Source organism: Alteromonas sp. Cnat3-28 (assembly GCF_022348265.1).
Lineage (GTDB): Bacteria > Pseudomonadota > Gammaproteobacteria > Enterobacterales > Alteromonadaceae > Alteromonas > Alteromonas macleodii.
Map to the genome: position 1 here is coordinate 1 of NZ_JAKREY010000010.1, position 186,394 is coordinate 186,394.

164 protein-coding genes and 3 tRNA genes are annotated in these 186,394 nt (G+C 45.3%); 77 read left to right on the forward strand and 90 right to left on the reverse strand.

Annotated features, from left to right (window positions below):
* Positions 1 to 124 precede the first annotated feature (124 nt).
* The 3 genes from MHM87_RS11505 to MHM87_RS11515 all read right to left on the reverse strand — a co-directional run bounded on the left by MHM87_RS11505 (position 125) and on the right by MHM87_RS11515 (position 2,248).
* A complete protein-coding gene (locus MHM87_RS11505) occupies positions 125 to 427 on the reverse strand; it encodes a type II toxin-antitoxin system RelE/ParE family toxin (RefSeq protein WP_075177695.1) in 303 nt (100 codons plus the stop codon).
* Positions 424 to 666 (reverse strand): type II toxin-antitoxin system ParD family antitoxin, encoded by a 243-nt coding sequence (locus MHM87_RS11510; protein ID WP_239259152.1) that lies wholly within the window; start codon positions 664 to 666, stop codon positions 424 to 426. Before MHM87_RS11510 ends, MHM87_RS11505 begins: the two co-directional genes overlap by 4 nt.
* 532 nt (positions 667 to 1,198) lie before the next feature.
* Entirely contained in the window at positions 1,199 to 2,248 is a 1,050-nt protein-coding gene (locus tag MHM87_RS11515) for an IS110 family transposase (RefSeq protein ID WP_239259154.1), read from the reverse strand.
* 176 nt (positions 2,249 to 2,424) lie between these two features.
* Here MHM87_RS11515 and MHM87_RS11520 point away from each other — a divergent pair, with 176 nt between their 5' ends.
* The 8 genes from MHM87_RS11520 (at position 2,425) to MHM87_RS11555 (ending at position 5,969) form a co-directional block, all read left to right on the forward strand.
* Positions 2,425 to 2,712: a hypothetical protein gene (locus tag MHM87_RS11520; RefSeq protein ID WP_061439335.1), complete on the forward strand. Its 288-nt coding sequence runs from the start codon at positions 2,425 to 2,427 to the stop codon at positions 2,710 to 2,712.
* A gap of 501 nt (positions 2,713 to 3,213) precedes the next feature.
* Entirely contained in the window at positions 3,214 to 3,492 is a 279-nt protein-coding gene (locus MHM87_RS11525) for a hypothetical protein (RefSeq protein WP_156082065.1), read from the forward strand.
* Positions 3,493 to 3,620: 128 nt separating this feature from the next.
* Complete coding sequence (locus tag MHM87_RS11530) at positions 3,621 to 3,887, forward strand: hypothetical protein (RefSeq protein ID WP_239259156.1); 267 nt, start codon at positions 3,621 to 3,623, stop codon at positions 3,885 to 3,887.
* A 71-nt stretch (positions 3,888 to 3,958) separates the two neighbouring features.
* Complete coding sequence (locus tag MHM87_RS11535) at positions 3,959 to 4,210, forward strand: hypothetical protein (protein WP_239259158.1); 252 nt, start codon at positions 3,959 to 3,961, stop codon at positions 4,208 to 4,210.
* Between the two features lie 100 nt (positions 4,211 to 4,310).
* Positions 4,311 to 4,643 (forward strand): YnfA family protein, encoded by a 333-nt coding sequence (locus MHM87_RS11540; protein WP_157160426.1) that lies wholly within the window; start codon positions 4,311 to 4,313, stop codon positions 4,641 to 4,643.
* A 35-nt stretch (positions 4,644 to 4,678) separates the two neighbouring features.
* The gene (locus MHM87_RS11545; protein WP_239259316.1) at positions 4,679 to 5,107 is read left to right on the forward strand and encodes a GNAT family N-acetyltransferase; all 429 of its coding nucleotides are present in this window, start codon (positions 4,679 to 4,681) and stop codon (positions 5,105 to 5,107) included.
* A gap of 52 nt (positions 5,108 to 5,159) precedes the next feature.
* A complete protein-coding gene (locus tag MHM87_RS11550) occupies positions 5,160 to 5,615 on the forward strand; it encodes a GNAT family N-acetyltransferase (RefSeq protein ID WP_014948133.1) in 456 nt (151 codons plus the stop codon).
* A 24-nt stretch (positions 5,616 to 5,639) separates the two neighbouring features.
* Positions 5,640 to 5,969, forward strand: a complete 330-nt coding sequence (locus MHM87_RS11555) for a zinc ribbon domain-containing protein YjdM (protein WP_014948132.1) — start codon at positions 5,640 to 5,642, stop codon at positions 5,967 to 5,969.
* Between the two features lie 87 nt (positions 5,970 to 6,056).
* On the opposite strand, the gene MHM87_RS11560 is transcribed toward MHM87_RS11555, so the two are convergent.
* Entirely contained in the window at positions 6,057 to 6,914 is an 858-nt protein-coding gene (locus MHM87_RS11560) for a LysR family transcriptional regulator (RefSeq protein WP_239259160.1), read from the reverse strand.
* A gap of 171 nt (positions 6,915 to 7,085) precedes the next feature.
* On the opposite strand from MHM87_RS11560, the gene glyA reads away from it, so the two are divergent.
* Positions 7,086 to 8,342, forward strand: coding sequence for a serine hydroxymethyltransferase (gene glyA, locus MHM87_RS11565; RefSeq protein ID WP_239259162.1), 1,257 nt, complete (start codon positions 7,086 to 7,088; stop codon positions 8,340 to 8,342).
* Between the two features lie 9 nt (positions 8,343 to 8,351).
* On the opposite strand, the gene MHM87_RS11570 is transcribed toward glyA, so the two are convergent.
* From MHM87_RS11570 to MHM87_RS11590, 5 genes are all read right to left on the reverse strand, one after another.
* On the reverse strand, positions 8,352 to 8,822 hold the full coding sequence (locus MHM87_RS11570) for a hypothetical protein (RefSeq protein ID WP_343213324.1): 471 nt from the start codon (positions 8,820 to 8,822) through the stop codon (positions 8,352 to 8,354).
* Positions 8,823 to 8,969: 147 nt separating this feature from the next.
* On the reverse strand, positions 8,970 to 10,241 hold the full coding sequence (locus MHM87_RS11575; RefSeq protein WP_239259166.1) for a divalent metal cation transporter: 1,272 nt from the start codon (positions 10,239 to 10,241) through the stop codon (positions 8,970 to 8,972).
* A 142-nt stretch (positions 10,242 to 10,383) separates the two neighbouring features.
* Positions 10,384 to 11,721, reverse strand: a complete 1,338-nt coding sequence (locus MHM87_RS11580) for an alginate export family protein (RefSeq protein ID WP_239259169.1) — start codon at positions 11,719 to 11,721, stop codon at positions 10,384 to 10,386.
* Between the two features lie 146 nt (positions 11,722 to 11,867).
* Positions 11,868 to 12,665 (reverse strand): transporter substrate-binding domain-containing protein, encoded by a 798-nt coding sequence (locus tag MHM87_RS11585; protein WP_239259171.1) that lies wholly within the window; start codon positions 12,663 to 12,665, stop codon positions 11,868 to 11,870.
* 19 nt (positions 12,666 to 12,684) lie between these two features.
* Positions 12,685 to 13,803, reverse strand: a complete 1,119-nt coding sequence (locus tag MHM87_RS11590; RefSeq protein ID WP_239259173.1) for an OprO/OprP family phosphate-selective porin — start codon at positions 13,801 to 13,803, stop codon at positions 12,685 to 12,687.
* 188 nt (positions 13,804 to 13,991) lie between these two features.
* Here MHM87_RS11590 and MHM87_RS11595 point away from each other — a divergent pair, with 188 nt between their 5' ends.
* The 4 genes from MHM87_RS11595 (at position 13,992) to MHM87_RS11610 (ending at position 16,120) form a co-directional block, all read left to right on the forward strand.
* Complete coding sequence (locus MHM87_RS11595; RefSeq protein ID WP_239259175.1) at positions 13,992 to 14,333, forward strand: Rho-binding antiterminator; 342 nt, start codon at positions 13,992 to 13,994, stop codon at positions 14,331 to 14,333.
* 48 nt (positions 14,334 to 14,381) lie between these two features.
* Positions 14,382 to 14,768: a VOC family protein gene (locus tag MHM87_RS11600; RefSeq protein WP_239259177.1), complete on the forward strand. Its 387-nt coding sequence runs from the start codon at positions 14,382 to 14,384 to the stop codon at positions 14,766 to 14,768.
* A gap of 92 nt (positions 14,769 to 14,860) precedes the next feature.
* On the forward strand, positions 14,861 to 15,172 hold the full coding sequence (locus MHM87_RS11605; RefSeq protein WP_014948122.1) for a hypothetical protein: 312 nt from the start codon (positions 14,861 to 14,863) through the stop codon (positions 15,170 to 15,172).
* 222 nt (positions 15,173 to 15,394) lie between these two features.
* Positions 15,395 to 16,120, forward strand: a complete 726-nt coding sequence (locus MHM87_RS11610; RefSeq protein ID WP_168463096.1) for a YitT family protein — start codon at positions 15,395 to 15,397, stop codon at positions 16,118 to 16,120.
* Between the two features lie 425 nt (positions 16,121 to 16,545).
* On the opposite strand, the gene alr is transcribed toward MHM87_RS11610, so the two are convergent.
* Positions 16,546 to 17,622 carry an alanine racemase gene (gene alr / locus MHM87_RS11615; RefSeq protein ID WP_049588368.1) on the reverse strand — a complete coding sequence of 359 codons (1,077 nt, stop codon included), beginning with the start codon at positions 17,620 to 17,622 and terminating at the stop codon, positions 16,546 to 16,548.
* A gap of 190 nt (positions 17,623 to 17,812) precedes the next feature.
* On the opposite strand from alr, the gene murQ reads away from it, so the two are divergent.
* The gene (gene murQ, locus MHM87_RS11620; protein WP_156077836.1) at positions 17,813 to 18,826 is read left to right on the forward strand and encodes an N-acetylmuramic acid 6-phosphate etherase; all 1,014 of its coding nucleotides are present in this window, start codon (positions 17,813 to 17,815) and stop codon (positions 18,824 to 18,826) included.
* An 18-nt stretch (positions 18,827 to 18,844) separates the two neighbouring features.
* Entirely contained in the window at positions 18,845 to 20,347 is a 1,503-nt protein-coding gene (locus MHM87_RS11625) for a DUF1343 domain-containing protein (RefSeq protein WP_239259179.1), read from the forward strand.
* 159 nt (positions 20,348 to 20,506) lie between these two features.
* On the opposite strand, the gene MHM87_RS11630 is transcribed toward MHM87_RS11625, so the two are convergent.
* Both MHM87_RS11630 and MHM87_RS11635 read right to left on the reverse strand, forming a co-directional pair.
* Positions 20,507 to 21,577, reverse strand: a complete 1,071-nt coding sequence (locus MHM87_RS11630) for a mechanosensitive ion channel domain-containing protein (RefSeq protein WP_101563399.1) — start codon at positions 21,575 to 21,577, stop codon at positions 20,507 to 20,509.
* Positions 21,578 to 21,695: 118 nt separating this feature from the next.
* The gene (locus tag MHM87_RS11635; RefSeq protein ID WP_239259181.1) at positions 21,696 to 23,669 is read right to left on the reverse strand and encodes a glycoside hydrolase family 3 N-terminal domain-containing protein; all 1,974 of its coding nucleotides are present in this window, start codon (positions 23,667 to 23,669) and stop codon (positions 21,696 to 21,698) included.
* A 196-nt stretch (positions 23,670 to 23,865) separates the two neighbouring features.
* Between MHM87_RS11635 and MHM87_RS11640 the strand changes: the two genes are divergently transcribed.
* Positions 23,866 to 25,242 carry a Na+/H+ antiporter NhaC family protein gene (locus tag MHM87_RS11640; RefSeq protein ID WP_039225029.1) on the forward strand — a complete coding sequence of 459 codons (1,377 nt, stop codon included), beginning with the start codon at positions 23,866 to 23,868 and terminating at the stop codon, positions 25,240 to 25,242.
* A gap of 76 nt (positions 25,243 to 25,318) precedes the next feature.
* A complete protein-coding gene (gene ggt, locus MHM87_RS11645) occupies positions 25,319 to 27,037 on the forward strand; it encodes a gamma-glutamyltransferase (RefSeq protein WP_239259183.1) in 1,719 nt (572 codons plus the stop codon).
* A gap of 100 nt (positions 27,038 to 27,137) precedes the next feature.
* Here the strand turns inward: ggt (MHM87_RS11645) and MHM87_RS11650 are convergent, their stop codons facing one another.
* On the reverse strand, positions 27,138 to 27,608 hold the full coding sequence (locus tag MHM87_RS11650) for an NYN domain-containing protein (protein ID WP_014948113.1): 471 nt from the start codon (positions 27,606 to 27,608) through the stop codon (positions 27,138 to 27,140).
* A 77-nt stretch (positions 27,609 to 27,685) separates the two neighbouring features.
* Here MHM87_RS11650 and MHM87_RS11655 point away from each other — a divergent pair, with 77 nt between their 5' ends.
* Positions 27,686 to 28,405, forward strand: coding sequence for a PepSY domain-containing protein (locus tag MHM87_RS11655; RefSeq protein WP_239259185.1), 720 nt, complete (start codon positions 27,686 to 27,688; stop codon positions 28,403 to 28,405).
* Positions 28,406 to 28,458: 53 nt separating this feature from the next.
* Here the strand turns inward: MHM87_RS11655 and MHM87_RS11660 are convergent, their stop codons facing one another.
* The 5 genes from MHM87_RS11660 to MHM87_RS11680 all read right to left on the reverse strand — a co-directional run bounded on the left by MHM87_RS11660 (position 28,459) and on the right by MHM87_RS11680 (position 33,830).
* A complete protein-coding gene (locus MHM87_RS11660; RefSeq protein WP_239259187.1) occupies positions 28,459 to 28,875 on the reverse strand; it encodes a VOC family protein in 417 nt (138 codons plus the stop codon).
* Between the two features lie 11 nt (positions 28,876 to 28,886).
* Complete coding sequence (locus MHM87_RS11665) at positions 28,887 to 30,293, reverse strand: aldehyde dehydrogenase family protein (RefSeq protein ID WP_239259189.1); 1,407 nt, start codon at positions 30,291 to 30,293, stop codon at positions 28,887 to 28,889.
* Between the two features lie 316 nt (positions 30,294 to 30,609).
* Positions 30,610 to 31,908, reverse strand: a complete 1,299-nt coding sequence (locus MHM87_RS11670; protein WP_239259191.1) for an adenylosuccinate synthase — start codon at positions 31,906 to 31,908, stop codon at positions 30,610 to 30,612.
* Positions 31,909 to 32,412: 504 nt separating this feature from the next.
* Positions 32,413 to 32,595, reverse strand: coding sequence for a DUF2065 domain-containing protein (locus MHM87_RS11675; RefSeq protein ID WP_014948108.1), 183 nt, complete (start codon positions 32,593 to 32,595; stop codon positions 32,413 to 32,415).
* A gap of 56 nt (positions 32,596 to 32,651) precedes the next feature.
* Positions 32,652 to 33,830 carry an aminotransferase class V-fold PLP-dependent enzyme gene (locus MHM87_RS11680; protein WP_239259193.1) on the reverse strand — a complete coding sequence of 393 codons (1,179 nt, stop codon included), beginning with the start codon at positions 33,828 to 33,830 and terminating at the stop codon, positions 32,652 to 32,654.
* Between the two features lie 264 nt (positions 33,831 to 34,094).
* On the opposite strand from MHM87_RS11680, the gene MHM87_RS11685 reads away from it, so the two are divergent.
* Complete coding sequence (locus tag MHM87_RS11685; RefSeq protein ID WP_239259195.1) at positions 34,095 to 34,523, forward strand: hypothetical protein; 429 nt, start codon at positions 34,095 to 34,097, stop codon at positions 34,521 to 34,523.
* Between the two features lie 153 nt (positions 34,524 to 34,676).
* On the opposite strand, the gene trxA (MHM87_RS11690) is transcribed toward MHM87_RS11685, so the two are convergent.
* Complete coding sequence (gene trxA / locus MHM87_RS11690; RefSeq protein ID WP_014948105.1) at positions 34,677 to 35,546, reverse strand: thioredoxin; 870 nt, start codon at positions 35,544 to 35,546, stop codon at positions 34,677 to 34,679.
* A 288-nt stretch (positions 35,547 to 35,834) separates the two neighbouring features.
* Between trxA (MHM87_RS11690) and MHM87_RS11695 the strand changes: the two genes are divergently transcribed.
* Together MHM87_RS11695 and MHM87_RS11700 are read left to right on the forward strand one after the other, a co-directional pair.
* Positions 35,835 to 36,167, forward strand: a complete 333-nt coding sequence (locus MHM87_RS11695) for a DUF962 domain-containing protein (RefSeq protein ID WP_239259197.1) — start codon at positions 35,835 to 35,837, stop codon at positions 36,165 to 36,167.
* Between the two features lie 283 nt (positions 36,168 to 36,450).
* Positions 36,451 to 38,559, forward strand: a complete 2,109-nt coding sequence (locus MHM87_RS11700) for a S9 family peptidase (protein ID WP_239259199.1) — start codon at positions 36,451 to 36,453, stop codon at positions 38,557 to 38,559.
* A 200-nt stretch (positions 38,560 to 38,759) separates the two neighbouring features.
* On the opposite strand, the gene MHM87_RS11705 is transcribed toward MHM87_RS11700, so the two are convergent.
* From MHM87_RS11705 to purE, 6 genes are all read right to left on the reverse strand, one after another.
* Positions 38,760 to 39,941 carry a PQQ-dependent sugar dehydrogenase gene (locus tag MHM87_RS11705; RefSeq protein ID WP_131137143.1) on the reverse strand — a complete coding sequence of 394 codons (1,182 nt, stop codon included), beginning with the start codon at positions 39,939 to 39,941 and terminating at the stop codon, positions 38,760 to 38,762.
* 194 nt (positions 39,942 to 40,135) lie between these two features.
* Complete coding sequence (locus MHM87_RS11710) at positions 40,136 to 40,609, reverse strand: Dps family protein (RefSeq protein WP_014948101.1); 474 nt, start codon at positions 40,607 to 40,609, stop codon at positions 40,136 to 40,138.
* 186 nt (positions 40,610 to 40,795) lie between these two features.
* Positions 40,796 to 41,341, reverse strand: a complete 546-nt coding sequence (locus tag MHM87_RS11715; protein WP_014975526.1) for a copper chaperone PCu(A)C — start codon at positions 41,339 to 41,341, stop codon at positions 40,796 to 40,798.
* Between the two features lie 66 nt (positions 41,342 to 41,407).
* Positions 41,408 to 41,483 (reverse strand) — tRNA-Thr (locus MHM87_RS11720).
* Between the two features lie 60 nt (positions 41,484 to 41,543).
* On the reverse strand, positions 41,544 to 42,680 hold the full coding sequence (locus tag MHM87_RS11725) for a 5-(carboxyamino)imidazole ribonucleotide synthase (protein WP_239259201.1): 1,137 nt from the start codon (positions 42,678 to 42,680) through the stop codon (positions 41,544 to 41,546).
* Positions 42,677 to 43,171: a 5-(carboxyamino)imidazole ribonucleotide mutase gene (gene purE, locus MHM87_RS11730; RefSeq protein ID WP_239259203.1), complete on the reverse strand. Its 495-nt coding sequence runs from the start codon at positions 43,169 to 43,171 to the stop codon at positions 42,677 to 42,679. Before purE ends, MHM87_RS11725 begins: the two co-directional genes overlap by 4 nt.
* Before the next feature lie 278 nt (positions 43,172 to 43,449).
* Here purE and nhaA point away from each other — a divergent pair, with 278 nt between their 5' ends.
* Complete coding sequence (nhaA, locus tag MHM87_RS11735) at positions 43,450 to 44,724, forward strand: Na+/H+ antiporter NhaA (protein ID WP_014948097.1); 1,275 nt, start codon at positions 43,450 to 43,452, stop codon at positions 44,722 to 44,724.
* On the opposite strand, the gene MHM87_RS11740 is transcribed toward nhaA, so the two are convergent.
* The 4 genes from MHM87_RS11740 to trxA (MHM87_RS11755) form a co-directional block, all read right to left on the reverse strand.
* Positions 44,686 to 47,502 carry an ATP-binding protein gene (locus MHM87_RS11740; protein ID WP_239259205.1) on the reverse strand — a complete coding sequence of 939 codons (2,817 nt, stop codon included), beginning with the start codon at positions 47,500 to 47,502 and terminating at the stop codon, positions 44,686 to 44,688. The two genes, nhaA and MHM87_RS11740, sit on opposite strands and share 39 nt — an antisense overlap.
* 22 nt (positions 47,503 to 47,524) lie before the next feature.
* Positions 47,525 to 48,823, reverse strand: a complete 1,299-nt coding sequence (locus tag MHM87_RS11745) for an amidohydrolase (protein WP_239259208.1) — start codon at positions 48,821 to 48,823, stop codon at positions 47,525 to 47,527.
* Positions 48,824 to 49,052: 229 nt separating this feature from the next.
* Positions 49,053 to 50,318 carry a transcription termination factor Rho gene (rho, locus tag MHM87_RS11750; protein ID WP_014948094.1) on the reverse strand — a complete coding sequence of 422 codons (1,266 nt, stop codon included), beginning with the start codon at positions 50,316 to 50,318 and terminating at the stop codon, positions 49,053 to 49,055.
* A 271-nt stretch (positions 50,319 to 50,589) separates the two neighbouring features.
* The gene (trxA, locus tag MHM87_RS11755) at positions 50,590 to 50,916 is read right to left on the reverse strand and encodes a thioredoxin TrxA (RefSeq protein WP_012517074.1); all 327 of its coding nucleotides are present in this window, start codon (positions 50,914 to 50,916) and stop codon (positions 50,590 to 50,592) included.
* 100 nt (positions 50,917 to 51,016) lie between these two features.
* Between trxA (MHM87_RS11755) and rhlB the strand changes: the two genes are divergently transcribed.
* Both rhlB and MHM87_RS11765 read left to right on the forward strand, forming a co-directional pair.
* A complete protein-coding gene (rhlB, locus tag MHM87_RS11760; protein WP_014975523.1) occupies positions 51,017 to 52,309 on the forward strand; it encodes an ATP-dependent RNA helicase RhlB in 1,293 nt (430 codons plus the stop codon).
* 33 nt (positions 52,310 to 52,342) lie between these two features.
* Entirely contained in the window at positions 52,343 to 53,854 is a 1,512-nt protein-coding gene (locus tag MHM87_RS11765; protein ID WP_014948093.1) for a hypothetical protein, read from the forward strand.
* 111 nt (positions 53,855 to 53,965) lie between these two features.
* Here MHM87_RS11765 and hemB read toward each other — a convergent pair whose 3' ends face one another.
* The 7 genes from hemB to tatA are packed head-to-tail and all read right to left on the reverse strand — an operon-like array spanning position 53,966 to position 59,523.
* Entirely contained in the window at positions 53,966 to 54,976 is a 1,011-nt protein-coding gene (gene hemB, locus MHM87_RS11770; protein WP_039225046.1) for a porphobilinogen synthase, read from the reverse strand.
* Complete coding sequence (locus MHM87_RS11775; protein ID WP_239259210.1) at positions 54,973 to 56,871, reverse strand: diguanylate cyclase; 1,899 nt, start codon at positions 56,869 to 56,871, stop codon at positions 54,973 to 54,975. Before MHM87_RS11775 ends, hemB begins: the two co-directional genes overlap by 4 nt.
* Before the next feature lie 12 nt (positions 56,872 to 56,883).
* Positions 56,884 to 57,660, reverse strand: coding sequence for a TatD family hydrolase (locus MHM87_RS11780; RefSeq protein ID WP_239259212.1), 777 nt, complete (start codon positions 57,658 to 57,660; stop codon positions 56,884 to 56,886).
* Positions 57,661 to 58,203, reverse strand: coding sequence for a hypothetical protein (locus tag MHM87_RS11785; protein ID WP_014948089.1), 543 nt, complete (start codon positions 58,201 to 58,203; stop codon positions 57,661 to 57,663). It lies immediately after the preceding gene.
* A gap of 25 nt (positions 58,204 to 58,228) precedes the next feature.
* The gene (gene tatC / locus MHM87_RS11790; RefSeq protein ID WP_014948088.1) at positions 58,229 to 58,984 is read right to left on the reverse strand and encodes a twin-arginine translocase subunit TatC; all 756 of its coding nucleotides are present in this window, start codon (positions 58,982 to 58,984) and stop codon (positions 58,229 to 58,231) included.
* Positions 58,985 to 59,284, reverse strand: coding sequence for a Sec-independent protein translocase protein TatB (gene tatB / locus MHM87_RS11795; protein ID WP_014948087.1), 300 nt, complete (start codon positions 59,282 to 59,284; stop codon positions 58,985 to 58,987).
* Complete coding sequence (gene tatA, locus MHM87_RS11800) at positions 59,284 to 59,523, reverse strand: Sec-independent protein translocase subunit TatA (RefSeq protein ID WP_239259214.1); 240 nt, start codon at positions 59,521 to 59,523, stop codon at positions 59,284 to 59,286. Before tatA ends, tatB begins: the two co-directional genes overlap by 1 nt.
* A gap of 183 nt (positions 59,524 to 59,706) precedes the next feature.
* Between tatA and MHM87_RS11805 the strand changes: the two genes are divergently transcribed.
* Positions 59,707 to 60,768 carry a hypothetical protein gene (locus tag MHM87_RS11805; RefSeq protein ID WP_239259216.1) on the forward strand — a complete coding sequence of 354 codons (1,062 nt, stop codon included), beginning with the start codon at positions 59,707 to 59,709 and terminating at the stop codon, positions 60,766 to 60,768.
* A gap of 70 nt (positions 60,769 to 60,838) precedes the next feature.
* Here MHM87_RS11805 and ilvN read toward each other — a convergent pair whose 3' ends face one another.
* From ilvN to orn, 10 genes are all read right to left on the reverse strand, one after another.
* Positions 60,839 to 61,336 carry an acetolactate synthase small subunit gene (ilvN, locus tag MHM87_RS11810; RefSeq protein ID WP_118490430.1) on the reverse strand — a complete coding sequence of 166 codons (498 nt, stop codon included), beginning with the start codon at positions 61,334 to 61,336 and terminating at the stop codon, positions 60,839 to 60,841.
* Positions 61,336 to 63,054 carry an acetolactate synthase 3 large subunit gene (locus MHM87_RS11815; protein WP_014975512.1) on the reverse strand — a complete coding sequence of 573 codons (1,719 nt, stop codon included), beginning with the start codon at positions 63,052 to 63,054 and terminating at the stop codon, positions 61,336 to 61,338. The genes ilvN and MHM87_RS11815 overlap by 1 nt, the downstream gene beginning before the upstream one ends.
* 273 nt (positions 63,055 to 63,327) lie before the next feature.
* Positions 63,328 to 63,705: a DUF413 domain-containing protein gene (locus MHM87_RS11820; protein WP_039225146.1), complete on the reverse strand. Its 378-nt coding sequence runs from the start codon at positions 63,703 to 63,705 to the stop codon at positions 63,328 to 63,330.
* Between the two features lie 233 nt (positions 63,706 to 63,938).
* Entirely contained in the window at positions 63,939 to 64,400 is a 462-nt protein-coding gene (locus MHM87_RS11825; protein ID WP_187446944.1) for a hotdog fold domain-containing protein, read from the reverse strand.
* 242 nt (positions 64,401 to 64,642) lie between these two features.
* Positions 64,643 to 66,637: an alpha-amylase family protein gene (locus MHM87_RS11830; RefSeq protein ID WP_239259218.1), complete on the reverse strand. Its 1,995-nt coding sequence runs from the start codon at positions 66,635 to 66,637 to the stop codon at positions 64,643 to 64,645.
* Positions 66,638 to 66,741: 104 nt separating this feature from the next.
* Positions 66,742 to 68,307, reverse strand: a complete 1,566-nt coding sequence (locus MHM87_RS11835) for a sulfotransferase family protein (protein WP_239259220.1) — start codon at positions 68,305 to 68,307, stop codon at positions 66,742 to 66,744.
* Positions 68,308 to 68,400: 93 nt separating this feature from the next.
* A complete protein-coding gene (locus MHM87_RS11840; protein WP_239259222.1) occupies positions 68,401 to 70,872 on the reverse strand; it encodes a TonB-dependent receptor in 2,472 nt (823 codons plus the stop codon).
* A 614-nt stretch (positions 70,873 to 71,486) separates the two neighbouring features.
* Positions 71,487 to 71,562, reverse strand: a tRNA-Gly gene (locus MHM87_RS11845).
* Positions 71,563 to 71,725: 163 nt separating this feature from the next.
* Positions 71,726 to 71,801, reverse strand: a tRNA-Gly gene (locus MHM87_RS11850).
* 101 nt (positions 71,802 to 71,902) lie between these two features.
* Positions 71,903 to 72,448 (reverse strand): oligoribonuclease, encoded by a 546-nt coding sequence (gene orn, locus MHM87_RS11855; protein ID WP_014948078.1) that lies wholly within the window; start codon positions 72,446 to 72,448, stop codon positions 71,903 to 71,905.
* Positions 72,449 to 72,534: 86 nt separating this feature from the next.
* Between orn and rsgA the strand changes: the two genes are divergently transcribed.
* The 4 genes from rsgA (at position 72,535) to MHM87_RS11875 (ending at position 76,378) form a co-directional block, all read left to right on the forward strand.
* Positions 72,535 to 73,578 carry a small ribosomal subunit biogenesis GTPase RsgA gene (gene rsgA / locus MHM87_RS11860; protein WP_239259224.1) on the forward strand — a complete coding sequence of 348 codons (1,044 nt, stop codon included), beginning with the start codon at positions 72,535 to 72,537 and terminating at the stop codon, positions 73,576 to 73,578.
* Between the two features lie 248 nt (positions 73,579 to 73,826).
* Positions 73,827 to 74,774 (forward strand): archaetidylserine decarboxylase, encoded by a 948-nt coding sequence (asd, locus tag MHM87_RS11865; protein ID WP_014948076.1) that lies wholly within the window; start codon positions 73,827 to 73,829, stop codon positions 74,772 to 74,774.
* A 3-nt stretch (positions 74,775 to 74,777) separates the two neighbouring features.
* Positions 74,778 to 75,653: a DMT family transporter gene (locus MHM87_RS11870; RefSeq protein WP_014948075.1), complete on the forward strand. Its 876-nt coding sequence runs from the start codon at positions 74,778 to 74,780 to the stop codon at positions 75,651 to 75,653.
* 32 nt (positions 75,654 to 75,685) lie between these two features.
* A complete protein-coding gene (locus MHM87_RS11875) occupies positions 75,686 to 76,378 on the forward strand; it encodes a glycerophosphodiester phosphodiesterase (protein WP_239259227.1) in 693 nt (230 codons plus the stop codon).
* A gap of 122 nt (positions 76,379 to 76,500) precedes the next feature.
* Here the strand turns inward: MHM87_RS11875 and MHM87_RS11880 are convergent, their stop codons facing one another.
* The 3 genes from MHM87_RS11880 to MHM87_RS11890 all read right to left on the reverse strand — a co-directional run bounded on the left by MHM87_RS11880 (position 76,501) and on the right by MHM87_RS11890 (position 79,281).
* Positions 76,501 to 76,929 (reverse strand): MerC domain-containing protein, encoded by a 429-nt coding sequence (locus tag MHM87_RS11880; protein WP_014948073.1) that lies wholly within the window; start codon positions 76,927 to 76,929, stop codon positions 76,501 to 76,503.
* A 156-nt stretch (positions 76,930 to 77,085) separates the two neighbouring features.
* The gene (locus MHM87_RS11885) at positions 77,086 to 77,994 is read right to left on the reverse strand and encodes a divergent polysaccharide deacetylase family protein (RefSeq protein WP_239259229.1); all 909 of its coding nucleotides are present in this window, start codon (positions 77,992 to 77,994) and stop codon (positions 77,086 to 77,088) included.
* Positions 77,995 to 78,117: 123 nt separating this feature from the next.
* Entirely contained in the window at positions 78,118 to 79,281 is a 1,164-nt protein-coding gene (locus MHM87_RS11890; RefSeq protein WP_239259231.1) for a peptidoglycan DD-metalloendopeptidase family protein, read from the reverse strand.
* 253 nt (positions 79,282 to 79,534) lie between these two features.
* On the opposite strand from MHM87_RS11890, the gene MHM87_RS11895 reads away from it, so the two are divergent.
* The 4 genes from MHM87_RS11895 to gpsA all read left to right on the forward strand — a co-directional run bounded on the left by MHM87_RS11895 (position 79,535) and on the right by gpsA (position 81,847).
* Positions 79,535 to 79,960 (forward strand): rhodanese-like domain-containing protein, encoded by a 426-nt coding sequence (locus MHM87_RS11895; protein ID WP_239259233.1) that lies wholly within the window; start codon positions 79,535 to 79,537, stop codon positions 79,958 to 79,960.
* Positions 79,961 to 79,972: 12 nt separating this feature from the next.
* Positions 79,973 to 80,233: a glutaredoxin 3 gene (grxC, locus tag MHM87_RS11900; RefSeq protein WP_014948069.1), complete on the forward strand. Its 261-nt coding sequence runs from the start codon at positions 79,973 to 79,975 to the stop codon at positions 80,231 to 80,233.
* A gap of 62 nt (positions 80,234 to 80,295) precedes the next feature.
* The gene (gene secB / locus MHM87_RS11905; protein ID WP_014948068.1) at positions 80,296 to 80,805 is read left to right on the forward strand and encodes a protein-export chaperone SecB; all 510 of its coding nucleotides are present in this window, start codon (positions 80,296 to 80,298) and stop codon (positions 80,803 to 80,805) included.
* Positions 80,806 to 80,815: 10 nt separating this feature from the next.
* Complete coding sequence (gene gpsA / locus MHM87_RS11910; protein WP_049588317.1) at positions 80,816 to 81,847, forward strand: NAD(P)H-dependent glycerol-3-phosphate dehydrogenase; 1,032 nt, start codon at positions 80,816 to 80,818, stop codon at positions 81,845 to 81,847.
* A 90-nt stretch (positions 81,848 to 81,937) separates the two neighbouring features.
* On the opposite strand, the gene MHM87_RS11915 is transcribed toward gpsA, so the two are convergent.
* The 8 genes from MHM87_RS11915 to MHM87_RS11950 form a co-directional block, all read right to left on the reverse strand.
* Positions 81,938 to 82,330: an NAD(FAD)-dependent dehydrogenase gene (locus tag MHM87_RS11915; protein ID WP_239259235.1), complete on the reverse strand. Its 393-nt coding sequence runs from the start codon at positions 82,328 to 82,330 to the stop codon at positions 81,938 to 81,940.
* Positions 82,331 to 82,490: 160 nt separating this feature from the next.
* Positions 82,491 to 83,900 (reverse strand): TolC family protein, encoded by a 1,410-nt coding sequence (locus MHM87_RS11920; protein ID WP_239259237.1) that lies wholly within the window; start codon positions 83,898 to 83,900, stop codon positions 82,491 to 82,493.
* Between the two features lie 4 nt (positions 83,901 to 83,904).
* Positions 83,905 to 85,875 carry a MacB family efflux pump subunit gene (locus tag MHM87_RS11925; protein ID WP_239259239.1) on the reverse strand — a complete coding sequence of 657 codons (1,971 nt, stop codon included), beginning with the start codon at positions 85,873 to 85,875 and terminating at the stop codon, positions 83,905 to 83,907.
* Between the two features lies 1 nt (position 85,876).
* The gene (locus MHM87_RS11930) at positions 85,877 to 87,055 is read right to left on the reverse strand and encodes an efflux RND transporter periplasmic adaptor subunit (RefSeq protein ID WP_239259241.1); all 1,179 of its coding nucleotides are present in this window, start codon (positions 87,053 to 87,055) and stop codon (positions 85,877 to 85,879) included.
* 171 nt (positions 87,056 to 87,226) lie between these two features.
* Complete coding sequence (trmL, locus tag MHM87_RS11935; protein ID WP_202941782.1) at positions 87,227 to 87,691, reverse strand: tRNA (uridine(34)/cytosine(34)/5-carboxymethylaminomethyluridine(34)-2'-O)-methyltransferase TrmL; 465 nt, start codon at positions 87,689 to 87,691, stop codon at positions 87,227 to 87,229.
* 152 nt (positions 87,692 to 87,843) lie between these two features.
* Positions 87,844 to 88,821, reverse strand: a complete 978-nt coding sequence (locus MHM87_RS11940) for an alpha/beta fold hydrolase (protein ID WP_039231048.1) — start codon at positions 88,819 to 88,821, stop codon at positions 87,844 to 87,846.
* Between the two features lie 64 nt (positions 88,822 to 88,885).
* A complete protein-coding gene (locus MHM87_RS11945; RefSeq protein WP_239259243.1) occupies positions 88,886 to 90,247 on the reverse strand; it encodes an ATP-binding protein in 1,362 nt (453 codons plus the stop codon).
* A complete protein-coding gene (locus tag MHM87_RS11950) occupies positions 90,247 to 90,960 on the reverse strand; it encodes a response regulator transcription factor (protein ID WP_239259318.1) in 714 nt (237 codons plus the stop codon). The genes MHM87_RS11945 and MHM87_RS11950 overlap by 1 nt, the downstream gene beginning before the upstream one ends.
* 256 nt (positions 90,961 to 91,216) lie before the next feature.
* Between MHM87_RS11950 and MHM87_RS11955 the strand changes: the two genes are divergently transcribed.
* Entirely contained in the window at positions 91,217 to 92,098 is an 882-nt protein-coding gene (locus MHM87_RS11955) for a Spy/CpxP family protein refolding chaperone (protein WP_239259245.1), read from the forward strand.
* 54 nt (positions 92,099 to 92,152) lie between these two features.
* Here the strand turns inward: MHM87_RS11955 and MHM87_RS11960 are convergent, their stop codons facing one another.
* The gene (locus MHM87_RS11960) at positions 92,153 to 93,406 is read right to left on the reverse strand and encodes a flagellar assembly protein T N-terminal domain-containing protein (protein WP_202941778.1); all 1,254 of its coding nucleotides are present in this window, start codon (positions 93,404 to 93,406) and stop codon (positions 92,153 to 92,155) included.
* A 5-nt stretch (positions 93,407 to 93,411) separates the two neighbouring features.
* The gene (locus MHM87_RS11965) at positions 93,412 to 94,161 is read right to left on the reverse strand and encodes a flagellar basal body L-ring protein FlgH (RefSeq protein ID WP_014948056.1); all 750 of its coding nucleotides are present in this window, start codon (positions 94,159 to 94,161) and stop codon (positions 93,412 to 93,414) included.
* 161 nt (positions 94,162 to 94,322) lie between these two features.
* Between MHM87_RS11965 and MHM87_RS11970 the strand changes: the two genes are divergently transcribed.
* A complete protein-coding gene (locus MHM87_RS11970) occupies positions 94,323 to 95,279 on the forward strand; it encodes a hypothetical protein (RefSeq protein ID WP_239259247.1) in 957 nt (318 codons plus the stop codon).
* Between the two features lie 53 nt (positions 95,280 to 95,332).
* Here MHM87_RS11970 and MHM87_RS11975 read toward each other — a convergent pair whose 3' ends face one another.
* Positions 95,333 to 95,743 (reverse strand): methylglyoxal synthase, encoded by a 411-nt coding sequence (locus MHM87_RS11975; protein ID WP_014948054.1) that lies wholly within the window; start codon positions 95,741 to 95,743, stop codon positions 95,333 to 95,335.
* A gap of 613 nt (positions 95,744 to 96,356) precedes the next feature.
* On the opposite strand from MHM87_RS11975, the gene argC reads away from it, so the two are divergent.
* The 7 genes from argC (at position 96,357) to MHM87_RS12010 (ending at position 104,216) form a co-directional block, all read left to right on the forward strand.
* The gene (gene argC, locus MHM87_RS11980) at positions 96,357 to 97,370 is read left to right on the forward strand and encodes an N-acetyl-gamma-glutamyl-phosphate reductase (protein ID WP_069943627.1); all 1,014 of its coding nucleotides are present in this window, start codon (positions 96,357 to 96,359) and stop codon (positions 97,368 to 97,370) included.
* Positions 97,367 to 98,212 carry an acetylglutamate kinase gene (gene argB, locus MHM87_RS11985; RefSeq protein ID WP_156077816.1) on the forward strand — a complete coding sequence of 282 codons (846 nt, stop codon included), beginning with the start codon at positions 97,367 to 97,369 and terminating at the stop codon, positions 98,210 to 98,212. The genes argC and argB overlap by 4 nt, the downstream gene beginning before the upstream one ends.
* Positions 98,209 to 99,120, forward strand: a complete 912-nt coding sequence (locus MHM87_RS11990) for an ornithine carbamoyltransferase (protein WP_168479569.1) — start codon at positions 98,209 to 98,211, stop codon at positions 99,118 to 99,120. The genes argB and MHM87_RS11990 overlap by 4 nt, the downstream gene beginning before the upstream one ends.
* Positions 99,121 to 99,157: 37 nt before the next feature.
* On the forward strand, positions 99,158 to 100,369 hold the full coding sequence (locus MHM87_RS11995; RefSeq protein WP_014948050.1) for an argininosuccinate synthase: 1,212 nt from the start codon (positions 99,158 to 99,160) through the stop codon (positions 100,367 to 100,369).
* A gap of 53 nt (positions 100,370 to 100,422) precedes the next feature.
* Positions 100,423 to 101,805 (forward strand): argininosuccinate lyase, encoded by a 1,383-nt coding sequence (gene argH, locus MHM87_RS12000; RefSeq protein ID WP_014948049.1) that lies wholly within the window; start codon positions 100,423 to 100,425, stop codon positions 101,803 to 101,805.
* Between the two features lie 18 nt (positions 101,806 to 101,823).
* Positions 101,824 to 103,134 carry an amino-acid N-acetyltransferase gene (gene argA / locus MHM87_RS12005; RefSeq protein WP_239259249.1) on the forward strand — a complete coding sequence of 437 codons (1,311 nt, stop codon included), beginning with the start codon at positions 101,824 to 101,826 and terminating at the stop codon, positions 103,132 to 103,134.
* A 185-nt stretch (positions 103,135 to 103,319) separates the two neighbouring features.
* On the forward strand, positions 103,320 to 104,216 hold the full coding sequence (locus MHM87_RS12010; RefSeq protein ID WP_239259251.1) for an alpha/beta fold hydrolase: 897 nt from the start codon (positions 103,320 to 103,322) through the stop codon (positions 104,214 to 104,216).
* 180 nt (positions 104,217 to 104,396) lie between these two features.
* On the opposite strand, the gene MHM87_RS12015 is transcribed toward MHM87_RS12010, so the two are convergent.
* The 3 genes from MHM87_RS12015 to MHM87_RS12025 all read right to left on the reverse strand — a co-directional run bounded on the left by MHM87_RS12015 (position 104,397) and on the right by MHM87_RS12025 (position 106,669).
* Positions 104,397 to 104,642, reverse strand: coding sequence for a DUF4235 domain-containing protein (locus MHM87_RS12015; protein WP_187447353.1), 246 nt, complete (start codon positions 104,640 to 104,642; stop codon positions 104,397 to 104,399).
* 120 nt (positions 104,643 to 104,762) lie between these two features.
* On the reverse strand, positions 104,763 to 104,930 hold the full coding sequence (locus MHM87_RS12020; protein WP_014978132.1) for a DUF1328 domain-containing protein: 168 nt from the start codon (positions 104,928 to 104,930) through the stop codon (positions 104,763 to 104,765).
* 263 nt (positions 104,931 to 105,193) lie between these two features.
* The gene (locus tag MHM87_RS12025) at positions 105,194 to 106,669 is read right to left on the reverse strand and encodes a catalase (RefSeq protein ID WP_239259253.1); all 1,476 of its coding nucleotides are present in this window, start codon (positions 106,667 to 106,669) and stop codon (positions 105,194 to 105,196) included.
* 437 nt (positions 106,670 to 107,106) lie between these two features.
* Here MHM87_RS12025 and MHM87_RS12030 point away from each other — a divergent pair, with 437 nt between their 5' ends.
* A complete protein-coding gene (locus MHM87_RS12030; protein ID WP_239259255.1) occupies positions 107,107 to 107,580 on the forward strand; it encodes a hypothetical protein in 474 nt (157 codons plus the stop codon).
* Between the two features lie 283 nt (positions 107,581 to 107,863).
* On the opposite strand, the gene yghU is transcribed toward MHM87_RS12030, so the two are convergent.
* The 4 genes from yghU to MHM87_RS12050 all read right to left on the reverse strand — a co-directional run bounded on the left by yghU (position 107,864) and on the right by MHM87_RS12050 (position 114,654).
* Positions 107,864 to 108,721 (reverse strand): glutathione-dependent disulfide-bond oxidoreductase, encoded by an 858-nt coding sequence (gene yghU, locus MHM87_RS12035; protein ID WP_239259257.1) that lies wholly within the window; start codon positions 108,719 to 108,721, stop codon positions 107,864 to 107,866.
* Between the two features lie 202 nt (positions 108,722 to 108,923).
* Entirely contained in the window at positions 108,924 to 109,910 is a 987-nt protein-coding gene (locus MHM87_RS12040) for a DUF4382 domain-containing protein (RefSeq protein ID WP_168532908.1), read from the reverse strand.
* A 311-nt stretch (positions 109,911 to 110,221) separates the two neighbouring features.
* On the reverse strand, positions 110,222 to 111,913 hold the full coding sequence (locus tag MHM87_RS12045) for an NAD-dependent malic enzyme (RefSeq protein ID WP_239259259.1): 1,692 nt from the start codon (positions 111,911 to 111,913) through the stop codon (positions 110,222 to 110,224).
* 77 nt (positions 111,914 to 111,990) lie between these two features.
* Positions 111,991 to 114,654, reverse strand: a complete 2,664-nt coding sequence (locus MHM87_RS12050; RefSeq protein WP_239259262.1) for a penicillin-binding protein 1A — start codon at positions 114,652 to 114,654, stop codon at positions 111,991 to 111,993.
* 136 nt (positions 114,655 to 114,790) lie between these two features.
* On the opposite strand from MHM87_RS12050, the gene pilM reads away from it, so the two are divergent.
* The 9 genes from pilM (at position 114,791) to MHM87_RS12095 (ending at position 123,921) form a co-directional block, all read left to right on the forward strand.
* Complete coding sequence (gene pilM / locus MHM87_RS12055; protein ID WP_239259265.1) at positions 114,791 to 115,858, forward strand: type IV pilus assembly protein PilM; 1,068 nt, start codon at positions 114,791 to 114,793, stop codon at positions 115,856 to 115,858.
* Positions 115,846 to 116,424, forward strand: a complete 579-nt coding sequence (locus MHM87_RS12060) for a PilN domain-containing protein (RefSeq protein WP_014997116.1) — start codon at positions 115,846 to 115,848, stop codon at positions 116,422 to 116,424. Before pilM ends, MHM87_RS12060 begins: the two co-directional genes overlap by 13 nt.
* Positions 116,425 to 116,426: 2 nt before the next feature.
* The gene (locus MHM87_RS12065) at positions 116,427 to 117,035 is read left to right on the forward strand and encodes a type 4a pilus biogenesis protein PilO (protein ID WP_014997115.1); all 609 of its coding nucleotides are present in this window, start codon (positions 116,427 to 116,429) and stop codon (positions 117,033 to 117,035) included.
* Positions 117,035 to 117,562 (forward strand): pilus assembly protein PilP, encoded by a 528-nt coding sequence (locus tag MHM87_RS12070; protein ID WP_239259268.1) that lies wholly within the window; start codon positions 117,035 to 117,037, stop codon positions 117,560 to 117,562. The genes MHM87_RS12065 and MHM87_RS12070 overlap by 1 nt, the downstream gene beginning before the upstream one ends.
* Before the next feature lie 2 nt (positions 117,563 to 117,564).
* Entirely contained in the window at positions 117,565 to 119,337 is a 1,773-nt protein-coding gene (locus MHM87_RS12075) for a type IV pilus secretin PilQ family protein (protein WP_014997113.1), read from the forward strand.
* Between the two features lie 268 nt (positions 119,338 to 119,605).
* Positions 119,606 to 120,121 (forward strand): shikimate kinase AroK, encoded by a 516-nt coding sequence (gene aroK / locus MHM87_RS12080; protein WP_014948032.1) that lies wholly within the window; start codon positions 119,606 to 119,608, stop codon positions 120,119 to 120,121.
* A 30-nt stretch (positions 120,122 to 120,151) separates the two neighbouring features.
* Entirely contained in the window at positions 120,152 to 121,219 is a 1,068-nt protein-coding gene (aroB, locus tag MHM87_RS12085; RefSeq protein ID WP_239259270.1) for a 3-dehydroquinate synthase, read from the forward strand.
* A gap of 121 nt (positions 121,220 to 121,340) precedes the next feature.
* Complete coding sequence (locus tag MHM87_RS12090; protein ID WP_239259272.1) at positions 121,341 to 122,813, forward strand: cell division protein DamX; 1,473 nt, start codon at positions 121,341 to 121,343, stop codon at positions 122,811 to 122,813.
* A gap of 226 nt (positions 122,814 to 123,039) precedes the next feature.
* A complete protein-coding gene (locus tag MHM87_RS12095) occupies positions 123,040 to 123,921 on the forward strand; it encodes a Dam family site-specific DNA-(adenine-N6)-methyltransferase (RefSeq protein WP_039225098.1) in 882 nt (293 codons plus the stop codon).
* Positions 123,922 to 124,264: 343 nt separating this feature from the next.
* Here the strand turns inward: MHM87_RS12095 and MHM87_RS12100 are convergent, their stop codons facing one another.
* The 3 genes from MHM87_RS12100 to MHM87_RS12110 form a co-directional block, all read right to left on the reverse strand.
* Positions 124,265 to 124,465: a DUF2970 domain-containing protein gene (locus tag MHM87_RS12100; RefSeq protein ID WP_014948028.1), complete on the reverse strand. Its 201-nt coding sequence runs from the start codon at positions 124,463 to 124,465 to the stop codon at positions 124,265 to 124,267.
* Positions 124,466 to 124,474: 9 nt separating this feature from the next.
* A complete protein-coding gene (locus MHM87_RS12105; RefSeq protein WP_014948027.1) occupies positions 124,475 to 124,783 on the reverse strand; it encodes a hypothetical protein in 309 nt (102 codons plus the stop codon).
* 171 nt (positions 124,784 to 124,954) lie between these two features.
* Complete coding sequence (locus tag MHM87_RS12110; RefSeq protein WP_014948026.1) at positions 124,955 to 125,773, reverse strand: TorF family putative porin; 819 nt, start codon at positions 125,771 to 125,773, stop codon at positions 124,955 to 124,957.
* A gap of 305 nt (positions 125,774 to 126,078) precedes the next feature.
* On the opposite strand from MHM87_RS12110, the gene rpe reads away from it, so the two are divergent.
* The 8 genes from rpe (at position 126,079) to MHM87_RS12150 (ending at position 135,114) form a co-directional block, all read left to right on the forward strand.
* Entirely contained in the window at positions 126,079 to 126,756 is a 678-nt protein-coding gene (gene rpe, locus MHM87_RS12115) for a ribulose-phosphate 3-epimerase (protein ID WP_014978117.1), read from the forward strand.
* Positions 126,757 to 126,821: 65 nt separating this feature from the next.
* Positions 126,822 to 127,829 carry a tryptophan--tRNA ligase gene (trpS, locus tag MHM87_RS12120; protein ID WP_168532921.1) on the forward strand — a complete coding sequence of 336 codons (1,008 nt, stop codon included), beginning with the start codon at positions 126,822 to 126,824 and terminating at the stop codon, positions 127,827 to 127,829.
* Between the two features lie 100 nt (positions 127,830 to 127,929).
* Positions 127,930 to 128,514: an aminodeoxychorismate/anthranilate synthase component II gene (locus MHM87_RS12125; RefSeq protein ID WP_014948023.1), complete on the forward strand. Its 585-nt coding sequence runs from the start codon at positions 127,930 to 127,932 to the stop codon at positions 128,512 to 128,514.
* Positions 128,515 to 128,811: 297 nt separating this feature from the next.
* Complete coding sequence (locus tag MHM87_RS12130; RefSeq protein WP_239259274.1) at positions 128,812 to 129,978, forward strand: HDOD domain-containing protein; 1,167 nt, start codon at positions 128,812 to 128,814, stop codon at positions 129,976 to 129,978.
* 462 nt (positions 129,979 to 130,440) lie between these two features.
* Positions 130,441 to 131,649, forward strand: coding sequence for an aspartate aminotransferase family protein (locus tag MHM87_RS12135; RefSeq protein WP_101563358.1), 1,209 nt, complete (start codon positions 130,441 to 130,443; stop codon positions 131,647 to 131,649).
* Between the two features lie 20 nt (positions 131,650 to 131,669).
* Complete coding sequence (astA, locus tag MHM87_RS12140; protein WP_014948020.1) at positions 131,670 to 132,707, forward strand: arginine N-succinyltransferase; 1,038 nt, start codon at positions 131,670 to 131,672, stop codon at positions 132,705 to 132,707.
* 13 nt (positions 132,708 to 132,720) lie between these two features.
* Positions 132,721 to 134,190 (forward strand): succinylglutamate-semialdehyde dehydrogenase, encoded by a 1,470-nt coding sequence (gene astD / locus MHM87_RS12145; protein ID WP_014975473.1) that lies wholly within the window; start codon positions 132,721 to 132,723, stop codon positions 134,188 to 134,190.
* A gap of 117 nt (positions 134,191 to 134,307) precedes the next feature.
* Positions 134,308 to 135,114: a DUF1338 domain-containing protein gene (locus MHM87_RS12150; RefSeq protein WP_239259276.1), complete on the forward strand. Its 807-nt coding sequence runs from the start codon at positions 134,308 to 134,310 to the stop codon at positions 135,112 to 135,114.
* A 65-nt stretch (positions 135,115 to 135,179) separates the two neighbouring features.
* On the opposite strand, the gene MHM87_RS12155 is transcribed toward MHM87_RS12150, so the two are convergent.
* From MHM87_RS12155 to parC, 4 genes are all read right to left on the reverse strand, one after another.
* Complete coding sequence (locus tag MHM87_RS12155) at positions 135,180 to 136,364, reverse strand: bifunctional diguanylate cyclase/phosphodiesterase (RefSeq protein ID WP_239259278.1); 1,185 nt, start codon at positions 136,362 to 136,364, stop codon at positions 135,180 to 135,182.
* A gap of 9 nt (positions 136,365 to 136,373) precedes the next feature.
* On the reverse strand, positions 136,374 to 137,348 hold the full coding sequence (locus tag MHM87_RS12160) for a PAS domain S-box protein (protein WP_239259280.1): 975 nt from the start codon (positions 137,346 to 137,348) through the stop codon (positions 136,374 to 136,376).
* Between the two features lie 12 nt (positions 137,349 to 137,360).
* The gene (locus MHM87_RS12165; RefSeq protein WP_014978109.1) at positions 137,361 to 137,897 is read right to left on the reverse strand and encodes a heme NO-binding domain-containing protein; all 537 of its coding nucleotides are present in this window, start codon (positions 137,895 to 137,897) and stop codon (positions 137,361 to 137,363) included.
* 63 nt (positions 137,898 to 137,960) lie between these two features.
* Positions 137,961 to 140,246, reverse strand: coding sequence for a DNA topoisomerase IV subunit A (gene parC / locus MHM87_RS12170; RefSeq protein ID WP_239259282.1), 2,286 nt, complete (start codon positions 140,244 to 140,246; stop codon positions 137,961 to 137,963).
* A 325-nt stretch (positions 140,247 to 140,571) separates the two neighbouring features.
* On the opposite strand from parC, the gene MHM87_RS12175 reads away from it, so the two are divergent.
* Positions 140,572 to 143,700: a hybrid sensor histidine kinase/response regulator gene (locus MHM87_RS12175; protein WP_239259284.1), complete on the forward strand. Its 3,129-nt coding sequence runs from the start codon at positions 140,572 to 140,574 to the stop codon at positions 143,698 to 143,700.
* A gap of 29 nt (positions 143,701 to 143,729) precedes the next feature.
* On the opposite strand, the gene MHM87_RS12180 is transcribed toward MHM87_RS12175, so the two are convergent.
* From MHM87_RS12180 to MHM87_RS12190, 3 genes are all read right to left on the reverse strand, one after another.
* Positions 143,730 to 144,425, reverse strand: coding sequence for a DUF2982 domain-containing protein (locus MHM87_RS12180; RefSeq protein WP_014948013.1), 696 nt, complete (start codon positions 144,423 to 144,425; stop codon positions 143,730 to 143,732).
* Between the two features lie 165 nt (positions 144,426 to 144,590).
* The gene (locus MHM87_RS12185) at positions 144,591 to 147,737 is read right to left on the reverse strand and encodes an efflux RND transporter permease subunit (RefSeq protein ID WP_239259286.1); all 3,147 of its coding nucleotides are present in this window, start codon (positions 147,735 to 147,737) and stop codon (positions 144,591 to 144,593) included.
* Positions 147,737 to 148,876, reverse strand: coding sequence for an efflux RND transporter periplasmic adaptor subunit (locus tag MHM87_RS12190; RefSeq protein WP_239259287.1), 1,140 nt, complete (start codon positions 148,874 to 148,876; stop codon positions 147,737 to 147,739). Before MHM87_RS12190 ends, MHM87_RS12185 begins: the two co-directional genes overlap by 1 nt.
* Positions 148,877 to 149,005: 129 nt before the next feature.
* Between MHM87_RS12190 and MHM87_RS12195 the strand changes: the two genes are divergently transcribed.
* From MHM87_RS12195 to MHM87_RS12210, 4 genes are all read left to right on the forward strand, one after another.
* Positions 149,006 to 149,653 (forward strand): TetR/AcrR family transcriptional regulator, encoded by a 648-nt coding sequence (locus MHM87_RS12195; RefSeq protein ID WP_014975467.1) that lies wholly within the window; start codon positions 149,006 to 149,008, stop codon positions 149,651 to 149,653.
* 163 nt (positions 149,654 to 149,816) lie between these two features.
* Positions 149,817 to 150,830 (forward strand): aspartate carbamoyltransferase, encoded by a 1,014-nt coding sequence (locus MHM87_RS12200; RefSeq protein ID WP_239259288.1) that lies wholly within the window; start codon positions 149,817 to 149,819, stop codon positions 150,828 to 150,830.
* A 4-nt stretch (positions 150,831 to 150,834) separates the two neighbouring features.
* Complete coding sequence (gene hemL / locus MHM87_RS12205) at positions 150,835 to 152,115, forward strand: glutamate-1-semialdehyde 2,1-aminomutase (RefSeq protein WP_014948008.1); 1,281 nt, start codon at positions 150,835 to 150,837, stop codon at positions 152,113 to 152,115.
* A 154-nt stretch (positions 152,116 to 152,269) separates the two neighbouring features.
* A complete protein-coding gene (locus tag MHM87_RS12210) occupies positions 152,270 to 153,343 on the forward strand; it encodes an adenylate/guanylate cyclase domain-containing protein (RefSeq protein ID WP_239259290.1) in 1,074 nt (357 codons plus the stop codon).
* Positions 153,344 to 153,371: 28 nt separating this feature from the next.
* Here MHM87_RS12210 and MHM87_RS12215 read toward each other — a convergent pair whose 3' ends face one another.
* The 4 genes from MHM87_RS12215 to glnK form a co-directional block, all read right to left on the reverse strand.
* Positions 153,372 to 154,298, reverse strand: a complete 927-nt coding sequence (locus MHM87_RS12215) for a Dyp-type peroxidase (RefSeq protein ID WP_014948006.1) — start codon at positions 154,296 to 154,298, stop codon at positions 153,372 to 153,374.
* Between the two features lie 184 nt (positions 154,299 to 154,482).
* Positions 154,483 to 156,174, reverse strand: a complete 1,692-nt coding sequence (ggt, locus tag MHM87_RS12220; protein WP_239259292.1) for a gamma-glutamyltransferase — start codon at positions 156,172 to 156,174, stop codon at positions 154,483 to 154,485.
* Between the two features lie 221 nt (positions 156,175 to 156,395).
* Positions 156,396 to 157,643, reverse strand: a complete 1,248-nt coding sequence (locus MHM87_RS12225; protein WP_014948004.1) for an ammonium transporter — start codon at positions 157,641 to 157,643, stop codon at positions 156,396 to 156,398.
* A gap of 32 nt (positions 157,644 to 157,675) precedes the next feature.
* A complete protein-coding gene (gene glnK / locus MHM87_RS12230) occupies positions 157,676 to 158,014 on the reverse strand; it encodes a P-II family nitrogen regulator (protein WP_012516988.1) in 339 nt (112 codons plus the stop codon).
* Between the two features lie 242 nt (positions 158,015 to 158,256).
* Between glnK and MHM87_RS12235 the strand changes: the two genes are divergently transcribed.
* Positions 158,257 to 159,111, forward strand: coding sequence for a hypothetical protein (locus MHM87_RS12235; protein ID WP_239259294.1), 855 nt, complete (start codon positions 158,257 to 158,259; stop codon positions 159,109 to 159,111).
* Positions 159,112 to 159,160: 49 nt separating this feature from the next.
* On the opposite strand, the gene MHM87_RS12240 is transcribed toward MHM87_RS12235, so the two are convergent.
* Complete coding sequence (locus tag MHM87_RS12240; protein WP_014975463.1) at positions 159,161 to 159,880, reverse strand: AraC family transcriptional regulator; 720 nt, start codon at positions 159,878 to 159,880, stop codon at positions 159,161 to 159,163.
* A 228-nt stretch (positions 159,881 to 160,108) separates the two neighbouring features.
* On the opposite strand from MHM87_RS12240, the gene MHM87_RS12245 reads away from it, so the two are divergent.
* The 3 genes from MHM87_RS12245 (at position 160,109) to MHM87_RS12255 (ending at position 163,545) form a co-directional block, all read left to right on the forward strand.
* Positions 160,109 to 161,752: an endonuclease gene (locus tag MHM87_RS12245; RefSeq protein ID WP_239259296.1), complete on the forward strand. Its 1,644-nt coding sequence runs from the start codon at positions 160,109 to 160,111 to the stop codon at positions 161,750 to 161,752.
* Between the two features lie 212 nt (positions 161,753 to 161,964).
* Positions 161,965 to 162,888, forward strand: a complete 924-nt coding sequence (locus tag MHM87_RS12250) for a DUF808 domain-containing protein (RefSeq protein WP_014948000.1) — start codon at positions 161,965 to 161,967, stop codon at positions 162,886 to 162,888.
* 372 nt (positions 162,889 to 163,260) lie between these two features.
* Positions 163,261 to 163,545 (forward strand): hypothetical protein, encoded by a 285-nt coding sequence (locus MHM87_RS12255; protein ID WP_014975460.1) that lies wholly within the window; start codon positions 163,261 to 163,263, stop codon positions 163,543 to 163,545.
* 268 nt (positions 163,546 to 163,813) lie between these two features.
* Here MHM87_RS12255 and mrcB read toward each other — a convergent pair whose 3' ends face one another.
* Complete coding sequence (mrcB, locus tag MHM87_RS12260) at positions 163,814 to 166,165, reverse strand: penicillin-binding protein 1B (protein WP_014975459.1); 2,352 nt, start codon at positions 166,163 to 166,165, stop codon at positions 163,814 to 163,816.
* 267 nt (positions 166,166 to 166,432) lie between these two features.
* On the opposite strand from mrcB, the gene MHM87_RS12265 reads away from it, so the two are divergent.
* Positions 166,433 to 167,716: a lytic murein transglycosylase gene (locus tag MHM87_RS12265; protein ID WP_156085821.1), complete on the forward strand. Its 1,284-nt coding sequence runs from the start codon at positions 166,433 to 166,435 to the stop codon at positions 167,714 to 167,716.
* Between the two features lie 88 nt (positions 167,717 to 167,804).
* On the opposite strand, the gene MHM87_RS12270 is transcribed toward MHM87_RS12265, so the two are convergent.
* Both MHM87_RS12270 and hrpB read right to left on the reverse strand, forming a co-directional pair.
* Entirely contained in the window at positions 167,805 to 168,617 is an 813-nt protein-coding gene (locus MHM87_RS12270; protein WP_239259298.1) for a DUF4198 domain-containing protein, read from the reverse strand.
* 194 nt (positions 168,618 to 168,811) lie between these two features.
* Positions 168,812 to 171,508: an ATP-dependent helicase HrpB gene (hrpB, locus tag MHM87_RS12275; protein ID WP_343213325.1), complete on the reverse strand. Its 2,697-nt coding sequence runs from the start codon at positions 171,506 to 171,508 to the stop codon at positions 168,812 to 168,814.
* A gap of 156 nt (positions 171,509 to 171,664) precedes the next feature.
* Here hrpB and thpR point away from each other — a divergent pair, with 156 nt between their 5' ends.
* Positions 171,665 to 172,318 carry an RNA 2',3'-cyclic phosphodiesterase gene (gene thpR, locus MHM87_RS12280; RefSeq protein ID WP_239259302.1) on the forward strand — a complete coding sequence of 218 codons (654 nt, stop codon included), beginning with the start codon at positions 171,665 to 171,667 and terminating at the stop codon, positions 172,316 to 172,318.
* Positions 172,319 to 172,503: 185 nt separating this feature from the next.
* The gene (gene purU / locus MHM87_RS12285; RefSeq protein ID WP_014947992.1) at positions 172,504 to 173,358 is read left to right on the forward strand and encodes a formyltetrahydrofolate deformylase; all 855 of its coding nucleotides are present in this window, start codon (positions 172,504 to 172,506) and stop codon (positions 173,356 to 173,358) included.
* A gap of 110 nt (positions 173,359 to 173,468) precedes the next feature.
* Here the strand turns inward: purU and MHM87_RS12290 are convergent, their stop codons facing one another.
* Both MHM87_RS12290 and MHM87_RS12295 read right to left on the reverse strand, forming a co-directional pair.
* On the reverse strand, positions 173,469 to 173,909 hold the full coding sequence (locus MHM87_RS12290) for a hypothetical protein (protein WP_239244576.1): 441 nt from the start codon (positions 173,907 to 173,909) through the stop codon (positions 173,469 to 173,471).
* A gap of 148 nt (positions 173,910 to 174,057) precedes the next feature.
* Positions 174,058 to 174,576 (reverse strand): YgjV family protein, encoded by a 519-nt coding sequence (locus MHM87_RS12295; protein ID WP_239259304.1) that lies wholly within the window; start codon positions 174,574 to 174,576, stop codon positions 174,058 to 174,060.
* Here MHM87_RS12295 and MHM87_RS12300 point away from each other — a divergent pair.
* The 3 genes from MHM87_RS12300 to MHM87_RS12310 all read left to right on the forward strand — a co-directional run bounded on the left by MHM87_RS12300 (position 174,575) and on the right by MHM87_RS12310 (position 179,338).
* Positions 174,575 to 174,760, forward strand: a complete 186-nt coding sequence (locus tag MHM87_RS12300) for a hypothetical protein (RefSeq protein WP_075177785.1) — start codon at positions 174,575 to 174,577, stop codon at positions 174,758 to 174,760. The genes MHM87_RS12295 and MHM87_RS12300 overlap by 2 nt on opposite strands.
* Before the next feature lie 69 nt (positions 174,761 to 174,829).
* A complete protein-coding gene (locus MHM87_RS12305; protein ID WP_061094034.1) occupies positions 174,830 to 177,019 on the forward strand; it encodes a M3 family metallopeptidase in 2,190 nt (729 codons plus the stop codon).
* A 408-nt stretch (positions 177,020 to 177,427) separates the two neighbouring features.
* Positions 177,428 to 179,338 carry a methyl-accepting chemotaxis protein gene (locus tag MHM87_RS12310; protein WP_239259306.1) on the forward strand — a complete coding sequence of 637 codons (1,911 nt, stop codon included), beginning with the start codon at positions 177,428 to 177,430 and terminating at the stop codon, positions 179,336 to 179,338.
* A gap of 60 nt (positions 179,339 to 179,398) precedes the next feature.
* Here the strand turns inward: MHM87_RS12310 and MHM87_RS12315 are convergent, their stop codons facing one another.
* On the reverse strand, positions 179,399 to 179,986 hold the full coding sequence (locus MHM87_RS12315) for a hypothetical protein (protein WP_239259308.1): 588 nt from the start codon (positions 179,984 to 179,986) through the stop codon (positions 179,399 to 179,401).
* A 258-nt stretch (positions 179,987 to 180,244) separates the two neighbouring features.
* Positions 180,245 to 181,096 carry a hypothetical protein gene (locus MHM87_RS12320; RefSeq protein WP_239259310.1) on the reverse strand — a complete coding sequence of 284 codons (852 nt, stop codon included), beginning with the start codon at positions 181,094 to 181,096 and terminating at the stop codon, positions 180,245 to 180,247.
* Between the two features lie 210 nt (positions 181,097 to 181,306).
* Between MHM87_RS12320 and MHM87_RS12325 the strand changes: the two genes are divergently transcribed.
* On the forward strand, positions 181,307 to 183,124 hold the full coding sequence (locus tag MHM87_RS12325) for a sodium:proton antiporter (RefSeq protein WP_014975447.1): 1,818 nt from the start codon (positions 181,307 to 181,309) through the stop codon (positions 183,122 to 183,124).
* A gap of 294 nt (positions 183,125 to 183,418) precedes the next feature.
* Here MHM87_RS12325 and MHM87_RS12330 read toward each other — a convergent pair whose 3' ends face one another.
* Positions 183,419 to 184,729 carry a 3-deoxy-D-manno-octulosonic acid transferase gene (locus MHM87_RS12330; protein WP_239259312.1) on the reverse strand — a complete coding sequence of 437 codons (1,311 nt, stop codon included), beginning with the start codon at positions 184,727 to 184,729 and terminating at the stop codon, positions 183,419 to 183,421.
* 396 nt (positions 184,730 to 185,125) lie between these two features.
* Here MHM87_RS12330 and MHM87_RS12335 point away from each other — a divergent pair, with 396 nt between their 5' ends.
* Positions 185,126 to 186,235 (forward strand): glycosyltransferase family 4 protein, encoded by a 1,110-nt coding sequence (locus tag MHM87_RS12335; RefSeq protein WP_239259314.1) that lies wholly within the window; start codon positions 185,126 to 185,128, stop codon positions 186,233 to 186,235.
* The last annotated feature ends 159 nt before the right edge of the window (positions 186,236 to 186,394 follow it).

Here is a 186,394-nt window from a genome sequence, read left to right on the forward strand (position 1 = left end):
CGAATTCGGGAAGCGCTAGATGTGGCTATTGAAAGAGAACAGAAAACCTAATGACAATGCATAACAAAGTGCTGCACACGGACAAATTTTCCGCTGCGCTCCAAATTCGCCGGTGAGCACGGCGTTATGCGCCAAAGCGTACAGGATTTACATCCATACTTTTATGAAGGATTCTTGTGATCAGAATTTCCTGACTGCCTGTTTGTTTATAGAAAATAACATGGCTACCTTGAGGGAATTTTCTGTATCCATCCCTTATTTCATCGCAGCTTTTACCAATATCAGGATTTTCAGACAACATCCAAAATGAATCGTCGAATTGTTTAAGATATACATTACGCTGTTCTCGGCCCCATTTCCGTTGCGTAAACAATGCAATATCTTTTAGATCTGATTTTGCTAGTACGGTTAACTTAAATGGTTTCACTCTTTTAATTCACCGTCTAGTTCTGATATCAGGTGCTCAAGGTCGTATTCAGTCTCGCCGCTTTCTTCACCTGCTACAAGTAATTGACGCAGAGTGTTTAATTTGGTTTCCTGTGTTTCTAGCAAGCGAAGAGCTGAACGAATCACCTCACTTGCTGAACCATACCGACCAGTTTGAATTTGGCTAGCAATAAAGCCATCAAAATGGTCTCCAAGGGTAATGCTGGTGTTTTTAGCCATCTGATTTCTCCAAGTACCAATATATACCTAATTATGGTACTTGCGCGTTGTAAGTCAATAGCGCATAACACATATGAGCCTCCGGGCCGTCAATGAAAAAAGATAGTCCCTTGACCACTATTTCAAGATCAATACCGTTGCCTTTTTAGAACTCGTTTACTTCGTCTGTCATGGCTGATGTTAGGCAAATTGCCTACGTCAAACACATGTAGAGCTGCGCCGGTCACCGGCTCTTATTGTTGCGCTTTTCAATTCCTTTTGACTGGCAACGGCACTAGACATTCATCGGTTAACCTTCCTCTGTCCTATTCAAAGCTAAGTGGCTGTATTGACCAGTTAGTATCAGGTTCAGAGAAGGTGTAAGCAAATTCGTATAAAGCTAGAGATGCGCAACAGTGGCATGTCTAATCAAACGCAGCAGGTTATGACTTGTTGGTATACTTATCGATGCTGCTTGATGCAGAGTACTGTGCGATAAGTTGATACTCGTTGTTTAACCAGTTAGACGTTGCAGCTCATGCCACTGTGCGACTTACCCGTTTAAAAAACGTTCTTCATCGAATACCTGCTGGTTCTTCAACATAAAGTAAGCACATCGCCCGATTTTATGAGCGAGTGCAGATAAGGCCTTCGCCTTGCTCATTCTCTTTTGTAGCTTGGCTAAATATCGTTTGGCGTTGTCATTACCTTTGAGGTACAACACCGCTGCTTCACTGAATGCCCACTTCAGGTGTGCGTTGCCAATCTTATTCCCCTGCGTACCGCGTGTTTTACCGGCCGACTCAGCTTTGCATTTCACTAACCGTGAATACGAGGCAAACTTCTGAACTGATGAAAACCGCTTAATATCGCCAACTTCATACAAAATGGTCAGGGCTAAAATTTTTCCGATACCTGGAAACGACTTAAGGATATGTAAATCTGTTGCACGGTGTGTTTGTGCCTGAGTCTTTACATAATGTTCAATTTTGTAGAGCTCACTCACCATTGTTTCGATTATATTTAGATTTAAATCCATGCTCTTTTGCACAGCTTCGTCTGGAAAAAAGTGGCGCATCTTTTCTCTATCAGGTGAGTTTCTTAAATCTAACCGCGTTTCTAATGCGGGCAAGTTGTACTGGCTAACTGTGCTGGCAACGTGCGCTTTCAGCTGTGCGCTCATCCTCATTATGTGGGTTCTACGGCGAAGCGCATCACGAATTGAGCGGTGCTCTTTTGAATAGGCATGTGCTAACGGGAAATTGCCACCACGCATGAGCTTGGCAATCTTAAGTGCATCAATCTTATCATTTTTGGTTTTACCGGCATGAATGGCTTTCATGTAAAGCGCATGGCCAAGAATAAAATCAATATTGTGCTCTTCACAAAAGTCAGACACCCAATACCAACAGTGCATACATTCCACACCAACAACAATATTGCCCAGATAAGGTTTTAGAAGCGCTAACAGTTTGTCGGGTGAATCATCGATTTTTTCGTGAACGAGAATATTGTTTTCATTATCAATAATGCAGACATAGAGCAGTCTTGTGTGAAGATCGATTCCACAATAGTACGGATGTGTATTAGTATAAAAGTTCATTGAGTTTTCTCCCTTGGTTTGGTCGCCTATTAGGATAAACTCAGTTTATGCTGATAGGGAGGAGACTCAATGATTATCAAGCCAATGAGCACGTTCGCTGCGACGTTAGCTACAGAACTTTGTAGATCAGTTAAGGTCGAAGTTTGAGACAGCAAAATACGTTAAAAGGAATTACCATGAACAAAAAAGCTTTTTTTATTGGCTCAGCCACTTTGCTATCTTCACTGTTAGCCTTTCAATCATTCAGTAACCCAGCTCCCTTAAATTCAGTCCAAAAATGCGCATCTCTACTCCCAAGCGGCTACAACTTTTCCATGACCATAAATGCTAAGATAGATACGACAGCTGACAAACCAGTAGTGTCAGGCATTCTAGATTTAACAGACGGTACCGAAATACTCCCCCCTGAATTAAGTGCGAAAGTAGAGCCTTTCAAACAATGCGTAGTAAAGCTGATGAAATAGACAACATGGCTCAGGTAACCACAAGCCATGTGCTTTCAAAATAGATGTTGGCCTTACAAATCAGCCAAGTACGTCTCACGACTGCATCTTCCCTAGGGAAGGCACAATGTTAAGTCGTTATTTACCTTTGGAAACTATCTAACGGGATATTTATGAAAAGCAAAGATGTAAAGGTAAAAGTCAGAATAGCCAAGTTATTGCTTTCATTTTGCTTTGTAGCCTGGGGAGTCACTTGGGTTTATGCATTTATTGCAGATGAATGGGGGGCTAATCGCAGGATTTTTTAAAGGCTTAGTACTTGGTGGCTGTCTCGCTGTCATTCCCGCTTCATATGCGATTTATTCCTTAACACAAACTAAGTTACCAACATTCAAAATAGTACTCGGTATATCACTAACTTGGTTGTTAATTGTATGCAGTTTATATTTGGTTTAACAGGCCGTAATCTACCAAGTTTCTTTCACAGGATTGTGAGTAGCCAAATCAATCTAAGAGGGATTTATGCAGACCCCGCTAATTATTGTTATTCCAGTAGTTGTTGTTTTGCTGATTATTGGAATTCTAAAGCTCAAACCGTTGTTCAGTTATATGGCAATTTTTGGCTTAGGAGTACTGTCTTCATTCGTAGTGGAGTTCTTTTTTTGCTCTGGCCTGCAAACACAGTGTGAAGCAGATGCGTTAAATATGGTGGGCTTTTTCTTCCATTCTTTTTATGTAATAGCAATTTGTTCAGTTTTTTACGCTATTATGCCTCACGCTTCAAAACAAAAATCGCAGTAAATGTCTTAACAAAAAGACGATTAAGACTATAGTGTGTAATTCAGAAAATTTGATTCTATAGGCTGTAGTTCAAGTAAATAAAAAATAATTCGTTGAAACCAATGGATATTGAAACGAGTAGAGGTTAGATGTCTACATTCGGTGAACTTGGTGCAGCCCTTGTAATTAAAAACCAAAAGATAAGGAGTTCTTTTAATATGAGTTTTTGGCAAATCATTATTTTTATCGTGCTTTTCAGCCTTACACTTCTACCAGCGTTAATTGCCTTAACATCCAAAAAAGCTAGAGGCATACACAAGTTAGCATGGGGGGCCATTTCCCTTTTCTTTTCGTGGTTGGGTTTTTTAATCTATTACTTCTTTGCAATTAGAGGTATGAGCAAGCAAAGTACATAACGATTCGTTGTTACGCTCCACTTTAATATGCCCTTTATTAGACGTTATACGGTGATAGGAATTTAGATAACATGAAGATTAAATTGATAGTAATCTTGTCAATATGCGTAATCTCAACAGGGTGCGCTTCAACTTCTGATAGGGCTGCAAGAGACTTTCTTGATGGGGCTAGTGCCAGTGCTGAAAAAAGACAGCGAGAAGAATCTGCTAACCGATACAGCAAAAAGCGTGACCATAAAAACGATGCTATAGAAGATACGGTGTCTGGAGCACTTACCGCGCTTTTTAGAGGTTTGTTTAGCTCTGAAAGCGACGATAACTAGTGAAAGATAGTTTCCTAGCATGGCGTGCGAGTAGCGCTCTAATGCCCTTTTCAAAGGGCATTGTTTGCTCACCATCAGTATTTCAAAAGAGGTCTGCCCGTTGGAATTAAAAACCATTGGTTTGTTTGTTATTACTGCACTTGCTGAAATTGTTGGGTGCTATCTGCCCTACTTATGGTTGAAAGAAGATAAGTCCATATGGTTGTTAGTACCAGCGGCTATATCGCTCGCGCTTTTTGCTTGGCTGTTATCACTGCACCCGACCGCTGCCGGGCGCGTATACGCGGCTTACGGTGGTGTTTACATTTTCATGGCTATTATGTGGCTTTGGCTTATTGATGGAGTGAAGCCAACGTTATGGGACTTGGTGGGCACCTTTGTCGCTTTGATTGGTATGGCGATAATTATGTTCGCACCAAGAAGTCACGGATAAGAGTCTTGCTTGCAATAAATATCGAAGAAAACGCGATGAAGATTACCTTTATTCCAAGTACGAACCTACCAAGGGCTGCTGAGTTTACCTTTAATAACATGCGCGATTATTACGCTCAGTTTGCGCCTGATTGGGACGCCGAAAAAGTGCTTGGGGTTACCGCAGAGCTCATTAATTACGACATTCAAGTAGACAGCGAAACGGTGGGGGTTATGCGCCTTCAATACGACGGTAATACCTGTATATTGCGCGACCTTCAGGTCATACCCAGCGCACAGAACAAAGGCATAGGTAGTGCTGCCATTGAAGAAGCAGAAAGACTAGCGTTAGGGGCCAATACTAACTCGCTTGACTTACGAGTATTCAAAGTTAGCCCTGCCGTTTCGCTTTATAAAAAAGTAGGATTTGTCATAAAAAGTGAAGACGACCGCTTTTATAACATGACAAAACCCTTAAGCACTTAACAAACAGGCTTGTACCGCCGTCTATTCAGAATATACCTAAAGGCCAAAGCACATGAAGATTATTATTGATGACCTCACCGGAGGAGAAGTGCTAGCGCTTTTAGAAGAGCATTTGTCTGATATGTATGCTACATCACCACCCGAGAGCGTACATGCATTAGATGTTGAAGCACTAAAAGCTTCGAACATTACTTTTTTTAGTGGCTGGAAGCAGCAACAACTTGCGGGCTGCGTCGCTATTAAAACCCTTGATACACATAGCGCCGAGCTAAAATCTATGCGCACCGCCAAACCGTTCAGAGGTTGCGGTGTAGCGTCTCAGTTATTACTTTTTGCCCTAGAACATGCGAAAATGAAGGGGTTTAGTTCGGTAAGTTTAGAAACGGGAACGCAAGACTACTTTTTAGCGGCCAGAACCCTATACAAAAAGTTTGGCTTTGTTGATTGCGGTCCATTTGGCAGTTACTCAATCGATCCCAACAGCCACTTTATGACCCGAGCGCTTTAATTTAGTACTTTAAGAGAATTCCACATGTCGTTACCTCCTTGCCCGCATTGCCAATCAGAATATGTATACGAAGATCAGCCTCTACTTATTTGCCCTGAATGTGGACACGAGTGGAACCCGAACGAGGTAGAAGAGGAAGTCTCAGCAAAAGACTTCAACGGAACACCGTTAGTAGCCGGCGACAAAATTACGTTAGCAAAAGATTTGAAGGTAAAAGGCAGTTCATTGGTACTTAAAATTGGTACCAAAGCCGTTATCCGTCATGTGAAAGATGCCAAAGACCACCAGCTAGATTGTAAAGTAGATGGTGCTGGCGAAATGATGCTAACTGCACAATTTGTTAAAAAGGCATAGACGGCATTTATTGAAAAGCTGTTACTCCTCTCGGCGCGCTTGCCTTGTTGTTTAGCAAGCGCGCTAGCTATCCCCTGCTATTTCCTGTTAAAAGTTTGCGACTTCGTTGGTAATGGTTTCAGTAAGCAAGCTAATCGCTTTCGATGACACTTTCTGAGGGTTAACTAAACAAACACCCACATGCCCAAGCTCGGGTAAACTTTCTGAATTAGATAAAACGTGTAGCCCAGACGGCACCGAACTTTTTGCAAGAACGGTTATGCCCAGCCCTTCGTTAATGGCCGTTTGTATGCCGTTTAAGTCAGCAATGGTGTACACCACCTGCCACGGTTTTTTGATGGCCGATAAAAGATTGGTTGCTCGCTTGCGGTAAATACACGGCGACGGTGCAGCAATAATAGGCAGTTTAGCAGGCACGCTATTTACAAAGCGCTGACTCCCCACCCATACCAATTGATCTGAAATGATGTAGCCGTCTTGCTGAGGATCAGGTGTTTCTTGTAGCGAAAGAATTAAATCGAACTGGCTTTTAAGCGGCTCACTAATTAAGTCTTTACTTAGCGCACAATGCACCTCTAGCGATATTTCCGGATAGGTTTGCGTGAACCGTCGAATAATTTTAGGCATAAGCGTTGTACTAAATTCGCTGGGAATGCCTAACCGAATATTTCCCGTAACCTGCGGCTTGCCGAATTCGGCCATAGCCTGATCGTTAAGAGCCACTATCTTTTCACCATACGACAATAAGCGACTACCAGCGCCAGTCAGTGCCAAGCGGTTTTTGTCGCGGGAAAATAGCTTTTCCCCAATCATTTCTTCTAGTTTTTTTATCTGTAAGCTAATGGCAGGCTGTGTGCGCTGAAGCTGCTCCGCACATTGTGTGTAGCTACCCGTCTGTGCAATAAGCACGAACGAACGCAGAAAATCTATCGATAAGTTTTTCATTACTTTGCTGTACACCTCTCTATTAGCTTTGCCTGCTGTTTTGCCTTACTGATGCCAAACTTGCTCACAAGGCCATTTAATAAAGTTATAATGCCATATTTTTTATTAATTTTATTTATTCTTTTTACACTCCTAGTATCAGATACAAAATAATGACATTTAGGAGCCAGCATGAACCCACTTAACCAGCACCTTCACGAACAAGACCCAGATATCGCAGCATTTATTGCGCAAGAAAACGAACGCCAAGAACATCACATTGAACTGATTGCATCGGAAAACTACACCAGTAAAGCCGTTATGCAGGCGCAAGGTAGTCAGCTAACTAATAAGTATGCCGAAGGCTATCCGGGCAAGCGCTATTACGGTGGCTGCGAGGCGGTGGACAAAGTAGAACAGCTTGCCATCGACAGAGCTAAAGCGCTGTTTGAGGCAGATTATGTGAATGTGCAGCCTCACTCTGGCTCTCAAGCGAATACCGCAGTCTTTATGGCGTTGTTAAACCCTGGCGATACCATACTTGGGTTGAGCCTTGATCACGGTGGGCACCTGACACACGGTGCAAAGCCTAACTTCTCGGGAAAACTATACAACGCGATTCAGTATGGCTTGAACACAGAAACTGGTGAAATTGACTATGACCAAGTAGAAGCCTTGGCTAAAGAGCACAAACCAAAAATGATTGTAGCGGGCTTTTCCGCTTACTCTCGCGTGGTCGACTGGCAGAAGTTTAGAGACATCGCTGATAGCGTGGGCGCGTATTTACTCGTAGATATGGCACATGTTGCAGGACTTGTTGCGGCCGGTGTTTATCCCTCGCCAATTAACGCGGCTCACGTGGTTACTACTACTACCCATAAAACACTGCGTGGCCCTCGTGGCGGGCTTATTATGTGTAAGTCAAACCCCGAGCTTGAAAAGAAATTCAATTCATTAATTTTCCCTGGCATTCAGGGCGGCCCACTTATGCACGTTATTGCTGCAAAAGCGGTAGCGCTTAAAGAAGCCATGACAGCAGAGTTCCGCGCTTATCAAAAGCAGGTAGTCATTAATGCACAAGCTATGGCTGATGTGTTTATGAAGCGTGGCTTTGACGTAGTATCTAATGGAACCGACAACCACATGTTCCTGCTAAGTCTTGTAAGTAAAGGAATGACGGGGAAAGAAGCCGACGCGATATTAAATAGCGTGAATATAACGGTAAATAAGAACACAGTACCCAACGACCCGCAGTCACCATTCGTTACAAGTGGTATTCGAATTGGCACACCTGCGGTCACTTCACGCAATTTTAGTGAAGAAGACTGTGTTCAATTAGCCCATTGGATTTGTGATGTGTTAACAGCACCAGAAGACAATGCAGTAGTACAGCAAGTGATAGATAAGGTGGCAACGCTAACAGCGGCTCGCCCCGTTTATACTAAGTAAAACCTAGTACTATACCGAGCGAACTCGTGCGTTGCAGGTAGCCACCATTACCCGCCACACGAGTTTGGCTCGTTCATTAAACTGCACTATTCCCACTCCCCAAGCGTCTTCCATGGCGCCTTGCCACACGCTACACGTTTCAATGGTATCGCCGTACAAGGGGGCTAACGATAAGCTAATGCGTAGCGACTCCAACCATTCCCTAAATAGCGTGTCCTGATTACCTGCTTCACGCATTTGAGAAAGCTGTAGCGAAGCTTGTTGCTTAATACCTTGAAGCCTTTTGTAGATTTCGCGAGGGTCTTCTTGCTGCCCCAAAAGATGAAGTTCGCGCTCAATGTCGTAAGCATTGTGCCAGTGGATAGTTTGCTGCGGCTCTTTTGAACAGCCCCACATTGCCGCACTCATAAGCGAAAGCAGCATGATACGCTTACCCCATAATAAAAGGGTTGAAGGAAATAGTTTTTTGCCACGCACCAAGCTGCGAACTCCTCAAACGATGTCATCTACAGTATAGATGAGTATTGCGCTGGGGCTCGCACAAGTGCGCGTAATTAAACTAATTTACTAAGGTGAAACTTGCGAAGCACCTAAAGTGCTTTGCGCTCTCGTTCCGGTAGGAAGTGACTAGCTAAACCACTTCCACCATATAAACACCATTAGAAACCCAAATAGATAGATTAGGCCTAAATAGCTAAGCAGCTTTACTATTATGTTTGGTGCCGCGTCTTGATGAAGCTTAGTTTGTGCCACAAGCTTATGGTTAAGCCAAGCAAACATTGGAGTAGTAACAAAAGCCAGCGTCATCGCAAAGCCTAACATTGCCAATAGCGCAGATTTAAAGAACAACACAATGATAAAACTCGCCACTGCCATAAACAGTAACACCGGCGCTACCAGCGTATTTCGTGCGTTTTTGTCTTTGTTAAAAAGAAGCGCTATTGCTTCGGCAACCACCCTCGCATAACCATCGTAAACGGTTAGCGCCGAACCAAATATGCACAAAAATGCAACCAGTGCGATAAGCCAATGCGCCCACTGTCCAATGGTTGATGAGTACATACTAATTAGCTGATGGGAAAAGCCGATACCGCTGGTACTTAGCTCTGTACCGCTGCCATACAAAATTAATGCACCTAAGCCCAAAAACAACAATGCGAGTAGCACCGTCACTGCATAACCTAAATTAAAATCGAAAAGGGCCGACTTTGGCGTTACGGCTTGCCCTTTGCACTGGCGCTTTAACCAAAGTGAAGTAATGGACGATATTTCAATAGGCGCAGGCATCCACCCCATTGTGACTACTAAAAAGCCTAATGTAGCGAGCGTCCAAGGCGAAGGCGGTGCCACGGCAGGTGCTGGTGAAGCAGAATAATTGCTTAGTGCCACCACGAATACGGCGACTGTCGCCACCACAAGCACACCCATTATGCCTTTGGCGATATTGTCCAATCCTTCAAAATGGCCAGCGAGTAGAATGATTAAAATAAGTGCCAAAACCACTGAAGCGGACAACGTTATGGCGATATCGAAAGGAATAAAATACGACAATAAGCTTGCAGCAAACAACAACAGCGCTGCAGCATTTACCACCGACGCAATGGTATTCAAACCCAAGGCAATGGCCAAATATCGTCGTCCCATTCCCAAGTACCCTTGCTGAAGGGTTTGTTTGGTACTGATGGTGTAGCTAACGCCCGCTCTGAAGAATGGGTATTTGAGTAAGTTAACTACCAATATAAGCAGCGCTAACTGCCAACCAAACTTCGCCCCCGCTTGAGTTGATGCTACTAAGTGACTACCGCCTACCGCCGCTGTTGCCATAAGCACACCCGGGCCGAGTAATTTTAATAGTGCAATACAACGGGCAAAAAACGATGTTTCAGCTGAATACGACAAGGCAACCTCTAAATGGGCATTTCAAAATAGCCGTTAACCATATCAGTAATATAATAAACAGAAAAGAGAGTACGCGCTCATCTGCAAGGCTTGTAGTGTAAGCAGCTGTACCCAGTTTACGCGGGCTATTTAGCCGGAGATTTTAAAAGGTATACAAAGCGCCAGTGAATAAAAAGGCGCTGTTGTCGCTGTAATCTCCACGCGCAAAACCCTCTCCTTTTTTGAGGTAGGCTCCACCTAGCACTAATCGCAACTCGGGTCGCACTTGATAACGCCAGCGAGCTTCCACTTGATGACCAATGAAACTGTCCACGTCTTGAGGTGCTTTTTGGTACCACATGGCTTTGTAACCAAGCATAATGTTGTGCGCTTTTGCTGGCTTAGACACGCTTCGAAGCCCCACTGCTTTTAGGTTTCTACGTGGCATAGCCTGATATACATCAGTAGGTCCGAAATCAAAACGTCGCACGCCGTATAAGGTATCAAAGTCAGAGATTGTGTCATCGCTTGTGTCGTTGTCGCCACTGATATAGTCAACTTCAGCTCTAAGAAAGGTGTTGTCTGTAATCTGTTTCCCGACATAACCAAATAGCATATATGCACGAACGTCTTTCTCGTCTGTATCGTTAGCAGATGCGGTTTGATAAGAAGTTCCCGTTTGCCCCACCACCTCTATATTTGTTATCAGGCCATTATTGAAAGGCTGGGTATAGTCCACACTCAATGTGTACAGATCACGGTTTTTGGTGGCAAGCACTTCACTATCGTCTTCTTTTAACCAGTAGCTTTGCAGCTTGACGTTGTTGTCTTTTGACGCAGCGTACACACCAAAGAATTTTCGTTCGCTAAAGCTTTTGTCGAACGCGCGTTCGTTCCCATCCAGACTTTCACTGTCAGTAGGAAAGCGAGATACCGGCAGCACGTACACCCCGTGTACTTGCCAATCTGCAACTCTTGCTTCCACCACAATTCCATCATAGCTATTGGTGGCATTGCGATAGGCTGTTTTGGCCAATAGCCTGCGACTGCCGTAGTCGAGCTCCATACGCCCTACCTTTACCGCAGACACTTCGTATAAGTCAGATACTCGTTCAGGTTTGTAGGTGATAAAAAACTGTGTAGGCTCCAGTGTATTAACCTGATTGGCCGTTAGCGTTGGATCGTTTTCGTCAAGAAATACTCGCGAGTCACGTATTTCGATCGTTGCCGCGAGGTTTTGATAACTTACCGTAGAATTCACGATAAAGCGTGTTGAAAGACGCTGATTACTTTGTTCTCGTGCAGCTGATGATGTTGGAAATATAGGGTTATTCAACGACTCGTAGCGCACTCTAAACGAGCCAGAGACATCAAAGGCTATTTCATCACTCGACGCATTGGCTAGCGGGCAAATAACAACGAGTATTAGCAGAAGGCATGTGCTCAACAGCGAGCGAAAACGACCACGCCCGTAAAGTCGCACAAATAAAGGGCTGCGCATTAGGAAATAACCATTACATCAGTATTATGTGCACTGAAGTATATAGATTATTTTTGTTATCGCACTGCCCTTTTAGTTTAATTTACTATGCCTTTGGCGTTTAGCCAGCGGGGCTTTTATATAGCCCCTTAGGCCTGAAACGCCAGCTAACGTCTGTCAAAATTCACTTTTTTCTGCGGATGCTGATAGTAGCCTTCTTTTAGAAGGCGTTTAAAGCGGGTCAGTTTTCCGTCCAGCGTTAACTCTTCTAACCCTTTATTAAATAGCAACAGAATAAGCTGACTGTCACTTTCGCCTTTAGGCACTAACAGATGCGTGGTTACAGTTGAGATAAACGGCTTAATGGGCATCACATCTCTGCGGTCGCCACTATCGAAATCACGCTGAAGCAAGTACCATCCTGTTAACTCATCAATGGGAAAAACGTCAATTTTACCGTCAATCAGCGCCTGTAAATTGTCTTTGTCTGTGGTACTTTCCACAACATTACTGCTGCTTTTAATGTAAGCGGCAAGTTCATCGTTGTATAAATACCCTTCTGTTACGCCCATCTTTAGGTCTTTTAAGTCGCTTAATTCAGCCCAAGTATCAGGGCCCTTTTCAGCATTAACATAAAACACCAAGCTTTCCGCACTAATAGGGTTACTGTGGAAAAACTCACTTTCCCGGGCGCGCACAAAATTGCCGTATGAAATGGCATCGTATTCGCCTTTTAGCGTTGCTTCAAGCGCTTCTTCCCAGGGTAAAGAGACAAACTCAACCACAACGCCCGTTTCTAAAAACGCATCAGCGATAATGTGATTGATATAACCGTCGTGCTGCATATCAGTTGACGTATAAGGGGCATACTCTGTGGTCGCTATTCGCAGTTTCATCCACGCATGGGCAAAACTTTGCATTGGAACTAGCGCTAGTATAAATGTCGCTATTAATAGTAATCGCATGTCAAAGTCCTGTTAGTGATTAGAAGTAAATACCAAGGTTTATGTTCAGGCGGTGGGTAGTTTCTTGTCTACCACCTAAGTCGAGTCCCACGCCCGGGCCGCCTGAGAACCACATGTTTTTGCCTTGGATACTATCTACATATACAAACAATTTATCCCAGCCAAAGCTACAGCCATTTATCCACTGCGACGAGTTTTTCCCTTCACTTCCTTCACCTTTTGCCACGCTGTACTCTGAGTAACAAGTAAGTGATTCTATGTGAGTAAACTTATAAGGCACAGAGTACACAAGGTTTGCTGAATAGGTTTTACCGTTGGCCGCGGCTAAGAACGGGAAGGTGAAAGAGGATAGTGCTATGCGATCGTCTGCTTGCCCTTCTGGTGCAGCCAAATCGTATTCATAATCGATATACTGCAGTTCGACTTTTAGGTCGCCTTGGGTATGGCGCATATGCACGGCATAGGCATTCATATCACCATCGTCCAGGGTATCCAGGTTTAAGATGTTGCCGTATTGGTAAGACACGCCAATATCGGTAGTGCCTCCGCGAATAAAGTTTGCTGTGTAGTTAGCACGTAAATTGTATTGGCCGTCTTCTTTATTTCGATATTCACCGTCGTCCGCCACGTCGAACGAATAGCGCCCAAACTCAGCGGCATCGTTGTACTCGTCGTTCATAAAATAGGCGGCTTGAAAATCCCAGTTACCCCAATCGTGGTTTATTTTCACCCCAGCATCGTAATCATCTTCGAAGCCAAGATAATAATTTACCGAGAACCAAAAGTTGTTACTGGCAAAGGGCTGCAAACCAAACGGTGTTTGGGTTATACCTGCTGTAATCTCGGTTTGCTCATCGAAATGATAAGTCAGGTCGGCGAACCTTACTGTGTCGAAGTCGGTGTTTTCGTACCATCGATATTCGGCTTTATAGCTAAATTGATCTGACTCACCCGACACGCCAAGTTTGAATGATTCAAATTCGAAACCATCTCTAAACTCGGGAATTTGCCAGTCTTGATGCCCGTAGTTAACCCTAACATGACCGCTTAAATTAAAGGGAAGTTCGTCGGCATTTGCGAAGCTTGAGGTGCACGAGGCTATTGAAACTAAAGAAAATGCGGATAGTAGCTTGTTCATTACTGTTCCTGTATTGAATTTTTGGCGGGAACCCTTTGCTAAAAAATGCCTCTAAGAAACAAGAGGGGCGTTCAAGCGCTTCGGTGTATCGCGCACCAAAATAAATCCTTCAGTACTAACAATACTGAGCAAGCCTTAAAAAAAGATCATTTGTTAAGGTCAGACTTCTGTGAAGTGAAGCGCTATGTATGCGCGGTAGATGCGGAAAGTTTTGCTGTGAACGTCAGGTCTACTCTACTAATTGGTCGCCACTTGAACAGCGAATAGGGGAATATGTGAACATAGCGTGCCAGCTTTACGACTACATCGAAATTGCCTGCATGTATGGGCTTGAAGTGAGCGTGGTATTAAAAGACGGGAATACGATAAACGGTAAAGCATTGACCACAGTTATAGATAAACGCAACGACGTGGCCACAGAGTGTATTCAAATGTCCATCGACAAAACCAAGCAAAATATTGCGCTTAATGAAATCGCTCAACTTCATGCAATAACTGACAACCCGCATTTCAGCACAGTTAGCTTTTAGGTAGTATGCGCCGCTAACTTAGCTTAACTTTCAAAGTGATCCTGATTTATGACGCAAAACCTCTCGGCCATTACTTTTTTTGTAGACGACTACGACAGTGCCGTTGAATACTTCACCACGGTTTTAAACTTTACCTTAACCGAAGACAAAGTAACCGGCGAAAACTCGCGTTTTGTTCTGGTAACCCCACCACACAGTGCTACGAGCTTGTTGTTGGCGCGAGCAAAAAATGACACAGAAATGGCACTCATTGGCAGCCAAGCCGCCGATAAAGTATTTTTAATTTTGAATACTGACGACTTCTGGCGCGACTTCAATGCCATGCAAAGCAAAGGGGTGGCATTTTTAGAAACCCCTAGGGAAGAAGTGTATGGTACGGTAGCCATCTTTAGAGATAAGTTTGGCAATAAGTGGGATTTGATCCAAACCACCTAATTGCACTTTATATAAGTGCGCCTTGTCGTTGCGATATTTTTTGCGGCAAGGTTTTAAATGAATAGTGTAAGGAAGTAGAGGAGAAGTAGCACGTGCAGGCCATGAAGCGTTCCATTATTGCTGATGTTGTTGCAATAGCGGCAATAGCACTGTTGATCACTACGACGTTTTATTGGATAGAAGCAAGGCGCGAAGTCATAATTCTCTGCGATAATTTTACGCCTGGCGTATCGAAAAAAAGTGTCGAACGCCAGCTAGATACTGCAAACTTATTGTTGTGGGATACAGAGTTTGTTGCAAATGGCAGCAAAATTGAAGCATATAGCCCTCTACACTTAGGTATTATGAAATGCAGTGTAGAGTTTAATAAGCAAGATACCGTTGTATTCTCTATTGTTGAGTAATCAAACTCCCTAGCAGCTTCCTCTACTTTTTGCGTTTTATGTGAACCAGCTTGGTGCAACGTTTACATCGACGCAACACCCTATTCACCGGTGCGCTAAAAGTCGTAAAGGCAAACTTACCTTCCGCCATTTATCGCACCGAGTTAACTTTTCATCTGGCTGTAACCTACTGTGTTGTAAACGTATAATTACGCTGTGTCTTCTTAACGCAAACTTTTTCTTATGCAAAAAACAAAACACAGTGTCATCGAGGATGTTTTCGCCCTGATAAGCGCCGGCTTGTTTGTTGCTTTTGGCGTATATTTATTTCAGTCTCAAGACTTAATGGTAGGTGGCGCGGCAGGCTTAGCGCTATTAGGTACTTATGCCGTAGATATGGACTTCGGCTTGCTATTCTTTCTGATTAACTTACCGTTTTACACCCTAGCTTGGACGCAAATTAGCAAGCGTTTCACCATTAACACCTTCATATCCGTCACCACGGTTTCTGTACTAACCGAGCAAATTCCAGCGTTTGTGGATATTAGCCACGTAAATCCATTTTTCGCGGCGGTATTTGGCGGTATTTTAATTGGTGTAGGTATGCTGATGATGTTTCGTCATAGCTCAAGCCTTGGTGGCGTTGGTATTATGGCGTTCTATTTACAACAGCGTTTCAATATTAGAGCCGGTACATTCCAGCTAACCGTAGATAGCTGTATATTACTTAGTGCTCTGTTTTTCATCGCTTGGCCTTTAGTGCTGATTTCAATTTTAGCCGCATTTTGTTTGAACATGGTTATTTCGCTTAACCATAGACCAGAGCGTTACTTCCCAGTGCAAGGCGAATCTGAATCAAAAAAGGCAAACGCTGAGTCAAACAACGCCGATACCAATCACATGGAAAAACGTGCTGAAAACAGTCTAGAACAGTGCTTAGACAGCGAGCTTCGCGCACAAAACGGCTAAATTTATTCAGCCAGTCTTTGTCATTCGGTCATAAATTTTCGCTGTTACTCCCCTCAAAAAGAGACAGCAGCGATGATTAGGGCAACAAATAAAAAGCCCGGTTAGGCACAACCTAACCGGGCTTTCTTGTATCTTTTATTTGTATTCCTAGACGCCTACAACAAACCTATTGCTTCTTCTGAACAGGTCTTGACGGTCGACTTACTACTCCACGGTTCACTCTTGGACGAGAAAACGAAGTACGCATACAAACCTCACTTATGAGTTGTTGCTCAGCACAGTTGGAGGCGAAACATTCACCGCAATCCCGCAACCAAGCCGATACAGTATAGGCTCAAAATGGGGGTAAAAGTCTCATTCTTTTAATGAATAGTGCTTTATTAAAACTTATATAAAGATTGGCCAAATTGGCACTGCTTTGAAAGTTAAAGGTATTTTACAATGCGCGGCACCCGTTGAGAAACGCGGGTCATTAATTCGTAGTCGATAGTGTCAGCATTAGCCGCAACTTCCTGAATTGGCACATTCTGCCCCCAGAGTTCAACTTCATCGCCCACCGCGACGTTGTCGATATGAGTTACATCGATTGTGATCATGTCCATAGAAACGCGGCCAGCTAAATAGGCGCGTTTACCTCTAATCATTACCGGCGTACCGTTTTTGCAGTGTCTTGGATAGCCATCGGCATAACCAATGCCAACGGTTGCAATTTTGCTGGGCTTACTTGCTACCCAGGTTTGACCATAACCAATTCCCTCGCCTGCCGGTATGGTTCGTACCGCTAATACACTGGAGCGAAGTGTCATGGCAGGGTAGATTTCAATGTCGAGATTTTGTGAGGTAGAAACGGCACCGCCATAAACCCCCACACCTAAACGGTTCCAAGCATTTCGACTTGCAGGCCAGTTTACCGTGGCGGGAGAATTAGCCACGCTGGTTGGCAAGTCCAATTTACTCGCTACTTGATTGAACGCATCGATTTGCGTGTTGGTAAAGTTATTATCTACATCGTCAGCGCACGCAAAGTGCGTAGCAATAACCGTTTGCTCGCTAAGTAAATGATTGTACTTAGCAGTAATCCCTTCGATATCGGAAAGGGCAAATCCCAACCGGTGCATTCCGCTATCCACTTTAAGCCAAATATGCGGGCGCTGCTGTTCGGGGCAGCTTTCTAACCACGTAAGCTGTTCTTCACAGTGCATAACTAATATACAGTTATGCTGAAACGCCATTTGGCACTCTTTTGCCTGATGTGCCCCTTCTAACACCACAATAGGCGCAGAAATTCCCGCGTCGCGAAGCGCAATGGCTTCTTCAATTATTGCTACGGCAAAACGCGAAGAAACATGCTGAAGAATGCGCGCTACATTTACAGCTCCATGACCATAAGCGTCGGCCTTTACTACCGCCATAGACTGACTTGAGGGCGCCAAAGCAGCAAGGGCTTTAAAATTATGTAAAAGGGCATCAGCATGAATGATAGCTTGCGTTTGTCGGCTCACAGAAAAACACGTTCCTTAAATGTTTAATGAGAAAGAATATCGAAAGCCAAAGTGTACCACGAGAAACGTATTAGCTGCGCAGGATTAATAATGAAAAACGTACCATCTAACGCAAGGTTTCTTATGGCATAAAATACCGTTATGCTTTGCGCTAGCTCATTATCACAATTTCGTTGCCCCAAGGTTTTTAATGTCTTCGCACAATTCTTCTACTTCAGAATCATCCGCCAACGCCAGTATTAAAAATACAGTCAGTACTGACAATGAAGCGGCAGGTAATAAACCCACCGTTAACGAATTAGCCCAGTCACTGAATAAAATTGTGTCCGAAGGCAGAAACCCAGACACCCTCGATATAGACACGCTAAGCACGGAAGGGATTCTTGCCCGCATTAACAACGAAGACGCGAAAGTGGCAAACGCAGTTACCTCGCAAATTCCGCAAATTGGAAAAGCGGTGGATGCTGCAACCATTAGCATTAAAAATGGTGGCAGGCTTATTTATATAGGCGCGGGGACCAGCGGCAGGCTGGGCATACTTGATGCGGTAGAGTGCCGCCCCACGTTTAGCGTGCCTGATGAACTGGTTGTTGGCGTGATAGCTGGCGGTGAAAAAGCCATTCAGCACGCCGTAGAAGGTGCAGAAGATGACGTCGACGCGGGGCGTGCTGATCTTGTAGCGCTGTCCTTAAACCACAACGACACCGTTATTGGTATTTCGGCAAGCGGTCGTACACCCTATGTAAGTGGCGCACTTGAATATGCCCGTTCGCTTGGCTGCTTTACCGGCGCTATTGCATGTAGCCCTAACGCCGCTATTTTTACCCATGCTGATGTAGCTATATGCCCAGTTGTTGGCCCTGAGGCACTTACTGGCAGTACGCGCATGAAGTCGGGTACGGCGCAAAAGCTAATTCTTAATATGATTAGCACCAGCACAATGATTAAGCTGGGGAAAACCTATCAAAACTTAATGGTAGATGTGAATGCCACTAACGAAAAACTAAAAGCCCGTGCGCTTCGCATTGTTATGCAGGCTACGGACTGCAGTGAAAATGCTGCTTTAGCTGCGCTTAGTGCGTGTAATAACAAAGCTAAAGTTGCTATTTTAATGGTATTAACGGGGCAATCTGCCGAGCAGGCCGCCGCTCAATTAGATGCTAGCGGTGGGTATTTACGTTCCGCCGTGAATAAAAGCGAATAACCACGGTAGCCTAATGCTATGAAAGTTTTAACTTCGGTCACATTGAACAAGGTTTTTAGACGCCTAACGTCGAGCGCATTCATTGCAGTAGTTTCTCTAGCACTAATTAGCTTATCGCTTAACGGCTGTGCACAGCAAAGCTTATCTACACATGTATATACAAGCGATACAGATGGCAACGCGAAGCATCCTACATTATTAGAAAAGCAGCCTGTATCAAGCACTAAGCCGTTTACTGTAGGCGCTGAACGCTATTCGAAATACCTGCCCTTGCTAGCAGGTAAACGGGTTAGTTTGGTGGTAAACCAAAGCGCGTTGGTTTCGAGCCACAGCGCATTGCCTTCTAGCACGGTTGAGCCTGAAGAGCGCGAATCGAGCAACAGCTTGGCTGCACAAAAAAATAAGATAAAGACAAGCCAGCGCAATCAGCATCTGCTTGATGCCCTTCTTCAACGCAGTGTTAATGTTGTAAGTATTATGTCGCCGGAGCACGGATTTAGAGGAGACAAAGGCGCGGGCGAAAAGGTAGATAGCAATATTGATGCTAAAACCGGTATACCTATTCACTCCCTTTACGGCGCAACCAAAAAGCCTACCCCCGACATGTTGGATGGCATCGATGTGATTGTTTTCGATATTCAGGATGTAGGCGTACGCTTTTATACCTATTTAAGCACCTTGCACTATGTGTTGGAGGCGGCCTTTGCGCGTAATATCGACGTTATCGTGTTAGATAGGCCAAATCCTAACGGCCGTTATGTTGACGGCCCAGTACTTCAATCTGAATTTTCGTCGTTCATTGGCATGCATCCTATTCCCGTCTTACACGGTATGACCTTGGGCGAACTTGCTCAAATGATTGTGGGGGAACAGTGGTTAGATATTGACGTGAGCAGTTATGACAACGCTAAGCTTACCGTTGTCCCAGTGCAGGATTATCAACGCACTGCACATTATTCATTGCCCGTAGCCCCTAGCCCTAATCTGCCAAACGATTTATCGATACTCCTTTACCCAACGCTGTGCTTTTTTGAGGGCACCGACGTGAGTATAGGTCGCGGCACTGACTTTCCCTTCCAACTTATTGGCCACCCGTTTGTTGAATTTGGTAAAACCGAGATACCGGTAAATGCAAATAGCGCAGCGCCCCACCCTAAACATGAAAATACTCTGCTAAGTGCACATGTCTTTTCTTATGCTGATCCAACGATCTTTGAAGGCTCTGACTCTAAGCAAACAACTCACAAGCGCTCACCAATTAGTGGCTTAGATATCGCTACATTGATAGATGCCTATTCTCGTTTTTCTGAATATAACAAGATGATCAGCGCCAGTGATGCCTCTGAAGAAACCTTCTTTACTCGCCCAGATTTCTTCGACAAATTAGCGGGCACTGATGCACTACGATATCAAATTCAAGCCGGTAAAACGCCTGCAGAAATTCGCCAAAGTTGGCAGAAAGATTTAAATAAATTTAGAGAAAAACGAAAGACCTATTTGCTTTACGACGACACGGATTGATCGACAGATAAACACCTTTAGCTTTGAGAATTTGAGGTATCATATCAAGGTATATGTGGAGGAAGTGTTAGCGATACTAAACTTACCAAATAACATGTAAGTAAATACTCACACCCACATAACCCCAGACCTAACAGAATCTAAAAAAGTTAGTAAAAACTAACCTTCTTCATTTTTTGTTTTTACCAAAGCTGCGAGCTGAGCTTCAGCGGTGGCTTTTTGATGTTTAAGCTCATCTCTGTTTTCGCCGTCACTCTCAGCTATTTTTGCATCAATATCGGCGATCGTCTGCATCAGCGTTTCTTTACTTTTTTCTTTTTGCTCGGCCTCTTCAGCTTTGTCAAAAATAACGTCTTCAGGAGATGCTTCTTCTTGTTTAGTGTGTCCAGGCGATTTAGCTATCATTTTCAAGCCGTCAGGTTGGGGGCGTTGATTCATAAAGCTAGGAGAGACAATTTCAATATCGGCATTATGCAAAGCGTCGAGTACGGCTTTGTGAAGTCTTGAACGCGCGCTCAGCAAACTCTTTACTTCGGTTAGTAGACCTGAAATGCGATAACTTACTGAAAAGTCGCCTAACCCAACTACTTGTACAAATGGCTCTGACAGCTGAGCATTTTCAGCTGCAACAAGTAAGTGCTTTTCAATAATGCTGTGATGAATATCGTAACCTAAGCTGATATCCACACTAACAATTGCGCCAGACGCTCTGGTCACAGAAACGGGCGAATTCACCATCAGCGTATTGGCAAAGGCAATAAGCTCTCTGCTCTCAGTCTGAATTTCCACATCGAGCAAGCCCATTTCGGTAACGCGACCGCTGTAGCCTTCTACCTTGATAAAGTCACCCACTTTAAACGGACGATTTACACGAAGTACGATCCCCGCCATCAAATTCCCTACCATGGTGGTAGAAGAAAAGGCAATCACACCTGATATAAGTACGCCGATAAGTGCAATAACCTGATTTCTAGTACTCTCACTTACAGGGAGCGTCATTGCAATTACAACAGCGCCAATGATAGTAAGTACCAACATTCCAACTTGGCGAGGTAACTTCTGCTCACTAGTAAGATGGCTCTGCTTGGCTAGCAGAAGGTAGTGCAGTGCGATGAGCGCACTTATTACCAATACAATAGCGACAAGAAGCGGAACAAAAGGGAACAACGCACTTAATACCGTATCGACTAATGAAGTTTGCGTAGCGCCTGATGTATTTGTTGTATTCACGATAACTCCTTTTAAAATGGCTTTTGAAATGGCTTTTAAAATGACTTTTGGCTTAGCTCTTTGTTCGCACTTAAATGGGCAATATCTTTGGTTTTGGTCTCTGCTTTCGCGTGGCCACCTATTTCAACGAAACAGGTGAACGTCCCTCAGCAAGCGCGCTACCAAGTAATACATCAACCAATGCATTAAGACTATAGCTCGTAACGTGCTGATTTTCTTTATCACTTTGCTGTGTAATGTTCACCGCATAACTAAATGTAGCAATAGCAACATCGGCTAGCTCTTTCACGTCATGCGCTTTGTATGGCATGCGCAGTGGAGTAAAGACCACGGTTTTATTCTGTGCTTTCGCAGCAACCATTATTTTTTTGCTAAATGCCATCACCTCAGTCTCGCTTGCGCGTCGTTTCACATGCTCAGGTAAATCGACTCCTCCTAATTCATAGTTAGCATGTAGCGGGCTAATATTACCAACCACCAGCACGTCAGCTTGTTTTAATAAATTCATTGCTAATTGGGTTTTAGGTAACGCAGTTAACGGCAAACACGCAAACTCCAGAGTCTTATTGTTGAAGTTGGGACGTGCGCGTGTAAGCGCGGCTTCAAATGCTAAACATCTTGCTGCGTCTGGCATAAGCGCCAACCAACGATTTGAAGTTATTGGCAACTCCTCCTTCCCGAAGAGTACAGACACCGACGATTTAGAAAGCGCTTTCTCAATTTGAATTCCTCTGTTTTTCAAACTGTTAGGGTTATTCATTGAAGCACTTTCTTTCGCTTCATTGAGCCACCACGACATGGGCTTGGAAATAAAACTTTGCAAAGCAAAGCGCTGTTTTGCCTTAATAATACGATTATGAGACGCTTTCAAGAAAGCGCTTTCCTGCATTCGACTTGCTGCATTATCCAAAAGTAACGCGAACTTTTTTATGTCGTCTTGGGTTCTTATGGTGAACGGCATAAGCGCAATGTCAGCACCTGCGCTGAATGCACTGACTAATGCTTCTTCATGGGAGAAAAACTGAGTAATACCTGCCATGTCTAACGCGTCAGTAACGATAAGGCCTTGATATCCTAATTGGTTGCGAAGCAAATTGCTTAGTATCTTCTTCGACAAAGTAGCAGGAACTATTTGTGACTTACCATGCTTATCAATAATTGTCGTATCGTCTAAAGACGGGTACTGAATGTGTGCACTCATTACCATTGCAGGAGGCGTTGCACTATTAATGATATTCGCAAAAGGAAGGATGTCACCCGCCATAGCTTGCGCTTTGCTATGCATTACTTGCGGCAAGCCACTGTGGCTATCTACATGGGTATCACCATGGCCTGGAAAATGTTTGATAGCACTCATTACACCTGTACTTTGCATAGCACTGACAAATGTCTGCCCGAGTGCGGCTACCTGCTCTGGATTTTCCGAAAAGCTGCGTACGTTAATAACGGGGTTCTTCGGCTCGCTATTTACATCAACCGACGGCGCAAAATTGGTGTTTATTCCCAGCGGTAAAAGCGTTTGGCCAATATGCGATGCCACACTTTGCGCAAATGCGCTGCCTCGCTGATGAAAAGTGGCGCCAATGGCCATGTTACCCGCAAACGGCGAGAGCATGTCTGAAGGCAACCTTGCTACTCTGCCCCCTTCTTGATCGACAGCAATAAATAACGGCTGACGACCTGCTTTTACCATATGCTGCTGCATGGTGTAATTGAGCGTAATTAACTGCTCGGTATTTTGAATGTTCTCTGAAAACAAAATAACACCGCCGATGTTGTGCGTACTAAGCACATTTAAAAGTGACGGTGGAATTACGGTCATGGGCGTACGGCAGCGCGAAGACGGCGTATTGTCTTCACAGAAATAGCGAAAATCCAAAATGATTTTTTGCCCGAGCATGTTTTTTACAGCGCGAATTATTTCGGCATCAGCGCTGGGCTTAGGATTATTCGAAGCGTTAGCACTTACAGATTGAGCGGTTGCGCTAGCAGTAAACAGTGAAGCACTTAATAAAATGAGTATGCCTGACAAGATAGCGCTAAGGCCCATCAATGAAGCACGTTTTTTACAAATAACTTGCTGGAATAACAATGTTTATCTAATCCTTGGTAACACGAAGCACAATACGGTACGCTAGCATAAATGAGAGAAGCATGTTCGCCAACTTTGAACTGCAATCACACATTCTCTTACGCAAATAGACATACCTATAGGGCAAGTAGAGCGTAGTAACTTATCAAAGCTCAACAAGTCCTAGGCACACATAAATTTAAGTTTGGAAAGAAGTATGGATTGGATGTCAGTCATCCCCCCTCTTGTGGCTATTGCCGTCGTCTTTTGGAAAAAAGAAGTCATACTCGCATTAGCGCTGGCTGTTTTGTGCGCGGAAGCGTTAATTTTGGTAAATGCTGATATCGCTAGCAGCTATATGGCGCCCATTAATGCCATAGAGCGCGTGGTTGATACCGCCGCGAGTCCGGGCAATACACGGGTGCTTATTTTCTCTGTACTAGTGGGTGCGTTGCTCGCATTTATACGTGACTCTGGCGGAGTAACGGCAACGGTCAACTTTCTAGTAAACAAAGGGGTAGCGAAGAGTCGCAAACAAGTTGGCGGCTTGACCATGTTCACTGGCATCGCTGTATTCATAGAATCAAACTTAAGTGTGCTCACTGCCGGCATATTCGCCCGAGGTCTGTTTGACCGTTTCGGCATGAGCCGCGCGCGCTTAGCCTACATCATCGACTCCACCAGCGCGCCCGTTTGTATTTTGATTTTATTGAACGGCTGGGGGGCATTTATACTCAGCCTGCTCGATGCATACGAGCTACCAGCTTCGTCAGCCTCAATTTTATGGGGCAGCGTATTTTTTAACTTTTACGCTATCTTCACCTTACTTATCGTGGCCTACACTATTTCCGCTGACAAAGTGCATGGCCCCATGGCTGAGGAAGAAAAAGCACTCACGCATGTAGAGGTTAACCAAACTACGGAACCTGCCACCAAGGCACGTTTTATGTTGGTACCGCTAATAATAATGGTATTAAGCATGGTTGGCTTCATGTTCTGGACAGGTAATGGCGTATTGTCTGAAGGCAGCGGGAGCAAATCTGTACTTTACGCTACGGCTCTTGCCACTGCCATTGCCTATGGTCTGCTCTTAATCCACAAGCGTTTTACCCACAAGGAAGCGGTAGAAATTGGTTTTAAAGGGATGGGTGAACTACTTCCTCTAGTAACCATAGTGTTACTGTCGTTAACCTTAGGCAATAGCCTTAAGGTGCTTGGAACGGGCGTGTTTGTCGCGGGCATAGTGGGAGAGTATCTTCCTTTAGTGCTTATTGTTCCCATGCTATTTATTGCCGGAGCGATCATGTCGTTTACCACAGGCACGTCATGGGGCACATTCGCCATCCTAATTCCTATTGGTGTGCCGTTGATTCAAAGTTTAGGGTTACCCCCTTCACTGGTCATTGGCGCTATTTTGGGGGGCGGCATATTTGGTGATCACTGTTCACCTATTTCCGACACTACTGCCGTATCTTCGCTAGCAGCAGGTACTGACGTATTAACGCACGTTAAAACTCAGTTTCCCTACGCACTATTTGCGGGCGCACTTACGCTTATTGCCTATTTTGTAGCAAGCTTGATCATGCTTGGTTAATGCCGTTGATTAAAGCTTGCTGGAAGTCAGTTGCTAATCGCAAAGGTTTAGCAATGTCTGTAACAAGGAGTTTGTAATGAAAAAGCGGATAGCTAACGTCGGGTTTATCTCGGTAATAGTGGCATTTATTTCAGTAGTGGCAGCATGTTCCCATGCGCCAAATCCCCCTGTTGATAGTGCTAGCAACAATACAGTAGGGCTTAGCCAACAGGCCGTTGCCATGCCTGACAGCTACAGTGCCGATGCTGCAATGCAGGTACTCCAAGAAGGTGGTAACGCAATTGACGCTGCTATTACGGCACAGTTTGTCTTGGCTGTTACTCTACCTGAGGCGGGCAACGTAGGCGGTGGCGGCTTTATGACAATAAAGTTTGAAGATAACACCGACTTTTTAGATTACCGTGAAATGGCACCTGAAAATGCGCATCGCGATATGTATCTTGACGAGCAAGGTGACGTAAAACCGTACGAGTCTTTGTTTGGGGCTAAAGCGTCTGGCATTCCTGGTACCGTTGCTGGTATGTGGGCCGCGCATAAAAAATACGGCACATTGGATTGGGAGCGTCTACTCGCACCAGCCGTTGATTTGGCCGAGCAAGGTTTTGTGGTTCACGAGAAGCTGGCCAATAACATTGATCACTATATTGAGCGTACCAAAGAAGCAGCTATCAATAACAACTTTAGCGAGTATTTTGCACACGCTAAAGCAGGCACTACCTTCAAACAGCCAGAGCTAGCGAAAACGCTTAAAGCGATTCAGCAACAGGGAAAGGATGGCTTTTATAAAGGCGATGTAGCAAAGCATATTGTTGATTTTATGCAGCAAAACGGCGGCCTTATTACTTATGAAGACTTACTGGCTTACAAAGCAGTGTGGCGCAAACCTCTTCACCTAAACTGGCAAGGTTATGAGCTGGTGACCGCACCTCCTCCAAGCTCTGGTGGTGTTGCCGTTGCCCAGTGGATCGGCATGCTAGAAGCCTATGACGCAACGCACGATTTGCCAGCGCAAAACAGTACTGAATACATTCACGTTATGTCAGAAATTGGTAAGCGCGTGTTTGCCGATCGCGCTGAATACATGGGCGATCCTGATTTTGTTAGTGTTCCGGTAAACGCGCTCACTGACGCTAACTATATTACTCAACGCGCAGCAGATATTCAGCCTACCAGTATTTCTGATACCCCAAGCGTTAAGCCTGGTTTAAAAGAAAGCGAAGATACAACACACTTCTCTATTATGGACAGATGGGGTAACGCTGTTGCTAATACAACGACCATCAACCTTACTTTTGGTAGCGGTGTTGTTGTAACTGGTGCTGGCTTTTTGTTGAATGATGAAATGGACGATTTTAGTGCTAAGCCTGGCGTGCCTAACTTCTTCGGCGCAGTGGGTGGTGAGGCGAATGCTATTGAACCTTACAAGCGCATGCTGTCGTCTATGACGCCAACGCTGGTCACTAAAGACGACCAAGTGGTTCTGGTAACAGGCTCTCCTGGCGGCACTACCATTATTTCGTCAGTAACTCAGTCGCTATTGAATGCCCTGCTTTACGATATGAGCGCTGAAGAAGCCGTGAACTCACCACGTTTTCATCACCAGCTATTGCCCAAAGACACCATTCGTATGCACGACGGGTTTACAGAGGCAACGGTAAATGAGCTTAAAGCAATGGGCTATACCATAGATAACCGTCGCTTTGGTGATGTACATTTAATTAAGCGTACTAAAGAGGGTGTAGAAGCCGCATCTGAAAAAAGCGGACGAGGTAAGAGCCTAGTACAACCATATTAGTACAGCCTTATCAGCACAGGGCTGTTAGCTGAGCCACATTAGTGGAGCTTTGGGGGCTCAGCGTTATTAGTTCAGCCTTGAACAAAGTACAAGCTGAAAACTACAACAACAGCGTGGCGTCGATAGGCACGTACTTAGACGCCACTTTTTGAATACTTTCAGCCGTTAATGCAGGAACACCGTACACCGTTACGGTTTTCCCTTTTGCTTTAAGGGCGTTTACAAGAATATCGAAATCGCCGTCGCCCGACACCAAAATGATCTCATCAACATCGTCGGCGTGTTCAAGTGCATCTACTGTTATACCTACATCCCAGTCACCTTTCGCCGAGCCGTCAGCACGTTGAATGAAAGGCTTTAACTTTACTTCAAATCCAATAGCACGAAGAATGTTTTGAAATTCACGCTGCTTGCTGTCACCCCTGTCTATGGCGTATGCGAAAGCATGGGCTATATCCAAGTTGTAGGTAAGTTCACGCCAAAACTGGTTGTAATTAAAGTTGCGTTTGTACGCCTGACGGCAGGTGTAATACACATTTTGTACGTCTACCAGCACTAATGCTTTATTCAAAACCACCCTCTTCTTCGGTTTACTCGGTTATTGTTTTCTGATGTTATAGCCTTTTGATAATAAAACCAAAAAACCTGATGATGAAATTTATGCGCAAAGCGCACAACTACCTAGGCTTAATACTATTTGTACAAATAGGACTATGGTTTTTAAGCGGCTTGGTTATGGCCTGGTTACCCATAGATGAAGTAAGAGGTAACCATTTAAGGAACAGGGTAACCACATCATGGCACAGCGCTTCCGTTACTCCTTCTGATATTTTGCGTAACCACAGCAGCACTGCGGTGCTATCACTCACCCATCGCATAAATGAAGTAGGCCTCGCAGAACCGGGCTCGCTCAATGCTATTCCTGTTTATCATGTCGTGGATGACAACATTGCCTATCGCTACAGCGCATTAACAGGTGAAGCTTTGCAAACCATGCAAGAAAGCGCTATTCGTAAAGCAGCAAAAGGGCAATACGCAGGTACTGGCGATATTGGTGAGACCCAGCTATTAAGCGTGTTACCTCAAGAAGTGCAAAACCTGTCTGCGCCATTATGGCAGGTAAACTTCGATGACGACCTTAATTCGCGGTTTTATATCGACCCAAACACAGGCAGTGTTCTGCGCGTACGTACCGACACATGGCGGCTGTTTGATTTTATGTGGATGCTGCACATAATGGATTATAAGGACAGAAGTAACTTTAACACGCCGTGGTTAATTGCTTTTTCGGGCAGCGCTTTTTTATTCACTCTTACAGGTGTTGCACTTTTATATAAGCGCTTCAAACCGAAAAAGAAGAAGCGCTAGCCCAGTATCAGGCAGCTCTTTGATGTACGGTAAAGAGCAACTGACACCAATTATTATGAAGCGAAAAGCTGAGAAATATCGGCGAACGCTTTGAACTCTAACGCGTTGCCGAAAGGGTCTTTGAAAAACATAGTGGCTTGTTCGCCCGGCTTTCCTTTAAAACGAATATAAGGTTCGATAACAAACTCGGTATCGGCAGCCTCTAATTTACTTGCCAGTGCTTGCCAATCGTCCATGGTTAGCACAACGCCAAAGTGCGGCACCGGCACAGCATGATCGTCTACCCCGTTATGTGAAGGCGGCGACGGCATAGCCTCTACACAGTGGGTCACTAATTGATGGCCAAAGAAGTTCCAATCTATCCACTGGGTGTCACTGCGGCCCTTTTCACAACCCAACAACTCACCGTAGAACGCTTCTGCGTCGGTTAAATTAGTGACCGGAATGGCAAGATGAAAAGGTTGAACCATGAAAACTCCTGTTATAAAAACTTCTTAAGCAACGACAGCTTAAACTTAGAAAACGGCGCATAACGGAAGAACACGTCGAGGGCGAATGAACGTTTCATTACCGTTTTAATATGGCTGAATGTATCAAAACCTGCTTGGCCATGATAGCTACCCATGCCGCTATTTCCTACGCCACCAAACGGTAACTCAGGGTTAGTCATAAACAACATAGTGTCGTTAGTACACACACTGCCTGAACTGGTTTTGCTGATTATATTATCAAGCACATCATCCTTATCACTAAATGCATAAAGTGCGAGTGGCTTAGGCCTGCTGTTCACAAACTTAATGCCCGCCTCCATGTTGTCGACAGTGATAATAGGTAGTATAGGGCCAAAGATCTCTTCTTTCATTAGCGGGCTATCTAGCGATGGCTCCAGTACAAGGGTAGGCGCCATTGCTGGACGAGATTCATCTAGCTCGCCGCCATACACCACATTGACGTTTTCAAGGTAACTTTCAAGACGCTTTAAGTGACGATGATTAACGATATTGCCGTAATCTCGTGACGATAAAGGTGCTTTGCCGTATTGCTTTTTCAGCTCTTTTTTAACCGCATCAATAAGCTTTTGCTCAAAGCCCTTTTCAACAATGACATAGTCAGGCGCAATACAAGTTTGGCCCGCATTCATCCATTTACCCCACACTAAACGGCGCGCGGTGACAGCGAGGTTTGTGTTTCTATCAACAAAACAGGGGCTTTTACCGCCAAGCTCAAGGGTTACTGGCGTTAAATGTTTGGCCGCGGCGCTCATGACAATTTTGCCCACCACTTCACCACCGGTGTAAAAAATATGGTCCCATTTGCAGGCAAGTAGCGCCGTCGCTTCATCTTTACCGCCTTCTATTACGGCAACGCATGAATTATCCATATATTGGGGGATAAGCTTAGCCACCAGCGACGAGGTTTCTTCAGCCAATTCAGAGGGTTTCAATACCGCACAGTTGCCCGCTGCAATAGAGGCGATATAAGGGGCAAGCAATAACTGAAGCGGATAATTCCACGCTCCGATAATAAGCACAGTGCCAAGCGGCTCAGGCTTGCGAAAGCTCTTACCTGGCCATGCCACAATGGGCGTTGATACTTTGCGTGGCTTTGCCCATTTATCCAAATGCTTAAGCGTATGCTTGATATCAGAAAGCAGAAACCCTTGTTCCGCTACCATGGCTTCGGTCTTACATTTGCCCAGGTCACTTTTAAGGGCCTGCAAAATGTCGTGCTGGTTGTCTTTCAGTAAAGTTTCTAATGCCTTTAACTGGCTTTTACGCCACTCCAAGGACTGGGTTTTCCCTGTATCGAAACTGTCGTTAAGCTTGTGAACAACGTCAACGAAACACACGCCAGTTTCCACTGCGTGAAGAGAAGGTCTATTTGGCATAAGAAGGCTCCGATAGCATAACGCCCACTGCAACAATTCTATGGCTCATCTTAAGATTGTTGCCGGGCAAAGCAGCGCAATAATTAACTGATACTATCTTATATTAATAGGGATGTTCGAAGACAACGCAACTAAATTGTTAATTAATGTTTAACGAGCTCGTATTTTAGGTGCAAGTGGCTGACGTTACACTTGAGAAGTGTTAACAGTTAACGTTGAAGCAATAACAAGATTATATAAAAGTAAAAGGTCGAAAAATTACAAACAAAAAAGCCCAGTGAACACTGGGCTTTTAAACATATTTAATGTGAAACTATTACGCGTCGTATGGGCTACGTAAAACGATAGTTTCGTTTCTGTCAGGGCCTGTTGAAACGATATCAACCGGCACACCTGTTAGCTTTTCAAGACGCTTAATGTAGTTTTTCGCAGCTTGTGGAAGCGCTTCAAACTCAGTTACACCAAAGGTGTTATCTGTCCAACCCGGCATTTCTTCATAAACTGGTGTCACTTTTTCGTAACCGTCAGCCGCCATAGGTGGAACGTCTTTCACGTTACCGTCTGCATCTTTATAGCCTACACAAATTTGAAGGCTTTCAAGACCGTCTAGTACGTCAAGCTTAGTTAAGCAGAAACCTGTAATAGAGTTGATTTGTACTGCGCGTTTCATCGCAACTGCATCGAACCAACCCGTGCGGCGCTTACGACCTGTGGTCGCGCCAAACTCGTGACCTTTAACACCTAAGTGTTGGCCTACTTCACATTCTAGTTCAGTAGGGAAAGGACCTGAGCCTACACGCGTAGTGTATGCTTTAACAATACCCAGTACGTAATCTAGCTTAAGTGGGCCAAAGCCAGCACCCGTTGCTACACCACCAACGGTAGTGTTTGACGACGTAACATAAGGATAAGTACCGTGATCGATGTCTAGAAGTGTACCTTGTGCACCTTCAAACATAATAGGCAAGCCAGCATTGTGTGCTTTGTCTAGTTCGTCAGTTACATCAACAACCATTGCTTTAAGAATGTCAGCAACTTCCATTGCACCTTTTAAGGTTTCGTCAAAGTCTACTGCTTCTTCGCCATAGTACTGAGTAAGCGTGAAGTTATGCACGTCTAGCACTTCTTTCAGCTTTGCTGCGAAGTCTTCTGCATTAAACAAGTCGCCAACGCGTAATCCACGACGGGCTACTTTGTCTTCATACGCTGGACCGATACCACGACCCGTTGTCCCAATTGCTTTTGCGCCGCGGGCTTTTTCGCGCGCTACGTCTAGTGCAATGTGATAAGGAAGAATAAGCGGACAAGCTTCACTAATCTTTAATCGCTCGCGCACTGGAACGCCACGCTCTTCAAGCATAGTCATTTCTTTCATTAGTGCGTCAGGGCTAAGCACAACACCGTTACCAATAATACAGGTAACATTATCGCGTAGGATGCCTGATGGGATTAAGTGAAGTACAGTTTTTTCACCGTCGATTACTAGAGTGTGACCTGCATTGTGTCCGCCTTGGTAACGAACAACATATTTTGCGCGATCAGTGAGTAGGTCTACGACCTTGCCTTTACCCTCGTCACCCCATTGAGTGCCGAGTACCACAACGTTCTTTGCCATGAATCATATGTGTAAGAAAATTAGGCGGGGATTCTACAAAATTCTAGGGCAAGGATCATCTCTTTTTCGAACAAAAATACGACTATTTTATTTTTATTTTTGAAATCACAAAGATGACCCACTGCCGCTCGAGCCTTTTTGAAATAAGGCTTGGCTTCTTATTTTTCAGCACAAACATTCTAAGACGCTAATTTTTAAAGCTTTCTAAACATTACCTGGTAAAAAAGCTGAACAGACGGTCTATCGCAGTCTGCGCTACGCCCCATTTATATAACGTTTTGCTATTATTCGCGGGCATTGGATGCTTAAAAGCTAATGAGGTATTCAAAGGGCTGAAAATATACCTCTGAATGTTGAATACGGGTTTAAGAGCACACTTTTCAGTCAACGGTAAAGTCGCGCTCCTTTTCGTACTATGTATTATGGTAAAGCGTGTGGCAGTGTTTGATGAGGTCCGTTTTCACACCGCTTCACGCCTCTTAATGCCTAGATCTGGGCGCTAACTCAACTGAAATAAAACAGCAGTAGTGCGCCTATTATCACAAGGGTTCCGCCAATTTGACGCAGTTGATTGCTGGGCTGTTGGCTTATCTGAAGTAAATAATTGCGCCATTTATTAGGAAAAAGAAGCGGCCCTATTCCTTCTATAATAAGTACCAACGCTAAAGCGGGTAGTAGCCACTCCATAAAACTATCCTTAAATAAGTGTGACGTTAATATTTACGTATGTTTAAAGCAACGACTTACGCTTTCTGATTCAGTGCGGTTAAATCAATGTACTCAGGGGTGTGGTACAGACCAAAACCAAACCGTAAGCGGTTTCCTCTAAAATCGGTAAGGATATGGTGCTCTTTAAGCGCTGAAGCAAGGGCTTTTGTTTCATCGGCACTATCTAATTCAAAGGTAAGGAAATGCCCTCGGTTTGCTTCATCACTTACTGCTAGATGTTTTTCGTTTAGCAAGGGATGGTTGCAGGTAGCAAGTTTCTCTAGAAATGTGCGCTGCATGCCCATTACGTATTCGTTAACTGTAGCGACATCAATGCCATTGTCGTCGAACATGCGAAGCACGGCTCTTAATCTGTAGAGCGCGGTAAAATCCATGGTCGCACCAGCAAAGCGCATTCCGTCTAGACTATATTGAACGCTGTCTTTGCCGCCAACCTTGCGAGGCTTATCTAGCTCGCCAAACTCTGCAAACCAGCCTGTATATGCGGGTCTTAGCTCACAGCCCACGGGTACGTGCGCAAAACATGCGCCCTCTCCTGCCTGAGCATATTTGTAACTACCGGCAAGATAAAAGGCTCGGTGGGCAATGTTCGCTATATCGGTAGGCTTTGCCATAAACCCGTGATAGCCATCAACCACAATAAGGGTATTGTCGTTAGTTACGCTATTTACGATATCTGTGACATCGTTCACCACGTATCCGGAATTAAAAAACACCTGACTAAAGAAAACCAGCTCGGGATCGTGTTCGGCGATGGCAGCCTTAAAGCGCGACGCAAACGTATCGTAGGGTTTAGTAGGTACGGTAATAAGTTCTATCGCACCCAGCTCTTGCATCCTAGCCGCTTGGCGCTGAAAACTGTGAAACTCGCTGTCTGTCGACACTACTTTATAAGGCGCAGTGCTATCGATGCAGCTCATTACGCGATAAAGCAGCTCATGGGTATTGGGCGCAAAAACGATTTGCTGTGGTGCTCCAGTGTTCAGTATGTTGCTAATGCGCTGCTGTAGCTCTGGCACCAAAGTTTGGAAGAAATATCCCCACTTTTCGTCAACATACTTAGCGCTGTCATCCCAGTAGTTGAGCATTGCATCACGCGTGCAGTCGGGCCAAAAGTAGTGGCTGTGACATGCATAATGCTGTTTACCTTTGTTCGCATTAAGAAAACCCGTATAAAAATGCTGATATGCCATGCTCTATTGCCCAATATAAAAACTGCGTAAACCCTATCAAATTTCTACCTTATTCGCATGAATCTGCGCCTGCAACAAAACATTTATTTACAAATTAAGTGTAAATTGTTTTGCCCAAATCGACGTGCTTAGTGATATTTCTTATATAAACACAACTACAGCAAATTTTAAGAACTCTGCTATACCCTATAGAGGCAAGATGTTTTTGTTAGCCGAGTTAGCAAGCTTCGTCTGTTCCACGCAGACAAACATTAAAGGTATTTTATGCGTTTTCCTAAATACGGAAATTATTCATTGGATGTCTCAGGTAACGTACTTGAGGTGTTTGCAACCGGGGCGTGGAACCTGAAAACGACAGAGTTATTTATAGAAGAAATGCATGAACTTATCGCTAAGTTCGACAATAAGCCTTGGGCTGCCCTAATGGACGGACGCCGCTGGGTGCTTTCTACGCCTGAATGCCAAACCCGTTTAGCAGAAGCAATAAAGGTGAACATTTCGCGAGGGCTTACACGCTCAGCTTACGTGCTGGATACCGGAATGGTTAGGCGGGCCCAATTAGAAAGAACCCACCCATCTAAGCACCGTGACGCTGAATCAGCTAACTACGAGCGCGATTATTTTCAAAAGTATTTCGAAGCACTTAATTGGCTGCACAAAGAGGGGTTCTCCCCTATTCTCTCGCCTAAATAAATACAGCAATCGAAGTAGAAATACACACGGTGACATTCGTCAGCATGCGTTCTCGTTCACCTGCAAGCACCAGCACGAAACTCGTACAGTCAATTTATCAAAGTCAGACTCGACTCATTGTCCCCTACGACAGCCGCTAAAATGCTGACGTTGTTAGTACAATAAGCTGTAAACTTTTCGGCGGTATTCCGACTTCAACGGGTCGCCGTCGGCAAGCGCATTCACCATATCCATCATTAGCTTTCTGGCGTCGCCAAACCCAAGTTCTTTCTTTAACACACTATAAAGAAGCTCTAGTGCATCTTGTGCTTTGTTCGCTTGCTGCAACTGTACCGCTAAATCAACTTTAAGCTGTAAGTCGTCTGGGTTCGCTTCTACCGCTGCTTGAAGCTGACGAATTTCAGGAGTGTCGGCGGCTTGTTCTGCCAATTCAATTTTTCCCGCTAAGCTCTTATAGCGAGAGTCTTGATCAACCAACTTAATTTCTTCCAATAACGCTTTGGCTGTATCGATAGATCCGGTCTCGATATAGCAATCAATAAGCATATATTTAGCGTTTACGTTATCTGGGTTAAGCGCTAGGGCTTCTTTAGCTGCGGGCAGTGCCTCTGCATAATCACCTTGCTGAATCGCTTTGCCAGCAGTGGCAAGTAGATCGTCTTCAGGATTAGGCAAATATTTAGCAAGCATTTCGCGAATTTGCTGCTCAGGTTGCACACCCGCAAAGCCGTCAACAGGCTGACCATTTTGCACCACCATCACCGTTGGTAGACTTCTAATACCAAACTGTGCAGCGACTTCTTGCTGGGCTTCGCAGTCTACTTTAGCCAGGATCAAGTGCTGGCTATATTCGCCCGCCAGCTTTTCCAAAATAGGCATAAGGTCTTTACAGGGCTCGCACCAATCTGCCCAAAAATCGATTAGCACCAGCTTATCTTGCGACGCTTCAATGATGATTTGTTGAAAGTTTTCTACCGTAATATCTACGATGGTTGCTTGGCTATTCGCAACGAGATTTTCCATAACGCAGGCCTTTAATTTCTTATATTGAGAGGAATATGGGGCAGACGGCCTGAAATTACAAGGTTAAGGTAGGCTATCTTTGGTCACCGCGCCTTACACTAGGAAGCGCCTCTTAATTCTCCACTTTGTTGGATCTGCACCAGTGAGCACGCATGTTTGCAAAAACTCATTCTCTTTTTGTCGTATTCACGACAATCTATTCCAGAATAGAATGTTAACGTAGTGTAAACCACTGCTACTAAGTCACTCTACTTCTATAAAATACATGCTTATGGCCGAGAGGGTTTTATGTCTACACAAACAAGCACTGACACGCATTTTTCTTCATTCAAAGAGTTTTACCCGTTTTATTTAAATGAACATAGAGATAGTACATGCCGCACGCTTCATTTTATCGGCTCGTGGCTGGTTCTCGGCGTTATAGCACTAGCAGTATTTATGGCTAGCTGGTCGCTACTGTGGTTTATTCCGCTAGTAGGTTACGGTTTCGCTTGGATAGGTCATTTCTTCTTTGAGAAAAATCGCCCTGCGACATTTAAACACCCGCTTTACAGCCTAATGGGCGACTGGGTCATGTTTAAAGATATTCTTGTGGGCAAAATTAGCCTTAAAGGCGAATAAAGCTCAAATGACTTAAAGGACGGCCAGCCCTCTATTAATAATGACAACTGCCATTGCTAGCGCCCTGCGTTGTTAAACGTTGCGCTTAATGTTGGATATGTAATTTTAACGGACAATCCAGCCTCTTCACCGCACGCGCTTTACATAAAAGAAACGAAAGCGATATGGTTAGAGACAACGTTCGCAGGTTGCTACATTTGCGTTAGGATTTACGCTAAGCACACGACAGCGAACATTCTACCTATCGCGCTCAGCGCAAAAAACAATAACAAAAGGAACAACTATGTTTGCGTCTCGTTTCGCCTTTCGACCAGTACGAAAAGGCTTATGTGTTACCTCGACTGCATTATCACTGTTGGTTTTAGGTATAAGTCAGGCCAATGCATTGCAGGAATCTGCCTCTGATTCGACTAGCTTAAATGCGCTGACATACGATGACACCTTTAACTTAGAATTTGTGGCCAACCCACAGTTTCTTAATAAGGATACGGTAATTTATTCTCGTCAGAGCATGGATGTCATGACTGACGGAAGACAAAGCCGACTTTGGCAAGTAAATATTAAATCCGGTGAGCATCGCCCGTTTATTGGTGTAGATGAAAACTTGTCACAGGCTACCTTATCGCCCAACGGTAAAATGGTGGCATATACAAAATCGGTCAACGGCCGCGCACAAATCCATCTCTATTACTTAGATACCATGCAGTCTGTGCGCTTGACCAATACCAGCGAAGCACCTCGTCAGTTAACCTGGTCTCATGACAGCAAAACCTTAGCCTTCACCCAGTTTACCGAAGAAAAGCAAAAGCCATTGTTTACCGGCATGCCGAGCAAGCCTAAAGGAGCAAAGTGGGCTGACCAAGGCACCTATATTGATGCGGTGCAGTATAGAGGTGACGGAAGAGGCTACTTGCGTGAAGGCTTTGACCAGATATTTGTTCTGCCTGTTGAAGGCGGTACGCCGCGTCAGTTAACAACTGGAAAATTCCCTAGCGGCGGCACCCTTTCTTTCTCTAAAGAGAATGACTGGATTTACTTCGCCACACCACAACGAGAAGACTACGCGCTGCATCCTTTGTTTAGCGACATCTATAAAGTGAATGTAAATACAGCGGCAGTTGAACAAGTTACCGATATCGAAGGGCCTGAAGGTAGACCAACTTTGAGTCCCGACGGAAAATACCTTGCATTTACTCAGCTCAACGACAGAAAGCTTTCTTATCAGAATGGCGACCTTGTGGTACTTGAGCTTGAAAGTGGCGACATCACCCGTTTAACTACGTCACTAGATAGAAGCTTAGGCAAATTTGAGTGGCGCAAAGACAGCCGAGGATTAATCTTTTCTTACCTTGATCACGGCGAAACGAAACTTGCTGCAGTGAACCTGAAAGGCGATGTGAAACCTATCGACGTTAGCATAGGTGGACAAGCTTTTGGACGCCCTTACACGTCGGGCGACTTCGCAGTTAGTGATAAAGGCGATATTGTTTACACCACGGCAAGCCGCTCTGTGCCTGGCGACCTGGCGCTTTATAAAAAAGGCAAAGACGATACACAACTTACCGATTTAAACAGCGATGCACTTGGTCATAAAACGCTGGCAGAAGTACAAGATCTTTCCGTAGTATCAAGTGTGGACGAGCTACCTCTCGACGCATGGATTGCTTTGCCACCAGGATTTGATAGCAGCAAAAAATACCCGCTAATTTTAGAAATTCATGGCGGCCCACATGCAGCCTACGGCCCTCACTTTGCCATGGAAATTCAGCTAATGGCCGCGCAAGGTTATGTGGTTGTATGGTCCAACCCAAGGGGCAGTAGCTCTTACGGTGAAGACTTTGGTAATTTGATCCACCATAACTACCCATCAGAAGATTATAACGACCTAATGGATGTGGTAGACGCGGTTGTTAAGCAAGGCTATATAGATTCAGAGAATCTGTTTATTACTGGCGGCTCAGGCGGCGGAACCCTTACCGCATGGTCCATTGGTAAAACTGACCGCTTTAGTGCAGCTGTTGTGGCGAAGCCGGTTATTAACTGGATGAGCTTTTCATTGACTGCCGACGCGTACCCGTACTTTAGCAACTACTGGATGGCAGATATGCCATGGAATATCGCGGATAAGTTATGGCAGCGTAGCCCTTTGAGCTTAGTGGGCAACGTAGTAACACCCACTATGCTGCTAACCGGTGAAGCCGATCACCGTACGCCAATTAGCGAGACAGAGCAGTATTATCAAGCGTTGAAGTTACAAGGTGTAGATGCTGCAATGGTGCGAATTCCAGGGGCTTCACACGGCATTGCAAGCCGCCCTTCTCGCTTAATACAGAAAGTAGGAAATATTGTGGCGTGGTTTGAACGCTACAAGAAGAATAACGACGGCGAATAAGTCAATACGAGACCCGATGTCCTTATAAATAAAAAAGGCGCTTACTTCATTTTACAATAACAATGAAGTGGCGCCTTTTCTCATTCTACGTCTTATACCAGAATTTGAAAGGGAACAGCCATTCCTGCATTCCCACGCTTTGCTATGAAGCTTGCCAGCGCCTTCTGAGTGAGCACTTATCTATGCGGACTGGTACTATGCTATTTGGTTAGCTTTAATACTTTGCCGTTCGGTGCATCGGTCAGTAAGTAAATGGCACCTTCTGGGCCAACTTCAACGTCGCGAATACGGGCGTGATTGTCACGAACATATTCAAACTGCTCTGCGGGCTTTCCATCTTCTACTTTTATGCGACGAAGGTGAGTAAACTTCAACGACCCCACCAGTACATCCCCGTTCCATTCTTTGAACATTTCACCTTGGTAGAACGTTAGGCCGCTTGGCGCAATTGATGGGTCCCAATACACCCAAGGCTGCTTCATGCCATCCATATGGGTTTTGTCGCTGATAATGTCGCCACTATAGTCAACACCATAGGTAATCACAGGCCAACCGTAGTTTGCACCGCGTTCAAGGATATTGATTTCATCACCACCTTTCGGGCCATGCTCCATCGCCCATACCGCACCAGTTTCAGGATGAATAGTAACGCCTTGCACGTTGCGGTGACCATAGCTGAATATTTCAGGGGCTTTGCCGTCTGTGAATGGGTTATCTTCTACTGCGCTGCCGTCACGGTTTATGCGTACAATTTTACCGAAGTGGTTATCGGTGTTCTGCGCTTCTTTCATGTACTTGTAGCGGTCGCCCATGGTGATGTACAAGTGCTTTTTAGCATCGAACGCTAAACGACAGCCAAAGTGAAAGCCGTTATCCACAATTGAGTCGGCACTAAAGATAACGTCAACATTTTCAAGGCCTGAGTCGGTAAGCTTAGCCTTTGCAACACTGCTACTGCTGCCCGGCTTGCCCTCAACCTCACTCGCTTTGCTGTAACAGAAGTAGATAGTGTTGTTGCTGGCAAAATCCGGGTCGATAGCGATGTCCAACATACCACCTTGGTTTTGCGCAACCACCTTAGGCACATTACCTAGACGTCCTGACAACTTACCGTCTTTTGATAAACGCTGAATGCCACCTTCACGTTCCGTAACTAGCAGATCGCCATTTGGCAAAAATGCCATTCCCCAAGGATGAACAAGCCCTTCAGCGAGCGTGGTTACGGTAATATCGCTGTCGGTGATTTCATGCGCTTCGCCATGTTTATGATCTCCGTGAGCTAAAGCGGATTGGCTGATCGTAAGCGCCAATACACAAGTAAGTGACTGCGCTAGCGCGCTCACAGGTTTGAATGGTACAGCTAAAATAGTTGATGGTTTCATCGCTAGGAGCCTCATTTTAAAAAGCCGTGTGCGCGTTCACACAGGATTCTTCTATTATTCTTAGTGGAAGGCAGTATACAAAAAAGGGCACAGCGCTGCTGTACCCTTTGTGATAATTTTACTTGCTTATGCGATAAAGGTGACTGGCCGATTAAGCCTATGTTAAATCACTGTCACCGCACTTATGTAGCGATTTACTTCGGTAATGTTGCACGAAGCATCCACGCAGTTTTTTCATGAACGCGCATACGATCGCCAATTAACGCTGCAGATGACTCATCGTCAGCGTCTTGTGCTAGCTTTAACGATTCACGGCAGGTTTTCACAACTTGCTCATGACCGTGAGTTAACAATCTCACCATTTCCGTCGCTTCAGGTACACCTTCCACTTCTTCAATTGAACTAAGCTCAGCGAACGACTTATATGTGCCCGGTGCAGCAACACCTAGAGTACGAATACGCTCTGCAATTTCGTCTACCGCTTCGGCAAGCTCTGTGTAATGCTCTTCAAACATTAGGTGCAATTCACGGAACTGCGGACCTTCTACGTTCCAATGAAAATTATGCGTTTGAAGGTACAAAGTGTAAGAGTCGGCCAATAACTTCTTAAGGCCTTCTGCTACTGCGTTACGATCGCTCTCAGAAATACCAATATCAATCTTGCTCATGTCACACTCCTTAACGTTAAAACCCTTTTTAGATTTACCTTCAGTCCATTCATCGGCGCTGAAAAATCTTGGTTTAAATAATATAAGTTAATAGTACTACAGAAATTTTGATTTAGATTAACGGTTTAGTTGATTGCATTCATCGCATTAATCGATGACTTTATACATTCTGCCTCAGCCACTCTATTAATGGTGGTGATGGTGGCTTTCGCCCGCTTCTTTTTTAACAGGTAGCAAAACCGGTAGTTCACTCCCATCGCTAAATGTGAGGGTTAGTGCTACTTCGCTGCCCTCTTCTAATCCTTTGGTCAGCCCCATCAACATGATATGACGGCCGCCTGATTCAAAAGAGGCCATTTCGCCCGCTTTTATTATAACGCCGTCAGTTAGCTCACGCATTTTCATCACGTCTTCCTCCATCACCGTTGTGTGGATTTGCGCTTCACTTGCTACATCGCTTGATACTGAAACAGACGTCAGTGTTTTATCGCTGTCACTATGATTATGCAAAGTAAAGTACACTGCACCGGTTTTTGCCAAAGCAAAGGTCGCTCTGGCATAACCATTCATTACCATTACTTCTGATTGCTTACTGGCGTGCTTGTGCTGCTCTTTTGGCATGTGATGGTTATCATGGTCATTGCCATGCGCGTAAATAGTCGCAGACATGCTTAAAGAAAATAAGCCAGTTACGATAACTAACGGTTTAAGTGATTTGGAAAAAAATGACATACAGTCTGCTCCGAATGAATACTCGTAAGCAAGTGTACGTAAGATTGGCATAGGAAAAAAGAAAAATGGTGCCGACTGCCGGAATCGAACTGGCGACCTACTGATTACAAGTCAGTTGCTCTACCAACTGAGCTAAGTCGGCACACTTTAAAAACCGCTGCCTAGACAGCGGATGCGTATTCTAGCGATAAACGCGTGGGTGTCAACCTTTTAATCGCGTTGCTTCACCAACTAATTTTGGGAAGTACTCAAGTGGTAAATATTTGCTCAATGCCATGAGCTTTTCACCCAAGCTTTCATAACTATTCGTGGTGACATTGATGTGTCCCATCTTGCGCTTTTCACGAACAGATTTTCCGTACCAGTGAAGATGACTACCATCGATGCTTAGCAAATCGCGCGAGAAGCTGCTGCAACCAATAATGTTGACCATAGCGCTTGGGCCAATGGCTGACGTGTCACCAAGAGGCAATCCACAGACTGCACGTAAGTGATTTTCAAACTGGCTGGTTACAGCGCCCGACTGGCTCCAGTGCCCGGAGTTATGTACACGAGGAGCAAGTTCGTTTACAAGTAGCTTGTCGCCTACTTGGAATAGTTCCACAGCCAGCACACCGACGTAGTTCATACCCTCAGCAAGTTTCACAAAAATATCGTGAGCCTGGGCCTGAAGTGCGTCATCAACGTTAGTCGCTGGTGCAACCGACACATGAAGTTGACCTTGGTGATGCAAATTTTCAGCAAGTGGATAGGTGCGTACGTCGCCATTAGCATTGCGTACACCGATTAATGACAACTCTCTGTCGAAAGCCACCATTTTTTCAACCACTAAAGGCACGGTCTGCAAATCTAACCCCTGAAGTGCATTTTTTAGTTCAGGTAAGTCAGCCTCATCACTTAAACGCCATTGACCATATCCGTCATAGCCATCGCGGCTAGCCTTAAGAATGAGTTTGCTACCCAGCTGCTTTACGCAATCGTCTAACTGGGCAAGGTCGGTAACTATGTGGTGCTCACAATTTGCCACCTGCATGCTTTCAAGCAGCTTTTTCTCACGTACGCGATCGGCGCCAACAAGAATGCTGTCGATATTCGGCATCAACTTGTTTGTTTTCGCCGCGTCTTCAAGAAGCCTTTCAGGTACATGCTCAAATTCTACGGTAAGAGCATCTGCACCTTCTAATGCTTGAGCAAGTGAGATTTCAAGAGGGGTTTTGCTAACTGGATGTACAACGGTATCGTTGTTTACGTCCACAGCTTGAACGTCAATACCTAACGGGCTTCCCGCCAGGTACATCATTTGAGCAAGTTGGCCTGCGCCGTAAACGACTACTCTCATTCATCTAGCTCCAACGTATTGCTTGAAGCAAGTACCGTATCAGTTTGCGATTTTCTAAAAGCGATAACGGCATTGCGTACGCTTTCGTCTTGCAGCGCAACAACTTGTGCCGCGAGAAGACCCGCATTTGCTGCACCAGCCTCACCTATTGCCAGTGTACCTACCGCAACACCTTTCGGCATTTGAACGATAGAAAGCAGTGAGTCTAATCCGTTGAGCGCCTTTGATTTAACCGGGCAGCCAAACACAGGTAAATGCGTGTGTGCAGCAATCATACCCGGTAAGTGAGCTGCGCCGCCTGCGCCAGCAATGATTGCGCTAAAACCTTCATCTGCAGCGCTTTCTGCAAACTCTACTAGCAAGTTGGGTGTACGGTGCGCGGACACCACCTGCGCTTCAAATTCAACACCAAACGACTTCAGCATTTTTGCGGCCTGCTGCATAGTAGGCCAGTCTGAAGTTGAACCCATTACAATCGCGACTTTTGCCATCTAGAGATCCTCGGGGTAGGTAAAGTGGACAACCTTGGAAAGGCCGCGATTGTAGCGTAAAACCGTTCAAAATCCCACCGTAAATGGCGTCAATTATAGCGCCACTCGCTTAAGGGTTGTTGAGGCTACTCTCTTATAAGGGTGATCTATCTCTTCGCTGTCAGTCGTATTAACTATAATTAATTTATGTAGAAAAGTTGCCTGACTACACGGATTAACGAACGCTTTTATTTCCACATTTTGCGACGTTGACCATGAACGGGCGTTAGAGGTTATTGATGACAGATAAACACGAACCCGACGTACTTGATGAAGTGATAGAAGAAGTACAAGACGTGGTCTCTGACTTCTTAAATCGCGAAGCCGCTCCCGGCATATTGTTAATGGGTGCAACGATTCTTGCGCTCATTATTGCTAATTCTCCCCTAGATACGCTTTACGATCATTTAATCAGTATGCCGGTACAAATATCAGCCGGTACGTGGGCTATCGATAAGCCATTATTGCTGTGGATTAACGACGGGTTAATGGCGGTGTTCTTTTTTCACGTGGGTCTGGAACTGAAGCGGGAAATCTGCGAAGGTGAATTGGCCAATCCCAAAGATATTATTTTACCCGCAGCGGGTGCTGTAGGTGGTATGGCACTACCCGCCTTGATATATGTAGGCATCAACTGGGACAACCCCGTAGCCATTGCAGGGTGGGCAATTCCCGCCGCTACTGACATCGCGTTTGCGTTAGGTATTTTGGCGCTACTAGGTAGTCGAGTACCTACGAGCCTGAAAGTTTTCTTAGTCACCCTGGCTATTATTGACGATATCGGTGCTATCGTAATTATTGCCCTGTTTTACACCGAGCACATTACCGCGGGTGCGCTGTATATTGCTGCAGGTTGTTTATTGCTGTTGTGGCAAATGAATAAACGCAATGTGGTAGATATTCCGCCTTATGTTTTTGTGGGAATCATTCTGTGGGTAGCCATGTTGAAGTCAGGCGTTCACGCCACACTGGCAGGTGTCGTACTTGCTGGCTTTATTCCTATGCGGGATGAGAAAGACGAATCTTATTCTCCGGTAACGCGACTAGAGCACGGTTTGAATGGCTCGGTGAGTTTCGCGATCCTACCTTTATTCGCCTTCGCTAACGCCGGCATAAGTTTTGGTAACATCAGTCCGGAGGGTATTTTCCATCCTGTTACCTTTGGGATCTTTCTTGGCTTGGTTGTGGGTAAACAAATTGGCGTATTCGGTTTTTGCTACTTAATGGTGAAGTTAAAGCTGGCTAAGTTACCAGAGGATCTTAACTTCAAGCATATCTATGGCTGTGCGCTACTTTGCGGCGTTGGCTTTACAATGAGCTTATTCATTGGGGGACTGGCCTTTGCACAGACAGGTATCAATCAAATTTTTGACGAGCGTGTGGGCATTTTAACCGGCTCTCTCGTCTCGGCGTGCTTAGGGTATATTGTACTGCGATTCGTTAGCGAAGCGCCGAGCGATAACACTGATGTAGCCTCAAACGCGAGCAAGTTCACGGGCAATACAGTCAAATAGAACCTGCTTGCGAATAGGCTTACTTAAATGCGCATTCATGCCTGCTTCTAAGCAGGCATTTTTGTCTTCGATAAACGCATTGGCGGTTAAGGCGATGATCCTGACCGCGTCCTTATTCCTGCCTTCACTTCGAATAAGTTTCGATGCTGTATGACCATCCATGATCGGCATTTGGCAATCCATTAAAATTACGTCGAAATCGTGCCTCTTCTCGGCCTTAACAGCATCTTGCCCGTTTTTCGTTCTAATACATTTGATGTTGGACGATTTGAGCATGTCCATGACGATTTCAGCATTAATGTCGTTGTCTTCAGCCAATAAAACCCGTAATCCATCAGGTAATGACGGGATCACCTCATTTTCTGCATGCTCTTTTTCTTCACTTACTGTGGCAGGAATGTGGAAGGTAAAGCTTGTTCCTTTACCCAGTTCACTTTCAACATAAAGCTCACCACCAAGAAGCTCAACCAAACCTTTAGAAATGGCCAAACCTAATCCTGTGCCACCAAAATTTCGAGTAGTGGACGGATCGGCTTGCTCAAACTTATCAAAAATAAGGTGTAGTTTGTTGGGAGCAATGCCTATTCCTGTATCGGTAACCGAAATTTTAAGTCCTTGGTGGGCATAGCTGACGTTAACCGTCACGACACCATCGCTGGTGAACTTAATCGCGTTACTAAGTAAGTTATTGATGATTTGGCTCACCTTCCCTGCATCAATGTTCAGTGCGTTAGGTACGCCCTGATTAATATACAAAGCAATATCGTACCCTTTTACTTGCGCAGCGTGACGGTAGAGGTCACAAGAAGCTTCAAGTAACTCGCGAATGGCACAGCTTTGAATATCGGTAAGCATTTTACCCGATTCAATCTTCGACCAATCTAAGATACTGTCTAGGATGATAAGTAAATTGCTAGCAGAGCGTGAAATTGTTTTGGCTCTAGCCGAAACATTTTCCGGCAACTCATTCTCGAGCATCAATTCACATGAGCCAATAATGCCGTTCATTGGCGTTCTAATCTCGTGACTCATGTTGGCGAGAAACTGCGTTTTCGCCACATTCGCGGCTTCCGCTTCTTTAAGCGCTAACGCAAGGTGCTCGGTTTTCTCTTCTATGCGCTTTTCCAAAGACTGATTCAATTCCCCTAGCTCGACATTCAGGCTTTGCTCTACTTCTCTTGCAACCTTTAGCTCTTCAAATGCATCGAGCAATCGGGCTTCTAAACTCACGAACTCATCGCTTAGCGACGAGAGCTCTTGAATGTGCAGTGCCCTTTGTGGTGCTTTAACACCTTCTTTTTGTGTGGGGTCGAATTCGGAAATATAGCGAACAAGGCGACGAATAGGCGCGCCGACCATTTTTGCGACTACGTATCCGGTGAATGTTCCAAATGCAGATAATGCCAATAGCAGAAGTAAGTCTTTTAGCAAATAATTACTCATTGATGCCATTAACAGTCGTTTGTCGAAGTAATAGCTGACTTTCCAGCTAGCAAAAGGCATATCTTTCGCTAACCTCAACCATGTTTTCCCATGAGGCCCGTTCTCAACCTCAACAGCACAATCAGGTTCACAAATATAAAAAGGTGCTTTAGTGAGTGGCTTCATCTTCAGGCCTTTAGATGCATAGATAACTTCGCCTTTTTGATCCTCAATGAGCATCAAAAAACCACCCAAGCTTAAGTTATCAATAGCAGAAAAGCTCTTTAACGATAAAGAGCCCTCTACAATACCTTTTGGAGTGCCATCTGCATCTGTAATAGGGGCTGACAAGGCTACAATTGGATCGTTACCAAAACCTCGGCCTTGAAATACATTTGAAAGGAATGGTTTACCTGTCTGCATGACTTCAAAGAAATACGGCCTGTAAGCCACATTTGACAAGCCGCTTTGTCTTGCCTTATCCAACAGGCTAGGCGGGTAAGCGTGGGTAAGATCGCCATTGTCATCTGCAATGAGGAAGGTCAAAAATTCTGGATTGTGCGATGCCAACACCCGCAAATTTGTCACCGCTGCATTATCGAAATCGCTGTTTGATACCTCGCTAGACAACACTTGCGCTGCGCTAATAATGGCACTTTGGTGTTGCTGAATAAAATTCGAAAGTTGGAACTCCAGCACATTCACCCGCTGCGACATGTAACTGTGAATTTGTCTTTCTTGCTGTTGTTGAAACAGACTTACCGACAAATAAATTACTGCCATGGAAGCAACGAAGAAGCAACCGGAAAAGAAGTACCCAAAAAGAAAGTGCAGCGTAACCCGCTCGGACTTACTTGATGTTTGTCGCTTAAGCCCGTGGACTGCCAAATACGAAAAGTGTCCGGTTACAAGACCAAATACACCGCTTACCCAGGTGACCAGCACACCCGAAAACAGCATATTTGCGTTATCGCCATCATAAAGAGAATGCTCTAAAACGAGAATGGGCAGAAAGACAATAGACCAAAAGCCTGCGCCTACTTTTATCACCTGTTTAAGCGACTTGTTATAGCCAAAAAAGCTAAGCACGATAGGCAGTAGAGTAAGGCTTTCTTTTCCAACTATGCTCCCGTCGTTAAGCCATAAGGGAAGGCTGACAACAAGTGCAATAGGAATGGAAATAAAAGGAGAAAACCGAAGTGAAGCGTAGACTGCCGCACCTATGCCAAATGTAGCTATCCCTGTGCTATCAAAAGGTGGGTTGAGAGCATTAAGACCCGCACCTAACACACATACAAGTAGTGCTTGAAGGGCCAGAGACCATGAAAAAGAAAATGAAATACTGCCAATTTTCAACGCATGTCTCCGGCGAATAGATTTAGTGTTGAGCCATGTAATCTAGGGTAAAGTTCGTTAGAAGCTTCACGCCTAATTTCATGCCTTCATCATCAACATAAAATTCCGGTGTGTGATGAGCAGGGCTATCTACTTCAGAGACGTCTAATGGCTTACCGCCTACCCAAACATATAAACCTGGAATTTTTTCTTGGAAAAATGAAAAGTCTTCCGCCCCCGTGACCGGTTTAGAAAGCAGCGTATTTTCAACGCCTGCGGTACGCTGCATAGTAGGCAGCATGGCTTTTGTAAGCTCTGGGTCGTTGTACGTAATGGGGTAATAGTAATCTAGCGGTAGCGTAAGTTCTGCTTCTGCGCCCATACTTTCAGCAATAGCCTTTACTTTGCGCGGAAGCGACTCGTAAATGTGATCGCGAGCGGCTTCATTGAGTGTACGAATTGTGCCAACCATTTCTACTTCATTTGGAATGATGTTTGAACGGTTACCGCCGTGAATAGAGCCAATAGACACCACCGCTGCATCGTCAATCAATTTCAACTCACGACTTACTATAGTCTGAATTGACATGATCATTTGCGCAGCGGTAACCACTGGATCAACACTCTTCCAAGGATAAGCGCCGTGGGCTTGCTTACCGTGAATAACAATTTTAAATGGGTCTACCGCGGCCATGGTGCCACCCGCGTTATAACGCACTTTACCCACATCGGTGTTAGCATTGATATGCAGGCCAAAAATAGCGTCTACATCAGGGTTTTTAAGTACACCTTCAGCAACCATAACTTCCGCACCGCCTTTTTCTCCAGCGGGTGCGCCCTCTTCTGCTGGCTGAAAGATAAACTTCACTTTACCTTTCAGGTCGCCTTTAATTTCGGTAAGAATTTTTGCCGCGCCCATGAGCATTGCCATGTGAGTATCGTGACCACAGGCGTGCATAACCGGCACTTCTTTTCCGTTGTATTCGCCCATCTGCTTTGAGCGGTAGGACAAATCGTTTTGCTCTTTTACAGGAAGTCCATCCATGTCTGCACGTAATGCAACCACAGGACCTGGCTTGCCCGAGTCTAAAATAGCTACCACACCCGTTTTTGCCACACCGGTCTGCACTTCTAAACCTAGGCTTTCAAGGTAGTCAGCAACATATTCAGCGGTTTTAAACTCGCGATTCGATAATTCAGGAAATTCATGAAAGTGATGACGCCATTTAATTACATCAGGCTCGACTTTATTCGCTAATTCATCAACATTGATCTGAGCGGCATTAGCAGCTGACACAGAGGCCAACCCTGCAAATGCGAGTGACAGCAATTTCTGGTACATAACTATTATTTCCTTTGGTGTTTTTTAGACAGAGTAAATCATCTCAAGGGAGAACACACCATTGAACTAACGATTGCTGTTAAAAATCAATAAGCAAACGAAAATACCCCATTCACAAGACTGAGGGTATTAGACGGAAGTATAAGAAAAGTGCTTTATCGATGCAGGGAATAAAAAAGGCGCCGAGTGGCGCCTTTTCCTTAAATATCAACTTATTACTAAGTTTCTATTAACTCTTTTGTCTACGCATTGCGTCAAAGAACTCATCGTTTGTCTTGGTCATCGACAACTTACTGATAAGGAAGTCCATTGCGTCAATTTCTGACATTTCGTGAACGATTTTGCGAAGGATCCACATTTTCTGTAGTTCATCTTGCGCTGTAAGCAGTTCTTCACGACGGGTACCAGAGCGGTTGAAGTCGATAGCCGGGAACACACGTTTTTCCGCGATTTTGCGATTAAGGTGTAATTCCATGTTACCTGTACCTTTAAACTCTTCGTAGATAACTTCGTCCATTTTAGAGCCGGTATCGATAAGCGCTGTTGCGATAATCGTTAAGCTTCCGCCTTCTTCAACATTACGGGCGGCACCAAAGAAGCGCTTAGGCTTGTGAAGAGCATTCGCATCAACACCACCGGTAAGTACTTTACCTGATGATGGGATAACCGTGTTGTAAGCGCGAGCAAGACGAGTAATCGAGTCAAGCAGGATAACCACGTCTTTTTTGTGTTCAACAAGACGCTTGGCTTTCTCGATAACCATTTCAGCAACTTGTACGTGACGACTTGCTGGCTCATCGAAGGTTGAAGCAACGACTTCACCTTGAACAAGACGATGCATCTCGGTTACTTCTTCCGGACGCTCATCAATAAGTAATACCATTAACTCACAATCTGGGTGGTTAGCAGCAATTGACTGAGCAATATTCTGAAGAAGAAGCGTTTTACCGGCCTTAGGTGGCGCTACGATAAGACCACGCTGGCCTTTACCGATTGGCGACGCCAAATCTAGTACACGAGCCGTAATGTCTTCTGTTGAGCCATTACCACGTTCCATGCGCAAGCGATCTGCTGCGTGAAGTGGTGTAAGGTTTTCAAAAAGGATTTTATTACGTGAATTTTCAGGCTTGTCGAAGTTAACTTCGCGGATTTTTAGCAGGGCGAAGTATCGTTCACTGTCTTTCGGTGGACGAATTTTCCCGGCAATCGTATCACCGGTACGCAAGTTAAAGCGTCGAATTTGGCTTGGCGATACATAAATATCGTCTGGTCCTGCAAGATACGAAGAGTCAGCTGAGCGTAAGAAGCCGAAACCGTCCTGTAAAATTTCTAGTACCCCATCACCAAAGATGTCTTCACCGCTTTTTGCGTGTGTCTTTAGGATTGAGAAAATGATGTCTTGTTTTCTGGCGCGCGCCATGTTTTCCAGGCCCATCTCCTCGGCCAGGTTAACCAACTCGCTTATTGGTTTGTTCTTTAATTCAGTTAAATTCATACTGGTGGGTCTTTGTGCTTGAACTTCGCTTACAGGACTTAAAGTCACTCTGTTCTAGTTTAGATTTGATATCACCCTGATGTGGGCGTAAGCAGAACGCTGCTCGGATGAGCGCTGAAGAAAAGTTAGCACTATATTTAATCAACGTCCAGCGTTTTACCGCCGAAATGTTAAATAATTTGTGGCTTGCTCTTCTAGAATGAAACGTTAGTCCCTGTGGCGTAAATAAAAACCGGTGCTTCGTTAGCACCGGTTTTCAATTTGAAATCAATTAAAGGTTTTCGTTAAGGAACTCTGTTAATTGAGCTTTAGATAGCGCGCCTACTTTAGTTGCAGCAACGTTACCGTTTTTGAAAAGTAGTAATGTAGGAATACCACGAATACCATATTTAGGTGGAGTTTCGTTATTTTCATCGACATTCAACTTGCCAACTGTTAACTTGCCATCAAACTCGGTCGCAACTTCTTCCAAGATTGGTGCGATCATTTTACACGGGCCACACCATTCGGCCCAGAAGTCAACCAGTACAGGACCTTCAGCATTGATAACATCTGCTTCGAATTTATCGTCAGATAACTGGATAATTTTGTCGCTCATTCTTTTCTCCATTATTGGTCTGTCGCTGATTTGTCTCAGCCTGACCATAAGTGTTATATAGAAACTGTTTTTTAATGCAAGCACTGATAAGCTATAAGCTATGCCTACTCACTTAACTGATACTCACTTTTCTGACCTGCCGATTAACGGCAAGGTTGTTGACGCCTTGGCGGCAGCTAATTTTTCACATTGTACACCAATTCAAGCACTTGCACTGCCTCCTTTATTGGAAGGTCACGACATTGCAGGTCAGGCTCAAACCGGAACCGGTAAAACCATTGCCTTTTTGGTAGCTACATTTCACTATTTGCTAAGCAAAGCAGAAAATGCAGATAACAGCAAATCAAATGGCCCTCGCGCAATTATCATGGCGCCGACCAGAGAGCTCGCCGTTCAAATTTATAACGACGCCAAACTGCTTAGTGAGCATACTGGATTGTCGCTTGGTTTGATTTATGGGGGCGAAGGTTACCAAAGTCAACGTGAAACTTTGGAAGAAGGGGTAGATATTATAATTGGTACGACAGGACGCATACTGGATTACTACAAACAGAATGTGTTCACACTGAAGAATATTCAGGTTGCCGTACTTGATGAAGCCGACCGCATGTTCGATTTAGGCTTTATAAAAGATATCCGCTTTTTATTCCGCCGCATGCCACCGGCAAGTGAACGTTTGAGCATGCTATTTTCAGCTACACTTAGCTACCGCGTGCAAGAGCTTGCTTACGAGCACATGAACAACCCTACCCACGTACAGGTAGCGCCAGAACAAACAACTGCAACTCGCGTTTCTCAAGAGCTATTTTATCCGTCTGATGACGACAAGATGCTGCTTCTTCTTACGCTGCTTGAAGAAGAATGGCCAGAAAAGGCCATTGTTTTTGCCAACACTAAAAATAGCTGTGAGAAAGTTACCGACTGGCTTACCGCGGATGGCCATCGTGTGGGCTTGCTTAGCGGCGATGTACCACAGAAAAAACGCCTTGGGATCTTAGAAGATTTCACCAAAGGCAACCTTGATATTTTAGTCGCAACCGACGTTGCAGCGCGCGGTCTTCATATCGACGCGGTAACGCACGTATTCAACTACGACTTACCTGACGACGCCGAAGACTATGTACACCGTATTGGTCGTACTGGCCGTGCAGGACAAAGTGGTGTTGCAATTAGTTTCGCCTGCGAAAAATACGCACTAAACTTACCTGCTATTGAGCAATACATTCAAAAGGCAATACCGGTTACCGATTACGACCGCAGTGCTCTACTTGATGATGTAACGCCTCCAAAACCACGTAGAAGACGTACGCCTAACAACCGCAATTCTTCACGTCGTGGAAACGGAAGAGGCCGTGGAAAGCCTCAAAACCGAAACAACAGAGCGCAACAGTGAGGCGTAAAGGTACTCAATAAGAATCGAGGTTTTATGCAGGCAGAACTCCAGCACGACGCACAAACCTACGGCGAGTATTACGCCGCCGTAGATTTAGGCTCTAACAGCTTTCACATGGTGATTGTTCACGTTGTTAACGGCAGTGTGCAAATAATAGGGAAAATTAAACAGAAAGTGCGCCTAGCAGCAGGTTTAGATGATGAGCTAGCACTTGATGACGTAAGCATGGAACGCGGCTGGCAATGCCTGCAAGTATTCTCGGAACGCCTGCAGGATATCCCCCCTTCTAATATTAAAATTGTAGCGACCGCTACATTGCGACTGGCAACCAATGCGCATGTATTCATTCGCAAGGCAGAAGAGATTCTCAATCACAAACTTGAAGTGATTAGCGGTGAAGAAGAAGCGCGACAAATTTATCTTGGCGTAGCCTACACATCCGCCAACCAAGGCAATAGCTTAGTCATAGATATTGGCGGCGCCAGCACAGAAATCATTATCGGTAACGACATGCAGCCTATCCATCTTAAGAGTTTGGATATGGGCTGTGTAACGTTTATGGAACGCTATTTCACCGGCGGCACTATCACCGAAGACAATTTCGACAATGCCAAACAAGCCGCGCACGCGCTTATTGCCGATGTGTCTAGCGCGTTTTTGTGTTTTGATTGGGAGAATTGTTTAGGTGCATCTGGCACGCCGCAAGCCATTACTGAGATTCTTGTAGCACAGGGCATTAGTGATGCTATCCGCTTAGACTATTTGTATCATTTAGAAAAGCAATGTATTGAATGCGGCAGCATTAAAACCCTTGATATCGACGGATTGGAAGATAACAGAAAAGCTATTTTCCCGTCTGGTTTAGCGATCCTCATCAGCTTATTTGAAGCGCTAAATATCAAGCACATGAATATTTCTGGTGGTGCGCTTCGAGAAGGACTTATCTACGGAATGTTAGATAACGTTACCGAGAATGATCGTCGTCAGCAGACCCTTAATCAGGCAAAACATCGTTATCATGTAGATGCCAGTCACGCGAACTCGGTTAGTCACGTAGCGCTTACTTTATGCCATCAACTCTGTGCACAACAGAATATTTGTCATTTAGATACCGAAACTATTTTAGGTGCAGCCGCACAGCTTCATGAAATAGGTCTTCACATTGAATATAAGCGCCATCATGAGCATGGTGAATACATATTAAGTCACATTGATTTGCCTGGCTTCACGCGCCTTCAGCGCGCCGCCATCCGCGATTTAGTTGCTCAGCATAGATTAAACATCAAGCCAGACGTATTTGAAAAGTACCACGAAGACTACCGTCCAATGCTAAAAGGCTTATTGCGAATTTTACGTATCGCAGTGGTGTTATGTCTGCGTCGTCAGAATAAACATATACCAGAAGTAACTTTGCAGTGCGAAGAAAGTAAGTGGACACTTACTTTTCCTGAAGGCTGGCTGAAATCGCATCCTTTGATCAACGCAGAACTAGCAAATGAATGCTGGCTTCAGCATAAAGCTGGCTGCGAACTCGTTTGTAAGTAACCACTTACATACAGATAGGATGCGTTAAATGTATTGCGATAAATAGAAAAGAAACATAAAAAAAGCCGTGCACTGCACGGCTTTTTGTTGTCGAACCTTTGGTTGTTGGTATTACTTGTCGTTTTGCTTCGCTAAAAGCGCAGCAGCTTGCGGAGCGAAATAAGTCAGAATCCCGTCGGCGCCAGCGCGCTTAAACGCTAATAACGATTCTAGGATCACCGCGTCTTCATTTAGCCAACCATTAGCAAAAGCAGCTTGATGCATAGCGTACTCGCCACTTACTTGATAGGCGAATGTCGGTACTTTAAATTCGTCTTTACAACGACGCACAACATCTAAATACGGCATACCTGGCTTCACCATTACCATGTCAGCGCCCTCTTCTATATCAAGCGCAATTTCGTGGAGTGCTTCATCGGTGTTGGCAGGATCCATTTGATAGGTTTTCTTGTTGCCGCCCTTTATATTTGCAGCGGAGCCGACGGCATCACGAAATGGACCGTAGTACGCAGACGCGTATTTAGCAGAATAAGCCATAATACACGTATTGATGTGACCTGCTTCTTCAAGTGCTTTTCGGATACTGCCAATGCGCCCATCCATCATGTCAGAAGGCGCAACAATATCAGCGCCAGCTTCAGCATGCGATAACGCTTGCTTAATGAGCACCTCGACTGTTTCGTCGTTCATCACATAACCAGTTTCGTCTAAGAGGCCATCTTGACCATGAGACGTAAATGGATCTAATGCGATATCAGACATCAGCATTACTTCAGGAAACGCCTTTTTAAGCGCTCTCATAGCTTGCTGAGCAAGCCCTTCAGGATTAAACGCTTCGCTTGCACACTCGGTTTTAAGAGACATAGGTGTCACAGGGAAAAGCGCAATCGTTCTAATGCCCAGCTCTACCCATTTCGCCGTTTCTTGCACTAGCAAATCGATAGAAAGTCTTTCCACACCAGGCATAGAAGGTACGGCTTCTCGTGCGTTCTCACCGGGTAGTACAAAAACAGGGTAAATGAGATCGTCAGTGGTTAAACGGTGCTCTGCCACAAGCCCTCTTAAAGCATCTTTGGCGCGTAGTCTGCGCATTCTTCTTTGAGGGAAAGGTGAAGATGTCATAGTTTTTCCTGTAAATGTTTATGTATTACTGTATTGCGGCCCGCAGCCTTGGCTTCGTAAAGGCATTCGTCGGCGAACTTGAAAAGATTTTGCGCGTGCTCTTCATCAATAATAATGGTTGTAGAAACGCCCGCGCTTGCAGTTAGCTTAATGGTTTCCCCTTCGTAATCAAGTGGGGTCGACTCAAGGCTATCTCGCATATTTTCGGCAACGTGAAAAGCGCCTTCAAGATCGGTATTAGGCAATATAATGGCAAACTCTTCACCACCTATGCGACACAAGTCATCTGTAGGGCGATGGATGTGCTTCTGAAAGACATTGGTGACGTGAATTAAGCACGCGTCACCACCATCATGTCCGTGTTTATCATTAATTTGCTTAAAATGATCCACGTCAACAATGATGAGAGATAATGGTGTTTGCTCACGTCTACTGCGTCGCCCTTCAGAACGAAGACGCTTATCGAAATGTCGACGGTTGTGCGCTCCCGTGAGCGGATCTATTGCATTTAACCTTTCCAATTCTTGGTTAACTTCAGACAATTCGCGTAACGTAATTTCTAGCTCTAACGTGCGTTCTTGTACTTTATACTCCAGGTCATCTTGATAACGCTTTTGTACTTCAAGTAAGTTCTCTTTGGCGGTATTTGCCTGTTTTTCCTGCTCTAGCGCGAACTGCTGCGCCTCAATGAGATCATCGCGACTGTGGCTATAATTAATCGCTAAGATAAGTGCCAAGATGAGCGTTTCAACCGCGCCACCAATGATCAGCAGGTTATTTGACGAAATAGGCAACTGAATAATATTAACGTTATCAAGGCTCGCACTTAGCCCACTAATTAATAGAAAACCCCAAGCGATGGTAAAATAACGAGCTACGACTACCCCTTTGAGCGTTAGCCAAATACCCAAGCCAAGAATAAAAATAACGATGAGGCTGAGCAGTAATAAGAACGCTTTTATCATGAACGAGTAAGGTAAGATAAGGCCGAGGATAATACTCAACCCGCACACCCAGCTGATTGCCTGTGTGATTTTATCTAGCTTTACGCTGTGGGCTCTAATAGGTAGTAGGCTTCGCGTAAACATCGCCGCAAACATAATAGTCGCGTTAGCAAACACAAGAATTGCTTTACCTTGAAACCATGTGCTTCCCGGCCACATATAGGAGAAGCCGTAGCCGTGTAACGTCGACAATATAAGCGCCAAACTCATTACATAGCCAGAGTAATAAAGGAACGACACGTTACTTGTCGTTACCGTAAAAAATGCGTTACTCACGCCCATTGCTACCAAGATGCCAAAAAATATCCCCAATGCCAGGTTACGGCTTGATGTATAGGCAATAAACTCTGTTTCTTCCCATATACGAATAGGAAGGCGTACGCTGCCAGAGGTTTGTACTCGAATAATCACCCGCTGCGACTGAGCGCTTACTGGTAGGGGGAATAGTGGCTTCACATGAGAAACAGGCCGGTTGTCAAAGTGCAGGCCATCGCCACCTGAATAAGTAGCAATAGGCGTGCTGCCTATTTGGCTGTAAATCGCAACGTCTAAACTATCTAAAAGGGGATAGTCGATGTGCAATAGAAATCGACTTTCATTGCTTTGTGTTGGCGCAATGACCATTGAAAACCAATGTACGTTTGTGTTCATACCCAAGTTAATGGGTGAAGATATTGGTGTCCAGTCGGTAAGCGGCGTTTGAGTAATGGTAGTAAAATCGAGCGCATTGCCATTATCTACATTGAGATAAGTAAGCTGCGAGAAACGTGGTGTTGCACTGGTGTTAGGAGACAAACTAAACAACACAGACACAAATGCAACGACGGCCACTAGGGTGATAAGAATAAGACCCGCATCATACTTGCGCATCGCTTTCAGATTTGTCTGCATATAAACCTATGTTTAGCTGAGAGAAAACAACTCACAGCTATTAGCATAACTGCTAATACGTAATTTATCAGTCTCAACTTGCAGATATTCGCCTAATTGTTTAGCGATATGGGGTAGAAAAGCAGGTTCGTTATTACGTTTTCTCGGTCGAAGGGTTTTGGGAAACAGATAAGGCGCATCTGTTTCAAGAATAAGACGGTTTAAAGGTATAGACTTCACGGCTTCGCGTAGTGCTTCGCCTCGCTTCTCATCACATACCCAGCCAGTAATACCAATGTAAAGCCCCAGCGCAAGGTAGTGCTGAACCTGCTCTGCATTCCCAGTAAAACAGTGGGCAATACCACCTTTTATACGAGGCATATACTCGGTTAATAACGCGACTTGTTCGTCAAACGCATCCCTTTCATGTAGATACACGGGTAAGTCTAATGCAGCCGCAATGTCTAACTGGGCTTCGAACACTGCCAATTGAACGGGCTGTGGTGAGAAATTGCGATTAAAATCCAGACCACATTCACCAATTGCAACACACCCATTCTGTTGTGCAAGTTCGCGTAACCGCTTGTAATCACTTGGCGTGACATCTTTTGCATTGTGAGGATGGACACCGATAGTGTAACAGCATTGGGTTGGATACTTATTATATAGCGCTACTGCGGCGTCCCATTCACAGGGGTGCGTGGTGATAATGCAGAGTTTTTCTACCCCTGCATCTTTTGCTCGTTGTATAACTTCATCGGCGTCAAATCGCTTATCAAGCAAGTTGACGCCAGCATCAAACCAAGGCATTTATTTTACGCGTTTCACTTTCATGCGCTTGTTAAGCCCTTCTACACTTAAGAAAAATGCACCCAATAAGCCCCTTTCTACGGCTACCGACTGACCTTCCTTAAGCTTCATATAGGTTCCATCAGTTTGCTGCCATACAGAACCATCGCTGAAAGTTATAACATGCTTATCACGCACATTCTTCTTGATCGAAGCGATAGTGACCGCAATCTCAGAAGCTTCGTCAGACAAATCTCGCTTATGTTCAAGTCCAAAGTCATTCTTAGGTTCTGAGGCTTGAACTTGTCCCTGAGCGACAGGCGCTGGGCGAGGCTTCATCTGATTACCATTGTTGCTCTTGTAGGCCTGTAGTTGCTCAATCTGAGCGTCTGAACCTTCGTACTTGTTGAGTGATTTCGCGACGCTGTCATAGCACATAAGTCGCTTTAAACTATTATCCGTGTTGCGACATTTCTCCAATGCATCAGCAACTGTCTCAGCTTGTACATTAAACGCCCCAAACGCGCACAGAATAGTGGCAAGAGATAGCAGTCGGGTTTTCATTTTTATTCCTTTCTTTTTTTAACATCTATGTGTTGTCTGTTGTTTCAGTAGATGTATCGTCTTTTGGTGTTTTACCCGCGTAAAATCCTCCAACAATAACCCCTACTTCAAACAGCAACCACATTGGAATAGCTAATAATGTTTGAGAGATAACATCTGGCGGTGTTAGCAACATGCCAACCACGAATGCACCAACAACCACGTACGGGCGCTTGGCTCGTAAAGACTTAGCATCCGTTACCCCAGTCCAGCACATTAAGATAATGGCTATCGGTATCTCGAATGAGACCCCAAATGCAAAGAACAGTTTCAAGACGAAGTTCAAATAACTGGATATATCTGTACTTACCGTTACACCTTCAGGTGCTACGCTTGTAAAAAACGCGAACGCTATTGGAAATACCACAAAGTAGGCAAACGCCATTCCTGCGTAAAACAGCAGCGTACTGGAAAGTAGTAAAGGCGCTACCAGGCGCTTTTCATTTCTGTACAAACCCGGAGCCACAAACCCCCATACTTGATAGAGCACGTAGGGAATAGCAATAAAAAACGATAACACCAGTGTAAGTTTAAACGGAGCAAAGAAAGGTGATGCAACGTCGGTTGCAATCATGCTCGCATTTTCAGGTAAGGCTTCAAGCAATGGCATCGCCAATAGCTTATAAAGGTCTTGCGCAAACGCCGCAAGACAAATGAAGACGATAAGTACGCTCAAAAGGGCTTTGAGAATACGGCTACGCAATTCAATTAAATGAGAAATAAGGTTATTAGCGTCAGACATCTATTGCTTTTTATAAGGTTCTTGAACCGACTCTGCAGCTTTTTTTAGCTCATCGACGCTTTGTTCAAGTTCAGGTGAAAGATCTTTAAGCCCTTGCTGCTCTGCTTTTTTCAAATTTTCATGCAACTCGTGCACGCGCAACTGATGCTCAACTTCTTGCTTAAAGCCCGTTGCTACATTACGCACGCTACGAATTGTATTTATAGTTGAGCGCATGGCTCCCGGTAATCTTTCTGGCCCTAAAATAAGCAACGCCAGTACACCGATAACCAATAGCTCCCAAAAGCCGATATCGAACATTAGGATTTTTCTTTAACGTCGCTCTGCGTCTTAGTTGAAACAGGCTCTGCTGCTGACTTTTCTTCAACTCGCTTCTTTTGTTCAAAGTCTGCGTCTTTGTCTTCTTCGGTGACAGCTTTTTTGAAGCCTTTGATTGCGCCGCCTAAATCAGTACCTATACCTTTAAGACGCTTCGTACCAAATAAAAGCACCACAATAACCAGTATGATCAGCAACTGCCAAACACTAATACCACCCATAAAAATAATCTCCCTTACATCGATTGGCACAGTATGCCATTGCCTGCTGATGCTTTCACCTGAATATTTACTTCAATGAATAAAGATTGACGTTTTGGTTGGGACAATCCATGCTCTGTATATCCCCAATGCGAATGGTCGAAACATTCAACTATGCTAATTTTTACAAGGAGTTAGTGAGCAATGCTATGCCTTACCGTGGTCTATTGCCATTTATTGCTCGCTTTACCTGTTGCACCTGACTCAGCTGCTGACACGTTGAACTCCCCCGTAAATGCGACCAGTGTAGGTATAACCTATCGGGATATTGCTCGGCCAGAAAATACGCTTTCTAACCGCGCTAACTCGACAAAAGAAAGTACACGCTCCTTGCCTCCTTCAATACCTAATGAGCAATGGTTTGATATTTGGCAGCGTAGCTTCACCGACACCATGGACTTCACCGTAAAACAGCTTGATGGTTTGTTTGAAAGTTCAGATGAAATAGGTGCTTCAGGACAGAAGGAAGCCAGAGCCGAAGGCCGTGTTCAACTTGCATGGGAGCCAAGGAGTGGCATGCTCTCGGATACGGATTTGCGCTTCAGGGTAAGAGTTCGCCTACCGGCTTTAAAAGAACGCGTTGATTTACTATTAAGTGATAACGAAGACGAGACACAGAACAACACAATACGAGCCGCGAGGGATACCGGCAATAACAACCGCGATCGAACGACCATCGCGCTTCGCTTTCGTCCTGAGCAAGACTCTCACTACTCATTTAGAATTGGTGCTGGTCGCCGCGACCAACTATATGCGATGACCCGATACAGAGATGCTTTTGCCTTTTCTAAACAATGGGCCATGCTATACGACGCCGAACTTTACTATTACACCCGTGACCGTTTGGGTGCGGAGGTGGGCGTCGCTTTTCAATATGAAATCAATAAAAAGCACCTGATTCGACAAAATAATCGCTACTACTACCGCGACGATACCAACGACTGGCTATGGCGTCACGAGGTCCACCATTTGTTTTCGGTAGATCAACATAACGCCGTTATTCCTCACTTTATGGTGGAAGGACTTAGCCAACCCAACTTTCGCGTAGAAGAAGTCTATGGCGGGTTTAGGTGGCGTAACAACATGCTGCGCGATTGGCTATTCTTTGAGGTAGAGCCTTTCGTTTTATGGCTACGTGAAGAGGATTTTAAAACCTCATACGGCGTAGCCCTGCGCGTAGAAGCCTATTATGGGCGCGATACTTAGGGTAATTCCCTAGAATGAAAAAAGGCTGTCTACTGACAGCCTTTCGAAAAAACGCTTTGCGGGAAAAAATTTAGGGACGAAGTGCCCTATCACCTCGAGCAAGCCCACACACACCGGTGCGCGATGATTCGATAATTTCAGCACACTGCCCCATAGTCGCGGCAAATGCATCTAGCTTATCTGTGGTGCCCGTAATTTCAATGGTGTAGTTGTTTACGTTCACATCCACAATACGCGCACGGAAGATATCAGAATTCCGCTTCACTTCAGCACGTACCGACTCTGTGCGAGTCGCGACTTTAATCAGCATAAGTTCGCGTTCAATGTGCGTACCTTCAGTAAGGTCTACCACTTTTAGCACATCAATAAGCTTATTCACTTGCTTAGTAATTTGCTCTATGACTTTGTCGTCGCCGTGCGTGATAATCGTTAGACGCGAAAGGCTCGCGTCGTCGGTTGGTGCCACACACAGTGAATCGACGTTGTAACCACGTTGTGAGAATACACCAACGATACGAGATAGTGCGCCAGGGGCGTTTTCCATTAATACAGAGATAATACGTTTCATCAGGTTCGCTCCGTCTTGCTTAAGCGCATGTCATCCATTGCGCCAAACTTAATTTGCATTGGATATACGTGTTCGTTTTGGTCTACTGCTATGTCCATAAACACTAAGCGATCTGTGTAACTGAAACATTTCTCCATTGCTGCGTCTAGCTCGTCAAGCTTGTCTACTTTAATGCCCACATGTCCGTAAGCTTCTGCCAACTTCACAAAGTCAGGCATTGAATCCATGTAAGAGTGTGAGTGACGTCCTTTATAAATCATATCCTGCCACTGACGAACCATACCTAGGGCACGGTTATTTAATGAGATAATCTTGATAGGCAGGTTGTACTGCAAACAAGTAGATAGCTCTTGAATATTCATTTGAATACTGCCGTCACCCGTTACTACCACAGAGGTTGAACCTGGGTGCGCAAACTGCACACCCATTGCAGCCGGTAAACCAAAGCCCATGGTGCCAAGACCACCTGAGTTGATCCACTGACGCGGTTTATCATAAGGGTAATAAAGCGCGGCAAACATTTGGTGCTGACCTACGTCAGAACTTACGTAAGCTTTACCGTCTGTGTGTTTGTACAAGGCTTCGATAACGCGCTGAGGCTTAATTACCTCTTCGCCCTGTGCGTAGTTTAAGCACTGACGAGCGCGCCAGGTTTCAATTTGTTGCCACCAATCGGCCAGCTTTTCGCTTTGACCTGATAAGTCTTTCTTATTTACCTGACTTAAGATTTGATCAAGTACTTTATCTACCGAACCTACCACAGGAATATGCGCATTTACGGTTTTAGAAATCGATGCTGGGTCAATATCAACGTGAATAATATCCGCATGTGGGCAGAACTTATCAACGTTGTTGGTAACACGGTCATCAAAACGTGCGCCTAGTGCAATGATGCAGTCGGCATTATGCATGGTCTTGTTCGCTTCAAGCGTACCGTGCATACCTAGCATGCCGATAAATTGCTTGTGTGTACCCGGCATAGCACCAAGGCCCATTAGCGTACAAGTTACCGGTGCATTAAGCTTCTCGGCTAACTCAATAACCTTTGCAGACGCATCGCAAGCTACAGCTCCACCGCCTACATACAGTACGGGACGTTCTGCTTTAAGTAGCGACTCAACTGCCTTTTTGACCTGTTTAGGATGGCCTTTTTCAGTTGGGTTGTAAGAACGCATGGTCACGTCAGTTGGGAACACGTACGGGTGTTCTTCTGCTACGTTCACAATATCTTTTGGCAAATCTACTACCACCGGGCCAGGACGACCTGTGTTGGCAATATAATAAGCTTTAGCAATCGCTTCTGGGATATCAACCGCGCGCTTTACCAAAAAGCTGTGCTTAACGATAGGGCGTGAGCACCCCACCATGTCAGTTTCTTGGAATGCGTCTTCACCAATATGCTTCGACGGCACCTGTCCCGATAAAATAACCATCGGAATAGAGTCCATATATGCAGTAGCAATACCTGTAATAGTATTCGTAGCGCCTGGACCTGATGTGACGAGCACTGTGCCGGTTTTGCCAGTTGAACGTGCATAACCATCCGCCATGTGGGCGGCTGCCTGTTCATGACGTACGAGGACGTGTTTGACATCATCTTGCGCAAATAACGCATCATAAATGTCTAATACGGCACCACCTGGGTAACCGAACACGTGTGTCACTCCTACATCTTTTAGCGCTTCAACCACCATGGCTGCGCCCGACATCATTTTCACAGTGCTTTCTCCTGTAATGGGTTGGGGGGTTTGTCAGCGTACGTTGACGATGCCCCGACTATATCTAAGGTAATAGGAAGATAAAACACCAAATTGCGTAAAAGTGAGATATATATCCCAATATTCGCAATAATTAGGATAAATATTTCGACTTAAGTGTAATTTTGACAGAAAATAGGATATTTATTTACACGATTTTAACAGCGCAAACAATAAACATAGTTGCTTTAAGAGAGGCGCCTTTACACGTTTTAGATGCATAAAGGCATAAGCTTAATCATCGAGGTCGATATCAAGATCACTGTTATCGCTCATATCGTCGTCATCGTCAACATCTTGTTCAGCAGCACGCTTAGAGCCATAAATACTTGCTGTTTTTGGACGGTTTATTCTGGCTTGGTATTTCAACCACGCTTTCTCTTGCGGTGTTGCAGGGTCACGATGACCAAGAGCCGATTCCAAATAGGCTTGTTCTTCATCATTCTCTGGCGTAATTTTCCCGTCCACTAGTGCAGCGAACAAACTACCATGAGCCTGAAGCAGCTTACTTTCATTAATTGAAAAATCACCTGAACGGGCAAAGCCGTACGGGTAATTTTTCTTATCTATAAAGGGTTTTCTTGCGACTTGCTCTTTTGTGATTACAGACATCTTAACCTCTTCCACCGCTAATACCTGCGTTGTAAACACAGACAAAATTGCAACACCAACTGTTGAATGAAATAGACTACTGATATAGCGCCTTAATCGCTTTCAAGGTTATTCTTAGTCGGATTTTTATTTTCTGTCAAACAGAAAAGTAGCTGTAGTAAAAACTTAATATTGAATGTTTTAAAAGAGCATAAAAAAGGCCGCGAGCGCGGCCTTTTAATATAAGTGGGATATCAGCGTTTTTCACTTACCCAAACCGTAATAGTTCCGTCGACGACCACGGTGCCTTCAGCGTTATACGCCTTAACAGAAATAGGTAAATCACCTGGCTTCCATGCGTCAGCTGGCACTTCTGCTACACAACGAATATCTGAGTCTGCTTTCGCCGGATACTTTACTTCCATACCTTTTGGGATCCACCTAAGGTTTTTAGGTATGGATGCTTCACACATGAACCCCATGGCCATTTCCAGACCATTGCAAATAGCAATAACGTGAACCGTTCCAATGTGATTTTCTACCGCTTTACGTTTACTAATAAGTACTTCACAGTAGTTTGGTTTAATGTCTGAGATAAGTGGTGAAACGGTAGAGAAATAAGGTGCCCTGCGCGCTGAGTACCAGCTAAATAGCTTCTTGCCAAAGGGCAGCTTCATAAATTTATTATAGGTATTTAATATATAGTTCTTTGACATAGTGTCCACGCTAGCTTCAATTAAGCCTTACAAAAGTTCGCCTTTACACAACGTAGATTACGTGTGTCGCCAATCTGGTTTGACCAGTTACATGCCTATAAACATAATCGTTGTGTGAATGGGTTGCAACTTTCGAATAGCGGTAAACGCAAAAAGCAGCACACAGTGCTGCTTAACTATGTTTTTCTGCAGTGCAAGTAAGTAAGCGTTAATTACATGCCAATTTTTAGAAAAATGACCAACTAAAAATTCTGCATTGTATAGGCGCTATCACCAAAAACGAAACGATTTACCTTGCCACATTGGGCAAAGTGATTACCTGATGAGTAAGGTGTATTGGACTGGTTTACGTCAGCTTCCCACCCCTGACCGTTTTTGATAAATGCTTTAAGTTCAAACCAGCCGTTTACTGTTTTACTACAATCCATTTCAACGTCTAGCATCCAATGGTGTGGTCCCCAAACATTGAGTGGTTCAAGTCCAAAACCGTCAGACGCCACGGCTTTTGTCTCGCCCCACTGCGCAGGCCAGTTATTCGTTGTCCAATCCATTGCACTTCCTTCTGCTTCAGTACTTTGTGCAGACTCAATACCATACCAATCAAGGAAGTTATCGCCCTGCTTCCATGGCGAAGTTGTCGCATTGCGCAGGTTGTTGTGCCTTACAGGAATGGCACATAAATAATTACTATCTGTGCAGGTCGTACCGAACACTGATGCTGCATAGCCATGATCGATCCCACCGCGAACAAACATATCTTGTCCACTTTGGGTTTCTGCTTCAATAAAGATCACGGTGCGCTGCCAATCTGCACCAGTATTATCTGTTGGATTAACCCGGTTTTCATGATGAATAGCAAGAGCATCCCATGGTGCAAGGTCAACGTTAACCGTACCATCGGCATTTACTGTAACGGTTTCTCCAGTGCACGAGCTGCCATCAGCTCTGAGGTTACCTTTTAATACATTACAATAGGTGCCGGGTTGCATGCTTGAGGCGAGCGACGTGTATAGCACGCTGTCTTCTTTATTAATGGCAACAAATCCTTTATCTCCGCGGCCAAAGGCAATCTGGTTGTTGTTATTCGACCACCAATTAGTTAGCGAAAAATTTGATGCAGTAGCGTTTCTAAACGCCATGGCACCAGCTATGTATGACCAACGATGTTCACACTTCCAGTTATTGCCAAAGCACTCCAATGTGCCATTGTTATGAACGGGGACGTTTGGACCCCCCCTTTCAGTATCACCGCCAAAGTCGTAGCTCGACATTACCTTTGGATAACCATAGGGATAAGCAAGCATAAATACGTTGGCTAAATCGTACAGCCTGCCATCTTCAAACGTAATAACGTTACCGCCACCACCGTGGCCGCGCTGATTATCGTGATTGTCTATAAAAACCACAGCTTTCGAGCTAGGCATAAAGCCCCAACCTTCCCCAAAGTTGCTCAGCCATGCTAGCTTGCCATTACGGAAAGTGTTGCCTATTTCAACGCTATACTTGAACTCAGTAACCAAACCATTTCCAAAGTATTCGTTGGCACTAATTGCTTCACCGCCTTGGTCAATGACTTCTTGAAAAACCAGTGGTGTGTTATTCAAACGCGCGACAATGCTATTGATATCTCCACTTGGCATGTGTTTACTTGCATCAAACCGAAAGCCTGCAACACCTAAACTAATTAAGTCGTTTAAGTAATTTACGATGGTGTCCTGTACATAAGTGCTGTCAGTATCTAAATCAGCTAAACCCACTAACTCGCAGTGCTGCACTTCGTAACGATTGTTATAGTTACTGATGGCACATGTCGGGTGAAAGTCGTTCGGCGAGTAAATAGGATATTGTTTAGCTCCGAATGTGTTACCCGCCGTTCCCGTTCCACTTCCAGCTGCCATGTGGTTTATTACCGCATCAACGTAAACATCAACACCGGACGCTTTGCACCGTTGCACCATATCAGCAAACTGAGCTCTGTTACCTCCGCGACTGGTAAGCTCATAACTTACCGGTTGATAACGTGCCCACCATTGAGACACCGTAATGTGCTCGTTAGGCGGAGACACTTGTACCGCGGCATAACCCTCAGGTCCTAGAAATGTTTCACATTCAGTAGCGATATCTTCCCATTTCCATTCAAATAAATGTACAAAAGTAGTGGGAGAAGCAATGGCACTGGTACTTATTGACAACGTAGACGAAAGTGCCAAAGCGGCAGCAGTAGAAGAGATTTTCATGGGTGTGTTCCTGTTTATTTTGTGAACACTAAGCAAATCAGGTGTTTCAAATTTGTTAAATATGCATACGTATGTAAGAACAAATGAATACGTATGCAGTGCCTTTATTGCGAAATCACTGCCTTAAGTACATCCAATTGCGGTTCATATCGTTTCCAGCGTCCAATAGACTTTGTATTAATTGGCTCTCGAACCTGCACTTTACTGGCGGTCGAAACAGGGAGCGTATTGTTTTCAACTTGTAGACAGTGCGCTTCCCAAGGCAAGTTACAGAATGCTAATAGATCTTTGACTTCAGCTTGCGGATTCTGAGCAAGTTGCTCGTATGATTGCAGTCGAATAGCATTGGGATAAGTGTCAGCAAATTTTCTCACCCATTGTTCGAAGCTTTGATAAAGCTGTCCAATCACCTCAAGGTCGTAAGCGTAAGCGTAGTAAGGGCTGTGAATAGAAAACAATTGTCTGAAGTTGCCTACGCAGGTATCCATGGGGTTACGCAGCAAACAAACAATCTTTGCATTAGGCAGTGCCTGTCGAATTAGGTCGATATAAAAAAAGTTAAATGGCAGTTTGTCGACTAAGTGCTTTGCCTCTTGTCGCAAGAAAGCCGTACGCTGAAGATAAAGCTCTCCAACTTTGGCTAAGTCACTTTTATACGCACTTTCAATGGTAGGCGTATCAAGCACCAGTTGGCTGCTAGTTCGGGTTACCTGCTTAACGGCAACGCCAAAGTCTTGTAGCTCTCCTCCAGAGGCAACTAACGAATGATGACTTAAAATACGCTCAACCAGTGTTGTGCCGCTGCGCGGCATACCCACCACAAATATTGGGGCGTCGCTGTGAGAAACATTAGTGGAAAAAGAGTTCAAGCTTACCTGTGATTGCAAATTAGCATGAAGAGTATTGAATATTGCCTGATAATCTTTGAGCGCATTTTCGCTACGTGCCTTCTGGGGCGCTTTCGCGTGCTGCAGGGATTCAAAAGCACGAGTGTAATCACCTAGTGCTTCGTACTCTTTCGCGAGTGCATGCCCTATATGAAGACGTGCATCGGGGTTTGCCTTTACTTTTTCCACTAAGGGCTCAAGTCGCGCTAAATGATTATTTTCACGCGAAATGCCGCCGAGATCAGACAGGGCAAAATGCGCCTGAAAGAAATTAGGCTCGTTATCGATGGCTTGTTCAAAATGCTTTCTGGCTAGCTCAAATTTTCCCGCAAACTTGCAGCTGACTGCATAGTTGTAGTGGTATTGCGGATTTGATGGCGCCAAAGCAAGGGCCTTTTCAAAATAGGCGATAGCATCCTCATGTAGGCCTACTCTCGATAATGAAACGCCAACCGTATCTAAGTCGAGAGCACGGGTAAGGCTCTTTACTGGCGAACGAGCCACACACTCTAGCGCTTGCTGCATGTCGCCTTTTAACGCAAAGCATTTGGCCAGATAGGCAAAGGTAATTGAACGGTTTTCTATTTCGTTAGACTTAGTTAACAAGGCAATCGCCTTTTCTATCTGTCCGATTTCAACATGAATAATGCCAAGTAAAAAATAGGCGTGAGCATGCGGCCCGAATTGTTGAATCACTTCTACACAACAGCGGTGTGCTTGCTGATAATCACGTTGTGATAAAAACCTTACGGCGTCGTCTAAGCGAGTGTTACTTGTATTCATTTTTATCTTTTTTCAAAACCGTTTTAATACGAAAAAGGCGCTTACACGTTAAGCGTAAGCGCCTTTTTATTGTATCTTATAGCGATAACTATACTACATGCCGAATTGATACTTAAACATCAATCCCACAGTACGCGGTGTTAGCACATAATGGCCATAGTTTCGCTGTAACTCGATGCCATTTGGCTCTAGGGTTTCGTTAAACTGACCTAAACCAATATCGCCTACGTTACGACGAGTTGAAGTAAACGCATACTTATCGAATAAGTTGTCGATGTAGAGGGTTACCGACCAATCTTCATCTGAAATTGTCGCGTTCAAATTACTTACTGCGTAGCCAGGCAGCGCCTCACCATCTTGACGAAGGCCAACCGTGGTATACACATCGCTTTGCGCAGTGATACCGTAGTTCACATTCAACATTTTATCGTCAAATACTTCTTGGCTGTATGTGATACCGAATGAGAACTGATGCTCTGCAGTTCCCGGTAAACGGTCACCATCTTTACCATCGTAAAAGTCTTGAAGCTCTGTGCGTTGCTCATCAAACACACCAAATAAGAATGGTGCGTCTGCAGTTAACTCAGCTTGTGTGTAGGCGTATGTTGCATAAGTCGTGATATTGTCGCCAATAATGCCGCGAACCGAGAATTCCGCTCCCTTCGACTCCGCACCTTCAGCATTAACGATAATCGGCTGCTGACCATTGATTGTGGCACCCGACACCTGAGGGTCTTGCCAGTCAACGTAGAATAGCGCCGTATTCAGCTGAAGTTTGTTTCTGAAGAAACTGGTTTTAACGCCTAGCTCATAGTTAGTTGTGGTATCCGCCTCAAAGAGTTGTTCTTCAGGAGTAGCACAAACAATTTGGTTATTCAGATCATCGACATTATCTGGGCAAGCACCAACGCTGTTCGCCCCACCAATTCTGAAGCCTTCACTGATGGTCAAATAACCCATTGTGCTGTTCGTAAACTGATAGCTAGTGTTGAATTTGAATAATGTGCCGCTATCGTCAGCTTCTGTCTCACCATAATCTAGTACGATAGAGTCAGACGCTCTGCTTTCAAATACTGAGTTGTAAAGCGGTAAGTCGACAGCCGAACGTGAATGCACATCATATTGGTATGCACGTAAACCTAATGTAACGTCCCAGTCGCTTGTTAGTTCGTAAGTAAGTTCTCCGAATAACGCTTTTTCAGTAACCTCGCTTTCGTCAACTGAGAAGTATTCAAGTGCATCTGGACGATAGTTACCGTCTACACCCCACACGTCAATGGCGTAAGCATCGAAGTTAGGTGTAAATTCTTTACTGCTGCCTTCACTGTCTAAGTCGTAATAAAAGCCGCCAATGATCCATGATAGAGGCCCACTGGTTTGAGAAACTAAGCGCAGTTCTTGCGTAAAAACTTCCCGTTCTTCCACTTCTTCCGTGTACGCCGAGAATGCTGGAAATTCTTCATAGCTGTAGTCTAAACGAATTAAAAGATCAGTTTGGTCACGTTGGCCGTTCGCGTCAAAGTTAGATAGACCGGTTGCAGATACTAATTCTGCAAAGCCCAGGTCAGCACTTACTTCTAAGCTTAATAGCTCGTCTTCTTTTTCACGCGGCTCTTCGTAGCGATAGGCTGATTCGTACTTGCCGATAACATCGCTTAAAGGATTTTCGTCCGAAAGCGCGTCGTAATGTGTGATAGAGCGACCTTCAACGTCCTGCTTTTGGTAAAAGTAAGTCAATGTGCTGTCAAACCAGTCGTTCGGCGCCCAGCGTACTGCAATACGGCCTGTTAGCGTATCTTCACCGTTAGCATCTTCAACACGACGTAGGTTGCTATTCACCTCTTCTTCATTAGACCAGTCTGGGTCTGGCAGTGACACACCGCCCTCTTTTACCACATAGTTGTAGTCAAGGAAGCCTGGGTTATTGAAATAGTTCAATGACGCGCGTACGGCTAATTCACCATCAATAATAGGTGCGTTGAAGACAATACTGCTTTCTCCACCTAGTGAATCGCTCTCGCTAATGCTGAACACATCACCCGTTACTTCCCCAGACATAAACTCTAAATCGACTTTCTTAGGAAGATAACGAATAGCACCGCCCAAGGTTCCTGCTCCGTAAAGCGTACCCTGCGGACCAATAAGAACTTCAACGCGATCTACGTCTACAAGACGCATATTCAGGAAAAGAGGGATATCACCAAAGTAGGTGGCTACCGTGCCGCCATTTGAACCAGGGCCTGATGAATTAGTATTTAGACCACGTACGATAATTGGAGAGTCGTTTCGTCCACCTTGATCTGTCACCGTAAGACCAGGTACCCAACGCGCTACGCCGTCAAGATCTTCAATATTCTGTTGGTCTAAAACGTCAGAGGTTAGCGCTGAGATATTAATAGGCACTTCTTGTAGGGTACCGCTTCTGCGCGTTGCGGTTACTTCTACTTTTTCAATTTGTTTTTCGTCTACTGTAACCGTTTGGGCATATACGCTTGGGATTGAGCAAGCGGCTAACACGGCGCCTGCTACAGCGGAAATATGGAAAGGAGCACTCTTACTATGCATGTTCTCTCTCTTAAAATGGACATTGCTAAAAACCACTAGCCCATTCCATAGGAAAAAACAGAGTCCTTCTAATTAAGCGTTTTAGCGTGAATTGGGTAAAAATGTGTACCGGCTCGTTCTTTGTAGCGTTCTTATTATTATTCATTGCTACTCAGTCAAAAGGGCCTAGAACCCAAGACTCAGCAGAATACGTGCCGGTATTTGCGCGCATTCTAATATAAAAAACGTCAAAAGCCAGAGCAAAACAGGGTATTTATTCATTTAAAGTGCAAATAATCCCACAACACGTTGCGCATTGGGGCGGCCGCACTTTATGAGAGCTCATAAAATAATTACTTTTAACTGAAATATCATAGCCTTATAGAAATAGGCACATAACTATATTAAAGTCGCACGACTTTGGTGCGTGAAAAATCGAATTTATACCCAGAATCAGTGCAGGGTTTTGTGGGAAAGGAAAGCTTAGAGGAACACCGTTCGGTGCAAGTGAGTTTGAAGCGGGAAACAGATTTGTTCTCGTTGTGAAGCAATGGCCGACACTCGGTCGCGGGCCCATAAAGGGGGCGCATAGATTCAACATCACTGGCTGTTATAAAAGTAGGAGTATAAAAATTTGGAGCGGGAAACGAGATTCGAACTCGCGACCCCGACCTTGGCAAGGTCGTGCTCTACCAACTGAGCTATTCCCGCATAGAGTCGATGCTGTGCATCTTATGGGCAATCTAGAGACCTAGATTAAAATTTGGAGCGGGAAACGAGATTTGCCAACTGGCCGACACTCGGTCGCGGGCCCACTAGGGGTCGCGCTTTTCACGCCCACTGAAAGTAAAGTTTACTATCAGCTTTTAAAATTTGGAGCGGGAAACGAGATTCGAACTCGCGACCCCGACCTTGGCAAGGTCGTGCTCTACCAACTGAGCTATTCCCGCAACAAAAGAGGTACTTCGTTTGAAGTGGTGCGCATTTTACAAAAATTTTGGGGTAACGCAACCTTTAATTCTACTTTTTTTGCACCTCAATGTTTGAATGCTTAAATCGTAAACACTTTCTCACGATAATAACGCATTTCTTCAATAGACTCGCGAATATCATCTAACGCCAGGTGTACGCCTTTCTTTTCGAAACCATCTAAAATTTCAGGCTTCCAGCGGCGCGTCAGCTCTTTTATTGTACTTACGTCAATATTTCTGTAGTGGAAGTAAGCTTCAAGTTCGGGCATGTACTTAACCATGAAGCGTCTGTCTTGCCCAATGGTGTTTCCACACAGAGGTGACTTGCCTGCATCTACCCATTGCTCTAAAAAGGCAATGGTCTGCGCCGATGCTTCTTCTACGCTTATCTTACTTTCTCGGCAGCGCGCGGTTAGCCCACTTTCTCCATGAACTCGTGTACACCACTCGTCCATATTGTTTAGCACGTCATCACTTTGATGTACCGCTATTACGGGGCCTTCAGCCAATATGTTTAGTTGTGCATCGGTAACAATGGTCGCAATTTCCATTACTACACAGGTTTCAGGATCTAACCCTGTCATTTCCATGTCTATCCAAACAAGGTTACTGTCGTGTTTACTCATTACTTTCCTCTTTGCGCTACAGACATGGCAACCATGCCCTACAAACGGTATTATTGACATAGTATACGTGAAACTAGAAAAGAATCGTGGCGAAAAAACCAAAACTTACACAACGACAGAAACGACAAGTTGCAGCAAATAGAAGCAAGCGCTTGCGTGAAAAGCACGCATCAAAGGGCGCGGCGAACCTTGATGAAAGCACGCTAGAAAGCGGTACGGTAATTGGTCGCTTTGGTAAACACGCCGACGTTGAAGACACAAACGGCGCAGTATCTCGCTGCCACATTCGCCGCACGGTAGACTCTGTAGTGTGTGGTGACAAGGTGTTTTTCAGTAAAGGGGGTGACGCTGAGTCAGGTGTAAGTGGGGTTATTGAAATTGTAAAAGACAGGCACTCCGTCCTGACTCGCCCAGATTATTACGACGGTATTAAACCCATTGCCGCGAATATCGACCGTATTATAGTGGTTAGCGCCATATTACCTACCCTTTCACTGAATATTATCGACCGTTATCTCGTTGCCTGTGAAGACATAGGCATCACGCCGCTGATTGTCCTTAATAAAGTAGAATTGCTCAGTGAAGAGGAACGCACAACCGTTACAGAGCAGCTTAAGACGTACGAAAACTTAGGCTACGAAGTGCTTTTCACCAGTTGCAAAACCGGTGAAGGCATTAGCAAACTCAATGAATACCTTAACGATAACATCAGCGTTTTCGTAGGGCAGTCCGGCGTAGGTAAATCGAGCCTTATAAACCAAGTTCTGCCAGACGCCGATGAATTAACCGGCGATATTTCAGATAACTCGGGGCTAGGTCAACATACAACGACGGCGGCCAAATTGCTTCACTTGCCAGCCGGCGGTGATTTAATTGACTCTCCAGGAGTACGTGAATTTGGCTTGTGGCACATTCCTACCGAACGTATCACATGGGGCTTTATTGAGTTCAGAGATTATTTGGGCGGCTGCAAATTCAGAGACTGCAAGCACTTAAATGATCCGGGGTGCTTACTAAGAGAAGCTGTAGAAGAAGGAAAAATTAGCGCAGAACGCTTCGACAGCTACCATAGAATATTAACCACCATGGAAGAGCAGCGCCCTAGTCACAGCCAGCCTCCCGGGGCATAACAACTGCCACTAGGTTTCAACCTCACTGGAGCGCTAAACTCGTTGGAGCGACCGAAGAAGTACACGCACTGCTTACGTGTAATAGCTGTCTCTTAGTCGGCGATTTATTCTTTTGGTGTGAACCACGTGCTTATGCTTTTGTGTAAGCACTCATAACCCTAAAGTTGCTCTTAATACCACGACTTACGATACAATAACGCTATCTATGCAATGCGTTATTGCTTGCATAAAAGAAACGGAGATATTTTGTGTTAGATTGGCTTAAAGTTAATTTACAATACGTTACACCAAAGCACCTGCTTTCACGCCTTGTAGGCAAACTTGCAGAAGCAGAAATGGGTAGTGTTACGACATTTTTCATCAAGGCGTTTATTAAACAATACAATGTTGATATGTCAGAAGCGCTGCATGAGGAACCAGAGCATTATAGAAGCTTTAATAAGTTCTTCACACGCCCGCTTAAACCTGAAGCGCGCACCATTGATGAAAACGATGACGTACTTATCCATGCTGTTGACGGTACGGTAAGTCAGTTTGGGGATATTCATAGCGACAGCATTTTTCAGGCGAAAGGCCATGACTTTAGCCTAACTACATTATTAGGTGGCAAGCCTGACGTAGCTGCGCCATTTAAAAATGGTAAGTTTGCTACCATTTACCTTGCCCCTCGTGATTATCACAGAATTCACATGCCTGTTGAGGGCACACTTACTGATATGCTGTATGTGCCGGGCGAACTTTTTTCGGTAAATCCTCTTACAGCACAAAATATTCCAGGTCTGTTTGCACGAAATGAACGCGTTGTCGCGCTGTTCGACACGCCTGTAGGCAAAATGGCGATGGTGCTTGTGGGCGCTACCATAGTGGCAAGTATTGAGACAGTTTGGGCTGGCACGGTTACGCCACCTGCGGGTAAAAATGTTCAGCACTGGTCATATGAAAAAGACAGTGAAGCAGCAGTTTTCCTTGAAAAAGGTGCCGAGCTAGGCCGCTTTAAGCTAGGTTCGACCATTGTGGTGTGTTTCGAAAAAGACATGATTGATTTTGAAGACCTCGCCCCTGGTATGGTTACACGCCTTGGTGAGCCTATGGCGCTTAAATCAACCGCACAGGCTACGGCTAAAGATACGCACGTTAGCGATGAATCAGCCAGTGACGAAAAGAGCGAGGCTTCGTCAGAGGGCGCTGACAGCTAATTTATGGATGCTGTTAAAAAAAGCCTGATCTCACTTCATTTCACGGTAATTTTACTTGGTGGTACAGCCCTTTTCTCTCGGCTTGTACCACTTAGCGCCAGTGATATCACTCTTGTTCGTTCAGTATTTGCCTGCATAGCGTTGTTTGCCTTTTTGAAATTGGCGAAGAACAAAATAAAGCTGAATTCAAAAAAAGACTACGGCGTTGCCCTCGGTTTAGGCGTGCTTATGGCACTGCACTGGGTCACCTATTTTGCCGCCATGCAATATGCTGGGGTGTCTGTTGGCATGATTGCCCTTTTTACCTTTCCTGTAATCACGGTACTTATCGAGCCTTTCTTTGAGCGGGTAAGGCTGGTCTGGCAGGATATCGTATCTACCGTTACGGTGGTCGTTGGCGTTTATTTAATAGTGCCAGAGACATCACTGGAAAATGACATTACCCTTGGCGTTCTTATCGGTATTGCTTCTGCCATATTGTATTCGTTTAGAAACCTTATTCATCGTAAGCACTTTAAGCACTACAGCGGTGCGCAAGCCATGGCGTGGCAGACCTTGGTTATCAGCATTCTAATGTTGCCGGTAGGCAGTGCAGCAATAACCTCAGCGTCTACTAGTTCTTGGCTAATGCTATTGCTTTTAGGTACCGTATTTACTGCGCTTCCTCATGCACTTATTGCTGCGAGCCTACGTCACCTTAGGGCAAAAACGTTTTCGCTCATAGCCTGCATGCAGCCTCTTTATGGCGTTTTCCTTGCTATTATTCTGCTTAACGAAAAACCTGGTTTAAGTGCGTTGTTAGGTGGAATTCTTATTACGTCAGCATCAGTTTATGAAACACTCAACACGCATAAGTTGCATAATGCAAAAGATGATTAAGCCGTGTTGTGATCTTTAAGGATGAAATGTCGATGCTAATTTTAGCCCACCGAGGTGCCAGTAAAGCAGCCCCAGAAAATACAGTAAAGGCATTTAAACTGGCTTTCGAACAACGTGCCGATGGCATTGAGTTTGATACCTATCAGCACGACAGCGGTATCATTGTATTTCACGATAGAACCCTTTCTCGCAGAGCACGGGAACCCGGCTATTTACTTGACGTACCGTGGCAATCCCTTAGAGAAATGAACATAGGTGATGGAGAGCGCATACCGACCCTGACCGAAACGCTGAATTGTGTGCCAAAAGATAAGTGGTGCAATATTGAGATAAAGCACCTGCACGACGTAGACAGCTGGGTAAAGAACGTTAAAGCGGCGGTACAGCAAAGCGGTATTAATGCTGATAAGCTACTTATCTCTTCTTTTAACCATCACTGGCTTCAAGCTATTGCGCTTAAGTGGCCCGAAGTGAAGATCGGCGCCTTATCTGCAAGCTACGAGCTTGACTGTACGGCGAGCGCCCGGGCTCTGAACGCTTATTCCGTAAACATTGCATTAGACGCCGTTGATAAGCAGTTTGTGCAAACGGCGCAGCAAGACGGATTTGACGTATTCGTTTATACCGTAGATGAGCCGAGAGACATGCTTATGCTTAAAGAGTGGGGAGTGACGGGCATATTCACTAACGTGCCCGATGTAGCGCTTAGTGTGTTGTCGCATTAACCCCTACTTTTTCAATGCGAAAAGTCTGTAGAACGCGTATCTGATACATACTCACACTATAAAAAAACGAGCCATTGGCTCGTTTTTTTTGGAATGCTTTTCTTGAAATGCAGCTTGGTCGACTACTTAAATTCAGTTGAAAGGTGGTCTGAAAACACCGTATTCTTGCAGCACTTACATTGTCTACACAATCTCATATTCACCCAGTGGCCGGCTACAATTAGTGCTGCACCTATCGCGATGGTAAAGGGTTCGTAGTGATGCCCAAAAATATCTTTGTGCCAATAAATGGCTCCACCCGTAAACAGCAGTGCCAGCGGGTAGTATTTGCCATGATAGCGAATCGCACCGCTAACCAAGGCGACTGCACCTACAATTAACGAAAAGGTTAATATTGTTCTCTCAAACCACACTTGTGCAAAAAAGCTAGAACCGATCAGCGGCAGCAGAGGCACCAAAACAGGTAGCGCGAGGCAATGCAACGCACACAAGCTCGACACCCAGATGCCAAGTTTGTCTAGTTTTGTTGGATTCTCGTCAATTGGAGTCATTACCCTAATTACCACCGTGAAAAAATGAGTTCGCGAACTATTCGCCAGAGACGTTATATTATAACAGACTCACAGAAATGAGAAACGTATCCACATTAAATTTTGATCTTAACGAGATGAAAATGAACTAACTACGTATAAAATGGGGAAAAAAAGCTATTCGTTTGGCGCTGTACCTAAGCGCTCAGCAACGCCTTTTTCTGCGGAGCTGTGCATTAGCCCACTGCTGTGTAAGGCATTTTCTTCGGTCATGCTTACCTTGCTATCCTTCACATCGGCGTTATTGAGCGAAGCCGTTTGATCGCGCTCTTTACCAAACTGCTTGGCCACTTTCGGCGCATGTGAAAAATAGTCGGTTACTGAGGTAAGGGTTAAACCTTCTTTTTCAAGTGAGGGTAAATGAGTTTTCAAGAAATCGACGGTTTCTGGGTGGGGATGACCAATCACCACAACGTGACCATTCTTTTTAGCAATACGTTTCATGTGGTTGAACTGCTTAAGTAAGAATGCAGGCTCAAGCTTATGGTCCAGAAACACCTGTCTGCTTGCGCTAGGCACACCTAACCGCTGCGCAATTTCTTCACCTTTTGTGAGTACCGAGGTTCGGCTATCCACAAAAAATAAGCCTTGCCGCTTCACCTCTTTTAAGAGTGCTTCCATTCCTTTTTGCTGACCCGTGAACGCACTTCCCATATGATTATTCACACCAACCGCGTTCGGCACGCTCTTCATTGCCTTTCGCAAATTGTAAGTAATGGCACCTGCGAACATGTCAGTGGTTAACCCAAGGGGCCCCATGTCCTTTCCACTTTGCGCCTGCATAGGCATATGCAGCATAACGGCCCTGCCTTCTTGCTCAGCGCGGAGCGCAATTTCAGAAGCCAGCGGCGTTTGCGGAAGTATAGAAAAGGTAATTTCTTTAGGGAGAGAAAAAGCAGCGACATCGGACGGCCTGTATCCCAGGTCATCTAATATTATAATTATGTCTGACTTTGCTTTTACTTGAAGGCTAGTTAGCCCGCATAAAACAAAGATTATACAAGGCATTAGCAGACGCAAAAGCATCTAAGTCACATCCGTTTTTCATCATTATTATTAAGCGCACACTACACAATGCTGTGTTTTTTCTAGAATACCAACAACTGATTCAGTTTCAACTTAGTTTCTGAAAATCTAAAATTAACCTGCCTAGTCTAGCCAAGAGCTTGGATTTAGCGCCTTGCCTTTATGACGAATTTCAAAGTAAAGGTTAGGATATTCCTGACCACCACTTCTGCCCACAAGGGCTATGCGTTCACCTTGCCTTACATCATCGCCAGCTTGCTTGAGTAACGCTTGGTTGTGACCGTAAACACTCATATACCCTTCGCCATGATCGACAATAGCGACCAGACCAAATCCGCGCAGCCAATCGGCGTACAACACTTTTCCAGGTGCAATGCTGTTTACAGGGTCGCCTTCAGCACCATCTATCACAATGCCTTTCCAAGACACTTGACCTTGGCGGCGACTACCAAATAAGTTTCGTATTCTGCCTTTTACAGGCGCTGCCAGCTTACCTTTTAATTTGGCAAGTCCATCCATACTCACTTCGGCTTCACGGGCAGCTCGTTCTGCGGCAATCCGCGCCGCTTCAATAGCGTCTTTCAGCGCTTTTTCATCAGCTTGTAGCGACGCAATACGCTGGTTTTCAGAGGCTATGGTTTTGTTTATTTTCTTGAGCGTTGCTTTTCTATCATCCTGGCGGGTTATAAGTACTGCTCGCTGACCTTCTTGCTCATCTTTCAAAGCGGCAAGTGACAAGGCTTTTTCGCTAAGCTCTGCGTTAACTTCTCCAAGCCTAGTAACATTGCCCCTAAAGCTCTCAATCTCTTTTTGGCGCGCTTTTGCCATGTATTGATAATAAGTGATGACACGCTCGAAGGTTCGCGCGTCATCTTGGTAAAACAGCATTTTCGCGTAGTCGTAATGCCCCGCCATAAATGCACTTTTAAGCTGGCTCGATAAAAGTGACTGCTGTTTACGGATAGCCGTTTTAAGCCCTTCTTGTTCTTCTTCGAGCTTCGCTTGTTCTTGCTCAATATTTTTAAGTGACTGTCGGGTGCTGGATAGTGCTTTCGCCACTTTGGCGATTTCGAGTTCAGAGGCCTTCAGCACATTTTCTAATTCCTGTGCACTGGCTCTATTGTTCTCTAATACTTGCTGTCGAGCGCGCAGTTCGGCCTGTAACTCAGCTAATTTTTCTTTTTGACTATTCGCACCGCCTTCTTGTGCAATAGCACTACTTCCAATCGGCATAATTGCAAGGGCAACTATGCATCCAATGATTGAAAGAAATAATCGTACTGACATACGTGCGCCTAGAACCTTAACTTTTTCATTGATGACTTAATGTGTTTCATCGTTGCTGTTAACAACGTTTTCCAGTGTATCTGACGCTCCTCCATATGCCCAGTGCAATTTGTTCGTAATATCAATCATCTAAAGTATTTGGCGCAAACCCGCTATGACTGACATCAATCATACTGAAAGGTAAGCTGGTTTCTCGCCCATTTTTCTATATACTTTGCACTCTTTTCATGGTCTGTAGACAGGGTTAGAGGTAATGGATCAACTAATTGAATTTGCTAGCAACAACTTTATTCTTGCTGGTATTTGGATTGCGCTGATTGCCATGTTGATATTTAGCTATATCAGTGCATGGACATCTTCAGTAAAAGAATTAAGCACGCACGAAGCAACGGTTTTGATGAATAAAGACGATGCGATAGTGCTAGATACACGCCCTGCGAAAGAGTTTAAAGCTGGCCATATTTTGGGTGCCAGACAAATTAAACCTGAAGAGTTGCGTGAGAAAAACTTCAAGAAACTTGAAAACAGTAAAGACAAACCCATTATCGTAGTATGCGCTATGGGTAATCAGGCTCGTGGTACAGCAAATGCGATGCTTAAAGATGGCTTCGCGAATGTGAGTGTATTAAAAGGCGGAATGAACGCGTGGCAAAGTGCCAGCCTTCCCGTTTCTAAATAACAGGTAACCTTTATGAGCAAAGTAGAACTTTACACCAAGGGCCACTGCCCTTACTGCCACCGTGCAAAAGCATTGCTAACGCAAAAAGGTGTAGAATTTATTGAATACCCAATAGATGTTAAGCCTGAACTGCGCGACGAGATGATTGAACGCGCAAACGGCGGCTGGACTGTTCCGCAAATTTTCATTGACGATCAGCACGTTGGTGGCTGTGACGATATGATGGCTTTGGAAGCACAAAGCAAACTAAATCCAATGTTGGGTTTGGCGTAAAGCGTCAGCGCATACAGCAACGCACTACATTAAATTAAAACGACAATTAAATAGGAAATACCATGGCTGACGAAAATCAGACAAATAACGGCGAAGCAGCGGGCGCACAAGCGCAACAGAGTGCTCAGTTCAATATTCAGCGTATCTACACAAAAGACATTTCTTTTGAGTCTCCAAACGCGCCAGCTATTTTCACTAAAGAGTGGAAGCCTGAAATTAAACTAGACATCGACACTAGCACTAACAAGCTAGAAGAAAATGTATTTGAAGTTGTACTTTCAGTTACCGTTACGGCAACGCTTGGTGAAGAAACAGCATTCCTTTGTGAAGTGCAACAAGCAGGTATCTTCGCTATTGGCGAAATGCCAGACCAAAACAAAGCGCACACGCTGGGCTCGTTCTGCCCGAACATGCTTTTCCCATATGCGCGTGAAACCATTTCTAACTTGGTTAACCGTGGAACATTCCCTCCACTTAACCTAGCGCCTGTAAACTTCGACGCTATCTTTGCAGCTTACGTGCAAAAACGTGCACAGCAAGCGCAGGGCGAAGCGCCAAAAATGGACGCCTAATTAGGTGAACATGAAAGGCGTGGACATGAAGTCGCATTCGGTTTCAGAGTCTGTTTCAGTATTAGGGGCGGGGTCTTACGGCACCGCCCTTGCTTTTTGTCTTGCCAGAAATGGCAACCCCACACTGCTTTGGGGCCGTGATGAAAAGCACATTGCCGAAATGAAAGCGAACCGTGAGAATGCTCGTTATCTTCCAGGCGCAACATTTCCAGATGCCCTAGTGGTAAATGCCAACTTAGAAGAAGTGGTAGCCGCCAGCCAAGATATTTTAGTGGTTGTACCTAGCCATGCATTTGCGGCTATGCTTCAAAGCTTAAAGCCATTGCTTAAACCGCATCAACGCATTATTTGGGCGACCAAAGGACTTGAGCCAAAAACCGGCCGTCTGCTTCGCGATGTGGCAGAGGAAATACTGGGTACCGACTATCCCCTAGCCGTGTTGTCAGGCCCTACTTTTGCTAAAGAAATGGTAGCAGGCTTACCTACTGCAATTTCGCTGTCTTCCACTGACGATACGCTGAGTGACGAATTTGCAGCAAAGCTGCATTGCGCAAAGTCGTTCAGAGTATACAAAAACTCAGACTTTACTGGCGTGCAGCTTGGTGGTGCGGTTAAAAACGTTATCGCTATAGGCGCGGGCTTAGCCGATGGCCTTGGCTTTGGTGCAAACGCGCGAACGGCGCTGATCACCCGAGGTTTAGCAGAGCTTACCCGTTTGGGCGTGAAGCTGGGTGCAAATCCAGAAACCTTTATGGGTATGGCGGGTCTTGGCGATTTAGTTTTGACTTGCACCGACAATCAATCGCGCAATCGTCGCTTTGGGCTGGCTTTGGGTCAAGGCAAGAGTGTTGATGTTGCTATTGACGAAATCGGACAAGTGGTTGAGGGATATCGCAACACTGAAGAAGTGCACATTTTATCTAAGAAAGTAGGCGTAGAAATGCCTATTTGTGAACAAATTTATGCTGTGCTTTATCACGGAAAATCTCCTAAAGAGGCGGCCTTAGCTCTGCTTGGTCGAGATCTCAAAAAAGAAGCCTAATGAATACTTGATGGTTTTTGCTTAGTAGCAAAAACCATCAGCCTCTTAACGCCCCACTATTCCTATCTTTTCCAGCTTGTTAACCTGAATTTAGCGGCCTTCTCTTACCACGATCACTTTAGTGTTGTCGTGATATCCAGTGTGACTGCGCTTGTGGTGCTTCACTTTTTTCACCTTTTTGTAGGGTGAATCGACAACCACATAGCGATTCCCATGCTTGCGATAGTAATGATTATTAGCAACGTAATAACGATGATTGTCGATAACCTCTACCCTATGCGCACCTGGCAAGACGTTAACGTACAGGCCAATTTCAGGAACGCTTATGGCTACGTCCATGATCGGACGAGCAGGTTGCGCAATAATAGTGACCCTTTCATTCGCCCCTCTATTCGAGTGAGAATGATGACCTGAATGGGCGCTTGCTTGCCCTGCAATCATTAAGCAAACGCCGGTGATAATACTCAGGGTAATACGTTTCATAATGCTTCTCCAAAATCATTCGTGCATGTTCACAGGCTATATTAATGAGTGAAGCTGAACGAAACCTGACTCAGACAGGCTTTATACCAATCCTTACAAAACGCACAAAAAAGCCCTGTTCACAGGGCTTTCGTATTGCTGCTTGAGAAAATCTAAAAAGCTATGGCGAAGTGATGTCGGCGCCTGCGCTTTCTCTGTAGGTGGCAATGACAGAAGAGAGTACGGCTTGATAGCTACTGATCACAGATTGCCTAGCCGAGAAAAAGCTACGTTGAGCATTAAGCAAATTCAGAAAGTCAGTGTCACCGGCTTTGTAGCGAATATCCGCAAGACGATAAAGCTGCTGATTGTTCTCGAGCGCGGCTAACGCGTAGCGGTAGTTTTGTTGATTGAATACCAAGTTAGTTTGGCTATTTAACAACGCTTCTATCGCGCTAAGCACCGTCTGCTGATACTGTAAAATCGCCAAATCAACATCCGTTTTTGCCGCCTTCTCTGCAGCTTCTAACCGTCCCCCGTCGAACAGGGTTGCTGCTGAGCTTACTGCTGCACCTAAGGTCCACCCTTGCGCTAAATCTAAAAGATCACTCACACCAATATCTGCACTTAAGCTCATGCCTGGAAGACCTGCCACTGACGCTTCGTAAAACGCTAAATCAGCCTGCTTAAATTGCGCTATAGCTAACTGAACATCTGGACGCTGCTTCAATACCTCAGCGCTTAATATAGGTGCCACTTCGGGCAGTGAAAAATCGGTTAGCGAAAGGGAAAGCAGCGCTTTTTGTTCAGGCGTATTAAATTGCATAGATTCATTACCTAACAATACCGCTAATGCCCGCTCATTAAGCGTTAAACTATTGCTCAGTCGCAGCACCTCCGACTGAGCACTGATCAAGGTATTGCGCTGCTGGGAAACCTCAATACCTGAGGTATCCCCCTCTTCAAAGCGAATTTGAACTAGGTTTAGCAGCGCTTCGCTAATCTCTACGTTTTGCATCGCAATAGACAGCCGCGACTGCAGTGAAATCTGCTCAAGCAGGGTATTTATAAATAACGCCTGAGTGTCTAACAGCGCATCGGTAAACTGATACTGTGCAGTATCGATACCTAACTGACGACTGCGCTGCTGAGCATCTCGTGTACCCCATATGTCCGCATCATAACTCAACCCCAGTCCACCTGAGGTAGAGTGGCTTGAACGGCCACTATCTAGGTCTCTTCCACTGCGTCCAGATGTCCTCGCCGTTATAGTCGGAACGTCACCTGCGTTAACTTGTGCTAACAGAAATTGCGCTCGTTTCACCCTCTGCTCGGCTTGATTAAGGGTTAAATTTTGGCTTTCAAGCGACTTCATAACGGGCGCAAGTTCAGCCACCTCGAACACCTTCCACCATGATGTTGTTATTTGACTAGTCGCGTCCACAGACTTCGCTTTTTGTAGCGCCTGCGTGTCAGTTTCGGGCAACGTTGTAGAAGGTGAATAAGCGCAGCTTGCGGTCAGCACGATACAAGAGAACGCGCACAGTAATGAACGAGCGGCAAGAGACACAGAAAAACGAAAAGAATGCATGGCGTTACTCCTCTGCCAACGCGTCAATAGGATTAAGCTTTGATGCTTTTTGAGCAGGGGCGTAACCAAAAATGAGCCCTACAGCGAGAGATGTGACAAAAGCCAAAACGGGCGGCATTAGCGTGTAGGCGACAGGCACACTGAATGAAGCAACGATAAGGACAACAAAATAGCCCAGAAGAATGCCGAATATACCACCCAAGATACACACTACCCATGCCTCGATATTGAACTGGCGCAAGATATCGCGAGGTTTTGCGCCTGTGGCGATGCGTAGTCCAATCTCCCTCTTACGCTCAGATACGTTGACCAGCATGATATTCATTACACCGATACCGCCAACAAACAAAGATATGGCAGCAACAGATGCCAAGAGCCAAGTTAACGTGTCTTGCGTTTCCGTGACCGCCTCTACCAGTGACTCTGTGGTACGCACCATCACGTCTTCTTGTCCGTGACGTTCTACCAACAGTGCCAGCACATCGTCTTTTACCTGAGTGGCTACTTCGGTACTTTCTGCCTTTATGGTAATGCTGCTTAAGTAATCCCGACCAAATACCTTTAAGCGGCCAGTTGTAACCGGAATGAGCACTTCGTCATCCATATCGTTACCACCTGCACTGGCGCCCTTAGAATGAAGTACACCTACGACCTGATAGAAGGCATTTTGCATCAAGATGTACTCGCCTACTGCCCGATATTTATCTTCAAACAGGGTCTCTGCTACCGTATCTCCAATTACCACCACAGGTGCATAATTTGTTACGTCTTCGTCGCTGAAAAACACGCCCTGCGCCATTTCCCAGTCTTTAGCATGAAAGTAGTCAGGTGTCGTGCCTGTAATACGTCCTGAAAAATCATTTTCGCTGTATCGGATGGTTGCCCTTGCACTTCTTTCCGGCGCGACATAAGCCACACCCGGAACACTTTTCAATGCAGTGGCATCGGCTAACGTCAGCGATGCAATATCACCGGATGAGCGCATGTTTCGTCCACCTGGCCTAATCGAAATCAGGTTCGTGCCAATGGTTTCAATGCGCTCTAGTACCTGCTGTTTACCTCCCTCACCGATGGCCATCATGGTCACCACTGCCGCTACTCCAATAATAATTCCCAAGAGCGTGAGCAAGGTTCTAAACCAATTCATTCTAAGGGCGGTGAATGCCATAGATAGGGCTGAAAAAAGTGAGATACTTGGAAAAGGTTTAATTGCCGGTACTGATTTGGGCTCTTGAGAATGTGCGTGCTGCACTGAAGCCGCATTCTTTTCAACTGATTCACTTGTGCTAGGCGCAGCGGTTTTGGTATCTGTTACAATTTTCCCATCAAGCAAGTGTATTTGCCTGTCGGCATGTTCAGCAACTGCACTATCGTGGGTGATAAGAATAATAGTCACCCCTTCTGCGTGTAGCTCGCGAAGCAATGCCAGTAACTGCTCTCCGCTGGCCGAGTCAAGCGCCCCGGTGGGCTCGTCGGCTAATATTACTTCTGCACCATTAATTAAGGCTCGCGCTACCGAGACACGCTGTTGTTGGCCACCTGAAAGCTCTCCGGGTTTGTGCTCTTTTCTGCTTGAAAGGCCAAGTTTATCAAGCAGCTGTTGCGCTTTTTGAGTACGCTCTTCGCTAGACGTACCGCTGTATATTGCTGGCAGTGCCACGTTTTCAGTCGCATTTAGCGACGACAGTAGCTGATAGCGTTGGAAAACAAACCCGAACGTTTTCAAGCGAAGGGCAGAGAGTTGATCGGGGTTTAGCGAGGATACTGACTGTCCGTGGATACGGTACACCCCTTCTGAAGGGGTGTCTAAACATCCTAGGATATTCATCAAGGTCGACTTTCCTGACCCGGATTGCCCCATAATGGCGACAAATTCTCCCTTATCGATTGATAAGGAAACGTTATCCAATGCGGTGACTTCAAACCCTTCTGTTTTGTAGCGACGTGATACGCCATTAAGCTGTATTAACGACATATTAAAATCCGTCACGGCGGCGCGGTGGGCCTGATGGCGGCTGTCCACCCGGCACTCTGCGCATGCCCGCGGCCGGCATTGCGGTGCCGTCTGCTAGACCCACAACCACTTCATCACCTTCTGATAGGCCTTCTATAATTTGAATATGGGTTCTATTTTTTATGCCTACTTTTACTGGCGTGCGAACCACCTCATCGCCCTGTTTAAGCATCACGAATTGATTGCGAGCTCGTCCTTTTACTGCCGCTAACGGCACAGAAAGCGCGCCTTTCACCTGCTCCTGCACAAAGAACACTTGGGTAGTCATGGCGTCCATTAACGTGCGATCAGGATTCTCAACATCGATTAGCACTTGGTATAGCACTACGTCATTAAGTACTGTGGGTGTTGGTAGCACTTGACGAACGGTAGAGTGGTAGAAGGTTTTGTTATCGCCCAAGGTAGAGAAATAGACTGGCATGCCGCGCTTTATTTTCTGCACATCGGCTTCAGACACTTCTGCGCGTAGGGTCATTACTGATAAATCGGAAATTTGAAGCAACACGGGGGCGTTTTGATTGGCATTCAGGGTTTGCCCCTCACGCACCGGTAAGGTGGCTACAGTCCCGGATATTGGCGCAAATATCTTTGCAAACCCGAGCTTAGTAATATCCCCTTCCAGCGAGGCTTCGTCGGCTTTAATCTGTGCGATGCTCGCCGTGATCTTGGTATCGATAACTTTAAGGTTTGTATCGCTGCTTACGACTACATCTTGGCTGACTGCATTTTGCTTAAACAAATTTTGATTGCGTTGCGCTCTCACTTCGGCGAGTTCTCGCTCTGCCCGCAGCTGAGCCAGCTGTGCTTTTTTGCTGTCCAGCGCCGCTTGAGAGTTCTGTACTTGTGTTTCAAATACACGGGCATCGATCTCTACCAGCAAATCGCCTTCTTTAACAATACCCCCCTCTTCTACGTGAATATTGTCTACCTGACCTGAAACCTGCGCACCTACCTCTACGTAGCGCTTGGGCTCAAGCTGACCTGTAGACACCAAATTTAATTCGATGTCTCGTATCTTTGCACCTTGAAAGAGATATTCGGTATTTGTCTGAGGTGAGTATAGCCATGCATAAACAGCATAAGCGGGCACAAACACAATAATTGCAATGAGCAGTACTTTAATGGGTAGAGGGAGTTTCAAAGCATTCGATCCATAAAAAAAACTGAATGCAATATAGCGAATGTAAAGATTCGCCACGATAGACAATCTTTACATTTACGCTATCTTTACAGACCTTTTCTAAGCTAGATAAGCTTCTGAATTATGTAGTTAAAAGAGTTTTTAGAAATACAGGATGTAGGAAGGTAAATGCTATCGCGCGCCTTCATAACCAAACTGACGCCAGCTTTCATACACAAATACCGATACTGCATTAGACAAGTTCATACTACGACTGTCTGGCAACATAGGGATGCGAACACGCTGCTCTGGGGGAAGCGATTGAATATAGTCGTCTGGTAAACCTCGGGTTTCCGGTCCGAAAATTAACGCATCGCCTTTTTGATAAGACACATCGCTGTGAAATGCTTTGCCTTTCGTTGTGCAAGCGAATACCCGTTTTGGCTTAGCATCATTCAGGTAAGCGTCTAAACTGGCGTGGCGCTTTACGTGAGCAAATTCGTGATAATCTAAACCTGCGCGTCGAACGCGTTTATCGTCCCATTCAAAACCCAAGGGCTCGATTAAGTGCAACGTAAAGCCACTGTTTGCGCATAAGCGGATGATGTTTCCCGTATTTGGCGGGATCTCTGGCTGATAGAGTACGATATCGAGCATGCTTTTTTAAATTACCTTCACAGTTAACAACTCGTTTATTTTATACCGAAACGCCATTCTTCATCACCCTTGCACACACTTTTATTACCTGCGAAATAGAAAGCGCTGCTCTTAAGTATGATTACCTAACTAAATGTTAGCTTTGGCTGCACTTATGTAGACGAGTCTTCTGTCAAAAAGTCGAGAATACGCGCCACAGAGCGCTCGCGAATGTCGTCAGACTCGGTGAATAGCTCATGGTAAGCGCGGGGCACTATTTCAAGTTTTGCATTTGGCATAAGCTGAGCCACACGGCGCTGACGGTTATTATCAATAATCGCGTCATCGTCTGCACTTAATACAAGCGAAGGCGTTGTAATAGCGCGTGCGCTACTTTCAATTTTGTTCATAGCCTGATGCGCCGCTGCCAACCACTCTGTAGTTACGCCACCAAGCTGAATATCCTGTTCTTCGTCATACAGCTCACGAAACAGGGCATAGCGGGTTTTGCTGTGGGTGAGCTTATTAAGTGAAAAAGGAAACGCGATATACGGGGTTTGACCAAAAAAGTACCCCGCATCTTTCTTTTTCATCCTGTTTACCGCAAGGCCTGTGCGAATTAAGCCATTCGCCAACCAATTGGGCAGAGCCGGTTTAATGCCAAACATGGGGGAAGCTAAAACGGCTTTTGAAAACAAATTCGGAAGACGCAGCAGCGTGAGTGCACCAATGGCGCCTCCCATCGAATGGCATACCAGCTGTAACGGGCCTTGCTGCAGTGGCTTTACAATAGTTTCTACGAACATAACGAAGTCATCAACGTAGTCGTCAAAATCGGCAACATAACCATGCTGAGGGTCACGGGTCATCCTGTCTGACAAACCTTGGCCTCTGTGATCTAAGATGAATACGGCGAAACCATTTTGATAGAGATCGTAAATGAATTCTTTGTACTTTAAATAAGATTCGATTCGACCAGAGCATATTACAATGGTAGCTCGCGGCGATTCTGGGATACAGTGCGCAAAGCGTACCTTGATATTGTCTTTCCCAGAGAAGTGGCCCTGAGTAACACTGTTTTGCCAGAAGGGATTGATATACGTGGCAAAAGTGCTGGCTAAGTTATTTTCAGACGTGAACGTCCAGTTCATAAATACCCTATTACAGTCAAATTGCGCTCTTTGTTAGGCTACGGAGTGCTATCAACGTTCCCAATCATAACTTGGGAAATGACATAGTAACTCGTAGCCCACCGCGCTCAGCAGGTTCAGCGATTATGCGTCCATGATGCAACTCAACTGCCGCTTTTGCAATGGATAAGCCCAAGCCTACGCCTCCTGACTCGCGCTCTCTGGCAAGAGTTGCCCTGTAAAACGGTGAAAATATACGCTCACATTCCTCAATGGTTAACCCGTCGCCGTCATCTGTAATGTGAATACACCAATGCTGCGTATCTTCGCTAAACGCAATATGCGTGACGAGTTTGCTATGGCGTATGGCATTGCGAAGAACATTCTCGACAGCGCGACAAAACATCATGCTGTCAATGACTACCGTCTTTTTGGGTATATCGTCAATTTTTAACTGCTTGTTTTTGTTTGCCACTTCAAAGTTAGCGTCGGTAAGCACATCGTTGAGTACTAAAGACAAAGCGTGTTTTTGCATGTTGGCTTCGCCAGCTTCAGCACGACTAAGAGTAAGTAATTGGCTTACCAGCGCTTCCATACGATCAGCCTCCCGCTCAACACGAGATAACGTGGCAGGGTCTACATTTTGCTGATGAGCAAGACCTAGCGCCATTTGCAGTCGCGCTAGGGGTGAACGAAGTTCGTGAGAGACATCGGCCAATAATCGCTTCTGTGCGCCCCACATTGATTCGAGCTGTTCAGCCATTTTATTGAAATCGCGCGCCAACTGGCCTAACTCATCCTGACGCTTGGCAGCCTTGCCCACCCGCGTTTGCCAGTCGCCGCTTGCTAAACGTTTTGCTGAACCCTGAATGTGCAAAATAGGGTTGGTCAGCGTTTTGGCGAATAGCCAGCTCAAAAGCGTGGTAGTAATAAGTGCAATCGCCAAAAACAGCAGAACCGGAGGGGTTTGCTTCTCTGGCATATCAAGCTTTACCGCAAAAAGCGCGAAGCGTGAATTATCTCGCTCGAAGAAAACCGGGCCGAGAATTTTGAATGCGCCGCGCTTTACTGCAATCGGAGAAGTTTGATTGACTAGACGTAGCAAATCTTCTTTATCATTGTCGCGAAGAGGAGGGCCGCCCCCTGAGACAAGACGGTTGTCGCGAATATCGACAGCCACCAGCCTACCTCTTATACCACGTGAATTGCGATCAAGTGCTTCATGTAACGGTACACTTTGAAAGCGCTCGCGCTGCATTCGTTCAATAGCCTGGTTTAAATCTTCCACTTCGCGGGGCTTGATTTGCACAACTTGAAGGTCTTCAAAAAAGAGGCGACTTCCCCAAATGGCCAAAAGCGATGTAACAATGAACGTTGCCCAAAACCAAAGAAATAATCGGCCCATGATGGCCCTTGTTGGGCTGATGCTGCGTAACAGTTTTACCATTAATGGTTTCCAACAATTAACATATACCCTACTCCGCGAATGGTTTTGATTTTTTCATCAACGGCTACCGCACTGATTTTCTTTCGCAAGTTACTAACATGCATATCAATGCTTCTGTCGAAAGCTTGCAGAGGCTTACCAAGTATCTTTAAACTTATTTCTTCTTTCGTTACTCGCTGAGCCGCGTTAAGCATTAATAGGCGCAAAATTAAGAACTCGGTTGTGGTTAGCGTTAATTCCACATCGTCCACTTTAGCGAGCTGGCTACTTGGGCTTAAAAAGATGCCATTCACAAATAAATCTTGTTCCACCGCTCCTCCCGTTGAGGAAAGATTATGACGACGCACAATCGCTTTTATTCGCGCCACTAGCTCACGGTGGTTAAACGGTTTCGGTAAATAATCATCGGCGCCCATTTCCAGACCTAAAATGCGGTCGTAATCATCGCCTCTTGCTGTCAACATAAGTACAGGCGTGCTATGGCTGACACGAAGTTTTTTCAACACATCGAAGCCATCCATTTTAGGCATCATCACATCCAGCAAAATAAGGTCGTAATGACGGCCAGATACAGCTTCAGATAACCCTTCTTCGCCGTCGTTACGCACTTGCACTTGATAACCCATACTCGACAGGTACGTGGAGAGCATTTCAGTTAGCTCAAGGTCATCATCAATAACAAGGATAGACTGCAAATGAAAATCTGAACTCATGGTATTAAACTCTTTAACGGTTGGAACTGCTGACCTTTGATTCATGAAAGTGCCTGTAATTTTTATAAACTTCAACCTGCGCTTGTGGTGAGTCTTGTCTAAATTAAACGAAAAACACTGACAAACGCATACTATATCTTTTCAGACCTTTACAATTACAAAACGGCATCACCTTTACAGAAGCTTTACAGTGTGTTGACTGCTTTTTGTATTTATCACGCTAGGATTAACGTGTCCGAACAAAAAGGAGACGACAATGAAAAAGTTATTAATTGCTAGTGCAACTGTAGCGGCGATTAGCTTAGGTGGACTTGCGTTGGCTCAGCCAGCAGGCCCTGGTATGCGTCACCACGAACCGGTTAAAGAAATTGTTAAACACCTTCGCGGTTTAAGCTTAAGCGACGCACAACGCGAAGAGATAAAAACACTCATAAGCGCATTTAAAGACGCTAACCCTCGACCTGAAAATCACGATAGTGAGAAGCTAAGTTTCGATTTTGAAACTGCTTCTGAGGCACAAATCAGCACCTTTATACAAACTCAACTTGAAGAGCGTGAGTCGAAACACTTTGCGCTTGCGCAACTACGCCACAATATTTTTAACGTACTAAGTGAAGAGCAGCAAGCGAAAGTCTTGGCACGCGAAGAAAGTAGAGATCAAAAAAGAGCGGCGAGAGGCGATAAGCGACGCAACGCGTCTGACGAGCAAAAGTCACAATTTGCAAAACGTATGGATGATGAAGGCAAAGGCAAAAAATTCCGTGCTCACGGTAAAGGTGAAAGAGGCGACAGAGATCACCAGCGGGATGGCACGCCGTTTAAAGGCATTGACCTGACCGATGATCAGCTGGCAAATCTTGCTGAACTTCGTGAATCATTCAAGGATACATCCAAAGCCAATAGAGAAACGTTGCGAAGCTTCAAGGAAGCCCAGCGCGATATGATTAGAAGCTCGTCTTTCTCACAAGACTCTTGGAACGCTCTTGTTGCCCAGTACAAAGACGACCTTGTCAGTGCTGGTGTTGAAAAGGCCAAACAGCGCCAGGCCATGTTTGCAGTACTAACGCCTGAACAGCAAGCTGAGTTAAAAGCGCAGCACGAAGAAGGTCGAAAGCTACGTGACTTACTGCGTTCTTAGTATTCAGTAACACCCTAACCCACCGTAAAAAGTGCTGGCCTTGGCCAGCCTTTTTTATGGCTGGCTTCCAACCTGCTGACTTTCTTTTAAACTACGTTTCGCCGAGAGAGTTAACGGCGTGACAAAGTCACCAATATGTACGCTATCACTACCTGACTCCGCTTTAAGCAAGCTGACGTCATCAGAAACTTCGTACACCTGCAAAGTCAAAGTCTTCGTTGAAAACAGTCCCGGCTTTCTTGATAAGCCCAACGCAGGCAGCGCCCGTTGCTTAACCAATGAAAACTCATCGCCCACGGCTAACCCACTATTTTTACCCAGATCTATAGCAATGTAGTCAGGCGAGATATCAATGACCTGCGCATAAGTCGTTTCGCACTGAAGTGCCGCGTGAATGTCAGTAATAGCAGCGTGTACCGTATTGAGGACCATGCGCCCAAAATCACTGCGCCACAACAAGCTGTTGCTCATATCCACCGAATAATGTTGAGAAAAGGGCCAATCGGCCTCGCTGTGATAGCTATCATTAAAAATCACCTTGGCTTTGAAAGTGTCGAGCACGTAAACCTGAACGGTAAAATTCCGGCGAAGCGCGACACCATCAGTTTCAAATACCGAGGTAGCCTGCGACACCTGTTCGAAAAGAGAAATGTCCTTTACAAACCCGAATACCACGAACTGCTGCCCATATTCACTTCGCAGAAAAGTCGACATAGCCGTTAAATCAATGTCTGACAGACTGGAGGTTAACCAGGTGTTAGCGTTAATAAGAGAAACAGGAATCTGGCTTACATCTCCACTTTGATAAAGACCGTTGAGTTGCTGAGCAAATCGTTGAGACACGTGGCTGCCAAATGAATAGAGCATGCCAGTCGCGGCCTGTTGAGGCGATGTTAAAGGAAATTCGGTCACTAAAATGCGATGGGCAAGTCCGTTGTTAGTGCAATTGAACAGAGGCGTAATGTTTACATTCACCACCACTGTAAGCGCGTCATCTTTGAGTGTTTCGCTTATGATCTCTACTCTTTGAACTCTGCCCTGAGAACGAATTTCGGCTTTGCTGGAAAGGAGTAGCCCGTCTACCGTGATATCCTGCGCGGAAATGGTACTGCCACTGCGAAAAGCCGCATCAGCAATAGCATTTTGTATGGCGCTGGTTCTCACGTCGCTAAGTTCTGCGCCAGCGAGTGCCATCGTAGCTTCACCCTGTACCCATTGAGCCCATGCGTGCTGAGTAACCAAAGAAGGAAGTAGTACCAGCACAGCAGTAAGACTGATGCGTAAGCTTGGCAAAATAGTGCCTTTCATAGCGCTTATCCAAATATTGAAAACAGCTTGCCAATCACTGTTCGCTGCTGATTATCTTGCAGCTCACCCGTACCGCTATACTCAATTAATGCGTTGCCGACTTTTGAAGACAATACGGTATTACTTTCATCCACATCTTTTTTTCTGACCTCTCCTGAAAAGCGAATGTATTCTTTTCCTCTGTTCATCGTTATCCACTTTTCACCCGTTACCAGTAAATTCCCTGCCGGCGTTATTCCCGTAACATACACGGTAATGCTGCCACTCATCGAATTTGACTGCTTAGTTTTAGCAGAGCTGGCGAACTCACTGTCCTGTTCGTGCTCCACCTCAACGTCATCTTCGTCAATTCGAATTCCCCCCACTTTTAGTGTGACGGGAGACAAATCAAAGGATGTGTTTTTATCTGTATTAAAATCGAGCGACTTCTCCGACTGCGTCTGTTCTTCAAGCTTAACTAGAATCATGTCGCCCACTTTGAAGCTTGCGTGGCGTTCATAAAGCCCTACAGAGTGCTCAGGATTAAATAGCGACCCCGTGGGTACATGCAAGGTCGACGTTGGCTCCATCCTAGGGGGTGAGTAACGGGGATCGCCAGGCGACGGCTCTTCCTCAACAGGCTTTACAGCTCGTTGCGACACATTTGGGTTGGTAGGGCTACTTTGAACAACCTGTTCTTCGTCAGTGAGTGTTTGGGCACAACCACCAAGTGTAAAGATTGCGATTAGTGTGTGTATATGGCATCGAACTTTCATGACATTGCTCAGTATTAGTTTTTATGCAGTGTGTAAATTAAGTGCCATCCATGACCTAACAGGAGCAAGTGTAAACGAACAAATTAAAAGAAATCTCGTTCACTTGACTTATTTGCAAAACCTTTACAAATCAAATATATGCCTGCGGGTAAGGGGATGTTATGGCCTTAGAAAACACAACAACTAACACTGCTGAAAATGGCGTCAGCGCACTACTTTCAAAATTTGGTTTACATACTGCTGACATTGAAAATAAATCGGCAAATTCAACAGAAGTAGCCAATGAAGCGGCAACCAGCGGCCAGTCTTTGCCGTCTTTGTTCGCATCGTTACTCGCAATAGAGAATCAACCGAATGAAGCTGATGCAATCGACAGCAAAATATCAGGCGAAGCTAATCTCTCAACACAATCTAATATACTTACCGGCACAGCCAGCGATGTTCAAGGCGCATTATCTTTGCTTTCTGGTACGAGTAGCGTCAATGGGGTTTTATCAGATGATGCAATTGCCACCATGCAAGGCACGCTGTTAAATGCATTGCAAAACAATGTATTTCAATCGCTAGCTACCAACAATGAAACGCCCGTAAATGCTACTACTAGCGTTCTGGGAAATGGTGATAGCAACACGGCCACCAATAATCAAAGTGATACTACTCCAACACTCTTCGATAATTTGTATTCCGGCGCTTTCGGAGACGATGGGCTTGATCTTAAAGACGGATTTGATGCGTTAAACATTGCAAATCACCTACCCATAGTTTCGGATATTTATGAAGCAACCACATCAAATCACACGGCCGCGGCAGCAAGCTTGGCGGGAAGTTTTTTATATGGCGGAATTGGCGGCTTAATGTATAACGCTATCGATTTGACCGTAGAGAATGTGACAGGTCAAAGTATTTCAAACAATATGTGGTCGATGGGGCAGTCTTTACTCGCGTCAGTTTTTAGCAATCCAAGCATCGACAGTAAGGTAAGTGCTAACATTTCAGGTGCGCCACAAACGCAGGCGAGTGATGCCACCGCATCTATTCAGACTGATGATATAACCGCCGGAATAACCAACAAGGCAGCAGATGCTGCCTACCAGTTCGTTCAACGAAGTTTCAATTAACCTAAAGACCAGCTTCTGCCCACCAAACTACAAGGCCGTTGACTTAACCAATCTTAAAAATTCGGTTTAACTGGCTTGTAGTCGGGTGACAGAAAAAGCGGCGACGTTATTACTAGGTCAGCTGTGGCGGGTGTGCAGGCAACTGGTACATTCCATACCGAACACAGTCGTAGCAGCGCTTTAACGTCTGGGTCGTGAGGCGCTGGGTTTAGCGGATCCCAGAAAAAGAAAAGTGCATCTAGCTTGTTCTCAGCGATGAGTGCTCCTATTTGCTGGTCGCCCCCAAGCGGGCCACTTTTGTAGCGCGTAACTTCTAGTCCCGTTTCATTGGCAATTAAACCGCCTGTTGTGCCTGTTCCCACTAAATTACACTGTTTGAGCACATCAATGTGCTGCTTAACCCAAGCAAGTAGCTCAGGCTTTTTATGATCGTGCGCAACAAGCGCCAAGGTAAGTTTGCCCATTTTATTTTCCGAGTTAATCCTAACAACCAATACTCACGGCCACTGTCGACATACGGTAACAATTTACCAGCTTTGCATGGTTAGACACTGTAACTAGTCATATCACGCATTAATGATGAACGACGTGCATTACTGGTAAACATTTCCACTCAACCATATCGTACAGTGAGTATAAATATTCAGTTCTATTGCGTAACTTGTCAACTTACTGTCACAACTATAAATATATTATTAGTTATATTTTTTGTGGCGTAGTTGCTGCAACCACCCAGCAAAATATTTATACATTTTTATTGCATAAACATTCAGATTAGATACACTAGTCGACGGTTAAAGCATCCAACTCATAATTTTGAGTTGCGACTTGATAGGAATTGATGATGACACAACCAACTCGCGTTGTTGGTTCAACCACTGGCAACGATAAAGAGTTTACCTCTCCCCTGGCTGGCTACACGATGCATAGCGTACGACGATGCGTGCGCCTTTCTATGCTTTTGCGGTAGCACACTTTTTACCTTTGTAATGTGGTAGCGGTTAGGCAAGGATTTACGCCCAACCAGTTTACAAAGGTAAAAAGTGTTTTTTTTCTCCTTTTATTGAATTTTTAATTATGTACAGCGTTTCGATTATTGGTGCCAGTGGTTACACAGGGGCACAACTTGTTCAGTTAGTTATTCAGCACCCTAAACTTGCATTAGCGGGGACTTACGTATCTGAGAATAGTAGCGATGCGAGTAAAAATATTGCAGAGCTTCACGGCAACTTGGCTCACGTTAATGCCACACTGACGCCTATTTCGGATGCGGCATTAAAAGAAATGGCTGACGGTGTCGATTTTATCTTTCTTGCCACTCCTCACGAGGCGAGCCACGACTGGATGCCTGTCCTATCTTCGGGCAGCGCCAAAGTGCTCGATTTGTCGGGTGCATTCAGGCTAAAAGACACGAATGTCTTCGAACAGTTCTACGGCTTTCCACATACGCAAGAGCAAAGCTTGGCTCAAGCTGTTTACGGCCTTGCCGAGTGGCACGAAGCGCAAATTGCCTCTGCCGACGTTATCGCTGTGCCGGGTTGCTATCCCACTGCGAGCCTTAGTGCACTTAAACCTCTTGCTCACAACAATTTACTAGATGAAAGCGTACGCCCTGTAATTAACGCTGTTTCCGGCGTATCGGGTGCAGGCAGGAAAGCCAGCCTAACCACAAGCTTTTTTGAAGTTAGCCTGCAGGCATATGGCGTGCTAGGTCACCGCCATACCCCTGAAATTGAAGCTTACTTGGGTACCCCCGTTATCTTTACGCCGCACTTAGGTAATTTTAAAAGAGGAATTTTGGCGACCGTAACCGTTAAGGTTAAAGCTGGTACCACCAGCGCACAACTTGAACAAGCGTACACTGACGCCTATGCTGATAAACCCATTGTGCGTTTGCGCAAGAGTTTTCCAAAAATTGATGACGTTGCTCATACCCCATTTGTTGATCTGCATTGGAAGTTAGATGAAGCATCTGGATACGCAGTGATTACCGCTGCAATCGACAACGTAATGAAAGGTGCTGCCTCTCAGGCAATACAGTGCCTTAACATAATGACGAAACAACCAGTAGAGACAGGGTTAGTACTATGAGTGTTTCACCAATTGTAATTAAAGTTGGCGGTGCATTACTCGACGACACCGCCGCAATGACACGTTTATTTCTAAGCGTAAAAGACGTGCAGGCCACACGCCCCGTTGTAGTGGTTCACGGAGGCGGACCATTAGTGGAAACGCTAATGGCGAGTCTTGGTCTTCAAAGCACAAAAATAGATGGCCTTCGGGTTACGCCCGATGAACATATGCCTTATATCTGCGGAGCGCTTGCAGGCTCTGCCAATAAGCAACTATGCGCAGCGGCTTTGGCTTCAGGCTTAACCCCTGTTGGTTTATCGTTGTTAGACGGTAATATGGTGGTGTGTGAGCCTCTAGCTGACCAGTATGGTGCCGTGGGCGTGCCGTCGACAGCAGACGCATCATTTCTAAAAAGCGTATTAGCCCAGTCAACACTACCGGTTATCAGTTCTATTGGTTCAAGCCCACAAGGCAGATTACTAAATGTAAACGCCGACCAAGCCGCAACGGTTATTGCCGAGCTTCTTAACGCTGAACTTTTACTCCTTTCCAATGTTGACGGTGTGCTTGATGGTGACAAATTGCTAATTAGCGAACTTAACGCTGCAAGCATATTGAAGTACGCAGATGAAGGCGTTATCACCGACGGGATGAAAGTAAAAGTGGATGCGGCACTCGCGTCTGCAGAGAATTTAGGCCGCGCAGTTTACATCGCGAGTTGGGCCGCCGACATCAACGACATTTTAAATAAGAAAACGGGCACGCAAATACTGCCCTCAGCACTGACAAATACACCGTCAAAAAACGCTGATTTACCCCACACAGACTTTACGAAAGGCAATGCCGGAGAAGTACAATGAAACAGGATCTACTAACCTTTGCAGACTGGACACCCGACGCAATGAAAAACTTGCTGCAATTGGCTGTAGAAATTAAACAAGCCCCAGCAAGTTACAGCAACGTGCTAGCGGGGAAGTCAATTGTTGCCCTGTTTGAAAAGCCGTCTTTGCGAACCCGCGTTAGCTTCGATATTGGTATTAACAAGCTTGGCGGTCACATGGTGTATTTAGATGTGCAGTCGGGAAAATTAGCCGGCCGTGAAGACGCAGTAGACACCGCCGCTAACCTTGCATGTTGGGCTGACGCCATAGTCGCTCGTGTATTTTCTCACGAGACGCTGGAAACCTTTTCTAAGGCAGCAAATGTGCCGGTTATCAACGCATTGTGTGATAAATATCATCCATGCCAAGGCCTTGCCGACTACCTCACAATGTTTGAACGCTTCGGCAAAACCGAAGGTCTTACCATGGCCTATGTAGGCGACGGCAACAATGTAACCCATTCTCTGTTAATTGTTGGGGCGCTTCTAGGTTGCAACCAAGTTGTAGTCACGCCAGAGGGGCACGAAGCGGCACCTGAAATTGTGGCGCAAGCCAAAGCGATTGCCGAGAAAACGGGTGTATCGATTGTTGAAAGCACCGACCTTAGTGCCGCTAACGGTGCAGACGTTATCTATGCAGATACATGGCTTTCAATGGGTGACGAGACGCCACTTGAAGTGATCAAAGAAAAGTTCATGCCTTATCAGGTAAACGAAGCGTTGATGGAAGCAACCGGTGCTAGCTACGTTATGCACTGCCAACCTGCCCATCGCGATTTAGAAATTACGGGCTCGTTGATTGATAGCGATAAATCGCTATTAATGCAGCAAGCCGAAAATAGAATGCATGGCCAAAACGCCATTCTTACTCAATTACTTAACGCTTAAAAAGACGCCTACAAAGACGCTTAGAAGGATTATTTAGATGCAAAACGTTAAAAAAATCGTGCTGGCCTATTCAGGCGGGCTTGATACATCAGCCATCATTCCATGGCTTAAAGAAAACTATGGCTGTGAAGTTGTCGCGTTTGCAGCAGATGTGGGTCAAGGTGATGAAGAACTAGAAGGTCTTCATGAAAAAGCTATCGCATCTGGCGCAAGCGAATGCCACATTGTTGATTTGAAAGAAGAGTTCGTAAGCGAATATATCTTCCCAACTATCACTACCGGTGCGGTTTACGAAGGTGAATATCTACTGGGTACGTCAATGGCACGTCCGGTTATCGCCAAAGCGCAAGTTGAGATTGCGCGCAAAGTAGGTGCCGACGCACTATGCCACGGCTGTACGGGTAAAGGTAACGACCAGGTCCGCTTTGAAAGTACCTTTGCTGCTCTAGCCCCAGACCTTACGGTAATAGCGCCATGGCGTGAGTGGGACATGGTAAGCCGTGAAGATCTATTGGCTTATCTAGCTGAGCGCAATATTCCAACCACGGCGTCAGCAACAAAAATTTACAGCCGCGATGCAAACGCATGGCACATTTCACACGAAGGCGGCGAGCTTGAAGATCCATGGCAAGAGCCTACCAAGCAAGTGTGGACCATGACCGTTGATCCTGAAGATGCACCTGATACTCCAGAGCGCGTAACCCTGTCTTTTGACGAAGGTAAACTGACTCATGTTGATGGTGAGGCACTCTCGCCGTATCAAGCGCTAGTTAAACTTAATACTGTTGCTGCGGCGCATGGTGTTGGACGTATCGACATTGTTGAGAACCGCCTTGTAGGTATGAAGTCACGCGGCTGTTATGAAACCCCAGGAGGCACCGTACTGCTTAAAGCGTATAAAGCCCTAGAAACTATGGTGCTAGATAAAGCTGCGCTTAAATACCGTGAGCAGATTGGTCTTGAGTTCTCACACGTGATGTACGACGGCCGTTGGTTCACTGCCCTTAACGATGCACTGCTTGCTGGTGCTGCGTCTTTTGCGAAGAAAGTAACAGGCGATATCGTGGTTAAGCTATACAAAGGTCAAGCTACGGTTACCCAGCGTCAATCGCCGAACAGCCTTTACTCTGAAGACTTTGCCACCTTTGGTGCTGACGATGTTTACGACCAGAAGCACGCTGAAGGCTTTATCCGCCTGTTCAGCCTTTCAAGTCGTATCGAAGCATTGAAAAAACAAGGTGAACAGTAAGCTTTACCTACAAAAGTAAAGCTTAAGTCAGAACAGCATTTAAGGAGCATCACATGGCGTTGTGGGGTGGCCGGTTTGAATCCGGTGCAAGTAGTATGTTTAAACAGGTTAACGACTCGCTGCCGTTTGACCAAGTTATGGCAAGCCAAGATATTCAAGGCTCTATCAGTTGGTCGCGTGCGCTGCAAAAAGCAGGCGTATTGACCGTTGATGAACAAGCCCAGCTTGAGTCTGCATTGAGCGAGTTAAAAGCGAAAGCTGATGCAGGTGAATTAGACTTTAACGCATCTAGCGAAGAAGACATTCACAGCTTTGTTGAAGCAGCGCTTATAGAGAAGCTTGGTGACATTGGTCGTAAGCTTCATACCGGGCGTAGCCGAAACGATCAGGTTGCCACCGACTTTCGCTTGTGGGTACGTGAACATATTGCCTCACTTCGCGCTGATGTTTTAGGTGTAATAAAGTCGCTTCTTAATGCCGCTAGCCGTCATCAAGAAGCGATAATCCCAGGTTACACCCACTTACAGCGTGCACAGCCTATTCACTTTGCACACTGGTGCTTGGCTTACGTTGAAATGCTAAAGCGTGACTTAAGCCGTTTAGACGACTTGAAAGTACGCATGAATCAGTGCCCTTTAGGTTCAGGCGCATTGGCAGGTACTACTTTCCCTGTAGACCGTCACGCCATTGCTGAAGAACTGGGTTTTGATTCTCCATGCCTTAACAGCCTAGACGCAGTGTCTGACAGAGACTTTGTGCTAGAGCTTTTATTTGTAGCCAGCACTAGCATGATGCACTTGTCACGTCTTGCCGAAGACATGATTTTCTATAACTCTGGCGAAGCAGGATTCTTACAGCTTGGCGATAGTGTAACCTCTGGTTCATCGCTTATGCCGCAGAAGAAAAACCCTGATGCGCTTGAATTAATGCGCGGCAAATGTGGCCGTGTGTTTGGCTCATTGCAGGCCCTGCTAGTTACCATGAAAGGCCTTCCTCTTGCCTACAACAAAGACATGCAAGAAGACAAAGAAGGCGCTATCGATACGGTTAATCAGTGGCATATTTGTTTATGTATTGCCAGCGAAGTGCTTGATTCACTACAGCTAAACGAAGAGCGCTGTCGCGTTGCAGCAACCCAAGGGTTCTCTAACGCCACTGAGCTTGCCGATTATCTGGTAGGTAAAGGTGTGCCGTTTAGAACAGGCCACGATATTGCAGGACGCGTTGTGCTTCAAGCCATCGACAAAGGCTGTGCCATTGAAGATTTACCACTCAGCGACATGCAGGCTATTTGCGACAAAATTGAAGACGACGTATACCCGGTACTACAGCTAGAGTACGGCGTGAATCAACGCAATATCTTGGGCGGCACCAGCAAAGAAACCGTGACGAAAGCACTGTATCAAGAGCTGGAAGACTTGGATAAGCAAGGGTAGCGACAAGGAACTGCTTAGATGGTATTAGCGCATCATGACGGCATAAAACTGTTTCGCAGTTCACTGCCCTATATTAATGCTCACCAGGGAAAGACCTTCGTTTTGATGTTCGGTGGCGAAGCCATCGAACATCCTAATTTCCCTAATATTATTCACGACATTGCCCTGCTTAACAGCTTGGGCGTGCGCGTGGTCGTAGTGCACGGTGCCCGCCCTCAGATTGATCAGCGCGTAGCCCTTCGCAACATCGAAGGTCGCTTTGACAGCGGTGTACGCATTACCGACAAACAAACCCTTGAGTGCGTTAAAGATGCCGCCGGCTCGGTACGCTCTCAGGTAGAAGCCTTATTGACTATGGGGCTTCCAAACTCGCCTATGCATGGCTCGCAAATACGCGTGTGCTCGGGCAACTTAGTCGTTGCCAAGCCAATGGGCGTACGAGGCGGCGTTGATTTTGAAAACACTGGTTTAGTGCGCCGTATTGATACCACCGGCATTAACGATCATTTAAACGATGGCTCAATTGTGCTGCTATCGCCTATGGGCTATTCATCAACAGGAGAAGTGTTTAACTTATCTCACGAAGATGTAGCTACGCAGGCGGCTATAGCCCTTAAAGCTGACAAGCTGATCGTATTTTCGAATTTTGATGGTGTATACAACCGCGAAGGTCGTTTACTTCGCACCATTGAACGCCCTCAATTAGAACAGCTAATCATGGCAGGCGACATTACCACCGAAGATACGGTGTTAAGTGCCCTTACCACCAGCGTTGCTGCCGGCGTGCCTCGCGCTCACTGCATCAGCTTTGAAAAGGACGGTGCCTTGCTTCAAGAGCTGTTCACTCGCGACGGTACGGGCTCGTTAGTAATGGAACATCATTATGAACAACTGCGTGCAGCGACCATCGAAGATGTGGGCGGTATCTTAAAGCTGATAAAACCACTAGAAGAAAGCGGCGTATTGGTAAAGCGTTCTCGTGAGCGTCTAGAGAACGAAATTAACCAGTTTATAGTGATAGTGCGCGACGGCATGATCATCGCCTGTGCAGCCTTGTATTTATACCCTGAAGACGGCTGTGCCGAGTTAGCCTGCGTGGCAACCCATCAAGACTATCGAGGCAAAAACCGTGGCGAACGGATTTTAGATGAAGTGCGCGCCCGTGCTAAAGAAGCCGGTATTAACAGCATTTTTGTACTGACCACAGTTACCGCACACTGGTTTTTAGAGCAAGGGTTTGAACCTGCTGACATAAGTGCGCTACCTGCCGTGAAGAAAGAGCTATATAACTTCCAGCGTAATTCTAAGGTGTTCACTTTGAACGTGTGAGGAAATCTTTTTTAAAGCGTGCATGCTATGGCGTACTTATCCCAGCTACGCGATAGCATTTGCGTGTTCAGCGCACATACCTTTTTGCTTAGCGCCAATTATCAGCAAAGTAAATAGTCAAAATATTGCATTTTATTCATGCAAAAGGTTTACTGGTTTGACCAGATGAATTTACGAGACTTTCCATGTCGAGCACTTCAAAGCAATACGCTACCCCCACTGGCATCCAAGTAGAGGATATCACCATTGTCTGCGCGGATAACACGCCGCTTGCAGCTTCCCTTTTCTCTCCAACCACTTCCCCTAAAGCAGCAGTTATGATTGGCCCTGCAACGGGTATAAAACGGCAATTCTACAGCGCTTTTGCCGCCTATTTATGTGAACAAGGCTTTGGTGTTATCACCTTCGATAACAGAGGTATTGGCGGTTCGGTAAAAAGCAGCGTTAAACAAAGCGATGCGTCGTTGGTAACATGGGGCGAGCAAGATATGCCAGCGGTGCTAGAAACATTGAAAATTCATTTCCCTAACGTCCCCTACTTTCTTGTTGGTCATAGTGCAGGTGGTCAGTTGCTGGGTTTGATGCATAATGTGCACGACCTTACTGCCTTTTGTAATTTTGGTAGCTCCTCGGGCAGTCTGAGAAACATGCGTAAAAGCTATTTGCTAAAAGCCCATTTCTTCATGAATTTCTACATTCCCGTGAGTAATTTACTGTTCGGCCATACTAAATCTCAGTGGGTAGGCATGGGAGAGCCACTACCTAAAAAAGTGGCCCGCCAGTGGCAAAAATGGTGTAATGGTAAAGGCTACGTAAAAACAGGCTTTGGCAGTGATGTTAACGAGCATCACTACGACACCATTCAGATACCTTCTAAATGGCTGCTCGCCAATGACGACGATATTGCTAATATTCATAACGTTCACGATATGATTAGCGTTTTCCCCAATATGGAAGCAGAAGTTGAGGAGCTAGATCCACAGGCCTACGACGTAAAAGAAATAGGTCACATGAAGTTTTTTTCCCGTAAATGTCAGCATTTATGGCCTAAGGTCACCGATTATTTTAATCAGTATGTGTGAGCCAACATGTTGTTGCGGCATCTTGACAACGTGATTCTGTTTGCTAACGATACTTACTTAGAGAATACGTTGTATCAGCACGAGATTAGTAACCGTTTTACTTGGAAAGAACGTGCGCTTCGAGCCATTCGCCTGCACGTTTACGCCCGTATAGCTTCTCATCAGCACAATTTTGTTGTGCTATTTTGGATTACGCTTGTCTAGTGCATATTGAACAGCCATCCGTGCAAGACCTGCTCCAATGCCAGACACCACAGCCCAAGTAACGGCTTCTTTAAGGTCTGTATTTTCACTTTGTTTATCTTTAGGTGCAGGTTGATCAATTACCTTTTCCCAAGACTTTTGCAGCGTTTTTCTCGCAAGAATTCCTGCAGACGCTGCGGCGAGTCCAATGCCTACGTTCGTAATGAACTGTTTATTACTCACGGTAGCCTCCATTAGTTTTGTCCGCTGATGTGGCTAAAGATAAAAAACAGCCGCCTACTACTAAACGACTAACAGCTGTCTTTTTCTATTCGTAATATGAAGTTGAAATCAGGCCGTGATTCAACTTTTGCCCCTAACCAAATTCATGACAACTGAAATAATCAGTAAAATAACGAAAACACCAAATATAATTTTGGCGATACCCGCTGCAGAGCCAGCGATTCCACCAAATCCTAAAACCGCAGCAATTAATGCGACAACTAAAAATATTAAAGCCCAACGTAACATAATGTATCTCCTTATTTCATCATTTAAAGTCGTTCAGTATTCTAGTAGCAAACCATGGGCCTATTTGAGACTTGATATTAGCTATCACGCAGCCCATAAGGCTTACAGGCTGATTATAGTTAATGAAAGGAAATGCGTTTTATCGCTGCCGTGACTCTTATTTCAAAATATTCAGGCTTTCTTACCTTTAAAATTGTAAATATTTCTCGAATACAAAGAATCAGAGTAATTTTCATTAATTAACTCTGATTCCCCCACAATTACTATTTATTTGCTACCGCTTTTCTTACCCGTTCGCCATAGTCGCTATCAGCTAGGTCGTATTGCACGAACATGGCTTCCTGAACATCCTTCGTTGCCTGGCTTAAGCCGTCAGCAATGTTGTTTACCAGCTGCTGTTTTTGATCTTCACTCATAATGCGAAAAAGGTCACCGGGCTGTGAGTAGTTATCTTCGTCACGGTTATCGTAAATATCTAACCATGCGTCTTGCTCAAGCGGCATAGGCGGCTCTTGAACCTCTGGTGCTTCAGCCGGCTCACCAACTCTCGCGCGATTGTTTGGATAGAAGTTGGCTCCACTTCCTGCAAGTGCTGGGTTAATTCCCGCAAAGGCTCCATCTCGTTGATAATTGTGCACTGGACAACGAGGCGCGTTTACCGGTATTTGGTTGTAGTTTGCACCAATGCGGTATCTGTGCGCATCTTGATATCCAATTAGTCGCGCTTGAAGCATTCTGTCTGGCGACGCACCAATACCCGGTACCAAATTGCTCGGCGCGAACGCTGCTTGCTCAGTTTCTGCAAAGTAGTTATCAACATTACGGTTTAACTCCAACTGACCTACTTCAATTAATGGAAAGTCGCTGTGCGGCCATACCTTGGTAAGATCAAACGGATTGATACGATAATTACGTGCTTCCTCTTCGGTCATAATTTGAATGTTCACTGTCCACGATGGAAAATCACCGTTATCAATACTTTCAACAAGATCTTGTTGGGCACCATAGGCAGGCATTTTCGCTGCTTCTTCGTTAGTAAGCGTTTTGATACCTTGGTTAGTTTTAAAGTGCCATTTCACCCAATAACGTTCGCCTGCGTTATTCCAGAAACTCAACGTATGAGAGCTATAACCATTCACATGGCGATATGAAAGTGGAATACCGCGATCAGACATCAAGATTGTCGATTGGTGTAATGACTGAGGGTTATTCGCCCAAAACTCATACACGGCCTGCGGATCCGGCAAGTTCGTACGCGGGTTTTTCTTTTGACTGTGAATGAAGTCAGGAAACTTGATGCCATCTCGTAAGAAGAATACCGGAGTATTATTTCCTACCATGTCCCAGTTTCCCTGTTCAGTATAAAACTTCACTGAGAAACCACGAGGATCACGGGCATAGTCACTTGAATCCTGACCACCACCTACGGTAGAAAAGCGCAAAAACACGTCGGTTTTTTGCCCCTCTTTTTGCAGAAAGTTTGCAATAGTGTAGTCAGATAAGCTCTTAGTTAGCGTAAAGGTGCCATATGCAGCACTGCCCCTTGCGTGAACTACGCGCTCTGGAATTCGCTCGCGGTTGAAGTGCGCAAGCTTCTCAAACAAATAATGGTTGTCGAAAGTAACCGGCCCGCGTGGCCCCGCTGTTCGACTCTGATTGTCATTGGCAACGGGCGCACCATTGCTAGACGTTAGCGTAGTAGGTTTTATAGCTGCACCTGAAAATGGACACTTACTCATTGCGAATTCCTTCTGTTTATTTCTCACCGATTTTTAGTCTTACTAAAATTGGGTGTTAGTGTGTGATTAAAGAAATGCTGTTAATCACGCTTTTCGTTTAAACAGATAATCGCTGATTTAATAAAACTATTAAAGCGAACAAAATAGATAGTTCTAATCGTAATAACTGAATCATTATCCAAAATCAGTTTTATGTTTAGGGTACATTGATGTGGTGTTATCGAGACAGCGAATGCGCGAGGCTTTTTAAGTCGCTGTATTTAATGTCAGGTAAGCGTTGAGCGGCGTCTCTCCTGTTATTAAGACAGCACCAGGACGCTTTAAGGCAGCAGCACATTTATCTCTCCGCGTATTACTTTTTTGCAATAAAAGTCTAGCTTAGATCTTTGTCCGTAACTAAAGAGACAAAAGTTTGTCTAATGTAAAGGGCTTAAAACATGAAAAAGCCACTTATCTTCATTACTGGTTTTTTAATGCTGTGCATGATCATTTTTGCGTCTTGGAAAACCTTTGAAACATTAAGCCATTTCAATGATAAAAATAACGAGCTTTCTTTTATGGGCAGCTCAGGTTGGCAGTGGCACAACAAATCACAGGGACTTCAAATAAAACGAGTCGATGGCTATTTGCCTGCGCTGAGAAAAGTATCTAAGAGCAAAGAATATGCATCGCTCATTACCATTACAGAAAGCGGCAGCTATCGCGGCTTTGTGTTTTTCGACCAAGATTGTGAAGAAGGCGCTATTGTCTCTGAGAAAGTAACATACGCCGATACCAAATCACCACAAATTGAAGTGTTGCACTGCCTTCATGGAAAGCTGGTATATATGAAAAATTGGCCGGCAGTACCCACCGAACGCTGGCGAGGTCGTGTGGGTAATTTTGAATTTAATGAAGCTTTGAATGAGTGAGATTTCACGCCACTTCAAAAAGCCTATTTGAAGAGTGTTGCAGCGCTTCCACTAAGCACGCTTTTGACGCACGCCGTTACCGCATCCCGACGAGATTTATGCATATAATAGCTGACAAGCGATAAGACTTTGTTCACAATAGATAGTGCATTCATGATTGTTTGGCCTCGGTGAAGTTTGGCGATTGATCTGATCACCAAACGTCATGAATGTTCCTATCTTTTTTATCTCACTGATATCGTTATATTATTTGTGGGGATCCCTCAGACTCTGACCCCATTATTTAGGCTTTGGCGAGTGCGTCGTCGATATCTTTTGCGCTGTGGCGGTTTTCTAACTGACCATCGTCACCCCAGGTCTTATTGACAATACGGCCACGTTTAACGCCTTCTCGCTGCTCTAGTTGCTTAGCCCAGCGGACTAAATTGGTGTACTCGTGCACCTGAAGGAAAGTGGCTGCGTCGTACAGATTGCCAAGTACCAAGTTACCGTACCATGGCCAAATAGCCATGTCAGCGATACTGTACTCGTCACCTGCCATGAACTCATTGTTTGCTAAGTGCTTGTCTAGCACATCCAACTGACGCTTAGTTTCCATGGTAAAGCGGTTGATAGGATATTCCATTGGATATGGCGCATAGCTGTAGAAGTGCCCGAAACCACCGCCTAAGTAAGGCGCTGACCCCACCTGCCAGAACAGCCAGTTGAGACATTCCGCCTTTGCATGGGCGTCTTGCGGAATGAACTTACCGAACTTTTCCGCCAAGTAAACTAAGATTGACCCAGACTCGAATAGCTTGGTTTCTGGTGACGTTGTCGTGTCGACCATAGCAGGAATTTTACTATTCGGATTAACGTCGACAAACCCAGAAGAAAACTGATCGCCCTCACCAATGTTAATCAGCCAAGCGTCGTATTCTGCTTCGCTCACGCCAGCTGCCAACAACTCTTCAAGCATGATGGTAACTTTCTGACCATTGGGCGTAGCTAACGAGTATAGCTGCAAACCATGTTCACCATTAGGACGAGCCTTCTCATGGGTAGCGCCTGACACAGGACGATTAATGCTGGCCCACTTGTTGCCGTCATCCTCAGCCTGAGTCCAAACTTCTGGTGGTGTGTAGTTACTTTCTGTCGACATAGCAATTCCTTTAAATGACTTTATCGTTAAGGTTAGTGCAATACATAGCTACTAAGAACAGCTTTTAAAGACTTATAGCTCAACGGTGTCGACTAATAAACGGCGATATACGTTTATTGACATAAAAAAGCCGCGCTTTAGCTATATCAAGAGCGCGGCTTTATGAATAAAAGGCGAGCAGTCCGTTGCCCGCAAACTGGAACTATTCGATGGTTACCGTTGTGGTGTCCCCTGCTACAACTGTGGCAACATCAATAGTTTGTAAAAAGAAACCGTCTTCGGCGTCCTCGTCCGTTTCAGGCTCGTCAAATAGTGCCGTGCATGAAAAGCTTAATGAATACTCGCCCTGAGGCATGAAGCCCGCTGTAAAATTGAATGTTTCATCTGACTCGCTGTACGTTACTGGTACAACAGTGAAAGGGCGCGACTCGGTATCATCTACGCCTGCATCAGCGTCATCACCAAGGGCATCGAGAAGGTTTTGTTCACCTTCGTAGATATAAACTGCATTGCCAACAAACATGTCGGTTTTTACGGCGCATTTCTCGTCCATCACTAGCGTGCTATCTACTGTGCCGTTAAGCGTACCCACGTCATCATTTAACACTAAGCGAACACCGCGAGGTTTTAGCATAATGACCTCTTGACCTACTGGATCGACTAAGCTTTTTCTTAAATCGAATTCAACGGTGTAGGCTGCGTCAAAGTTAGGTTGTGCAGTAAAACCATCAAGTTTCAGTTCGCCACTTGGCACGCGAATAGGGTAAGTTCCCTCGTTAGTTACTATGTAAGAATCTTCCGTCACACTAAGACGAAGTTGGTCGTAGTCACCTACTGGGATTTCAGTATCTTCTACGATAACTTCAAACTGCTCGCCCGGTAGCGACAACAAGTCGATGCTTCGAGGATCACCATTTTCATCTTCAACTGAGAACGTGATTGGTGATTCATTGCCAATTAATTCAACTTCATCGAAATACACCACTACTTCACTGGCGTCATCTACAGGGGCGTCAGAAACTGAAAGGGAAAAGGTACTCATGGTGGGCGTGGGCTGGTCTTCGATCTTATCATCTGAGCCTCCACACGCGCTAAGCGTGGCAAGCGCAGCCATAACCAATGATGTAGAAAACGAACGTTTAACGAATCTAGAACCTAAAAAGTTTGAGTTGTTTTTCATTTTTTTCATCTCTAACACCTACCTTTCCTTTTTTGAGTATCAGGGAATGTGTTATCAATGATTGTGCCAATGAAAAATTAACCTTATATAACAAAAGCTTATTAAAAACCATTAAGAGTAAGTTGTATATCAGAGCAAGGAAATGTTGCGCATAGGCAACACCATATTACATTTGGTTGGAATACGGCCGTGAAATGGATGAAGTTCGAGCAGTGAGACGGTGGCTTACTTCAGCTTTTGGGCTGTAAGTCATGGTGAAAGCGTTGTTCACAAGTACAAAAAAGCAGGCTAAGCCTGCTTTCTTATAACGTTAACGGATACTAGATGCTTACCCGCTTATAAGGGCGGTACTCTGCTTTCCAGAAGTTACGCTCAATGCTGGCGCGCAATGCGTCGTCAGATATTTCAAGAGCAAGTCCCTGTTCCATCGCTACTCTACCCACCTCAAAAGCAATCTCTCTGCTAATTTCTGCAATGGCAGCAAGAGGTGGCAATAGTGAACCCTGACCCGTGTTGACTAATGGCGACGCTGAAGCAAGTGCGTTACTTGCGGCCATCAGCATTTCGTCACTAATAAGCTTCGCTTTAGATGCAACAACACCAAGGCCAATGCCCGGGAAGATGTAAGAGTTGTTGCATTGAGCGATAGGGAATATTTTGCCATCGTACTCTACAGGCTTGAACGGACTACCTGTAGCAATAATCACTTCACCTTCTGTCCATTCAATCACTTGCTCAGGACGCGCTTCGACTTGTCGTGAGGGGTTACTTAACGGGAAGATGATTGGCAGCTCACAGCCTTGCTTCATGGCACGGATAACTTGTTCAGTGAACAAGCCTGGCTGACCTGAAACACCAATAAGTACGTCTGGCTGCGCGCAGTGCATAACATCAAGTAGTGACGCATAATCTCCACTGAACGTCCAATCAGCCAAGTCAGCATTTTTCTGCTGAAGCTTTTGTTGGAAGTCGCGTAGACCTCCCATGCCTTCGGTTACCAAACCAAAACGGTCAATCATGAACACTTGCTTACGTGCTTGTTCGTCAGTCAGGCCTTCAAATACCATTTGTTGAATGAGCATTTCAGCAATACCACAGCCTGCCGAACCCGCGCCCACGAACACCACCTTCATGTCGCGTAGCTTTTGCTGCTTGGTTTTACATGCCGCCAAAATAGTACCAAGGGTAACGGCAGCAGTGCCTTGTATATCGTCGTTAAAACAACACACGTCGTTGCGATAGCGGTTTAATAACGGCATAGCATTTGGCTGCGCAAAATCTTCAAACTGAATCATTACATCAGGCCAGCGTCGCTTCACAGCGTTAATGAACATATCAACAAATTCGTCGTATTCTTCCTGTCCAATACGCGGATGGCGCGCCCCCATATACATTGGGTCGTTTAGCAGCTTTTCGTTGTTAGTACCTACATCTAACATTACGGGTAATGTGTATGCTGGACTAATTCCACCACACGCTGTGTAAAGCGATAGTTTACCGATAGGAATACCCATTCCACCAATGCCCTGGTCTCCCAAGCCTAGAATGCGTTCACCGTCAGTCACAACAATCACTTTCACTTTGCGCTTCGTAGCATTGCGAACAATGTCATCAAGCTGGTGACGTTCTTCATACGACACAAACAAGCCACGCGAACTGCGATAGATATCTGAAAACTGCTCACATGCATCACCTACAGTAGGGGTGTAGATGATGGGCATCATCTCATCGATGTGCTTTTGAATTAGGCGGTAAAACAAGGTTTCGTTATTGTCTTGAATTGCGCGCAGATAAATATGCTTGTTTAGTGCTTCGTCAAAACTGCTGTATTGCATGTAAGCACGTTCAACCTGCTCTTCGATGGTTTCGTACCTTGGTGGCACTAGACCCGTCAGGTTAAACGCCGCACGTTCCCGTGCAGTGAAGGCACTGCCTTTATTCAGTAGGGGGGTTTCCAGCAATGAAGGGCCGGCATGAGGAATATAAAGATATCGCTGTGAATCTTCTGACATTGGTTTTCCGATAATGTGTTCAGGCAAATACATCACCTAAGCCTGAAGCGGCACGCCTGCAACGTGCCTCTTAGTAATTAGAATATTTCTTCTGGCTCAGGCGCAGTAGTCGTATCCTGCGTGGCCGGATCCAACACTTCGTCATCGCGAACATAAGTCGTTGGCTCAGTTCCCTGCAGGAAATATTCGAATAGTGTCGTATGGTCTGTTCGTCTGGTCAACTTTCCACTGGTACGATCAATGCGAACACGCACTATATTCTCTGGTACGGGCATTGGCGTATGTGGTTTATTTTCTAGAGCATGTTGCATAAATCTGATCCACGCTGGCTCAGCAGCTTTAGCTCCATCTTCAATGCCGATCATGGCGTTGCCTATCCAGTTGAATTTCTCAGCATTCTTATTAATAAGGTTTTGGTTTCGCGTAGCTCGCCCTAACTGACGCCCCATGTTGTCGAAGCCTACCCATGTGGTGGCCACCAAATCTTTGTGGAAACCACTGAACCATGTGTCTCGCGAGTCATTCGTGGTTCCCGTTTTCCCAGCTATGTCAGTACGCTGAAGAATATTACGAGCACGCCAGCCGGTGCCTAACCAATAGGTTTTCTTGCTCCAATTTCCGTTTGCTCTCACAGCCGTTCGCATCATTTCTGCCACTAAGAAAGCGTTTTGAGCAGTAATAACCTGAGGCGCAATCACTTTTTCTGCAGCTTCGTCATCATTGACGTCGCCAAGTAAAATATCTTGATTTAGTTCAGCGGCAAGTAAGGCTTCAATATCGGCTTCTTCGTCTTCAGGTAGTATTTCTGGATCGCTTTGATTTTCACAACGATTGCACGCCCAAACTGGGTTTGCTTTCCAAAGCTCATCGCCGTTTTCATCAAGCACTTTGCTGATAAAATGAGGGTTTACTAAGTAGCCACCGTTCGCAATGACCGACATACCTCTTACTACTTCAAGCGGCGTATGTGAACTCGACCCAAGGGATACGGTTTCATCAAGTGGGATATCGTCTTTATTAAAACCAAAGCGTGTTAAGTAATCGGCCGTTTCTCTCAGACCAACACCACGCAATAGTCGAACCGATACCACGTTTTTCGATTTACCAAGGGCTTTACGCATTCTAATTGGGCCGTCGTACTCAGCTGGCGAGTTTTGCGGTCGCCAAGCTACACCCGTCGCCGCATTCCATTGGTTAATGGGAGCGTCATTGATGATGGATGCAAGGGTATAGCCACTGTCTAATGCCGCAGAATAAATGAAAGGCTTGATGTTTGAGCCCACTTGGCGCTTGGCCTGCGTTGCTCTATTAAATTGGCTTTGATAGAAGCTGTAGCCACCCACCACCGCTTCAACCGCGCCGTTTTTCGGGTTAAGCGCGATAAATGCACCGCTTACTTCTGGTATCTGCGATATGCGCCACTGCCCTTCTTGCTGCCTGATATAAACTACCGCCCCTTCTTGAGTAACATCTGAAGCGGTTTTAGGGTCACTGCCCTGTCTAAAATCAGTGATGTAGCGTCGCGCCCAGTCTAGGCCGCCCCATTCTACCGTTATCGTTTTTCCGTCAACTGATAACACCTCTATAGACTGTTCATTTACTTTGGTAACCACAGAGGGCACAAGAGGTTTTATGTGGGGTACTTCTTCAAGTACTCGCAAAAGTGATTCATTATCCCACTCATCTTTGGTTGTTTTGTCGCTTATATCAAAGCTTAATGACAACTGCGGAATCGTCTCATCTCTGCCTTCCGGCGTAGGAATGTTCCATAGATAGCCAAGGGCGCCTTTGTAACCATGACGCTCATCATAGTCGTGTAAATTCCTAACCACTGCACGTTGCGCGGCTAACTGAAGATCTGACGTCGCAGTTGCAAACACTTGGTATCCGCCGGTTTCAGCTTCTTCTTTACCGTAAATTTCTACCATTTCGTTATAAATGGTGTCGGCTAAGTATGGCGCATCAACTTCAATTTCTGCTCCATGTTTCTTGGCAGTCACGGGCGCGTTGGCCGCTTCTTCGAATTGCGCTTTAGTGATGTACTCCTCATCAAGCATTCGAAGTAGCACCACTCGTCTACGCTCAACAGAACGCTGTGGCCCGCTGATTGGGTTCAGTACCGATGGTGCCTTGGGAAGGCCCGCGATAGTGGCTATTTGGGCTAAAGTGAGTTCATTAAGCGGTTTGCCATAATACACCTGAGACGCCGCCCCAAAGCCAAACGCTCTATGGCCTAACTCGATTTTATTAAGATATAGCTCGAGAATTTCCTGCTTGGTGAGCTCTTGCTCCATGTGCAATGCGATAAAAATTTCTTTTATCTTTCTTATGTATGTTTTTTCCCGGCTAAGGAAGAACCCTCGCGCTAGCTGCATGGTTAACGTACTCGCCCCCTGACGCTTTTCGCCAGTTAGGACTAAACTTACTGCAGCGCGCATGATACCAATGGGATCAATACCGTGATGTTCGTAGAAGCGACTGTCTTCTGTAGCGAGTATGGCGTTAATTAATTCTTGCGGGACATCCTCAAGTTTTACTGGGATCCGCCGTTTAACTCCATATTGTGAAATGAGTTTTCCGTCTTTGGTGTATATCTGCATAGGAGTTTGCAGGCGTACATCCTTAAGTACAGTAACACTTGGTAAGTCAGGTTTGATATAAAAGTAAATACCTACCAGTGCTGCAAAACCAAGAAGGCCTGATAGAAAACTAAATAAAATAAGTGGTTTGATGTACTTCACTGTAACGGATACCAAGACATTTTGTTGAAATGACGTATATTTTATACGTATGTGTTATCTCTAGAACCATACGCATAACACTATTAGAGTAACATTGTACTTTAGAGCAACTACCTTTGAAACTGGACACTTGCACATGAAATCGCTGTTTAAGAAAAAGCTGCCGCCCATTGTGGGCTTAGATATAGGCACGCGTCAAATAAAAGCGGTGTGGTTAGAGCAATCGAAAGACGGGTTCGTCCTTCAAGGGTATGCCTGTGAGCCAATCAGTAAAATTGCTTTCTCAGAACGCGACATCAAAGATTATGAGTCGGTGAGCATTGCTCTTAAAAAGATTCGGAAATCGTTAAAAACAAAATTAAAGCTGGCGAATGTTGCTGTGGCTGGAACCTCAGTAATAAGCAAAATTGTTTACATGGACCCAGAACAAAGCGATTACGACCTAGAAAACCAAATTGAAATTGAGGCCGACAGCCTTATTCCCTATCCGCTTGAAGAAGTGTATTTGGATTTTGAAGAAATGGGGCCAAGTGCAACGCACACTGGAAAAGTAAATGTATTACTTACCGCTGCGCATAAAGATTTGGTAGACAGTCGTTTGTTACTGGCTAGAGAAGCTAACTTTGAACCCAAAATTGTTGATATGGAAAATTATGCCATTGGCAATGCTATGGACTTTTTCTATACACCGCACACAGAAGACACGCCACTTTGCTGCATTAATGTAGGCGCTTCGCTACTCCAAATATGCGTAATAAAAAACAGCGACGTCATCTACACCAAAGAGCATGCTTTTGGCTTGAATCAGCTAATTAACGATATCAGCGCTATACATATGGTTGAGCGCGAAACTGCTGAGCGCCAGCTACTTGATGGCACTCTATCTGGAAATTGGGTAGAAGATACGCTGCCGATATTTGCCGCCAACCTACAGCAAAATATCAACCGTGCATTACAAATGTATATGAGTACGCTACATGCAGAGCGCCCCACGAAAATACTGTTCAGCGGCGGCGCCGCTACTATTGAGCCGTTAGTCGACATTCTAAAACAAGATCTTGGTCTTGATGTTGATTGCTTTAATCCTTTTAGCAATATGACTATAAACCCTAAACTTGACGCCGCACGCCTGGGTAAAATTGCACCACAGCTAGCAATTGCAGCGGGTCTAGCGAGCCGGAGCTTTACGCCATGGCACATGTAAATTTACTGCCTTGGCGTGAAAAACAGCGCCAACATCAAAAACAACAATATTTAGCAGGATTGCTTGCCGTTGCTGCCATAGTAGGCTTAATTTTTTGGTTTATTGGTCAAGCCATCGACCAGCAAATTAGTAACCAGAACTCGCGCAATCAGTACCTTGAACGGGAAATTGCAGTTTTAGATGCGCAAATTGCAGAGATAAAGAAAGTTAAAGACAGTAAAAATGCTATTGAGCAACGTATGGCGTTAATAGAACAGTTGCAGGCTAGCCGTAACGTTGCCCCTATTGTTTTTGATGAACTTGCTAAATTGGTTCCTCCCGGCGTTGCTTTTGAGTCTATGACCAGAAGCAATAACCGTATTGAGATTGAAGGTACTAGTGATTCGAACAATCGCCTTTCTGACTTTATGCGCGCGCTGGACAATTCAAAAGTGTTTGTTGCCGCAGAGCTTTCTACTATTAAATCAGACAGCAGTGCAGCAAGAGCTATCAGCAACTTTACGCTTACATTTTCGATAAATCCTAATGTTGCTCCCCTAGAAATTGAAAGTGGAGAGGCGCAATAATTATGAAGTTTGACGTTTCAAAACTAAAAGAACTCAACGAACTCGACTTTGAACAAATCGCCATTTGGCCAAATGAAGTTCGCATTGTTGTAGCCGCATTTGTGGCAATACTGGTGGGCGCATTAAGCTATTACCTGTTAGTCAGTCCAAAGCTTCCAATTAAAGATGCGGCTGAATTAAAAGAACAAGAACTAAAGCTACAGTTCGAAGCCAAGTACCGTATTGCAGCTAATTTAGAAGCCTACCAAGCCCAACTTGCTCAAATAAAAGAAGACTTCTCGTCAATGTTGAAAAGTCTTCCAACCAGCAACGAAACACCTGGCTTGCTTGACGATATCACCTACGTGGGCACCGCTTCGGGGCTTACATTCGAGTTGTTAAACTGGCAACAAGAAGTACCAAAAGAGTTTTACACTGAGCTACCTATTGAGATGGAAGTGAGCGGGGGTTATCACAACTTTGGCGAGTTCGTTTCAAAAGTCGCAGATTTACCTCGTATCGTTACCCTTCACGATTTCGATATTAAGCGCGAAGCGGGCGGTCTTTCGCTCAAGCTTCAAGCTAAAACTTATCGCTCTGAAAACTCTTCAGATATCGAAGGAGATAAATAATGACTCGTTCGTTTTTGTCTTTTTTGACCATACTGTTAATTACAGGCTGCTCACCTAAGCTCGATGACCTACAGGCTTATACCCAGAGCGTAAAAGAGCGCGCTCAGCCTCAAATTGAACCTTATCCAGAGTTTAAAACACATCCGCCCTTTAGCTATTCAGCGAGTGCGTTAAGAAGCCCTTTTGATCGCCCTAAAAACAACACTGCTCCGGTAACAAAAGCGCGTGTAGAAAACTGTTTACAGCCTAACTTTCAGCGCCCTAAAGAAGCATTGGAAGCGTATGGCGTTGATGCCCTTGCATTAACCGGAAATTTTGCGGTTAAAGGAGAGCAATGGGCATTATTAAAAAGCAACGATGGCGTATTGCATAAAGCAAAAGTAGGGAGCCGTATCGGCTTGTTTTATGGCAGAATTACGCAAATTAGCACCGACTCAATTACTATTGAACAGTTATTACCTGATGGTGCGGGCTGCTGGCAAAGGAAAACAACAACAATGACTACAGCATCGAAGGCGGGAGAGTAAGCATGGCCGAACGATACATATTCAACAAGTCTCTGAATCGTAGAGCGCCTAGGTGGTATTGGCTGGCCTTCGCTGTGGCTGCAATATTTTCGTTTACAGTCTTTGTCTCGCCAGTAAAAGCTCAAGAACCGTTATTGGTTGACCCTGATGCTAAGCGAAATGCTTCGACGGTAACCACCACGGTTACTAACATCGACTTTACCCAAGCGGCTAATAATACAGCTGTAACCCTTGTGAGTTTTGAGGGTAAAGCTCCCAAGGTACAACTTATTGAGTCACAGGGAAAAGTGTCGCTTACGCTGCCAAACACCAAGTTGGGTGAAGACCAACTGGTAGAGCTTAATGTCGCTGATTTTGGCACGTTAGTTTCGACCATAGAAACCTTCGAAGATAAAAACGGATCACGCATTGAGGTTAAGTACTCAGGCCCAGTTACGGTTCAAAATACCGTGAAGGATGGCACAATTCGTTTAGCCATTGCGCCTATGAATAGCGCGCAACAAGAAGCGCTAGAAGCCGAGAAGAAGTACACTGGCGACCCTATTTCACTTGATTTTCAAGATGTACCTGTGAGACAGGTTTTACAAATCATCGCCCAAGTGAATGGTTTTAATTTGGTAACCACTGATACCGTGACAGGCAATGTTACGATTAGCTTGTCGGGCGTTCCGTGGGACCAAGCACTCGACATGATTTTGCGCGTTAAGGGTCTGGACAAACGTTTAGAGGGTAATATTTTATTAATTGCGCCTGCTGAAGAATTGTCTGCTCGTGAAACTCAAGCGCTTCAATCTAAGAAACAAGTATCAGATTTAGCACCGCTTCATACGGTTAACATTCCTGTTAACTATGCAAAAGCTGCCGCGTTGGCCACAATTTTGAAGTCGACAGAAGGCGGAATTCTATCGGAACGAGGCGGTGTCACCGTAGACGAGCGCACCAACACCTTGCTTATTCGCGACACGTTAGCGTCGATTGATGAAGCAAGAAAAACTATCAACGCATTAGACGTTCCGGTGAAGCAAGTGCTGATTGAAAGTCGTATGGTAACTGTACTTGACGATGTGGATGAGCAGTTAGGGGTGCGCTGGGGTTTCAGTGACCGACAAGACGACAACGGTGTCTCAGGCAGCCTTGAAGGCGCAGACACCATTGCCGGCGGCGTAGTGCCAAGCATTGACAATCGCCTAAACGTAAATTTACCTGTCACCAGCGCTGCAGGTAGCATTGGCTTTCAGATTGCGAGTCTTGTAGACGGCACCATATTGGACCTTGAGCTTTCTGCGCTGGAATCAGAAAACAAAGGCGAAATTATCGCAAGTCCTCGTATTACCGTAGCCAACCAGCACGAAGCGTATATTGAACAGGGTACTGAGATTCCATACGTTCAAGCTACGTCAAGTGGTGCCACATCGGTAGAATTTAAAAAGGCTGTATTGTCACTGAAAGTTACGCCACACATCACGCCTGACAATCGCATCATTTTAGACTTAGTCGTTACTCAAGACACTCGCGGTGAAACCGTTTCAACGTCCACCGGTGATGCCGTAGCGATTGATACCCAAGAAATTAAAACCCAGGTATTGGTGGAAAATGGCGAAACCATCGTATTGGGCGGGATCTTCCAACAAACCAGTTCTGATGGCGTATCAAAAGTCCCCTTGTTCGGTGATTTACCCGTTGTTGGCGCCTTGTTCAGAAACTCATCCCAACTTCAGCAGAAGCGAGAACTGCTTATCTTTGTTACGCCGAAAATTGTAACGGAAAGGCCGTAGACACCATTTTCATCTAAAAAAAAGCGCATCTTGTTGCGCTTTTTTTGTTTTCAGGCCTTTTTTGTAACTAAATTTACAGGTATACGCTATTTGTTGGTAACAAAACTTGCAACGCGTTGCATGAAACTGAGATAATCCCCGCCTCGAAATTTAAGCGAGGTTTAAGGAGTGGTGCTTATTGGACACTAAATAGGCACGAGTCAATGGGTAGGCTGGTAAGGCAACAGTGCACTGCCCCTAACATGATTAAGTTGTGATATAAGCAAATATGGCTGAAAAACGTAATATCTTTTTAGTTGGCCCAATGGGTGCTGGCAAAAGTACCATCGGTAGACATTTGGCAGACGAACTTCACCTAGACTTTTTTGATTCGGATCAGGAAATTGAGCGCCGCACTGGGGCTGATATCGCCTGGATCTTCGACCTTGAAGGTGAAGACGGTTTCCGTAAACGCGAAGAAAACGTCATAAACGATTTGACAGATAAGCAAGGTATTGTACTTGCCACAGGCGGCGGTTCTATTGTAACTAAAGCTGTGCGTAATCGTTTATCTGCCCGTGGCATTGTTGTTTACCTACAAACAACAATCGATAAGCAAGTTGCCCGTACACAACGCGACAAACGTCGTCCTTTGCTACAGAACGAAGATCCAGAACAAGTACTTCGCGATCTTGCAGAAATGCGCAACCCGCTTTACGAAGAAGTTGCTGATTACATTGTTGATACAGACGACCAAAGTGCACGTGCTGTAGCAAATCAAATTATCAGTAAAATTGGTTTATAAATTAGATATGTAATAGGAGGTGCTACGCCAATGTCAACCTTAACTGTGGAACTTGGAGAACGTAGCTATCCTATACAGATAGAGGCTGGGCTGCTTTCGCAACCCGGCCTTTTTAGTGCCTATATAAAAGGCCCGCTTGCCGTTATTGTTACCAACGAGACCGTCGCCCCGCTTTACCTGGAAACCGCTAAAGCGGCTTGTGGAGATGTGCAGGTTGAAACTATTATTTTGCCTGACGGTGAGCAGCACAAAAATCTAGCCCAATTCGAAGTTGTCATGACACGCCTTCTTGAGCTAAACGCTGCAAGAGATACGACACTTATCGCACTTGGCGGTGGCGTGATTGGTGACCTTACTGGTTTTGTTGCCGCAACATACCAGCGCGGCGTGCCCTTCATTCAAGTCCCTACGACATTGCTTTCTCAGGTAGATTCATCGGTGGGTGGAAAAACCGCGGTAAATCATCCCCTTGGCAAAAACATGATTGGCGCGTTTTACCAACCGGTTTATGTGGCTATTGATACTGATTCACTCGCTACTTTGCCACCCAGAGAATTTGCTGCAGGTATGGCAGAAGTCATCAAATACGGCATCATTTACGATGCACCGTTTTTTGAGTGGCTTGAAGGTAACGTAGATGCGCTTACGTCGCTTGATACTGAAATTCTTACTCAAGCCATCTCGCGCTGCTGCGAAATTAAAGCAGACGTAGTAGCTAAGGATGAACGTGAGGGCGGCCTACGCGCCATTCTTAACCTAGGGCACACCTTTGGTCACGCTATTGAAGCGGAACAAGGCTACGGTAATTGGCTACATGGCGAAGCAGTGGCCGCTGGTACTATAATTGCTTGTAAAGCTGCAGAAGCATTAACGTGGTTTGAAGCGTCAGAAACACGACGCGTATCGTCGCTATTTGAAGCATTTGCTTTACCGGTTGCAGGCCCAAATAGTATGACAAAGAATGACTACGTTAAGCATATGAAACGCGATAAAAAAGTGGAAGCTGGCAGTATTCGATTTGTACTTCCTCAAGGCATAGGCAAAGCGGTTGTTACCAAGGACGTCACGGACGCCATTCTTACTGACATCCTTTCTTAGTCATTAGCCCTCGCGACAACCTGGCAACGCGTCTATCTTGACTTCCCTACGTTAGTTGGAATCATGAAGAAATGCGTTGCAGGACAGTTTTTAAAGCAACGGTGAATAAGGGCAAACTCCCATGCAAAGTGAACTGCATGAACGTTTGGAATATTTGGTCAATTACTCTTCTCAGCTGATTTTTGTCAGTGGTGAGTCTATTGCTCAACAACAAAAGACCCTTGAAGCCTTTGTCTTCCAGCAGCACGATGATACCGAGATTGCGTATTTAACTGCGCAAGAAAATATGGAGCCCTCTGACTACCGTCGACAACTTTGTCGGCAGCTTCTTGGTCAAGTGGTGGGTAGCTTCGTTAGGCCTCTAAACGAACTACTTTCCGACCTAAATAGTCACGAAGGTCCAATTCTTATAGCCATCACCCAAGCCCACAATCTTCCTGATGCACTATTGCAAGAACTATGGGACTTGGTGTTGCAAAGCCGGTTTGCTGGTAACAAACAGCATTTAAATGTGCTTTTGTTCGCGAATAACGAATGGGCTGAGCGCGCCAAGCAGTGGCTTCCTGCAAAAAATACGGAAACCCCTCTAATAATTAGCAGCCAGTCAGTCATTAGCGAACAGCCTAGCTTCGAGTCAGAGCTCGACAAAATGATTGCTTCACGTCGCGAGGCTTTTCAGGCTCATTTAGAAAATAGACAGCGTGAAAATACGCAAACTTTTATCAACCCGTTAAAGTCTAAGTGGTTTTATATCGCTGTTATATGCGTGTTCCTTGCTACATTTTCTGGCCTTATTTACTGGCAGTACGGTGATAAATTAGCATCGATTTTTGCGCCTATTAGTCAACCTTCGCCAGAGCCTGAAAGAACCCAGGTTGAGCCCGGCTCTGCTTATAACAAGCTTATAGGCAATGGTGAAACCGATGGAAGCGAAACAACAGCATCAAACTCAGCAACTCAAGCAACCAACCAAATAGGCAATGTAGAGCTTGTTTCCGCGCCCAATGATGATAGTGCAGACGTTGATGGCTCGTTAATTGATGAATCGTCAGATAACGGTCCGTTGATTACCAATTGGGAAAATGCGGTTTCATCCTTACCTGAAGTTACGCCATCTTCAGAACAGGCAGACAATAACCAGTTTGAGAATGCCCCGATTGGAGGTAATACCACTGATTCCAATGGTTCAGAGGTGGTTAGCAGTGGTGCGCTAAGTGATCAACAATCTGCTCAAGGTGCCAAATCAAACTCGGACGGCGTCAACGATAATGTAGCGCCAACCACAGTGGCCAGTGAATCGAGTCAAGAAGGCTGGATTGGGGAAGATGACTACGCTATACAGTTGTTAGCGATGAAAAGTGAGTTTGTTCTCAGTGAGTTCCTACGAGAAAACAATCTAACTGAGCAAACGCGAATTTATAAAACGACGCGCTATGGTGGCGACTGGTTTGTAGTAGTTAACAAGCAAATCTACACGTCGTTATCTCAAGCGCAACAAGCACGAAAAGGTTTACCCGAATATCCAGGTAAACAAAATGCGTTTATAAAGCGAGGAAACCAAATCCTCTTAGAGATGAGCAAAGCGCAAAATTAAGTCATTTCACAACCGGGTGGCCATAATATTTCCAGTAAATGAGCAAAATTCCGTTCTTGCGACACTTGTTGGTTGTCCGTTTTACTGATGAAAGTTACAATCTACCTTTAGTGTGGTGATATCTGATACTGATCAGCATAAAAGTATAAAGACGACCCTTTCCCTTGGAACGGCGGCGCACGGAAAAACCACCGTCTTCATTCCGTCTAGGTAGTAACGTTTAAGCATGATGCAGAAAAAAAACCGGGCTTTTTTAAAATGGGCCGGTGGCAAATACAGCTTGGTTGAGCATATTCAGGCCAGATTACCGCAAGCCAATAAACTCATTGAACCGTTTGTTGGTGCCGGATCTGTATTTCTGAATACGCAATACAAACGCTACCTGCTTAATGACATCAATCCTGATCTCATCAACTTATACAATTTCCTTAAAGCGCAGCCCGATGCACTGATTAACGATGCACGCTCATTTTTCGACGGAAAACGCAACGAAGAAAAAATGTATTACGCTTTACGAGAAGAGTTTAACGCCACACAAGATGAATATTATCGCGCCATTCTCTTTTTGTATTTGAACCGTCACGGTTACAACGGATTATGTCGTTACAGCCTTCAAGGGCGTTTTAACGTACCTTTTGGCCGCTATAAAAAACCTTACTTTCCAGAAGACGAGATGTTTGTGTTTTCGGAAAAGTCGCAAAAAGCGACGTTTACTTGTCTTCCTTTTGAAAAGGTTTTTTCTAGAGCTAGGCGTGGCAATGTTATTTATTGTGACCCACCGTATGCTCCTATCAGCAAGACTGCAGCGTTTACCAGCTATGCGGCGCGAAGCTTCGGACAAGAATCTCAAGAGAAGCTGGCTGAGCTCGCCACCCGCGCGTCAAAAAAGCGAGGCATACCCGTCCTCATCTCAAATCACGATTTACCGCTAACTCGGTCGCTTTATCACGGGGCAGATTTCAGTATGCTGTCAGTTAAGCGTTCGATAAGTCAAAACGGTGCAAAGCGACAGCCTGTGGATGAAATTTTGGCTTATTTCCCTCCAGCTAACATCGCACCAAAGCGAAAGACTCGAAAAAAGAAGACGTTTCACCGCCCTTCAGTTTAGTGTGTGGTGCCTAAAAAACGTCTTATAGGTAGCGCATCGACCGCCTTACCCGCAATTAATACCAATCCGCATAGATAAGTGCCCACTCAGAAGGTGCTGGCAAGTTTCCTAGCAAAGCGTGGGAATGCAGGAATGGTTGTTCCCTTTCAAATTCCCAGAATGAAGCTAGGAAGCTTGCCAGACCTTCCCGAAGGGCGAGTTTAAAATGTCCGTACTCTTTGTTGTGTCACCTTGATGTAGAACCACTATACCTGCGGCAACACGCCGCGATTACGAACATTTTAACTCTCGCTGAGTGGGTAATTATCTATGCGGACTGGTATAGTGTGTATTCACGCAATTGCTATGCGCTATAGCCCGTATACCATTTAACGAACATAAAAAGCGTAACAACAAACAGCACAACCAAGATTACGCCAATGACGGCGAAACTGATAAAAGTGCCTTTAGTAAAGTCACGTTCGTAGTTTTTATGGCTCTGAACACCAAATAGACTAGCAACTACACTACCTAGAACTGACCAAAAACCAGTACCAGACTGCATAATTTTCCCCTAAGTGTCGTTAGCAGGTGAGGTGAAATCTCGATTACCTTCGTCGCTGTGCATCAACTCAAGTAGGTCTAAAAAGTGGAATTGGAAAGAGGATGATTTCCCCGCTATCCATGACAGCCAACTGACTTCCTCAACACCCTCTTGATGACGGGCACATTGGTTTTGAATATGGCTTGCGGGCAACTTGGGGTTGAACTCCGTAACTGGTTGGAATTCGCATACTGACGAGTGTGAATTTGGCGTACTTGTGACCGCAACGCTAACAAGCGCTACCGCTCCACAAATCGCAAAAAATGGAAGAACCTTCATCCTGAATACTCCTTACACTCGTTTAAAAATTAATCTCATTATAATCAAAAGCAGGTTACGAACAAGTTAAAAATGCGTTGCTTGTAAAAAATGAAAAGCCTAACGAAAACACATTAGGCTTTTAGTACTCAACGTTTTGATAGAGGCCATCCAATGGCCTCTACAAGGTCATTACAGTTCGAAGTCCATAGAGTATGCTACAGTAAATTTCACTGCGTCGTTATCCAATGCATCGGCACCGTCGTCATCTAAGTTAGTGCCAGTTACAGCGAAGCTAAAACCATCTTTAGCGATCGAAACACCGTAGTCGGCATAACCCTCTACACCGTTAAATGCTTCAGCGAAATCGCCTTCGTGATAGCCAACGTGGAAACCAAGTTCCGTACCGTTTAAGATCTCCATGCTGTAATCAAGCGAGGTGTACGATGCTTGTGCAAAACCGAAGTCTTGATTTTCGCCTTCGTCAGCTTCAGTGTGCGCTAAAAGGTATACCGTAAGGCTTAACCCACCCATACCTACGGTGCCGTAAACTTCCGCAAAATCAAAGTTTGCTTCATCATCGTAGTTGTAATAAAGGTAACCAAAGTCGTACGCAATACCCTCAGACTCGCCAGAAAAACCAAAGTACATGTCGTGCTCATAAGAGTAAATGTCGTCTGATTCATAGCTTACATTTGATGCCCACGTACCCGCATAAAAACCACTTTCATGCGCGTAATCGATACCACCCTGTACTGCGGCTTCGTTAGTTGTTTGTGTTAGACCACGCCAGATGTAGTTACTGGTTGCACTAGCGTTAGCAGTGAATGAACCTTCTGCATAGCTAGGCATGGCTGTTAACAGACACGCTGAAGAAATAGCAGCGGCAAGTATTGTTCTTTTTGTAGATGTTTTCATGTGTGTTCTCCAGTCAAATTCAAACTTGTTGTAATTCGTTTTTTCTGTCTGTGTTTTCTTTTTTGGACTGGATAACGCAAAGTTGATGCCCATTTATGGTTCACCAAAAAAACTCGCAAAAAATAAATTAACCAATTGAAATTTAAAATATTATTTCACTTAAAAAATTCACCCGCTGTCACCGAAACAAAAAAACGCTGCATAAAAATGCACCAACATAACGCGCACTCACCAAAATTGGGCAACGTTCTGACAAAGTCCGTTTATCTTAAATTTCCGTGAAATTAACGCTGATTAACCCTTTGCATAGTAAAGAAGCACGGATTTGGGTAAACTTTCGCAAAGGTGAAACGTAAGTGGCAACGCACCTTGTTGTTTTTAGAATGAAAGGACATGCAATGAAACCATTCCTAATTGCTCCATCAATACTATCGGCCGATTTCGCTCGACTTGGCGAAGACGTAGAAAAGGTATTAGAGGCTGGCGCTGATGTGGTGCATTTCGATGTAATGGATAACCACTATGTACCCAATCTTACGTTTGGGCCAATGATTTGCGAGGCGTTAAGAAACTACGGCATTACCGCTCCCATTGATGTGCACCTAATGGTGAAGCCCGTCGATGACTTAATTGAAAAATTCGCGAATGCAGGGGCCAGCTATATTAGTTTTCACCCAGAAGCGTCTGAGCACATAGACCGCTCTCTACAGCTTATTATCGATGCAGGTTGCAAGCCGGGGCTCGTATTTAACCCAGCAACGCCACTACATTACCTTGACCACGTCATGGACAAACTGCACCACATTCTTATTATGTCGGTTAACCCAGGGTTTGGTGGTCAAAAGTTTATTCCTAGCACCTTAGATAAAGTGCGCGCGGTGAAACAGCGTGTATTAGAAAGCGGCTACGATATTAGAATTGAAATTGACGGTGGCGTAAAAGTCGATAACATTCGCGAAATAGCGGAAGCGGGCGCGGATATGTTTGTGGCTGGTTCGGCTATTTTTTCTCAACCCGACTACAGCGATGTCATTGAGCAAATGCGCAATGAACTAGCGTCACTGTCTAAAGCATAATTTTTGAAGCTTTATTTTCTCAAGCTTTATTTTCACAGTATTTAACGTATTACAGGTAAAAAGAAATGAGTAATAAACCCATTGTATTAAGTGGCTGTCAGCCTTCAGGACAACTTACCCTTGGCAATTACATGGGTGCACTTAAACAGTGGGTTTCCATGCAAGACGACCACGACTGCTTATATATGATAGTGGATTTGCATGCTATTACTGTACGACAAGACCCTAAGCAGCTTGCTGAAGCTTGTCTAGACGGCCTTTCTCTTTACCTTGCTTGCGGTATTGATCCACAAAAAAGTACTCTGTTTTTGCAATCCCATGTGCCTGAACATGCACAGCTATCTTGGGTATTGAATTGTTACGCCCAAATGGGTGAGCTTAATCGCATGACTCAATTCAAAGATAAGTCTGCGAAGAACGAAAATAACATTAATGTAGGCTTATACAGCTACCCTGTACTCCAAGCAGCAGATATTTTGCTATACCAAGCAGATAAAGTACCGGTAGGTGAAGATCAGAAGCAGCACCTTGAATTGACTCGTGACATTGCTACACGTGTTAACAATCTATACGGCGATGTATTTCGTCTACCTGACCCGTATATCCCAGACTTTGGCGCGCGCATCATGAGCCTTCAAGAGCCTGAAAAGAAGATGTCTAAGTCTGACAACAACCCGAATAACTTCATCGGCTTATTAGAAGATCCTAAGAAGTTAGCCAAGAAAATCAAACGTGCCGTGACCGACTCTGACGAGCAAGCTAATATCTACTTTAACCCAACTGAAAAACCAGGCGTGTCTAACTTACTGACCCTACTTTCACTTGCGACGGGTAAATCAATTAAAGAGCTTGAGCCTGAATATACTGACAAAATGTATGGCCACCTTAAAGGTGATGTTGCAGACGCTGTGGTTGCTCTACTTGAACCCATTCAGGCCCGCTATGCTGAAATTCGCGCAGACAGAGCATATCTTGACGACGTAATGCGTCAGGGTGCTGAGAAAGCGTCAGCGCGAGGGGCTGAAACTTTGGCTAAAGTATACAAAGCAGTCGGCTTTATTCCAAAGCCATAACAGCCGAATTCCAACATCTTGCTACACGCCATGAAGGGTTCATTTAATCCTTCATGGCTAAAACCTTCGCAACTTAGAAATACCAAGGACTAGCACTGCTGTGTTGCTGTTAATTGATAACTTCGATTCGTTCACTCATAACCTCGCTCGGTATTTCACTGAGCTCAGCGTCGACGTTGAAGTGGTGCGAAATAACGCACTGACCTTAGACGACATATCTCGCTTAGCGCCTTCACAGTTAGTTATTTCACCGGGACCATGCACGCCTAACGAAGCGGGCATCAGCTTATCTGCGATTGAACATTTTGCAGGCAAGATACCTATTTTAGGTGTATGCCTGGGTCATCAAGCTATAGGTCAAGTGTTTGGTGCCAAGGTAGTAGGTGCACAAGAGATTAAGCATGGAAAAGTTTCACCCCTAACACACCGCAACAGTGGCCTGTTCAAAGGCTTACCTAACCCATTTAACGTGACGCGCTACCACTCATTGGTTTTAGATCCCGCATCGCTACCTGCCTCACTGAGTGTTGATGCATGGTGTGAAACCGCAAAGGGCACAAAGGAAATCATGGCAATTTCCCATAATCATCACCCTATTTGGGGCGTGCAGTACCACCCCGAGTCACTACTTACCGAACACGGTCATAGCGTACTGGATGCGTTTCTTCAGTTTAAATCAATTTAAGTATACGAGTTTGATGCCGATACGCTTCTATAGTGTAAAAGGTTACGCTTGAAGGCCAGAATTACTCGCAATTCACTGATTTTTCGTTTAACTTTTCATAATTCGTTTTAGCCAATGCGCTGAATAAAGATTTTACGAAGCATCGCACACGCAATATCAACAGTTGCAGGGTAAATAAGGCTTGCTTTCAAGCAGTAGCTACCATTTTCATCATTACCGTAGCGAAAGTAATAAAGGCCCCTGATGTACGATAATATTGCCGTTCACCAAAAAGTTATGAGCAGGAGTGCTTTTAATATGACAATGGGGGCAACCACACCGCCCACGATAGATGATCGTTTTGAAAATATGATCATATCCCCAGAGCGAGTGCTGGAAATGCTAGGAAGGCGCAAGGTGGGAGAGGTAAGCTTCGAGCAATCGGAGCAAGGTGATGCGCGCAGGCTGCTACTGCACGTTGAAAAAGTGGCGATTGAAAACAAGCGCCTTCAAGAGAAAACCGAAGCGTCATACCTTGAATCAGTGAGTCACCATCTTCACGAGATCCTTCTAGGTGAATTAACAGAGCAGCTAGGCTATACCGACGAACTCGTTCAAAACGTACTTAACTTGCCCGAAAACATCGGCGAGCTTCTTGATGCACTTTCCGTGAAAGCATGCTCGGTTTCGAAACTAGAGCCAATTGCCGCAACCATGCCATGGCTTTATGATGAACTGATCGTTGTGGTGAATACTCCACAATTTAGACGCAAAGACTCCCGTGGGCGTATCATTGTTGTAGAGACACTGCGCACAGCATTGAGCTTTTTGGGTATTGAAAACCTACGCACATTGATACCGTCGCTCATCTTAAAGCGTGCTATGCCTCAGATTACCGACCCTTACCCGCTAATTAAACAAAAGCTTACGCCTTATACGACTGGCGTTGCCATAACGGCGAAACGCCTTGCAGCGCTTACGGATCTAAACAAAAACCAGGCTTATACCCTTGCGATGCTTAGTAATTTGGGGCGTTGTGTCGTAACAAGACTTTACTTCAAACTGTTCGATAAAATTCAGCTACACCTGTTGCAAGAATGCCAGAAAGACAAAGAGCAAAAGCGACATGAAGCGCTACTCAAAGTGGCTCCTTCAGCCAACCACCTTATTGCTCTACAGCAAGAATTCGCAGATGCAATCAGCGCGGATATTCTGGAGTGGATGCATTTAATGCGCTTGCCTATTGCAGAACCGATGCGAGCGTGTGCCGATAAAGTACCTGCACAGCCTAAAACACTCAGTAAGGTACTTCATCAAGCCCGAACCTACACACAAGTTCGGATGTTACATCAGTTAAAGCTTGTTGAAATGAAAGAAGTAAAGCCGCTTTTCATGGAGCAACGCTACCCTGCAGGTGCACTCGAAAAACTCAAAACCATTGATATTTTCACCCTTCCTTTGGTGAAAAACGAAGAGAATCATTAATTTTTTAGTGGATATTCATGCACTCGTTATGCACCTTTTTCATTTCATGTGCATGATGCCCCAAATTATTGACGCTTGCTCAATGCCTTGCCCGTTTTTAGCGACATTAAACAGGTAAGGCTTCCAGTCCTATCTCCCCTTTCTTATTGCTTCACAGTACATTAAAACCCGTATGCAGCCCTTTTCTCAGCGCAAAAATTGATTATTACTAATTGATATAGCCCAGTAGTTAATAGTTATTCACTTTTCCTGCAAATTAAGCCACAGTCCTTATAAATAAAGGGCTGCAGCCCTTTGCATAGAAGACAAATGTTAAAAAAAATGGCATACTGTTGAACAAATCCGATTAGTTTTTACGCGCCCAATTAACGCTTATCGACCAAAGTAGTACTAAAATGTGCTCATAGATTCGATAGGCCAAATCACACGGTGTGATTGGCGCCCAACGCAGAGGTAACAAAGATGAACGTAACTCGCGCTACATTTGATGATGTAATGGTTCCTAACTATAACCCAGCAGGTATGGTACCTGTTCGAGGTGAAGGTTCACGCGTATGGGATCAAGATGGAGCTGAGTACATCGACTTTGCAGGCGGTATTGCAGTTAACGTTTTAGGTCACTGTCACCCAGAGCTTGTGAAAGCTCTTAATGAACAAGGCAGAAAGCTTTGGCACTTAAGCAACGTTTTCACTAACGAGCCAGCCCTTCGTTTAGCTAAAAAGCTAAATGACGCAACGTTTTCAGATAGAGTTTACTTCGCAAACTCAGGCGCAGAAGCGAACGAAGCAGCATTGAAGCTAGCTCGTCGCTGGGCGCTGGACAAGCACGGTGAAGACAAAAACCAAATCATCGCTTTCAACAAAGGTTTCCACGGCCGTACCTTCTTTACCGTAACAGTAGGTGGTCAAGCTGCTTACTCTGACGGTTTTGGTCCTAAGCCAGGCGCTGTTGACCACTGTGACTACAACGATTTAGCTGCCTTTGAAGCGCTAATTTCTGACAAAACCTGCGCGGTAATGATGGAACCGCTTCAGGGTGAAGGCGGTATTATTCCACCTGATGTAGATTTCGTAAAAGGCGTTCGCGAACTTTGTGACAAGCACAACGCATTACTTATTTTTGACGAAGTTCAGTCGGGTGTTGGTCGTACTGGTCACCTTTATGCCTACATGGGTCTTGGCGTAACACCTGATATCCTAACAACCGCTAAATCTCTTGGTGGCGGCTTCCCAATTGGCGCCATGCTTACCACAGCAGACATCGCTGCACACCTTAAGCCAGGTACCCACGGTAGTACTTACGGTGGTAACCCACTAGCCTGTGCTGTTGCGGAAAAAGCGTTAGATATCGTGAACCAGCCAGAAGTGCTTGAAGGTGTACTTAAGAAAGAAGCCCTATTCCGTGAACTACTAGGCGCTATCAATGAAAAGTACAACGTATTTGAAGAAGTACGTGGTCAAGGCATGCTGTTAGGTTGTGCGTTAAATGAGAAATACCAAGGCCGTGCACGTGACTTCATGATGGCTGCAACGAAAGAGAACCTTATGTGTCTTGTTGCTGGCATGAACGTTATTCGTTTTGCACCTTCACTGGTTATTCCTGATGAAGACATCAAAGAAGGTCTTGCACGTTTTGAACGCGCCGTTGCTGCCGTTGTAAACGCCGAATAATTACAACACGAGTAGCGAACATGAATATCATTCGCCCTATCACGAAGGCCGACTATAACGCGCTTAAAGAAATCGCCGTTGAATCAGGTATTGGCTTTACGTCTTTACCTGTCAACGACGAGTTGCTGCAGCGTAAAATTGATCGTGCAGAAACTGCGTTTAACAAACCAAACGTAACCGAACCTGGCGATGAGTCATACTTGTTTGTAATGGAAGATACCACTACCGGACAGGTAGTGGGAACAACAGGTATTGAAGCGGCTGTTGGTATAGACGATGCGTTCTATCATTACCACCTAAGCAAAGTAGTGCACGCCTCGCGCGAGCTTAACATTCACAACACGGTAGACATTCTAACGTTTTGTAATGACTACACCGGTGTTACTGAAATATGTACGCTGTTTCTTCGCGAACAAGCCCGTGGCGGCATAAACGGCCGCTTCCTTTCGAAGGTTCGATTCTTGTTCATGATGGAGCACCGTGAACGCTTCTCAGAGACAGTTATTGCTGAAATGCGCGGAGTGAGTGACGAAGAAGGACGCTCACCGTTTTGGGAGTGGTTGGAAACCCATTTCTTCTCTATGGATTTTCCTACTGCCGACTACTTAACTGGCATTGGTAATAAAGTGTTTATTGCTGAACTCATGCCGAAGTACCCGATATACGTAAATCTGCTTAGCAAAGAAGCGCAGGAAGTCATTGGCGAAGTCCATGACAAAACACGCCCTGCCCTTCAGCTTCTTGAAGAAGAAGGCTTTTCTTGCCGCGGCTACGTAGACATTTTCGACGCAGGCCCGACGGTAGAAGCAAACTTAAGCCACATCCGCACGGCTCAGTCGAGTTTAAAACTGCCTGTAGTGATTGACGATAGCGCTGCTGCCCAAGGGCAAACGCACTACATCATTAATACATCAGTATCTGATTTTCGTGCAGTTGCCACCGAGATGACGGTAAGCGAAGAAAAGCAAGTTGCCGTGCTATCTCGCCAAGCCGCTGCTGCATTGAATGTCAAAGAGGGAGAGCACGTACGCTTCGCCCCCGTTACATTCAGAGATTAAAAGGACACCCACTATGCTACATACACATTTTATCAACGGTGAATGGGTTGCCGGACAAGGTCATGACTTAGCGTCAATTGACCCTGCAAAAAACGAAGTGATTTGGGAAGGTAAGTCTGCGACAGCCTCTCAAATTGATGACGCAATTAACGCTGCTCGTGCTGCACTTCCAGCATGGAGCATGAAAACCGTTGAAGAGCGTCTTGAAATTATTAAGGTTTATGGCACTAAGCTAGAAGAAGCTAAAGCGCACCTTGCCAAAGTTATGGCTAAAGAAACGGGTAAGCCAGAATGGGAAACTGCCACTGAAGTTGGCGCCATGATGGGCAAAATTGGTATTTCTGAAAAAGCCTATTTTGAACGCACGGGTAACGTTGAAAACCCAATGCCTGTAGGTAAAGCCTTCATTCGACACAAGCCTCACGGCGTTGTTGCTGTATTTGGCCCATACAACTTCCCTGGCCACCTGCCAAACGGACACATTGTTCCAGCCCTTATTGCAGGTAACACAGTTGTGTTTAAACCAAGCGATTTGACGCCTATGGTTGCACAAGAAATGGTGAAGCTATGGGATGCTGCTGGCCTGCCAGCGGGTGTACTCAACCTAGTACAAGGTGAAGTTGAAACAGGTAAGGCTTTGGCGTCGCATAACGATATCGATGGTCTTTTCTTTACGGGTAGCTCACGCACAGGAAAAATCTTGCACGAGCAGTTCGCAGGTCACCCAGGTAAAATTTTGGCTCTTGAAATGGGTGGTAACAACCCACTCATTGTTAAAGATGTGGCTGATGTTGATGCTGCTGTACATGACATCGTTCAATCTGCTTTCATTACGTCCGGTCAGCGCTGTACGTGTGCACGTCGCCTATTCTTACCAGCCGATGCACAGGGTGATGCAATCCTTGCTCGCTTAATCGAAGTGACCAAGAATATTAAGGTGGGTGATTATGACGCTGAAGATCAACCATTTATGGGCGCAATGATCTCAAGCAATGCCGCTGCACTGATGGTAAAAGCACAGCAAGAGCTTGAAAACCTTGGTGGTAAAGTACTGGTTCGCCTTGAACAAAAAGACGAGAACAAAGGTTTTGCTACTCCTGGCATCATTGATGTGACTGATATGCTTGCTTCACTGCCTGACGAAGAACACTTTGGTCCACTACTTAAAGTGATTCGTTACAGCGATTTTGACGCAGCTATCGCAGAAGCGAATAACACCAGCTTTGGCTTATCAGCAGGTCTTCTAGGCGACAACGAAGAAGATTATCGCTACTTCTTCGCACGCATTCGCGCGGGCATCGTAAACTGGAATAGACCTATTACAGGTGCAAGCAGCGCAGCGCCATTTGGTGGCGTGGGCGACAGCGGTAACCACAGAGCAAGTGCGTTTTATGCAGCCGACTACTGTGCGTACCCAGTTGCTTCAGTTGAGCTTGATAAAGTTACTATGCCGGGCAAATTAAGCCCAGGCTTGTCGATGTAACCCAAGCTTTTCACGTTACAAAAAGGCCGACATGATTTTTGTGTCGGCCAGTTTAGTACCAACCCTATACGAACTATTCGTTTAAAAATAGTCAACGACAGAAAGGACCCTACCACCATGCATAGCAACATCGATACGTTGTTTAGCAACATGTGGGACGATTACGTTACCATCACTCCCTCAGCGCATAAAATTCATGCACTTTTGGCGGGTGAAGAAAACACGAACGACATCGTTAACGACCATGTAGCTTTTCGAACTTTTGCTCTAGATAAAACCCGCTTAGACAAGCTTGCTGCGCACTTCTTAGCATTGGGTTATGAAGCTAAAGGCGACTATGACTTTGAAGCGAAAAAGCTTACTGCAAAGCATTTCGAGCACCCTGACGATACTAAACCAAAAGTATTTATTAGTGAGCTTCGTGTAAATGAGCTTTCTGAAACTGCTCAAGCAATTATCAAGAAGATGGTTGATCAAATGCCTGAGTCTGTAGTGGATGCAGATAACTTCTTGTACTCGGGTAAACATTGGGACGTTACTAAAGCAGAATACGACACACTGCTTAACGAATCAGAATACGCGGCGTGGATGGCGGCATGGGGCTTCCGTGCTAACCACTTTACAGTAAGTGTTAATCACTTAACCCGTACTGACGAGCTTACCGACGTAAACACATTGCTTAAAGAAGCAGGCTTTGTGCTAAACACCTCTGGCGGCGAAATTAAAGGTGGTCCAGACGTATTTTTAGCGCAATCTTCAACGATGGCTGACCGTGCTGACGTAGCGTTTAGCGACGAAACTGTGGCAATTCCAAGCTGCTTCTACGAGTTTGCACAACGCTATGAAATGCCTGATGGTAAGCTTTACAAAGGCTTTGTTGCCGCATCGGCAGATAAAATCTTTGAAAGCACCAATGCTAACTAACGAGCTTGCTTAGTCATTAAAAAAAGCCCGATAGGGCTTTTTTTGTTTATGCTTAGCTGAAGACATTACCGATTAGGCTCTGTAGTATGCCTTGCCAAGAACTGATCGTAAGGCATTGGTTTATCAAAGTAAAACCCCTGCATTAGCTGAATGTCGGCCTGCTCCATGAAAGGCAAATAAGACTCCAACTCTACGCCTTCAGCCACCACATCTATTTGCAAACTCTTTAACATGGCTATCAAACCATTAAATAGCGCATTGGCTTTGCTATCTTGGTGAATACCCTGAATTAAGCTTTTATCCACCTTAACCACTTCAAACTGGAAACTTCGCAAGTAGCTAAGAGATGAAAAACCACTGCCAAAATCATCCAGAGACAGTCTAAACCCATGATCTCTCAACGTGTTTAATGCTCTAAGTGCTGATTTTTCATCGCGAATAAAGACCGACTCAGTGAGCTCTAGCTCAATAAATTCGGGAGACACATCATTATCCATACAGATAGACATTGCCTGATTTGGAAATTCTGGGTCAAGCATCTGATTAGCGCTGATATTCACAGACAAAGGAATGGCATCACCCTGCTGCGACTCCATTATTGAAATGTAATCACATGCCGCTTCCAGTGCTTGAAGACCAATAGCACTGTCCAGCTTGTGCTCTTCTGCTATGGGAATAAACACTGCCGGCGATACAACACCGTGCAAGCCTGAAATCCAGCGACACAGTACTTCACCGCCCTTTAACTCGCCGTGCAAATCATATTTGCCCTGAATATAAAAATCGAGGAGGTGATTCTCTACCGTTCTGCGCAAGTCATTCACCATACTGACCTGCTGGGTCATGCTCTCGTAGAGACCTGACTCATAAATAAACGCCTGCCCTTTACCCAGCTCTTTCGCACGGTACATTGCCGCATCAGCGCACTGCACCAGACTTTCGATGCTGCTACTATGCTCTGGAAATTGTGCAATACCTATACTGGCAGACAGCCTTAGCTCGGTCCTTTTAACGGTTATGGCGTCTTCTTCTATCTGGCTGATAAGCCGCTCAGAGCGTTCAGCAATTTCCTCAACATTCTGATTAGGCAATACGGCAATAAACTCATCACCACCCCACCTGCCGACTTCCCCTATTGGGCCGAATATGGCAGTAAGGAGCGCTCCTACGCGCTGAAGCTCAATATCCCCTCTTTCATGCCCTGCGTTATCGTTAATTGCTTTGAACCCGTCCAGATCAATAAAGACCAAAATAAAGTGCTATTCTTTTTGTACTAACCCGGAGATGGACTCACGCAGCGAATTGCGATTGGAAAGGCCGGTTAACTCATCGTGCAATGCCAGTTGACGCAGCTTGGCTTCGTTGCGTTTTCTATCGCTGATGTCGCGCATTGTGGCAATCAAATAAGATGACGTCTGCTGGTAGGTCTCAAACAAAGCCACCGATATATCGACAGCCTTAATTTCGCCGTTTTGCGCCTTCACTTTCGACTCGAAGCGAACTTGTTTATCAAGCGCCAATTGCACTTTATCAACTTTCTCAGCAATAAAAATTTGGTTGAAATCCAGACCAATACATTGCTCTTTAACAGGTGCAGCAATCAGCTGAATATATGCATCGTTACATTCTGTGATAACAAGATCAGGTGAGAGTACTAACATGGGCTCACGTGAGCTCGCAAAAGCAGAGGCCATTAAGTGAAATGATTGTTCGGCTTTTCGCTGTTGAGTAATGTCTTTAGTGGTGCCAACAATATGAAGAGCTTCACCCGCTTTTCCACGCTTCAGCACGCGCCCACGCAGCCTTACCCACTGAAAATCTTTGTAGAGCTTTAAGCGAAAGGAAAATTCTATACGATCACGATTGCCGTGTAGCGCCATACTCCAATGAAATTGTAAGCCATCTAAGTCGTCTTCATGTACGCGCTGCAAAAGTTGAATAAGCGTTCCAGACCATGTAGACGCCTGCTCTGAGTTTAATGAAAAAGAACGTATTACCATTACATCACTCTGGGCCTCCCAGCTCCAAAACGATTCCTGAGAGGCCCAGAGTGCTAGTTCTAGATTCTTTTGAATAGTTTGGCTTTGTTGTAATGCTTCGTACAGGCTTTGCGTTTTTTCACTGAGTAACTTTTCGGCTTGCTCTCTAGCATTTCGCTCTCGCCTCAAGCGCCTTTCTAGTAACCCCGAGTGTTCGCTGCCAGAAGGCGTGCTATGCGGTGTCCCATCTGACATAACATGCCTCCGTTAAACAAGAGATATACTAAATTCGTAGGTATGAGGCGTATCTATTTGATGGGTTTCCCTTTCCAGAGTGCAGTTATAGTGAGCTGCGGCTGCGTCCATCAAGCCTTCTGCTAAAGGATATAGTTCTCTTTCAGAATAATACTGTAAGCGCATGGTATTATCGGTTCTGGATATCACCGTAAATCGAGGTAGGTCGGCGTCTGGGTAGAGCTTCTTAACCTGAACATGAATGTCGCCGTCCAAGTGCTCCAGCATATCCAACATGCCTTCTGTATTGGCCAGCACGTCGCCATGCACTGCACCTAACTTACCAAATAAGTAATAGCCAAAATCGTAAAGTAGCTCGTTAGCTGACTTACCCGTTTTCTCCACCAGCACACCTAACAGGCGTTGCATTTGTTCAAACGGGTAATAGCCCACTGCGGTATAAGCACCGTCGTTTTCTAACCCAGCTTCCATGATGACATCGTCAGCAAACTCAGGAGAAACTTTCTCCTCGAGCATATCGATTAACGATGTAAAAACTATGCCTAGCATGTAAATTCCTCATCTAATCCCTTTTTGAGTGTAGTTCACCTAAGCATAAGAACAACTTAAACTTTATGACAAATCTTCAGATGTTTCGTCCTTGCTGGGTAAGACAACTTCAACCGTATCAACCCGCTGTAGTCCTCGCGGTAATTTATTCCCTCTTCGGCCCCTTTCTCCCTGATAGTGGGTAAGGTCGTCAGCCGTCAGTGTCATGTTGCGCTTACCGGCTCCCACTTTAATTGCGGCACCATCAGGTACAACAGCAAGCACCTTTACGTACTCTTCTCGAGATTGCGATTTTGCAGAAGGAATATTGATAAGCTTGTTCCCCTTCCCTTTACCTAAACTTGGTAAGTCGCGTAGTGGGAACATGAGCATGCGACCTTCATTAGAAATACTTAGGCACCAATCGGAGTCTGGATTAGTAACCGGTGTTGGTTTCATCACTTTCGCCGCAGTAGGCAATGATAAGTAGGCTTTACCCGCCTTGTTCTTACTCACCATATCTTTAAATGTGCCGACGAAGCCGTAACCTGCATCTGAACCTACTAAGAATTTGCTTTCGTCTTGCGCCATAATGACGTGTTGGAATGACTCGCCACCCACTATGCTGAAGCGCCCGGTTAGAGGCTCCCCCTGACTTCGTGCAGACGGCAACCCGTGAGCGTCACAAGAGAAAGTACGACCTGAACTGTCCATAAACACGGCAGGCTGATTGCTCTTGCCTTCAGCGCTGGATAAATAGGCATCACCCGCTTTGTAACTTAAACTTTCCGCATCGATATCATGACCTTTTGCACAGCGTGCCCAGCCTTTTTCTGACAGCACAACTGTTACAGACTCAGCAGGTACCAGCTCTTTTTCAGACAGCGCTTTCGCTTCACCACGCTCAACAATAGGTGAACGTCTGTCGTCACCGTACTTTTCAGCGTCTGCAAGGATTTCTTTCTTAATTAGGGTTTTAAGGCGGCGATCTGAGCCTAGAAGCTGCTGAAGCTTGTCGCGCTCTTCTGCAAGTTCATCTTGCTCGCCTTTAATTTTCATTTCTTCTAACTTGGCCAAGTGACGAAGCTTCAATTCCAGAATTGCTTCCGCTTGTGTGTCACTTAAACCGAATCGCGCCATTAATTCTGGTTTTGGTTTGTCATACGTGCGAATAATTTCGATAACTTCATCGATATTCAAAAACGCAATTAATAAACCTTCTAAAATATGTAAACGCGCTAACACTTTATCTAAACGGTATTGCAAGCGGCGCGTCACGGTATCTTTTCGGTACTGCAGCCATTCAGACAAAATCGTACGTAAGTCTTTCACCTGAGGGCGACCGTCTAGGCCAATCATGTTCAAGTTGACCCGGTAGTTTTTCTCTAGGTCGGTAGTTGCAAATAAATGCTGCATCAGCTGAGTTACATCGATGCGATTTGAGCGAGGCGTAATCACCAGCCGGGTTGGATTTTCATGATCCGATTCGTCTCGGAGATCGCTTACCATCGGTAACTTTTTCGCCTGCATTTGCGCGGCAATTTGCTCTAGTATCTTGGCACCAGACGCTTGGTGAGGTAGAGCGGTAATAACAACATCACCGTTTTCTTCCATGTACACCGCGCGCATTTTTATAGAACCACGCCCAGTCTCGTACAGCTTTTGAATATCAGACTTTGGCGTAATAATTTCAGCTTCGGTAGGATAGTCAGGTCCATTAACGTGTTCTAGCACATCGGCAAGCTCGGCTTTGCTGTTGTCTAACAACATGGCACACGCATTGGCCAACTCTCTCACGTTGTGAGGAGGAATATCCGTCGCCATGCCAACGGCAATCCCTGTCACGCCATTTAATAGGATATGTGGCAAGCGAGCTGGAAGCACGCTAGGCTCGTTTAGCGTACCGTCAAAATTAGGTACCCAATCTACCGTACCTTGTCCAAGTTCATTCAGCAGCACCTCAGAGAAGCGCGAGAGCTTAGCTTCCGTATAACGCATGGCAGCAAACGATTTCGGATCATCCGGCGCACCCCAGTTACCTTGACCATTTACTAAAGGGTAGCGATAAGAGAAAGGCTGAGCCATGAGCACCATCGCCTCATAACAGGCAGAATCGCCGTGAGGGTGAAACTTACCCAGCACATCACCTACGGTTCTCGCCGATTTTTTATATTTGGCATTTGCATTTAACCCTAGGTCTGACATCGCATAAATGATGCGTCGCTGAACAGGCTTTAAGCCATCCGAAATATGTGGAAGTGCACGATCCATGATGACGTACATGGAATAGTTTAGATAAGCGTCTTCGGTGAAACGTCGAAGAGGAAGTTGCTCTACCCCATCGCGATTAATGATGATCTCGTCACTCATGATAGTTTTTTCGTTTTGTTATTAATACCAATGCGCTCGTGCTAGTTAGGCTGTCGATTGTGGACAATTTAGTGCACCACTTAGTGAAAGCTCCCGAGCGTTAAAGGCTATTGTGGGGTAAACCGCATTTGTGTGCAATCCTTGAAACCAATTGTCGCGACTTTTGGGTCTTACTCATTGTATGGGTTGAGGGTTTGTTTTGTTATTCTTCAAAGAGAGTGGTTAAATAGCATTGGGTGAAATTTGCCGTTCAATTTTCACTCTTACAGTAAAACTAAAAAATAATAAAGCCCCTAATCAAACGGTAACGTAAGTACAGATAATCATGGCTATCTTTCGCGTATTCTTTTTTTTATTTCTTGTTGTAGGCAGTCACCTGCCTTCGAATGCCAGCGCGCAGCATATCGAGCAGCTCTTCGATGAAGAAAGTACGCTAGATTTATCAGACTCTCTGTATTTTTTATTTGAAACCGATTATCAGCTTACTATCAGCGATGTATCACGAAGACGCAATGACTTCCTTATGCATCCCCATGACAACCCTAACTTTGGGTTTCGTAATAATGGCATGTGGCTACTCACTTCTGTTGCCAATGTTTCAAACGATAAACACTGGGTGTTCTCAATAAATTTCAGCCAACTCGACAGTGTTGATTTTTATTTGGTGCAAAACGGCAAGGTAATAAAGCAAAGCCATCAGGGGAAAGCTCAAAAAGAACAGCGTTTTCGTGTTCCAACCTTTCGTGTTGAGCTGCCTGATAGCGATCCTGTCGACCTTTACATACGCATTGAAAGTCGCTCATCTAGCCTAATTGCACCACTTCGAATTCAAGCCGAACCGCTACATAGCAGCTACTTCCAAATGGACAGCTTGCTCTGGGGCTTTTTCTACGGCGGATTGCTTATTCTCGCTATTTATAACCTTGCTCTATTTTTTGGCGTGCGGGAAAAAAGTCTGATTGCCTATGTTGGCTATATCGCTGCGGTTATTTTGTGGCAGTTTGTGTGGGGCGGCCATACGCACTTGCTGTTTAGTCAGGGGCTCCCCTCTTGGCTGGTTGGACATTCCGAGCTGATATTCGTAATTATTGGTATAAGCTCAGGCTTTTTTACCAAGACGTTTTTGGAAACGGAAAAGCACGCTCCCACGGCACATCCCGTCATTAATTTATTGTTGGTTTGCCAAGCGTTAACAGGGCTAGTCTGCTTCGTCGATCTGCTTCCTTCTATTTGGAAGAACAACCTAGTATACGGCGTGGGTCTTGTGGCGATATTGAGTTATATCTACGCCGGGTTCGAAGCATTTTTCAATAAGTTTAAGCCCGCGCGTTACTTCATTTTTGCATGGAGTATGCTCGCCACCGGTGCGATTATTGGCATGTTAAGCCTTATTGGTATTTTGCCTTCCAACGACTTCACCACCTATTGTTTTCAGGTGGGTGTTTTCTTAGAAGCAGGGCTCTTTTCCTTTGCATTAATGGAGAAAAGCAGAGGGCAACTAGAAAGCGAAGTTGAGCAGGCAACTAACGATTTACGCAATAATATGGAGCTGATTGAAGAGCAGAATGCGCGTTTAGATATTGCCCGTAAAGACGCGATAAAGGCAAGTAACGTTAAATCTCAATTCCTGGCCAATATGAGCCATGAAATTCGCACGCCGCTTAATGCTATCTTGGGATTTAGCAGAGAATTAAACAATGCGTCGCTGCCCACTGACCAGCAAGAGCAAGTCAGAATTGTAAACACGGCCGCGGACAACCTGCTAACAATCGTTAACGATATCCTCGATTTTTCTAAGATTGAGGCCGGTAAACTGCAAATTAATAATCAGCCTTTCTCGCCCAATAAGCTGCTCGAAGAAATGGTCACTATCATGGCTAAATCTTCCCACAGCAAGCGCATCGAATTTGTATTTGATTTGCACCCGCTCCCCGAAAAGCTCATTGGCGATGTGTTTCGTATCAAGCAAGTGCTCAATAACTTGTTAAGTAATGCACTTAAATTCACGTCCAGCGGCACCATTACGTTTTCGGTGAGCGGACGCTCGCTTCCTCATGGTATTCACGAAGTAAATATTACCGTTGAAGACACAGGTATCGGAATAAGCCGACAAGACAGAAAAAAGCTATTTAACGCCTTCTCGCAAGTAGACGACGCCCTTAACCGTAATTACCAAGGCACTGGATTAGGTCTCGTGATCAGTCGAGAGCTGGTTCGCTTAATGAACGGTGATCTAACGCTTAAAAGTGTATTAGGCCAAGGCTCTACGTTTAACGTATCACTACGTATGAACCAGTTAAGCCAGAAATATGCGTTAACTAGTAGTGAAGACTGGAAAGGTAAGAACGTGGTTATTTTCGACCCGGTACCTGCAACACGTCGCTCAAGTGCAAGCATGTTATCGATTTTGGGTGCGCAGGTTACCTCTGTTGAATCACTAGATTATTTGATGTCACTTAAAGGCCAGTACGACTTTTTCATGGCAACTGTGCCGGTAAGTAAGATGGGATTGCGGGATACCTATTTAAGTCGTTTTGTACAATTCCCTGCGCAAAAGCGCATACTTTGGTATTCCGGCCCTGAACCTTTTGCGCAATACCCAAGCCTGTCGCAACATTTCCATTCACAAGCGCGTATGCCGATGACGCTTACCAAGTTAGATAGCCTGGTGCACCACCATACAACGCCAGCTAAAAATGCGATGCAAGAGAAAATAGGCACGCTACCAAAAGCTAAAATTCTTGCCGTTGATGACATGGAAATGAATCTTAAACTGCTGCATACGTGGCTCGATCATTCTCCTGTCGAGCTAACCACAACGATCAGTGGACAAGACGCCGTCAATCAGTGCCAGACTCAAGAGTTTGACTTAATTCTCATGGACGTGCAGATGCCAGGCATGGACGGACTGCAGGCCACCCGAGAAATTCGTAAATCACCGTTGAATATGGGTACCCCAATAGTGGCAGTGACAGCCCACGCGTTTAAAGAAGAGCAAGAAAGATTGCTTGCCTCTGGCATGGACGATTACTTACCTAAGCCTATTGAGGTTGAGCTACTTATTACGCTTATCAATTCGTGGTGCCACAATGTTGAGCCCGGTGAAATCGTCTTTCCCTCTATCGACTGGCAGCTAGCACTTAAACGAGCGAATCAAAATCAAGATACAGCAAAAGAAATGTTAGACAGTTTTATTGCGTTACTGCCCGAAACTATCGAGACACTTTCGGCGCTTTGGGACGATCAAGATTACAATGGGCTTAAGACCGAAGTTCACAAACTACACGGTGCGTGTTGCTATACAGGTCTGCCGCGCATGCAGCATTTAGCCAACGAAACAGAAAGCTCACTTAAACTTGGTCAGCACAAGCTAGTCGAGGAAAACTTACCAGCCCTTATTGCCGAAGCCAAGAAAGTGCTTAACGAGAGTAAATTGAAGGACAGCCGCAGCTAGGCGAATAAAGTCTAATTGCTACGATGAGCTTAGCTGGCTTCAGAAGACTGCCTAGCTTTCTGGCACTGAGCAATAAGTCCTGCAAACTCGCTGGCATCCCTATCTAGCTCTGAGCTCGCGATAAAAATATCATACCCAAGGCGCTTTCTTAGCTCTACCATACGATGTGCCAGCATAGCTTTAATGCCTTTAATGATGGTCCCGTCTTCCATAACGTACTGCTTATCGTCAAACATAGATTGCTCATAACAGCTTCCAGAGGCGCAATTCTCATCTGTGTTCTGCATTAGCAATGGCCGCTGCTCCATTAACAAGTGCGTTGCAAGCCGTGGTGAAATCGTATTGAGGAAATCCGTGTAACTTTTGATTTTGAAACCGATGGTTTCAAGGGGAATATGCTCCAGCCCATGACGAACACGGGGGCAATCTGCGCGCAGCAGGTTGTCCCAGTGAATACGCCAACTGCCCAGACGGTGGCGATAAGTAATATAGTCTTTGGCTATTTCCAAACTATAGTCGGGCTCACGAATTTTGAAGTACCCTACGAGCAAGCACACTAACGCGGCACTGGTGATGAAAATCCCCGCTAAGAACAGCCAATCGGGAAGAAAGGCTAACCACAGTGCCGCAACACACAAACCGATACAGCCCAGCACCAGGCTGGTAATACCGTTACTTTTCGAGGCAGCTCGGATATAGATTGGTTCGACACTAGTACCAGACATAAAAATACACCACCAACATGATTACGGCCCAAACGATATAAAGTCTCATGCGTTTACACTTAACGCAGTCGGTTTGCCACCAACGCAAAAGAGGATTTGATTTTCGCATACGCTAAGTAAGCCAAATTTATACGTGGGTTAAAAAGGGATAGTTTAACCGTAAAATTATGCCAATGTGTGATTTCTATAACGGTATCGTTGAAAAGCAGCCACTATAGTTGGCGTAAAGACTAACGACAAGATTACCGAGAATCCTACTCCACCAGCCAGCACCACGGCCAACGGCGGCCAAAAGCTACCTTCACTGAACAATAGCAAAGGAATCAATCCACCTACCGTTGTGAAAGTAGTCGATAAAATATGGCGGCTACAGCTCATGGTTTCTTCAACAATGGCTTTCGTGTCTCCCTGCTTTGCTTTGGGGTTCGCGTTGATAGCGGCAATGACCACTATCGATCCGTTGATTGCTACGCCAATAAGGCCTGCACAACCTAGCAGCGGATTAAACCCAACCGGCAATCCAGATATCCAAAGACTGAACATACCCAGCCCTACAGAAAGTATTGCCACTAATCCGATTACACCCGCCATGCGTAAGCTGGTAAAAGTCAGAATGAGCGTGGTTACCATAAGAACCAAAAGCACCGGCGCATAGGTCGCTAATTTACCTAATGCTTGCTGCTGTTCATCAGCGTCTCCAGCTAAATGAATACGATATCCTTCGGGAAGAATTAATCGACTTTCGAGCAGATCTCGCAAATGGTTACTTGCATCAATGGCCGGAACACCAGGAAGCAAAAACGCCTGAATACGGTTGAGTCTTTCACCATCGAGACGCGTGATACTGCTGGTTGCAGGCTGAAGCATTAAGTTTGTTACAGCAGCAAGTGGCGACCAAGAAATAGCATTGTCTCCTGCAACCGGAATTGGCATGGCGTCTACGCCCGTTACATTTTGTCTATACGCCTCGTCTAGCCTTACGCGTACAGGAATTTCTTCTGTGCTTTCCAAAACAGAACCACCAGTAATACCTGAAAAGTTTATCTGCATTTGATTGGCAAGCTCGGAAAGCGTAAGCCCCAAGTAAGACAGGTTATCGCTGTCCGCGTTTATTTTAAGCTCGGGTTCTCCCATTGAAACGCTGGTTATAGACTGAGAAATGCCGTCGACTTCAGACATTAACATGCGTACTTTGTCGCCTAGGTCATTCAACACATTCAGATCAGGGCCGAAAATCTCTACCTCAACAGGCGCCGCAATAGGCGGCCCCTGCCCAAAGGCTCGCACTACAATTTGTACTTCTGGATACGCGCTATCAAGCTCTTGTTGTAGTTTGCCCACTAGCGCAACAGCGTCATCCACTGTATCTGTCGACACCACAGCATTTGCGAAATAAGGCATGTTGTCACGCGTCATCATCTGGTTGTAGTACACCGACGGCGCAGAGCCCCCGACTAACCAACTAACTTGTTTCACGCCTTGCTCACTGCGAATAGCACTATCTATTTTTTTAACATAGCTCGTTGTGTTGTCGATACTGCTCCCTTCTTTGGTCCACAGGTACACTTCGAACTGGTCTCTATCTGCACTTGGGAAAAACACATTCGCCAAGGTGCCCGACAATACAAAACCCGATAAACAAAGGATAGCAATAACCGGTAATACCAAAATTGGCTGTTTAACCCATCTACCCAATTGCTTTTTAAAAGCGAGACTGAGCTCTGGCGCTTGTAATCCCACTTTCCACCACGCCTTCGATGCTATTTCATGTTGCGAACTATTGTCTTGCTTTGGCAAAAATCGGGCAGCGAGGGCTGCAATGATAGTAAGAGAAATAAACAGCGAGCCAATAAGTGCCATCACCACGCTAATGGCAATCGGGCCAACAAAGTCACCGATGTTTCCATCTAAAAGAAAGATGGGCATAAAGCCTAAAATGGTCGTCAGCGTTGAAGCCAAAAGCGGTACAAATAGATGTGAAACGCTTTTGGCCATAGCACCTACTCGCGTTAAATTAGGATCTTGTAAATTAATGCGAATTTCATCGGTAATAACAATGGCATTATCGATTAGTAAACCAATGGCGATGATCATGCCAAAGATAGACATTTGGTGAATTTGCTCGTCGTAAAAACTTAAAGAGAACAAGGCAAAAGCGGCGCATAAGGGAAGTGCCAGGCCCACAATCCACGCAGCACGAAACCCCATGAAAAGTAGAATAACCATCATGACCACGGCGCACCCCATAAGCAGGTTCATCGATAAGTCAGCAAGGCGAGTAGCGGTATATTCGTTTTGCTCAAATGCAACGGTCGCGGTTAAGGTTCCGCTGAAGTCTTTATTGAACTGTTCCACTACTGCTAATGCGTTTTCTGTCCATACATCAGAACGCAGCGAGGGCTGCATACGCGCTGCCACAAAGATAGACTCTTCACCATTTAGAAATGCCACTTCGTTGCGAGGGGTAGTGAAACTGCGCTCCACTTTAGCGACGTCTTCTACCCGTAAGTAGCGGCCTTGCTCGTTAACTAAGGGAATTGAAGCAATCATGTTCACGCCATTTAAGCCCTCTCCCACTGTAAAGCGCAAATTGCTTTGCTGGGAGTTAAGCATACCCGCAGGCAATTTGGGGTCGGCGCGGCTTATTAAATTGCTTACTTGCTGTAAGGTAAGACCCGTTGCAGCAAGCTTAATAGGGTCGATATTGACGCTAATTTCTTCCTGCGGTGCGCCGTATACACGTACTAACTCAGTGCCATTAACGTTTCGCAGCCTGTCTGTAAGTTCTTGAGCCAAACGCGCGGTGAGTGTAATAGGGGTATTTTCAAAGTGGTCTGCTCGCACAGATAGCAATAAAGTGAACGCTGTCGCGCCGCGCTTTTCATCGAAAACTGGCGCCATGGCACCTTCAGGGAATGACTCAGCGGCAGCGCCAATGGCATCGCGAATTTCACTGAATAATTGTTCGTTACTTGAATTATTTATCCAGTCTTGCGTCTCTATGAGAATGATGGAGATACCAGCACGCGACGTGGACTTCACTTCCTTTATTTCAAATATTTCTCTAAGCCTGTCTTCAAGCACATCACTAACCAAAGCCTCTACCCGTTCCGCCGACGCGCCTGGGTATTGAGTGATGATCAGTGCGTTTCGCGTATCTATTCGCGGGTCCTCAATACGCGGCAGAGAGCCTAATGCTGACAACCCTGCTGTGACTAGCACCAGAAGACTCAGTATGAGTAAATGCCCTCGTCGGTAAAATAAGGTATACCATGGATAAGATTTATCTGAGCCGAAGTTAAAAGACTTCATTAGCGTGCCCCAGCTCGATGTTGACTAGGGATTGATACCATTTGGCCAGGTGCGAGTTTGTGTGTACCTTCGCTTACGTAAACCTCTCCATCTTTAAGCGCTCCGCGCACAAACGCGTTGTTTCCGTCTGTATATACAACTTCCACTACACGGGCTTCAAGGGTGGCGTTTTGCTCGTTTGATAAAACAAATACGCGCCACAAACCGCGCAAGCCGTTGCTTAGCGCGTTAACCGGCAGCCAACTTCCTGTCTCAGAGTGAGAACGAAATCCAGATAAAATAGCCATATCACCGGGGCGTACCCGCTCATTACTATTTAATGTCACTAAAATATCAATGGTTCGCGTTTGCACGTTGCGAACAGGTAAGCGTTGCGTAACAGTACCCGCCACATCAATATCCCCGACGCTAACCAGCACCGGCTCATTAAGGTCAAACTGATCCACAACATCGGCAGGTACCGCGAAACGAGCCTGATAATTCTCTATGCCCGTAATTCCAAACACGGGGGTTCCAGCGCTAACTACACTGCCTTCATCAAAAAAGCGTCGATTGACTACGCCATCGAAGGGAGAAATAAGGGTCGTTTTTTCTATTTCTACATTCAGTGATTCAAGGGCGGCCTGCATTTCACTAACTTGGGCCTTAGCGACATTTAAACTTGCCTTTACTTCGTCTAGTCGCTGTGCTGATTCTAGCTTTTTCTCAACCAACGACGTGGTTCTTTCGCTATTTACTCTAGCAAGCTCAAGGTCGGCGTTCGCACGCTCAAGTGAGGCTTGAAGCTCACGTTTTCTGGCGTTCAGACGCTGAACATCTTGACGAGCTAGAACATCTCCCTTGCTTACTACATCGCCCTCTTCAACAAGTAAAGTATTGACTTGCCCTGCCATATCGAATGAAAGCGAAGTGGCCCGTGGGGATTCGATAAGCCCAAAAACATTGATTGGAGTTTCAAAGCCCGATTGAATTTTGACTGTTCCAGTGGACACTGCAACGGGAACTCTTGCCTCTGGCGTTTGTGTCGCATTGCCAAGACCTGCTGTCATCAAAAGAATGACCAACGCTGCAGTAAAAACGGCAATAGCGATAATAAGTGAGAGTTTGCCACTTTTAGAAGGCGTCGTTGCAGCAGTCATAACATTTCCTTTAACCAGTTTAGCGTTTGCTCTGGGCTATATTTGCATACTTATTGTGCTATGCTAGTATATAAATACTAGACCGTCCAGTTTGATATTTAAATATTCGTCAATAAAGTGAGAACGAACGTGGCTACCACTCGAAAGCAAGGCCGACCTAAGAGCGAAGAGAAATACCATCTTATATTGCATGCAGCGTCTTGCCTGTTCTTAAAAGAGGGCTTTGCCAACACATCTATGGACACTGTGGCTAAAGCCTCTGGTGTGTCTAAACAAACGGTCTATTCTCATTTCGAAGGAAAAGATGCTCTTTTTAAAGCGGCAATCTCATCGAAATGCAGATCATACCAACTCGACACCCAGCAACTTATCGACGCCACTTCAGGCTCACTCTCACTATTAGAATGTTTACGAAAAGTTGGCTGTCAATTTGTGCGACTATTACAAGATCCTGAAGCCATTGCTATCTTTCGAGTAATTATAGCTGAAGCGGTAAATAGTCCTCATGTGGCAACACTTTTTTATCAGGCTGGCCCAGAAGCTTCCCTATCTACATTGAGTGATGTCATAGAGAAGTTCGGAGAAGGTAGCTTAAGCCGTGATATCGCCCAACAGCTGGCAGTTGACTATTGCGCCCTGCTTAAGGGGGAATATCACACAATGATGCTGTGCGGCATACAGTCTCCGCTTCAAGACGAAGCGATTACAGCCCACGTAAATAGCGCGGCTGAAAAGATCCTTTTACTCTTTACCCACTATACTCAGCAACACAATTAGTCGACATATGCGCATATGCACACTTGCGTTTTGATTTGTGGAAAGCCCTTTTCAATAAAACGCCAAACTGAGAAAAACCTAAGGCAAGATTAACGTTGCGCTAATGACTTAACCCCAGCGGTATTATAAACTAGCGCCGTTTTCGTTGATGATTGAGAAGCGCATGTCTGACTTTACCGGTAACCACATTCTTTCGGTTAATCAATTCGATCGCGAGGCCATTGAGAAAGTGTTCTCAGTTGCCAATTCCATGCAACCCTATGCCAAACGACAAAAGCGCACAACCGTGCTAGATGGCGCCATTCTCGGTAACCTGTTCTTTGAGCCAAGTACCCGTACGCGAGTTAGCTTTGGTACCGCATTCAACCTTTTAGGTGGTGAAGTTAGAGAAACCACCGGCATGTCGAGCTCTGCGCTGGCTAAAGGTGAGTCATTGTACGACACAGCCCGTGTGCTGAGCGGCTATTCCGACATTATTGCAATGCGACATCCTGCGGCGGGTTCAGTGGCAGAATTTGCCGAAGGTAGTCGTGTACCTGTTATCAACGGTGGTGATGGTGCAAACGAACACCCAACCCAAGCACTGTTGGACTTGTTCACGATTAAACGCGAACTGGAATACAATGGCCACGGCATTGACGGCTTACACATCGCCATGATTGGTGATTTGCGCTACGGCCGAACAGTACACTCTTTATCTCGCTTGTTATGTTTGTTTAAAAACATTCGCTTTACGCTCATTTCGCCAAAAGAGCTGGCCATGCCTCAGCCCATCATAGACGCCATCCAAAATGCGGGGCACCAGCTTACGATTACCGATACCCTTGAAGGGAATATGGATGCGGACATATGCTATCAAACACGCATTCAGGAAGAGCGCTTTCCTTCTCAAGAAGAAGCCAACAAATACCGAGGTAAGTTCCGCCTTAATCAGTCGATTTACACGAAACACTTTCAGTCGAAGACCGTTATCATGCATCCACTTCCACGAGATTCACGTATGGAAGCCAACGAATTAGATAACGATCTAAACCTCAATCCAAACCTCGCCATTTTTAGACAAACCGACAATGGTGTACTTGTCAGAATGGCATTGTTTGCGCTTACTCTGGGTGTAGAAAACCTTCTCACTAAGTACGAGCGTGACGTTGTTTGGTACAGCAATAAGAGTAAGTAATTACATGCAAAAATCTGAAGCCCTATTTACCCGCGCCCAAAAAACCATTCCTGGTGGCGTAAATTCACCCGTTCGCGCTTTTAAAGCGGTAGGCGGTACACCTCGCTTCATCACGAAAGCTGATGGCGCTTACATGTGGGATGCGGATGGTAAGCAATATATTGACTATATTCAGTCTTGGGGCCCTATGGTTCTAGGTCACAATAACGCCCAAATTCGCGAAGCGGTTATTGAAGCGTCGTATAACGGACTGTCTTTCGGTGCACCTACCGAAGCTGAAGTGATCATGGCTGAGTTGGTTAGCGAACTGGTTCCATCTATGGAAATGGTACGCATGGTGAACTCTGGTACAGAGGCCACCATGTCAGCTATTCGCCTGGCTCGCGGCTACACGAGCAGAAACAAAATTGTTAAGTTTGAAGGCTGCTACCACGGGCACGCCGACTCACTGCTAGTGAAAGCGGGCTCAGGGGCGCTAACCCTTGGTGTACCAAGTTCACCAGGTGTTCCAGCAAATGTTGCTGAGCATACGCTTACCGTTGAATACAATAACCTAGACAGCGTAAAAGAAATCTTCGAAGCCCATGGCGATGATATTGCGTGCATTATCGTTGAACCTGTCGCAGGTAACATGAACTGTATCCCTCCTGTGGAAGGCTTCCTTGAAGGACTTCGCGCTATTTGTGACCAATATGGCAGCGTATTGATTTTTGATGAAGTAATGACAGGCTTCCGCGTATCTCGCGGCGGGGCGCAAGAGCGTTACAACATCAAACCAGACCTGACTTGCTTGGGTAAAGTCATTGGCGGCGGTATGCCAGTGGGCTGTTTTGGTGGCCGTCGTGACATTATTACTCACATAGCACCGACAGGGCCAATTTACCAAGCGGGTACGCTTTCTGGTAACCCGGTAGCAATGGCTGCAGGTCTTGCTGCTTTAACGCAAATAAAGCAGCCTGGACTTTACGATTCAATTTTCGAAAATACGCAAACGCTAGTGGATGGTTTCCAAGCCCTTGCTGACAAACACAATATTAGTCTAACTACTAATATTGCCGGCAGTATGTTTGGGATATTCTTTACTGACGTAGAGAAAGTCACGAACTACAAGCAAGCAATTAACTGTAATACCGAGCAATTCAACAAGTTCTATCACGGTATGCTAGAGCAAGGCGTTTACTTAGCACCTGCATCTTATGAAGCGGGCTTTGTTTCTAAAGCGCATGACGCTGCAGTCATTGAGCAAACCCTTGCTGCAGCAGATAAAGTGTTCTCAACGCTTTAAGTTAATTCCTTTCTGGTAATTTTTGCACTAATACGCCCACCGTGGCGTGTTAGTGCCTCTTCTTCATTGCTTCTCTCATACGTAACGCTTGAATTCCTCGCGGGCTAGATTATTAGCCTTCATTTAAAAGCAGTTTATAGGTGTGGTGTTATCAATGGATTGGCAGTTTGGCGCTATTTGCGCGCTTTTTCTCTACAGTGTCGCTATCACAATTTTGCACGTAAGGCGCAGCCGTCGGTTTTCATACAGAGCTAGCCAATTTAAACGTGGGCGTCATGTCTCCACCACTGTCGCAAAAAACGACGACGAAACGCACTTTCACACAGCTGCCGATGAGGCCCAAAGGCTTACACAAACCTTTCAAAAATTCATTCCAAAGCAGTTTGTGGAGCACATGTCGAATTCTGACGTAGACGCGCTGGGTCTTGGCTATGCGGCAGAAAACGACGTTGCGATTATGTTTTGCGATATCAGAGGCTTTACTGGTTTTTCTGAACGTATTACGCCACAAGAGTTGATGAACTTTCTTAATTCTTATTTCACCAGAATGAACGATCCTATTCATCAAAACCACGGTTTTATTGATAAGTTCATGGGCGACGCCATTATGGCGCTGTTCGATCATCGCGAAGGATCTTCACAACAAAAAGCTATGGATGCGGTTAATGCTGCGCTCGACTTACGCAAAGCCCTGACAATATATAACGGCCATAGAAAGAACAGTAACTACGAACCAATTAATATGGGAATAGGTATCCACTTTGGCCCTGTTATTATGGGTACGGTAGGTTCAGAAGATAGGATGGATACCACCGTCATTGGCGATAGCGTAAACATTGCTTCTCGCTTAGAAGCTTTAACCCCCAAATACGAGGCGGATATTATCGTAAGTGCCCAAGTTCTTCAGACCATAGGCTCTGGCTTCCCAATTAAAACCCGCTTGCTTGACTGGGTAAGAGTGAAAGGACGAAAAGCGCCAATTGAAATATACGAGGTGTTAAGCCACCTTTCAGAGAGTGAGCAGGAAAAGAAGTTGGCGGTTCAGACCAAGATTGCCGCAGGTATCGCATGCCGTATAAATCAGCAGTGGGACGAGGCCATTTCTTTTTTTGAGACCGCTGTCGCTATGAGCCCAAACGATTCGCTAGCGCATCATCACATAGATGTTTGTCGAATTTACAAAAGCGTCGATTTTAAGGAGGATTGGGATGGTGCGCTAGTCTACTAATCCCAATGGCCATAAGCGACGGTTAAATTTAGGACTCAGATAACTTAGCCTGCTGGCGAATAAAATTAATGGATGGCGCGAAAAACGCAGCACCTGTTTCAGCACTGGTAAAGTCCAGCCATCTGTCATAATCGCCTTCACCGTTGCCGTATATTTGGCTGTGGAGCATCTGTTTAAATGGCCGCGCACTGGCACTACAGCTTACAAAGAATAAACCTTGGGAGGCCATATCACCGTATGGCATGCCTTGCTTAATTAGCCTTGGTTCGTCGCCATCGGGCGCAACAGTGCTTGCCCTAACACAATGCGAAGATTCAGACTGTTCGCTACTTACCAAATTGTGTTCTTGCGTGGTGCCCATCACTTGTTCTTGCTGACGGCTTGAAAGACTATTCCAGCGCCTTAAATCGTGGCGATAGCGTTGTATGTGAACATAGCTGCCACCGCTAAAATCAGGGTCATCTTCGCCAATAATGCCGACTTGTCTGCGCTTCATGCCACGTGGATTATCTGCGCCATAAAGAAAACCATTGAGGTCACGGCCATCTAAGTACCTAAACCCTCTTATTTGCTCTACCAGTTCTACATGAATACGCAACAAATCCATCACTTCAATGCCAACCGCATGGCAAATATCCAGCCTATCAGCGCGAATTTGAATGAAGAGATCGCAAGGCATGGTGGGGGCACTTCTATCATCACACTGCATATCAGGAAAAGGGGCAAGCTCAACAGGTATCAAACCGGGGTATACCTCAGCCCAGTAACCGGTGCCAATAGCGACAACGCCGGTTACCATGGCTTCGTAGTGCTCATTCTCAAAATGCTCGAATATATCCAGTACGCGAGATAGTTTGGCGCGTACGGCTTGGCTATCGTCATCAATGACGTTCAGTAGTAAATACTGTGCATGTAAATTTGGCTCAGCGCAGAGGCCTTTTTGTGGTTGTGTCATTGCCGCTCTTGTTGTTATTAACGCCTTGTTCTGACGTTTCGCTGCTGGCGATCATTCGCCGCGCTTTGTTGTGCGAACCTTATCGTAAAGTGTAGCGGCTGCTTCAAACTTTGAAACCCTTTAAAGCGAAGCAGCAAACGGGGGAACAAATTAACTCCGCCGCCTATTATTTACACTAGTGTGCTTAATAGCCCGCGGCTTGTCCATCTTTTCGCGTTTCTGAAGCGCCCAAATAGACACCTTTCTGCTCGTCCCAAGCGATGGCCTGATAGCCACCGAACGCGCCTACCACGCGTTGAAGCTTATGCCCCCGCTCCATTAGCTCTCGCTGAACGGTTTCACTGAACCCTGATTCTAAGCTCACATAGCCACCATCAGTCATCAACGCGCCCGTTGGGCTACTCGACCCACTGTGGAGTATGCGTGGAGCATCCCCCGCTTCCTGCAGATTCATTCCAAAGTCGAGAATATTTACAATAATTTGTGCATGCATTTGAGGCTGAGTCCCACCGCCCATCACGCCAAAGCTCATCACCGGCTTACCGTTTCTTGTTACAAAAGCTGGAATAATGGTGTGAAATGGACGCTTTCCCGGGCGATATTCGTTAAAGTGCCCTTCTTCAAGGGTAAACATCTCACCTCTATTTTGAAGAATAAAACCTAGCCCTGGAGGTGTCATGCCTGAGCCCATTCCGCGGTAGTTACTTTGAATTAAGGACACCATATTGCCCTCTTTATCAGCAACGGTCAGATAAATGGTATCCCCTTCATAAATACCCGCATCAACGCGATTCGCTGCGCGTTCATTATCTATGAGCTTCTGGCGCTTAGCGGCATACTCTTTCGAAATTAGCCAGTCGACTGGAATATCGTTGAAGTCTGGATCCGCATAGAACTTAGCGCGATCTTCGAAGGCGAGCTTCTTGGCTTCAACAAAGGTATGGATGTAGTCTGCTGAGTTAAACCCCATTCCTTCGATATCATAGTGCTCAAGCACATTGAGAATCTGTAGTGCCGCTATGCCTTGTCCGTTGGGCGGAAGTTCCCACACATCATACCCGCGATAGTTAGCAGAGACGGGCTCTACCCACTCCGAGGTATGTGATGACAAATCCTGGTATGACAAAAAGCCGCCTTGAGACTTCATGTAAGCATCGATAGTGCGTGCGATATCGCCCTTATAAAAAGCATCTCGCCCGCCTGTTGCAATCTTTTCATAGGTCACGGCTAAGCCAGGGTTTTTAAAAACATCGCCTTTTTGCGGAACTTTCCCGTCGATAAGAAAAGTCTCTGCGAAGCCGTCATAGTGACCAATTCGCTCTTGATTCATCTGCCAGTAATAGGCAATGACTTCTGAAACAGGAAACCCCTCACGGGCATATTTGATAGATGGGGTAAGCAGCGCAGACATGGGCAGCTTGCCAAATTTTTCGTGTAGTGCAAACCAGCCATCTACAGCGCCAGGGACAGAAACGGGTAGCGGACCAAATTTTGGAATTTGATGCAAGCCACGCTCGGCAAACACCGCTTTGGTTAACTGTCTGGGTGAACGGCCAGAAGCGTTTAAGCCGACTAGCTTTTCTTCTTTTGCATCCCACACAATGGCAAATAGGTCGCCGCCAATACCGCTGCCTGTAGGCTCAACTAAACCTAACATGGCATTGGCTGCAATAGCTGCATCAACTGCACTGCCGCCTTGTTTTAAAATATCCAATGCCACTTGCGTAGCTAATGGTTGGCTTGTTGCTGCCATGCCGTTCTTTGCAATAACTTCTGAGCGACTTGCAAAGGGTTGCCCCGTTATTCTGTCATAGCCCAAACAGCTGATACTAAAGAAAGCCAGTATCAAAGGTAGAAGTCGCACACTTGCAGTCATAACCGTCCTTTTACTAAAACGTTGCCGATAATAAATCTAGCGTTAGTTTATCGATTCATAGTGTAGCGTTATTGTCACATTACGCCTAGGCTCTTTTCCTAAGCTCAATAATGGTCTTAAAACACATTGCATGAAACGAAAAAAGCCCCGCATTAGCGGGGCCTAAACGAAGTAATAAGGCATTATTGTTATTGTTGTTTCGTTGCCTAATCGAGACTCTCTTACGAACGGCTGCTTGTGAAGTCTGGGTATGCTTCCAGACCACATTCGCTCATGTCTACGCCGTCGAATTCTTCTTCTTCGCTCACACGTACACCCATAACCGCTTTAATCACTAGCCATACCACTAGGCTCACTACGAATACCCATACAAAGATAGTCGCTGCACCAATTAGCTGACCAGAGATGCTTGAACCATCGTTAGTGAAAGGTACAAGGATAAGACCTAGAAGACCTACCACGCCGTGAACTGAAATTGCGCCCACTGGATCGTCAATCTTAAGCTTGTCTAGTGCAACAATGCTAAGCACTACTAAAATACCACCAAGGCCGCCGAACAAAGTAGCTTGTAATGGTGTAGGTGTTGAAGGCTCTGCTGTAATAGCCACAAGACCGGCTAGTGCACCGTTAAGTACCATAGTTAGGTCAGCTTTACCGAATAGAATGCGTGCTACGATAAGTGCAGCAATTGCACCACCAGCAGCTGCAGCATTTGTGTTCATAAATACAATCGCTACTGAGTTTGCACTTTCAACAGTTGCAGTAGCCAGTACTGAACCGCCGTTGAAGCCAAACCAACCCATCCACAGGATAAATGTACCTAAAGTTGCAAGCGGTAAGTTTGCACCTGGAATCGCGTTTACTTTACCGTCAGCGGTGTATTTACCCTTACGAGCACCAAGCACAAGAACACCAGCAAGAGCAGCAGCTGCACCAGCCATGTGAACAATACCTGAACCTGCAAAGTCAGAGAAACCAAGGTCGCCAAGCGTATACATACCGAATACTGCTTCGCCGCCCCATGTCCAAGCACCTTCCATTGGGTAGATGAAGCCCGTCATAACAACTGCGAACGCTAGGAATGCCCAAAGCTTCATACGCTCAGCTACCGCACCAGATACGATAGACATTGCTGTTGCAACAAATACTACTTGGAAGAAAAAGTCAGCAGAAGGTGCATATGTTGCTGGCTCTTCAGCGACACCTGTTGCGCCATCAGCCATGATACCGCTTAGGAATGGACCCCAATCGCCGCCACCGTACATAATGCCGTAACCGCAAATCATGTACATAGTGCAAGCGATAGCGAATAGCGCCACGTTTTTAGTTAGAATTTCTGTGGTGTTTTTCGCTCGAACAAGACCTGCTTCAAGCATCGCAAAACCTGCAGCCATCCACATAACCAGTGCACCGCAGATTAGAAAATAAAAGGTATCTAGCGCATACCCAAGTTCAAAAGTGATTTCCATTATGGTTTTCTCCGCAAATATATCGTTGTGGCTTACAGCGCGTCGCTATCCGACTCACCAGTTCGAATACGAACGGCGTGTTCAAGGTCGTAAACAAACACCTTGCCGTCTCCAATTTTGCCTGTTTTGGCAGCGCCAACGATGGCTTCTACCAGGCGCTCTACTTGATCATCCTGAACAGCAATTTCCAGTTTGACTTTAGGTAGAAAATCCACCTGATATTCCGCTCCGCGGTAAAGTTCAGTGTGTCCTTTTTGACGTCCAAAGCCCTTCACTTCGGTCACGGTCAAACCGTCGATACCGATTTCTGAAATGGCTTCACGAACATCATCTAGCTTGAACGGCTTGATGATCGCTGTGACTAGTTTCATGAGTTGCTCCCAGTTTGTTTTGGTTATTCTGTGATTTATGGTCGTGTTTCCAACTATGGGAAGATAAACCAAGAGCCATGCCACAAATGATTAGCCAAATAAATCAAACACATACAAGCAAACGCTTCATGAACGCACAAAAATAATGCACACTAATGGTGCACTGTTAAAAATTTGCCCAATTTTGAAGCGGTATGAGGTTGCGGTAAGGTGAGAGGACTAAAAAGTGCGATGAAATTAGGATGGAACTATTCGATAGGGCCCATGGTCTGTTGTTTACTATGACGACTATCACCCCATCTTTCTTTGCGCCTGAGCGCAGCATTGAACACCATTCCGTTGCAAAGAAAACGGCGTGGCGCCCACTATTAATTTCGGGCTGTGCACATGTGTTTGGGGTCATCGTAGTGGTCATACTTTCTCAATTGGGCATCAACAATCAAAAAGCACGAGTAAATGTTTTGGAGCGAACGCCGGAGATAAGCGCCAGACTGTACTATCCCCCCGTTCCACGCCCTCCTGCCCAAGCTAAACCACAAGAAACTAAACCAATCGATGTTTCCCCTAAAAGGCAAGAAATTGAGTTGAAGCCTGACGCAACCAAAGCGACTGAAGCACTTGATAGTAAAAATGAAATTGTAGAAAGCCCTGCGTCCAAGCAGCAGAAAAATGCTGAGCCCGATAAACAGAAGGTACCCGTTGAAAGTAAGCCGACTAATACACTGCCGTCGCCCACTTTATCAAAAGACGCAAATCGGCGCGCAGGCTCGTTGAATCTGTCGGTAAAAGATGGCGCAGCCCTCTACTTTGAAAAGTATCACAGTGACAAAGTCGCTGAAGACGCAGAACAGGCAGCAAAAGCATTTCAAGAGCGTAAAAATAGTCCTGTGCTTAGCGGGCCAAGCACACAGCAAATACAAGCTAATGAAAATCGACGCCCTTCAAAACGCGTAAACTGTAGCAGTACGACCAATAAAACTTTGGCGATATTGAGTGGGATTGCTGGTGGAACCTTAGAATGCACCAAAATGGACGACCACAAACGTTTTATAGAAGCCAGAGTCAATAAACTTCCTAAAGACGAAGAGATTAACTAGTTGTCTCTATCAACGATTTACCGTCATGTGAGGTAAGCCCTTATCACAGTCACTTTCTTTTGAAAAACTTAGGGGGTCGCCCGAAATACGCTTTGAACCGGCGACTGAATGCTGCAACATCTTCATACCCTGTTAGCTGAGCTATACCCAACATTGGTGTATCGGTATTTCTAAGTAGTGCTTTGGCCTTTTCCATCCTCACTTTTACAAGGTAATCTCGTAAACTATGCCCGGTGGCTTCTTTAAAGCGTGTTTTGAATTGCGTTGTTCCCATGCAGGCTATCCGTGCTAACTCCACCTGTGTAAAGCCTCGGGCAAGGTCGCGATGAATATGGCTTAATACAGGAGTCATTCGCTTATCCATGCTGCATCCTTTCAAGGATGTTTCTAGCAAGGTTAAAAATAGCGCCAGTATTTCTTCATGGCCTTGGTCAGCAAACTGGCTAATTTGAATCTCTACAAACGATAAAAACGCCTGTAATGCGGACGTTACCTGAAATATCGGGTGCAACCTGTCATTTAAATTAACTGGCACATACTCCAAGTCCGCCACAATAAATTTTGACAGTTCGTTAGCGCTAAAATAATGGACCTCATTCGGCGCTATGCATACGCCTTCGCCTACGCCTACCCGCCCGCTAAAATTATCGATTTCTATCAAGATATGTCCGTTGATGGGCAGCACTAACTGAAAGTAGTTGTGTTTATGGCGGCACGTTTGCTTCGTATATGAGCGTACGGATAGCGATGGAATTGGGCTGTCAGTCATTTTATTGCTCCCAACAGTCCATAATAGGTAGTACTGATCTTTTGCCTAACTCACCGTTTATTTGCATCTATTTCCTTGCCGTTAACTCAGTACTCTCTGCCGTTAGATTAAGCACTTTTATTCATTTTGTCACAAATACGTGCAATATTTGATACGCCTAGGAAGGCGTCGAACACTACGTTTAAGGAATAAATATACATTTAAAATAAAGACAATAACGGAAAATAAATGAATATAAACTTACGTCAAATAGTCGGCTTGGCAAGTGCGTTGTTACCCGCTATCGCCATGGGTCAGGTCTCCAATGGAGACTTTGAAACATGGACGTCTGGCGCACCTAATTCATGGTCAACTATCGACTCCGGCATTAGTGTAGCTGAAAACTCGGCCTACTCATTCTCGGGAAGCAAGTCTGCTGCAGTTACCGTCAATACGACAACGCAAGGTTCAACTGACTTCCGTCAGACAATCAATGTAACCGCCGGTCAAAATTATGAATTTTCAGTGAGGCTATATCACACTGAAGGTGCTGTAAAAGCACGCCTATATGTAGACGGTTATCAAGGTTATTCTGACAACAACTTAACCGGAAACTGGCAACAGCTTACTTTCTCTTATTCCGCTACAGCGTCAAAAGAGATTGAGGTGGGGTTACGCTTTTATGATCAGACGGGCTTTGATGGGTCAGAAACCGTCTATGTAGACGCATTCGAGCCGACTACGCTTGGGTCAGGTGGCAATAACGGCGGTGGAAGCACGTGTGCTAGCCATTCAGGCGTTTTGAACTTAACTACCGACAATTACGGCAGTGAAACCAGTTGGCAAATAACTAACGCAAACAACCAAGTTGAAGCCTCTGGCAGCAGCTACGCTAGCAACCAAAGTTATACTGAAGCGGTTTGCCTTACTGATGGAGAATATACCTTTACCATTAGTGATGCCTATGGCGATGGAATCTGCTGCTCCTATGGCTCTGGCAGCTATAACTTGCTAATAGAGGGCGTGTCTGTAGCTAATGGCGGCTCTTTCGGCGCGAGTGAAAGCACCAGCTTTAGCGTTGGCACAACGAGTGGCGGTGGCAGTGGTGGTGGTTCATCAGAACTCACTGGTTACTATGCAAGTGCCAACGGTCTGTCAGGCTATACGTTAAAAACCGAGCTTTACAACATTATCAAAAATCATAATACACAAAGCTATGGCGACCTTTGGACATTCTATATTTCATACACAAGCGACAGCTACTATGAAAATGACGGCTCCATTTTGGACATGTATTCAGAAAACCCAAATGGTAGTGACGCTTACAGCTACACGGCTGGTTCTGACCAGTGTGGCAGCTATAGTGGAGAAGGCAGTTGCTATAACCGCGAACACGCCTTCCCGCGCAGCTGGTTTGGCGGTGCAGTCTCGCCTATGAATACTGATGTTCATCACGTTTTTGCAACCGACGGCTACGTTAACGGTCGCCGAAGTAGCTATCCGTACGGTGATGTCGCAAGTGCTACTTATACGTCATCGAATGGTTCCAAACTGGGCGCGGGCTCTTCTGCTTCTGGTTATACAGGCACCGTTTTTGAGCCCATCGACGAGTTCAAAGGTGACTTCGCTAGAGCGTATTTCTACATGGCGACACGTTATGAAAACGTCATTGCAAATTGGGAAACGAATAGCACCTATGGCGACGCAGTGTTGAATGGTACGAGTAATCAAGTATTTGAAAGCTGGTTCTTAACTCTGCTTTTAAGCTGGCATTCTCAAGACCCTGTAAGCCAAAAGGAAATCGATAGGAATGACGCTGCCTTCAATTTCCAGAACAATCGAAACCCTTTTGTTGATCATCCAGAACTGGTAAACAACATTTGGGGTAATTAACTTCAACATGAGAAGAGCACGAGCGTGCTCTTCTCAACTCACACTTCCTCTGAGTTCGCCTTTTCTGTTGGTGATAGCCCTGAAAATTGCCTAAAACGAATTGTGATTTATCGGCATTATTCCTGATTGTATATCACCCATGTTTTAAGTACGCTAAGCTGCTATTTACTGGGGATTACTCTAACTGTAATACATAACAAAGGATATTCGACGTGGCCGCAGCTAACTTACTTGCCCTACTTGATGATATAGCAACGTTAATGGACGACATCGCAACCATGTCGAAAGTCGCTGCGCAAAAAACAGCGGGCGTTTTGGGCGACGATTTAGCGGTAAACGCCGACCAGGTCCAAGGCGTTAAAGCAGACCGAGAGCTACCTGTTGTATGGGCAGTAGCAAAAGGCTCACTTATTAATAAAGCAATATTGGTTCCTGCGGCATTAGCCATCAGTGCTTTTGTGCCCTCTCTTATAACCGTCCTTTTGGTACTGGGCGGGTTATATTTATGTTTTGAAGGTGCAGAAAAACTGCTGCACAAATATCTTCCCCACGAAGATGAAGAAAAAACACGAGAAGCCAGAATAGAAGCGCTTACCCACGAAGATGTGGATATGGTAGCGTTTGAGAAAGATAAAATTAAAGGCGCTATACGCACAGACTTTATACTGTCTGCTGAAATTATTGTAATTGCATTAGGCACAGTGACCGATGCAACACTTACTACGCAAATTGGTGTACTAGTAGCACTAAGCTTAGCGATTACCCTTGGCGTTTATGGGCTGGTAGCGGCACTAGTTAAAATGGACGATGTTGGGCTTTACATGCTTCGCAAGTCGTTAACAGGTTCAATGAACACCCTTCAACGATTTATTGGCAGAGCGTTATTAGTTGCCGCCCCCGCATTAATGAAAACCCTTGCGGTTGTAGGCACCGTTGCTATGTTTTTAGTCGGTGGTGGCATCCTCACACACAGCATTGGCTTTTTGCACGTTATTACCGACTGGTTTACCGCACTTATCCCAGACGCATCGCTGGTTATGTCTATACTTGCTGATGGTGTTGTTGGTATTGCTGCTGGTGTGATCATTGCGCTAGTAGTGACAATGGTTTCACAATTTAGAAGTAAAGCGTCCTAGACCTACTCACTCCTTTATACATTGGCGGCGCTGCTCTTCTTTATAGACTAGCGCCCCTATTTCTGACCTTTCTCATGGTCACCAGTGTCGCTGCGCAAGTGTTAAAAAATTTGCGTTAGTCATTTTGACCACCTCTACATTAAATTCGCTAAATTTTAGTATTTCTTTAATCCCCCAATTCCACCTTCATTTTTTATCAAAAGTTAAAATTCACTAAATTCATACACTTAGCTTATTTTTACGAGTTGGCACATCCCTCGCTATAAACTAATTGTTAATTGATAACGACTTATTATCGAAACCTTTAGCAACATGATAGCTGCCACGCAGTATGTTCAAGTGCAGTGTCTAACTTAATTTTTGGAGATTACTATGTTTATCGGTCGCAAAACTTTCACTGCACTAACTTTAGCAACTAGCGTATTGGGCGCATCAGCGTTCGCTGACGACACTCAGAACAACATTGTTTCGCATACAGATTTTATCGTTGAAAGCGCCATGCATGACGTAAAGCAGAACTTGGACCTAGGCGTGACTTATGACGTGTTAACTGCAAGCCATACGTTTGAGCCAGAAGTAGAAGAAGCAAATGCATTGGTTGCTGACATCACTATTACGCCGATTGAGCCTATCAGCTCAGACGATAACGACGCATAAGGAGAATGCACATGTTAACCGCCGCAACCCTATTTATGGTGGTACTCGGACCGGTTATTGCGTTTGTAGTCAGTGCGCTGGTGTTTTCAACAGCGCGCCTATTCCTTCAGAAAGGTCACTGAAAACGCAATAAAAACAAATAGGAACCTAACCGACTACCGCTAAAAGATTTGCCTTCCCTGGGCCTTTTACTCCAGAGGGAGATAGAAAGCACGGACTGTATCCCAGCCAAGTGATTGTGTTTTCTATCTTCTTACTGGAGTTTTTTTCATCCGAATATCCGTTCCCACCAGCTTTTATCATCCTTGTCGCTGTCTTTGTCTACAGGACGGCCTGAACAATCTTGTTGAGGTGGAGGAAGCACATCCAAAATAGCCGGTACGCTTAAACTCCCAGCACATCCTGCAACCACAACCGCGCCGGTCTTGGCGTCAAAATGTGCAATGCCTAAGCCTTTTGGGAAACGCCTTGATAATGACTTGGGTGACTGAGATTTCATGTAGTTTATAAAGACGGGCAAGGCCCCTCCTGCACCGGTCAAATTAACCGGTTGGTTGTCATCATTGCCTACCCAAACCGTAACCACATTGTTTCTATCGAAGCCACTAAACCAGCTATCGCGGTAATCGTCTGTGGTGCCCGTTTTGCCAGCCATATTCACATTCCCAAAATTCCAACCGATGCGCTTCGCAGTACCTTCGGTGGTTACTTTATACAAGGCATAGTTGAGCAAATAGGTTGCTGCTTCATCGGTGCGCTGAGCAAAAAACTCCGCCTTTTTCCAAAGCAGCGCGTTATCTGCTGTTACTACAGAAGTCACCGTATGAAGAGGTATGTAACGCCCATCATTTGATAAGGTCTGGTACATTTGGTTTGTACTAAATGGTGTCAATTCAAAAGCACCAAGGGTCAACGACGGTACTTTATCTACGGGGGTGGTTACCCCTAATCGCTCTATCGTATCGGCTAGCGCATCAAGCCCTATCTGCATGCCTAAATTAACCGTAGGTATATTTAAAGACTCGACTAGCCCTTGAAGTAAAGGCACCTGACCTCTGAACTCTTTATCGTAGTTTTGCGGCGACCACGTTTTTCCATTTCGACTTTCAAGGGTAATGGGTTCGTCTTTAAGCGGCGTTGCCAAGTTAAATTGTGTTGGATCTTCTAGTGCGGTTAAGTAAACCGCAGGTTTAATCAACGAGCCTATAGGGCGTTTTGCGTCTAGTGCTCGGTTAAAGCCTTTGAACGCAAAGTCTTTTCCGCCAACGATAGCGCGTACTTCACCACTTGCACTATCTGTGACTACCATTGCGCCCTGTAATGGCACTTTCCTGTCTTTTTGCAAACCGTCTAGCGTACCCGACAATGCACTTTCAGCGCGGCGCTGGGCTACGATATCAAGTGTTGTAAACACTTTTACGCCCGAATCTCTTAAGCTAGGCTCAGCCAGAATTTCATTGAGTTCCCGACGAACCTGCTCCATGAAAGCAGGGTGTTTACCGCTTGCTAAGCTAGCCCCACTGGCGAGCCCTAACGGCATATTCACAAAACGTTCGTAGTCTTGACGACTAATTTCATTTTCATCAAACAGCATGCGCAACACTAAATCACGACGCTCTTTCGTGCGCTCAGCATATTTGCGTGGGTTGTAATAAGATGGGCCTTTAATAATAGCAACCAACGTGGCTATTTCGGGCGTACTTAGCTCGTTAGCTGGTCGGTCAAAATAGAAATAGCTGGCAAGTCCAAAACCATGTACGGCCATATCGCCATTTTGCCCCAAAAACACTTCGTTTAAGTACGCTTCAATAATTTCTGACTTGCTGTAACGGGCATCAATGATCACCGCCATAATGGCTTCTTTTGCCTTACGCACAATGGAACGCTCACGGGTTAAAAACATGTTTTTAACCAGCTGCTGCGTTAGCGTACTGCCGCCTTGAACCGTTCGTCCGGCTGCAATGTTTGCCATTAGAGCCCGCAATATTGAAAGCGGCGCAACGCCATGGTGATTATAAAAATTGCGGTCTTCCACCAGGGTTAGCGCTTTTGGCAACATTTCAGGAATGGTGTCTAACGTTACCAGCATACGGTCTTCTTGAGACCCGCTTGTCATGCGCGTTACTAACCAGGGTTCTAGCTTTGCAGAACCATACGGGCGGCCTTGCGACTTGTCATAAATTTCCCCAATACGTGCACCTTCCCACGTGATCACTAAATGACGCAGAGGCTCTGCGCCTTCTGGAAACTGAAACGCACGGCGCTGCACAGTCAGCACCTTATTTTGATAGCTATATTCACCGCTGCTGTCGGCGAAGGTTACCTTGCGGTAGCCCAGCAAATTGAGCTCGTCAATGACTTCTTGGGGCGTTATCTCTTCACCTTTGCTGATTTCCAACGGACGGGCGAAGATCTGCGCGGGAACTTCCCATTTATTTCCAGAGAACGCATGCTTAATTTGGGCGTCAAGGTAGAAGGCATAGGCCCCAAGCACAACCAAACCAATAAGAGTGACTCGCCAAAACAATTTGAAAAACCACGAGCGCTTGGCCGAGCCTTTGCCATTGCTTGATGCTTTACTTTTTGAAGATGGATTGTCTTTTGTCTGTCTTTTTGCCACGTGAAAACGCCATGAAGATCATTGAGGATGACATCGCACATATTGCGATATGGATTTAACGAACGCCTTTAAAACGTTAGTTTTAATAGTATCAACATTACCATTCAGGCCGCCTCTCAACAACTGTTTCCAAATATGCACACTCCGAATTTGTATACTTCTGAAACGTCCCATGGCGCTAGTATGTTGAAGGACTAAAATGAATTTTACTCGCGTTTCACGGTCACAATGCGATAGCATGCTGGCAAGTAACACAGGAACCGTACTATGCGCTTAGCTTCATTTAAGTCTTCTTTTTTCTCTACTCGTTCGCCTAAAGGGGCCAAGTCTTACGCCTCATTTCTTCGACCGTCACTTCGCACGTCTATGGCGCTGCTTCTCGCGGGTGCGACAATGAATTCAGCGCTAGCCAATGAACAATTCGCTAGCTGCACCGCAGCGCTTGCTGATAAAGCCAAGCAGGAAGGGGTTAGCCAGCAGACTATCGATGATGTGTTTCCTCGTCTTGTTCACCAAGATCGTGTGATTGAGCTAGACCGAAGCCAACCAGAATTTGTACAAACCTTTCCAGGGTACTTCAGCAAGCGCGTTACCGACTGGCGTACCGAAAAAGGTAAAGAGATGTATGCAAAGCACGACAAACTTTTGCATAAGCTAAGTGAAAAATACGGCGTGCCTCCTCATTATCTGCTCGCTTTTTGGGGACTAGAAACAAACTTTGGCTCTTATAAAGGCAAAATGCCGGTACTCGACTCGCTTGCCACTTTGGCTTGTGATAAACGACGAAGCACCTACTTCACCCAAGAGTTTCTTGTTGCTGTGAAATTGATGGAGCGAGAGAAGCTGCAAAAAGAAGACATGATTGGCTCGTGGGCCGGTGCCATGGGGCACACCCAATTTATGCCTTCGGCGTATACCCACTACGCTATTGATGGCGATGGCGACGGACAAATAAACTTGTGGGCAAGTGAAGAAGATGCGTTGTCTTCTGCGGCAAACTTTCTTGCCAACTTGGGTTGGGAGCGCAGCTTCCGCTGGGGTCGTGAAGTGCAACTGCCGGAGAACTTTGACTATCAAGAGTCAGGCTATAAAAATAGAAAATCTCTCAGTGAATGGCACGCCCAAGGCGTGAAAAAAGCTGATGGTTCTGAATTGGGCGAAGGCGATACTACCGCCTATGTTATTGTGCCAGCTGGTCACAACGGCCCTGCCTTTATCGCCTACAAAAACTTCCGCGTTATTATGCGCTGGAACAACTCAGAGTTTTATGCCATTGCCGTGGGTGTATTGGCCGACCGCATCGCTGGCGCGTCTGGCATTAAAGCCACGTTACCTGATCTACCTGCGTACAATCGCAAAGATATTATTGCCCTCCAAAGCAAGCTGAATGATTTGGGCTTTGATGTGGGTAAGCCTGACGGCATTATTGGCCCCGCCACCCGCGAAGGCATTCGCAATTACCAAATTAGTAACAACATGATTGCAGATGGTTTCCCAGGCCTTGAAGTGATGGCTGCACTTAATATCGACCTTGAAACGACGACTTCTTAAATTTGATATATGCTGCGCCATTTCTGGCGCGCATTCACTGTTTGGTATTTTCAGTGGCCTACAAGGTGTAAACCACTCACTTTGTTGGTTACTGAAAGTACTCAAACGTTAGGCTTGAAAAATAGGTTTCGAAATCTGCAGCCGAGCTATTTGTAAGTGGGACTCCCCAAACTGTATTCAGAATTACAGGTCCTTCGACGTCAAATTTAAATGTCGCCTTGCCCTCACTATCCGTTTTAACCGCTTGCTCTTTAGCGCTGTGACCAACCAAGGAATACGCATCGATAAGCGCGTTACTCAAAGGCTTACCTTTAAATAATACCTGAACAGATAGCGTGTTTCCTGCAAGCTTGTAAGGATGTTCAAGAGGCACTATTTCCAATGTGTGGCCAATGGGTTTTAATACGTTGTTCGTTACCGCATCGCCAACTTGCACAATGGTTTTCGCCTTTCTAGAGTACAGCTCTTTGCCGGCGATATCGTTTTGTCCCCTTGCCTCGCGGTGCGCCAATACCTCAGTTAAGCCTTCTTCTTTTGCATACTGATTAAACTTCTTCGCTTTTAATGTGCTTGTGGCGTGATAGCTTTCAAACCCTATGACGTGAGTACCGGATGGGAGCTTGGTTGTTTTTGCCATGCCCGGCAGCATTGAGGTTTTAGGTACAACACTGGCAGCCATATCAGTTACACCATCAAAAGAGTAGGTGCGCAACGCGACTATTCTATCCCATGCAAGGTTCCAATGAGAGGTATCTTCCTTATGACCCACTTTAAACTGCAATGCCAGCGAATTCGGTTCTTGAGAACGATATGCTGTGGGTTCTAGCCAAAAATCGTGAGCTTGAACGTTAATTGAAGTAGCAAATAAAAAAGCAGCAGTGGCAATACAAGATAGTTTCATTGCGTAGTTTAACCTGTAAATAAGAGTGAGGTTTCATACTCCAACTTAGCGCAAGTTTCAGCGCACGACCACTGTCGTAAAAAACATACTGTGTACGAAACTGGCATATAGGAAAATGGCGTATAGATACTACTCTTGTTTAAAATAAACAAAAATCACCTGAAAACGATGGTTCGTGTAGCCGTATCAGCGCGCTACATATGCTTTTTTGTTTTGCTGGTCGGCGATGCATTTGCGGGGTCATCTGGCCAAAAGTGCTTTGGATAGCGCCCCTTCATCTCTTTTTGTATTTCCTTATAACTGCCATGCCAAAAGGCGGCTAAATCACTGGTGGTTTGTAATGGCCTACCTGCTGGCGACAGCAGCTCACATACAACGGTAATTCGCCCACCCGCTATCGTTAATGGCGTGCCTTGAGAATATAACTCTGGCATTTTGACCGACAGCACCACATCTCCATTATCGCGATAATCCAGGCTAGCCTCTCTGCCCGTTGGAATAGTCACGTGAGTTGGCAAGAGTGTGGCTAAGGCATCTTGCTGAGGCCAAGAAAGACCATTATTCAAGGCTGGTTTCCACGGTAACTGCTTAAGGTTTTTGATGTTTTTACAGTTTTTTAAGAGGGGCGCTAAACTGTCTTTGGCCTCGTGCACGAGAGCGTTCAATGACAACGGCCACGGCTCGGGTTCATCGAAGGCTTTGTCTTGTGGCAAATTGAGCTTCCCAGCCATTGCCACTCTTCGCCACCATTGCCAGTCTGCGTCAGAAAGCGGCCAGCTTGATAGAGGAAGTGCATCAAGGTAGGCGAACCATGCGTTGCATAACGCATCATCCCAGAATGCTTTTTCACGACTTTTTTCCTGTCCAGAAACCGGTGTGCTATTTAACGTTATCTCATAAAAGCCCGTACTTACTCTGGCTTCCATTACCCCAGTATCGCTGTTAAGAATAACGCTGCGCTTTTCTTTGAACGCGTCAGGAAAGGCTAAACGCAACCAGCTTTCAGGCACTGACTGTGCCAAGCGTATTGCCACCGTGCTTTTTATCAGCTGCCCGTCGAGCACTGCCAGCCATGGTCCATCGCCATTTTCGCTCTCATTAAAAATGGACGCACTACCAGCAGCAGTGAGCTCTGCACCTTTGCCACTTGCCAGTTTGTATTCGACTATACCGGTCTTAGGCTTACCATTTGTTGTATTCGAGCTCTCTGCCGATTTATCTGACGCACTGCGCCTATAGCCCACCTGCAAAGGAAATGCGATAGCGATACAAAGCCCAAGGGCTTGCTCGTCTAGTTCGTTAATATCAGGCTTAAAGCGTTGTGCTTTTCCATCATTATTTTGCACGTAGCGCGCATAACGGGTAGCTTGCTGTGTAAGCTGACTGCGCGTGTTGCTATTGGCGTGGAGCAGCGCATCCATGACATTTGTTGCGCCACCTACACTGATATTACTTTCGCTAAGGGCCACAACAAAGGGAGCATTATGGCGAAGCGCGTCGTTTATATCGGCACTAAGTCCATCAACTCCTTGTTTAACGGTGAGTAATAAATGGGCTAAGTGAGGTTGACAAGGTAACTGGGCCAACGCTCTTCCATAGGGAGTAATACTGGATTGTGAGATAGCATTAACCCGCTGAAGCTTTTGTTGTGCAACCTGCTGCTGCGCTTGTGTAGGCTTCGTCAACAATGCCAAGGTATCTGGGCTACTGCCCCAGGCTAAGGTATCAAGCAAAAAGCTACTTAAGTCTTCCTTTTCAATTTGCGCCGCATTGTATTTGGCCAAACGCTCGAAGCTGCTTTTGCTACACAAACGATAGCAGGTTCCGGCCATTACACGCCCCGCGCGCCCCGCTCTTTGAATGGCGGATGCTTGCGAAATGCGCTGCTGGGTAAGCGCAGTTATGTCACTGGACGGATGATACTGAGCACTGTTTTCCCATAGGCTATCAATAACCACCGTCACGCCTTCAATGGTAAGACTCGTTTCAGCAATATTGGTAGATAATATGATTTTTCGTCTGCCTTGCGGGTCTGGCGTAATAGCGGCTTGTTGCACAGATTTACTTAACGCTCCATAGAGCATGTGAACGGCCATGTCCGCACTCTCAGCTAACCCTTTTATTTCTTTGGCAACAGCATTGATGCTTCCTCGCCCAGGAAGGAAAACCAAAATATCACCGTCGTGTTCGCCTACGGCCTGCTTTATGATATTGCAGGTTTTGGGTACTAACTCATGCGCCTGCACATCTTGTGTGTAGCGGATGTCAACGGCAAACATGCGCCCTTGCGTATTCAAGTTCACTACTGGCAGTACGCTATGCGCATTGAGCAACGTTTGAAGGGGTGCTACATCCAAGGTAGCCGACATTACAACTAATCGTAAGTCATCGCGAAGCCCAGACTGTACTTCAAGCGCTAGTGCCAAACCGAAGTCACTGTGAATACTGCGTTCATGAAATTCATCGAAGACAATAGCGGCTACTCCATCAAGCTCAGGGTCTTGCTGAATCATGCGAGTCAGCACCCCTTCGGTTATGATCTCAAGCCGAGTGGCAGACGATGTTTTCGACTCCCCTTTAATGCGATAGCCAACCGTTTCGCCCACATTTTCATTTAATTGCCTAGCTAAATAGTCCGCAAGGTTTCTCACCACCACGCGCCGTGGCTGCATAAGTAATATTTTTCCCTGAAGCGATGATTTCAGCAGTGACAAAGGAAGTACGGTGGACTTTCCCGCGCCCGGAGGAGCCCCTATGATGACGTTGCTAGCGGCTACAGCTTCTTCAAGCGGCGTAACGAGTTCATAAGCGGGTAAGTGAGAAAACGGCTGTAACATAAAGGGCATAAAGGTGTTATAAGTTGATGGGTATAGTGTACCTGATTTGAGCAATGCACCCGAACATCACTGCTATTTTTTTAAATTTGGCAAATAGCTCAATACTTGCGTCTTGTTTTGGAAATCGCAGGTAGCGCCATGATAAACTTAGGTTTGTATGGACATTAACGTGATGTACAAGCTAAAGGGCAAATTGGAAGGAGGAAAGCTATGCGAAGCTTTATTGGTTTAGATCTTAGCGCCACAGAAAAACTTGCTCTAGATAGCTGGCGCCAACAGGCATTGCCTGAAGTTATGCCCCGTCAATGGGTAAAAAGCGAGCCTATTCGTTCTCGAAAGTCGTCCAATAAGCGCTACGATCACACCAGTAGCCAAGGGCCTGCGCAACCGTACGCAGTGCCGGCGGCGAACTTCCACATAACGCTTAGCTTTTTAGGTGAGATAAATCATCGGCAGCACGAAGCGTTGGTGTATGAACTCGATCAGCTTGTGAGCGAACCCTTTTCTTTAACCCTCGATGCAACAGGATTATGGAGCGGCCCTAAGATACTCTTCGCTTCGCCGACAGATGCGCCAAAGGCGCTAGGTGAACTCGCCAAATTGTCGCGAAAAGCAGCCCGCAAGGCGGCGATAGAGGTAGAAAGCAGAGAATATAAGCCTCACGTTACGCTTGTCAGAAAGGCTACGTCGAGCTTGCCTCTTCCCCTTTACAGCCCCAATGTAGACGTTCACGTTTCGGCATTTCACCTTTTTGAGTCTGTCTCTACACCGCAAGGGGTAGTCTACCCTATCCGCCAGTCTTGGCCGTTAAAACACAATATGTCGGTAAGAGAAAAGCTGCGCCGAGGGATAACCGACGAGTAAAGGCAAACGCAATACCGTGCTGACTTGGGTAAACTGATGTCCATTTGACTCGCACCTTTTGAGCTTAAGACCTCATGTGATTATGAGTTATAGCAATTTAAGCTGGTTTAAAATAGCGCGTCGCCTTTACAACACATGGCGGCACAGGTAAAAAGAAAGCCTGTTTTTTTATTCAAACTGCCCAAATGCAACAAACATTTAGATTAGTAATAGACTGCCCAGACCAAATTGGGCTCGTTGCCAGCGTGTCGCAATTTTTGGCCGACCATAACGCTACCATCGTTGAAGCAAGCCATCACACTGACTTACAAACCGGCCGCTTTTTCATGCGCCATGAAATTAGCACCGACTCGCTAAAGTTAGATCATCAAAGCTTTGTTAAAGAATTCACCCCGCTTGCTAACGAATATCAGATGAACTGGAAGCTGAGCGACTCCAGCAAAAAACAGCGCGTCGCTCTGCTTGCCAGCCTTGAGTCTCACTGTTTAGTTGACCTGCTTCACCGCTGGCACACAGGCGAACTACACTGTGATATTCCGGTTATTATTGGCAACCACCCGCAAATGAAACAGTTTGCAGACTGGTACAAAGTCCCTTTCCATTGGGTAGACTTTAAAGCGTTAGGGAAAGAAGCCGCTTTTGCGCAAATCACGACTTTACTTCAAGAATACAAAATTGATTTGACCGTGCTTGCCCGCTTTATGCAGATTTTACCTGATACGCTTTGCCAAGAATTGCAAGGTAAAGCCATTAACATTCACCACAGCTTCTTGCCGAGCTTTGCAGGTGCTAAGCCTTACCAGCAAGCCTATGATCGCGGCGTAAAGCTAATCGGCGCAACCTGTCACTACGTAACTAAAGATTTAGATGAAGGCCCTATTATTGAGCAAAGCGTTAAGCGTATTAGTCACAGCGACAGTGCAGCTGATATGGTGCGTAAGGGTAAAGATTGTGAAGTAACGGCATTAGCTCATGGCGTGCGCTACCACTTAGAAGACCGCGTGATTATTCACAGAAATAAGACCGTGGTGTTTGCGTAAGTCTTTACAGTGATAAATTAAAAAAGCCCGCGAGTAAACATTACTTTCGGGCTTCTCTTTACACTTTTTTCGCTCTACACTTTTTTTGCTTTACACTTTTTTCGCTTTATTTAGACATTCTTTTTTACGTTGTTAAATCCATCATCACCAAGCACCTCTTGAAGTCTCGCTTCTATTACTGCTTCCTTATGAGGGTAGTGAAAGTCAAACCCTTTACCGTTGCCGCTTTCCAAAATGACTCCAAGGTAATGGTGAGAAAAATTAAGCGCATAGATAGTATTGGCGTTCACCCTGAGGGGTTGGCGATCAAGTCCCTGTAAAAAGTGAAACACCACAAAATCACCATCTTTTTCTATCAATTTTTCAATGGGATATCTATTGCCGAAGCGCCTGCTTCTTAAATAAGAGAAAAAGCCAATACATAGCCCTACACTGCCTAGGGTAGCCGCGAGTTTAACTTCACCTTCTGCAGTGATATTTAAAATAAAAAGAGCCAGTAGAAACACTGGAACACCAAGAAATAGTGCCTTGTCGATGGGTTTGCGTTGCATCGTCTTCCCTGTGAAATTTTGATTCCCTTTAATGACGCAATAAATCACAAAGCGGCTATGGTTTCAATACAAGCAACGGTTTCAATACGTCCACTTTCTTGTCATTAAGTTAGTGCAGTTATCGGTCTGACATGAGCTACTTTATGCTTCAAACAGGGCTGGTGCGCGTGGCACGTCTAAGCTTCATGTAATACCACAGGTTCGAGGCTGCAAACAGCGCTTCAGTAATGGCTAATCCCCACGTTTGCGTAATTATTCCGTACGCAGTGAAGTTGATGGAGCCAATGATCATGCATACCCTTAAACCCGCTTCCTTACAGTGAAGTTCACCAAACCGGTATGCCATAAAAGTTAACACCGGCATAGCTTCAACTAACGATGTTTTACCGGTTAGGTTATTCACCGTCAGCACAATAACCATCATAGAGATTAATGTAATGTAGGTTGCCACAGGAGACAGTAGTTTTTGTTTTATTAAACGATAACTGGTACTCAGCCCTGCCACCGTAATTACTACGGCTCCTCCCCACGCTTGCTCGAAAACCAAAAGTGAGCCAATAGCAATACATAACCCTAAATTCAGTAGCAGTAATTTACGTTCAGTGTTCGACCAAAAGGAGGCCAAAGCGAATGCAACGGGAAACGCGTGAAGAAGTAATTCAAACATGATGATCACAGTAAAAAAGTCAGTGGTTTACGAGCTGCGGAAGACAGCAATTCAGAACGCGCGCAGTGTAATTTCCAACCAGCGTAAAGCCAATCAAAATTTGACCAATTTCGACGAATTGCATATCAGCGCGATTTCTCTTCAAACCGCTGTGCTGCAAGGAATTACGTTAAAGAGCATTTAACTTATTTTTACATTATCTTAAGATGGTTTTTGTCATAAAACGTATAGATAAAAACAGACAGGAAAACTCATGGGTAAATTTAAATCATCACTCACCGCTATGGCGGTTGTGGTTGCACTCGGTGCATGTTCAGAACAAAAAGCACCTGAGACCACCAGCACAGATGTACAAAATACAGCGACATCTCAACAAGCACAGTTTGATAACGTGCTGCTTCAAGAGTTTAAAGGCCCGTACGGCGGTGTGCCTGCTTTCGATAAAATGAATTTGGAAGATTTGAAGCCTGCGCTAGAAAAAGCCATGGAACTGAATCTTAAAGAGATCGAAGCCATCGCAAATAACGAAGCGCCACCAACGTTTGAAAACGTCATTGTTGAAATGGAGCGTGCAGGTGCAGAGCTTGGACGCGTATTCACGTATTACGGCATTTGGAGCTCAAACAAGTCTAGCCCTGAATTCCGCGAAATTCAGGCCGAGATGTCACCAAAACTGTCAGCCTTCTTCACTCAAATTACGCAAAATGAAAAACTCTTTGAAAGAGTGAAAACGGTGTACGAGTCTGATGAACTGAAATCGCTCACGCCAGAAGAACAGCGTATTACGTGGATGACTTACAACAGCTTCGCGCGCAACGGTGCAACGTTAGATGGCGAAGCGAAAAAGCGCTATGCTGAAATTAACCAAGAACTTGCTACGCTGCACACCAAGTTTTCTAACAACGTGCTAGCAGACGAAGAAAACTACGTTACTTATATTACTGAAGACCAGCTTGACGGCCTACCCGCTTCGTTTGTAAAGGCAGCTAAAGCGGCAGCAGAGTCTCGCGGCGAAGAAGGTAAGTATGCGATTACCAATACGCGTTCGTCTATGGACCCGTTCTTGACCTACTCAACCAATCGAGAGCTTCGCGAAAAAGTATGGCGTACTTACTACAACCGCGGTGACAATGCCGACGAGTTTGATAACAATGACATTATCAAGCGCATCCTAACCCTTCGAGATGAGCGCGTTGAGCTGTTAGGTTACGAAAATTACGCACAGTGGCGTTTAGAAGATCGTATGGCGAAGACCCCAGAAAACGCCATGGATCTGATGATGAAAGTATGGCCTGCCGCTATTGCTCGCGTTGAAGAAGAAGTGGCCGACATGCAGGCCATTGCCGATGAAGAAGGTGCAGACATCACTATTGCGCCATGGGACTACCGCTTCTATGCAGAAAAAGTGCGCCAAGCGAAGTACGACCTAGATTCAAACGAAGTAAAGCAGTACTTACAGCTTGATAAGCTGCGCGAAGCAATGTTTTACGTTGCAGGTCGCTTGTTCAACTTCAACTTCACACCTGTTGAAGAAGGCAAAGTACCCGTTTTCCACGAAGACGTGAAAGTATGGGAAGTAACTGACAAAGACAGCGGTGAGCATATCGGTCTTTGGTACCTTGACCCATTCTCACGCCAAGGTAAACGCTCTGGTGCTTGGGCAACGACGTATCGCTCTTACACCACGTTCGATGGCAAGAAGACCGTATTGTCTTCAAACAACTCGAACTTCGTGAAAGGTGCTGATGGCGAAGCTACACTTATTTCGTGGGATGATGCTGAAACCTACTTCCATGAATTTGGTCATGCTCTTCACTTCTTAGCGTCTGACGTAGAATACCCGTCTTCGCATTCTGGCGTACGCGATTACACTGAGTTCCAGTCTCAGTTATTAGAGCGCTGGTTGACCACCGATGAGGTAATCAACAATTATCTGGTTCACCATGAAACAGGCGAGCCAATTCCAGCAGAACTAGTTGAGAAGATTAAGAAGGCCTCAACCTTCAATGAAGGCTTCAAAACCACTGAGTACATGGCTTCTGCCATAATGGACCTGAAGTATCATACTACCGATCCTAGCAAGATTGACCCTGATACTTTTGAGCGTGAAGAGCTTAAGAAGCTTGGTATGCCAGAAGAAATCGTTATGCGTCACCGTTCACCTCACTTCGGTCACGTGTTCTCGGGTGAAGGTTATGCTGCGGCCTATTACGGCTACATGTGGGCAGAGGTTCTTACTGCTGACGCAGCAGAAGCCTTTATGGAAGCACCGGGTGGTTTCTACGATAAAGAAGTAGGTGATCGCTTAGTGAAATATCTATTCGCCGTACGTAACGCAATGGATCCAGCTGAAGCATATCGCAAGTTCCGTGGTCGTGACGCCAAGGTAGACGCATTGATGCGTGACCGTGGTTTCCCTATTCCTAAGGAAAGCAAAGAGTAAGTTAACACACTTACCCTTCCTAGGACCTGTTGTTATTCGCTGTACATCAAAGAGCAACAGGCCCTAGCTGTGGCTAATTAAATATTTAGCTTCAGTACGCCATTGGCCCTCTTGTTTTCTTCGTAAAGCAGAGGGCTTTTTTGTAACTGACGTTTTTGTAAAGCCTCATCTTTCTATTGACCTATTGGTCAATTATGCTTCACAATCTCTTTGCCCTAGCAAAAAGTATAAACTTTGCAGGGAAAAGGTCGATAACTTGTCTGCGCTTAAAAAATAAAAATAGCACTAGCGTAAGAATCAGAGAGTAGTACTGACCCGCCTAGGACTCAGTATCAGACGTTGCTGTGCCTGCAATGCCACGTCACCCTTGATCATAAATTTCAGCATTAACTTACGTGGTCGAAAGTCATGACTTTCAGTATAAAACAAAAACTCATTATTTCTCTTATTGTGGCGGTGCTCGCTGCTGCTATTCTTGTAGGTTCTATTAGCCAATGGATTGCCCGTGATCTCGTTAAAGAGAACATGGAAGAACTTCAGCTTCCTTCATTACTTAAACAGGTTGGTAACCGAGTGGACAGGGAAGCAAGTGTAATGCTTACCGTTGCTCACGGCATTGCTTCTAACCCCGACATTCTTGCCTGGTCGTCGGCAGGCGCAGATAGCGCTGGCGAACGCCGTCTCCTTAGCTATTTGAGTAATATCGTTGAATTTAACGATTTAACGGTAGCCTCATTTGTAGACAGAACCACCTACAAATATTGGAACCAAGATGGTTTCTTGCGGGTGCTACAAAACGATGAATTTGATGGGTGGTTTTTCGCTTACAAAAATAGCGGCGAACCAATTTCACTAAGCCTATACAACGAACCGGGTCAAGGTTACCGACTTTTTGCGAATTACCAGCAAGTAAACGGCAGAGGTATGTCGGGTGTCGCTAAATCGGTCGATGAGCTGCTAGATATCATCAATGCGGTGAAAATTGCGCAAACCGGCTTTGTCTTTCTTGTTGACGGAAACGGCACCATTATCGCGCATCCCAATACCGAGTTATTAGGAAAGGCTAAGTTAGCGTCCATAAGCGATTCAAGCACATCAGGGCAACTACTCAATCGTCAGAGTTTTGCTATGGCCACCAGCGACGCGGCAGGCGACACGCAACTGTTTGCCAGTACCTATGTGGAGAAAGCCGGTTGGTACGTGGTTGCACAAGTACCCGAGCATGAGCTTTACGCATCACTAAATGCAGGCAGTCGCCAGATTATTATTTGGGCTTTGGTGATAGCAGGCGCTTTCGCACTTATTGGTATTTGGCTAGCAGGCACGCTTACCAAACCACTTGAATCACTGGCCGATGTTTTCCAGCAGCTTGGCAGAGGACAAGGCGACTTACGCTCTCGTATTCCTATGCCAGAACAAAAGGAAATTGCCCGATTAGTGGAAGGGTTCAATAACTTTATTGATCACCTTCACGGCACCATTTCGCAAGTGGCGAAAACAAGTCACGCACTAAAGGCATCAGCACAAGATGTTGCGAAGCAGTCTCATCAAACAGAAAACTCTACCAAGAGCCAGCGCGATCAAACCTTACAGGCGGCAGCCGCGCTAACAGAGATGGGCAGTACGGTAAATGAAGTAGCCCAGTCAGCTACCCATGCTGCGCAAAATGCGAATATGGCAACAACTAATTCCGCTCACGGTCGAGAAATTACCCAACGTGCGGTGCACGCGATAAACGGTCTTTCGGATCAAATTCAAGATGTGTCTCGGGTTATTCAATCGCTAGATGAACACACCGCAGCCATTGGCGGTATCCTCGATACAATTCGAGGTATTTCAGAGCAAACCAATTTACTTGCGCTAAATGCTGCTATAGAAGCAGCTCGGGCTGGCGATCACGGCCGAGGCTTCTCAGTCGTTGCTGATGAGGTGCGAACACTTGCACAACGTGCCGCTCAAGCGACTGATGAAATACAGGTGAAGATCGATAAGTTCCAGCAAGACTCTAAATCTGCCGTTTCGCAAATGGAGTCAAGTCGCGCACGCACAACCGATGTGGTAACCGCAACCAATGAAATAGACAAACTGCTTCAAGATATCGCCGAAGAGATTGCTCACATTAATGATGTGAACACGCAAGTAGCGACGGCTACGGAAGAGCAAGCTACGGTGGTTGAAGATATCAGTCGAAACATTAATGACATTAGTGCATCAAGTGAAGAAACCCTGAATGCGACTAAGATATTGGTTAGCGTGAGTGACAAACTCGATGAACTGGCGCAAGAACTCTCGTCTGAAGTGAGCAGATTTAAGCTTTAAGTTTACTTATGTCTTATGAATGGCAAAGCGGTGAGATAACACAACCTTATGCGCCACCATTTAGAAAGTGATGGCGTATTCTACTTTTACTTGATTGTCACGGCTGGAGCGCCATGGCAATTGCATTGATGCTCCTTCACTTTCCCACGACTCTCTCATAGCTCCAACAGTAAGAAGGTGCTTGTCTTCCTTGAATGGAATTTCTACGTAAAGGCCTGCTGATGTACTGGTAGGCAGACGAATTGTATCGGCAACCGGAATGCTCATCTCATGACGGGGGCGTACTTTATGGCTTAACCCCAACCGATAATCACCTCTATCCCACCAGCTAACCACTTCAAATTCGTGGCTTCTGACACGCTGAGACATAACACCGTAGTCAAGCAACCCTTTGTTGTAATGGACAATGGCTTCAATGTTAAACATTGGCGCCAGTTTTTGGCTAAATGCAAGTTGATACTGCTTTTGTTTGCAGCCTTTGAACTTAATTTTATTTTTAGTGAGAGTTAGGGAAAACGTATCGTCACTGTCTGAATATTTGTTGAGCCATTCTTGTGCCTTTTCGACCACAGAGCCATTAGCTGCACCCGCCAATAAAAAACATGGACAAAAGCACATTGCTAAAAAGGACTGGTTCAATCGTCTCATTTTTCGCTGCCTCTCAAATTGTGGTTGGCTACAACTTATTCGATCACAATTTCAGTATAGACAGGAAAGTAGGCAGTTGGGTATTAGCCATTTTACTAACATCGACTAAAAGATAACTTTAAAAGAACAGCTGCTGACAATGAAAGAGCGCTTATTCACAACCGTGAATAAGCTTGGGGGGATTGGCTGCCAGACTTCAATCAGCTCGCTTTTTTATGGCGTTGCTCGTTACGGCGTTACCTGTTTTGGCGCTTCTTGTTATGGCATTACTCTGGCGCTAGACAACGATGCTTTGCGCCCTTCCGTAGCTTCTTCGCTGAACCAATATGTGCCGCTATTATCCACGCATATGCCTTCAACTTGTTTATATTGCTCAAGCGGCCATACATCAAGAAGGGCAAAGTCGCTTGATACTTGAGCCATGAAAGTAGCAAAGTTTCCAAATGGATCTGATTTGTAGCCGGTGATAACAAACCTATTTTGGTGCAGATCGAAGTCTACCCCAGTTACCACGCCCGGCAGTCCATCAATGGACGCAAACGTACTAATGGTTTGCTCAGCTTCGTCTTCGTTCACTTTATAGATATGGGTTATACCAGTTTTCCAACTTTTAGAAAAAAGAAGCAGGTCATCGCCATGCTTAACCATCGCCTCTGAGTCAAAATCATGTGCATAAGGAATGTTATTCGAAGCGTCATTACCCTCGTATTTCAATGTAATAGAGGTGATGTCATTCACATTTGAGCGGTTTACTTTATGTATTTCGACCTGCTCTCTTTTGCCTTTATTGTTTCCCACATCCGCAATGTAAAACGATGAAGCGTCAGCGGTTATTGCTTCCCAGTCTTTATTGGTGAGCGGTAAGCGCGTTCGTTCAATAATTTCACCCTGGTAATTTATACGATAAATGACGGGAGCATTACCTGAGTCATTTAATGAATACATGCCGTCCGTTTCGCAAAATAGACCCGATGTTTCTGAAAGTTCTTCCGGCAACTCAACAATATTTTCTATTTGTAACTGTGCAGAAGGGATGGGATATTGAACTGCGCATGCCGATGCTAGTACAAGCGATGCTGATAAAGCCGCGAATTTAAAGTGAGTGTTCAATGAAAGGCTCCGAAAAGAACGATAAGTGACGAATAATATCAAACCTACCCACTCTCTAACATGCATTTTAGTGCGCTAAATAAGGTCTATTGGTCTAAACTTTTAGCCCAAGCGTATATCGCTATAAACATAGGTTGGCCTAAAGTCTCTGTATGACAAATGTTTAGGCTGATATACCATGGAATAATATCAACACGTTAAGGACTCACTTTGTCAGACCCGCTTCTTTCACTCGTTGCAGTTGGATTGCTGTCAATTACCTGCCAATACTTAGCCTATAAGGTTAGGCTCCCTGCTATTTTACCGTTGTTAATTGTCGGTATTGTGGTTGGCCCTGTTTTTGGCGTGCTCAATGCGGACGACTTATTCGGTGATTTGCTGTTTCCTGTCGTTTCTCTCTCTGTTGCCATTATTCTTTTTGAAGGGTCACTGACGCTGAAGTTCAGCGACATCGCGGGTCACGGTAACATGGTTCGAAACCTTTGCTCTGTGGGCGTGGTTGTAACCTGGCTTGTCGCAGCCACTGCAGCGCACTACAGTCTTGATCTTACTTGGCAGCTATCCTTCCTATTCGGAGCCATTGTTACCGTAACAGGCCCAACGGTTATAGTGCCCATGCTCAGAACCGTGCGACCGAAAACGAATTTGGCCAATATCTTACGCTGGGAAGGGATTGTCATAGACCCTATCGGCGCTCTGCTCGCCGTACTGGTTTTCGAGTTTATCGTTGCATCGCAAGAAACCGCCATTACCCATACGCTAATAGCGTTTGGCAAAACCATTGGAATTGGCTCCGTACTTGGTCTCGCTTCTGGCTATCTGCTTGGTCTGTCTATTCGCAAAGACTGGATACCGCACTATTTGCTTAACACCGCAGTGTTAACCGTTATTCTGGGTGTGTTTGCAGCGTCTAATTATGTTGCGCACGAGTCTGGCCTTTTGGCGGTTACCATATCTGGTATGGTACTGGCCAATATGAAGGACGTAGACGTAGAAGACATTCTTGAGTTTAAGGAAACCCTGAGTGTTTTACTTATTTCAGGCTTATTTATTCTGCTTGCCACGCGTTTGAACTTACAATCGGTAGTGGATGTAGGTTGGGGCTCCGTTGTAGTGCTTGCCGCCATAATGTTTGTGGCTCGGCCTTTGTCCGTATTGGCGTCCTCCGTCGGTACCGGACTCAAGTTAAACGAATTAGCCTTGCTAAGCTGGATTGCACCTCGCGGTATTGTTGCAGCGGCGGTATCAGCCCTTTTCTCTTTAAAGCTTGAAGAAATTGGCTATGAAGGTGCGGGTATCATTGTTCCTATTGTCTTTATGGTGATTATTGCAACAGTAGTGGTACAGAGCCTTACTTCACGCACTGTTGCGTCGCTACTTAAGGTGAGAGCGCCTGCGCCAACTGGCTATCTGATTTTCGGTGGCAGTAAATTCAACCGCGCCTTAGCGACGGAAATGATAAACCAAAAGCTAGACGTTACCATTGCAGATACTAACTGGGACGCAATAAGAGAAGCGCGTATGAAGGATATCCCAGTATATTTTGGCAACCCAATGTCTGACCATGCAGCGCGACATCTTGATCTGAATACATTCGGTACCGTGCTGATTATGTCGCCTTATAAGCAGCTTAACCCACTTATTGCTTATCACTTTGAATACACGATGGGCAAAGACAAAGTATGGGCGCTGACAAATAACGAACAATCTACGCGACCAAGTCACCAAGTTAGCGAACAATACGCGAAAAAACTTACTCTGTTCGATGAAGGCGTTACTTATGGGTATTTAGCATCGGCCATTGCCCGTGACTCAATGGTGAAAACCACCCGTTTATCTGAAGAGTTTACTTACGAGCAGTACATTAAACAGTATGGTGAGCGCGCTACACCTCTCATTGCGATCAACGCTGAAGGTAAGAGCTATACTTTTATCAACGGTAACAGTATTCAGCCTAAAGCAGGATGGCGTGTGATTAGCTTGATTGAACCAGAACGAAAAGAAGAAAAAGTAGAAGTGCAAAAGTAAGAAAACCTCCTGCCCACCGGCAGGAGGTCTCTCCCTGGAAAACGCGCAACGCAGTGCCCTTTTTAAAAGGTGCATATTTATTTGGATTTTACTGTTGTTACGCTGTCGCACACTTTATAGCAAGCAGCGAACCAACTTTAACAATCCCCGTATAATCAAATAGATAGCTAAAAACCAAGTCCCTATTCATTATCTTTTAGCTGTCACAGCGCCTAATTTGGTGCATCAGACGCACAAATGCGGGGTTCCTTTTTTGTTCAATAACAACGAGTTGCTGTTTTTGACTGACGGCATTTAACGAATACTGCGATGTATACACGCTAAAGTAGAATCTAACGCGCCGCTGTTATCCTGTAGTACCTTTTTACCGGCCATTCCCGCTTTTTCAGCTTTACTGGGTGATTCAAGCCATTCTTGTACCGTTGAAGAAACGCGAGAAGCATCTTCTACAATGCTTAATGCGCCACATTCTTTTAAATAGTCGCAGATAACAGGGTTATTATAGGTGTGTGGCCCCATCATTATTGGCAACGAGAATGCTGCCGGCTCAAGGGCATTATGGCCGCCTCTATCGGCAATAGAGCCGCCAACAAAGGCAAATGTTGCTACCGCATAAGCATGATTTAACTTACCCATTTCATCCAACAGGATAACGTTCACATCGTCTGGAACGTTATCCACCTCTGAACTTTTGACGAAGTTCAAATTATGCCTTTCAAGTAATTTTGCTACGGCTTCAAAACGCTCTGGATGGCGAGGGACAATAATCACCCGTAGTTGAGGGTTCTCGTCCCATAAAACCTTTGCAGATTCAACGATAACGCTCTCTTCAGGTTCGTGCGTGCTGCCTGCAACTAGTATTGGCCTTGCACCCTTAGCTAACCCAAGAAAATGTGCAGAAGAGCTCGCTGTATTTGTGGCTTGATCAAACTTAATATTATTCGTGAGGGTTAGCTTATCTTGCGCAACACCAAGCCATGCATAATTATCATAGTCTCTCTGCCCTTGAGCACATACGTGAGATAGCTTAGCCAACATAGGGTTAAATAGTTGTCCGATTTTTTTATAACGTTTAGCCGAGCGCTCAGTCATGCGAGCATTTATTACCATAACGGGAATATTGCGCTTCCAGCACACGTGAATAAGGTTTGGCCATAGTTCAACTTCTGTAATCATTACTGCTTTGGGCTTAATGCGTTTCAGCATTGAAGACATAGTCAGCGACAAATCATAAGGCAGATAGAAATGGTGAACGGTGTCTTTGAATATATCTCGAACGCGAGCAGAGCCTGTAGACGTGGTTGTAGTTACGGTTATTTGCGCGTCTGGCTCGTGTTGCATTATTCGCTTTATTACGCATGAAGCAGCCACGACTTCCCCCACTGAAACACAGTGAAACAAATAGCCATTCTGCTTGAGCGGCTTTGGGACTATACCAAAACGCTCAAATCTCCCTCGATGCGAGTCATCGCTTGCTTTCGTGGCTTTTATTAATAAATGAATAAATGCGAAGGGAATGGCAATCGCCAATACAAGCGAATATCCCCACCGGCAGAGCGTTTCAAGTAGAGTAGGTTTATAGCCACGTGTATTGGCAACAACCATAAATACATCCTTTTTGATACAGATACTTCGACGGCACGACTACAAGTGATCGACTATCGATGTTGAATTATGCTTTTCAAATACGGTGTGCTGGGCACTGCGGAAACACCCACTTCCAGCGGTAAGCAGGTAATTCTAGCTATCTAGTGCCGCAGTTCCCGATAGATTCTTTCGACATTGTAGTGGCTAAATAGCCCGCGTCTAGGGCAAAGCGACCTATACGTAAGTAAATAGTGTATTTGAGAAAGGCAATAATATATTGATCACTCGCTTTATGCGTATAGTGGTGTTTAAACAGCAGGGTGTTACCACAACCATATAAGAAAAGCCGCAAAAAACGGTCTTAAATACAAAAGCAGCGTATACAGAATATTAAATAAATTTTAAGGAAGGCATTTGAGTATACGCGTTCTTCACATTGAACTTGGCATACATCTTCACGGTGGCGCAGAACAAGTTGCATACCTCATCAATGCGTTAGAGCACCATGATGATATATCACTTCACTTGGTTTGCGCTGAAGACAGTGAGATTCGTCATACGGCTTTTGGGCATTGTGAAACGCATACCATTAAGTATGCCGGTGAGTCAGACTTCCTATGTGTAAAGCGTTTACTGGAAGTCGTAAATGGGGTTAACCCAGATATTATTCATGTACACAGCGAACGGGGTTCGGATGTATGGGGTGCCATGCTCGCCAAAATTTCAGGTGTTCCTACGGTTTGCACAAGGCGAATAGATAACCCCGAAACTCACTTTTCATTTTATAAGTACAAACAGTTCGATGCAGTTATCAGCGTATCTGAAGGTGTGAGGAAAGTGGTTTCACTACATTGTGAAGGCGTAGAACATCAGCGCGTTATATATCCAGCAGTAGACTTAACAGAGTATTCCCAACGCAAAGATAGCGGTTGGCTGCGACGTACATTCTCTATTCCTGAAGACCATATCGTCATTGCAAACTTCGCTCAGTACATATCTCAAAAAGGGCAAGCGGATATCATTTTGGCTATGCACGATGTATTGAACAAGCATGAAAATGTAACCTGTTTATTGTTTGGCGAGGGAAATCTAAAAGAGAGCTATCAATCACTTATAGAACGCCATAAGCTAGACGAGCATGTGAAGCTTTGCGGTTTTACTAAAGAGGTAGCCAAAATACTCCCTAATGTAGATATTCTGGTTCATCCTTCCTATTCAGAGGGTTTAGGCGATATTTTACTTCAGGCAGGTGCTAATAAATGTGCAGTGTTATCTAGTCCTGTAGGGGGAATACCCGAAGTTATCAAGCATAAGGAAACAGGTGTTATGGTAGCGCCGGGAGATATTGACGGAATTGGGGAGAGCTTAATTAGTCTAATTGAAGCCCCTGATGAAAGAGCACAGTATGGAGAGGCTTTGTATAAGCTTGTCACAAGTAAATTTGGTATAAAAAGGATGTCCAATGCCTACGCTGATTTATACAAGACATTGCTGTCTGACAGTGCTGGGCAAGCTCGTGCTTAACATGGGTGAATCAAGACTGAAAAACGCCAGATACAAAAATGTATGGTCCGCCTCGTTATTGCAATAATCAATTTCGATAACGGGGTTGGTTATGCGCTAATGTATTCGGAGTCTGATTAGGCGCTCACGCAACCCGCTCCACGATGAGATCCGCGCTGG

What these genes read in the sequence shown, in the direction of transcription:
- MHM87_RS12165 (WP_014978109.1), bottom strand. Translation starts at nt 137,897, where the DNA reads ATGCTAGGCATAGTTTTTACATCGTTAATCGATATGCTCGAGGAGAAA.
- MHM87_RS11725 (WP_239259201.1), bottom strand. Translation starts at nt 42,680, where the DNA reads ATGAGAGTAGTCGTTTACGGCGCAGGCCAACTTGCTCAAATGATGTAC.
- argH (WP_014948049.1), top strand. Translation starts at nt 100,423, where the DNA reads ATGGCGTTGTGGGGTGGCCGGTTTGAATCCGGTGCAAGTAGTATGTTT.
- pilM (WP_239259265.1), top strand. Translation starts at nt 114,791, where the DNA reads ATGAAATCGCTGTTTAAGAAAAAGCTGCCGCCCATTGTGGGCTTAGAT.
- argA (WP_239259249.1), top strand. Translation starts at nt 101,824, where the DNA reads ATGGTATTAGCGCATCATGACGGCATAAAACTGTTTCGCAGTTCACTG.
- yghU (WP_239259257.1), bottom strand. Translation starts at nt 108,721, where the DNA reads ATGTCGACAGAAAGTAACTACACACCACCAGAAGTTTGGACTCAGGCT.
- MHM87_RS11665 (WP_239259189.1), bottom strand. Translation starts at nt 30,293, where the DNA reads ATGCCAAATAGACCTTCTCTTCACGCAGTGGAAACTGGCGTGTGTTTC.
- purU (WP_014947992.1), top strand. Translation starts at nt 172,504, where the DNA reads ATGCAACAAACATTTAGATTAGTAATAGACTGCCCAGACCAAATTGGG.
- MHM87_RS11840 (WP_239259222.1), bottom strand. Translation starts at nt 70,872, where the DNA reads ATGCATAGTAAGAGTGCTCCTTTCCATATTTCCGCTGTAGCAGGCGCC.
- MHM87_RS11695 (WP_239259197.1), top strand. Translation starts at nt 35,835, where the DNA reads ATGTCTACACAAACAAGCACTGACACGCATTTTTCTTCATTCAAAGAG.
- MHM87_RS11955 (WP_239259245.1), top strand. Translation starts at nt 91,217, where the DNA reads ATGAAAAAGTTATTAATTGCTAGTGCAACTGTAGCGGCGATTAGCTTA.
- orn (WP_014948078.1), bottom strand. Translation starts at nt 72,448, where the DNA reads ATGAGTAAACACGACAGTAACCTTGTTTGGATAGACATGGAAATGACA.
- MHM87_RS12110 (WP_014948026.1), bottom strand. Translation starts at nt 125,773, where the DNA reads ATGGGCATCAACTTTGCGTTATCCAGTCCAAAAAAGAAAACACAGACA.
- MHM87_RS11545 (WP_239259316.1), top strand. Translation starts at nt 4,679, where the DNA reads ATGAAGATTACCTTTATTCCAAGTACGAACCTACCAAGGGCTGCTGAG.
- MHM87_RS11945 (WP_239259243.1), bottom strand. Translation starts at nt 90,247, where the DNA reads ATGGTAAAACTGTTACGCAGCATCAGCCCAACAAGGGCCATCATGGGC.
- MHM87_RS11560 (WP_239259160.1), bottom strand. Translation starts at nt 6,914, where the DNA reads ATGAAAAACTTATCGATAGATTTTCTGCGTTCGTTCGTGCTTATTGCA.
- MHM87_RS11870 (WP_014948075.1), top strand. Translation starts at nt 74,778, where the DNA reads ATGGATGCTGTTAAAAAAAGCCTGATCTCACTTCATTTCACGGTAATT.
- MHM87_RS11875 (WP_239259227.1), top strand. Translation starts at nt 75,686, where the DNA reads ATGCTAATTTTAGCCCACCGAGGTGCCAGTAAAGCAGCCCCAGAAAAT.
- MHM87_RS11595 (WP_239259175.1), top strand. Translation starts at nt 13,992, where the DNA reads ATGCGCGGTAGATGCGGAAAGTTTTGCTGTGAACGTCAGGTCTACTCT.
- ggt (WP_239259292.1), bottom strand. Translation starts at nt 156,174, where the DNA reads ATGACTGCAAGTGTGCGACTTCTACCTTTGATACTGGCTTTCTTTAGT.
- MHM87_RS12130 (WP_239259274.1), top strand. Translation starts at nt 128,812, where the DNA reads ATGACAATGGGGGCAACCACACCGCCCACGATAGATGATCGTTTTGAA.
- MHM87_RS11825 (WP_187446944.1), bottom strand. Translation starts at nt 64,400, where the DNA reads ATGTCAAAGAACTATATATTAAATACCTATAATAAATTTATGAAGCTG.
- MHM87_RS11915 (WP_239259235.1), bottom strand. Translation starts at nt 82,330, where the DNA reads ATGAAACGTATTACCCTGAGTATTATCACCGGCGTTTGCTTAATGATT.
- MHM87_RS11835 (WP_239259220.1), bottom strand. Translation starts at nt 68,307, where the DNA reads ATGAATACAAGTAACACTCGCTTAGACGACGCCGTAAGGTTTTTATCA.
- glyA (WP_239259162.1), top strand. Translation starts at nt 7,086, where the DNA reads ATGAACCCACTTAACCAGCACCTTCACGAACAAGACCCAGATATCGCA.
- MHM87_RS12105 (WP_014948027.1), bottom strand. Translation starts at nt 124,783, where the DNA reads ATGAAGGTTCTTCCATTTTTTGCGATTTGTGGAGCGGTAGCGCTTGTT.
- MHM87_RS11660 (WP_239259187.1), bottom strand. Translation starts at nt 28,875, where the DNA reads ATGGTTCAACCTTTTCATCTTGCCATTCCGGTCACTAATTTAACCGAC.
- MHM87_RS11585 (WP_239259171.1), bottom strand. Translation starts at nt 12,665, where the DNA reads ATGCGATTACTATTAATAGCGACATTTATACTAGCGCTAGTTCCAATG.
- MHM87_RS11830 (WP_239259218.1), bottom strand. Translation starts at nt 66,637, where the DNA reads ATGAAAATCTCTTCTACTGCTGCCGCTTTGGCACTTTCGTCTACGTTG.
- MHM87_RS11700 (WP_239259199.1), top strand. Translation starts at nt 36,451, where the DNA reads ATGTTTGCGTCTCGTTTCGCCTTTCGACCAGTACGAAAAGGCTTATGT.
- MHM87_RS11655 (WP_239259185.1), top strand. Translation starts at nt 27,686, where the DNA reads ATGATGAAATTTATGCGCAAAGCGCACAACTACCTAGGCTTAATACTA.
- MHM87_RS12135 (WP_101563358.1), top strand. Translation starts at nt 130,441, where the DNA reads ATGAACGTAACTCGCGCTACATTTGATGATGTAATGGTTCCTAACTAT.
- MHM87_RS12150 (WP_239259276.1), top strand. Translation starts at nt 134,308, where the DNA reads ATGCATAGCAACATCGATACGTTGTTTAGCAACATGTGGGACGATTAC.
- trpS (WP_168532921.1), top strand. Translation starts at nt 126,822, where the DNA reads ATGAGTAATAAACCCATTGTATTAAGTGGCTGTCAGCCTTCAGGACAA.
- MHM87_RS11895 (WP_239259233.1), top strand. Translation starts at nt 79,535, where the DNA reads ATGGATCAACTAATTGAATTTGCTAGCAACAACTTTATTCTTGCTGGT.
- MHM87_RS12025 (WP_239259253.1), bottom strand. Translation starts at nt 106,669, where the DNA reads ATGAGTAAGTGTCCATTTTCAGGTGCAGCTATAAAACCTACTACGCTA.
- astA (WP_014948020.1), top strand. Translation starts at nt 131,670, where the DNA reads ATGAATATCATTCGCCCTATCACGAAGGCCGACTATAACGCGCTTAAA.
- MHM87_RS11885 (WP_239259229.1), bottom strand. Translation starts at nt 77,994, where the DNA reads ATGCTTTTGCGTCTGCTAATGCCTTGTATAATCTTTGTTTTATGCGGG.
- MHM87_RS12010 (WP_239259251.1), top strand. Translation starts at nt 103,320, where the DNA reads ATGTCGAGCACTTCAAAGCAATACGCTACCCCCACTGGCATCCAAGTA.
- MHM87_RS11920 (WP_239259237.1), bottom strand. Translation starts at nt 83,900, where the DNA reads ATGCATTCTTTTCGTTTTTCTGTGTCTCTTGCCGCTCGTTCATTACTG.
- MHM87_RS12265 (WP_156085821.1), top strand. Translation starts at nt 166,433, where the DNA reads ATGCGCTTAGCTTCATTTAAGTCTTCTTTTTTCTCTACTCGTTCGCCT.
- MHM87_RS12300 (WP_075177785.1), top strand. Translation starts at nt 174,575, where the DNA reads ATGATGATCACAGTAAAAAAGTCAGTGGTTTACGAGCTGCGGAAGACA.
- MHM87_RS11775 (WP_239259210.1), bottom strand. Translation starts at nt 56,871, where the DNA reads ATGCAGACAAATCTGAAAGCGATGCGCAAGTATGATGCGGGTCTTATT.
- MHM87_RS11680 (WP_239259193.1), bottom strand. Translation starts at nt 33,830, where the DNA reads ATGGCATATCAGCATTTTTATACGGGTTTTCTTAATGCGAACAAAGGT.
- MHM87_RS11940 (WP_039231048.1), bottom strand. Translation starts at nt 88,821, where the DNA reads ATGAACTGGACGTTCACGTCTGAAAATAACTTAGCCAGCACTTTTGCC.
- MHM87_RS12060 (WP_014997116.1), top strand. Translation starts at nt 115,846, where the DNA reads ATGGCACATGTAAATTTACTGCCTTGGCGTGAAAAACAGCGCCAACAT.
- MHM87_RS11580 (WP_239259169.1), bottom strand. Translation starts at nt 11,721, where the DNA reads ATGCGCAGCCCTTTATTTGTGCGACTTTACGGGCGTGGTCGTTTTCGC.
- MHM87_RS11555 (WP_014948132.1), top strand. Translation starts at nt 5,640, where the DNA reads ATGTCGTTACCTCCTTGCCCGCATTGCCAATCAGAATATGTATACGAA.
- murQ (WP_156077836.1), top strand. Translation starts at nt 17,813, where the DNA reads ATGTCTTCGCACAATTCTTCTACTTCAGAATCATCCGCCAACGCCAGT.
- MHM87_RS12295 (WP_239259304.1), bottom strand. Translation starts at nt 174,576, where the DNA reads ATGTTTGAATTACTTCTTCACGCGTTTCCCGTTGCATTCGCTTTGGCC.
- MHM87_RS11625 (WP_239259179.1), top strand. Translation starts at nt 18,845, where the DNA reads ATGAAAGTTTTAACTTCGGTCACATTGAACAAGGTTTTTAGACGCCTA.
- MHM87_RS11820 (WP_039225146.1), bottom strand. Translation starts at nt 63,705, where the DNA reads ATGTCTGTAATCACAAAAGAGCAAGTCGCAAGAAAACCCTTTATAGAT.
- aroK (WP_014948032.1), top strand. Translation starts at nt 119,606, where the DNA reads ATGGCTGAAAAACGTAATATCTTTTTAGTTGGCCCAATGGGTGCTGGC.
- MHM87_RS11685 (WP_239259195.1), top strand. Translation starts at nt 34,095, where the DNA reads ATGCGTTTTCCTAAATACGGAAATTATTCATTGGATGTCTCAGGTAAC.
- MHM87_RS11960 (WP_202941778.1), bottom strand. Translation starts at nt 93,406, where the DNA reads ATGAAAGGCACTATTTTGCCAAGCTTACGCATCAGTCTTACTGCTGTG.
- MHM87_RS11535 (WP_239259158.1), top strand. Translation starts at nt 3,959, where the DNA reads ATGAAGATTAAATTGATAGTAATCTTGTCAATATGCGTAATCTCAACA.
- rho (WP_014948094.1), bottom strand. Translation starts at nt 50,318, where the DNA reads ATGAATTTAACTGAATTAAAGAACAAACCAATAAGCGAGTTGGTTAAC.
- tatA (WP_239259214.1), bottom strand. Translation starts at nt 59,523, where the DNA reads ATGGGTGGTATTAGTGTTTGGCAGTTGCTGATCATACTGGTTATTGTG.
- trxA (WP_014948105.1), bottom strand. Translation starts at nt 35,546, where the DNA reads ATGGAAAATCTCGTTGCGAATAGCCAAGCAACCATCGTAGATATTACG.
- MHM87_RS12040 (WP_168532908.1), bottom strand. Translation starts at nt 109,910, where the DNA reads ATGAAAAAAATGAAAAACAACTCAAACTTTTTAGGTTCTAGATTCGTT.
- MHM87_RS12315 (WP_239259308.1), bottom strand. Translation starts at nt 179,986, where the DNA reads ATGAGACGATTGAACCAGTCCTTTTTAGCAATGTGCTTTTGTCCATGT.
- MHM87_RS12215 (WP_014948006.1), bottom strand. Translation starts at nt 154,298, where the DNA reads ATGACACAACCACAAAAAGGCCTCTGCGCTGAGCCAAATTTACATGCA.
- MHM87_RS12210 (WP_239259290.1), top strand. Translation starts at nt 152,270, where the DNA reads ATGGATTGGCAGTTTGGCGCTATTTGCGCGCTTTTTCTCTACAGTGTC.
- MHM87_RS11510 (WP_239259152.1), bottom strand. Translation starts at nt 666, where the DNA reads ATGGCTAAAAACACCAGCATTACCCTTGGAGACCATTTTGATGGCTTT.
- MHM87_RS12225 (WP_014948004.1), bottom strand. Translation starts at nt 157,643, where the DNA reads ATGGAAATCACTTTTGAACTTGGGTATGCGCTAGATACCTTTTATTTT.
- MHM87_RS11880 (WP_014948073.1), bottom strand. Translation starts at nt 76,929, where the DNA reads ATGACTCCAATTGACGAGAATCCAACAAAACTAGACAAACTTGGCATC.
- MHM87_RS12160 (WP_239259280.1), bottom strand. Translation starts at nt 137,348, where the DNA reads ATGTCAGATGGGACACCGCATAGCACGCCTTCTGGCAGCGAACACTCG.
- rhlB (WP_014975523.1), top strand. Translation starts at nt 51,017, where the DNA reads ATGCCTACTCACTTAACTGATACTCACTTTTCTGACCTGCCGATTAAC.
- tatB (WP_014948087.1), bottom strand. Translation starts at nt 59,284, where the DNA reads ATGTTCGATATCGGCTTTTGGGAGCTATTGGTTATCGGTGTACTGGCG.
- parC (WP_239259282.1), bottom strand. Translation starts at nt 140,246, where the DNA reads ATGAGTGACGAGATCATCATTAATCGCGATGGGGTAGAGCAACTTCCT.
- MHM87_RS12245 (WP_239259296.1), top strand. Translation starts at nt 160,109, where the DNA reads ATGAATATAAACTTACGTCAAATAGTCGGCTTGGCAAGTGCGTTGTTA.
- grxC (WP_014948069.1), top strand. Translation starts at nt 79,973, where the DNA reads ATGAGCAAAGTAGAACTTTACACCAAGGGCCACTGCCCTTACTGCCAC.
- MHM87_RS11970 (WP_239259247.1), top strand. Translation starts at nt 94,323, where the DNA reads ATGGCCTTAGAAAACACAACAACTAACACTGCTGAAAATGGCGTCAGC.
- thpR (WP_239259302.1), top strand. Translation starts at nt 171,665, where the DNA reads ATGCGAAGCTTTATTGGTTTAGATCTTAGCGCCACAGAAAAACTTGCT.
- MHM87_RS11600 (WP_239259177.1), top strand. Translation starts at nt 14,382, where the DNA reads ATGACGCAAAACCTCTCGGCCATTACTTTTTTTGTAGACGACTACGAC.
- MHM87_RS12065 (WP_014997115.1), top strand. Translation starts at nt 116,427, where the DNA reads ATGAAGTTTGACGTTTCAAAACTAAAAGAACTCAACGAACTCGACTTT.
- MHM87_RS12070 (WP_239259268.1), top strand. Translation starts at nt 117,035, where the DNA reads ATGACTCGTTCGTTTTTGTCTTTTTTGACCATACTGTTAATTACAGGC.
- ilvN (WP_118490430.1), bottom strand. Translation starts at nt 61,336, where the DNA reads ATGAAACGTATTATCTCTGTATTAATGGAAAACGCCCCTGGCGCACTA.
- rpe (WP_014978117.1), top strand. Translation starts at nt 126,079, where the DNA reads ATGAAACCATTCCTAATTGCTCCATCAATACTATCGGCCGATTTCGCT.
- astD (WP_014975473.1), top strand. Translation starts at nt 132,721, where the DNA reads ATGCTACATACACATTTTATCAACGGTGAATGGGTTGCCGGACAAGGT.
- hemB (WP_039225046.1), bottom strand. Translation starts at nt 54,976, where the DNA reads ATGACATCTTCACCTTTCCCTCAAAGAAGAATGCGCAGACTACGCGCC.
- trxA (WP_012517074.1), bottom strand. Translation starts at nt 50,916, where the DNA reads ATGAGCGACAAAATTATCCAGTTATCTGACGATAAATTCGAAGCAGAT.
- secB (WP_014948068.1), top strand. Translation starts at nt 80,296, where the DNA reads ATGGCTGACGAAAATCAGACAAATAACGGCGAAGCAGCGGGCGCACAA.
- MHM87_RS12200 (WP_239259288.1), top strand. Translation starts at nt 149,817, where the DNA reads ATGTCTGACTTTACCGGTAACCACATTCTTTCGGTTAATCAATTCGAT.
- argB (WP_156077816.1), top strand. Translation starts at nt 97,367, where the DNA reads ATGAGTGTTTCACCAATTGTAATTAAAGTTGGCGGTGCATTACTCGAC.
- MHM87_RS12045 (WP_239259259.1), bottom strand. Translation starts at nt 111,913, where the DNA reads ATGTCAGAAGATTCACAGCGATATCTTTATATTCCTCATGCCGGCCCT.
- MHM87_RS12305 (WP_061094034.1), top strand. Translation starts at nt 174,830, where the DNA reads ATGGGTAAATTTAAATCATCACTCACCGCTATGGCGGTTGTGGTTGCA.
- MHM87_RS11590 (WP_239259173.1), bottom strand. Translation starts at nt 13,803, where the DNA reads ATGAACAAGCTACTATCCGCATTTTCTTTAGTTTCAATAGCCTCGTGC.
- MHM87_RS12290 (WP_239244576.1), bottom strand. Translation starts at nt 173,909, where the DNA reads ATGCAACGCAAACCCATCGACAAGGCACTATTTCTTGGTGTTCCAGTG.
- MHM87_RS12030 (WP_239259255.1), top strand. Translation starts at nt 107,107, where the DNA reads ATGAAAAAGCCACTTATCTTCATTACTGGTTTTTTAATGCTGTGCATG.
- ggt (WP_239259183.1), top strand. Translation starts at nt 25,319, where the DNA reads ATGAAAAAGCGGATAGCTAACGTCGGGTTTATCTCGGTAATAGTGGCA.
- MHM87_RS11805 (WP_239259216.1), top strand. Translation starts at nt 59,707, where the DNA reads ATGCTATGCCTTACCGTGGTCTATTGCCATTTATTGCTCGCTTTACCT.
- MHM87_RS11990 (WP_168479569.1), top strand. Translation starts at nt 98,209, where the DNA reads ATGAAACAGGATCTACTAACCTTTGCAGACTGGACACCCGACGCAATG.
- MHM87_RS11780 (WP_239259212.1), bottom strand. Translation starts at nt 57,660, where the DNA reads ATGCCTTGGTTTGATGCTGGCGTCAACTTGCTTGATAAGCGATTTGAC.
- MHM87_RS11965 (WP_014948056.1), bottom strand. Translation starts at nt 94,161, where the DNA reads ATGAAAGTTCGATGCCATATACACACACTAATCGCAATCTTTACACTT.
- hemL (WP_014948008.1), top strand. Translation starts at nt 150,835, where the DNA reads ATGCAAAAATCTGAAGCCCTATTTACCCGCGCCCAAAAAACCATTCCT.
- trmL (WP_202941782.1), bottom strand. Translation starts at nt 87,691, where the DNA reads ATGCTCGATATCGTACTCTATCAGCCAGAGATCCCGCCAAATACGGGA.
- gpsA (WP_049588317.1), top strand. Translation starts at nt 80,816, where the DNA reads ATGAAAGGCGTGGACATGAAGTCGCATTCGGTTTCAGAGTCTGTTTCA.
- MHM87_RS11520 (WP_061439335.1), top strand. Translation starts at nt 2,425, where the DNA reads ATGAACAAAAAAGCTTTTTTTATTGGCTCAGCCACTTTGCTATCTTCA.
- MHM87_RS11710 (WP_014948101.1), bottom strand. Translation starts at nt 40,609, where the DNA reads ATGAGCAAGATTGATATTGGTATTTCTGAGAGCGATCGTAACGCAGTA.
- MHM87_RS12100 (WP_014948028.1), bottom strand. Translation starts at nt 124,465, where the DNA reads ATGCAGTCTGGTACTGGTTTTTGGTCAGTTCTAGGTAGTGTAGTTGCT.
- MHM87_RS11675 (WP_014948108.1), bottom strand. Translation starts at nt 32,595, where the DNA reads ATGGAGTGGCTACTACCCGCTTTAGCGTTGGTACTTATTATAGAAGGA.
- MHM87_RS12270 (WP_239259298.1), bottom strand. Translation starts at nt 168,617, where the DNA reads ATGAAACTATCTTGTATTGCCACTGCTGCTTTTTTATTTGCTACTTCA.
- MHM87_RS11550 (WP_014948133.1), top strand. Translation starts at nt 5,160, where the DNA reads ATGAAGATTATTATTGATGACCTCACCGGAGGAGAAGTGCTAGCGCTT.
- MHM87_RS12190 (WP_239259287.1), bottom strand. Translation starts at nt 148,876, where the DNA reads ATGACTGCTGCAACGACGCCTTCTAAAAGTGGCAAACTCTCACTTATT.
- nhaA (WP_014948097.1), top strand. Translation starts at nt 43,450, where the DNA reads ATGACAGATAAACACGAACCCGACGTACTTGATGAAGTGATAGAAGAA.
- MHM87_RS12180 (WP_014948013.1), bottom strand. Translation starts at nt 144,425, where the DNA reads ATGTCTGGTACTAGTGTCGAACCAATCTATATCCGAGCTGCCTCGAAA.
- MHM87_RS11670 (WP_239259191.1), bottom strand. Translation starts at nt 31,908, where the DNA reads ATGGCAAAGAACGTTGTGGTACTCGGCACTCAATGGGGTGACGAGGGT.
- MHM87_RS12075 (WP_014997113.1), top strand. Translation starts at nt 117,565, where the DNA reads ATGGCCGAACGATACATATTCAACAAGTCTCTGAATCGTAGAGCGCCT.
- MHM87_RS11705 (WP_131137143.1), bottom strand. Translation starts at nt 39,941, where the DNA reads ATGAAACCATCAACTATTTTAGCTGTACCATTCAAACCTGTGAGCGCG.
- MHM87_RS12310 (WP_239259306.1), top strand. Translation starts at nt 177,428, where the DNA reads ATGACTTTCAGTATAAAACAAAAACTCATTATTTCTCTTATTGTGGCG.
- MHM87_RS11530 (WP_239259156.1), top strand. Translation starts at nt 3,621, where the DNA reads ATGTCTACATTCGGTGAACTTGGTGCAGCCCTTGTAATTAAAAACCAA.
- MHM87_RS12090 (WP_239259272.1), top strand. Translation starts at nt 121,341, where the DNA reads ATGCAAAGTGAACTGCATGAACGTTTGGAATATTTGGTCAATTACTCT.
- aroB (WP_239259270.1), top strand. Translation starts at nt 120,152, where the DNA reads ATGTCAACCTTAACTGTGGAACTTGGAGAACGTAGCTATCCTATACAG.
- MHM87_RS12175 (WP_239259284.1), top strand. Translation starts at nt 140,572, where the DNA reads ATGGCTATCTTTCGCGTATTCTTTTTTTTATTTCTTGTTGTAGGCAGT.
- MHM87_RS11765 (WP_014948093.1), top strand. Translation starts at nt 52,343, where the DNA reads ATGCAGGCAGAACTCCAGCACGACGCACAAACCTACGGCGAGTATTAC.
- glnK (WP_012516988.1), bottom strand. Translation starts at nt 158,014, where the DNA reads ATGAAACTAGTCACAGCGATCATCAAGCCGTTCAAGCTAGATGATGTT.
- MHM87_RS11745 (WP_239259208.1), bottom strand. Translation starts at nt 48,823, where the DNA reads ATGTACCAGAAATTGCTGTCACTCGCATTTGCAGGGTTGGCCTCTGTG.
- MHM87_RS11925 (WP_239259239.1), bottom strand. Translation starts at nt 85,875, where the DNA reads ATGTCGTTAATACAGCTTAATGGCGTATCACGTCGCTACAAAACAGAA.
- MHM87_RS12020 (WP_014978132.1), bottom strand. Translation starts at nt 104,930, where the DNA reads ATGTTACGTTGGGCTTTAATATTTTTAGTTGTCGCATTAATTGCTGCG.
- MHM87_RS11995 (WP_014948050.1), top strand. Translation starts at nt 99,158, where the DNA reads ATGCAAAACGTTAAAAAAATCGTGCTGGCCTATTCAGGCGGGCTTGAT.
- MHM87_RS11515 (WP_239259154.1), bottom strand. Translation starts at nt 2,248, where the DNA reads ATGAACTTTTATACTAATACACATCCGTACTATTGTGGAATCGATCTT.
- MHM87_RS11715 (WP_014975526.1), bottom strand. Translation starts at nt 41,341, where the DNA reads ATGTCATTTTTTTCCAAATCACTTAAACCGTTAGTTATCGTAACTGGC.
- MHM87_RS11640 (WP_039225029.1), top strand. Translation starts at nt 23,866, where the DNA reads ATGGATTGGATGTCAGTCATCCCCCCTCTTGTGGCTATTGCCGTCGTC.
- MHM87_RS12095 (WP_039225098.1), top strand. Translation starts at nt 123,040, where the DNA reads ATGATGCAGAAAAAAAACCGGGCTTTTTTAAAATGGGCCGGTGGCAAA.
- argC (WP_069943627.1), top strand. Translation starts at nt 96,357, where the DNA reads ATGTACAGCGTTTCGATTATTGGTGCCAGTGGTTACACAGGGGCACAA.
- MHM87_RS12255 (WP_014975460.1), top strand. Translation starts at nt 163,261, where the DNA reads ATGTTTATCGGTCGCAAAACTTTCACTGCACTAACTTTAGCAACTAGC.
- MHM87_RS12235 (WP_239259294.1), top strand. Translation starts at nt 158,257, where the DNA reads ATGGAACTATTCGATAGGGCCCATGGTCTGTTGTTTACTATGACGACT.
- MHM87_RS11950 (WP_239259318.1), bottom strand. Translation starts at nt 90,960, where the DNA reads ATGAGTTCAGATTTTCATTTGCAGTCTATCCTTGTTATTGATGATGAC.
- MHM87_RS11890 (WP_239259231.1), bottom strand. Translation starts at nt 79,281, where the DNA reads ATGTCAGTACGATTATTTCTTTCAATCATTGGATGCATAGTTGCCCTT.
- MHM87_RS11610 (WP_168463096.1), top strand. Translation starts at nt 15,395, where the DNA reads ATGCAAAAAACAAAACACAGTGTCATCGAGGATGTTTTCGCCCTGATA.
- MHM87_RS11525 (WP_156082065.1), top strand. Translation starts at nt 3,214, where the DNA reads ATGCAGACCCCGCTAATTATTGTTATTCCAGTAGTTGTTGTTTTGCTG.
- MHM87_RS11975 (WP_014948054.1), bottom strand. Translation starts at nt 95,743, where the DNA reads ATGGGCAAACTTACCTTGGCGCTTGTTGCGCACGATCATAAAAAGCCT.
- MHM87_RS11785 (WP_014948089.1), bottom strand. Translation starts at nt 58,203, where the DNA reads ATGAAAACCCGACTGCTATCTCTTGCCACTATTCTGTGCGCGTTTGGG.
- MHM87_RS12240 (WP_014975463.1), bottom strand. Translation starts at nt 159,880, where the DNA reads ATGACTGACAGCCCAATTCCATCGCTATCCGTACGCTCATATACGAAG.
- purE (WP_239259203.1), bottom strand. Translation starts at nt 43,171, where the DNA reads ATGGCAAAAGTCGCGATTGTAATGGGTTCAACTTCAGACTGGCCTACT.
- MHM87_RS12330 (WP_239259312.1), bottom strand. Translation starts at nt 184,729, where the DNA reads ATGGTTGTTGCCAATACACGTGGCTATAAACCTACTCTACTTGAAACG.
- MHM87_RS12185 (WP_239259286.1), bottom strand. Translation starts at nt 147,737, where the DNA reads ATGAAGTCTTTTAACTTCGGCTCAGATAAATCTTATCCATGGTATACC.
- tatC (WP_014948088.1), bottom strand. Translation starts at nt 58,984, where the DNA reads ATGTCTGACGCTAATAACCTTATTTCTCATTTAATTGAATTGCGTAGC.